Raw genomic sequence first — 230219 nt, 5'->3', positions numbered from 1 at the left:
GGCCTCTACCTCACCGTGGCCGCCGGCCACGTGCCCTGGATCTCCTTCGTGCTCGCGGTGAGCTTCGCGGCCTACGGGCTGCTCAAGAAGCGCCTCGGGGTGGGGCTGCCAGCCCTGCACGGTCTCACCGTCGAGACGGTGGTGCTCGCGCCCTTCGCCCTCGTGGTGCTCGTGGTGCTCGGCCGCACGGGCGCCCAGACCTTCACCGGCAACGGGTCGGCGCACCCGACCCTGCTCGTGCTCGGTGGCGTCGTGACCGCGATCCCGTTGCTGCTCTTCGCTGCTGCCGCCCGGCGGATCCCCCTCGTCACGATCGGGCTCCTGCAGTTCATCACCCCGGTGCTGCAGCTGCTGTGCGGGGTGATACTGCTGGGCGAGCGGCTCTCGACGGCACGGTGGATCGGCTTCGGCGTCGTGTGGGTGGCGCTGCTGCTGCTCAGTGTCGACTCGCTCGCCGCCCGCCCCCGGCCCCGACGGCTGCGCCCTGCCTGACCCGCGCACGGGTCAGCAGGACCGGTCAGTGGCCGGCGCCGAGCTGCCCGGCGAGCGCCTCGTGCCGGGCCCTGCTGTTGTCGTTGAGCCCCACGATGGTCGCGGTCTTGCCCTTGGCGGCATACCGCTGCTGGATGGCGTCCAGTGCGGCCACCGTGGAGGCGTCCCAGACGTGCGAGGCCGAGAGGTCGATCACGACCGTCGCTGGGTCCCCGACGTAGTCGAACTGCGTGACCAGGTCGTTGCTGGAGGCGAAGAACAGTGCCCCCTCGACGGCGTAGACGCGGGTGTCGGGGTCGGGGTGCGCGACGTCGACGACCCGGGTGAGGTGGGCGACCCGGCGGGCGAAGAGCACCATGGCCATCACCGTGCCGACGACCACACCGATCGCGAGGTTCGACGTGGCGACCACGACGACCACGGTCACGACCATCACGGCGGTCTCGCTGATCGGCATCCGGCGCAGCGTCGACGGGCGGATGCTGTGCCAGTCGAAGGTGCCCACCGACACCATCACCATCACGGCCACGAGCGCGGCCATGGGGATCAGGGCCACGACGTCGCCGAGGCCGACGACCAGCACGAGCAGGAACACCCCGGCGAGGAAGGTCGAGATGCGGGTGCGGGCCCCTGAGACCTTGACGTTGATCATCGTCTGCCCGATCATCGCGCAGCCGCCCATGCCGCCGAAGGCTCCGGTCACGAGGTTGGCGACGCCCTGGCCCCATGCCTCGCGGGTCTTGGACGAGTGGGTGTCGGTCACGTCGTCGACCAGCTTGGCGGTCATCAACGACTCCATCAGCCCCACCAGCGCCATGGCGAGGGCGTAGGGCGCGATGATGCGCAGGGTCTCGAGCGTGAAGGGCACGTGGGGGATGACCAGGCCAGGCAGGCTGTCGGGCAGCGCGCCCTCATCGCCCACGTCCGGCACGGCGATCGCGGCCACGACGCTCGCTCCGGTGAGCAGCACGATGGCCACCAGCGGAGCGGGCACGATGGTGGTCAGGCGGGGTAGGTAGACCATGACCAGCAGGCCGATGACCACCAGCGGATAGACCATCCACGGCACACCGACGAGGTGGGGCACCTGCGCCCAGAGGATGAGGATCGCGAGGGCGTTGACGAAGCCGACCATCACCGAGCGCGGCACGAAGCGCATCAGCCGGGCCGCCCCCACGACGGACAGCACGACCTGCAGCACCCCGGCGAGGAGCACGGTCGCGATCAGGTAGTCGATGCCGTGCTGGCGCACCACGGGGGCGACCACCAGGGCGACGGCGCCGGTCGCGGCCGAGATCATCGCGGGGCGGCCACCCACGACCGAGATCGTCACGGCCATGGTGAAGGACGCGAAGAGCCCGACCCGCGGGTCGACCCCGGCGAGGATGGAGAAGGAGATCGCCTCGGGGATCAGGGCCAGCGCCACCACGAGACCGGCGAGCACCTCGACGCGCAGGCGCTTCGGGGAGCGCAGGGCGGCACGCACCGAGGTGGTGTCGTGCTCGTGGGGGAAGCGGGTCTCGGGCCGGTGTCGGACCGGTTGCGTCGGCTCGTGGGGGGTCATGCTCACTCGGGCTCCGTCTCAGGGCGGCGTGCAGGCACGCGGTGGGGGCGCTGGGTGCGCTCTCGTGGCTCCGTACCATGGTCACATGCCGTCACCCCGGGTCCTCACCGTCAACGTCGGGCGCCTCGAGCCGATCCGCTCGGCCAAGCAGCTGCCGTCCGGCATCGGCAAGGTGCCGGTCGAGGGACCGGTGCAGGTGCGGGCGCCGGGCCACAAGCAGGGTGGCCTCGGCAGCGGCCTCGTGGGCGACGAGCTCGGCGACCACCGGCATCACGGCGGCGACACCCAGGCGGTGTATGCCTACGCCCGCGAGGACCTCGACCACTTTGAGCGGCTGCTCGGGCGCGACCTGGCGGGTGGCGCCTTCGGTGAGAACCTCACGACGTCAGGCCTCGTCGTGAGCGACGCGGTGGTGGGTGAGCGGTGGCGGGTCGGCGAGACCCTGGTGCTCCAGGTGACGGCGCCCCGGGTCCCCTGCTCGACCTTCCGGGCCTGGATCGACGTCAAGGGCTGGCTCAGGACCTTCACGGCGGAGAACCGCACCGGCGCCTACCTCGCGGTGGTCGAGCCGGGGCCGGTGGCCGCCGACGACGTGGTCGAGGTCGTCCACCGCCCGGCTCACGGCATACGTGTCAGTGACGTCTTCCTGGCCACCACGGTCCGCAAGGACCTGCTGCCGGGCCTGCTGGCCGCTGGCGACGACCTCGAGCCGCAGACCAGGCAGGCCGCGGAGCAGGCCGCCCGCGACGCCCACCCCACCCCCTGAAGGGTTTCCCTCGTTCGGAACGCGGGGGGTGGGTCAGCCGACGCGGTCGGTGACGGACATGACGAGGGTCTGGAGGGCGGTGCGTGCGTCGCTCGGCGGCAGCGCGTCGAGCCTCTCGGCGGCGGCGCGGCCGACCTGCTGGGTCTCGGCTCGCGCCCGCTCGAGCGCGGGGTGGACCCGCAGCAGGTCGAGGGCCTCGATGAGGCCCGGCTCGTCGTCGTGCAGGTCACCCAGCAGCAGCTCGCGCAGCCGGGCGCTGCTCTCGTCGGTGGTGGCCAGCGCGTGCAGCACCGGCAGCGTGCGCTTGCGCTCGCGCAGGTCGGTGCCCGGCGTCTTGCCCGTCTCGTGGCCCTCCGACGAGACGTCGATGAGGTCGTCGGCCAGCTGGAAGGCCACGCCCAGCTCCTCACCGTAGGCGGTCACGAGGCTCACCACGTGCTCGTCGCTGCCGCCGAACATGGCGCCGTAGCGGGCAGCCGCCGCGATGAGGGCGCCCGTCTTGTCGGCGAGGACCCCGAGGTAGTAGGCGACCGGGTCGGCGTCTGCGGGCGCCGGCCGGTCGTCACGGATCTGCCCCCCGCACAGGCGCACGAAGGTGCGGGCCTGGATCTTGACGGCCTCGGGTCCGAGGTCGGCGATGATCTCGGAGGCCTTGCCGAAGAGCAGGTCGCCGATCAGGATCGCGGTCGAGTTGTCCCAGAGCGAGTTGGCGCTGGGCACGCCGCGACGCACGTCGGCCTCGTCCATCACGTCGTCGTGGTAGAGCGACGCGAGGTGGGTCAGCTCGACCCCGGCAGCCGCCGAGACGACGGCGTCGTTGATCCCCGTGCCCAGCTCCGCCGCCAGCAGCGTGAGCAGGGGTCGCATGCGCTTGCCCCCGGCGCTGGTGAGGTGCGCCGACGCCCGTGCGATGAGCGCGTCGTCGTGGTCGACCGTCGCCAGGATGAGCGCGTCGACCCGGGCCAGCCCGTCCTGGAGCCGCCGCCCCAGATCGGGTGTGACCCCGGGGAGGGCGAGCACCGGGGGCGTCGCCCCCGCGGAGGGCGGGGGCGCGCTGGCAGTCGGTGTGGTCACTGGAGCCGGTCGCCGGTCAACGAACGAACAGCGAGGCGTCGGAGGCGAGCTGGAGCAGCTGGGAGGGGAAGACCCCGAGGACCAGCGTGAGCAGGGCGCCGAAGGTGATCGCCACGGTCGTCATCGCCGACGGGGTGACGACGGCGACGTTGGCGCTGTCGCCGGTCGAGTCGGTGAAGTACATCAGCACGATGACCCGCACGTAGACGAAGACGGTGATGGCGCTGCTGAGCAGACCCACGATCACCAGCGTGGTGCCGATGCCGCCGGAGCGCAGGGCGGGCGCGAACACGGCGAACTTCGCCGTGAACCCGGAGGTGAGCGGGATACCGGCGAAGGCCAGCAGCAGGAACGCGAAGACCGCCGACGTCCACGGGTGGCGCTTGCCCAGCCCGGCCCACTGGGACAGGTGGGTCGCCTCGGCCCCGTCGGCCCGCACGAGACCGACGATGGCGAAGGCCGCGATCGTGGCCAGACCGTAGGCGACGAGGTAGAACATCACACCGCTGATGCCCACCCGGTCGAAGGCCAGGACCCCGACCAGGATGAAGCCGGCGTGCGCGATGGACGAGTAGGCCAGGAGGCGCTTGACGTCGGTCTGCGTCACCGACAGGACGGCGCCGACCACCATGGTGAGCAGGGCGATGACGGCCACGGCCGGCGTCCACGTCCACCGGTCACCGGCGATGCCGACGTAGAACAGGCGCAGGATGGCTCCGAAGGCGGCCAGCTTGGTCGCCGCCGCCATGAACCCGGTGACCGGGGTGGGCGCTCCCTGGTAGACGTCGGGCGTCCACGAGTGGAACGGCACCGCGCCGACCTTGAAGAGCAGGCCCATGGCCACGAGGGCGACGCCGGGCACCAGCAGACCCTGCATCGGCGAGCCACCAGCGCTGATGGCCGCCGCGATCTCCGGAAGGTAGACCGACCCGGAGTAGCCGAAGAGCAGCGCCGAGCCGAAGAGGAAGAAGGCCGACGAGAAGGCGCCCAGCAGGAAGTACTTCAGCGAGGCCTCCTGCGACAGCAGGCGACGGCGACGAGCCAGGCCGGTCAGGATGTAGAGCGGCAGCGACAGCACCTCGAGGGCGATGAACATCGTCAGCAGGTCACCGGCCGCCGGGAAGAGCATCATGCCGACGACGGCGAAGAGGGTGAGGGGGAAGACCTCGGAGGTCATCGCCCCGGCCTTCTCGGCCAGGGCCTCACCGGCCGAGCCCGGCGTGGTCGAACCCACCGGTGTGAAGGCGTCGGAGCCGGTGCCACCGAGACGCTCGGCCATCGTCAGCACCCCGAGCACCGCGAAGACGAGGATCGCGCCTTGCAGGAAGAGCGCAGGGCCGTCGATGATGACCGAGCCGAGCACTGCTCCCCCAGCCGACTTCAGCCCGGCGGTCGCGGTCTGGTGGTCGACCGAGACGACGACGAGCACGACGAAGGCGGCGACGAGGCCGAGCAGCGCGAGCCCCACCTGCACGGCATACCGGCTGCGGCGGGGCACGAAGGCCTCGACGAGCACCCCGAGCAGCGCCGCCCCCGAGATGACGAGCACCGGGGCCAGGGCGCCGTAGTCGAGCGACGCCCGCGGGAAGTCGCCGGGCGCCAGGGGGGCTGTCGTGAGCACGGTCACGAGGGCGGGGGTCACTTGGAAGCTCCTTGCACCAGGTCGGCGACAGGCACGACGGGCTTCGGGTCGGTGACCCCGACATAGCTCAGGGTCGTGGTGACGGCCGGGTTGACGATGTCGTTCACCGGCTTGGGATAGAAGCCGAGCACGAGGAAGAGGGCGATGAGCGGGGCCACGACCCACTTCTCACGCATCCCGAGGTCGGGGGTGGAGTCGAGCCCCTCGGGCTTGGGCCCGGTCATCATCTTCTTGTACATCAGCAGGATGTAGAGCGCGGCCAGGATGATGCCGAAGGTCGCGACGATGGCCGGCGCGGGATAGCGCTGGAAGATGCCGACGAGCGTGGTGAACTCGGCGAGGAACGCCCCCATCCCGGGCAGCGCGAGACCGGACAGCCCGGCGATGAGGAAGGACCCGGCCAGCACCGGGGTGATCCGCTGCCAGCCGCCGTAGTCCTCGATGCGCTTGCTGCCGCGGCGGCTGACCAGCATGCCGGCGAAGAGGAAGAGCGCGGCGGTCGTGAAGCCGTGGTTGACCATGTAGAGCGTGGCCCCGGAGGCGCCGGTCGACGTCATGGCGAAGATGCCCAGCACGATGAAGCCGAAGTGGCTGATCGAGGTGTAGGAGATCAGCCGCATGACGTCGGTCTGGCCGATGGCCAGCAGCGCGCCGTAGAGCACGGAGACGACGGCGAGGACGATGACGACCGGGGTCGCCCACCTGCTGGCCTCGGGGAACATCTGCAGGCAGAAGCGCAGCATGCCGTAGGTGCCGACCTTGTCGAGCACGCCCACGAGCAGGGTCGCCGTGGCCGGGCGCGCCTCGGTTGCGGCATCCGGCAGCCAGGTGTGGACCGGGAACATCGGGGCCTTGACCGCGAAGGCGAAGAAGAAGCCGACGAAGAGCCAGCGGCCGGTGTCGACCGACAGCGGCAGCCCGGTGAGCTTCTCGACCAGGAAGCCCTCGGTGCCGCCGGGACCCTGCACGTAGAGCCCGATGACCGCGGCCAGCATGACCAGGCCGCCGAGGAGCGAGAAGAGCAGGAACTTGACCGCGGCATACTGCCGACGGGCCCCACCGAAGCGCCCGATGAGGAAGTAGACCGGGATGAGCATGGCCTCGAAGAAGACGTAGAACAGGAAGACGTCGGTGGCCGCGAAGACGCCGATCATGAAGGTCTCGAGCACGAGCATCAGTGCGAAGTAGGTCTTCTCGCGCGAGGTGCCCTGCTCGTCCTCGGGCAGGTCACGGAAGGCCGCGAGCAGGCAGATCGGTGTGAGGATCACCGACATGAGGATCAGGGCGAGGGCGATGCCGTCGACCCCGAGGGCGTAGCTCACCCCGAACTGCGGGATCCACCCGTGCTGCTCCATCAGCTGGAACTGGCCCGTCGTGCCGCTGGTCTTGAACTGCAGTGCGGCCACGACGCCGACGACGAGCGTCACCAGCGAGAAGCCCAGAGCGACCTGCTTGGCCCGTGCCGCCAGGGAGGCCGGCAGCAGGAGCACGACGGCCGATCCCACCAGGGGTAGGGCCCCCATGACGGTGAGGTAGGGAAAGGCGGACATCACTGAATCACCCACAGGGCTCCGAGGACGACGACGACACCGGCGAGCATCGTCAGGGCATACGAACGGACATAGCCGTTCTGGAGCTTGCGCACGCGGGCCGAGGCGCCGCCGATCATGGCGGCGAGGCCACCGGCCGCACCGTCGATCCCGCGGCTGTCGGTGAAGACGAGCGAGCGGGTCAGGTGGATGCCGGGGCGCATGAGCACGCCCTCGTTGACGGCGTCCTGGTAGAGGTCGCGGCGGGCGGCCTGGGTGACCAGGCTCCCCCGCGGCGCCTCGACCGGCACGGCGTCCCGCCAGTAGCGCAGGTAGGCCAGCGCGACCCCCGCGACGAGGAGCACCATCGTCAGGGCGGTGATCAGCAGCGGGGCGAGCACGGGGTTCTCCTCCGTGCCCTCGGCCACGCCCAGGGTCGGGTCGAGCCAGGACTTGATCAGGCCGGTCGGCACGAGGGCGGCACCGAGCCCGACCGAGCCGACCGCCAGCACCATCATGGGGATCGTCATGGTCAGGGGTGACTCGTGCGGGTGCACGTCGTCGGTCCACCGCTTCTTGCCGAGGAAGGTCATGAAGTAGAGCCGCGACATGTAGAACGCGGTCACCCCGGCCCCGAGCATGGCGGCGAGCCCGAAGACCCAGGGCCGCCAGCCCTCACCGACGAAGGCGGCCTCGATGATGCCGTCCTTGGTGTAGAAGCCGGAGAGGAAGGGGAAGCCGATGATCGCGAGGAAGCCGAGCCCGAAGGTCACGGCGGTGACCCGCATGCTCGAGAACAGCCCGCCGAACCGGCGCATGTCGACCTGGTCGTTCATGCCGTGCATGACCGAGCCGGCGCCGAGGAACATCCCCGCCTTGAAGAAGCCGTGGGTGAGCAGGTGAGCGATGGCGAAGGCGTAGCCCACCGGGCCGAGCCCGGCCGCGAGCATCATGTAGCCGATCTGGCTCATGGTCGAGGCGGCCAGGGCCTTCTTCATGTCGTCCTTGGCGCAGCCGACGATCGCGCCGAAGACCAGGGTGATGGCGCCCACGATGACGACGAGCAGCTGCGCGGTCGGCGCGCCCTCGAAGATCACGTGGCTGCGCACGACGAGGTAGACGCCCGCGGTGACCATGGTCGCCGCGTGGATGAGCGCCGACACGGGCGTCGGACCGGCCATCGCGTCACCCAGCCAGCTCTGCAGGGGCAACTGCGCCGACTTGCCGCAGGCGCCCAGCAGCAGCATCAGGCCGATGGCCGTCAGCGCGGGCTGGCTCGCGCCGCCGGCCGCCCCGGCGAACACCGACGCGAAGTCGACGTGCCCGAACTGGAAGAACATGATCATGATCGCGATCGACAGCCCGAGGTCGCCGACCCGGTTGGCCACGAAGGCCTTGTTGGCCGCCGTGGCATAGGCCGGGTTGTGGTTCCAGAACCCGATCAGCAGCCAGGACGCGAGGCCCACGCCCTCCCAGCCGACGTAGAGCAGGAGGTAGCTGTCGGCCGTGACCAGCAGCAGCATCGCGGCCACGAACAGGTTGAGGTAGGCGAAGAACCTCCGCTTGGCGGGGTCGTGCTCCATGTAGCCGAGGGAGTAGACGTGGATGAGGGAGCCGACGAAGGTGATGAGCAGGACGAAGACCATCGACAGTGGGTCGAGCAGCTGCCCCGCGTCGAGGGTGAACGAGCCCACGCTGAACCACGGGAAGAGGTGCAGGTGCATCGCGCGCTGGTCATCGGCGCGGCCCACCATGGCGATGACCACGAGCAGCCCGACGACGAACGAGGCCCAGGACAGCGCGGTCGCCAGCAGCGGGCCGAACTTGTCGGTGCGCTTTCCCCCGAGGAGGAGCACGGCGGCGCCGAGCGCCGGCAGCACGACGAGCAGCCAGGCGTACGATGTCGCGCCTGTCGCGGTGAGAGTAGTCAAGCCTCGGCGCTCCTAAAGCTTCAAGAGGTTGGCATCGTCGACCGAGGCCGACCGGCGGGCGCGGAAGATCGCCATGATGATGGCCAGGCCCACCACGACCTCGGCGGCCGCGACGACCATGACGAACAGGGCGATGACCTGGCCGTCGAGGGTGCCGTGGACGCGCGCGAAGGTGACGAAGGCCAGGTTGGTGGCGTTGAGCATCAGCTCGACCCCCATGAACACGATGATGGCGTTGCGGCGCAGCAGCACCACGGCACCACCGATCGAGAAGAGGATCGCCGAGAGGTAGACGTAGTAGACGAGGCTCATCGGGTGCTGCCCTCCTCGATCTCGACCTCGATGGCCTGCTCCAGCGACTTGTAGCGCTCGGGACGGGCGACCTGGTTGCGGGAGACGAGCACCCGCGAGACGGACAGCTCACTGGGGGTGCCGTCGGGGAGCAGGGCCGGGGTGTCGACGGCGTTGTGCCGGGCGTAGACACCGGGCGCCGGAAGACCGGCGACGTACTGGTTCTCGCGGACCCTGCGCTCGGCCCACTCGCGCTGGGTGATCTTGGCCGTGAGGCGCTCACGGTGCGCGAGCACCATCGCCCCGATGGCAGCGGTGATCAGCAGGGCCGAGGTGATCTCGAAGGCCCAGACGTACTTGCCGAAGATCAGCTGCGCCACCCCCGACACGTTGCCGCTGCCGTCAGCGCCCGCGTTGACCGCCTCGAGCCCCACCGTGGCCGGGAGCGTGAGGCTGCCGAGCGCCGAGAGCATGACGCCCGCGAGGCCGAGCGAGAGCACCCAGCCCCAGAAGCGCTGACCGCGGATGGTCTCGACCACCGAGTCGGCCGAGTCGACGCCGACGAGCATCAGCACGAAGAGGAAGAGCATCATCACGGCGCCGGTGTAGACGAAGATCTGCACGATGCCGAGGAACTGGGCCTGCTCCATGATGTAGAGGACGCCCAGGTTGACCATGACGAACGCCATGCACAGGGCGGCGTGCACCGCCTTGCGGGCGAACACCAGCCCGAGCGAGGCGGCGACCATGAGGATGCCGAGGATCCAGAAGGCGATCGCCTCGCCGGTGCCGGTCATCGGGTGCCCTCCGGCTCGGCGGTCGACGGGGCGGTCGTCGGCTGGCCGATCTTGGCACCGGCCCGCAGTCGGGCCCCGCCCCGCAGTGGCGGCTGGGCGTACTTCTCGGGGCGGATCGAGTCGACCTCGGCCTCGTGCTCCGTCGCCCACTCGCGCTGGGCGCTGGTGGCTCCGCTGACCTTGCCGAGGTAGTAGTCGCGCTCCTCCATGCCCTCGACCATCGGGTGCGGCGAGGGCAGCATGCCCTGCTGCATCGGGGCGAGCAGCATGTCCTTGGTGAAGATCAGGTCGGCCCGGTTGTTGTCGGCCAGCTCGTAGTCGTTGGTCATCGTCAGGGCCCGGGTCGGGCAGGCCTCGATGCAGAGCCCGCAGAAGATGCAGCGCAGGTAGTTGATCTGGTAGACGCGGCCGAAGCGCTCACCGGGCGAGAAGCGACCGGTGCCCCCCTCGCTGATCGCGGTGTCGTCGTTGCTCGCGCCCTCGACGAGGATCGCGTCGGCCGGGCAGGCCCACGCGCAGAGCTCGCAACCGATGCACTTCTCGAGACCGTCGGGGTGGCGGTTGAGCTGGTGGCGACCGTGGAACCGCGGCGCGGTGGCCCGTGGCTTCTCGGGGTACTCCTCGGTCAGCACCGTGCGGAACTGCGTCGCGAACGTCACCCCGAAGCCGCCTACGGGGGCGTACCACTTGGGCTGCTCGCTCGGCGTAGGCCGCTCGCTCGACCCGCTGGCCGGGCGCGCCGGACTGGACGGGCGCGGCACGGGGGGCAGGGAGCTTCCGGTGGGCGCAGTGGTGGCGTCGTCAGCCACGAGCGTCCTCCTTCACGGTTGAGGCGGGGATGTCGCCCGGGATGGTGGTGAGACTGGCGGGGGCGCCCACGGGCTCGGGGATGCGGTCCGGCTCCCGCAGTCGCTGCCCGGGCAGCGGCGGCACCGGGTAGCCGCCGGCGAAGGGGTCGATCTCGGCGGGGAACCGCTCGGCGGCGGACCGCTCCTCCTCGTCGGCGCGCTTGTTGTCGTAGACCCAGGCCACCGCCAGCGCCACCACCGCGATGACCCCGACGAGCACCAGGGTGGGTACGGGGAACTGGCGGCCGAGCAGGCCGACCTTACCGTCACCGAACCATCCGTTCTGCGAGCCGCGGATGAAGGCCACGGCCACGACCCACACGAGCGTGGAGGGGATGAGGAACTTCCAGCCGAAGCGCATGAACTGGTCGTAGCGCACTCGCGGCAGCGACCCTCGCACCCAGACGAAGCCCCAGATGAAGAACCACAGCTTGGCCGTGAACCAGAGCACGCCCCACCAGCCGTGGTTGAACATGCCACCGTTGATCATGGCGACGAACGGGGGGGCCATCCAGCCACCGAGGAAGACGGTGGTGGCGAGGGCGGCCACGACGAACATGTTGATGTACTCGCCGAGGAAGAACATCGCGAAGCGCATCGAGGAGTACTCGGTGTGGAAGCCACCGGTGAGCTCACCCTCGCCCTCGGCGAGGTCGAAGGGCAGGCGGTTGGTCTCGCCGAACATCGTCACGACGTAGACGGCGAAGGAGAAGAAGGCGGGGATGAAGTACCAGAGGCGCTCCTGGCCGGCCACGATCTGCGAGGTCGACATCGAGCCGCTGTAGATGAAGACGGCCACGAGGGCCAGGCCCATCGCGATCTCGTACGAGATGACCTGGGCGGTCGAGCGCAGCCCACCGAGCAGCGGGTAGGTCGAGCCGGACGACCAGCCGGCGAGGACGATGCCGTAGACACCGACCGAGGCGACCGCGAGCACGAGCAGCACGGCGACCGGCATGTCGGTGATCTGGAGCGGGGTCCTGTGGCCGAACATCGTGACCTCGTCCCCGAAGGGGATGATCGCGAACGACACGAAGGCCATGGTCGCCGAGATCAGCGGGGCCAGGGTGAAGACGAACTTGTCCGCGGCAGCCGGGGTGACGTCTTCCTTGAGCATCAGCTTGGCGCCGTCGGCCAGGGTCTGGAGAAGGCCGAAGGGGCCGGCCCGGTTGGGCCCGGGACGCTGCTGCATGCGCCCGATGACGCGACGCTCGAACCAGATGACGAGCAGCGTGCTCAGCAGGAGGTAGACGAAGGCCATCAGGACCTTGATCAGCGACAGCCACCACGGGGTGTCGCTGAAGTCGGCGGAGGGGTTGTCGATGGCAGGGACGGCGGCAGCGACAGCCTGGACCTCGCCGACCAGCGAGGCGAACGTGGACATCAGCGGGCACCTTCCGAAGCAGCGAGCGGGCGACTGACCGTGGAGACGACGGGTGACACCGTGACCGGGTCACCCGCGAGCGCACCGAGGCTACCGCGGACGTCGCAGCCCTCGGAGTTGGTCGGGAGCCAGACGACCCCCTCGAGCAGGTCGGGGGTCACCAGCGCGGGCACCCGGACGGAGCCGCGCGCGGTCGTGACGGTGACGGGGGCGCCGTCGCCGACACCCAGACGCCCAGCATCGGCCGGGCCGATCCGCAGGACCGCGACGGGCGCGGTGCCGGCGAGGTAGGGCTCGCCGTCCTGCATCCGGCCCTTGTCGAGCAGCGGGGCCCAGGTGGCGAGGACGAGCTGTCCGGGCACCACCGGGGGCGTCGGCACGTGCGCGTCGGTGAGGGTGGGTCGCGCGCCGGCCCAAGGGCCCAGCTCTTCGTACTGGGCGTGGATCTGGGCCTGGGTCTTGGTCTCGAGGAAGATCCCGAGCTCGGCGGCGAGCATGTCGAGCACCCGGTGGTCGCTCATCGCGTTGGTGTGGAGGGCTGCCTCGAAGGGTCGTAGTCGACCCTCCCAGTCGACGAAGGTGCCGACCTTCTCCGACGGCGGGGCGACAGGCAGGACGACGTCGGCGACGCGGGTCACGGCCGACTCGCGCACCTCGAGCGAGACGACGAAGGTCTTGGCCAGCGCCTCCTCGACGCCCGGCAGCGCGAGGTCGACCGGGTCGACGCCCGCGACGACGAGGGCTCCGATCGCGCCGCTGCAGGCGGCCTCGACGATCGCGGCGGTGTCACGCGCCGGAGCGTCGGGCAGACCGACGCTGTCCCAGACCTCGGCGACCTCGGCCCGGGCCACCGGGTCGGCAACCGGGCGTCCGCCCGGCAGCAGCGAGCCGAGCGCGCCGGACTCGAGCGCCCCACGCTCCCCCGCTCGGCGCGGGACCCAGGCGAGCCGGGCTCCCGTGCGGTCGGCCAGGGCGGCGGCGGCGGTCAGCGCACCGGGCACGGAGGCCAGCCGCTCGCCCACGAGGACGATGCCGCCGTCGGCGAGGCTGGTCTCCAGGGCGCGACCGGCGTCGGTGTCACCGAGCGCGCGCAGGGTCGCGGCCTCCTGCCCCGGGGCGGTGGGGAGCAGCAGGCCGGAGAGCTTGCGCAGGCCACGGCTGGCGTACGGGGCCACGGAGGCGACCGACGCGCCGGTCTTGCGGACGGCCTTGCGCAGCCGCAGGAACACGATGGGTGACTCGTCCTCGGGCTCGAAGCCGACGAGGAGCACAGCACGGGCGGCCTCCAGGTCGGCGTAGGTCACGCCTCCCCCACCGGGGCCCGTCGAGACGACGCGCGCGGCCAGGAAGTCGGCCTCCTCGGCCGAGTGGGGCCGGGCACGGAAGTCGATGTCGTTGGTCTGCAACGCGATTCGTGCGAACTTGCCGTAGGCGTAGGCGTCCTCGGCGGTTGCGCGACCGCCGACGAGCACGGCCGCGGCGCGGGCCTTGCGCAGGCCGGCAGCGGCGACCTCGAGGGCCTCGGGCCAGCCGGCGGCGCGCAGCTCGCCTGACTCGTCGCGCACCAGCGGGGTGGTGAGCCGGTCGGCGAGGGTCGGCCAGGTGAAGGCCCACCGGCCCTTGTCGCAGTTCCACTCCTCGTTGACCGCCGGGTCGTTGGCCGCCATCCGTCGCAGGACGACCCCGCGACGGTGGTCGGTGCGGATGGCGCACCCGGAGGCGCAGCCGTCGCAGACCGTGGGCGTGGAGATCAGGTCGAAGGGACGCGAGCGGAAGCGGTAGGCCGCCCCGGTCAGCGCACCCACCGGGCAGATCTGCACGGTGTTGCCGGAGAAGTACGACTCGAACGGCTGCTCCTGGTAGATACCCACCTGCTGGAGGGCACCGCGCTCGACGAGCGCGATGAACGGGTCGCCGGCGATCTGGTCGGAGAAGCGGGTGCACCGGGCGCAGAGGATGCAGCGCTCGCGGTCGAGCAGCACCTGGCTGGAGATGTTGATCGGCTTGGGGTAAGTGCGCTTGACGTCCTCGAAGCGGGACACGGCGCGACCGTTGCTCATCGCCTGGTTCTGCAGGGGACACTCGCCACCCTTGTCGCAGACGGGGCAGTCGAGCGGGTGGTTGATGAGCAGGAACTCCATCTGACCGTGCTGGGCCTTGTCGGCCACCGCGGAGGTGTGCTGGGTGTTGACCCGCATGCCCTCGGTCACGGTGATCGTGCAGGAGGCCTGCGGCTTCGGCATCGGGCGGAAGGAGCCGTCCGGGCCGGGGGTCGCGATGTCGACGAGGCACTGTCGGCAGGCGCCGACCGGCTCGAGCAGCGGGTGGTCGCAGAACCGGGGGATCGCCACCCCGACCTCTTCGGCCGCTCGGATGACCAGGGTGCCCTTGGGCACCGAGACCGCTATCCCGTCGATGGTCAGGCTGACCCCGTCGACGGCAGCGGGCACCGAGGCGTTGCCGCCGGTGCTCACCGAGTTGCCGCCCGACGCCGGGCTGTTGGTCGTCGGGCCGACGGCCGGGGTCGTGGGGGTGGTGGTCATGCGGACGCTGACTCCTTCGTGGCGTCGGCGAAGTACGACGACGCGTCGCGGTCGAACGGGCAGCCGTCGACCGACAGGTGGTCGCGGAACTCGTCGCGGAAGTACTGGATGCTGCTCGTGATCGGTGACGTCGCGCCGTCACCCAGGGCACAGAACGACCGACCCAGGATGTTGTCGCAGATGTCGAGCAGCTTGTCGAAGTCGGCCTCGGTGGCCGCGCCGGCCGGGCCGTGCTCGAGGCGCTCGAGGATCTGCGCGAGCCACCACGTGCCTTCGCGACACGGGGTGCACTTGCCGCACGACTCGTGCTTGTAGAAGTCGGTCCAGCGCTCGACGGCGCGCACGACGCAGGTCGTGGTGTCGAAGATCTGCAGGGCCCGGGTGCCGAGCATCGAGCCGGCCGCACCCACCGACTCGAAGTCGAGGGGCACGTCGAGGTGCTCGTCGGTGAACAGCGGGGTGGACGAGCCGCCCGGCGTCCAGAACTTCAGATCCTTGCCGCCGCGCATCCCGCCCGCCATCTCGAGCAGCTCACGCAGGGTGATGCCGAGCGGGGCCTCGTACTGCCCGGGCCTCGTGACGTGGCCGGAGAGGCTGAAGATGCCGAAGCCGGTGGACTTCTCGGTGCCCATCGCCTTGAACCACTCGGAGCCGTGGAGCAGGATCGGCGGGACCGACGCGATGCTCTCGACGTTGTTGACGACGGTGGGTCGCGCGTAGAGGCCGGCCACGGCCGGGAACGGGGGCTTGAGACGCGGTTGACCGCGACGACCCTCGAGCGAGTCGAGCAGCGCCGTCTCCTCACCGCAGATGTAGGCGCCGGCGCCGGCGTGCACGGTGATGTCGAGGTCGAAGCCCGAGCCGTGGATGTTCGTGCCGAGGTGGCCTGCGGCATACGCCTCCTCGACGGCGCGCATGAGCCGGCGGTAGACGTGCACGATCTCGCCGCGCAGGTAGATGAAGGCGTGCGTGCAGCCGATGGCGTACGACGTGATGGCCATGCCCTCGATGAGGAAGTGCGGGGCCGCCATCATCAGCGGCGTGTCCTTGCAGGTGCCCGGCTCGGACTCGTCGGCGTTGACCACGAGGTAGCGGGGGCCGCCGTCGGGCGGGGGCAGGAAGCCCCACTTCATGCCGGTGGGGAAGCCGGCGCCTCCGCGGCCACGCAGGCCCGACTCCTTGGTCATCGTCACCAGGTCGGCCTGGGACATGCCCAGGGCCTTCTTCAGGCCCTGGTAGCCCTCATTGTCCTCGTAGGTCGCGAGGGTCCACGACTGGGGGTGGTCCCAGAACTTCGTGAGGATCGGGGTCAGTGCGGTGCTCACAGCCCCGCCTCCTTGTCCTTGCCCGAACGGGCAGTCGAATCGCCGGGCGCCTCGTCGGGGGCGTTGCTGGGGGTGTCGCCGGTCGCGCTGTCCTCGCCGGGAGCGCGCCAGCCGTTGGCCTTGGCCACGCCGAGGCCCTCGAGCGAGGCCGGACCGGCGCCGACACCCTCGTCGGCGAGGCCGTCGGGGAAGCCGGCGAGCACGCGCGAGACCTGCTTGAAGGAGCAGACCCGGCTCGGGCCGCGCGTCGGGCGCACCGTCTTGCCGGCCCGCAGGTCGTCGACCAGCTGCCTGGTCGACGCCGGCGACTGGTTGTCGAAGAACTCCCAGTTGGCCATGACGACGGGGGCGTAGTCACAGGCGGCGTTGCACTCGACGCGCTCGAGGGTGATCTTGCCGTCGGCGGTCGTCTCGTCGTGCCCGATGCCGAGGTGCTCGCTGACCGACTCCCAGATGAGGTCGCCACCCATGATCGCGCACAGCGTGTTGGTGCAGACGCCGACGGTGAACTCGCCGTTGGGGTGGCGTTTGTACTGGGTGTAGAAGGTCGCGACCCCGCTGACCTCGGCGGTCTCGAGGTCGAGCAGCTCGGCGCAGAGCGCGATCCCGCGGCCGGAGACGTAGCCGTCGATGCTCTGCACGAGGTGCAGCAGCGGCAGCAGCGCCGAGCGGGCCACGGGGTAGCGCGCGATCACCAGTGCGGCGTCGGCGCGCAGCTGCGCCTCGACCTGCGCGGGGTAGGGGGCCCGGCTCTCCTCGCTGACGGTCAGGTGGCCGGCAGCGGTCTGCGGAGCGGACAGGTCGTGACTGGTGGACATCAGCGGTCCACTCCTCCCATGACGGGGTCGATGGACGCGACGGCCACGATGACGTCAGCGATCTGGCCACCCTCGCACATCGCGGCCGAGGCCTGCAGGTTGTTGAACGAGGGGTCACGGAAGTGCGCCCGGTAGGGCCGGGTGCCGCCGTCGGAGACCAGGTGGCAGCCGAGCTCGCCCTTGGCGCTCTCGACCGCGACGTAGACCTGACCGGCCGGCACCCTGAAGCCCTCGGTCACCAGCTTGAAGTGGTGGATGAGCGACTCCATCGACTCGCCCATGATCTCTCGGATGTGGTTGAGGGAGTTGCCCTGACCGTCGGTGCCCACGGAGAGCTGGGCGGGCCAGGCGATCTTGCGGTCGGCGACCATGACCGGCTGCCCCTCGGTGGCCTCGAGCCGGGTGACCGTCTGCTCGACGATGCGCATCGACTCCTTGATCTCGTCGAGACGGATCCGCAGGCGCCCGTAGGCGTCGCAGGTGTCGCGAGTGATGACGTCGAAGTCGTAGGTCTCGTAGCCGCAGTAGGGCGCCGACTTGCGCAGGTCGTGCGGCAGTCCGGTCGAGCGGAGCACCGGTCCCGTCATGCCGAGCGCCATGCAGCCGGTGAGGTCGAGGTAGCCGACGTCGACCGTCCGGCCCTTGAGGACCGGGTTCTCGGTCAGGAGCAGCTCGAACTCGTGCAGACCGACCCGCAGCTCGCTGACCATGTCGGTGATCTCGCTGTAGACGCCCTTGGGCAGGTCCTGCGAGACGCCGCCGGGGCGGATGTAGGCGTTGTTCATGCGCAGACCCGTGACCATCTCGATGATCTTGAGGACGCGCTCGCGCTCGCGGAACCCGACGGTCATGACCGTCGTGGCCCCCATCTCCATGCCCCCGGTGCCCACGGCCACGAAGTGCGAGCTGATCCGGGTGAGCTCCATCATGAGCACCCGGATGATCGAGGCGCGCTCGGGGATCTGCTCGGTGATGCCGAGCAGCTTCTCGATGGCGAGGCAGTAGGCCGTCTCCTGGAACATCGGGGTGAGGTAGTCCATGCGGGTGCAGAACGTCACCCCCTGCGTCCAGGTGCGGAACTCCATGTTCTTCTCGATGCCGGTGTGCAGGTAGCCGATCCCCGCGCGGGTCTCGGTCACCGTCTCGCCGTCGAGCTCGAGGATCAGGCGCAGCACGCCGTGGGTCGACGGGTGCTGCGGGCCCATGTTGACGACGATCCGCTCCTCGTGCAGCGAGGTGGCCTCGTCGACGAGGTCGTCCCAGTCACCGCCCGTGGCGTTGAAGACGTGGGCGCCCTCGGCGGCCTGCTCGTCGGCGCCGGAGGTGGCGTAGGGGTCAGTTGTCGTGGTCATCAGGAGTACGACCTCCGCTGGTCGGGCGGTGGGATGGTGGCGCCCTTGTACTCGACGGGGATCCCGCCGAGGGGGTAGTCCTTGCGCTGCGGGTGTCCCGGCCAGTCGTCGGGCATCAGGATGCGGGTCAGCGCAGGGTGGCCGTCGAACTGGATGCCGAACATGTCCCACGTCTCACGTTCGTGCCAGTCGTTGGCGGGATAGACCTCGACCACCGACGGGATGTGCGGATCGGCGTCGGGGCAGGTGACCTCGACGCGGATCCGCTTGCTGCCGTTGGTGATCGACAGGAGGTGGTAGACCGCGTGCAGCTCGCGGCCGGTCTCGTCGGGATAGTTGACCCCAGAGACACCGGTGCAGATCTCGAACCGGAGGGCCGGGTCGTTGCGCAGCGTGCGGGCGACCTCGAGGAGGTGCTCGCGGCGCACGAAGAGCGTCATCTCACCGCGGTCGACGACCACCCGCTCGATGGCCTCGGCCATCGAGGCGCTGCCGCCGACGAGGGCCCGCTCGAGGGCGTCGGCCGCCTCGTCGAACCAGCCGCCGTAGGGCCGGGCCGTGGCCCCGGGGAGGAGCACGGGGGTCTTGAGACCGCCGTAGCCGGTCGTGTCGGCGCCCTGGGTCGCGCCGAACATGCCGTCGCGCTCGGCGATCACGACCGGGGTCGTGTCGACGTCCCGTCGACGCACGACGACGTCGCCGTGCTCCTGCGCCGCCTCCGTGCCGGGGATGCCGGGGCTGGTGTCGTCGGCCATCAGGCGAGCAGCCCCTTCATGGCATGGGTCGGGGTGGCGGCCATGGCGGCGGCCTCGGCCGCCTGGGCCGCCGTGACCCGGTCGACCCCGAGCGGCATCTTGAGGATCTCGTCGTGCAGCGTGAGGATCGCGTTGAGCAGCATCTGCGGGCGCGGCGGGCAGCCCGGAAGGTAGATGTCGACCGGGATGATGTGGTCGACGCCCTGGACGATGGCGTAGTTGTTGAACATGCCGCCCGAGCTCGCGCAGACACCCATCGAGATGACCCACTTGGGCTCGCTCATCTGGTCGTAGACCTGGCGCACGACCGGCGCCATCTTCTGGCTCACCCGTCCGGCCACGATCATCAGGTCGGCCTGGCGCGGAGTCGCGGCGAAGCGCTCCATACCGAAGCGGGCGATGTCGTAGTCGGGGGTGCCGACCGCCATCATCTCGATGGCACAGCAGGCCAGACCGAAGGTCGCGGGCCACATGGACGTCTTGCGCATGTAGCCGGCGAGGTTCTCGATCGAGGTGAGCAGGAAACCTGCCGGCAGCTTCTCTTCGATTCCCATGTGTTTCTCCTAGTCCCAGTCCAGCCCGCCCCGACGCCAGACGTAGGCGTAGGCGACGAACACGGTGAGGATGAACAGGACCATCTCGACGAGCGCGAACAGTCCCAGCTGGTTGAACGCCACGGCGAACGGATAGAGGAAGATGCTCTCCACGTCGAAGACGATGAACAACATCGCCGTGATGTAGTACTTGATCGGCACGCGACCGCCGCCGACGGCCTGCGGGGTCGGCTGGATGCCGCACTCGTAGGCCTCGAGCTTGGCGCGGTTGTAGCGCTTCGGGCCGACGACGAGGCTGGTGCCGACCGACAGGAGGGCGAAGCCGAAGCCGAGGGCCAGCAGGAACAGGAGCGGGATCCACTCGTTGGTCATCGCGTGCCTCTCTGGCATCCGGGTCGTCGCGCTCGGGGCGCCGCGGATAGATCTGGGGACTGGTTCCGGTCGAGCGACCCCATCCTAGGGGGCTCGCGGAACGGGCGCTGCGCCCCGGGGGTGGGGGCGTTCACGCGTCGGGGGCGATCGACGACATCGCGTGGATGAGGCGGTCGCCGACCCGGCCGCCGCGCTGCTCGGGCAGGTTGGCCATCACCTTGAGCAGGAAGCGCATCATCGTCGTGCGCGGCAGGCCGTACTTCGTGGCCAGGCGCATGATCTCGGGCTGCCCGATCGCGTGGGCGAACCAGCGGCCGAGCGTGAAGTAGCCGCCCAGCTCGTCCTTCATCGCCCGCGGGTAGCCCGCGAGCACCCGCTCGCGCTGGGCGTCGCTCGGGCGGGCCAGGGCCTGCGCGATGACCTCGGCCCCGATGCGGGCTGCCTCGAGGGCGTAGTCGATGCCCTCGCCGTTGAAGGGGTTGACCATGCCACCGGCGTCGCCGACGAGGACGAGGCCGTCGGCATACAGCGGGGTGCGGTTGAAGCCCATGGGCAGGGCGGCGCCCCGGATGGGACCGGCCGACTCGTCGTGCTCGAGGTGCCAGTCGGCGTCGATGTCGGCGACCCAGCGCCGCATGACGTCCTTGAAGTCGGTCTTGCGGAAGGCCGAGGTGGTGTCGAGGGTGCCCAGGCCGACGTTGGTGCGGCCGTCCTCGAGGGGGAAGAGCCAGCCGTAGCCGGGCATCAGGATGCGCTTGCCGCTGTCGTCGCGGGTCCAGAGCTCCAGGTGGCTCTCCATGAAGTCGTCGCGGCGCGGCGTGCGGTAGTAGGCACGGACGGCGACGCCCATCACGCGGTCGTCGCGCTTGGGGCGGCCGACGGAGGTCGCGAGGCGGGAGGAGACGCCGTCGCTGGCCACCACGACGGGGGCGCGGTAGGTGATCGTCTCGCCGGTGTCGCGGCCGCGCTCGTCGAGCCGCTTGGCCGTGACGCCGGTGACCCGGCCACCGGGGTCGCGGACCGGCGCCGTGACGCTGGTGCGCTCCTGGAGCAGGGCGCCCTTGTGCTCCGCGTGCCGCGCGAGGGTCTCGTCGAGCATCGCGCGGGTGCGCACCAAGCCGTGGCCGGGGAAGGTCGAGGTCTGCGGCCAGTCGAGCTGCAGGGTGTGCCCGCCGCCCTTGATCCGCAGGCCGGCCGTGCGCTGCCAGTCGCTGGTGTCGACACCGAGCGAGGTCAGCTCCTTGGTGGCCCGCGGGGTCAGTCCGTCGCCGCAGATCTTGTCGCGGGGGAAGGTCGACTTCTCGAGGAGCACCACGTCGAGGCCGTGGTCGGCCAGGTAGGCAGCGGTGGCGCTGCCCCCGGGGCCGGCACCGACCACGATCACGTCGGCGCTCGGTCCCTGCGTGGAGGTCGGGCCGGGGGTGCCTGAGCGGGTGCTGGTGGTCATCGTCGGGGGGTGCCTTCGCTGCTTGTGAAGATCTTCACGAACGTCTGGACGAGTCTAAGCCCGTGCGCGGGAGGTGTCAGTTGCGGGGCCGGCCCCCTGCCGGAGTGCGGATGGAGCCGCTCAGGCGAGCGGCTTGGTGGCCCGGTGCAGCGCGACGATCCCGCCCGTGAGGTTGCGCCAGGTGACCTCGCCCCAGCCGGTCGCGGCGATCGACTCGGCGAGCTCGCGCTGCGCCGGCCAGGCCCGGATCGACTCGGCGAGGTAGACGTAGGAGTCGGGGTTGCTCGAGGTGCGCCGGGCGATCGGCGGCAGCGCGCGCATGAGGTAGTTGGTGTAGACGGTGCGGAAGGCCGGGTTGGTCGGGGCACTGAACTCGCACACGACCAGGCGCCCGCCCGGCTTCGTCACCCGGAGGAACTCGGCGAGCGCGGCCTGCATGTCGGAGACGTTGCGCAGGCCGAACGACATGGTCACGGCGTCGAAGGAGTCGTCGGCGAAGGGCAGCCGCATCGCGTCGGCGGCGGTGAAGGCGAGGTCGGGGCGGCGCCGGTGGCCGACGCGCAGCATCCCCACCGAGAAGTCGGCGGGCACGACCCGCACACCGGCGTCGGCGAAGGGCTCCGAGCTCGTGCCCGTGCCGGCCGCGATGTCGAGCACCGTCTGGCCGGGGCGGGCCTCGACCGCAGCGACGGTGGCGCGGCGCCAGGCGCGGTCCTGGCCGAGCGACAGCACGTCGTTGGTCAGGTCGTACTTCTCGGCGACCCCGTCGAACATCGTGGCGACCTCGGCGGGCTGCTTGTCCAGGCTGGCGCGGCTCATGCCCCCATTCTCCCGCATGCAGCGTGCGGCCGTCCGCCGTGGGCGGTGCCAGGAGCCTGACGGCGTCAGGCTGTGACGTCGCGCACCTCTCCTCGTCCGGCGTCCTACGCACCGGACGGGAGAGGGGGGTCGCCGTACGCTTGTGGGTGATGTCCACCGCCCTCGCACCCGAGCCGACTGCTGCCGCAGCCGGCCCGTTGGTCGTGAGGTCCTTCCTCGTCGCCGACCCCGGCCCGCTGCTCGACCTGCTTCCCGCCCTCCCCGCCAGTGAGCTCTTCTCGTGGGTCAGGCGCGGCGAGGGCCTGGTGGGGTGGGGGCGCGCGGCGACGTGCGAGACCAGCGGACCCGAGCGCTTCTCGGCAGCCCAGGAGTGGTGGACCGCCACGGCGGGCCACGCCGTCGTGCGCGACGAGGTGCGCCTGCCCGGCAGTGGGGCGGTGGCCTTCGGGTCCTTCCCCTTCGCCGACGACTCGACCGACCTGGCCCAGCTCGTCGTCCCCGCGGTCACCGTCGGGCACCGTGGTGGTCGGTGGTGGGTGACGACCGCCGGGGTCGAGCCGGCACTGACGACGCTGCCGGTCGTGGGCCCGACGCAGGCCCCGGTGGCTCCCACCGACATCGCCTTCTCCGACGGCGTGCAGGACCCCACGCGCTGGGCGGCCAGTGTCGCCGAGGCCGTGCACCGCATCACCCGGGGCGACCTCGACAAGGTCGTCCTGGCCCGCGACCTCGACGTGCGCAGCTCGACCCCCATCGATGCGCGCTGGGTGCTGCAGCAGCTGGCGCTGCGGTACGACACGACATGGACCTTCAGTGTGGCGGGGTTGGTGGGGGCGACCCCCGAGCTGCTCGTGCGGCGCGACCAGGGCCTGGTGACCTCGCGGGTGCTCGCCGGCACCATCCGCCGCACCGGCGACGACGCCTCCGACGTCGCGCTCGCAGGGTCGCTCGCCCGCTCGAGCAAGGACCTCGAGGAGCACGAGTACGCCGTGCGCTCGGTCGCCGACGCCCTCGCGCCGCACTGCTCGTCGATGAACGTGCCCGAGTCGCCCTTCGTGCTGCACCTGAGCAACGTCATGCACCTCGCGACCGACGTGGCGGGGGTCAGCTCAGACGAGGTCACGTCGCTGGGGCTGGCTGCCTCGCTGCACCCGTCGGCCGCGGTCGGCGGCACACCCACCGAGGCGGCGGTGGCGCTCATCGCCGAGCTCGAGGACCTCGACCGCGGCCGGTATGCCGGGCCGGTCGGCTGGATGGACGCCACCGGTGACGGCGAGTGGGGCATCGCGCTGCGCTGTGGCCGTTTCGACGACGAGGACCCCCGCGGCATCAGGCTCTTCGCCGGGTGCGGCATCGTCGCCGGCTCCGATCCTGACGCCGAGGTGGCCGAGTCCGACGCCAAGCTCGTGCCGATGCGCGACGCCCTCACCGCCACCTGAGGGCAGCCGCCCGGGCGAGGTCGACGCTGAGTCGACCCCTGACCCCGCGCGCTCAGACCTGGGGCATGACCTCGCTCGCCACCAGCGCGAGGTGCTCCAGGTCGTGCAGGTCGAGCACCTGGAGGTAGACGCGCTCGGCGCCAGCCGCGGCATACCGGCCCAGGCGTCGGTGGGGCCGGGGAGCCCGTCACCGCCCATGGCGAGGTAGTGGTCGGAGCGGAAGAACGCGGCAAACCCACAGTCCTCGGTCGTGCGGGCGACGGAGAGCAGCTCGTCGTACGAGGCGCCCTGCTGGGGTTCGGTGAAGATGCGCAGCTCCATGCCTCCACCCTGTGTGGCTCACCCGAGCGCGTCAGGTCCGCGGCACCCGCTTGCGCCAGTCGACGCCCGTGACCATGACCCGCGCCGCCGTCGTGCCGTCCCACTCGACGGTGAGCCCCTGGGCCGTGAGCGCCGCGACCACCTCGCCCGCGACGACCTCGGGGGGCGCCTCGAACCCCCCGTAGGCCAGGAAGAGGTCGCTGCCCCCCGGCCCCAGCCGCTCGGCGTCCTGCTCGTGGAAGAACACGTAGCCGCGCGACGACGGCCCCGCCTCGTCGCCGATCTCGGCGTGCCCGCAGGTCTGGCAGCAGGTGAAGCCCATCCGGGCCACGATGCCGTCGGCCTCGAGGGCGGCGAACGCCGCTGCCACCCGGGTGTAGTCGCCCTCGTCGGTCCACCCGGCCTCCTGCTGCAGCCGCTCGGCCCACACCCGCTCGAGCACCGAGCCCACGTCACCCTCGGTGAGGTCGAGCTCGTCGTCCTCGACGTACTGCTCGAGCAACGCCTCGTGCACGTCGTCGTGGCCCAGGAACGCGGGCGACACGAGGTCGCGGGCCGACTCCTCGAGCCACTCGAGCTGCTCGACGCGAGCCGGGCGATCGGGGCTCGCTGCTTCGTCCGGAGCCCGGTCGGGCGCACCGGCGCCCGGCGGTGCCTGACCGGCGTCGGCGCCGGGTCGGAGGCGGTCGAAGAACCCCATGCCCGCACCCTAGACGAGCAGCCAGCGGCGCACGCAGGTCAGTGCGACATACTCGACCGTCGTGACCTCGGCCCAGCGTGCGACGCGGCTCCTGCAGGCCCTCACCGCGGTGGGGGTCGCGGATGTCGTGCTCTCGCCCGGCTCGCGCTCGGCCCCCCTCGCCCTCGCCCTGTATGCCGCCGACCGCGCCGGCGACCTGCGCCTGCACGTGCGCCTCGACGAGCGCACGGCCGGCTTCCTCTCGTTGGGCCTGCACGTCGGCTCCCGCCACCCGGTGGCGGTGGTGATGACGTCAGGGACCGCGGTCGGCAACCTGCTGCCGGCGGTGATGGAGGCCCACCACAGCGGGCGCACCGTCATCGTGCTGTCCGCCGACCGCCCCGACGCCCTGCGGGGAAGCGGTGCGAGCCAGACCACCACGCAGGCGGGGATCTTCGGGGTCTTCGCCCCGTGCGACGACCTCACCGAGGCGACCACCGATGACGAGCTCGTCGCCGCCGTGACGCGCGCGGGTCTGCGCCGCGGCCCCAGCCAGCTCAACCTCCAGCTCGGCGAGCCGCTGCTGCCCGACCCCGACGAGGCCAGCTGGTGGCCCGACGTCCCGCCGCACCCCGGCGCCTCGGCTCGGCGCCGCACCGACGGCCCCCGCTTCGCGGCCGGCCCCCCCATCACGGCCGGCCCCCGCACGGTCGTCGTCGCCGGTGACGACGCCGGCCCGGCTGCCCGCATCCTGGCCCAGCGCATGGGCTGGCCCCTGCTCGCCGAGCCCACGTCGGGGTCGCGGGCCGGCACCAACGCGATCCGCACCTACCGCCTGCTCCTCGGGGGCCCCCTCGGTGAGGAGGTGCAGCGCGTAGTGGTCGTCGGCCACCCGACCCTGTCGCGCCCGATCACGCGGCTGATCGCCCGGGCCGGTCTCGAGGTGCTCGCCGCGCCCGGGCCGGGTGGGGTGGTCACCGACCCGGGGCGGGTCGCCGCCCACCTCGAGGCCGTGCCGTCCGTGCCCGACGACACCACCCCCTCCGAGGCCGACGCCGACTGGCTCGCCGCGTGGCAGGCGGCCGACCGGCAGCTCGGCGACCGCGTCGACGCCCTGGTCGACGACCTGCCGCCGCTGCACGCGCTCCAGGTCGCCCGCGAGGTCTGCGCCGCGACGACGGCGGGTACGACCCTCGTCGTCGGCTCCTCCAACCCGGTGCGCGACCTCGACCTCGTCATGGCCCCCTACCCACCCGGCGAGCACCGGCTCGTCGTCGGCAACCGGGGCCTCGCCGGCATCGACGGCACGGTCTCGACGGCCATCGGCGTCGCGCTGGCCCGCCCCCGCCACGACGGCGTTCCGCGCCGCAGCCTGGCCCTGCTCGGTGACGTGACCTTCCTGCACGACGCCACCGGTCTCTTCCTCGGGCCCGACGAGCCCCGCCCCGACCTGACGCTCGTGGTGGTCAACGACGACGGCGGCTCGATCTTCGCCGGCCTCGAGCAGGGCTCGGACGCCTTCGCCCCCGCGTTCGAGCGGGTCTTCGCGACGCCGCACGGTGTCGACCTGGAGGCGCTCTGCGCCGCCAGCCACACGGCCTACGAGCGGGTGGACGACGTCACGTCGCTGCGCCGTGCGCTGGCCGACGAGTGCCGCGGGCTGCGGGTCGTCGAGGCCCGGGTGGGACGCGCCGACCGGCGGGCGACGGCCGCTGCGGTCGCCGCGCTGATGCAGGATTGAGCGATGACGCAGGCGACGACGGGTGAGGGAGCCACGGGCACGACTGGTACGCCGCGTGCCCCCGTGCCCTCCCAGCCCGAGACCGGTGCCACCCCGATCGTGTCCGAGGCCACGGCACAGCGCGCCGCGCCCGCGCCCAGCATCGCGCGCAGCAGCCTCGCGATGGCGTCGGGCACGATCGTCTCGCGGGTGCTGGGCGTCATCCGGCAGTCGCTCATCGTCGCGGTGGTCGGCCTGTCGCTCTCGGGAGACGCGTTCACCGCCGCCAACACCCTGCCCAACGTCATCTACATGATCATCGCGGGCGGCGTGCTCAACTCCGTGCTCATCCCCCAGCTGGTCAAGGCGGCCGACCACCCCGACGGCGGGCGCGAGTTCACCGACCGCATCCTCACCGTCGGCGGCGGCGCCATCCTGCTCGTGACCATCGTGTGCACGGCCGCTGCTGGCCTGCTGATGCGCCTGCTCACCGACTTCAGCGGGCAGACCCTCGACCTCGCGGTCTTCTTCGCCCTGATCACGCTGCCGCAGATCTTCTTCTACGGCATCTACGCCCTGCTCGGACAGGTGCTCGGAGCCCGGGGGCGGTTCCTCGCCTTCGGCTGGTCGCCCGCCATCGCCAATGTCGTCGCGATCGCCGGGCTGGTGTCGTTCCTCGTGCTCTTCCCCCGACAGGCGGCGGTCGGCGACTGGACCCCGTCGATGGTCTGGTGGCTCGGTGGCACGGCCACGGCGAGCATCGCCGTGCAGGGTGTCGTGTTGCTCTATCCGCTCTACCGCAGCGGTTTCCGCTTCACGCCCCGCTTCGGGCTGCGCGGGGTCGGGCTCGGTCAGGCGTCGGTCATCGCGCGCTGGGCGTTCGCCGCCCTGACCGTCTCACAGGTCGGCTTCATCCTCGCGTCGCGCATCATGACCAACGCGTCCGACCAGCAGAGCCCCAGCAGCTTCGTCGCCGGTCTCACCGTCTACTCCAGCGCCCTGCTGGTCTTCCAGATGCCGCACTCCTTCGTCGCGCTGTCCTTCATCACCGCGATGTATCCCCGCATCTCGGCGGCCGCCCAGCGCCACGACCTGCCGGCGCTGCGCCGCGACTACGTCCGGGGGCTCACCATCCCCACCGCTCTGACCCTGCCGATGTCGGTCGTGCTGCTGGTCTTCGCCCTGCCCATCTGCAGCCTGCTCTTCCACTCCTACCCCGGCCCGACGGCGCTGGTGCTGGCCACCATGGCCCTGGGCGTGGTGCCCTTCGGCATCGACGTGCTCAACCAGCGCTACCTCTACGCGCACGACGACGGGCGCATGGCCCTCACCGAGCAGTGCGTCCTCACCGGCAGCGCCACGGTCATCAACATCTGCGCGTGGCTCTTCTGCCCGGCGGAGTACGTCGTGGCCGTCATCGCCGGCGGCATCGTCGTCAGCAACGTGCTCAGCTCGATCTTCGGCCTGTGGATCATCCGGGCGCGGATCGGCCGCCTCGGTGGGCGGGCCATCGTGCGCTCGTACCTGCGGGTCGGGGTCGCGTCGGCGATCTCCGGCCTGGTCGCCTGGCTGGTCGTGCTGGGGTTCCACCGCATCCTCGGCGACGGCCGGCTCGAGGCGCTGATCCCCCTGCTCGTCGGCGGCGGCGTCTTCGTGCTCTTCTACCTCACCCTGGCCGCCCTGCTCGAGATCACCGAGGTGGGTGAGCTCGTCGACCCGGTGGTCCGCATCGCCGGGCGGATGGGCACCCTGCTGCTGCGCAAGGTCCGCCGCCCCGCCTGAGCAGCCCCCGTGCGCTCCCGTGCGCCTCCCCCATCCCCACGTGTTGCGGGTTCGCAGGGGTCCGGGAGCCCCGGGCGGTTGACGCCAGCCGCCCACCTGGGTCAAGGTAAGCGAGCGCTTAGTCGGCGCCAGCACGCCAGCACGCTCAACGAGGAGAGTCCATGGGTCGTTTCGACGGGAAGACCGCCATCGTCACCGGAGCCAGCCGAGGGATCGGGCTGGCCATCGCGCAGCGCCTGGTCGACGACGGCGCCCGGGTGGTCGTCACCGCCCGCAAGCAGGAGGCCCTCGACGCGGCGGTCGCGCAGCTCGGCGGCCCCGAGCACGCGATCGCCGTGGCCGGCCCCGGCGACGACGCCGCGCACCAGGACGAGGCGATCGCCACGGCCATCGACGCCTACGGCGGGCTCCACTTCCTGGTCAACAACACGGGCATCAACCCTGCCTACGGCCCCCTGATGCAGCTCGACCTCGCGGCCGCCCGCAAGATCGTCGAGGTCAACGACATCGCCGCTCTGTCGTGGGTGCAGAAGGCGTATGCCGCCGCCTTCGCCGCGCACGGCGGCGCCGTCGTCAACGTCGCGTCCGTCGCGGGCCTGCGGCCCGCGCCCGGCATCGCGTTCTACGGCGCCAGCAAGGCGATGCTCATCCACCTGACGCAGGAGCTCGCGGTCGAGCTCGGCCCGACCATCCGGGTCAACGCCGTCGCCCCCGCCGTGGTCAAGACGAAGTTCGCTGTCGCCCTCTACGAGGGCCGCGAGGAGGAGGTCGCCGCCGCCTACCCGCTCAAGCGCCTGGGCGAGCCCGACGACATCGGCGCCGCCGTCGCCTTCCTGCTCTCGGACGACGCGGCGTGGATCACCGGCCAGACCATGGTGCTCGACGGTGGCATCACGATGACCGGCGGCGTCTGATGCCGTATGCCGCCGGCTCCACCGCCGTCGTCACCGGCGCGGCCGGGGGCATCGGCCGTGCCATCGCGGAACGCCTTGTCGCAGAGGGCTTCCGAGTCGTCGTCGCCGACGTCGACCCCTCGGTCGCCGAGGTCGCCGACGCCCTCGGCGAGCAGGTCACGGCCTTCGCCGGCGACTGCGCCACCGAGGCCGGGGTCGCGGCCCTCGTCGAGGCAGCCCACGCGGCCGTCGGTGACATCGACGTCTTCTTCGCCAACGCCGGCGTCGAGGGCGGCAAGGGCCTGGAGTCGAGCGAGGCCCAGTGGGCCACGGCCCTGGAGGTCAACGTCATGGCCCACGTGCGGGCCGCCCGCGCACTCGTGCCCGGGTGGCTCGAGCGCGGCCAGGGCCGACTCGTCGTCACCGCCTCGGCCGCCGGGCTGCTGACGATGCTCGGCAGCGCGCCCTACAGCGTCACGAAGCACGGCGCCGTCGCCTTCGCCGAGTGGCTGCGAGCGACCTACTCCCACAGGGGTATCGTCGTGCAGGCGATCTGCCCGCAGGGCGTCAACACCAGGATGCTCGACGACTCGGGCCCGCTGAAGGACCTGCTCTCGCACGACCGCGCCCTCGAGCCCACCGAGGTCGCCGAGACCGTCTGGCAGGCCCTGCAGGGCGACCCGTTCCTGGTGCTCCCCCACCCGCAGGTCGCCGACTACTACCGCGCCCGCGCCGCAGACCCCGACCGCTGGCTCGGCGGCATGGGCCGCCTCCAGGCCAAGCTCGACACGGTCCTCGGCACGACCAGCGCCGGCACCACACCCGAGTCCCCCACGGAGGCAACAGCATGAAGGCCTGGCAGGTCACCGCCCTCGGCGAACCCCGTGACGTCATGAGCCTGGTCGACCTCCCCGAGCCGACGCTCAGCGAGGGCCAGGTGCGCGTCCGGGTGCTGGCCTCCGCCGCCAACTTCCCCGACGCCCTCATGTGCCGCGGGCTCTACCAGGTCAAGCCGAACCTGCCCTTCACCCCCGGCGTCGAGCTGTGCGGCGAGGTGCTCGAGCTCGGCCCCGGCGTCGAGACGCGGCCCGGCCTGGCCGTCGGTGACCGCATCATCGGCAGCTCGGTCATCCCCCACGGCGCCTTCGCCGAGCAGTCGGTCGTCGAGGCGCGCGCCGTCCTCCCGGCGCCGACGAGGCTCACCGATGCGCAGGCCGGCGGGTTCTTCATCGGCTACCAGACCGGCTGGTTCGGCCTGCACCGCCGCGCCCACCTCCAAGCCGGTGAGACCCTGCTCGTCCACGCCGCCGCCGGCGGCGTCGGCAGCGCCGCCGTCCAGCTCGGCAAGGCGGCCGGCGCCCGGGTCATCGGTGTCGTCGGTGGACCGGCCAAGGCCCAGGTCGCCCGCGACCTCGGCGCCGACGTCGTGATCGACCGGCACACCGAGGACTTCGTCGAGGTCGTCAAGCGCGAGACCGGGGGCCGGGGCGCCGACGTGGTCTACGACCCGGTCGGCGGCTCGACCTACGACCGGTCGACGAAGTGCATCGCCTTCGAGGGCCGCATCGTGGTCATCGGCTTCGCCGGCGGCACCATCCAGACGCCGCCGCTCGGCCACGCGCTGGTGAAGAACTACACCATCCTCGGCCTGCACTGGGGCCTCTACGCCAAGGTCATGCCGCAGCTGATCGGTGAGTGCCACGCCGACCTCACCCGCATGGTCGACGAGGGTCTGATCGACCCCCTCGTGAGCGAGCGGGTCACCCTCGGTGCCGTCGCCGACGGGGTGCAGCGGCTCGCTGACGGCTCGACCATCGGCCGGGTCGTCTACGACGCAGGAGCCTCCTCATGACCGAGCAGCCGCAGCACGGCCCCAACCCCCCGGGTCTCGACCTCGCCGCACTGCACGACTGGCTCGGCACCGCCGCGCCCGGCCTGCTCGAGGGCCCGCTGACCGCCGAGGTCGTCGCCGGCGGCAAGAGCAACCTGACCTATCGCGTCACCGACGGCACCACCCGCGTCATCGTGAGGCGGCCTCCCCTTGGCCACGTCCTCGCCACCGCCCACGACATGGCGCGGGAGTTCCGCGTCATGGACGCGCTCGCCGACACCGCCGTGCCCGTGCCCCTGATGCTGGCCGCGTGCAGCGACGACACCGTCATCGGCGCCTCGTTCTACGTCATGGAGCACGTCGCCGGCGTGCCCTACCGCACCCGTGAGCAGCTCGAGCCGCTCGGCCCCGAGCGCACCCGGGCCATCAGCGAGCTCATGGTCGACACCCTCGCGGACCTGCACGGCGTCGACCCGGCCACGGTGGGCCTCTCGGACTTCGGCCGCCCCGAGGGCTTCCTCGCCCGGCAGGTGCGGCGCTGGGGTCAGCAGCTCGACTCCTCGCACAGCCGCGACCTCGCCGGCTCCGACGACCTGCGCACCCGCCTGTCGGCCGGCGTGCCGGCCGAGTCCCCCGCCGCGATCGTGCACGGCGACTACCGACTCGACAACATCCTCACCAGCACCGACGGCCCGCACGACGAGCTCGCGGCCGTGGTCGACTGGGAGATGGCCACCCTCGGCGACCCCCTCACCGACATCGCCCTGCTGCTGACCTACCAGCGGGTCGCCCAGCAGGGCGCCACGGGCGTGTCCACCGTCTCGCTCGCGCCCGGCTTCCTCACCGAGGACGAGATCATCAGCCGGTATGCCGCCCGCAGCGGCCGCGACCTGCACCACCTCGGCTTCTACGAGGCGCTCGCCTGCTTCAAGCTGGCGGTCATCCTCGAGGGCATCCACTACCGCTTCGCCCAGGGCCAGACCGTCGGCGAGGGCTTTGCGTCCGTTGGCGAGATGGTCGAGCCGCTCATCGCGCTCGGCCACGAGGCCATGGACCGTCTCGAGACCACCACCGACCCGACCCACACGACAGGACAACACTGATGGACTTCGGCACCGACGCCCGCACCCAGGAGCTCACGGACGCGCTCCAGGGGCTCATGACCTCCGACATCGAGCCAGCCCTGCCGACCTTCCGCGAGCAGGTCGCCGCCCTGCCCGACCACTGGGCGTGGTCCCAGGCGCCGGTGCTCGAGCCCCTGCGCGAGAAGGCGCGCGCCCTCGGGCTGTGGAACGCCTTCCTGCCTGGCCCGAAGGGTGCCGGCCTCACCAACCTGCAGTACGCCGCGCTCGCCGAGGTCACCGGCCGCGCCATCGACCTCGCCCCGGCCGTGCTCAACTGCGCGGCCCCCGACACCGGCAACATGGAGGTGCTCGAGACCTTCGGCACCGACCAGCAGAAGGAGCAGTGGCTGGCGCCGCTGCTGCGCGGCGAGATCCGCTCGTCCTTCGCGATGACCGAGCCCGACGTCGCCAGCTCCGACGCCACCAACATCCAGACCTCGATCGTGCGTGACGGCGACTCCTACGTCGTCACGGGCCGCAAGTGGTGGATCACCGGGGCGATGAACCCCGACGCCAAGATCTTCATCGTCATGGGCAAGACCGACCCGTCGGCCGACCGGCACCGTCAGCAGAGCATGATCCTCGTGCCCCGCGACGCCGAGGGCGTCGAGATCGTGCGCGGGATGCACGTCCTGGGCTACGACGACCACGAGCACGGCGGCCACGCCGAGATGGCCTTCCACTCGGTGCGGGTCCCCGCCACCAACCTCATCGCCGGTGAGGGAGAGGGCTTCGCCATCGCCCAGGCCCGCCTCGGCCCCGGCCGCATCCACCACTGCATGCGCTCGATCGGCGTGGCCGAGAAGGCGATCGAGCTGATGTGCGACCGTGTCTCGTCGCGGGTCGCCTTCGGCAAGCCGCTGTCCGAGCAGGGCGTCATCCGCGACTGGATCGCCGAGTCCCGCGTGCGCCTCGAGCAGCTGCGGCTGCTCGTGCTCAAGACCGCGTGGCTGATGGACACCGTCGGCAACCGTGGAGCACACACCGAGATCCAGTCGATCAAGATCGCCACCCCCGCGACCGTGGAGTGGATCCTCGACAAGGCGATCCAGGCCCACGGCGCCGGGGGCCTCAGCCAGGACTTCCCCCTCGCGGGCGCCATCGCCGGCATCCGCACCCTGCGCTTCGCCGACGGCCCCGACGAGGTGCACAAGAACGCGCTGGCCCGCGCCGAGCTGAAGAAGCAGGCCGCCCGCCACGGCTGACCCCGCCACAATGGGTCGTGCTCTCCACCGGTGTCGCTCCGTGGCTCAACCTCGTGGGCCTCTTCGCCTTCGCCCTCTCCGGCGCGCTCACGGGCGTACGTCGCGGCTTCGACGTCGTGGGGATGGCGGTGCTCGCGACCGCGGCCGCCCTCGGCGGCGGCATCCTGCGTGACGTCCTGCTCGAGGTGCCCGTGGTCGCCCTCGTCACCCCCTCGTGGCTCCTGCTCCCCCTGGCCGCCACCGTGGTCGTCTTCTTCTTCCACCCGGTCGTCAGCCGCCTGGCCCGCGCCGTCGAGGTCGTCGACGCCGTCGGGCTGGGTCTCTTCTGCGCGACGGCGACGGCCAAGGCGCTCGCGGTCGGCGCCCCACCCGTCACGGCCGTCTTCCTCGGCACGGTCACGGGCGTCGGCGGCGGCGTGCTGCGCGACGTGCTCGCCGGCACGATCCCGTCCCTCTTCCGCCCCCAGTCCAGGCTGTATGCCGTGCCCGCCGTCGCCGGCTGCCTCGCCCTCGTGGTCACGGCCGGGGACAGGCCGGTCACCGACGTGGCCGTGGTCGCCGCCGCGGTCGGCATGACCGGCCTCCGGCTGCTGGCCCTCTGGCGCGGCTGGACGGCTCCCGTGCCACGCGCCGACCGGCAGGCTGCCGTCGACCCCTCGTGACGGCGTCACGGAGGCCGCGTCAGGCGACGCGAGCCCGCTCCTGCAGCAACGCCTCCCCGACCGCCCGCACGTGCACCACGGCCAGGCGCGGAACGGCGACCACGGCGGGGCGACCGCCTCCAGCTCGGCCGCGGTCGGGACCTGCGGCAGCTCCCACAGGCGCCGCACGAGGTCGAGGGCCTTCGGCTCGTGCGTCGCGAGCACGTCCAGCAGACCGAGGCCCCGGGCGACGACGAGCTCGGCGTAGAACGGCCCGGGCCGCTGGCTCACCCCCCGAGGGGCTCGGGGGTGCGGCTGAGAGGATGGGTCCATGCGGTACGACGACCCCACCACCGAACGCCACATCGGCAGCCGCGACGTCACGACGTGGACCACTGACTTCGGGCGCGGTCTGGCCCGCCTCGGGCTCCGGTTGGCCGGGTGGGCGGGCGCGCACCTCGCGCTCGTCATCACGCTGGCCATCGGTCTGGGGGTCGCGCTCGCCGCCACCTGGGGCACGGGCGAGGTCTACGAGGCGGTCGTCGACCGCAACGACCTGGCCGGACTCGACCAGCCCGCGCTCGATCTCGCGGTGTCCCTGCGCACGCCGACCCTCGACACGCTCGTCACGGGGTTCACCAACCTCGGCGGGCCGGTCGGGATGCCGATCCTCGCCACCCTCGCCGTGCTGGTCATGACCTGGCGGTGGCGCAGCTGGACACCGCTGGTGCTCCTGGCGCTGGCGGCCGCCGGCTCGCTGGCCATGACGGTCGCGGGCAAGGACCTCACCGGGCGCACCCGCCCGCCGCTGGCGCTGGCGGTGCCGCCGTACGAGTCCTCAGCGTCGTTCCCCAGCGGCCACGCGCTCAACTCCGTCGTCGTGACGGGGGTCGTGGTCTACCTCGTGCTGCTTCACCTGCACCGCAAGCGCACCCGCAGCACCGTGCTCGTCGCCGGCACGGTCTTCGCCCTGGCCATCGGCCTGAGCCGCGTCTACCTCGGCCACCACTGGCTGACCGACGTCGTCGCCGGCTGGCTCCTCGGTCTGGGGTGGCTCGCCGTCGTGGTGACCGTTCACCGGCTGCACCTGACGGTGCGCCGGGCCCGCGCCGCCGACTCGGCGCCGTGAGGTCAGCTGACCCAGGTCTGGCGCAGCAGGCAGCCGCTCGCGCTGGCGGTTTGTACGTGGCCCGCTCGGTCCGAACGGCTCAGGTCCGTCGTGCGGCGGTCGATGGAAAAGGGACGTCCACGCAGGAGGCCCCCTTGGTCAGGAACAGTGCGTTCTCGCTCCGCGCGCTCACCTTGTCGAGCGTGACGTGGTACGCGAGCGTGCCCGTCGGGTGGGCTCTCATCCTGCTCGCGGTCTACCACGTCGCGACCGTGGGCTCGGTCGAGCAGCCGGCGGCCTTCCTCATGACCGCCGGGCTCCTCGTCATCCTCGAGCTCCTCCCCCTCGTGGCCGGCCGCGGTCACGACCCCCAGGGTGTCGTCATGTCGACCGCGTTCCTGTGCGGCATGCTCTTCCTCTGGGGGGTCTGGCCGGCCATCCTCAGCGTCGGCATCGCGTCGCTCGCTGCCGACCTGCGCGCGGGCAAGGAGTGGTGGAAGGTCCTGTTCAACCCGGCGCAGTACGCCATGTCCGTCGGCGCGGCGTACCTCGCCATCTGGGCCGTTCACGGCCCGATCAGCCTCGACCACTCCCTGCCGAGGCTCCAGGTCGACGCCTGGCTCTGGGTCCCGCTCGCCTGGGTCGTCTACTACGTCGTCAACACCCTCGTCGTCTCCTGCGTGCTCACCTACCTCGCCCCGCTGGGCGTGCTGCTGTTCAGCGACCTGGCCCACGTGACGCTGATGACGCTCTCGGTCATGGCGATCTCGCCGATCATCGTCGTCGTGGCCATTCACTCGTGGTTCATGCTGCCGCTGCTGCTCATCCCGCTGCTGCTGCTGTACTACACGGCGTCGATGTCCCTCCAGCGCGAGCACGCGGCCGGGCACGACGACCTGACCGGCCTGCCCAACCGCAAGACGCTCCGCTTCGAGCTCGACAACGCCCTGGTGACGCACGAGCGCGACGGCACCCCCTTCGCCCTGATGCTCATCGACATGAACGACTTCAAGCGGGTCAACGACACGCTCGGCCACCAGGTCGGCGACTCCCTGCTCGTCGAGTTCGCGACCCGGCTGACCGAGCGGGTCCGGCCCGGTGACTTCGTCGCGCGGCTCGGGGGTGACGAGTTCGCCATCATCGTCCACGGCACAGACGAGGCGGGCGGACGCGAGGTCGCCGAGCGGGTCTGCCTGTCGGTCTCCCACTCGATCGACGTGGGCGGCCTCTCGCTGGAGGCCGAGGCGTCGGTGGGCATCGCGATGTGTCCCGCGCACGGCACCGACGGCGGCACCCTGCTGCGGCGCGCCGACGTCGCGATGTACACGGCCAAGGAGAGCCGCACCCGCCTCGAGGTGTACTCCCCCGCGCGGGACACCAACTCCGCCGACGCGCTCGCCCTCCTCGGCGAGCTGCGACAGGCGCTCGCCGACGACGAGCTCGAGCTGCACTACCAGCCCAAGGTGTCGACGGCCGGGGGGACGCCGATCGGGGTCGAGGCGCTGGTGCGCTGGCGGCACCCGGTGCGCGGGTTCGTCCCGCCGGACGAGTTCATCCCGCTTGCCGAGGGGTCGGGCATCATGCCTCTGCTCACCGAGCGGGTCGTCGACCTCGCCCTGGCCCAGATCGCCTGCTGGCGCGACGCCGGCATGACCGTCCAGGTTGCTGTGAACGTCGCGCCCACCGACCTGACCGGGTCGGAGCTTCCCCGGGTGGTGGCCCGCGGTCTGCTCCAGCACGATCTGCCGCCGGGCATGCTGCAGCTCGAGATCACCGAGCGCATCGTGACCCACGCCGTGGAGGACGTGAAGCGCAACCTGGCCACACTGCGCGACCTGGGCGTGTCGATCAGCCTCGACGACTTCGGCACGGGCTACTCGTCGCTGCTGCGCCTGAGCTCGCTGCCGGTCGACGAGATCAAGATCGACCGGGGGTTCATCTCCGCGATGTCGCAGGGCGACCGCGCCGTGGGTATCGTCCGGGCGCTGGTCGACCTCGCTCAGGCGCTCGGGATGCGCTCCATCGCCGAGGGCGTCGAGACCGCCGACGAGCTGCGGATGCTCGAGTCGCTCGGCTGCGACGGCGTGCAGGGCTGGTACATCGCGCACCCGATGCCGGCCGCGGACGTCACGGAGTGGTTGCGCGGGCGCTCCTGCGCCGTGCCGCAGCTGCGCGCCGGGTGACCCGGGCGACTCCGGCGACTCGCTGGGGCCTCGTGGCTCAGCTGCCCCAGGTCGGACGCAGCGAGAACCCGCTGACGCCAGCGCTGCTGGTCTTGCTGGCCAGCACCTGGTGCAGCTGGATCCTGTTGAGCTCGAACCCGAGTGACGAGCCGGCGAGGTAGAGGCCCCAGACCCGGGCGGTGCCCAGGCCGACCTCCTCGACGCACTCGTCCCAGTGCTTGGCGAGGTTGCGGCACCAGTCGCGGCAGGTCATGGCGTAGTGCTCGCGCAGGTTCTCCTGGTGACGTACCTCGAACCCGGTGTCCTCCATGACCCGCGCGATGTCTCCCGAGCCCGTCAGGCCGCCGTCGGGGAAGACGTAGCGGTTGATGAAGCCGCGCGCCGGCAGGCCCGGGGCGCGGTTGTCGGGACGGGTGATGCAGTGGTTGAGCAGGCGCCCACCGTCGGCGAGCCGGTCGTGCAGGAAGGCGAAGTAGGCGGCGTAGTTGCTCGGCCCGATGTGCTCGGTGAGACCGATCGACGAGATGGCGTCGAAGCCGGTCTCGGTGATGTCGCGGTAGTCGCTGTGCAGCACTCGCGCCCGGCCCGACAGACCCTCGGCCTCGAAGCGCGCCTGGGCCCAGGACGCCTGCTCGGCCGAGAGGGTCGCCCCCACTGCCGTCACGCCGTAGTGCTTCACGGCGTGCCGCACCATCCCGCCCCAGCCGCAGCCCACGTCGAGCAGTCGCATGCCCGGCTGGAGGCCGAGCTTGCGGCAGACGAGGTCGTACTTCTCGAACTGCGCCTCCTCGAGGGTCGCCTCCTGCGTGGGGTAGCACGCGCAGGTGTAGGTCATCGACTCGCCGAGGAGCATCTCGTAGAAGCGGTTGGAGACGTCATAGTGGTGGTGGATCGCCTCGGCGTCACGTCGCCGCCCGTGCTGCAGCCCTCGCGCGATGCGTCGCAGCTGGCCGGGCGTCTCCTGCGGCGGCAGCTCGGGCAGCCACGGGCGGTGCTCCTTGACGAAGCGGGCGAGGGCCGCGGCGTCCGCGGCGCTCGGCCGCCGCATCGACAGCTCGTCCTCGATGAACCGCAGGGCCTCGTAGGGGTCGGCCTCGTCGAGCGGGTCGACCACGAGGTCGTCCATGAGGTAGGCCCTGACCACCCCGAGCGAACCGGGCGCGGTGAGAAGGTAGTTGAGCCCTCGCTCGCTGAGCAGGTCGATGCGCCAAGGGGCATCCTCGGGACCAGTCGCCGAGCCGTCGAAGGCGGTGAACCGCACCAGGGCGGAGGGGCCGAAGAGGGCAGTGAAGGCCTGCGCCACGGTCATCGTCATGCCGTCGCTCCCAACCCGAGGACGTCGTGATCACCGGAGCGGGGGGTCGCATGCACGCCCCTACTCTGCCACTCGTCCACCCCCTCAGGAAAGTCGAGCAGCACAACCGTCCCGGCAGGAGGAACGACCCCGTACGGCGTCGCGGCATACGCCCGCTTCGCCCCATGGGCAAACAGCCCAGACGTGCATTTCAGTGGTGCGCGGAGGCACGGCCGGGTGACGTTCACGTCGGCTAAGCCATGGCCCCGACTCGGCCCCGTGCGCCGATCCCGGTCTCGCCGCGCCGTCGGCGGTGGCTCCCTCTTCCAGGACTCCATCGGGCGGGCGAACAACCCCACCGACCTGGCTTCCGGCGGCCTGTCCGGCAACCCAGTCGAGCAGCGCGTCGTTCGTCAGCGGGCTCGGCGTACCCGCCCGAGGCTCGAGGTCTGCCCCGGCCTCACGCCGGCGCGGCCACGGCCGCGAGGGTCCGCGATCAGCGGGCCCGCACGGCCTTGTCATAGAGGGTGGGCAACCGGCCCCGGGGGTCGTAGCGCTTCTTGACCAGGGCGTAGTCGCTGCCGCCGTAGAGCTCGGCGAAGGTGTCCTCGTCGTAGTACGCGTCGGAGTAGAGCGACTTGTGCCCCCCGAGGCGCGTGACCTCGGCCTCGATGCCGCGGTTGGTGTCGCCGTCGGCCCGGCCCGGCTCGATCGGCACGGTCGACCAGAAGCCGACGTTGACGTAGGGCTGACCGACCCCCATGGGGTAGAGCGGCCACTGCGTGCTGCTTGCGGCGCGCTGGTCGGGTGACCCGGTGGTGCCGGGCTGCGGCGGCCCGGGTCGCGGGCGCAGCTGCACGGGGCACAGCCACAGCGGCTCGATCGGCACCTCGCGCAGGAACCAGTCGACGAACTCGGCCGTGTGCTCGAGCGGGATCTCGACGTCCTGCACCACGCGCTCGCGCGGCAGGCGGCCGCGCCGCGCGTCGACGCGGGCCGCCACCTGGTGCCGGTTCTCGAAGGCGACGATCTTCCAGTAGACGTCGGAGCGCAGCTTGCTCTTGGGCCACAGCCGCCGCACGACGGGGTGCTGGGCGCCGAACGCCCGCGAGCACCAGAACCAGTCGGTGTCCCAGCGCCAGAGGTAGTCGCGGACGGTCAGCAGGTCGTGGGTGCGCTCTCGCAGCGACCGGTAGAAGATCTTGCTGCCCGTGTAGTCGCTGGGCACGCCGTCGGGGGCATCCGCCAGCGTGTCGGCCCACCGCCCGAGGGTCAGGTAGACCTCGTCGTCGCTGAAGACCACACCGTCGAGGAAGTCGACGGGCTCACCCTGCCAGGCCTGCTCGCGCATGATCGCGGCGATGGCGTCGGTCGCTGAGGTGAGGTCGTGGAAGCGCACGTGCTCCAGGGCGACGTAGGGGTGGACGCGCTCGACCTCGATCGTCAGGCTCAGGGCGTACCCGAGGGAGCCGTAGGAGTTGGGGAAGGCGTGGAAGAGGTCGGTGTGCTCGCCGTCAGGGGTCGCCCGCACCACCTCGCCGTCACCGGTGAGGATCTCGATCTCGAGCACCGACTCGTGCGGCAGTCCGTTGCGGAAGGACGACGACTCGATGCCCAGACCCGTGACCGCGCCACCGATGGTGATGGTGCGCAGCTGCGGCACGACCAGGGGCATGCACCCCTGGGCCAGCGTGGCGTCGACCAGGTGCTCGTAGGTCGTCATGCCCTGCACCCGCGCCGTCAGGGTGACCGGGTCGACGTCGATGGTGCGGTCGAAGGACGAGACGTCGAGCCCCGGCCCGGTGGTGGCTGCGCGCGCCCGGAACAGGTTGGACGTGCGCTTGGCCAGGCGCACGGGCCGGTCGGCCGGCAGCGCGGCATACTGCGCGAGCACCGTCGCCGTGGCCGCCTCGTGCTCGGCGGGTGTGGTCAGTCGTCCGGGATGGGGCACCTCGTCATCCAACCAGCCGCGGAGCGGGAGCGGCGACCCGGATCATCCTGCGAGCACGGCATGGGCGGCGGCCACCCGCTGGCGCCACCACTGCTCACGCTCCGGTGGGGCAGCGAGCCGAGCCAGCGCCTCCTCGTCGACCTCGGGTGCGCCGACCGCGATCTCACCGCCGACCGGCACCAGGGGCCGCCTGACGACGTCGTCGGCGAGCAGCGAGACGGTGCCAAGGCCGCAGGCGTGGGGCAGCCCGGGCAGCGCCGCCGCGAGGGCTGCGCCGGCGGCGATGCCGACACTCGTGTCGATGGCCGAGGAGACCACCGTGGGCAGACCGCAGCGCTGCGCGATGTCGAGGGCCGCCCGCACCCCTCCCAGCGGCGCCACCTTGACCACCACGAGGTCTGCGGCGCCGAGCCGGGCGACGCGGATCGGGTCATCGGCCTTGCGCACCGACTCGTCTGCGGCGACCAGCACGTCGATATGCCTGTCGCGCAGCGTCTTTCGCAGTTCGATGAGCTCCTCCACCGTGGCACACGGCTGCTCGACGTATTCGAGCCCGTGGGCGGCCAGAGCCCGGATGGCCGTGACTGCGGCACTCACCGACCATCCCCCGTTGGCGTCGACGCGCAGTGCGGCGTCAGGGCCCATGACCTCACGGACCGCGGCGACCCGGGTGACGTCGTCGTCGAGCGTCTGCCCGAGTTCGGCCACCTTCACCTTGGCGGTGCGACAGCCGTCGTAGCGCGCGAGCACGGCGGCGACCGCGTCGGCGGGCACCGCAGGGACGGTCGCGTTGACCGGGACGGAGGTGCGCAGCGGGGCTGGCCACCCGGCATACGCGCTCTCGATCGCCGAGGCGAGCCAGCGCGAGGCCTCGGGGGCGGCGTACTCGAGGAAGGGAGCGAACTCACCCCAGCCCGCGGGGCCCTGGATGAACGCCGCCTCGCGGTGCTCCAGGCCGCGGAAGCGCACGCGCAGAGGGATGCTCACCACCCGCAGCGTCGCGAGCAGCTCGGGCAGCTCGGGCAGCTCGGGCCGAGGTGGGACCGTCATCGGTCGAAGGCCGCGGACGGGGCGTTGGTGACGGCGTGCGCGATGCGGGCGGCGTTGCGGGGCGTCAGCGCGGGCAGGTCGTCGAGGGGCCACCAGCGGGCCTGGGTCGACTCGTCGTCGCCCACCCGCGGCTCGCCGGACACCCACGAGCACCGGAAGACGAGGTCGAGATACTGCGAGACGTCACCGTTGGCGTAGGTGAGCGGTGGGCCGGCGCTCACCCAGACCAGGCGCTCGGCCCGGGCCACGACGCAGGCCTCCTCGAGGCACTCCCGCTCGGCGGTGACGGCCGGCTCCTCGCCCGGGTCGATGATGCCGGTCACGGGGGTCCAGTCCCCGTTGTCGGCGCGCTCGACCAGCAGCACCTCCTCGCTCCCGCCCTCGCGATCGCGGATGACGACAGCGGCAGCGCCCGAGAGCCAGAGCGGCGCGGTGCCGACCTTCTCCCGCAGGGCCAGGACGAAGTCGGGAGTCGGCATGGCCCGAGCGTATGCCGCCTCGGGGGCGACCCGGGCGGTGGCTCGATACGCTGGGGGACGTGAGCTCCTCCCCCGCCGTCGTCAGCGAGATCTTCGACCCGCAGGAGTGGCAGCCGGTGGAGGGCTTCGACGACCTCACCGACATCACCTACCACCGGGCCCGGGGGGTGGGCGCGGTGCGGGTCGCCTTCGACCGCCCCGAGGTGCTCAACGCCTTCCGCCCGCACACGGTCGACGAGCTCTACCGGGTGCTCGACCACGCCCGGCGCACCGCCGACGTCGGGTGCGTCCTGCTCACGGGCAACGGACCCGGACCCGAGGGCACGGGCGCGGTCGGCAAGTGGTCGTTCTGCTCCGGCGGCGACCAGCGCATCCGCGGTCGCTCGGGCTACCAGTACGCGGACGGGGCCACCGCAGACACGGTCGACCAGCGACGGGTGCAGGCCGAGGGTGGACGCCTGCACATCCTCGAGGTGCAGCGACTGATCCGCACCATGCCCAAGGTCGTGGTCGCGGTCGTGCCCGGGTGGGCCGCCGGCGGCGGGCACTCCCTGCACGTGATCTGCGACCTGACGATCGCCTCGCGGGAGCACGCCCGGTTCAAGCAGACCGACGCCGACGTCGGCTCCTTCGACGGCGGCTACGGCTCGGCCTACCTCGCCAAGATGGTGGGGCAGAAGCGTGCTCGCGAGATCTTCTTCCTGGGTCGGGCCTACTCGGCGCAGGAGATGAAGGAGATGGGGGCGGTCAACCTCGTCGCCGACCACGCCGACCTCGAGACCACTGCGCTCGAGGTCGCCCACGAGATCATGGGCAAGTCCCCCCAGGCCCAGCGGATGCTGAAGTTCGCCTTCAACCTCGCCGACGACGGCCTCATGGGCCAGCAGGTCTTTGCCGGCGAGGCGACCCGGCTGGCCTACATGACCGACGAGGCCGTCGAGGGGCGTGACCAGTTCCTCGAGAAGCGCGAGCCCGACTGGTCGCCGTTCCCCTGGTACTTCTGATCCGACTCGTGCCACCCGGTCGTCCTGCGCCGGCCCGGCCAACAGGTGGAGGGTCGAGTCGGTCCCGGACGTCGTAAGGTGGAAGACGCTGGGACAACAGCGGACCACACCGCACACCAGCCAGGGCCGACATCCAGGAGTGAGCGTGTCCGTCGCGCAACCCGCACCCGGATCGGTCGTCGTCGGCGTGGACGGCTCGAAATCGAGCCTGAAGGCGCTGCGCTGGGCCGCCTTCGTCGCGTCCGCCACCGGCAGCACGCTGGTCGTCGCGAGCGCCTACCAGCCTGCACCCACCTTCGGTCTCGTCGGCTCGGGCCGCAGGTCTGCGGCCGAGCGCGACCCCGACGCCGTCTCGCGCGAGGCCCTCGAGGCCCTCGTGCACCGCGTCCTCGGTGGGCCGTCGCCAGCCGGCCTCGAGTGCCGGGTCCTGCGGGGGAACGCCGCCGAGCTCCTGCTCGACCTCAGCGCCCACGCCCGGATGCTCGTGCTCGGCAGCCGCCGTCACGGCCGCGTCCGCCGCCTCCTCCCCGGCTCGGTCAGCGCCGCCTGCACCGAGCAGGCGACCTGTCGCGTGCTCGTCGTCGACGGCACCACCCCACCACCGCCCCACCATCGCGCCTGACGACGGCTGCCTCGTGACCACCCGGCGATTTGCCAATTTTTAGTCAGGTTTGTTCAGGTCTGCTCAGGTCTGCTCCTGACGCGACGAATGCCCAGTGGACAGCATCTTTTCTCGAGGAGGGGTCCGCGCGCCCGGGGCGCGGAGCCTTCCTCTCAACCGGGGGTCCCCTGCATGCGCACTGCCATCGAGGAGCGGCGGCGTGGCTGAGCGCCACGACCGGGTCGAGCCCGTGGCTCAGGGCGCCACTCCCCGCCCCGCCAGCCTCCTGTATGCCGCCACGCGCACCGGGGTCCTGATCGTCGCGGGCACGATGGTGGCCGTCGCCGTCCTGAGTCTGGCCGTGGCACTCGTGCTGGGTCTGCGGCCGCTCGTGATGGCTGACGAGTCGATGGACCCGACCATCGCGATGGGCAGCGTGGTCATCACCCGCACGGTGCCGGCCGGGCAGGTGCAGGTGGGGGGGATCGTGACCCTCCAGCAGGTCAGGGGCAGCGGGCCGGTGACCAGCAGGGTCGTCCGGGCCACGACACGCGGTGAGGGGGCCGTCGAGCTGGTGCTGCGCGCAGACGCCGCCGACCGCGACGACCCGGAGACCTACGTCGCCAGCACGGCTGGCGCATACGTCATGCAGGTGCCGTGGCTGGGGCTCGCGGTGATGTTCCTCCAGGGGCGGGCAGGGATGCCGGTCGCGGTCCTCGTCTGCGTTCTGCTGCTGGCCGTGATCGTGGTCGACCCCGACCGACCCCGATCGCCCCGCTCACCGGCACGCCAGACGGACAAGAGGCGACGGGCCCAGAGGTAGGGCTCAGACGGTCGCCTTGACCGAGCGCTTCTTGCGCGCACGGCTCTTCTTGATCGCCTCGACGGCGAGGCCGACCCGGCTGCGCCCTTCCTGCGGGTTGGGCAGGGAGAGGGTCACGACCTGCTTCCACGCCGAGAACACCTGAGCGGGCAGCGAGCCGCTGACGTAGGTCAGGCCGTAGCGCTGGCAGAGGTCCTGGATCTGCGGGGCGATCTCGGCATAGCGGTTGCTCGGCAGGTCCGGGAACAGGTGGTGCTCGATCTGGTGGCTGAGGTTGCCCGTCATGAGGTGCAGGGCCTTGCTGCCCGTGATGTTGGCGGAGCCGAGCATCTGACGGACGTACCACTCGCCACGGGTCTCGCCCTCGATGGAGGCGCGGGCGAAGGTCTCGACACCCTCGGGGAAGTGGCCGCACATGATGACCGTGTGCGTCCAGACGTTGCGCACGGTGTTGGCCACGACGTTCGCGCCGAGCGTCTGGACGAAGGACGGGCCCGACAGCAGGGGGTGGATGACGTAGTCGCGGCGCGCCTGCTGGCCGATCTTGCCCAGTACCTTGCGCACCTCGGCCCGGAACTCCTCCTTGCTCCGTCCTCGACCCGTGAGGTAGGCACCGATCTCGAGGTCGTAGGCGGCGATGCCGTACTCGAAGAGCAGCATGTTGACGAAGTTGAGCAGGGGCTGCACGGTGTAGAGCGGGATCCACTTCTGGTCCTCGTCGACCCGCATGATGCCGTAGCCGAGGTCGTTGTCCCGGCCGATGACGTTGGTGAAGGTGTGGTGCAGCTGGTTGTGTGAGCGCTTCCACGCCTCGGAGGGGGTGGCGTTGTCCCACTCCCACTCCTGGCTGTGGATGCGCGGGTCGCGCATCCAGTCCCACTGCCCGTGCATGATGTTGTGGCCGAGCTCCATGTTCTCGAGGATCTTGGCCACCGACAGCCCGGCCGTGCCGAGCAGCCACGCCGGCGGGAAGAGCGAGAACAACAGGACGGCGCGGCTGCCCATCTCGAGGCCCCGCTGCCACGCCAGGACCTTGCGGATGTAGGCGGCGTCAGCGGCTCCACGCGACCCGAGGACCTCCTGCCGCAGAGCGTCCAGCTCGGCCCCGATGGCCTCGATCTGCTCGGCGCTCAGGTGGGCGATGGGGTCGGGCTTGCCCGAGTGCTTGGGCTTGAACGTGCGCTCGGTGGTGGCCACCGACAGGCGCTTGTTGGCCGGCTGCGTCCGCGTCGGCGCCTGCGGGGTGCCGGCGAGCGAGCCATCGATGCTGAGGTCGAACTCACCGTCGGCGAGGGGCGCGGTCACGGAACGGCGTACGGCGGTCTGGGGCTGGGCAGCCATGACAGTCTCCTAGAGGTCGATCTCGCACGCGCCGGCAGCGGCCGACACGCAGGTCTGGATGCGCACGTCGTCACCGTCGGTGGCAACCGTCAGGTTGCCGTCGCGCAGGTCGCGCACGGCGCCGGAGCGCAGGGGGACGACGCAGCCGAAGCAGATGCCCATGCGGCACCCGGACTTCAGCAGGACGCCGGCGTCCTCACCGGCGTCGAGGATCGGGGTGGCGCCGTCGGCCTCGACGACCGTGGCGGAGCCACTGCGGGTGAAGGTGACCGAGCCACCCTCACCCTCGACGACCACGGCGGGGCGGAAGCGCTCGGTGTGCAGGCGCTCGCCCAGACCGGCGTCGGCGTAGTGCGCCTCGAAGGCGTCGAGCATGCCGGTGGGGCCGCACGCCCACGCCTCGCGCTCGCGCCAGTCGGGCACGAGCTGGTCGAGGTCGGACGCCGCGACCATGCCGTCGGCGTCGGTGTGCCGCTCGACGAGGCGCAGGCGGCCGGCGTCGTGCCAGGCCTGCAGCTCGGGGGCGAAGATCACGTCGGCGGCCGTCGGGGCCGAGTGGACGAGCACCACGTCGGGCAGCTCGGCGAGATGGTTGCGCAGCATGCCCATGACGGGCGTGATGCCGCTGCCGCCGGTGACGAAGAGCGCCTTGGCCGGGAGGGTCGTCGGCAGCGTGAAGTCACCGGTCGCCTGGTCGAGGTGGATGAGGGTGCCGGGCTGCAGCGAGCGCACGACGTGGTTGCTGACCGTGCCGTCGGGGATGGCCTTGACGCAGATGGAGAGCAGACCGTCGGGCGCCTCGGCCAACGAGGTGAGGGAGTAGGCGCGCCAGCAGCGCACGCCGTCGACGTCGACTCCGATGCGGACGTACTGCCCCGGCCGGTGTCCCCGCCAGGAGCGGCCGGGCCGGATGACCACGCGGGTCGCATCGGCCGTCTCGGGCGTCACCGACACCACGCGGCCGCGCAGCTCGGCCCCCGAGCGCATCGGCGCGAAGATGTCGAGGTACTCCGCCGGCAGCACGGGCGTCGTGGCTGCCTCCACCACTCGCCAGAGGGCAGCGCGCACAGAGCCGACACCGGCGAGGGCCGGGAGGGTGCGGGTGGGGAGGAGACTGGTCACCACCCCAGTCTGCCGTTTCGGACGACTAGAATCCTGACCGTGACACGTGAGAATCTGGGGCAGAGTTGTTCGCCACCAACAAAAGCAGCCCACCCGAGTGGTCGGCTGTGAGTCAGACCACTCATCTCGCGGCCCCGACCCCCTGTGGAGGGTGGGCGATCCCGTGAGCCCCGCCGCTCCCCGTCGTCGACCGACGCCTCCCCCCGGTGCCCTGCTCGTCGACCCTGAGGTCATCGCCGCCCTGCGCGCCTCGCTCGGAGACCTCGCCACCACGGTCGTGGCCGCCATCGCCGACGGCATCCCGGCCTACGCGGGGCAGGACCCGCTGCGCGAGGCCGACATCGAGACCGCGGTGCAGCTGGCCCTCGGCGGCTTCCTCACGATGGCGGCCCGCGCCCCCGGCGACCTGCGGCCGCGGCCGGCCGCCCGCGACACGGCCTACGGGCTCGGGAGGGGCGAGGCCCGCAGCGGCCGCTCGGTCGAGTCCCTCCTCGCGGCCTACCGGATCGGCGCGCGGGTGTCGTGGCAGGAGCTGTCGGGGGTGCTCGTGCGCCTCGGCGTAGAGGCAGGGGTGGTCGCGCGGTTCGCGGCCCTGGTCTTCTCCTACATCGACGACCTGTCGGCGGCGAGCGCCGCCGGCCACGCCGACGAGCTGTCGTCGGCCGACCGGGTGCTCGAGCGGCAGCTGGAGCGGCTGGCGCTCGAGCTGCTGCGTGGCGCCTCGCTCGAGGTCCTCGAGCGACGGGTCGAGCGCGCGCAGTGGCCACCACCCACTGCCGCGACCACCCTGACCGCAGTGCTTCTGCTCGACGCCGACTACTCGGCGGTGCGCTCGGTGCTCGACCCCCGGTCCCTGGCCCTCTCCGAGGACCTGCCCGACGCCCCCGACGGCGAGGTCGTCGTCTTCCTCGTGCCCGACGTGCTCGACCGGGCCCGACGACAGCGGCTCATCCGCTCGCTCACCGGGCACCGGGCGGTCCTCGGGCCAGCGCGCCCGTGGGCGCTCGCCGCCAGCTCATACCAGCGGGCGCTGCGCGGGTGGCGCCTCGAATCCGCCTCTGCCACAAGCCGGTTCACCGTGTACGACACCGACGCTCACCTCGCCGACATGGTGCTGACCGCCGACCCCGACGCCCTTGCCGACCTGCGCGCGGTCGCCCTCGCCCCGCTCGACGGGCTCACCGCGTCGGCCCGCACCAAGCTCGAGGCCACGCTGCGCCTGTGGCTGCTCCATCAGGGCCGTCGCGAGGCCATCGCCGAGGGGCTCGTCGTGCACCCCCAGACCGTGCGCTACCGCATGGGTCAGCTGCGCGACCTCTACGGCGAGCGACTCGACGACCCCAGCACCCTGCTCGACCTGACCATCGCGCTCGGCGTGCAGGGCTGACCCACCGCTCTCCCCCGTGCCTATGGGTTCCCGTTGGCAGCGCCGGGGGTCCGCAGCGCCTCGAAGACCGGGCCGGCGAGGTGGGCCGCGCCGCCGCCCACGACGTCATCGAGCAGGACGCGGGCACCGTCGGGGCCCGTCAGGGGCACCCGCCAGTTGGGGTACTCGTCCTGCGTGCCGGGCTGGTTGACGGCCCGTCGGTCGCCGACGAGGTCGGCGAGGGCCACAGCCAGCATGCGGCTCGGGGTCAGCGCGATCCAGCGGTGGAGGGCGACGAGCACGTCGTCGCGGTCCCCCGCCTCGCGGTCCTCGGCGACGCCCGCCTCACCTGCGTCGGCCCCCGCGCCCTCGAGCAGGCCGCGCTCGACCAGCGCAGCTCGCACCTTGGCGATCGCGGCCAGCTCGACCTCGCGCTCCTCCTCGGGCGAGCGGGTCAGCAACCCGAGCGACTCGCGCACGCTGACGTGCTCGAGACCGAGGTAGCCCGCGGTCGGCGGCAGGTCGTGCGTGGTGACCGACGACAGGCACAGGTCGCGATAGGCCTCGGGCGGCCGGGGCTGGTCGCCGTCCCACTCGAACCACAGGATCGAGGTGCCGAGCAGGCCGCGCTCGAGCAGGTAGTCGCGCGCCCGTGGCTCGACGACACCGAGGTCCTCGCCGATCACGACGGCCCCGGCCCGTTCGGCCTCGAGCACGAGGATGCCGATGAGCGCCTCGTGGTCGTAGTGCACGTAGGTGCCCTGGTCGGGGGTGAGCCCGGCGGGGATCCACCAGAGGCGGAACAGACCGATGATGTGGTCGATGCGCAGCCCGCCAGAGTCTCGCAGCGCCGTGCGCACCATGTCACGGAATGGCGAGTAGCCCTGCTCAGCAAGGCGATCCGGCCGCCACGGGGGCTGGTCCCAGTTCTGCCCGAGCTGGTTGAACTGGTCGGGTGGCGCGCCCACGGTGACGCCCGTGGCGAGGGTGCCGCCGAGGCTCCATCCGTCGGAGCCCCAGGAGCTCACACCGACGGCGAGGTCCTCCACGATGCCGAGCCGCATGCCTGCCCGCCGCAGGGCCGACTGCACCGAGGCCACCTGCTCGGCCATCAGCCACTGCATCCAGCGGTGTAGATCGACGCTGTCGGGGTGCGCGGTCGCGAAGGCCGCGACCTCGGGACCGGCGGGATCCTGCAGGGTGACCGGCCAGCCCGAGCCGGGCAGCCCGTGCTCGTCGGCGATGGCGCACCACGTCGCGTAGGCCGTGAGCCCGTCGCCCTCGACCGCACAGAACCGGCGGTAGGCCCGGTCCCTGGCCGGCGTCGGGGTGACGGCGTGCAGCAGCACGAGGGCCTCGCGCTTGAGCTCCCACGAGGCATCGCGCGCGATGCCGTCGCCGTCGGTCAGCGCCCGCCCCCGCACCCCCAGTGCGCGCAGGCGGGCGTGGGCGTCGCCGTCGAGACGGGCCGCCTCGGGCACGTCCTCGATGCGCAGGTAGAGCGGGTTGAGGAAGCGGCGCGACGACGGCAGGTAGGGCGACGGCTCCATCGGCGGCACCGGCTCGGCGGCGTGGAGCGGGTTGACGAGCACGAAGTCGGCGCCGTGCTCGTCGGCGGCCCAGGTGCCGAGGTCGGCCAGGTCTCCGAGGTCACCGACACCCCACGACCTGGACGAGCGCGCCTGGTAGAGCTGGGTCATCACGCCCGTCGCCCGACGCTCGCCGAGGCCTGCGGGCAGCGTCAGCCGGGCCGGGGTGACGACCAGGACCGCGACGTCGCTGCCCGGCACCTGGGGCTGGGCGTCACCGCGGGCGACCAGCCGGTGCCACCCCGTCGGGAGGTCACCGGGCAGCTCGAAGGTCGCCTCCCCGACGAGCACCCCGTCGACCTCGCGAGGCTCCACGAGGTGGTCGACCTGCCGCACGCTGTGCGTGCCGCCCTGCTCCAGCTCGACCACCAGCTCGACCCCCGTGCCGTGCGGCACGTGCACGGGCACCCACGGCGTCCACCCCGTGCGGCACACGACCGTCGGGGGCAGCATCCGCCGCCAGGTGCGCAGCTCCACCTCGACCAGGGACGCCTCGACCTCCTCCGCGGTGGTCGCCGGCACCTCCAGCGCAGCCAGGACCGCCCGGATGGAGTCGTCAGCCACCGGTGCGTGCTGCCCCTGCCAGTCGGAGTAGTCCGTGGCGATGCCGTGGGCCCGGGCGAGCCGGGCGAGGGGAACGAGGGGAGGTGGGGTCTCCATACGCGCCATCCTGCCCGCTAGCGTCGACCCATGTCGAAGCCACCCTCCCCCACCCCGTCGGTGGGACCCCGCAGCCTCGTGCGACTGGCGGCGTCGGGCGTCGTCGGGGTGCTCGCCGGACTCGTCGTCGGCGGCGTCGTCGACCTCAGCTACGGCCTGCTCGCGGGCTACCTCGGTGCGGCGGGCACCTACCTGACCTGGACCTGGGTGGTGATCGCCCCGATGGACCAACGGGCGACCGCGGCGCACGCTCTCCGCGACGACGCGGGGCGCACGCTGACCGAGCTGGTGGTCATCGTCTCGGCCCTGGCCAGCCTCGGCGCGGTGGCCCTGCTGCTGTCGAGCAGCGGGGCCGGCTCGCGCACGGTGCAGGCGCTGCTGAGCGTGTTGTCGGTCGGGGTGTCGTGGCTGAGCGTCCACACGGTCTACACGCTGCGCTACGGGCGCCTCTACTACGACGACGGCGGCAGCGGCGACGGCGGGATCGACTTCAACGAGGACGAGCCGCCGTGCTACCTCGACTTCGCCTACTTCGCCTTCAACATCGGCATGAGCTTCCAGGTCTCCGACACCGACATCTCCCGCAAGGTGATCCGGGCGACGGCCCTGCGGCACGCGCTCTTGGCCTACCTGCTCGGCGCCGTCGTCGTGGCGGCGACGATCAACCTCGTGTCAGGTCTGGCGAAGTAGGGAGACACTGGCTCGTATGACGACTCCCGACCACCCCGCCCAGGACGACGCGGCATACCGCATCGAGCACGACACGATGGGCGAGGTGCGCGTGCCGCGCGACGCGCTCTTCGCGGCCCAGACGCAGCGGGCGGTGGAGAACTTCCCCATCTCGGGCACCCCCATCGAGCCCGCGCTGATCGCGGCGCTCGGGCGCGTCAAGGGGGCAGCGGCCCGGGTCAACGCCGAGCTTGGGGTGGTGCCGCAGGCAGTCGCCGAGGCGATCGCCGTGGCCGCCGCGCGGGTCGCGGCGGGCGAGCTCGATGCCGAGTTCCCCGTCGACACCTTCCAGACCGGGTCGGGCACCTCGAGCAACATGAACGCCAACGAGGTCGTGGCGACCCTGGCCAGCCGCGCCCTCGGCGAGCCCGTGCACCCCAACGACCACGTCAACGCCAGCCAGAGCAGCAACGACGTCTTCCCGACTGCCGTGCACCTCGCGGTCACGGCGGCGCTGGTCGGCGACCTCGTGCCGGGGCTCACCCATCTCGCAGGGTCGTTGGAGCGCAAGGCGACCGAGCTCGACGGCGTCGTCAAGGCCGGCCGCACGCATCTCATGGACGCGACGCCGGTGACCCTCGGGCAGGAGCTCGGCGGGTATGCCGCGCAGGTGCGCTACGGCATCGAGCGGGTCGAGGCGACCCTCGGGCGGGTGGCTGAGCTGCCGCTCGGTGGCACCGCGGTCGGCACCGGCATCAACACCCCGAAGGGCTTCGCCGACAGGGTGATCCGCCTCCTGGCCGCCGAGACGGGCCTGCCCCTGACCGAGGCCCGCAACCACTTCGAGGCCCAGGGTGCGCGCGATGGCCTCGTCGAGGCCAGCGGAGCCCTCAAGACGGTGGCCGTCAGCCTGACCAAGATCTGCAACGACCTGCGGTGGATGGGATCCGGGCCCCGGGCCGGTCTCGGCGAGATCGCGATCCCCGACCTGCAGCCGGGCTCGTCGATCATGCCGGGCAAGGTCAACCCCGTCATCTGCGAGGCAACCGTGATGGTGTGCGCGCAGGTCATCGGCAACGACACGACCGTCACGGTCGCGGGGATGCAGGGCAGCTTCGAGCTCAACGTGATGATGCCGGTGATGGCGCGCAACGTGCTCGAGTCGATCCGGTTGCTGGCCAATGCTGCTCGTGTGCTGGCCGACCGTTGCGTCGACGGGGTCACCGCCCACGAGGAGCACGCGCGGGCGCTCGCCGAGAGCAGCCCGTCGATCGTCACACCGCTCAACCGGTGGATCGGCTACGAGCGGGCGGCGACGGTGGCCAAGACGGCCCTGCGGGAGGGCAAGACGATCCGTCAGGTGGTGCTCGACCAGGGGCTGGTCGAGCAGGGACTGCTCACCCTCGAGCAGCTGGACACCGCCCTCGACGTGCTGTCGATGACCCGGCGCCCCTGATCCGGGCAACGGTCGCCCGCGCCGCACCCTAGAGTCGTGCTCATGCCACCGGTGCGTGCCCTCGTCGTCGACCCGGGAGACCCTGGCTCGGTGGGCACCAGGCTCGTCCCGGCGCTGGAGGCCGCCCTGCGGGGCGGTGCCCCCCTCGCGCCGTACCCCGCAGGCACGGTCGAGCCCGTGCTGCCCGACGACGCGCACGCCCCCGACGACCTCGCCCTCTGCGTCGGCACGTCGGGCTCGACCGGTCGGGTCAAGCGAGCCATGCTGACCACGGGCAACCTCGTCACCTCGGCCACCGCGACCCACGAGGTCCTCGGTGGCCCCGGCACGTGGCTGCTCGCCATGCCCGCCCACCACGTCGCCGGGTTGCAGGTGCTGGTGCGCTCGCTCGTCGCCGGCACCGACCCGGGGGTGCTCGACCTGACGCACGGCTTCACCACCGAGGGGTTCGTCACGGCCACCCGGGCGCTGCTGGAGCGCGCACCCGCGCGCACCTACACCGCCGTCGTGCCGACCCAGCTGACCCGGCTGCTCGACGACGCGGAGGGCCGCGCCGGCCTCGCGGCATACGACGGGGTGCTGGTCGGCGGCGCGGCGACGGGCGTCGAGGCCCTCCGCCGGGCGGCGGCAGCGGGGGTGCGGCTCGTGCGCACCTACGGCGGCAGCGAGACCGCCGGGGGCTGCGTCTACGACGGGCTGCCGCTGCCTGTGAGTCACCTGCACATCGACAACGACGGGCACGTCGTGCTCGGGGGGGCGACCGTGGCCCACGGCTACCTCGGTGAGCCCGTGCTCACGGCCGATGCCTTCAGCGTCGACGCCGACGGGGTGCGCTGGTTCCGCACGGACGACCTCGGGCGCCTCGACGACCGGGGCTGCCTGACCATCAGCGGCCGCGCCGACGACCTGATCAACACCGGGGGGCTCAAGGTGACCCCGGGAGCGGTCGAGGACGCGGTGGCACGCTACGTGGCCGGGGTGCGCGACGTCGTGGTCGTCGGCTCGAGCCACCCCACCTGGGGGCAGGCGGTCTCCGTCGCCCTCACCCTCCAGCGTGGCGCACCGCAGCCGACGCTGCGCGACGTGCGCTCGGCGCTGCGCGGCATCCTGCCCGACCACGCCCTGCCCCAGCGGCTGCTGCTGCTTGACGCGATCCCGCAGCGCGGACCGGGCAAGCCGGACCGGCGTGCGCTCACCGAGGCCTTCGATGACACAATGGGAGATAAGCCGGCCCGTCCGTGACGAGGTGGTCGCGGGTCGCAGTCGCAGGAAGGAGCCAGCCATGGCAAGAGTGGTGCTGACGCTGCTCAGTCTGGGGTTGACGATCTACGCCCTGATCGACTGCCTGCAGACTCCCGACGAGCAGGTGCGGCACGTCTCCAAGATCTTCTGGGCCGCCCTCGTCATCCTGGTGCCGTGGGTCGGGCCCCTGAGCTGGCTGATCGCCGGTCGCAAGCGCGACGCGCCGGGAGCCAGCCGTCGCATGCGCGGACCCAAGGGCCCCGAAGACGACCCCGACTTTCTTCGCGGCCTCTGAGCCGTCCCGCGCCGACCCGACCCGACCGAAAGCACCCGACACCCGTGGCCACCCCCTCGCAGTGGATCGACGGCGCGCGCCCGCGCACCCTCCCCGTCGCCGTCGCCCCGGTCGCCGTCGGCACGGCAGCGGCCTTCGCCCGCGGTGAGGCGCAGCTGTGGCCGGCGGTGCTCGCGCTCGTGGTCTCGCTCTCGCTGCAGGTCGGCGTCAACTACGCCAACGACTACTCCGACGGGATCCGCGGCACCGACGACGTGCGGGTCGGCCCGGTGCGTCTGGTCGGGCAGGGGCTGGCCGCGCCGACGCAGGTGCGGATGGCGGCCGGCATCAGCTTCGTCGTGGCCGAGCTGTCGGGCCTGGCCCTGGTGGCGGTCACGAGCACCTGGTGGCTGCTCCTCGTCGGTCTCGGGTGCGTGCTCGCGGCCTGGTACTACACCGGCGGCAAGCGTCCCTACGGCTACTCGGGGCTGGGTGAGATCTTCGTCTTCGTCTTCTTCGGGCTGGTCGCCACCCTCGGCACCGAGTACACCCAAGCCCACTCCATCAGCTGGATGGGCGTGCTGGGGTCGGTCGGCGTCGGCGCACTGGCCTCGGCGATCCTCGTGGCCAACAACCTGCGCGACATCCCGACCGACTCGGTGCAGGGCAAGAACACCCTCGCCGTGCGCATCGGTGACGGGGGCACCCGCGCGCTCTACTACGGGCTGGTCGCCGTCTCGGTTGCCGTGGTGCTGGTGTGTGCCGCGCTGCAGGTCGTCACCCCGCCACCCGCGGACCCCGGGGCGCTCCGGACGCTGTCGCCCCTCGGTCACGGCGCCCCCTCGGCCCTCGTCGCGCTGCCCGCCTACGTCTTCGCCCTCCCCCTGCTGCGGGTGCTGCGCCGGGGCGCCACCGGTCGCGACCTCATCCCCGTCCTCGCGGGCACCGGCCGCTTCCAGCTCGTCTGGTCCCTGCTGCTGGCCGCCGGCATCGCCGCCAGCCCCCACCTCTGACTCCCCTCCCCCTCCCCCCCTCCCCCTCCCCCTCCGCTGCGTTCCAAACTAGGGAAACCCTTGGTTCCGCGCGGCCGTAGCAGCCCAAACCAAGGGTTTCCCTAGTTTGGAACGCACGCGCGGAGGGGGGCTCGGGTTGTCCACAGGATCCGCTCGTGGACGCACGTCCACAGGCTGTTCCCGGGCGCCTGTCCCTCTGCGACCTTGTCGTGCAGGGTTCGGTCGTGCGCTCTCCAGACCTGCCGGCCGTCTTCACGACGTCCGACGCCCGTAAGGCGGGTGTCGGGGAGTGGCGCCTGCGGGGTCTCGTTGACAGTGGGCACGTCCAACGGCTCCGCCGGGGCCTGTATGCCGTGAAGGAACCGCCGCCCGTCGGTGCAGCGCGCGCCACGGCGTACCGGGCCCTGGTGCTGGCATCCGGCGCGGCCCACGGGCAGGTCGACACGGTCAGCCACCTGAGCGCCGCGGCCCTGCACGGACTGCCGCTCCCGCTCGGCCGTCTCGACACCGTGCACGTGACCCGGGTGTCGGGCTGGCCGCGTGGCTGGCGGGCACGCGGGCTGTGGGTGCACCACGCCGACTCCACGGAGGCGTCGCTCGAGCTCGTGGACGGCGTCCTCGTGACGAGCGTCGCCCGGACCGTCGCCGACTGCCTGCGCGCCCACCCGCCCCGCGTCAGCGTCCCCATCGCCGACGCGGCCCTGCACCGAGGTCTGGTCACCGGTCGGGAGGTGTGGGACGAGATCGCGCTGCAGTGCCACTGGGTGGGTCGGGTGCTGCGCACTGACGTCGCGCTCCCGCTCGTTGACGGACGGCGGGAGTCGTGGCTGGAGTCCTACGCGGCAGTGCTCTTCCACGAGTGGGGCATCGACCCTCCGGTGCCCCAGCTGCTCGTGCTCGACGACGCGCAGCGGTTCGTCGCCCGGGTCGACGCGGGCTGGGAGGAGGACGCGACGGTCCTCGAGATCGATGGAAGCCAGAAGTACCTTCTGCCGCAGAGCTCCACAGCTCAGCGAGTTGTCGACCCCCACGCGGCCTTCAGGGCCGAGAAGGCGAGGTACGACGCCCTCGGCAACCTCGGTCTCGAGCGCGTGCGGTTCGGGCTCGACGACCTGCTGAAGCACCGCGCGCGGGTCGAGCGACACGTCCGCGACCGTCGGGGCCACGGCTCCCGGGCGCGCTTCACGGGACGGTTCGAGCGTCTACCAGCCCTGACGATCCCCTGGTTCTGACCGACCCGCTGCCGCCAACTCGCGCCCCTTGCGCGTTCCGAACCAGGGAAACCCTTGGTTCTGAGGGCTGGGGTGGCCTCAAACCAAGGGTTTCCCTTGTTTGGAACGCGCATGCGGTGGGTCAGCGGGGGTGATCGCCCAGCTCGGCGTCCTCGGCTTCCTCGTCCTCGCCCACGGCCTCACGGCGGCGCTCCGCCCGCTCCGACATCTTGGCCTCGAGCCGGCGGGTCATGGCATCACGGTCGCGACGCAGGAAGACGTACGAGACGACGACGGAGGCCACCGCGGCGGCGCCGAGCAGCAGCGGCTGCTGGTCCTGGCTGCGCAGCCCCAGCAGCCAGAAGACGATGAGGCTGAGGAGGAAGATCATCAGCCGCATGACGGTGTAGCGCAGGACGGTGTTCTTCATCGGCCACGTCCTACTTCAGGCCGGAGTAGCTGTGCAGACCGCTCGCGTAGAGGTTGACGACGGTGAAGTTGAGGATCACGCAGACGTAGCCCACCAGCGCGATGGCCATCGCCCGCTTGGGCTCCCAGCCCGCAGTCGCGCGCGCGTGCATGTAGGCCGCGTAGATGACCCAGATGACGAAGGTCCAGACCTCCTTCGGGTCCCACGTCCAGTAGGCGCTCCACGCCTTCTGCGCCCAGATCGCGCCCGCGATGAGGGTGAAGGTCCACAGGATGAAGCCCACCATGTTGAGCCCGTATGCCGTGCGCTCCAGCCGCGCCGCCGACGGCAGCGACTCCATGAAGGTCGCCTTCGACGACGGGATCTCCTCCCGCTTGCGCTTGACGAGGTAGACGATGCCCATCGAGAAGCCGATGGTGAAGACGCCGACGGCCAGGATCGCGACCATCACGTGGATGACCAGCCACACGCTCTTGAGGGCCGGCACGAGCTCGGCCGCCTCGGTGTAGAACGCGAAGAGAGCCAGGCCCAGCGTCAGCAGCACGGGGCCGACGACGAAGAGGCCGAGCCACTCCCACCGGTTGCGCTTGACGAGCACGCTGAAGCCGAGGGCCACCGCAGCCGCGCCCGCGACCGCGAACTCGAACATGTTGCCCCACGGCGGGCGCATGACGGCGATCCCGCGCATCACGACGGACGCGATGATGATCGCGGTGCCGAGCCAGGTGACGGCGACGGCCATTCCGGCGGTCTTGCGGGCCCGCGGCGACGGCTCGGCGGCGACGGTGCCCGACCCGTCGTCGAACCCGTCTGCACCTACCGCCTGGGCAGTCGTGTCGGCGGTCGTGTCGGCGCTCGCCTCGGCGTCCGGCCCACCGGCGCCGACCAGCGCCTTGGACCGCTTCGGGGCCACCGTGCGGGTGCGCTCGACCCGCTCGGGGCCCAGGGCCGCGAGGTGGAACGCGAAGAGGAGCATCGCGATCGTGAACACCGCCATGGCGGAGTAGAGCGCGAGGTTGGAGAGGCTGACGAGCGTCCTCGAGACGTCACCGGTCATGGCGTGTCCGTTCTTCGTTGAGCTCGTCGCGCAGCACGGTGAGCAGCGCGGCGAGGCCGGGGTCGGCGTTCTTGGCGAGTCCACCGATGGTCACCACGGTACGTGGTGCAGGGGGCTCGGGTGCATCTGGTGCGGCATCCACCGGGGTGGGAGCCGGAGACACCCGGATGAAGACCCGCCGGCGCCGCACGAGCAGCGACGCCATCAGGCCCAGCAGGATGGCGAGGGCCGCTCCGAGCGTGAACCCCTTGCCGGGGTCGACGCGGGCCGAGAGCCCCGCCCACCGCTCGATGCGGTCGAAGGTCACGCTGCCCCGGCCGCCGGGCAGCTGGTAGGACTGACCCGGCTTGAGCTGGATCAGGAGCGGCTTGCCCGAGGGGCCGTCGACCGGGGTCAGGCCGGCCTTGCCGAGGCTGTAGACCGACTGCGGAGCATTGCCGGGGTAGAGGGTGCCCTCCCAGACCGACAGGGCGAGCTCGGGGGCGAGCAGGTCGGGGAAGGTCGAGACCGGGCCGTTGGCGAAGGACGTGGCCGCCGTCGGCATGAAGACGCCGCTGAAGCCGAGCTGCTTCGGGCTCGCCGCCGGCACCTTGACTGCCCCGGTCGACGTGTAGTTGTTGTCCTGGGCCAGGAACGGCGTGGCCTCCGAGTAGAGCACCGCGCCCTTGGCGTCCCGCACCGTGATGACGGGCGAGTAGCCGTTGCCGAGCAGGAAGACGTCGACGCCGTCGAGGGTCACCGGGTTGTTGGGGCTGATGGTCTGGGTCTTCGGCAGGTCGCCGGGCGCCCCGGTGGTGCGCACGTTGGCCGTGAACTCGCGGGGCGCGCCGAGCTGCGCGCCGCCCACCTGCTCCTCGAAGCGCACGTCGAGCCTGGTCAGGTCGATAGTGAAGGGCGGCAGGTCGTCGAGGTTGGTCAGCGGCCCGGGGCTCATGGTGTTGAAGGACCCGACGGTCGAGGCGAACGACTCGCCCTCGCTGACGATCACGTCGCCTCGCCACCCGACGAGGTGGCTCGCGGCCACCCCGATGATGAGGGCGCAGAGCGAGATGTGGAAGACGAGGTTACCGGTCTCGCGCAGATAGCCGCTCTCGGCGCTCACCGACGCGTCGTCGTGCGAGTTGACCCGAAACCGCTTGCGGCGCAACAGCTTCGAGGCCGCAGCCTGGGCCTCGGCCGGGGTACCGGCATACGTGAAGGTGAGGTGCTCGGGCAGCCGCTCGAGGCGGCGGGGGGCCCGTGGCGGCTGGGCGCGCATGGCCCGCCAGTGCAGCCGGCTGCGCGGCACGATGCAGCCGACGAGCGACACGACGAGGAGCAGGTAGATCGAGGCGAACCACGGCGAGGAGTAGACGTCGAAGACGCTGAGCCGGTCGAGGACCGGCCCGAGGGACTGGTGCGCCGCGAGGTAGTCGGTCACCCGCACCGAGTCGATCGAGCGCTGCGGGAAGATCGACCCCGGCACGGCCGCGACCGAGAGCAGCAGCAGCAGGAAGAGCGCCGTGCGCATCGAGGTGAGCTGTCGCCAGGCCCAGCGAGCCCAGCCGATCGGGCCGAGGCGCGGCTGGGTGATGGGCTCACGCGGCGGTGGTACGGATCCGCCCGGCGTCGGCGCTGCGCCACCGGTGGCCTGGGTGTCGGTCCTGGTCGTCATCTAGAGCACCGTCCTGTAAGAGGCGGCGTAGGCACCGAAGAGGTGGGCCTGCAGCCAGGCGGTCACGTCGGTCCAGGTGCCCGTGAGCATCAGCACTCCGACGACCAGCAGGAGTCCGGCGCCGAAGCGGTGGATCGCCTTCTGGTGTCGCCGGATCCACGTCGTGCGACCGAAGCGTGAGTAGGCTCCGGCGATCACGAGGAACGGCACCCCCAGCCCGAGTGAGTAGGCCAGCGCCAGCAGCACCCCCCGGGCCACGACGCCGCCGTCCCCGCCGAGGGGCGCGTTGATCGCGAGGATCGCCCCCAGCGTCGGCCCGGTGCACGGCGCCCAGCCGAGGGCGAAGACGGCCCCCAGCATCGGCGCACCGACCATGCCTGCCGGGGCGCGCCACCGGGGCGCGAGCGTCCGCTGGGAGCCGAGCCGCTCACCCACCCCGAGGAAGACCAGGGCCATCACGATGACGACGCCACCACCGACCCGGGTCAGCAGGTCGAGGTGCTCGCGCAGGGCGAAGCTCGCCGCCGACACGACGACCCCGAGCGCCATGAAGACGACCGAGAAGCCCAGGACGAAGAGCAGCGTGCCGAGCACGAGCCGCGAGCGACGACGCTCCTGCAGCGACACGTCCGACAGCCCGGTGACGTAGCCCAGGAAGCCCGGCACGAGCGGCAGCACGCACGGCGACGCGAACGACACGAAGCCCGCCGCGACCGCCACGACGACGGCGATCGGCAGGGCACCGGTCGCGACCGGTGAGCTCAGGGCCAGGGACGTCATCACCAGCAGCTCACGGCCTCAGGCCTTCTCGGCGAGCACGTCGTCGATGAGGGCGGTCAACGTCGACTCGGTCGTCCCGCCGAGCACGCGGGCGGCGATGCGCCCCTGCCGGTCGAGCACGAGGGTCGTGGGAGTCGTGGTCGCCCGGCCCTGGAGCGCCAGCAAGGGCTGGCCGCCACTGCCCTGGTCGCTGATCGAGGGGTAGGTCACCTTCCGCGACGCCAGGAACGCGGCCGCGGTGACGGGCTGGTCACGGGTGTCGACACCGATGAAGGCCACGGGTGCACCGGCCTTCTCGTAGGACGCCCACGCCGACTGCAGGTGGGGCAGCTCCTCGATGCAGGGGGGGCACCAGACGCCCCAGACGTTGACGACCACGACCTTGCCCGCTCCGTCGGCGGCCATCGACCACCGGGCCCCCGTCACGGTCGTGCCCGACAGCGCCAGCGGCTGCTGCCGCCGCGATGCGGGCAGCTGCTCGACCGTGCCGTCGCCGGCGACGAAGCCCTTGTTGTCACCGGCCCTGGCCGCGTCGGCGACCGACTGCGTCGTGCTGCTGTTGCATCCGGCCAGCGCCACTCCGGCGCCGAGCAGCAGGGTCGCGAGCAGTGCACCGGGCCGACGCGGCATCCGGGAGGTCATGCGCCGACGACCGCGGAGGCGCCGGGCAGCAGGTGCCGGGCAGGCTCGCTGTAGGTGATCGAGCGCAGCTCGTCGCCGTCGTACTCCAGCGAGGTCAACGAGGCCAGGCTGCACTCGCGGCTGCGCGGGTCGTGCCACAGGCGGCGCCCCTCGAGCTGGCAGCGTGTCGTCCAGATCGGCAGCTGGTGCGACACGACGACGGCCTCGTGGCCGCGGGCGGCGTCGCGAGCGTCGGCCACGGCGGGAAGCATCCGCGCCACGATCTCGGTGTAGGGCTCGCCCCAGCTGGGGCGGAAGGGGTTGATGAGCCGGGGCCACACCGTAGGCCGGGTGAGCGAGCCCGGCCCGGCACCGAAGGTCTTGCCCTCGAACCAGTTGGCGGCCTCGATCACCCGGTCGTCGGTGGCGACCGTCAGCCCGTGCGCGCCGGCGACCGCGGCGGCGGTCTCCTGGGCGCGCTCGAGGGACGAGGCGACGACCCGCACGACGTCGTGCGCGGCGAGGTGCTCGCCGACGACCGCAGCCATCTCGCGGCCGAGCTCGCTGAGGTGATACCCCGGGAGACGCCCGTAGAGGACGCCTTCGGGGTTGTGCACCTCGCCGTGGCGCATCAGGTGGACCACGGTGCGCTCGCTCATCAGGCCGCTCCAGACCCAGCCGGAGTCCCCGCCGCCGCCGCGGCCTGCGCCGCGGCGGGCAGCGCCCGCAGCACGTGCTCGACGGCCTCGTCGTCGTGCGAGGCGCTGACGAACCACGACTCGTAGGCGCTCGGCGGCAGGTGCACACCCTGGCTGAGCATCGAGTGGAAGAAGGCCCGGAAGGCGTCGGTCGACTGCTCACGGGCTTCGTCGTAGTTGGTGACCTGCCCCTCGCGGAAGAACACGCTGAACATCGAGCCCGCCCACTGCACCCGGTGCGCGACCCCCTCGGCGGAAAGCGCCGCGGAGGCCCCGTCGGCGATCGTGTGCGCCACCAGGCCGATCCGGTCGTAGACCTCGTCGGTGCACCCGCGCAGGGTCGCCAGTCCGGCGGCTGACGCGATGGGGTTACCGGACAGGGTGCCCGCCTGGTAGACCGGGCCCATCGGGCTGAGCATGGCCATAATGTCGCGCCGTCCGCCGAAGGCGGCCGCGGGGAAGCCCCCGCCCATGACCTTGCCGAAGGTGAAGAGGTCGGGGGCTCCCCCGGCATACGGGCCCTCGAGGCCGTACCACCCGCTGCGCGAGCATCGGAAGCCCGTCATGACCTCGTCGGAGACCAGCAGCGCGCCGTGCGCGGAGGTGACCCGCCGCAGCGCGTCGGTGAAGCCGGGGGCCGGCGGCACGACCCCCATGTTGCCCGGCGAGGCCTCGGTGATGATGCAGGCGATCTCACCGCCTCGGGCGGCAAACGCTGCCTCAAGAGCGGGAATGTCGTTGTAGGGCAATACGATCGTCTCGGCGGCCGCGCTGGCGGGCACTCCCGCGGAGTCGGGCAGACCGAAGGTCGCGATGCCCGAGCCGGCGGCGGCCAGGAGCGCGTCGACGTGGCCGTGGTAGCACCCGGCGAACTTCACGACGACCGACCGGCCGGTGAATCCGCGGGCCAGCCGGATCGCCGTCATCGTGGCCTCGGTGCCCGAGTTGACCAGGCGCACCTCCTGCACCGGCTCGACCCGCGCGACGATCTCCTCGGCCAGAGCGACCTCGTTCTCGCTCGGCGTACCGAAGCTGAAGCCGCGGGTCGCCGCATCCTGCACGGCCGCGACGACGTCGGGGTGGGCGTGCCCGAGGATCATCGGGCCCCAGGAGCAGATGAGGTCGACGTAGCGGCGGCCGTCGGCGTCGGTGAGCCAGGGGCCGGCCGCCGAGGCAATGAAGCGCGGGGTGCCGCCAACGGCACGGAAGGCCCGGACCGGCGAGTTGACCCCGCCGGGAATCACCTCGAGCGCGCGCTCGAACAGCGCCTGTGAGGCGGGGGCCTCGAGCGGGTAGCCGCCGAGGTGGGGGTCGGCGGACGTGGCTGCCGGTGAGGTCATGGGCCCATTGTCGCAAGCCCACCTGAGAACGGTCGCGCCCGGTGGGGCCATGGTGACCCACTGCACACCGACCGGCGGCGGGACGCCGTACGCAGGGGCGCTGGTGACCTGCTGGCGCCGCGCGCCCGGCGGGGTCGGGTCAGGCGTTCTCGGGCCGGTCGCTGGCGGCGACGGCCACGCTCTCGGGGCACCGGTCGGTGTCGGGCTGGGCCTCGACGACCCGCGCCATGGCCTCCCCGAGAGTCGCGAACTGCTGCGCCGAGACCAGGTCGAGCAGGTGGCGCCGCACGCTCGAGACGTGGGCGACCGCGACGTCGAGCACCCGTTGCGCGCCCTCGGGGGTGAGCACGAGCTCGACCCCGCGGCGGTCGTTCTCACAGGGCTGCCGCACGACCCAGCCACGCCGTTCGAGACGAGTGGCCGTGTGGGTCAGGCGACTTCGAGACTGCACCACGAGCTCGGCCAGCTCCGACATCCGCAGCCGGTGGAGCGGCGACTCGCTGAGCATCGAGATGATCTCGTACTCCGAGAGCGCCAGCCCGTGGTCCTGCAGGTCGCGGTCGAGAGCCTCTTCGAGCATGCGCGTGCCGCGCAGGTAGGCGCGCCACGCTCTCTGCTCGTCGTCGTCGAGCCAGCGGGTCTGGTCGGGCATCGGGTCCTCTGATCGCGTCTCGGTCGGCTCATCTTGTCACCGTCGTCCATATAGTTTAACATTCAATTCAGCGTGGCGACGGCCAGGACGCACCGCCCGGCGCCCGAGAACCTCTCGATCCTATTGTCCCCGACCCAAGGAGCAGCTCATGGCCAGCATCACCGACCTCACCCCCGGCACCTGGACCGTCGACCCGACCCACAGCGAGCTGAGCTTCACCGCCCGGCACCTGATGGTGACCAAGGTCCGCGGCAAGTTCACCGACTTCGCCGGCAGCGTCGAGGTGACGGAGCCCGTCTCCGCCTCCGTCGTCACCGCCACCGCCAAGCTCGCGTCGGTCGACACCGGCAACGCCGACCGCGACGGTCACGTGCGCGGCGAGGACTTCTTCGACGTGGAGAAGAACCCCGAGATGACCTTCGTCTCGACCTCCGTCTCCGACTCCGAGCTCGTCGGCGACCTCACGATCAAGGGCGTGACGAAGTCGGTCACCTTCGACGTCGACTTCAACGGTGTCGCCACCGACCCGTGGGGCAACACCAAGGCCGGCTTCGAGGCCACCACCGAGATCAATCGCAAGGACTGGGGCCTGAACTGGAACGCGGCCCTCGAGGGTGGCGGCGTGCTCGTCTCCGAGAAGGTCAAGATCGCCCTCGACATCCAGCTCCTCAAGAGCTGACCCAGAGCAACCCCCCCACCCGCTTGTTGCAGTGAGCGCCGGATAAGTCGGGCGCTGGTGGCCTGATTCAAGGGTCTCACCGCAACAAGTGGGTTGGGGACTGGCTGCGCGAAGATCGTCCACAGCCTGACGGTGCCTGCTGTCGTCCACAGGCCAGTCCGGCGTTCCTTCCCTCAAGCCTGCGTGGACCCTCACCCTGCGGGGGTGATCGACATCCCCGCCGTGCTCGACGGCCTGCCGCCGGTCTTCACCCTCCAGCAGGCGGCGGCCCGTCCCGCCACGTCGTCGCCCGCGGTGTGCGATCAGGTGCCGTACGACGACTCGCTGGCGGGATCTTCGCGCGGGCCCCGCCTGGGACGGAGGGATCCTCCCGACCTCGCGCCACCTCCTGCTGACCCGGGTGGCTAGCCAACCCGCGAGGTCCGGTGCGACTCGAGCCGGGCGCGCTACCCCACCACCAGGTGACGAGCACCGACGGACTGTGTGTGACGTCGGTAGCCAGGACCGTGTGCGACTGCCTGCGGACGCTGCCGCTCCCGGACGCCGTCGCCGTGCTGGACGCCGCCGTCGGTCGTGGTCTCGTCACCGCCGAGGAGGTCGTGCTGGTCCGGCGGACCCAGTTCCGCTGGCCAGGAGCCACCCGCATCGATCGTGGCCTCGAGCTGCACGACCCCATCCGGGAGAGCTGGCTCGAGTCGAGGGCCATCTCGGACCTCTGGCTCCTCGGCATCGCCCTGCCCGAGTGCCAGGTCAGCGTTCTCTCAGCCCGTGGGGAGTTCCTGGGCCGACCTGAGGCGATCTGGCGCCGGCACGGCGTCGTCCTCGAGCTCGACGGACCGGGGCAAGCAGCTGCCCCGGGTGACCGGCTCTGCCGTCCCCGTCGCGACCAACCCCGACCAGATGGCACGCCTCGTGGCGGACGTCGCCCTCCGCCACGACCCGTCCCCGGCGACCTCTTGCGGTCAGCACCGCGAAATGTGGCCGAAGGGCCTGAGTCCGCGGTCCTCGCCGCAGCAAGTGGGACCGGGGGGCGGGGGGTGGGTGGGGGTGCGGGTGGTCAGGGGGTGAGCCAGGCGGCGGCTTCGAGTGCGTAGTAGGTCAGGATGACCTGGGCGCCGGCACGCTTGATGCTGGTCAGGGCTTCGAGGGCGCACCGCTTCCGGTCGATCCAGCCGTGCGCGGCGGCCGCCTCGATCATGGAGTACTCCCCCGAGATCTGGTATGCCGCGACCGGCACGTCGGCGATCTCCCTCGCCGCCGCGATGACGTCGAGGTAGGGGAGACCGGGCTTGACCATCACGAGGTCGGCGCCCTCGTCGAGGTCGAGCCGGATCTCGCGCAGCGACTCGGTGAGGTTGGCCGGGTCCTGCTGGTAGGTGGCGCGGTCGCCCTCGAGCGAGGACCCCACGGCCTCGCGGAAGGGCCCGTAGAACCCGGAGGCGTACTTCGCGGCGTAGGCCAGCACGATGACGTCGTCGAAGCCCTCGGCGTCGAGCGCGGCACGCACGACGGCGACCTGGCCGTCCATCATCCCGCTCGGCCCGACCACGTGCGCACCGGCGCGAGCCTGCGCGACAGCCATCTCGGCATACCGCGCCAGCGTCGCGTCGTTGTCGACGCGACCGCGCGAGTCGAGCACCCCGCAGTGGCCGTGGTCGGTGAACTCGTCGAGGCACAGGTCGGCCATGAGCACCAGGTCGTCGCCGCACGTCTCGCGCACCCGCCGCAGGGCGAGGTTGAGGATGCCGTCGTCATCGGTGCCGCCGGAGCCCACGGCGTCCTTGCCCGACTCGAGCGGCACCCCGAAGACCATCATCCCGCCGATGCCTGCCGCGACGCACTGGCGCGCGGTCTCGACCAGCGAGTCGAGGCAGTGCTGCACGACACCGGGCATGCTGCCGATCGGCACGGGCGCCTCGGCGCCCTCCTTGACGAAGACCGGCAGCACGAGGTCACGCGGGTGCAGCCGGGTCTCGGCGACCAGCGCGCGAACCGCCGCCGACTGCCGCAGCCGCCGGGGGCGAATGACCGGCCCCGGCCCGTAGGACGCCCCGCCGGTCACCACTACTTGGCCCGCCGCCTCGACGTCGGCTTCTTCTCGCTCGGTCGGCGCACCGGCTCGCCTGCCTCGCGGGCCGCGACGGCCAGGCCGAGCCCGTGGGCCGCGAGGGCGTCGACGAGCGCGTCGGACGACGCCTCGGGTGCGAGGACGTCGACCCGAAGCCCGTGCTCCTCTGCCGTCTTGGCCGTGGCCGGCCCGATCGCGGCGACGACGGTCGACGGGTGCGGCTTGCCGGCGATGCCGACGAGGTTGCGCACCGTCGAGCTCGAGGTGAAGACGACCGCGTCGAAGCGACCCGTCTTGATCGCGTCGCGCACCTCCACCGCCGGGGGCGCGGCGCGCACCGTGCGGTAGGCCGTGACGTCGTCGACCTCCCAGCCCATCCCGACGAGGCCGGCGACGAGGGTGTCGGTGGCGATGTCGGCCCGGGGCAGGAAGACGCGGTTGATCGGGTCGAGCAGGGAGTCGAACTCGGGCCACTCGGCGAGCAGTCCGGCCGCCGACTGCTCACCGCTCGGGACGAGGTCGGGCACGATGCCCCAGGCCCGCAGGGCGTCGGCGGTCACCCCACCGACAGCGGCGATCTTCAGCCCCGAGAAGGCCCGCGCGTCGAGGCCGAACTCGTCGAACTTCTCGCGCACGGCGCGCACGGCGTTGGCCGACGTGAAGCCGACCCACTCGTAGCGGCCGGTGACCAGGCCCTTGACCGCGCGCTCCATCTGCTGGGGGGTGCGGGGCGGCTCGACCGAGATGGTCGGCACGACGTCGGCGCGCGCACCGTAGGACTCCAGGCGCTCCACCGTGGCGCCCGCCTGGTCCTTGGTGCGGGGCACGAGCACGGTCCACCCGAAGAGCGGCTTGGTCTCGAACCACGACATCTCGTCGCGCAGCGACACCGTCGAGCCGACGACGGCGAGCGAGGGGAAGCGCACGGTGGTCGACCGCAGCAGGCTCGCGACGTCGGCCAGGGGGCTGACGTGGGTGACCTGCGAGGTCGTGGTGCCCCGCTCGGTCAGCGCGACCAGGGTCTGCGGCGCGCGGCCGGCCGCCAGCAGCGCCGCGAGCGCCGAGCCCAGTGACTCGGGCACACCCAGCAGCACCACGGTCACGTGGTCGGGCACGTCGGGCGCCCAGTCGTGGTGGGTGTCGCTCGCGCTCACGACGTGGACGGCGGTGGCGGACTTCGACGTGAGAGGGACACCGGCATACGTCGGCACGGCGGTGACCGCACTCACCCCCGGCACGACCTCGAAGCGGATGTCGGCCTTGCGCAGGGCCAGCGCCTCCTCGGCGAGTCCGTTGAACATCGCCGGGTCGCCGTCCATCAGCCGCACGACGAGCCCCTGCTCACCGACGGCCTTGGCGGCCCGCACGAGGATCTTGGCGCGCGAGGCGCGCGTCAGCTCCTCGCCGTGCTCTCCGTGACCGGCGTCGATGATCTCGACGTCGGGCCGCGCGTGGCGCAGCACCATGTCGTCGCGGTTGACCTGGTCGATGACGACGACGTCAGCGGCCGCGAGCTGGTCGCGCGCGCGCAGGGTGACGAGGCCGGGGTCGCCGGGACCGGCGCCGACGAAGGCGACGCGGCCGGGGCGGCTGCCGCGGCGGGGGGTGGCGGTGGTGGGGCTCACTGGGCCTGCTCCGGGAGGTTTCGGGGGGTGGCTGGGTGGTCGTCTCGGGGGCTGCCACCGGACGGCGTGCCGTCCGGTAGCCCGAGTGGTCGCTCACCCGGTGAAGTCGGTGATGTCGGTGGTGTCGGTGGTGTCGGTGGTGTCGGTGGAATCGCCTGACCCGGTGTCGAGACCGTGAGCTCGGCGGCGCCGTCCTCGAGGAGCACGGCGGCGAGCCGGCGCCCGAGGCCGACCGGGTCGTCGAGCGGCCCGACGGCCGAGCGTCGTAGGTCGACCGTGCCGTCCTCCGACCCGACGAACGCCCGCAGCGACAGCTCGACCCCGTCGTCACCCTCGACCACCTCGGCCAGTGCGCCGACCGGGGCTGTGCACCCGGCCTCGAGCGCGGCCAGCAGGGCCCGCTCGGCCGTGGTGGTGGCCCGGGTGTCGGGGTCGTCGAGCCGCGCGAGCACCTCGAGCAGGGCGGTGCGGTCGGCGCGGCACTCGATCGCCAGCGCTCCCTGCCCCGGCGCGGGGAGCATCTGCAGGGGGTCGAGGGTCTCGCTCACCTCGGCGAGGCGGCCGAGCCGCGCCAGTCCGGCCCGGGCCAGCACCACGGCGTCACAGCGGCCGGAGTGCACCAGAGCGATCCGGGTGTCGACGTTGCCTCGCACGGGCTGCACGTCGAGGCCGAGGCCGAGGGCGCGCAGCTGCGACGACCGCCGAGGTGAGCCGGTGCCGACGACCGCACCCTCGGGCAGCTCGCCCAGGGTGAGCCCGTCGCGGGCGACCAGCACGTCACGCACGTCCTCTCGCTGCGGCGTGGCGGCGACGACGAGGCCGGGCTCCGGCTGGGTCGGGAGGTCCTTCAGCGAGTGGACTGCGAGGTCGATCTCGCCCTCGAGCAGCGCGCGACGGATCGCGGCAGCGAAGACCCCTGTGCCACCGATCTCGGTCAGCAGCGCCGAGCTGGTGTCACCGACGGTCGTGATCTCGACCAGCTCGACCTCCTGCCCGAGCTCGCGCAGCCGCTGCGCCACCCACGACGACTGGGTCGTCGCGAGCGCACTGCGCCGCGTCCCCAACCGCAGGGTGGCGGCCGTGGAGGGGTCGGTGACGACGTGGGCGACGGTGGTCACGAGCCGCCCCCGAGCCCCGGTACGACGCCTCCGGGCGAGACCGCGCCGACCGCGCCGACCGAGGGCGGGCCGGGGGGGACGGAGACCGACGCCACGTCGTGCGGGTCGAGGTCGAAGAGCTCGCGGAGCGCGGCGGCGTAGTCGCCACCGTGGCCCTCGCTGGTCAACTCCTTGATGCGCACCGTCGGCTTGTGCAGCAGCTTCTCGACGATGCGGTGCACCGTGCGCTGCACCTCGCGGCGGGCCGCCTCGTCGAGGTCCGGCAGCTTCTGGTCGAGCCGCACGAGCTCGGCGTCGACGACCTCGTGGGCGCGCGAGCGCAGGGCGGCGAGCGTCGGCGCCACCGACTGCTGCACCATCCGGTCGGTGAGGTAGGACGCCACCTCGGCGGTCACGAGGTCGGTCACCGCCGTGACCTCGGGCAGCACCGCCGACGCGGTGAGGGCGGCGAGCCGGGTGCCGAGCTCGTCGAGCCCGACGAGGGTCACACCCGGCAGACCGGCCGCGGCGGGGTGGACGTCGCGCGGCAGGGCGAGGTCGAGGAGCACCATCGGACGACCGTCGCGGGTGGCGCTGGCGCGCGCCACGGCGTCGACCCCGATGAGGTGGCCGAGCGACCCGGTCGAGGTGATGACCACGTCGGCCTGCGCCAGGGCGTCGTCGAGCTCGGTCAGCGGGCGGGCGGTGCCACCCGTCGACTCGGCGAGGCGGCGGGCCTTGCCCGGGGTGCGGTTGACGATGGTGAGGGCTGCGGTCCCGTGCCGGGCCACGGTGGTCGCCGCGAGGCTGCTCATGCCACCGGCGCCCACGACGAGCACGTGCGCCCCCGTGAGCGGGCCCACCTGCTCGACGGCCGCCTCGAGACCGGTCTCGACCAGCGAGTGCGACACCCGGTCGATCGCGGTCTCGCTGTGGGCGCGCTTGCCGACCCGCAGCGCCTGCTGGAAGAGGAAGTTGAGGGACGGGCCGGCAGTGCCCCCCTGCTGGGCCGAGCGGAGAGCCGCCCGCAGCTGGCCGAGGACCTGGGCCTCGCCGACCGCCATCGAGTCGAGGCCGCAGGCGACCGAGTAGGCGTGAGCGACGGCTCGATCCTCGTAGTGCACGTAGAGGTGCGAGCTGAGGGCGCTGATGTCGACGGCGGCGGCGGCGGCGAGCGCCTCGCCGATGGTGGCTACGGCGCCGTGGAAGGTGACCGCCTCGGCATACACCTCGAGGCGGTTGCACGTGGAGACCACGACCGTCTCCGCGATCGCGTCACCGACGCGCACCCGGCTGGCGAGCAGCGCGGCGTCGGCCGACGAGGCCGCCTCGAGCAGCGACATCGGGGCGGTGCGGTGCGAGAGACCGATCACGAGGACGCTCATCGGGCCACCCCGAGGGGGGTGACGGAGGGCTCGGTGGTGTCGGCCAGGGCCTTGCGCTGCTCGTGGAAGGCCAGCACGTGCAGCTCGGTCGACAGGTCGACCCGACGGACGTCGACGCCAGGGGGCACGTTGAGCACCAGGGGAGCGAAGTTGAGCACGGAACGCACACCGGCCGCGACGAGGGTGTCGCAGACCAGCTGCGCCGAGGGGGCCGGGGTGGCGATGACGCCGATGCTGATGCCCCGGGAGGCGATGACGTCGTCGAGCACCGCCACGGCTTCGACCGTGATGCCGTCGATCACCGTGCCGACCAGGTCCGGGTCGGCGTCGAACAGCGCTGCGACGTGGAAGCCGCCGGTCGCGAAGCCGCTGTAGGCCGCGAGGGCCCGGCCGAGGTTGCCCATGCCGACGATGGCGACCGGCCAGTCCTGGGTCAGCCCGAGGGCCCGCGAGATCTCCATCACGAGGTGCTCGACCTCGTAACCGACCCCCCGGACGCCGTACGACCCGAGGTGGCTGAGATCCTTGCGCAGCTGGGTCGATCGGACGCCCGCCGCGGTGGCGAGCTCTTCCGAGGAGACCGAGGAGACGCCGCGTGAGGCGACGTCGCGAAGCGCCCGGAGGTACTCCGGGAGCCGGGCTACGGTCGCATCGGGGATGTCCCGACGGATCGCGGGGTCGGCAGACATCGACTTCGTCACCGGCTCCTTTCACTGTCTGCCGGTCCGGATGGCCCTCGGAGGGACCACCGGCCAGGACGGGAGCGCTCAAACACACGTCAGCGTAGGCGTTTGTGAACGCCTGCACAAAGTTGCGCCGCGGCACCAGCCGTGCTGCACGGGCCTCGCCCTGCGCCAGCCCGCCCGGTGGGTGTGACGCGCCTCACCGGCCGGGCGCGGGCCGGGCCAGGCTCGCGCGCAGGCGCTGCTCGGACACCCTCCAGAAGTCGTGCTGCACCCCGTCGACCAGCGTCACCGGGATCTGGTCGGCGTAGCGGGCCAGCAGGTCGGGGTGGTCGTCGACGTTGACCTCGTCCCAGCCGACGCCGAGGTCGGCGGTCACTGCGGCCACGATCGCCCGGGCGTCGTCGCAGAGGTGGCATCCCGGGCGTCCAAGGATGGTGACGCGGGTGGCCGGCACGTGGCTCACCTAGAAGAAGACCGAGCGTCGCTGCATGAGCAGCGAGTACAGGGTCTGCTGGATGGTCTCGCGGATCTGGTCGGTCAGGTCGAAGACGAGCATCGGGTCGTCGGCCGCGCCGGGGCCGAGGTGGGCCGTCTGCACGGGCACCCCGAACTCGATGATCCACTTGCTGGGCAGCGGGATCAGGCCGAGCGGGCCGAGCCACGGCCAGGTCGGGGTGACCGGGGCGTAGGGGGCACCGAGCAGCCGCGCCAGGGCCTTCATGTTGCCGAGCAGCGGGTAGATCTCCTCGGCCCCCACGATCGAGCAGGGGATGATCGGCACCCCGGCGCTGATCGCGGCGGAGACGAAGCCGCCGCGTCCGAAGCGCTGCAGCTTGTAGCGCTCCGAGAAGGGCTTGCCGACGCCCTTGAAGCCCTCGGGCCAGACGCCGACGAGCTCGCCCCCGCGCAGCAGCCGTTCGGCATCCGGGGTGGTGGCGAGGGTCGAGCCGGTCTTGCGAGCGAGCTGCCCCATCACCGGGGTCGAGAAGACGAGATCGGCCCCGAGCATGCGCAGGTGGCGGTGCCCGGGGTGCTCATCGTGCACGGCGACCTGGGTCATGAGCGAGTCGACCGGGATGGTGCCGGAGTGGTTGGCCACGACGAGACCGCCTCCCTGCACGGGGAGGTTCTCGATCCCCCGCACCTCGACGCGGAACCACGACCGGTAGAGCGGTCGCAGCAGCGGGAGGGAGACGTGGTCGGTGAAGTCGGCATCGAAGCCGAAGTCGTCGATGGTGAAGTCACCGCTCAGCCGACGACGCAGGAAGGCGAGCGTGGTGGCCACCTGCCGCTCCACCTCCTCCGGCGCGACACCGCTCGCCGAGGCGACGGTGCGCAGGGCGGCGACCCCGGCCGTGACGAGGTCCTCGATCCCGGGCCGGATGGTGCCGGCGACGGGCAGGGGAGCAGCGGGCAGGTCGCCACCGGGCGCAGCGGCGTCCGGCGCCGAGCCGGGGCGGGGCGGGGCGGCCACGGGGTCGAGGTCGGGCACGACGCGCAGGGACCGACGGGCGGCGACGCGGCTCGCCGCCGCGCCCGACCCACCCGAGACAGCCGGGCCGTCCTCGGTGCGACCCTGCAGGTCGACCCGGGTGCCGCTGCGGCGCAGGGCGCCGACGGACGGGGTCGACGGGCCGGGCGAGGGATGCGGCCGATGCGTGCGCCGGCGGCTCGGCGGGCGGGCCGGCTCGGCCGACGGACCGGGGTGGGGTGGGTCGGCCGCTGCGGTGGGGTCGGCGACGCCCGGCCCGACCGGGGCGTGGTCGACCGGCACGGGATCGGCACCGGCCGCCGGCAGCAGGGGCGTACGGGTGCGTCGCTTGCGCTCCCCACTGGCCCGGCGGGCGCCTGCGGCGAGCGGGTCCCTGGCCGCGGACCTCGCCGCGCCCGCGGAGGTGGCTGGCGTCGCCCCGGAGGCCGACGTCGCGCGCTTGGTCGCCATCAGTCGGGCCTTCCGTGGGACGACGCAGGAGATGCCACCGGCGACAACGCGTGCGACAGCGCCGCCGTAGCCGATCCGACCGCGCTCGAGGCGGCGTGCCCGACGAAGTCCGACCCGGGCACCGGACCCCCGACGTGGTCGGCGAAGTCGGTGAAGGCCTGGCGGCTGGTGAAGGCCGGGTCGAAGTGCAGCACCCGACGCATCCGCGTGGTGTCGAGACCCCGGCCGTGGGCGAGGAACTCCATCTGGTCGGCCGAGAAGTCGGCGCGCCCCAGCCGCTTGACCAGGCCCCCGACGAACCCGGCGGCCGCGAAGGGCACCGGCAGCACGGGCCGGCCCACCAGGGCGGCGGCCTGCAGCACGCTGATCATGCCGTCGCCGGCGATGTTGACGATGCCGCACGGGTCGGCAGCGACCGTGGCGGCCATGAGGGCCGACGTCGCGTCGGCCTCGTGCACGAACTGCAGCCGGGCGTCGAAGCCGAAGGCCACGGGGATGATCGGCAGGGTGAAGTAGTCGGTGAGCTCGGTGCGGATGCCGGGGCCGATGATGTTGGCGAAGCGCAGCATGGCCACCCCGACCTCGGGGCGGCGGCGGCTGAAGCCCCGCACGTACCCCTCGACCTCGGCCGAGTCTCGGCCGAACCCGGCCCGGGGCATCGACTTCGGCACCATGTCCTCGGTGAACATGGCCGGGTCGCGGGGGGTCGAGCCGTAGACGGTGGCCGACGACTTCACGACGAGACGCTCGAGGCTGGTGGCCTTCTGGCAGGCAGCGAGCAGCTGCATGGTGCCGATGACGTTGATCTCCTTCTGGGAGACCCGCCCTCCGGCCGTGACCGGGGTCGCGATGACGTTCATGTGCACCACGGTGTCGACCCGCGCCTGCGTGATGATCTTGCCGATCATCGGGTTGCGGATGTCGGCCCGCACGAACTCTGCCCGCCCGATCGAGTGCGGCGGGGGGATGACGTCCACCCCGATGATCCGCTCCACGGAGGGGTCGTGGCTGAGGGCCTGGCTGACCGCGCCCCCCATGAAGCGGGAGACCCCCGTGACGAGAACGACCGAGGCCACCGGGATCTCCTGACTGTGGTCGTCGTGGGCTGTTGCCCTGATCCTAACGGTGCCTGCGTCAGGCGTCGTGCCGACGTCGCAGCGACCACATCTGGGGCGACCGCTCGAGCTCGACCGCGACGTCCCAGGGCAGCCCGCCGGGGGCGGTCTCGCGGCGGAAGCTGGTGACCATCCGGCGCGCCAGCTCGGGGTCGCGGGCGACCCGGCCTGCCAGCGCCAGGGCCCGCTCGAGCACCACCTCGTCGTCGTATGCCGCCCACGCCACCCCCAGGGCCACGGCCCGGTCGCCGTCGATCTCCTCACCGAACAGCCCCATGGCAGAGGCGGTCTCGCGGCCCCCGGCTCGCTGCAGGAGCGTGAAGTGCCCACCGCCCGGGTGAATCCCGATCTGGCTGAACCCGGGCAGCAGCCGAGCGGTGTGCGACACCAGGCGCAGGTCGGTGGCGAGGGCGAGGTTGAGCCCCGCGCCGACGGCCGCGCCCCGGACCGCCGCGATCGTCGGCACCGCGACGCTGCCGACCCGGGTGAAGGCGTCGTAGACGGCGCCGAGCGCGCGGTAGTGGTCGTCGCGCACCGGGTCCTCCCCGGCCGCAGCGAGCACCGACCGCTCGGCACCGGCGCAGAAGCTCGCACCACCGGTGACCACGAGTGCGCCGACCGCAGGATCGGCCTCGGCCCGGTCGACGGCGGCCACCAGCTCGGTCGCCATCGCGACCGTGAGGGCGTTGCGTCGGGTCGGGACGTCGAGCGTGATCAGCGCCACGCCGTCGGACGTGGCGTAGCGGACCTCCTGGCTGATCCCCTCGCCCCGCTCGGGCGCGGGCTCCGGCGGTGGCGGTGGCGGCATGCGGGCTCCCTCGTGCTCTGGTGGTGGTCGCGGGCCGTCAGCCCGAAACGACACGAGCCGACCAGGACCGCTGGGGTCCGGATCGGCTCGACGTCAGTGCGTCACCCGTGATGACAGGTCACTTCTTGTTGCGGCGCTGGTGGCGCGTCTTGCGCAGCAACTTGCGGTGCTTCTTCTTCGCCATCCGCTTGCGACGCTTCTTGATCACTGAGCCCATAAGTTGTCCTTGCGTTGCGGGAGTTCGTGTCGGTGTCGTGACTCGACGGGGACACGAGGATGTGACGCAACGCCGATCAGTTCTCTCTGCAGGCTACCGCGAGCGGCCCGGCGGACCCAAACCCGGGCTGCTGCACCGGGTGGTCAGGCGGGTGGCGGGCCGACCCTCAGGCCGTGTCGACGAACGACGACGCCAGGTAGGTGTGCACCGCGTCCTCCGGGACCCGGAAGGAGCGACCGACCCGCGCGGCGGGCAGGTCGCCAGCGTGCACGAGACGGTAGACCGTCATCTTCGAGACCCTCATGATCGAGGCGACCTCGGCGACGGTCAGGAACCTCACCTCGGCGAGCTGACGCTCAGTGGACATCTATGGACCTCGATCTCTCGTCTTTCCCGGTCACTGCCGGGCTGCTCCTGCGGCGGAGGAGCCCGCGGCCGTCCCCATACTGTAGGGGCTCGTGTGACCCGTGGGGAAGTGGTGAGTCTGCTGAGACGCCCGAGCGCAAGCCGACACGCCGTGGGAATCGAGGCTTTTGGCGCGGTCGGGCCGGTCAGTCGAAGTAGACGTCGAGCCCGTGCAGCGGGAAGACCGCCTGCCGGGTGCCCATCACCGCGCGGTCGAGGGCGTCGTCGGGGTCGTAGCCGAGGCCCCACGAGCGCCACCACAGCGGTCCCGCGTCGAGGGGCCGGTCGCCCATGCGGACCGGACCGGGGCGCCCCGTGATGCGCTGCACGTGGTCACGCCACTCCTGGGGCACCGGCTCGCTCAGGCCGATCGGGTGGTGGGCCGCGATCGCCGTCAGGTGCGTCCACGCGCGCGGCACGACGTCGACGACCTCGTAGCCGCCGCCACCGAGCGCGACCCAGCGGCCGTCGCACAGGCTGTGCGCGAGGCGGTGGATCTCCTGCGCCGCCTCGACCTGCGCGTCCACCGAGAGCGCGAGGTGCGCCAGCGGGTCGTGGGCGTGGGTGTCGCACCCGTGCTGCGACACGATGATCTGCGGGCGGAACGCGCGCAGCAGCGGCTCGACCGTCGAGTGGAAGGCGCGCAGCCAGCCCGCGTCCCCCGTGCCCGGCGGCAGCGAGACGTTGACGGCCTCGCCGCTCGCGTGCGCCCCACCGATGTCGGTGGCGAAGCCGGTGCCGGGGAAGAGCGCCCGACCTGTCTCGTGGATCGAGATCGTCATGACCCGCGGGTCGTCCCAGAAGATGGCCTCGACCCCGTCGCCGTGGTGCACGTCGACGTCGACGTAGGCGACCCGCTCGGCTCCGTGGTCGAGCAGCCACTGGATGCCGACCCCGATGTCGTTGTAGATGCAGAAGCCGGAGGCCTTCGCCGGCATCGCGTGGTGCAGCCCGCCGCAGAAGTTGACGCCGTGCTCGGCCTCTCCCCTCCACACGGCCTCGCACACGTCGCGGGTGCCGGCGCAGATGCGGGCGCTGGCGTCGTGCATCGAGGGGAAGGCCGGGTCGTCCTCGGTGCCGATGCCCCACGCGCCGTCCGCGTCCTGCGGGTGGCCGGAGAGCTCCTTGACCGCCGCGACGTAGCCTGGGTCGTGCACCGTCGTGAGCACCGAGTCCTCCGGCACGGCCGGGTCGTGGCGCGTGACCCCCGGCAGGTCGAAGAGCCCGAAGGCGTCGCACAGTCGCGCGGTGAGGTCGAGTCGCACGGGCGACATGGGGTGACCGGACCCGAAGTCGTAACGGGTGAAGGTCGGGTCCCAGACCACCAGTGCCTGCGTTGGCATGATGGTGACGCTACCGCCCCGACCAAGGAGCTCCTCACCCATGGCCCGCAACAAGCTCTTCGCCGCCCCCGTCATCGTCATCGGGCTCGGCCGCTTCGGCACGGCGTGCGCCCTCGAGCTCGCTCACCTCGGCCACCCGGTGACCGTGGTCGAGAAGGACCCCGTCGTGGCCGAGGCCTTCGCGGGCCGGGTCGACAAGGTCATCACCAAGGACGCCACCGTGCCCGCGCTCGCGGTCGGCGCCCGCAACGCCGGCGCCCGCATCGGCGTCGTCGCCATCGGGTCGTCGATCGAGGCCTCCGTGCTCGCGGCGGCCAACCTCGTCGACGCCGGTATCGAGCGCATCTGGGCCAAGGCGATGTCGCCCGAGCACGGGCGCATCCTGACGCGCATCGGCGTGCACAAGGTGATCTTCGCCGAGGCCGAGTCGGGCATGCGGACGGCCCACCTGGTCAACGGGCGGATGCTCGACTACCTCGAGTTCGACGACGACTTCGTCATCGTGCGGATGACCCCGCCGGCCGAGACGGTCGGCTTCACCCTCGAGCAGAGCTCGCTGCGCACCAAGTACGGTGTGACGGTCGTCGGGGTCAAGGCGCCGGGTGAGCCCTTCAGCTACGCCACTGCTGCGACCAAGATCGGGGAGCACCACGAGCTGATCGTCAGCGGGCCGGGCGAGCTGGTCGAGCGGCTCGCCGGGCGCCCCTGAGGCCACCCACCCACATCGAGCTCTCCGGGAGCGTCGCGCGAGGCGACGATGTCGAAGGCAGCGATGTCGACTTTCTGCCCGGCACCGATGTCCTCGACCTTCTCGGCATGAAGCGCGAGCTGGAAGCCGTGCTCGGCGTGCCCGTCGACCTCGTCCCCCGCCACTACCTCTCCACCAGCCCAGGGATCATCGAGGTGACCGTGGACAGGCGGTTGGGCCCGCTCTCCGACGCCTCGATCGGATGAAGGGCCTTCGTCCACCCACCACTCGACCGGGCACGTGGTTGACGGCGGACCGGCCAGGCCGCACGGGTTGCGGTGGGATACTCCCCACGTGAGTGACGGGGGCCCGAGTCGACGCGTGGTGCTGCGCACCGCGGGGGTCACCGGTGTCGCGGGGCTCGGTGCCGCCTTCGGCGTCGACCGCTGGTCGCGCTCGCGCGCCGTCGAGGTGCCCCTCTACGGCGAGACGGTCGCCCTCGAGGCGCCCGGCTCACCCGTCGTGGTCGGCGTCGGGCGCCAGGACGACGTGCTGCCCGGCACCCGGGTGCTGCGCTCGGCCCGGTCGGCCGACCTGCTCGTCGACGACGAGCGCACCTGGCTCGCTGCCTCTCCCCCGTGGGCGCTGGCCGACGACCGGTGGGGGCGGCTCGCCCGCGCCGCGCTGCTCGACCTGCGGGTGCTCACGCTGCCCGGGGGCGAGCACGTCGCCGGGTGGTCGTCGTCGTGGCGCTACGTCTGGCCCCGCGACTCCTCCCACGCGGCAGCGGCGTTCGCCACGACGGGGCACGTCGACGACGCCCGACGCATCGCGCTCTTCCTGGCCGACGTGCAGGGTGAGGACGGGTGGTTCGAGGCGCGCTACCGCCCCGATGGGTCAGGGCCGCCCGACGAGCGACGGCGCCAGCTCGACGGCACGGGGTGGGCGCTCTGGGCCGCCGCCACCGCCGTGAGTGCCACGCCGGGCAACGCCGGCCTGACGCTGGCCGCCGCACTACGCCCGATGATGGAGCGCGGGGTGCGGCTCGTGCTCGACCTCACCGGCGAGGGCACCCGGCTACCGGCGCCGTCCCCCGACTACTGGGAGGTGGCCGAGCGCTCGGTGACCCTGGGCACCACTGCCCCACTGGTCATCGGGCTGTACTCTGCCGCAACGGTTCTCAGGCGTCTGGATCGCGCCGACGACTCGGCGCGGGCAGCGACCGCGGCGACGTCGCTCGCGACGGTGGTGGCGGCGGCATACGGGCCGCAGGGGTATCCACGGCACCTGGGGGCCGACGACCCCGATGCGGCCATCGCCTTCCTCGTCCCGCCGTACCTCGCCTCGGCGCCCGCCGGTCTCGCCGACGCCGTCGCGCGCAGCGAGCGCCGGATGCGCCGCCCCGCCGGCGGTGTCGCACCGGGAGCCGGGTGGAAGGACGACGGCATCAGCTGGACCCCCGAGACCGCCCTGATGGGACTGGCGTATGCCGGCTGCGGCCGGGACGCCGACGCCTACCGCGTGCTCGGCTGGCTCGACGACCACCGCACGGGGGCCGGATCCTTTCCCGAGAAGGTGCTCTACGACGGACGCCCCGCCTCCGTGGCCCCCCTCGGCTGGACCGCCGCCCTGGTGCTGATGACCCTGGCGCAGCTGCACTCTTGACCCCACCCCTGACCCACTTGTTGCGGTGAACGCCGCGCCCAACCAGGGCAGATCACCCACGGCAGCGGCGCCTGCCGCAACAAGTGGGCGCGGGGGTGGCGGGGGGACCGCAGCGATGGCAGTTCGGGCCCACGGCCGACGATTGCTTCAGCACGAGTCGCTGGTGGTGGTCGCGCTCGTCACCGGGCTCGTCGACGGCGTGACCCCTGGCGCCAGCCCCGCCCTCGCTGCTTCGGCCCCGGCCGCCGGGACCCCGGGCTGGGTGGATGCGCCGTACCCGCAGGGCAGCGAGTCCGCCGCGTCGATCGCGGCCTCGTGGGCGACCGGTCACGGCCCTGCGGACGTCACCGGCCGGAGACCGACGCTGGGCGATCAGCGCCCCCTACGACGACCGGCGCCTCACCACGCGCGTCCTGACGCTCTCGTCCCTCGACGTCGGGACCTCCACCTGGCGGTCGTGCTCGGTCCCGCCCCGGTTCGACACCAGACCACGAGGCTGGCTGGCGCGCGAGCCGGTCGTGGGCGACAGCACCGTGGTCGTCATCCAGGCAGGTGTCGAGATCGCGGCTACCCGTCTGGTGGAGCTGGCGACTCCCTGAGGCCGCCCGCCGAGCGGACGCAGGCTCAGCGGGGGGCCATGCGCAGGGCACCGTCCATCCGGATGGTCTCGCCGTTGAGGTAGTCGTGCTCGACGACCATCGTGACCATCCGGGCGAACTCGTCGGGGCGGGCGAGCCTGCTCGGGAAGGGAACTCCCGCCGCGAGCCCGGCGCGGAACTCGTCGCTGACCGTCGCGAGCAGCGGGGTGTCGACGATCCCGGGCGCGATCGTGCAGACGCGGATGCCGTACTGCGCGAGGTCACGCGCGGCGGGCAGGGTGAGGCCGACGATGCCACCCTTGCTCGAGGCGTAGGCCGCCTGCCCGACCTGCCCGTCGAAGGCCGCGATCGACGCGGTGTTGACCACAACCCCGCGCTGGCCGTGCGCGTCGGGCTCGGTCCGGGCGATGGCCTCGGCGGCGAGCGCCATGACGGTGAAGGTGCCGACGAGATTGACCTGCACGATCTTGGCGAAGAGGTCGAGGTCGTGCACGCCCTTCTTCCCGAGGATGCGCATGCTCGGGCCGATGCCGGCGCAGCTCACGACCGTGCGCAGCGGCACACCGGCCTCGGTCGCGAGGGCGACGGCACGCCGTACGTCGTCCGGCGACGTCACGTCGGCGGCGACGTAGGTGACGCCCCGCACCTGGGGGGCCGCCTCGATCGAGGCGGGGAGGTCGAGTGCGAAGACCTGCGCCCCGCGCTCGGCCAGGGCTGCGACGGTCGCCGCCCCGAGCCCGGAGGCTCCTCCGGTGACGACGGCGGCAGTCTCGGTGAGCTCCATGCTCAGGCTCCTTCGTGGGCGAGGTGGCGGCTGATGACCAGCCGCTGGATCTGGTTGGTCCCCTCGAAGATCTGCATGACCTTCGTCTCACGCATGTAGCGCTCGACGGGGAAGTCCCTGGTGTAGCCGGCGCCACCGAGCACCTGTACGGCGTCGGTGGTCACCCTCATCGCGTTGTCGGTGGCGACCATCTTGGCGACCGAGGCGGCACGGGCGAACGGCCTTCCGGCGTCACGCAGGCGGGCCGCTGCGAGGTAGGTGGCGCGGGCCGAGTCGACCGCCGCGGCCATGTCGGCGAGCAGGAAGCCGAGCCCCTGGTGGTCGATGATCCGCTTGCCGAAGGTCTCGCGCTCCTTGGCGTAGCGGACCGCGACGTCGAGCGCACCCTGGGCGACGCCCACGGCGACCGCGGCGATGCCGAGGCGCCCGGCATCCAGGCCGGCCAACGCGATCGGCAGGCCCTGGCCCTCGGCACCCAGCCGGCGCTCGACCGGCACCCGCACGCCGTCGAAGAGCATCGAGGCAGTGGTCGACCCCATGAGGCCCATCTTGTCCTCGGGGGTGTCAGCGGTCAGCCCGGGGCTGTCGGCGGGCACGAGGAAGCAGCTGATGCCGCGGCCACCGGTGTCGCCTGAGTTGTCGGTGCGGGCCATCACCTTGTAGAAGTCGGCCTCGCCGCCGTGGGTGACCCACGCCTTGGTGCCGGTGATCACGTAGTCGTCGCCCTGGCGAACGGCCCTGGTACGCATGGCTGCCGGGTCGGATCCGGCGTGCGCCTCGGAGAGGCAGTAGGCCCCCAGCAGGTCGCCCGCAAGCATCTCGGGCAGCCACCGCTGCTGCTGATCGGGCGTGCCTGCGGTGAACAGGCCGAAGCACGACAGCGCGTGCACGCTCGCACCCACCCCGACACTGGCCCAGGCCGACGCGATCTCCTCCAGCACCTGGAGGTAGACCTCGTATGGCTGGCCACCGCCGCCGACCTCCTCGGGGTAGGGCAGTCCCAGCAGCCCGGCCTTGCCCAGGGTGCGGAAGACCTCGCGGGGGAAGGTCGCCGTGCGCTCGGCCTCGTCGACCCGCGGTCGCAGCTCCTTGTCGACGATCTCGCGGGTGAGCGCGATGAGGTCTGCGGCCTCGTCAGTGGGCAGGAAGCGGTCGGCGGGCACGGTGACCTCCGGGTCGTCGGTGATGGCGGTACATCGCACTGTACCCCAGAGCGTCCTCTGGTACTGTCCGACGTATGCCGACGAGCGTGACCCCGCGCACCGCCGCCCTCCTCGACGAGCTGGTCGAGCTCTTCCTCGCCGAGGGCTTCCGCGACACCACCCTCACCGCGCTCGCTGCGCGCCTGCACTGCTCCAAGTCGACGCTCTACGCCGTCGGGCCGAGCAAGGAGCAGATGATCGTCGCCGTCGTGAGGGCCTTCTTCCGCCGGGCCACGACCCGCGTCGAGACCCGGCTGGCCGCGACGTCACGACCCGAGAAGCGGCTCGGCGCCTACCTGCTCGCCATCTCCGACGAGCTCTCCCCCGCCTCACCGGCCTTCTTCGCCGACCTCGACGCCTTCGCCCCCGCCCGCGAGACCTACACCCGCAACACCGAGTTCGCCGCCGACCGCGTGCGCGAGCTCGTGCGCGAGGCCACGACCCGGCGCGGTGTCGACGCGACCTTCGTCGGCGCCGTCGCCGGTCAGGTGATGGAGGCGATCAACTCCGGGCGCATCGGTGAGGCGACCGGCCTTGACGACGCGGCGGCATACCGGGCGCTGGCCGACCTCCTCACCGCCGCAGTCAGCCCCCGCTGATCCACGGGCAGCCCCGGGAAACGCCACGGCGGCAGGCCGTGGCCGCTTGCCTCCGAGCGTCGGTGTGAGCTCGCTGGAGAAACCTCGTGACTCGCTGGATGCGCCACGGGCCACGCCTCCGGGGGGCCGTCGCCCTCATGGCGACCGCGGCCTGGTCGCTCGACGCCAGCGCCGCCTGGTGGCAGCGCAGCGACATCGCCACGACCCCACCGGACTGGCCTTCGTGCAGGGGTCGGCCGGCGGAACCCGACTCGTGCGTGGTCCCCCTCCTGACCCCTGACCCGCGACCCACTTGTTGCGGCGAGCGCCGGTTCGAAGCGGACAAAAAACCCGTAAGTGCGGGGCCGGCCGCAACACGCGGAGGGGGTGGGACGGCGACGGCTGGATCTCAGAGGTGCGCGGGTGTGCCCCGGTCCTCGCCCAGCGGCAGGATCATCGCGATCTCGGTCTGCTCGAGGTCGGTGCCGTCGGGCAGCCGCATCTCGCGCCGGAAGTCGGTGGGCCGGAAGCCCATGCCGCTGGCGAAGGCGACCCCGCGGAAGTTCTCCACCCCCACCCAGTAGGCCACGTGCGACCTGCCGTGGCCCGCCGCCTGCGACGAGGCGGCCTTGATCAGCTGGGTCGCGACCCCTGAGCCTCGCGCCTCGGGGGCCACCCACAGGCCGAAGATCTCCCCGACCTCGGGCACCTCGCCCTCGTCGTTGTGCGCCTGCCCCAGGCACACGATGCCGACGTGCTCGCCGTCCTGCTCGGCCACCAGACGGACCGAGCGGCGCAGCCGCAGCCTCCAGAAGGCCTCGTCGAAGGCCTCCTCCTCGGTCAGCTCGGCGGCGAAGGCCTCCGGCGACTCGCGCAGCGACCGCAGCCTGACGGTGCGGTACTCCTGCCAGTCGTCCTCGCCCAGCGGGCGCACAGTTGCGTCGGTCATGGCCCCTAATGTGTCACGAGGACGGCCCGCGGGGCATCCCACCCGGTCAGTCGTCGCCTCAGCCCCCGAGCCGGCACTCCAGCTGCGCCTCGTGCAGCTCGGGACGTCGAGGATGGGGCCGCGTGACCCCGGTCGCCCGGAAGCCGGTCCGCTCGTAGAGCGAGCGCGCCCCGTGGTTGCTGCTCGCCACCTCCAGGTGGACGACGTGCCGCCCCTGCGCCCGCGCCTCGAGCAGCGCGGCCCGCAGGAGGGCCGCACCCACGCCGCGACGGCGGGCCGAGGGCGAGACGTACATGGCCACGAGGTTGGTCAGGCCCGGCTCGTCCTCCCCGGGCGGTCCGGCCCAGGTGGTCACCGAGCCCACCGGCTCGCCGCCCAGCTCGGCGAGCAGCGTGCCACCCCCGGTCAGGCGCTCGCGCCACGTCGCCTCGTCGAGCCCCGCGGCCTCGTCGTAGGACGTCCAGAACGCGTCCGGGCTGTCACGGAGCATCTCGAGCCGGATCGCGCGGTAGGTCTCCCAGTCCTCGGGCCCCAGCCGGCGCACCCCCGGGACGGGTCCCGCGCCGCTCACCCGATGCCGGAGGCCAGCTCGTGCGAGCGGCGCGACGCGGCCTCGATGGCGTCGATGAAGGCGGCGCGGACCCGGTGGTCGTCGAGCTGGCGCAGGGCGGCCACGGTCGTGCCCCCCGGCGACGAGACCCGCTCGCGCAGCACCGTCGGGTGCTCCCCCGTCTCCTTGAGCATGGTCGCGGCGCCGAAGAGGGTCTGCACCACCAGCTCGCTCGCGGTCGCGCGGGGCAGCCCCAGCACCACTCCGGCCTCGACCATGGCCTCGACGACGTAGAAGATGTAGGCCGGGCCGCTGCCAGAGATCGCGGTCACCGCGTCCTGGTGCTTCTCGACCACCTCGACCACCCGCCCACACGACTCGAGCAGCGCCCGTGCCTGCGCGAGGTGCTCCGGGGTGCAGTGCCGCCCGGGCGAGATCGCCGCCATGCCCTGGTCGACGAGCGCGGGGGTGTTGGGCATGACCCGGACGACCGAGGAGCCCTCGGGCAGCCGCTCCTCGAGGAAGGCCGTCGTGATGCCCGCCGCCAGGGACACGACGAGGTCGCCGGGCCGCACCCGGTCGTGGACCTCGGCGAGCAGACCGTCCATGTCCTGCGGCTTGACGACGAGCACCAGCACGGTCGCGGCGTCGGCGGCGTCGGCATTGTCGAGCACCCTCACGCCGTAGCGCTCCTGCAGCATCGCGGCGTGGTCGGGGCGGCGCTCGGTGATGACCAGCTCGTCGGCCGGGCGCCCCGAGCGCAGCAGCCCGCTGAGGAGGGTCTCGCCCATCACGCCTGCACCGAAGATCGCCGTCGTGCTCGTCGAAGTCGTCATGGCGCCAGTATGCGAGATCCTCGCCCCCCGGGGCTGACTCGTCCGGCGGTGAGGAGCCGGGCGACGTGACCTCAGCCGCGCGTGGCGATCCCGCGGAGGAAGAAGGCGAGGTTGCCCGGCTTCTCGGCCAGTCGGCGCATCAGGTAGCCGTACCACTCGTCGCCATAGGGCACGTAGACCCGCATCTGGTCGCCGCGGTCGGCGATGCGCTGCTGCTCCTCGGGTCGGATGCCGTAGAGCATCTGGTACTCGAACGAGCGCGGGTCGCGGCCGTGCTTGCCCGCCAGCGCGGCGGCGATCTCGATCAGGCGCGGGTCGTGGGTGGCGAGCATGGGGTAGCCGTCCCCCGCCATGAGCACCTTCAGACACCGCACGTAGGACTTGTCGACCTCGGCGCCCTGGAAGGCCACGGTCTCGGGCTCCTTGTAGGCGCCCTTGCACAGTCGCACCCGGCTGCCCGCGTGCGCGAGGTCCCGGCAGTCGGCCTCGGTGCGGTGCAGATAGGCCTGCAGCACGGCACCGACGGAGGGGAAGTCCTGCCGCAGCTCACGCAGGGACGCGAGGGTGGCGTCGGTCGTGGTGTGGTCCTCCATGTCGAGCGTGACGGTGGTACCCGCGTTGGCGGCCGCCTGGCACACCTCGCGGGCGTGCTCGAGCGCGATCTTCGCGCCGTCCGCCGGCAGCGACTGCCCGAGGGCGCTCAGCTTGAGCGAGACCTCGGCGCGCCCGTCGCTCGTCGCGCCCTGGTCGGCCAGCCGGGCCAGCAGCGTGCGGTAGGCGTCCCTGGTCGCCCGCGCCCGCTCCACGTCGAGGGTGTCCTCGCCGAGGTAGTCGATCGTCACCGTCCGCTGCGTCGCCTGCAGCTCGGCCGTGGCGCGCAGCACGTCCTCGGTCGCCGCCCCGGGCACGAAACGGCGCACGACCCCCCGGCTCACCGGCGCCCTCTCGATCGTGTCGCGCACCGCCGTCGAGGACGCGAGCTGCAGCAGGGTGGAGCGGAGCACGTCATTGAGCTGCACGAGCGGGATCCTCCAGGGGGTGAGGGACGGGGCGGAAGGCCCGGGTGGGCCCCTGACCGCAAGGAGCGCGCACGACCTCGGCCGTACGACGCTCCATACGGCCCAATCTAGCCCTCACGGCGTACGGCGGCGCAGGGTGAGCGAGCCGAGGGCCAGGGCCACGAGGGCGAAGCCGGCGATGACGAGCAGGTCGCGGCCGGCCGTGGGGGCCGAGGCCGAGGAGGTGGTGAGCGCGGTCATGGCGTCCACGGCATACGACAGCGGGAGCACGTCGGAGAGCGAGTGCAGGACCACGGGGAGGTCGTCCCGGGGGACGATGAGCCCGCAGAGGAGGAACTGCGGCAGCACGACCGCAGGCATGAACTGCACGGCCTGGAACTCGGTGCGGGCGAAGCCGCTGGCCAGCAGTCCGAGGGCGGTGCCCAGCACGGCGTCGGCCACGGCGACCACCACCAGCAGGGCGGTCGGGCCGGTGATGTCGAGTCCACAGACCCAGACCGAGAAGCCGACCGCGACCAGCGCCTGCACGACGGCAGCCGCACCGAACGCGAGGGCGTAGCCCCCGATGAGCTCGGCCTTGCGCAGCGGGGTGGTGAGGAGCCGCTCGAGCGTGCCGCTCGTCCGCTCCCGCAGGGTGGCGACACTCGTCACCAGGAACATCACGACGAACGGGAAGACGCCCAGCAGAGCCGGTCCGATCCGGTCGAAGACCCTGGTGCCGTCGTAGATCCAGGCGAGCAGGCCGATCAGCACGCAGGGCACCACCAGCAGCAGACCGATGGTGCGGGGGTCGGCCCGCAGCTGACGCAGCACCCGGCCGGCGGTGAGCAGCGTGAGGTGGGCGCTCATGACGTCGGCTCCACGAGGCGCAGGAAGGCCTCGTCGGCGTCGGCTGCACCGGTCCGCTCGAGCAGCCCCGCGGGCGTCTCGTCGCAGAGCAGCCGCCCGTCGCGCAGCAGCAGGAGCCGGTCGCACCGCGTGGCCTCGTCCATGACGTGGCTCGACACGAGCAGGGTGCGGCCCTGCCCCGCCAGCCGCGCGAAGAGCGCCCAGAGGTCGCGCCGCAGCACCGGGTCGAGGCCGACGGTCGGCTCGTCGAGCACGAGGACCTGCGGGTCGCCCACGAGGGCGCAGGCGAGCGAGAGCCGCGAGCGCTGCCCGCCGGAGAGCGCGCCGGCGCGGTGACCCGCGTGGTCGGTGAGGTCGACCTCGGCGAGCGTGGCCTCCGCGGCACCCTGGGCCGCACCCGCCAGACCGGCGAAGTAGCGCACGTTGTCGCGCACGCTCAGGTCGTCGTAGACGCTCGGCGCCTGGGTGACGTAGCCCACCAGGTGCCGCAGCGCTGGCGAGCCCGCCGGGTGCCCGAGCACGGTGACGCTGCCGCCGGCCACCTCCTGCACGCCGACGACGGCCCGGATGAGCGTCGACTTGCCCGATCCGCTCGGGCCGAGCAGGCCCACGACCCGGCCGGTCGGCACCTCGACGCTGAGGTCCGGCAGCACCTCGAGGCCACCTCGCACGACGCGCAGGTGCTCGACGACGACGGCTGTCGCGGAGGCCGAGCCGGAGGTGCTCACCACGTCAGTCTCCCGCCGGTCGACGGGTGGGTAAAGGACCTTCGGCCACTGGCCCTCCGTAGGCTGCGGCGCATGCCCGCACACCTCGATCTCGACTCGTACGGCGACGCCATCGGCGCCGCCGCGACCGTGCTGCGCGAGAACGCCCGGCTGGCCGGGGCGGATGCCGCTGTCCCGGGGTGCCCGGGCTGGACGGTGAGCGACCTCGTGCTGCACACCGGCCTCGTGCACCGCTGGACCGCGTCGATCCTGCGCGGGTCGGCACCAGTCGACGCGGGCACCATCGAGGTGCCCGCCCCGCAGTCGGTGCGCGACGAGTGCGGCTTCACCGGGGCCGACCCCTACGACTGGTACGACGAGCAGGTGAAGGCGATGCTGCAGACGATCGTCGACACCCCGGTCGACGCCCAGGTCTTCTTCTTCCTCAAGGACGCGCCCGCTCCGCGGATGGCCTGGACCCGACGGCAGGCCCACGAGACGACCGTGCACGGCGTCGACGCGATGTCTGCGCGCCTAGGGCGGCTGCCGCGGGTCGGCGAGGTCTGGGTCCGCCCGCCGCTGGCGGTCGACGGCCTCGACGAGCTGCTCTCGGGCTTCGTGCCCCGCCGCACTCAGCGGCTGCGCTCGACGACCCCCTACGCACTGCTGGTGGAGACCAGCGACACGGGCCACGGCTGGCTGCTGGAGGTCAGCGGGGAGCCGGTCGTGACGACGGCCCTGGCACCAGGAGACGAGCGCCCCTCGTACGACGTGCGACTCGTCGCCGACGCCGTGCCGCTCTACCTGCACCTGTGGAACCGGGAGCCCACCGACAGCCCGCTCGAGTGCTCCGACCCGGAGGTGCTCGCGCAGTGGCGCGCGCAGCTGCGCATCCTGTGAGCGCGCCCGCAGAGTCCACAGCCGACGCGCGGTCATGACACGGGGGCGGACCATGCTCTTCGCCGTCGCCGGAGGCGCTGCTGCTGTGGGGGCGAGGCGGGTGGACCGCGGTGACGGTCGGGAGGGCGGTGCTGTGCGCGGTCGCGCTCGTGGTGCGGGCGGCCGGTCGGCGGGGGCGCCGGTGCCGTCCGCGGCGGGCTGAGTCCGGGCAAGAGCCGGGGCCAAAGGTGGGCAACGGTCTTCTCGACACCCACCTGTCCGGAACGTCCCGGTGGACGGTGGGATGAAACGGACAGGTAGGTGTCCGGGAGACCGCTGGACGTCCTGGGCGCGCCAGGTCATGTTGCGGGTCTTGTGGTCCCAGCCGCGTTCGACCGCCTCGAGGTCGGCGACGAGCGCGCGGCCGTGCTCGACGCCGAGCAACGAGGCGCGCGCGACGCACGAGACGATGGGCCCCACGTCACCCTCCCTGTAGGCCGTGAGGGTGGCGAAGTACCCGGCGGTGTCGGTGAGCAGGCCAGAACTCACCGGCACCGACACGTGCCGGACCAGGCCCTTGCCCCGCAGCATCGCCTGCAGGCGTGCCCGTCCCGTGAGCCCGTTGACGTCGGAGAAGGGGTGGACGGTCTCCAGCTGGGCGTGCGCGACGGCCGCCTGGGCGAGGACCGGGCGGTCGTCGCGGTCGACGAAGGCCATCAGGTCGTCCATCGACCCCGGCACCCGCTCGGCGACCGGCGGCACGAAGTCCGCGTCTGCTCCGCGTGGGCGCTCCAGGTCCCGTTGATCTCGGCCTCGGCGATCTTTCAGGCGGAGGCGACAGCTGCTCGATCTGCGAGCTGGCTGCCGACTCGCTGCGCAGCAGGACCGCGGCGAACGGAGCGACCTTCCGACTCAGGTCACGCCGGCACCGTCGACTCCTCGCTCACCCCGAGATCCGCCGGGTCGGTGGCCGCCGACCACTGGTCCGCCAGATCGAGCAGGTCACCGATCACGCTCGGCCACAACGGTTCCCAGCCAGTCGAGGGTCGTGGGTCAGCAGGGTCGACGGCGTCGATCTCGGCCCGCGTCCACCACCGGTGCGCCGTCATGGTCAGCTGCTCCTCCTCGGTGTGGCCGGCGGTGCTGATCTCGCCCACCGGCACGCGCACGACCCAGAAGGCCTCGTCCTGGTGGACGACGACGTCGCTGAAGCCGTGGACCACGGTTCGCGTGGCGAGCGGGCCGACGAGCTCGCCCTCCTCCACGACGAACCCGGTCTCCTCGAGCACCTCACGCACGGCGGCCTGCTCGTCGGTCTCGCCAGGGTCGACGCCACCTCCGGGGGTGATCCACCAGTGGGGCACAGGGTCGAGCCCGAGGTCGCTGTCGCGGAAGAGCAGCACGCGGCCGTCGGCGTCGACGACGAGCACCCGCATGGCCCGCCGAGAGCGGCGGGGCCGGTCTGCAGGGGGGACGACGGCGGACGGCGAGTCGTGGGTCACCTCCCAGACGCTAGCCGGTGACGCTCCGCGCGAGCTCGCGAGCGGGGGTGGCTTCATACGGCTCGAGGTCCTGCTCGAGCTTGCCGCCGAGGTTGATCGCGCGGTCGACGACGTAGTTCTGGGGGACGGTCCACGGGCGGCGGTCGCCGGCGTGGGGGAAGGCCCCGATCGAGCGGGCGACATAGTTGGACTTCAGGTCGATGACCGGGCGCGAGCCCAGCCCGGCGGGCACCACCGGCGCCACGGCCCGCAGGCCGTTCGCGTCCATGTGCGCCAGCACCTTGCAGACCAGACGGGCCGTGAGGTCGGCCCGCAGCGTCCACGAGCTGTTGACGTAGCCGATGACCATGGCCAGATTGGGAAGTCCGCTCACCAGCGCGCCTCGCCAGATGGCGTGCTGGCTGAGGTCGACCGCCCGGCCGTCGACGGATACCTCGATGCCGCCAGCCGCCTGCAGCTGCAGCCCGGTGGCCGTGACGATGACGTCGGCCTCGAGCGTGCGACCACCCTTCAGCTGGATGCCGCCGGTCACGAAGCGGTCGATGTGGTCGGTGACGACGCTCGTGCGGCCGTCGCGCAGGGCGGTGTAGAAGTCGCCGCTGGGCGCCGCGCACACGCGTTGGTCCCAGGGGTTGTAGGTCGGCGTGAAGTGCTCGGCGACCACGTCCTGGCCGACGATGCGCTCCGCCGCGCCACTGAGCACCCGACGCGCCACGGTGGGGAAGGTGCGGCAGAACCAGTAGGTCACGATGCGCTCGCCGATGTTCTTGGCCCGCAGGACGCGGTGGATGGCCGGTGCCGGCAGCTTGCCCCGGAGTGATGCAGCGAGCTTCTCCTTGCTGGGGATCGATACGATCCACGAGGGCGTGCGCTGCAGCATGGTCACGTCGGCGCCCAGCTCCGCGAGGGCCGGCACGAGCGTCACGGCGGTGGCGCCCGAGCCGATGACGACGACCTTCTTGCCGCGCACGTCGAGGTCCTGGGGCCAGTGCTGCGGGTGCACCACCTGACCGGCGAAGTCCTGGCGGCCGGCGAAGTCGGGCGTGTAGCCCGCGTCGTAGCGGTAGTAGCCGGAGGCCATCACCACGAAGCCGGCCGTCAGGGTGCGGCGGGTGGTCCCCGACGCGTCGGTGACGTCGAGGGACAGCACCCAGCGCGCCTGCGCTCTGTCCCAGTCGGTCGACACCACCTGGGTCCGGTAGCGGATGTGGGCGTCGATGCCGAAGTCGCGGGCCGCCTCCTGCACGTACTCCCGGATCTCGGTGCCACCGGCGAGCGCCTGGTCACCCTCCCACGGCTTGAAGGGGAAGCCGAAGGTGAAGATGTCGGAGTCGCTGCGGATGCCCGGGTAGCGGAAGAGGTCCCAGGTGCCGCCCATCTGCTCGCGCCCCTCGAGGATGGCGTAGGTGCGGTGCGGGTGGGACTCCTGCAGCCGGTAGGCCATGTCGACGCCGGAGACCCCGGCCCCGACGATCACGACGTCGAGGTGCTCCGGCGGAGTGGGGTCGGGGCCGGTCGGGCTGGTCGGGCTCGCAGGGGTCGTCATACGACCCATCGTGACGGGTGGCAGGGTGGCGGCACTTGACTGTGCGCGACAGACATTTGACTCTGAGCGACATGAGCGGGTCAGGCGAAGAGATGCAGCCTCGCGAAGGCGAGGGCCTCGGCCAGGTCGCCCTCCCGCTCGGTCGGCGACACCTTGCGGGTGTTGACCTCGACGACAACGTCACCGACGAAACCGTTGTCGCTGTTGGCAACCCACTCGAGCAGCTCACCGCACGGCTGGGTGCCGCGGCCCGGCACGAGGTGCTCGTCGCGGGTCGAGCCCAGGCCGTCGGCGAGGTGCACGTGCGCGAGCCGCTCCCCGAGCGCCCGCGCCATCGCCATCGCGTCGGAGCCGGCGGTCGCGGTGTGCGACAGGTCGAGCGTCACGCTGGCGTAGTCGAGCCCGACCGGGTCCCATCCCGGCAGGTAGGCCTCCATCTCGCGGCTGCGGGCCCGCCACGGGAACATGTTCTCCACCGCCACGGTGATGCCACTGGCCTGCTCGCGCAACGCGACCCCGGCGACGAACTCCTCGGCGTAGGGGTGCTGCCAGCGGAAGGGCGGGTGCAGCACGACGGTGCGCGCCCCGACCTCCTGGGCGAGCTCGATCGAGCGGTCGACCTTGGTCCAGGGGTCGGGGCCCCAGACCCGCTGGGTCAGCAACAGGGTCGGCGCGTGGATGGACACGACCGGTACGCCGTGCCGCTCGCTCAGCGCGCGGATCGCCTCCGGGTCCTGCGAGACCGGGTCGTTCCAGACCATGACCTCGACGCCGTCGTAGCCGAGGTGGGCGGCGGCGGCGAAGGAGGCGGCGCAGTTCTCGGGGTACATCGACGAGGTCGACAGGCTGACCCGGATGCCTCCGTGCTGGGGCTGAGGCTCGGGGTCGAGCTCGGCACCCTGGCGCTGCGTCACCCGACGAGGTGGTCGAGGCGACGCAGGATGATGCCCTCGCGCAGCGCCCACGGGCAGATCTCGAGGGCCTCGACCTTGAGCAGGTCGAGCGCCGCGTCGGCCACGAGCGCACCGGCCAGCAGCTGCTGGGCGCGGCTCGGCGAGACCCCGGGCAGGCGCGTCCGCTGGTCGGCCGTCATGCCGGCGAGGCGAGGCACCATGTCGGTGACCGCCTGACGGGTCAGCTGCCGGGCGACGTACGCGCCGTCGCCTCGGGGTGCGGCACCGGCGATGCGGGCCAGCGAGCGCAGGGTCTTGGACGTGCCGACGACCCGGTCGGGCGGGCCCCCGACCAGCAGGGGGCGCAGCGAGCGGGCCATCGAGGTGCGCACGTGGCGACGGGCGTCGGCCACCTCGCGCGGCCCGGGCGGGTCGCCGCGCAGGTGGTCGCGGGTGACGCGCCCGGCCCCCAGCGGCAGGCTCACTGCCGCCTCCGGCTCCTCGTCGATGCCCGTCGCGAGCTCGAGCGAGCCGCCGCCGATGTCGACGACGAGCAGCCGCCCGCTGCTCCAGCCGAACCAGCGCCGCACGGCCAGGAAGGTGAGGCGGGCCTCGTCGGCCCCCGTGAGCACCTCGAGGTCGACCCCCGTGGCCGCCACGAGCAGCTCGATCACCTCGTCGCCGTTCGGCGCCTCCCGCAGGGCCGAGGTGGCGAAGGCGAGGGTGCTCTCGACGCCTTGGTCCTCGGCGAGCGCGAGGCACTCCCCGACGAAGTCCACGAGCCGCTGGGCGGCCTCCGGCCCGATGGACCCGTCCTCGAGCATGCCCTCCGAGAGCCGCAGCTCGAGCTTGTGCGACGAGGCCGGCAGGGGCTGACCGCCGGGGTGGGCGTCGACGACGAGGAGGTGGACCGTGTTGGAGCCGATGTCGATGACTCCGAGGCGCATGACCCCACGCTACCGGCCCTCACTCGACACAGCGTCGAGTGAGGTCGGTGATGCCGGATGGAGCGGGGGCGGGCGCACGGCGACCACTCCACGCCATAAGGTGTCGCCGTGCCCGAAGTCCCCCTCGACGTCCCGCGCATCTGGGTTGAGTTCACCGACCCCGCTGACGACGGCCAGCGCTTCCGTTGCGACCTCACGTGGCTGACCTCCAGCTGGACGTGCATCTTCGGCAGCGGGTGCGCCGGCATCTACGCCGACCGCCCCGACGACGGGTGCTGCACCCTCGGCGCCCACTTCACCGAGGAGGCCGACTACCGCCGGGTGCGCGACATCGCCAAGACCCTCGGCCCCGACGAGTGGCAGCACCACGACGCCGCTCACGCCAAGGGCTTCAAGCGCGACAGCTGGACCGAGCTCGAGGACGGCGTGCGCAAGACCCGCATCGTCGACGGGGCGTGCATCTTCCTCAACCGCCCCGGCTTCCCCGCCGGCGCTGGTTGCTCGCTGCACCAGCACGCGGTGCTCCAGGGCCTGCCCGCGACCATGCTCAAGCCCGAGGTCTGCTGGCAGCTGCCGATCCGGCGGTCCTACCGCACCGTCGAGCAGCCCGACGAGAGCACCTACCTCGAGGTGACGATCACGGAGTTCGACCGCCGCGGCTGGGGTCCCGGCGGCCACGACCTCGACTGGTACTGCTCCGGCAACTCGGAGGCCCACGTCGGCCGCGAGCCGGTCTACCGCTCCAACGAGGCCGAGCTGGTCGAGCTCATGGGGCAGGCGGCATACGACCAGCTCGTCGTCCGGTGCGAGGCGCACCTGCGGGCGGTCCGCTCGGCCTGGCAGACCGGCAACCGCCAGCTGCTGCCCCTGCTCGTGCACCCCGCCACCATGGCCGCGCACGACAACGACCTGCGGGCGGTCGCCACGGGCCACGTCCTGCGCAAGGGCGAGCGCGGGGCCGGCGAGCCGGACGACGACACCCAGGACGCCCCGCAGCGGTGACCCCCACCCCGGACGAGGCGATCCCCAGCCCCAACATCTGGGGGGCGCCGCTGCTCTACGAGGTGGAGAACCTCGGGGTCGACCGGGCCGGCGTCATCGAGTCGGCGATGCGCGCGATCGCCGACTGGCGCGGGCGAGACGTGCTCGACGTCGGCTGCGGCACCGGCTTCCACCTTCCGCGCTTCGCCGCCGACGCCCGCTCGGTCGTCGGTGTCGAGCCGCACCCACCACTGGTGGAGCGGGCTCGCGCCCGAGCTGCCGGAATGCCGTCGGTGCGGGTCCTGCAGGCCGGCGCAGCCGCCACAGGCCTGTCCGATGCCTCGGTCGATGTCGCGCACGCCCGCTGGGCCTACTTCTTCGGGCCCGGGTGCGAGCCGGGGCTGGCCGAGCTCGAGCGGGTCGTGCGCCCGGGGGGCACCGCCTTCGTCATCGACAACGACGCGAGCCGGTCGACCTTCGGGCGGTGGTTCCGCCGGTCGCTGCCGTCCTACGACCCTGCGGGGGTCGACCGCTTCTGGCGGCGGCAGGGGTGGCAGGTGGAGCGGCTCGACATCGAGTGGACCTTCGACACGCGCGTCGACTTCGAGCAGGTCGTGCGCCTCGAGCTCGCGCCGGAGCAGGCGCAGATGGTGCTGGAGGAGGACAGGCAGCGCACCGGGGCCGACTACGCCGTCGCCCTGCGGTGGCGTCGGTACTGAGCGCTCAGTCGGGGGAGCGCCACGAGCTCGCGCGAGGCGACGCCTGCGCCGACCAGCCGGCGCGAGTCCGCATTCACGCGTCAACAGGCTGACCAACCGGGCTCGTGCCGGTTGGTCGGTGCACCCCCACACCCTGTCGGTGCCCTCGCCTAGGTTGTGCGCATGGCTACCAAGACGGCGACCCGAGCACGGGCCAACGGCTACCGCTGCTCCGAGTGCGGCTGGACGACCGTGAAGTGGGTCGGGCGCTGTGGGGAGTGCCAGGCGTGGGGGTCGGTGAGCGAGATCGGGGCGGTGGCGTCGCGCACGACCGCCGCCGCGTCGGTCGCGAGGCCGGCCGTGCGCATCGGTCAGGTTGACGTGGGCCAGGCTGCGGCCCGACCGACGGGGGTCGGCGAGTTCGACCGGGTGCTCGGCGGCGGGCTGGTGCCCGGGGCCGTCGTGCTGGTCGCGGGCGAGCCGGGCATCGGCAAGTCGACCCTGCTGCTCGACGTCGCGGCCCGCGCCGCCCGCGAGGGCGCGACGGTGCTCTACGTGAGCGGCGAGGAGTCCGCCGCGCAGGTGCGGATGCGGGCCGAGCGCATCGAGGCCATGGCCAGCTCGCTGTTCCTCGCCTCCGAGACCGACCTCGCCACGGTGCTCGGCCAGATCGAGCAGCTCTCTCCCGACCTGGTCATCGTCGACTCGGTGCAGACCATCGCGAGCGCCGAGATCGAGGGGGCCGCCGGCAACGTCGCGCAGGTGCGCGAGGTGGCGGCCACTCTCATCGCGTCGGCCAAGTCGCGGGGCACGTCGGTGCTGCTGGTCGGTCACGTCACGAAGGACGGCTCGATCGCCGGGCCCCGGGTGCTCGAGCACCTCGTCGACGTCGTCATCGGCTTCGAGGGCGACCGGCACTCCCGCCTGCGCCTGGTGCGGGCGGTGAAGAACCGCTACGGGCCGACCGACGAGGTCGGCTGCTTCGACCTCTCCGACGTCGGCATCGTCGGGCTCACCGACCCCAGCGGCCTGTTCCTGTCCAACCGCGACCAGGCGGTGCCCGGCACCTGCGTGACCGTCGCCCTCGAGGGACGACGGCCGCTCGTGGCCGAGGTGCAGGCGCTGGTCGCCGACTCCAAGCTGCCCTCGCCCCGGCGCACCACCAGCGGTCTCGACTCGTCACGGGTCGCGATGATCATCGCCGTGCTCGAGCGTCGCGCCGGGGTGCCGATCGGGGCCAAGGACGCGTATGTCGCGACGGTCGGAGGGGTCAGGCTCACCGAGCCGTCCTCCGACCTCGCGACCGCGTTCGCGCTCGCCAGCTCGGCCGTCGACCTGGCCATGCCGCCGCACTCGGTGGCCTTCGGCGAGGTCGGGCTGGCCGGCGAGATCCGACCCGTGACCGGCATCCCCCGTCGTCTGGCCGAGGCGGCCCGCCTCGGCTTCCGCACCGCCTTCGTGCCCACCGGCGTGCTCGGGTCCGGTCCGATGCCCGACGGCATGCGGGTGATCGAGCTGCCCGACATCGCCCGGGCCGTCGGCACCGCCCTCATGACCCCATCGCCAGCGGCGTCTGCGTCGCCGGCGATCTCGGAGCGGCTCGCGAGGTCATGAGCCGGGAGGTCACCAACCGGACGATGCTGCGCGTGCGCGACGCCATCGACCGCGACTACGCGGCTGAGCTCGACCTGCCCACCCTGGCCGCCCTCGCCCACGTCTCGCCCGACCACCTCGTGCGCACCTTCCGCTCCGTCTTCGGCGAGACGCCCCACCGCTACCTCCAGCGGCGTCGGGTGGAGCGGTCCATGGTCTTGCTCCGTTCCACCGACGACGACGTGCTGCGCATCTGCCACGCCGTGGGCTTCACCAGCCTCGGCACCTTCGGGCGCCTCTTCACGACGATCGTCGGCGAGACGCCGACCGCCCACCGCGCCCGCGGGCCGCTGCCGCCCACCCATGGCTGCTTCGCGATGGCCTGGGGCCGTCCGGCCTCCTTCGCCGGGTCGGACCCGCCCGGCGAGACGTCGATTTCGGAGAAGCGCCCCGACCGCCCCACCCTCTAGCGTCCCGGGTATGAAGCTCTCCTCCACCCGCCTCTCCTCCCTCTACGTCCTCGACCAGGACCAGGCCCTCGACTTCTACGTCGGCGTGCTCGGTCTCGAGCTGGTCGACGACATCGACTTCGGTGTCATGCGCTGGCTCACCGTCCGGGTCCCCGGTGACACCCGCGAGATCCTCCTCGAGCGGCCCGGCCCGCCCGCCCACGACCCGGCCACCGCCGACAGCGTCCGCGAGCTGGTCAGCAAGGGCGCCGGGGGCGGCTGGCTCGCCTTCCAGGTCGACGACGTCGACGCCGTCCACGCCGAGCTCGTCGCGGCAGGAGTCGACATCACGCAGCCCCCGACCGACATGGGCTACGGACGCGACATGGGGTTCCGCGACCCCTTCGGCAACAACCTGCGGGTCGGCAACATCACGGGTCGGCCGGCGGGGTGACACCCCGGCGGTGCGCTCAACGCGGCATACGGGGTCGTGCTCTATAGACTGCGGCGAGCACCAGGCGCACCCCATCTGTGACGAAAGCGACCCTTGCCCACCATGGAACGCAGTGACGACGACCTCCTCCGGGCCACGCTCGCCGCGGTCGCCCCGGGTACGGCGCTGCGCGACGGGCTCGAGCGCATCCTGCGCGGGCGCACCGGTGCCCTGCTCGTGCTCGGTCACGACCGGCTCGTCGACTCGCTCTGCTCGGGCGGCTTCCCCCTCGACATCGAGTTCTCGGCGCAGCGGCTGCGCGAGCTGAGCAAGATGGACGGCGCCATCGTGCTCGACCAGGACGGCACGCGCATCCTGCGCGCCAACACCCAGCTGGTGCCCGACCCGGGCATCGAGACCCAGGAGTCGGGCACCCGCCACCGCACCGCCCAGCGCGTCGCGATCCAGACCGGCTACCCCGTCGTGTCGGTCAGCCAGTCGATGCGCATCATCCAGCTCTATGTCGGCTGGCGGCGGCACGTCGTCGAGGACAGCGCCTCGATCCTGTCGAAGGCGAACCAGGCCCTGCAGACCCTCGAGCGCTACAAGTCGCGTCTCGACGAGGTGACCGGCACCCTGTCGGCCCTCGAGATCGAAGACCTGGTCACCGTGCGCGACGTCGCCAGCGTGGTGCAGCGGCTCGAGATGGTGCGGCGGATCAGCGAGGAGATCACCGGTTACGCCGTCGAGCTCGGCACCGACGGCCGCCTGCTCGGGATGCAGCTCGAGGAGCTGACCGGCGGCCTGGGCAACGACCGCGAGCTGGTCATCCGCGACTACCTGTGGGTGACCAAGTCGGACCGCACGATGGACGAGGCGCTCGAGCAGCTGGTCCTGCTCAGCAGCACCGAGCTGCTCGACCTCGCCGCGCCCGCGCGCGCCATGGGCTTCAGCGTCGTCGGCGACTCGCTCGACAGCGCAGTCAGCCCCCGCGGCTACCGCCTGCTCACCAAGGTGCCGCGACTGCCGGGCGCCATCGTCGACCGCCTCGTCGAGCACTTCGACTCGCTCCAGCGTCTGCTGTCGGCCAACCTCGAGGACCTCATGGACGTCGAGGGCGTCGGCGAGGGCCGTGCCCGAGCGGTGCGCGAGGGCCTGTCCCGCCTGGCCGAGTCGAGCATCCTCGAGCGCTACGTCTGACCGGCGGCTGCGCCTGCTCCGACCCATGCACCGCCTCGCTCCCGACCTCGCCACCCTCCACGCCCGTCTCCTGCCCTGGTATGCCGCGGCCTCCCGCCCGCTCCCCTGGCGCCATCCGGAGACCTCCCCGTGGGCGGTGTTCCTCTCCGAGGTCATGTCGCAGCAGACCCCGGTCGCCCGGGTCGAGCCGATCTGGCGGCAGTGGGTGGATCGCTGGCCGACCCCGGCTGCGCTGGCCGCCGCCTCGCCCGGCGACGTCGTGCGCGCGTGGGCCCGGCTCGGCTACCCCCGACGGGCGCTGCGGCTGCACGAGGCAGCGACGGCGATGGTGGCGCGGCACGACGGTGCGGTGCCGAGCTCGCTCGGTGAGCTGCTCGCCCTGCCCGGGGTCGGCGACTACACCGCGGCCGCCGTCGCCTGCTTCGCCTTCGGGCTGCCCGCACCCGTCATCGACACCAACGTGCGCCGCGTGCTGGTGCGCATCCTCGACGGCGAGGCGCAGGCGGCGCCCTCACTCAACCGGGCCGAGCGTGAGCTGGCCCTGGCCGCCATGCCGCCCGAGACCGGGGCCGCCAACGTCTGGAACGTCGCGACGATGGAGCTGGGCGCCCTCGTCTGCACCGCCCGCAACCCGCGGTGCGGGGAGTGCCCCGTCGCCGACCTGTGTGCGTGGCAGCTCGCCGGCCGACCGGCCTACGAGGGGCCGGTGCGGCGGACGCAGTCGTGGGAGGGCACCGACCGCCAGGCCCGCGGAGCCCTGCTCTCGGTGCTGCGCGAGTCGAGCGACCCCGTCAGCTCCGAGCGGCTGGCGCAGGCCTGGCCGGCGCACCAGCAGCGGCTGCGCTGCCTCGACACCCTGGTCGCCGACGGCCTGGTGGAGCCGCTGGCCAGCGACCTGTTCCGCCTCCCCGTGTGACCCCCCCCCACCCCCTCATCGCGTTCCGAACGAGGGGGGGCGCGCGGGTGGACCGGGTAGACGACGAGGCTGAGGAGCATCACCGGGCGAAGCCGACGACCGAGATCACCGTCTCCATCAGGCTCCACGACTTGATCGTCTCGCCGACGGTGAGGCCGAAGTACTCCTTGACCAGCCAGAAGCCGGCATCGTTGACGTGGCTGAAGAACAGCGACCCGCAGCCGATCGCGAGCACCAGCAGCGCGACCTGCGACGTGGTCTGGGTCGCGGCCAGGGGGCCGACGATGCCGGCGGCCGTGATGGTGGCCACCGTGGCCGAGCCGGTGCCGAGCCGGATGCCGACCGCCACGAGCCAGCCCAGCAGGAGCACCGAGACGTTGGCACCGGTCGCCCAGTCCTTGATGACGTTGCCGACGCCGGCGTCGACCAGGGTCTGCTTGAAGCCACCACCCGCCGCCACGATCAACAGGATGGTCGCGATGCCGGGCAGCCCGCCGCCGAGCGAGTCGCTGATCCGCTGGCGGCTCATGCCCGACGCGCGCCCGAGCGCGAAGAAGGCCACGAAGACAGCGAGCAGCAGGGCCACCGACGGGGTGCCGATGACGTCGACGACGACCCGCACCGGGGACGTGGCGTCGGTGATGGTGAGCTTGGCGATCGCGTCGATGAGCATGAGGGCGACGGGCAGGACGATGCTGACGAGGGCCGCGACGAAGGACACCTGACGCCGACCGGCAGGCACGCCGACCGGCACGGCGGCACGGTGGTCGCCGACCGGTGCCTGGCCACCCTCTGCCCCACTCCCCGCAGCACCGGATGACGCGAGCACCGGAGCGAGCTTCGGCACCCACCGGGTCACGGGCACCGCCAGCAGCGGACCCGCGACGACCAGCGTGGGGATGGCCACGATCAGGCCGTAGAGCAGGGTGCGCCCGAGATCGGCGTGGAGCAGGGCGATCGCCGTGAGCGGGCCGGGGTGCGGTGGCACGAGACCGTGGAGCACCGAGAGCCCGGCGAGCGCGGGGATCCCGATCCTCATCACGGGCAGGCTCGTCTGCCGCGCCACGAGCAGCACGATGGGCACGAGCAACACCACTCCGACCTCGAAGAACAGGGGCAGCCCGATGATGGCCGCGATGAGCGCCATCGCCCACGGCAGCCGACCGGGCCCGACCCGCCCCACGATCGTCTCGACGATCTTCGTGGCACCGCCGGAGTCCTCGAGCAGCTTGCCGATCATGGCGCCGAGCGCGATGAGGATCCCGACGCTTCCGGTCGTGTCACCGAAGCCCTTGGTGAAGCTCGCGAGGATCGCGGACGCCGGCATCGTGGCGACGGCCCCGAGGGCCGCCGACCCCAGGATCAGCCCCAGGAACGGGTGCACCTTGGCCCAGCTGATGAGCACGACGACCACGCCGATGCCGACGAGGGCGGCGGCGACCAGCTGGCCGTTCCCCCCGTAGACGGGCGTGGCGCTCGCGAGCGAGACGAGAGCTGACATGTGTTCTCCTGCGGGCGGGCCGACCGCCCGCGCGGCCGGGCGCTCAGACGGAGGGCGTGAGCCCCAGCGCGGTGAGGGCGGCGGCGAGCACGACCTGTTCGGAGCCGTCCCCCGAGACGGTCACCCCCGGCTCGTCGGGCTCGAGGGGCTCGAGGGTGGCGAGCTGGCTCCGCAGCAACGAGGCGGGCATGTAGTGGCCCGGCCGGTGCTCCATGCGGTCGTGCAGCATGGCCTCGGGGGCCTCGACGTGGCAGAAGCGCACGCCGGGGTTGCCCTCGCGCAGCAGGTCGCGGTAGACCCGCCGCAGGGCCGAGCAGGCGACGACGGCCGGTGTGCCGGCCTGCTCCTGCTCGCTGATCCACTCGCCGATCGACCTCAGCCAGGGCCACCGATCCTCGTCGGTGAGCGCGTGCCCCTCCCGCATCTTCCTGACGTTGGCGTCGGAGTGGAAGGCGTCGCCCTCGGTGAAGAGCCGGTGCGTGCTGACGGCGAGCCCCTTGGCCACCGTGGTCTTGCCCGAGCCCGAGACACCCATCACGATCACGACGTCGGCCCCGGTGCTCACCCGCCCACCATAGGCTCCGACGGGCCGCCGGCGGACGACGAAGGGCGGGGCGCCTCCCACCACGACGCCCGAGGGCGCCGTACGGTGTCGGCATGCGCGTGGCCGTGGGGACGACGGGGGTCGGGCCGCTGGTGCACGTGCTCAGCGGCCCGGCCGTCAATGCCGTGGTGCTCACCGACGTCGCCCCGGCCCCCGGTGTCCCCTTCACGCTCGTCGACTCGGGCTACCCCGGTTACGCCGACGCGGTGCGCGCGGCGGTGACCCGGCTCGGGCTGTCGTGGGACGACCTGGCCGCAGTGCTCGTGACCCACGCGCACATCGACCACGTGGGTGCACTGCCCGCGCTACTCGCCGGGCACGCCGACGTCCCGGTCGTCACGGGCGGGGACGAGGCCCGGCACGCGCGGGGAGAAGTGCGCGAGTCGGCCACGGCCGCCGACCTGCTTCCCCGGCTGCTCCAGCACGGCGTCGCCGCCTGGACCGCCCACATCCTGGCCAACGGCGCGACCCGACACGTGGTCCTGCCCCAGGTGACCTCGGCCCCCGAGGGGCAGGCCCTCGACGTGCCCGGGCACCCGGTGCCCCTCGTGACCCCGGGTCACACCACCGGCCACACCTGCTTCCTCCTGCCGGAGGCCGATGCCGTGATCACCGGCGATGCCCTGGTGACCGGGCACGCCCTCTCGCGCCTGGAGGGCCCACAGCTGCTGAAGGGCTTCTTCCAGCACGACGTACCGGCGCTGCTGGAGTCGCTGGCCCTCATCGAGTCGGCCCCGGCCTCGGTGGTCGTGCCGGGGCACGGCCCGGTCTGGCGTGGGCCGGTGGCCGAGGCCGTGGCCCTCGCGCGCAGCCGGGCGTCCCTGACGCTGTGAGGGTCGCCGAGCTGCGCAGCCTGGCCCTCCTGGCGCGCGCGGGGTTCCGACGCGAGTCGACCTACCTGCTGGCGATGATGGCGGGCCTGTTCACCAACGTGGTCTTCGGCTTCATCAGGGCCTCGATCCTGCTGGCGGCCGTCGACAGCGCCGGTGGGCAGCTCGTCGGCTACACCCGGGACACGATCAGCGCCTACGTCTGGCTGTCGCAGGGGCTGATCGGCGCCGTGATGCTGACGGGCACCGCCGAGATCGGCGAGCGGGTGCGCACGGGTGAGGTGGCCGTCGACTTCCTGAGACCGCTCGACGTGCAAGCCGCGCACCTCGCGACGGACCTGGGTCGCGCGGCATTCACCCTCATCCCCCGCGGGGTGCCGAGCGTGCTCGTCGGCGCCGTGACGGTCGGGCTCGTCATGCCCACGTCGGTCCAGCCCTACCTGCTCGGCGCCGTCAGCGTCCTGCTCGGCGTGAGCCTGTCGTTCCTCACCCGCTTCGCCGTCAACCTCGCAGGCTTCTGGATCATCGAGACCCGCGGTGTGACGAGCCTGCTCGCGGTCGTGCAGGGCTTCCTCTCCGGACTCTACGTGCCGGTCCACCTGTTTCCCGGCTGGCTCGGCGCCCTGGCGGCAGCGACCCCCTTCCCCTCGATCCTGCAGGCACCGATCGACGTGCTGTCAGGCCGGGTCACGGGCGCCGACGGCCTTCGAGTCGTCGCCGTGCAGCTGGTGTGGGTCGTCGCCGTCGCGGTGGTCGGGCAGGTGCTCATCCGCACCGGTCGGCGCCGGCTGGAGGTGCAGGGTGGCTGAGGCGTCGCGCTCCGAGCCCGGCGCGCGGCTGGGCCGGGCGGCTCCATACGTCGTCGTCGCCCGGTCGCGGCTGCGGGCGCAGCGCAGCTACGGCACGTCGTTCGCCTTCGACCTCGTGGGGTCGCTGATGGTCGGGCTGACCGAGCTCGGCGAGGTCTGGGTCGTCTTCCACAACGTGACGGTGCTCGGCGGGCTCGACTTCTCGGCCGTGCTGCTGCTCTTCGGGCTGTCGAACCTCGGGTTCTCGTTGGGGGACATGGTCTTCGGGCACATCGACAACATCCCGGGATACATTCGCACAGGAACTCTCGAGGCGTTCTACCTGAGGCCGCAACCGATCCTGGCTCAGCTCATGGTCAGCGACATCCAGCTGCGCCGGCTGTCGCGCACCGGGGTCGCCGTCGCCGCACTCGTCGCCGGTCTGGTGGTCAACGACATCGACTGGGGGCTCTCGACGGTCGTGCTGCTGGTGCTCACGGCGGTGTCGGGAGTGGCTATCTTCGGCGGGCTCTTCGTGTGGGCCGGAGCGCTGCAGTTCCGGCTCGTCAACGGGGCCGAGGTCACCAACTCCTTCACGTACGGCGGCTCCTACGCCGCCTCCCAGCCGGCCTCCATCTTCCCGACCGCTCTCAAGGTGACCTTCGGCTACCTCGTGCCGGTCGTGTTCACGGCCTACCTGCCCACCTTGAGGATCCTCGACCTGCCCGGGCCCTCCCTCCTTCCCTCCTGGCTGGCCTGGCTGACACCCGTTGCGGCAGTGTGGGTCTGGGGCGTCGCCGTGCTGCTGTGGCGCGACGGCCTGCGGCACTACCAGTCAGGAGGCGGATGAGATGAGCGACCCCACCAGCCCGGCGGCCGTCGAGGTCGTGGGCCTGACCCGCTCCTTCCGGAGGAGGTCCGGCCCGCTGCTGCGGCGCACCGTCACCGACGTCGTCGCGGTCGACGACCTCAGCTTCACCGTCCGGCCCGGCGAGGCGGTCGGTTACATCGGGGCGAACGGCGCCGGCAAGTCGACGACGATCAAGATGCTCGCAGGCATCCTCGTCCCCACGTCGGGGGCCGTGCGCACGTGCGGGCTCGACCCCGTCGGCCAGCGACGGGACCTGGCCCGCCGCATCGGCGTGGTCTTCGGCCAGCGCTCACAGCTGTGGTGGGACCTGCCCCTGCACGAGTCGTTCGCGATCCTCGCCGCGATCCACCAGCTGCCGGCCGGGGAGGCTCGGACCCGCACGACCACGCTGGTCGAGCAGCTCGAGATGGGCGACACCCTCGACACCCCCGTGCGTCAGCTCTCCCTCGGCCAGCGGATGCGGGCCGAGATCGCCGCGGCCCTGCTGCACCGGCCCGAGCTGCTGGTCCTCGACGAGCCGACCATCGGGCTCGACGTGGTGTCGAAGCAGCGGCTGCGCGAGTTCCTCGTGGCCGAGCGCGCGTCGGAGGGCACGACACTGCTGCTGACCACTCACGACATGGGCGACGTCGAGCGGCTCTGCGACCGGGTGCTCGTGGTCGACCACGGACGCCTGGCCTACGACGGCTCGCTGCCGGGGCTCGCCCGCACCGTCGGCGCCCGACGCATCCTCGTCGTCGACCTCGCGCAGCCCGGGCCTGACCTCGTCGGCCTGCCCGGGCAGGGGGGCATCGAGCACCTCGGCAGCGAGGGTGGCGGCCTGCGCCAGCGCCTCGCCTTCGACGCCGAGACCACCACGGCTGCGGCTCTGCTCGCGGCGGTCAGCACCCGAGCCGAGGTGCGCGACCTGTCGATCGAGGAGCCCGACATCGAGGACGTCGTCCGCCGCATCTACTCCGCCACCCGCTGACGCCGGGTCGGCTCAGAGTCGGGTGCGAGTCGGCCGGGTCACGGAAAGGACCCCCGCCTAGGATCGCCGGATGAGCGCGCCACCGGAGTTCACCGGCATCCCCGTCGACGCCGTCGACTTCTACGACGAGCTCGTGCACCACAACGAGCGCGCGTGGTGGGAACAGCACAAGGACCGGTATGCCGTGTCGGTCCGCGAGCCCGTCAACGCCCTCGCCGACGCCCTCGCCGACGAGTTCGGAGAGATAAAGGTCTTCCGGCCCCAGCGCGACCTGCGCTTCAGCAAGGACAAGACGCCCTACAAGGACCGGCAGGGAGCGCTCGCCCAGGTGAGCGACGGGATGGGCTACTACGTCGCGGTCGGCCCCGAGGGCCTGACCACCGGCGGCGGCAGCATGCACCTGACCCCCGACCAGCTGGCCCGCTTCCGTGCGGCGGTCGACGCGCCCGCGAGCGGCATCGCCCTCGAGAAGCTGCTGGATGCGTTGCGGCGCAAGGGTCTGGGCATTGGTGGAGAGATGCTCAAGAGCCGCCCACGCGGCGTGGACCCCGAGCACCCGAGGGTCGAGCTCCTGCGCCACAAGAGCCTGATCGTCTGGCACGACCACGGGGTGCCCGACTGGATGTCGACCACCGCGGTCGTCGCGAAGGTGCGCGCTGAGTGGCGTCTCGTGAGGCCCACCATCGGGTGGCTCGAGGAGCACGTCGGGGCGAGCACGGCACCCCGGACGGGCCGGGGCTGAGGGCCGTCGCGAGGCCCGGTCAGGCGCCGGGCCGCAGGGGGGTGCGGAACGAGCCGGATCTCGCGACGGCCACCTGCCGCGGGTAGGCCGTTGCCGAGTGCGCGAGGGCGGCCAACGCAGCACCATCGGCCGCACCGAGGGCGTACCACCAGGCGTGGTGGCGCACGGCCGCCGTCACGAAGATCCCCACGACGAGGACGAGCCCCACGACGTTGAGCACCCCACGCACCCGTGGGGGGTCTGCCTGTCGCTTGCCTATGATCACGGCCGCTCGCTCGTCCAGGGCTGGGGTGCCGTCGGGGACGCCGGTGAGGACGGTGCAGACGACGCGATGGCGCTCCTCGGGGCGCAGACCCTCCAGGCGTCCAGCGCGTCGACGCTGCGTCGAGTCGAACCGGCTCGGGTCAGAGGGTGAGGAGCATCCTCGTGTTGCCCAGGGTGTTCGGCTTGACCCGCTCCAGGTCGAGGAACTCCGCCACGCCCTCGTCGTAGGAACGCAGCAGCTCGACGTAGACCGCCGGCTCGACCGCCTGCCCCTCGATGACCTCGAACCCGTGCTTGCCGAAGAACGCCGTCTCGAAGGTCAGGCAGAAGACCCGCGCCACCCCGAGCTCCCGCGCGTCGTCGAGCAGCTTCGCCAGCACCGCCGAGCCCGCCCCGAGGCCGTGGTGCGCCGGGTCGACCGCCAGCGTGCGCACCTCGGCAAGGTCCTCCCACATCACGTGCAGCGCCCCGCACCCGACGACGGCACCCTCGACCTGCGCGACCCGGAACTCGTGCACCGTCTCGTAGTAGGTGACCGCGTCCTTGGCCACGATCCGCCCGTTCAGCGCCATCGGCGCCACGAGCTGCCGGATGACGCGCACGTCGGGGGTGCGCGCGCGACGCACCTCGACGCTCACCGCAGCTCACCGAGCACTGACCCGACGCCGGTCGCCACCGCGCCGAGGTCGGTGGTCACCGCGACCCAGTCGAAGCCCAGCTCGAGCAGCCGCGCCGCCCGACCCGGCTCGCCCGCATACGCACCCGCGCGCACCCCCGCGGCGCGGCACGCCGCCACCACCCGCGGCAGCGGCGCCGTGGGCCCACCGTCGGCGAGCATCGACCCGACGTCGGTGCCGAGCGCCAGCGACAGGTCGAAGGGCCCGACGAAGACCGCGTCGACCCCGGGGGTCGCGGCGATCGCCTCGACGTCGTCCAGCGCCGACGCCGTCTCGACCATCACGGCCAGGAACGTGCCGTCGTTGGCCGCCGCCACCTCACCCAGCTCGCCGTATGCCGCCCGCAGCGGCCCCATGCTCCGTCTCCCCAGCGGCGGATACCTCACAGCTGCAACGGCTTTCGCCGCCTCAGCGGCGTCCTCGACCAGCGGCACGACGACCCCGCCGGCTCCGGCGTCGAGGGCGCGCCCGATCAGCCCGAGGTCGAGCGCCCGCACCCGCACGACCACCTGAGCAGCCCGTGTCTGCAGCTGGTCGAGCGCGGCGAGCACCGACGCGTCGTCCCACCGCCCGTGCTGACCGTCGAGGCACACCCAGTCGAGGCCCGCCTCGAGCAGCCCCTGCGCGACGGCTGCGCTCCCGGCGAAGCAGAAGGCACCCAACGAGGGCGACCCCGCGGCATACGCGGGGGTCAGAGCCTGCGTCACCGCCGCTGCTCGGCTTCGAGCCCCTGCCGCAGCAGGTGCACCAGCGCGTCGAGCTGCACCGAGTCGCCCGACCCGGCCTCGACGTCGTGCCCGTCGAGGGCCCGTGCAGCGAGCCCCTGCTTCGCGTCGATGAGCTCGGCGATGCGCGAGTCGATGGTGCCCGCCGCGAGGATCCGCCACGCCGTGACCGGCTCGTCCTGCCCGATGCGGTGCACGCGGTCGATGGCCTGCTGCTGCTCGGCCGCCGTCCACGACAGCTCGGCGAGCACGACGTTGGAGGCCGCGTGCAGGTTGACCCCGACGCCGGCCGCGGTCAGCGAGCAGACGATGACCGAGACGTCAGGGTCCTTCTGGAAGGCGTCGATCGCCAGCTGCCGCTGCCCGGTCGACTGGTCACCGCGGATCGAGACGGTCGTGACGCCGTTGTCGCGCAGCATCTCCTCCGCCTTGTCCATCACGTCGATGTGCTTGGCGAAGAAGACGACCTTGCCGACCGAGCGGGCCAGCTGGGCCGCGTAGTCGGCCGCCAGCGTCGCCTTGCCCTGGCCGATGCGCCGCACCATCGAGAAGACGTTCTCTCCTCGCTCGCCCGGGCTCGCCGACTCGAGCTCGCCAAGGGCGACGCGGCGCATCAGCTCGTCGTCGGGCGGCCCGTAGATGTCACCCTGCGTCGCCTCGACCATCCGGCGGTACTGCGTCACGAGACGCTTGGTCAGGTCTCGCTCCGCGGCACGGATGGAGCGCCCGACCTCGCCGTCGAGCTCGACCGGCAGGTCGACGACCCGCTTGTCGGGCAGGTCGGTCGCCACGTCGACCTTCTTGCGGCGCACGATCCCCATCGAGATGACGGCCTTGCGGGCCTCCGGGTAGAAGCCCCGCTCAGCCGGTGTGCGACCGATGGCCTCGAGCTTGTGGATCAGGTCGGCGGTGGGCTTCTTGTCGCCCACCCACCCGAGGAAGCGCCAGATGGCGTGGAAGTCCTCGACGTCGTTGATCAGCGGCGTGCCGGTGAGGGCCATGAGCAGAGGGTCGCCGCCAGGGGCCATCTCGCGGATCCGCTCCGACAGGGTGAGCACGTGCTGCGACCGCTGGGAGGACAGGTTCTTGATGAAGTGCGCCTCGTCGACGACCATGCCGCGGAAGCCCATCGACCCGAGCCACGACAGGTGCCGGTCGAGCACCGCGTAGTTGACGATGAAGACGTCGGCGAAGGCGTCGACCCCCGCCCCGTCACCGTGGATGATCGTCGCCCGACGCTGCGGGGTCCACCGCTGCACCTCGCGGGCCCAGTTGATCTTGACGACGTTGGGCACCACGCAGAGCATCGGGTAGGCGTTCGCGACCGACGCCGCGATCAGCGCCTGCGCGGTCTTGCCGAGGCCCGGCTCGTCGGCCAGGAGAAAGCTGCGGTGCCCCTGGCGCACCTTCTCCAGCAGCTGCGCCTGGTGGCGCATGACGTGCAGCCCGGGGGGAGAGAAGCGGTCGAACTCCGGCACGGGCGGCAGCTCCATCGACGCGGCGACGCCGCCGGCGCCCTCCTCGAAGGCCCGGTAGAGCGGGTCCATGAGGTTCCAGCCAGCGAGCACCCCCGAGGGCTCGGCGTCGGTGCTGCGCCGCTCGAGGTCGGGCTCGAGGAAGGGGTTGGCCATGGCCCGGGCCGGCACCGAGGGTGGCACGACCTGCTTGGCCGCGAGCTCGACCGAGACCGACGGCGCCCTGCGCACGGTCGGCGTCTCGATGACCAGCTCCTCGGGCGCCAGCTCGGCGCCGGACTCCAGCAGCCAGTCGCGGCGCATCCGCTGGGCCGCCGGGCCGGGCGCCACCTTGTCGTCGAGCATCGCGATCAAGGACGTGTCGCGGGCCGCGGTGCGCGCAAGGATCGTCGCGACCCCGTCGAGGCGCTTGAGCAGCTCGGTGCGCACCGCCATGGTCAGCTCGGTGTTGGCGCGGATCCAGGCCCGCTGCTCGCGCACGAGCAGGGCGATGACCTGGAACTTCGTGCGGTTCGTCGGACCGACCTTGCCGCCCCCGGCCTTCGCCTCCACCTCGCGCACCCGGCGGGCCAGGATGGGGATGATCGGCGACGGGTCGGCGCCCTTGCCCAGGTGCGAGCCGCTCTGTGCACCCCGAGTCTGGGCACCCCGGGTCGGGGCTCCACCGGTCTGAGATCGACGACGGTCGGTGGTCGGCATGTTCCTCCTGGAGTACCCGGGGCCCCCGGCCCCGGGACGGACCCGTGGGCCCGCGTGGTGGTGCCCCGCGGCGACCGAGTGCCCGCCCGTGAGGGGCGGGTTGCGCCGGCCGGGCCGACGCAGTCGGAGCTGCTTCCGGGCGAGTGCCCCAGAACGGGGGAGCAGGTCGCTGGACGGTGCTCCGGCCCGACGTGACGGGACGTGCGACGACGGGGGCTGTCGGTGACAGTCCTGCTGGTGACAATGCTGCCTGGACCCACGCCGTGTGCACCCAAGACTACCGCCTCCGCGGCCCTGCGGGGCGCAGGTCCGCTCAGGTCCGCGCCGGTCCGCGCACCGCCGCACCCACGACCCCTCGCCTACGATGGGGGGGCACCCCACCCGAGGCCGCGCGGCCACCCGTCGCACCCACCAGGGAGCCCCCGTTGCTCACCGCCTGCCCGAAGCACATGGCTCACGGCCCCTGCGGAGGTGTCGCCCAGAGCGGCGCCTGCGAGGTCGACCCCGATCCGTGCGTCTTCCTCGACCGCGCCACGGTCGCCTGGGCTGGCCCCACGCCGATGGCCCCGGCCGCTCCCCCGGCGCCCGTCGGTCTGCGCGCCGTGCTGGCGCGACGGCAGGTCGTCGTCGCCGACCTGGCCGCCCTCCCGCTCGACGCGGTGTCCTTGTCGCAGGGCGCAGACGTCGTGCGCGGCACCGTCGACGCGGTCCTGCTCGGTGACTCACCCCGCAGCCGCGTGCAGCTGCCTCCGGCCTATCGCGCGATGCTCGTCCAACAGGCCGGGGTGGCGGCGTGGCCTGGCCTGACCTGCCGCGACCGCAACCGCGTGGCGCTCGAGGGTGAGCTCGCCGCCCTTGCGCACGTCGGTGTCGCCGGTGTGCACTGCGTGACCGGCGACCACCCGCTGACCGGCTCGAGGCCCGACGCCAGACCGGTCTTCGACCTCGACTCGACGCAGGTCGCCGCCCTCGCCTCGGCCGCCGGCCACCTGGTGTCGGTGGGCGAGTCACCGGCCAGCCCGCCGGTCGGGCGGCGTGCGGCCCGGCTCCGAGAGAAGGAGCGGGCCGGCGCGCACCTGTGCTTCGTCAACCACGCGGGCGGCATCGAGCCGGTACGCCGCTTCGTCGCCGAGGCGCGCGGCCTCGGCGTCGGCCTCGGCTTCATCCCCTGCGTGCCTGTCGTGGTCGACCGCCAGAGCGCCGACCTGCTCCGCAGCTTCACCTCGCTCGTGCTGCCCGACGGCTTCCTCGACCGCATCCTCGGCGCACGCGACCCCGCCGCCGAGGGGGTCGCTGCGGCGCTCGAGCTGGCGGTGGCCCTGCTCGGCCTCGACGGGGTCGTCGGCGTCAACCTCTCGGGTGGCTCCGGCCCCGGCGGCGAGCAGCACTGCAACCAGGCCTTCGCCGCCATCGGTCGAGCCCTCGTCCCCCACCTGAAGGAGCATCCGTGAGCACCCCGGGCATGAGCGGGCGCACCCGCGAGAGCCGTGACTTCTGGGAGCGCCGGTATGCCGCGGCCCTCACCGGCTCCGCCCCCCTGTGGTCAGCCGGCCCCAACGCCTGGGTGGAGGCCCAGGCTGCCGGCCTGACCCCCGGCCGAGCCGCAGACGTCGGGGCCGGGGAAGGCCGCAACGCGCTGTGGCTGGCGTCGAGGGGCTGGGAGGCGCAGGCGGTCGACTTCTCGTCGTCTGCCCTCGCAGCCGGGCGGGCGAGGGCGACGGAGCTCGGGCTCGCCGTCACCTTCACCGAGGCCGACGCGACGACCTGGCGGGCCGACCCGCCGGTCGACCTCGTCGTCATGGCCTACCTCCAGCTGGCGGTCGACGACACCGCCGCGGCCGTACGCAGCGCCCTGCTCTCGCTGGGCGCGGGTGGCCGCCTGCTGCTCGTCGCGCACGACCGCGACAACCTGACCCGCGGGGTCGGTGGCCCGCAGGACCCGGCGATCCTCACGACCGAGGTCGAGCTGCGCGCAGCGGTGGATGGGCTCGACGACCCCGGGGCCATCGAGGTCCTGGAGTGCGCCCAGGTCGAGCGGCACCTCGAGCGCGGTCGCACCGCGATCGACGTCGTGCTGGTCGCTCGGCGAGCCTGAGTCGCCGTTGATCCCGATCGAGTCGGTCAGCCCGGCAGCAGCTGCCGCTGCCACGCTCCGTCGACGAGCGTGAACTCCGTCCGGCGACTCGCCGTGTCGACCCCGGTGACCCAGAAGGTCAGCCGGCGGGGCCGCACGAGGTAGCCCGTCCACTCCGACGGCTGGGCGAAGCCCTCCGGATGGGCTGCCGCGAGTGCGGCGAACTGTGCCCGTCGCTGCTCGAGCGGCAGCTGCGCGTAGTCCACCGTGTTCTGGTGGGCGAGCTGCTGCAGGAACGGGCTGCGCTTGGCGTAGGTGGCAGCGAGCTCGTCCGCCGACTGCAGCTCGGCACGGCCCTGGATGACGAGCTGGCGGCTGAAGCCGTCCCACAGCAGGGTCAGGGCCACGTCGGGGTGCTCCGCGAGCTGGGCGACCTTGCGGCTGCTGGCCGCGGTGTTGAACCGGAAGCCCCGCCCGTCCCACCCGGAGAGCAGCACCGTGCGCGCGTCGGCGCCGCCGTCGGGGGTCACCGTCGACAGCGTCATCCGGGGCTGGTCGGGGTCGTCGTCCGGGGGCAGCCAGGCCCCCAGCAGCACCCACGGGTCATCCGCATGATGATCCCCCTGGTCACCCTCACCTGCCTCCCGGGTACCTGCAGCGACGGACCCGCTCATGTCTGCGTCGGCTGCGTCGGCTGCGTCGGCTGCGTCGGCTGCGACGGCTCCGTCGGTGGGGCCGCCGTGAAGGCGGCGATCTCGCGCAGGGCCGCCACCCCGTCGACCAGCGCCCGGCGATGCAGCTCTGCCCCCCACTGCGCCGTCGCCCCGGTCGGGTCGCCGATGACGCCCGATGGCCCGAAGTCGTTGCTGAGCCAGCCGAACTGCACGCGCCCGCCGTTGAACTTGACGAAGTCGAGGTCGGCCAGGTGGTCGGGCACCCAGCGCTGCGCGTCGGTGAGGTCGACCAGGTCGGGCCGCAGGTGCATGATCAGCGACGTCTCCGAGTGCCCGCCGTGAATGCCGAAGCCCCGTTCGTCGGGTCCGTCGACCCCGTCGCCCGCGGGTATCCCCATCCCCATGAGGAAGGTCTTGAGCCCGAAACGGCGACGGATCTCCCGCAGCGCGACCTGCAGCAGCGCCGTGTTGCCACCGTGCCCGTTGTAGAAGACCAGGGTGCGGGCCGGTGTCGCGGCGACCGACCGGCCCACGTCGACGACCAGCCGCATCAGGGTGTCGGCCTCCACCCAGACCGTGCCCGGCGCCCAGTGGTGCTCGTCCGACTTGGTGAACGCCTGCGCGGGCAGGGCCCACACGTCGAGGCCGTCGGCCGCGGCGGCGTCGACGACGGCGTGGCCGACGAGGTCAGCCGTCAGCAGGTCGGTGTTGAGCGGCAGGTGGGGGCCGTGGTGCTCGATCGCCCCGGTCGGTAGCACGACGATCGAGTCGGGCGTCAGCGTGCGCACCAGCGCAGGACCCGAGAGCTCCTCGAGCCGGCGGGAGGACGAGGCGCTCACGAGACCTTCGCCCCCGTCGCCACACCGGTCACACCGGCCGGCTGGAGCTTGCCCGGGTTGAGCAGGCCCTGCGGGTCGGTGGTGGCCGCCAGCGCCCGGGTGCGGTCGGGCTCGAAGTCGACGAACCACTGGTGGGGGTTGTGGTAGCCGACGCCGAGGGCGGTCAGCCGCTCGAAGCCGTCCCACACGTCTTCCGGCGTGGAGTAGACGCCCGCCAGCATGCCGATGGGCCGGCCCTTCTGCGCCTCGATGTGCAGCATCGCCCCGGCGTAGACCTGGTGCACCTCGTCGATGCGGTCGACGAGCGCGTCGCCCGAGACCTCGACGTGGAAGTAGGTGCCCGGGAAGGCTTTCTGCAGCCACTCGATGGGGTGGTTGTAGGACAGCATGCTCACCCTGGTCGTCGCCTGCGCACCCTCGCGCACGTCGTCGACCCGGCCCCCGGCACCCTCGACGAGCGCGGTCGCCGCCTCCAGGGTCGCAAGGTCGAGGATGGCCCGCAGGCTGGCCCGGCCCAGTGGGATCGCCGGGTCGGGCGGGAGCGCCTCGGCCAGCGTCGGCAGGTCGGCCGACACGAGGCGCGGCGTCGGCTCCAGCGCGCCGATCTGGCGCAGCACCGAGAGCGCGTCGTGGAAGTCGTCGAAGCTCGCGTAGAAGGCACGCCACTCCTGGATCGGCTCGAGCCGCACGGTCACGCGGGCCAGCAGCCCCGCCGTGCCGTAGTTGTGCACGTAGGGCTGCGCCGCGTCGCCCTCGACGTGCACGAGCTGCGCGTCGGGAGCGGCGTGCACGACGTCGAGCGCCACGACGAAGCCGTCGCTGTTGGAGCCGTGGCGGATCGAGCCGGTGCCTCCGGATCCGCCCGAGAGGAAGCCGCCGATCGTCGACTGCGCGGTGGAGGGGTACATCAGCAGCTGCTGCCCCGTCCTGGCCGCAGCCTGCTCGAGCGCGATCATCGTGGCGCCGGCTTCGGCCGTGAGCCACCCGTCTCCGACCTCGACCACCGCGCGGGCCCGGGTCAGGTCGAGCACCAGACCCCCAGACATCGGGATCGCCTGGCCGTAGTTGCCGGTCCCCTTGCCGCGCGGCGTGATCGGCACCTGGTGGCGCACGGCGGCGGCCACCACTGCGGCGACCTGCTCGGCATCGGCTGGGTAGGCGACGAGGTCGGCGAGCCCGAGCGGCAGCTGCTCGCTGATGACCGGCGAGAGCCGCGACCCGTCGAGCGAGGCCCGCTCGCGGGCCGCCAGCTCGATGCTCACCCCCCGCTCGCCGAGCAGCTCACGCAGCTCGGCCTCGAGGGCGGCCACAGGCGGGGACGGGACCTGCGAGGTGGTGACGGTGCTCATGGCTGACGCTCCTGCGTGAGGCGAAGACGCTGCGGGACAATGATGGTCGAGGCGGACGGCGCGCGGCCACCCTCAGTGCATGATCATGCCGCCGGTCACGTTGATCGCCTGACCGGTGAGGTAGGAGCCGTCGTCGCAGGCGAGGAGGGCCACGGCGGTGGCGATGTCGTGGGGCGGGCCGAGGCGCCCGAGTGGGGAGATCATCGCTCGAGCCGCCACCCGCATGGTCGTGAGGGTGTCGACGGTGGTGATCCGGTGGATCTGCGACCACTCGTCGAGGTCGAGCAGGTCCACGGCGTGGAAGCCGCCCCCGACCGAGGCCGCGACGACCACCGACCGCCGGCCCTCGAGCCGGCGGACGGTGGTCTGCGTCGTGGTCGTCATCAGGACGCGGGGAGACCGATCGAGGGGTCGATGAAGTCGTTGGTGTAGATGTCGGTCGGCTTGAGGCCGTCGGCGATCTTGGTGCCGGCCTTGGCGTAGATGGGCGTGGTGATGTCGAACATCCTCTGCACCCGGTCGGGCTCGAAGTTGCCGATCGTCGGGTCGGCGCCGTTACCGACCAGACCGTCCTTCTTCATCGTGGCGACGGAGTAGTCGGCCACACCCTGGCTGTAGACCCACCCGGTGTTGTACTCCGTGACGAGCTCGAGGATCAGCTTCTCGGCGGGGGCCGGGTCGGCGAAGAAGTCGACCTCGGCCTGCTGCAGCACCGGGACCAGCTTCTTCAGGCACGGGGTCAGCTCGGCGAGCTTGTCCTTCTTGACCGACATGGCCGCCGCGTAGGTCGGGAAGCCCGCGTCGTGGACGAGCTGGTAGGCCACAGGCTTGCCCCAGGCCTTGATCTCGTTCTGGTAGATGTAGGGCTCGCCCGAGGCGAAGCCCTGCTGGGCGTCCTTGCCGCCGGAGGCGACGAAGGAGGCCGGCGTGCCGTCGTAGCCGCCGTCGACCTGGGCCTTGGGGATGATGCCGGCGCCGGTCAGGTAGTCCATGTAGGCCGCTCCACCGAAGTAGCGCACGACGGCCTTGGTCTTGCCCAGGTCGGCGATGGTCTTGACGTCGGGATAGGTCGCCGGATCCCACATGATCATCTGCGGATTCTTCTCCAGCGGCGCGAAGACGGCCACCGACGGCGTCTTGGCCGACACGCTGATCGCCTCGTCGGTGCTGACGTAGCCCATGATGATGTCGGGGTTGGCGTAGAGCTGGCTCGAGACGGTCTGGAAGCCGATCGCCGGCCCGCCGGACTGGATCATGACCTTGATCCCCGTGTCCTTGCCCTTGCTCATCAGCGGGCCCGTGACTGACTTGTTGTTGGCGTCGATGGTGTAGTCCGTGCCGAGCATCTGGTAGAGGTGCCCGTGCTCCGACTCCGGGTTCCAGTCGGTCTGGATGCCGATCGTCGCAGGGCACACCGACGCGAGGTCGACCCCCCCGGGGGCCGCAGTGGTCGCGGCCGAACCGCTGGCGTCGGTCGTGCCGCTCGAGCAGGCAGCGAGGCCGGTGACCGACACGATCGCGGCGAAGGCCAGGACCGAGGAAGCGTTTCTGCGCATGGAGACTCCACTTTCGAAGGGTGGTGCGTGACGGACGGTGAGGGTGCTGCTGGTGCTGCCGGTGACCCGCTGCAGAGGAGGTCGCCGACCGTCTATGAGCCCGAGGTGTCGTACCAGGTGCCGACGGCCAGCGTGCGCAGCAGGCCGAAGAGCCAGAAGACGAGGACGCCGAAGAGTGCGGCCACGATGATGGCGGTGAAGAGCTCGGCCGCCTGGAGGCGCGACTGGTAGACGCTCATGAGCGACCCCAGCCCGGGCGTGCCACGGCGGAAGAAGAAGTCACCGACGATGGCCCCGACCACGGCCAGCCCGGCCGAGATGCGCAGTCCGGCGAAGACAGCCGGCAGGGCGGCGGGGAACTGGAGCTTGGTCAGGGTGGTCCAGCGGCTCGCGTGCTGCAGGCGGAAGAGCTCGCGCTGGCTGACGTCGACCGACTGCAGACCGAACAGCGTGTTGGAGACCATGGGGAAGAGCGCGATCATCACGCAGACGATCATGCGCGCCGTGAAGCTGTAGCCGAACCAGAAGCCGATGAGCGGCACGAGCGCGAGGATCGGGATGCACTGGAGCACCACGGCATACGGGAAGAGCGACAGCTCGATCCATCGGGCCTGGCTCATGCCGACGCCCCAGGCGATGCCGATGACGATCGCCACCGCCAGCCCGGTGACCGCGACCAGCGCGGTCAGGCCGAGCGACCTCGTGATGTCGGTGATGACGCGCTGGTTGAAGAAGCCGTCGGTGAGCACCTGGTGCGGAGGCGGCAGCAGGAAGCGCCGGTCCGGTGCCAGCACCACCATGCTGAGGAGGTACCACAGCCCGATGATCGCGCTGAGGACGGCGATCGGGGGGCCCCACACCTTGGGGCTCGTGCGGCGGGTCGCGCCGGCGGCACGGGTCGCCGTCCGCACGACCGGGGCCGCCTCCACGAGCGCCTCGGCCGGGCGGGACGGGGTGTCGATGCTCACGAGTGGTCGCCCCTCAGTGCGTGCGAAACAGCCCCGACGAGCTCGGCGAACTCGGCGGTGAAGCGGATCTCCGGGTCACGCGGCGTGGGGAAGGGCACGTCGAAGCTGGCGACGATGCGGCCCGGACGGCCCGACATCACGACGACCCTGGTGGAGATGTAGACGGCCTCGGAGACCGAGTGGGTGATGAAGAGCGCACTGAACTGCTTCTCGGTGTAGAGCTTGACGAGCTCGTCGTTCAGGCGCTCGCGGGTGATCTCGTCGAGCGCCCCGAACGGCTCGTCGAAGAGGAAGAGCTCGGGGTCGAGGGTGAGCGAGCGGGCCAGCGACGCCCGCATCCGCATCCCCCCGGACAGCGCCCGGGGCAGGTGCTTCTCGAAGCCGGACAGGCCGACCAGCTCGATCGCCTGCCTCGCCTTCTCCTTGCGCTCGCCGCGCGACATCCCGTTGAGCTCGGCGAGCAGCTCGACGTTGGCCGTGACGTTGCGCCACGGCAGCAGCGTGGCGTCCTGGAAGACGTAGCCGATGCGCGAGGTACCGGCCGTCATCACGCCCTCACTGACCTGCTCGAGCCCGGAGGCGATGCGCAGCAGGGTGCTCTTGCCGCACCCCGAGGGGCCCACGACGGAGACGAACTCCCCTCTCGCCACCGTGAGGTCGACACCGGACAGCGCCGTCGTGCCGTCGGGGAAGGTCATCGCGACGTCCCGGAAGTCGAGGATCGTCGAGCCGGTGACGAGCTGGGTGGGTGCGGGGGCGATCGCCGTCATGGCGTCACCTGCTTTCCAGTAGCGGAGTGAGGACGGGGGTAGACGTGATCCTCGCAGGCGTGGCCGCCGCGAGGTAGCGGGAGACGGAGCTGTGGGCCACCAGCGCGCCCCCGTGGATGACGAAGCGGTCGGCCGGGGCCGTGGCGATGACCTCGGGCAGCGATCCGCCGCGCACGGCGAGCAGCTCGGCCACCGCACCCACGAACGGGCCCGCGACGGGCAGACCCATGACCTCGCGCGCGCCGGAGGAGACCGCGGCATAGGCCTCGGTGGGGGTGAGGTGGCCCGCGACGACCAGGAGCATGGCGGTCTCGAGGGCGTCGCTGCGACCCAGGGGGTTGAAGGGGTCGCGCACGTTGTCGGCTCCCGCGGCGAAGCGGGCTCCAGCGTCGAGCAGGGCACGCGGCGACGGGAGCCCGCGCGGGGTCGACTCGGGGTGGTCCCACCCCTGCAGGAACAAGTTGGTCATCGGGTTGGCGATGATGCCGATGCCTGCGGAGACGGCGCGGGCGACCAGCGCGTCGCGCTCCAGCGCAGGCAGGGTGCCCAGCCGCACGCAGTGGCCGGCCGAGACGTTCTGGGGCCATCCGGTGACGCGGTCGGCGAAGGCGCCCAGGGTCACCGGCCCTCCGAGGCTCTCGTCGGTGTGCAGGTCGACGTCGACCCCGCGTCGCTGCGCGATGTCGAGCAGCCGGTGCAGCTCGGCCACCGGGTCGTCGGCCAGGTGGGGGGCGCCGCCGACGGTGTCGAACCCGAGGTCGAGGGCCGCCTCGATGTCGTGGTCGGGAGTGTCCTGCCCACACAGCGCGACCAGCTCGATGTCGATCAGGCCGGCGAGCTCGGCTCGCACCTGCAGGAGCGCCTGCACCCCGCGCAGGGGCTCGTCCCCCATCAGGACGTCGACGTGCGACCGCACGGCGGTGGTGCCGTTGGCCAGCATGGCCAGGGCCTGCGCCCGTGCGCGGGCGGCGACGTCGACGACGGACATGTGCGCGGCATACGTGCGCCACGAGGCGATCGCCGACGGCAGGTCACCGGCAGGGGGCCGGATGGCGTCCCAGGAGCGCGCCTTGTCGAGGTGCGAGTGCGGGTCGGCCGGGGCGGGCAGCAGCACGAACCCGTCGAGGTCGAGGGTGCGCTCAGGTCTCGACCCGGCACCCGAGCCGGCGGGGACCACGGCCGTGACCGTCGCCCCGGTGAGCTCGACGTCGACCCGTGAGCCGTCGGCGAGGGTCGCCGACCGGAGCAGGTCGAGCGGGCGGGGCAGACTCGTCACAGGGGGCGCGACCTTCGTGGGTGAGGGGCCGGGTGGACCATCCGGCGCAAGGGATCGGATGACGTCCGGCAACGGGACGATGTTGACCCCGTCAACATAGACCGACAGCGCCGACATTAGGAGGATCGCGTTTCAGGCGTGTGACATCGCCGTGTCGGCAGGTTAACCCTCGTCATCGCCTGTGCCCCAACGCGAGTGATTGTGATACATCTTCTGGCGACCGCCCCCTGAGGTTGATCTCATCCCCACGCCCGCGTCGATGCTCGACCGCTCCGTCGTGCTGCTCGGTCGGCGGGTGCACGGGCTGCGTCGTGCCCGGGGCCACACCCTCGTGCAGCTGGCCGCCCACGCGGGCCTGTCGCACTCCTTCCTCAGCCAGCTCGAGCGTGGCCTGGCCCGCCCGAGCATGGTGTCGCTCGAGCGCATCGCCCGGGCGCTCGGCTCGAGCCAGGTCGAGCTGCTCGCCGGTCTGCGCGACGAGCCGGCGCCGGGAGCCACACAGTCGTCGTCGGGATCGGACTTCTTCGAGCACGCGGATGACGAGTTCCTCACCCTGGTCGAGGGGGCACTCGTCGTCGACCTCGGTGACGGGGTGGTGCACGAGCTGGGGGCAGGCGACTCGCTCTACTGTGTCGGGGGCACCCCCCATCGCTGGCGCTCGGCTTCCGCGGCGCCCTACCGCCTCTTCCTCGTCAAGGAGAACCCCCGCCGACCATGAGCACCCACCACGAGACCGACCTGCGGGTGCGCGTCGTCGCCCGCACCGAGGCTGCCGCCGACGTCGTCGTGCTCGAGCTAGCCCCCGCCGGCGAGACCGCGCTCCCTCGGTGGAGCGCTGGGGCGCACGTCGACGTCGTGGTCGGGGCCAGCAGCCCCGCTGACCCTGTTGACGACACCGGTGGGGAAGCGGGCGAGGACGTCAGGCAGTACTCCCTCATGGGCGCCGTCACCGCCCCGTCGTGGAGCATCGGCGTCCTGCGCGAGGAGGACGGCAGCGGAGGCTCCCGCTGGTTGCACGACGAGGTCGCCGTCGGTGACGTGCTGCGGGTGGCGGGGCCTCGCAACCACTTCGAGTTCGAGCCGGTGCGGGGCACTCGCTGCCTCTTCGTCGCGGGCGGCATCGGCATCACCCCCATCAGCGCCATGGTGGCGGCGGCCGAGCGGGCGGGCGTCGAGTGGGAGCTGCACTACGCCGGCCGGTCGCGACGCTCCATGGCCCTGGTCGACGAGCTGGCGACCGCGCACCCCGGCCGGGTGCACGTCTACGCCGCCGACGAGGGTCGCCGCCTCGACCTCACCGCCCTGTATGCCGGCCTCCCGCCCTTCACGGTCACCTACTGCTGCGGGCCTGCTCGCCTCATCGAGGCGATCGAGGTGGCCGCCACGGGACGTCAGCTCAAGGTGGAGCGCTTCGTGGCCCGCGAGGTCGGTGCCCCCCAGCGCAGCGAGCCCTTCGAGGTCGAGCTCGCCTACTCCGGCACCACGCTCGTCGTGCCACCCGACCGGTCAGTGCTCGAGGTGATCGAGGAGAGCGGCACGCTGGTGCTGTCGTCGTGCCAGTCGGGCACCTGCGGCACCTGCGAGACGCGGGTGCTCGAGGGCGAGGTCGACCACCGGGACTCCATCCTCACGCCCGACGAGCAGGCGGCCAACGACGTGATGTACGTCTGCGTCTCCCGCGCCGTGTCACCGCGACTGGTGCTCGAGCTCTAGCGGCTCCGTGACGACGTCGCGAAGCCTTACCAACCGACCCCGCGTCGCTCCCCACGCCGCAGACGTCGATGCAGGGCGGTGACGACGTCGCGCTCGGGTCGGCGCAGCAGGACACCGTCCTGCACGACCAGCTCCCCGGCCACGACCACGTGCCGGGGGCGGCGACCGGGTGCCGCCCAGATCAGTCCGGCGACAGGGTCGGCCACTCCCGCGTCGGCGACGCCGGAGACGTCCCAGACACACAGGTCGGCGGCGGCACCGCGGCGCAGGTGACCGAGCTCGGGGCGCCCGAGACCAGCCGCGGATCCCGATGTCGCCATGGCCAGCACGGTGCGCGCCGACAGCTGGGGGCCGACCAGGGCCGACACCTGCAGGGCCAGACGGGCGTCGGCCAGCAGGTGACCCGCGTCGTTCGAGCCGCCGCCGCTGGTGCCGAGACCGACGGCCAGACCGGAGGCCAGGAGCTGCGCGACCGGCGCGACCCCCCACCCCATCGGCACGTCGCACCCCGGGGCGTGCGTAGCGCTGACGCCCGCCGCCGCCAGGGCATCGACCTCCGCCGAGGTGATGTCGCACAGGTGCGCGATCGTCACGTCGGGAGCGAGCCACCCCCACTCGCGGAGCAGCTCGATTGGCCGGGCCCCGTAGCGCTCACGGGCCACGACCACGTCGACCTGCTCGTTGGCCTGGGTCCGGCGTCGCAGACCGTGGCGCGCTGCGACCTCCCCCATCAGGGTGAAGGTGCGCTGCGGGTCGGAGTGCACCCCCGCCGGCCCGACCGCGACCTGCAGCCCACCATCGTCGCTGACCCCACCCGCCGCACCGGGCACGAGGGCCGCCACGATCGCCTCGGCAGAGGCCGCTGCCTCCTCGGGGTCGTCGCGAGCCGCGCCACGCACGAAGACCAGACGTCCCCCCAGGTCACGCGCCGCATCTGCGGCGGCTCGGGCCAAGGCGACCGTGGACTCCCCCGACACCCCACCGGGCCAGGTCAGCTGGTGGTCGGCGATCGTCGTCACGCCACTGAGCAACCCCTCGGCGACACCGACGGCTGCCGCCACCTGCACCAGCTCGGCGTCGACTCCCGCCTGGGCGTACGCCCGGGCCATGACGGGCAGCCAGTCAGTCATCGCCACGGCCCGGGTGCCCGGCAGGGTGCGGAAGGCGCTCTGGAGCAGGTGGTGGTGGGCGTTGACCAGGCCGGGGGTGATGACGCAACCGGACACATCGAGCGCCGTGGGTGGGGCCAGGCCTGCCGTGGTCCCCGGCACCGTACCGTCATCAGCAACCCGGCCGTCACGCAGGATCAGGTCGCCGGCCCTTTCGGTGACTGCATCGACGACGATCGCGGTGGCGCCGCGCAGGAGCAGTGGAGAAGGGGTCATGCAGCGATCCTGACACCCCTCAGGCACGCTAGCGGCGCGAGGTGTGAAACCGCGACCCCGGACACGCAAAAGTGCCCCGCAGAGGCGTGAAGCCTTGCGGGGCACTTTCGTGAATGGTTGTCCGGCTGCGTCCTACTCTCCCACACCGTCACCAGTGCAGTACCATCGGCGCTGAGGGGCTTAGCTTCCGGGTTCGGAATGGGACCGGGCGTTTCCCCCTCGCTATGACAGCCGTAACTCTATGGAGATATGTGTTCACCCGACCACTCACCCCCACACAGGGGGGGCAGGGGTCAGGACCCGACCGTATCTCGGGAACTGCACAGTGGACGCGAAGCATCGAGCGACCCCCATAAGGGGTGAAGATGTAATCAAGTTATCGGCTTATTAGTACCGGTCAGCTTCATGCATTACTGCACTTCCACATCCGGCCTATCAACCCAGTAGTCTAGCTGGGAGCCTCTCGGGGCAAAGCCCCATGGAAACCTCATCTTGAAACGTGCTTCCCGCTTAGATGCTTTCAGCGGTTATCACTTCCGAACGTAGCTAATCAGCCGTGCCCTTGGCAGGACAACTGACACACCAGAGGTTCGTCCAACCCGGTCCTCTCGTACTAGGGTCAGCCTTTCTCAAGTTTCCTACGCGCACAGCGGATAGGGACCGAACTGTCTCACGACGTTCTAAACCCAGCTCGCGTACCGCTTTAATGGGCGAACAGCCCAACCCTTGGGACCTACTCCAGCCCCAGGATGCGACGAGCCGACATCGAGGTGCCAAACCATGCCGTCGATATGGACTCTTGGGCAAGATCAGCCTGTTATCCCCGGGGTACCTTTTATCCGTTGAGCGACGGCGCTTCCACAAGCCACCGCCGGATCACTAGTCCCGACTTTCGTCCCTGCTCGAGATGTCTCTCTCACAGTCAAGCTCCCTTGTGCACTTACACTCAACACCTGATTGCCGACCAGGCTGAGGGAACCTTTGGGCGCCTCCGTTACTTTTTAGGAGGCAACCGCCCCAGTTAAACTACCCACCAGGCACTGTCCCTGATCCGGATCACGGACCGAGGTTAGATATCCAGAACGACCAGAGTGGTATTTCAACGTTGACTCCACAGACACTGGCGTGCCCGCTTCACAGTCTCCCACCTATCCTACACAAGCCGTACCGAACACCAATACCAAGCTGTAGTAAAGGTCCCGGGGTCTTTCCGTCCTGCTGCGCGTAACGAGCATCTTTACTCGTAGTGCAATTTCGCCGAGTTCGTGGTTGAGACAGTGGAGAAGTCGTTACGCCATTCGTGCAGGTCGGAACTTACCCGACAAGGAATTTCGCTACCTTAGGATGGTTATAGTTACCACCGCCGTTTACTGGCGCTTAAGTTCTCAGCTTCGCCTTGCGGCTAACCGGTCCCCTTAACGTTCCAGCACCGGGCAGGCGTCAGTCCGTATACATCGTCTTGCGACTTCGCACGGACCTGTGTTTTTAGTAAACAGTCGCTTCTCCCTGGTCTCTGCGGCCATTCAGGCTAGAGCGCAAGGCTCTTCACCGTCCAGGCCCCCCTTCTCCCGAAGTTACGGGGGTATTTTGCCGAATTCCTTAACCACGATTCACTCGATCGCCTTGGTATTCTCTACCTAACCACCTGAGTCGGTTTGGGGTACGGGCGGCTCGAACCTCGCTAGAAGATTTTCTTGGCAGCATAGGATCACCCTACTTCCCGCATACGCGGTCACTATCAGGTCTCAGACTCGCAATCCAATGCAGAGGTGCGGATTTGCCTACACCTCGCCCTACACCCTTGGACGTGGACTACCATCGCCACGCGGAGGCTACCTTCCTGCGTCTCTCCATCGCTTACGTACTACCAGCTCGGGTCGTGCGCTCCGCTGACACGACTCCGAAGAGTCCCACCAGTTTCAGGCACTTAGCATCACAGGATTCTGTATGGGCGGTTCTTCGCCGGTTCCGGAATATCAACCGGATGTCCATCGACTACGCCTGTCGGCCTCGCCTTAGGTCCCGACTTACCCAGGGCAGATTAGCTTGACCCTGGAACCCTTGGTTATTCGGCGGACGGGTTTCTCGCCCGTCATTCGCTACTCATGCCTGCATTCTCACTCGTGTGGCCTCCACGGCTGGATCACTCCGCCGCTTCCCTGGCCACACGACGCTCCCCTACCCATCAACACGCTTGGACCATGGACCCTCAGGTGCCACGGCCGGGCAAAGTGTCAATGCCACAGCTTCGGTGGTGTGCTTGAGCCCCGCTACATTGTCGGCGCGGAATCACTTGACCAGTGAGCTATTACGCACTCTTTAAAGGGTGGCTGCTTCTAAGCCAACCTCCTGGTTGTCAATGCAACTCCACATCCTTTCCCACTTAGCACACGCTTAGGGACCTTAGATGGTGGTCTGGGCTGTTTCCCTCTCGACTACGGAGCTTATCCCCCGCAGTCTCACTGCCACGCTCTCACTTACCGGCATTCGGAGTTTGGCTAACGTCAGTAACCTGGTGAGGCCCATTAGCTATCCAGTAGCTCTACCTCCGGTAAGAAACACGTGACGCTGCACCTAAATGCATTTCGGGGAGAACCAGCTATCACGGAGTTTGATTGGCCTTTCACCCCTACCCACAGCTCATCCCCTCAGTTTTCAACCTAAGTGGGTTCGGTCCTCCACGCAGTCTTACCTGCGCTTCAACCTGGCCATGGGTAGATCACTCCGCTTCGGGTCTAGACCCAGCGACTCAAACGCCCTATTCGGACTCGCTTTCGCTACGGCTTCCCCACACGGGTTAACCTCGCCACTGAGCACTAACTCGCAGGCTCATTCTTCAAAAGGCACGCTGTCACCCCACAAGGAGGCTCCAACGGATTGTAGGCACACGGTTTCAGGATCTATTTCACTCCCCTCCCGGGGTACTTTTCACCTTTCCCTCACGGTACTTGTCCGCTATCGGTCACCAGGGAATATTTAGGCTTAGCGGGTGGTCCCGCCAGATTCACACGGGATTTCTCGGGCCCCGTGCTACTTGGGATGATCCTCTGGAGTCAACAAGATTTCGTCTACGGGGGTCGCACCCTCTGTGCCGGGCCTTTCAATGCCCTTCGACTATCACGATGATTTCTTACTCCATGCCAGCTCATCAGCGCCGACTGAGAAGTCCCACGACCCCGTACCTGCAACGCCTGATGGCTATCACACAGGCACGGTTTAGCCTGATCCGCTTTCGCTCGCCACTACTCACGGAATCGCGGTTGCTTTCTCTTCCTGTGGGTACTGAGATGTTTCACTTCCCCACGTTCCCTCCACTCGCCCTATATATTCAGACGAGGGTGACTGGACTTGCCTCCAGCCGGGTTTCCCCATTCGGAAATCCTCGGATCACAGTCTGGTTATCGACTCCCCGAGGCTTATCGCAGATTCCTACGTCCTTCTTCGGTTCCTGGTACCAAGGCATCCACCGTGTGCCCTTAAAAACTTGGCTACATACAATACAAGATGCTCGCGTCCACTGTGTAGTTCTCAACATACGGGCGGTACCCGTCCCTGACAGAGCGCCTCCTCCGACCCACCCCCATCGCGCACCACGTGCACCACGAAGACCTGACGAAGCGGTTCGACTCACGGGACCGGTCCAACCGGTCGTATCCGGCCTGAGAAGTCACAGCCAACACACCCCAACCCGAAGGCCAGCCGCGTGTTGCCCGATCCCTCAGGACCCAACAACGTGTCAAGCACCCACAGCCCCCCGCCCGCTTTCCACAACCCCCCACCCGGAAAAACCAGGAGAGGAGCTTGTACTCACGACACGAGACGCTCGGCGCCAACTAATCGATGTTCCACCCTTGAGCACCCACCGTGAAGCATTCGTCCACGGCCAGGCTCTGGACCGACACGCTTACGCGCCGCCGGCCAGTGCTCCTTAGAAAGGAGGTGATCCAGCCGCACCTTCCGGTACGGCTACCTTGTTACGACTTAGTCCCAATCGCCAGTCCCACCTTCGACGGCTCCCCCCTTTACAGGTTGGGCCACCGGCTTCGGGTGTTACCGACTTTCGTGACTTGACGGGCGGTGTGTACAAGGCCCGGGAACGTATTCACCGCAGCGTTGCTGATCTGCGATTACTAGCGACTCCGACTTCATGGGGTCGAGTTGCAGACCCCAATCCGAACTGAGACCGGTTTTTTGGGATTCGCTCCACCTTACGGTATCGCAGCCCTTTGTACCGGCCATTGTAGCATGCGTGAAGCCCAAGACATAAGGGGCATGATGATTTGACGTCATCCCCACCTTCCTCCGAGTTGACCCCGGCAGTCTCCTATGAGTCCCCACCATCACGTGCTGGCAACATAGAACGAGGGTTGCGCTCGTTGCGGGACTTAACCCAACATCTCACGACACGAGCTGACGACAACCATGCACCACCTGTACACCGACCTTGCGGGGCACCCATCTCTGGATGTTTCCGGCGTATGTCAAGCCTTGGTAAGGTTCTTCGCGTTGCATCGAATTAATCCGCATGCTCCGCCGCTTGTGCGGGCCCCCGTCAATTCCTTTGAGTTTTAGCCTTGCGGCCGTACTCCCCAGGCGGGGAACTTAATGCGTTAGCTGCGGCACGGACCTCGTGGAATGAGACCCACACCTAGTTCCCAACGTTTACGGCATGGACTACCAGGGTATCTAATCCTGTTCGCTCCCCATGCTTTCGCTTCTCAGCGTCAGTAATGGCCCAGAGACCTGCCTTCGCCATCGGTGTTCCTCCTGATATCTGCGCATTTCACCGCTACACCAGGAATTCCAGTCTCCCCTACCACACTCTAGTCTGCCCGTACCCACTGCAAGTCCGGGGTTGAGCCCCGGATTTTCACAGCAGACGCGACAAACCGCCTACAAGCTCTTTACGCCCAATAATTCCGGACAACGCTCGCACCCTACGTATTACCGCGGCTGCTGGCACGTAGTTAGCCGGTGCTTCTTCTGCAGGTACCGTCACTTGCGCTTCTTCCCTGCTGAAAGAGGTTTACAACCCAAAGGCCGTCATCCCTCACGCGGCGTCGCTGCATCAGGCTTGCGCCCATTGTGCAATATTCCCCACTGCTGCCTCCCGTAGGAGTCTGGGCCGTGTCTCAGTCCCAGTGTGGCCGATCGCCCTCTCAGGCCGGCTACCCGTCGTCGCCTTGGTGAGCCATTACCTCACCAACAAGCTGATAGGCCGCGAGTCCATCCCAGACCGAAAAACTTTCCACACGATAAACATGCGTCTCCGTGTCATATCCGGTATTAGCTACGGTTTCCCGAAGTTATCCCAGAGTCTGGGGCAGGTTACTCACGTGTTACTCACCCGTTCGCCACTGATCACCCCGGAGCAAGCCCCAAAGATCACCGTTCGACTTGCATGTGTTAAGCACGCCGCCAGCGTTCGTCCTGAGCCAGGATCAAACTCTCCATTGATGTTTAGCACCACACCACACAACCGAAGTCGACATGACATGGAAACTGAAACCCACTAAAGGGCCGTCACACTGACCGAGAGCAAACAACCAGCACACCGACCCGAAAGCCGGCGACAAAAGTTGTTCGACAAACAATCAAAAGAAATTCATAGCAGCACCGACCAGAAGGCCGACACCACCACGAGGTAATTGGCATCGATTTTTGACACGCTGTTGAGTTCTCAAGGATCGGACGCACACCATCCACCCACCCCACAAACCACAGGGCAAACATCCGGGACAACCACACAATCCGGTACCACCACCAACCTGCATCTTGGACAAACAAACCGCGACCCGCTCTTCAGAACGGCCGGCTCACTCGCACTTGGCTCTCAGTTGGTGATCCCCACTGTAGCAGGCCGTGCGGCCTGCCTCCACCGCGGTGAGGCGATGTTCCTGAGGCTCCGTCAGCATACATGAGCGGGACCGGCCTGCTTCGGGGGACCGTAGTCCACCCCGTGGTGTCCGTTCCTCCCTCTCGGGCTGACTCCGCAACTGTAAGCGGCTCACCGCCCTCAGACCAAATCCGAGCCAGGAGAGCGGAATTCACGCGGGGGAGCACGCACGACGCCCCTGGACCGAGAGGGTCCGGGGGCGTCGTGAGCGGGGTGTGCAGCCCGCGTCGTCCGAGGTCAGGCCCCGAGGCCTCCCTCTGCGCCGGCGGAGCCGCCCTTGACGATGTCGACGGGCGGGGTGTCGGGGATCTCCGGGAGGGTGTCCTCCCGCTTGCTCCCCTCGAAGGTGAAGGTGGCGTCCTTCTCGTCGCCGGTGGCGCCGACGAGCACGAACTCCCCCGCCTTGAGCTGGCCGTAGAGGATCTTCTCCGACAGCACGTCCTCGATCTCGCGCTGGATCGTGCGCCGCAGCGGACGGGCACCGAGCACAGGGTCGTAGCCCTTCTTGGCCAGGAGGTTCTTGGCCTCGAAGGTGAGCTCGAGGCCCATGTCCTTGTCCTTGAGCCGCGAGTCGAGCTTGGCGATCTCGAGATCGACGATGGAGACGATCTCGGACTGCGTCAGCTGCGGGAAGACGATGATGTCGTCCACGCGGTTGAGGAACTCGGGCCGGAAGTGCTGCTTCAGCTCGTCCTGGACCTTGGCCTTCATCCGGTCGTACTCGGTGCGCGAGTCGGGGCCGGCCGAGAAGCCGAGGGCGCCCTTGGAGATGTCACGGGTGCCGAGGTTGGTGGTCATGATGATGACCGTGTTCTTGAAGTCGATCATCCGACCCTGGCTGTCGGTCAGGCGTCCGTCCTCGAGCACTTGCAGCAACGTGTTGAAGATGTCGGGGTGAGCCTTCTCGACCTCGTCGAACAGCACGACGGAGAAGGGCTTGCGCCGCACCTTCTCGGTGAGCTGGCCGCCCTCCTCGTAGCCGACGTAGCCCGGAGGGGAGCCGAAGAGTCGCGAGACCGTGTGCTTCTCGCTGAACTCCGACATGTCGAGCTGGATGAGGCTGTCCTCGTCGCCGAAGAGGAACTCGGCGAGCGTCTTGGCGAGCTCGGTCTTGCCGACGCCCGTGGGGCCGGCGAAGATGAACGAGCCGCCGGGACGCCGCGGGTCCTTCAGACCGGCGCGGGTGCGACGGATGGCCTGCGAGAGGGCGCGGATGGCGTCGTCCATGCCGACGATGCGCTTGTGGAGCTCACCCTCCATGTTGAGCAGGCGGCTGGACTCCTCCTCGGTCAGCTTGAAGACCGGGATGCCCGTCGAGGCGGCCAGCACCTCGGCGATCAGCTCTTCGTCGACCTCGGCCACGACGTCCATGTCGCCGGACTTCCACGCCGACTCGCGCTCGGCCCGCTGACCGACGAGGGTCTTCTCGTCGTCGCGCAGCGAGGCGGCCTTCTCGAAGTCCTGGCCGTCGATCGCGGCCTCCTTGGCCCGACGGACGTTCGCGATCTTGTCGTCGAACTCGCGCAGGTCCGGCGGCGCGGTCATCCGGCGGATGCGCAACCGCGCGCCCGCCTCGTCGATGAGGTCGATCGCCTTGTCGGGCAGGAAGCGGTCGTTGATGTAGCGGTCGGCCAGGTTGGCCGCGCTCACCAGTGCCCCGTCGGTGATCGAGACGCGGTGGTGCGCCTCGTAGCGGTCGCGCAGGCCCTTGAGGATCTCGATCGTGTGGGCGAGCGTCGGCTCAGCCACCTGGATCGGCTGGAAGCGTCGCTCCAGCGCCGAGTCCTTCTCGATGTGCTTGCGGTACTCGTCGAGGGTCGTCGCCCCGATGGTCTGCAGCTCGCCGCGGGCGAGCATCGGCTTGAGGATGCTGGCGGCGTCGATCGCGCCCTCGGCCGCGCCGGCCCCGACGAGGGTGTGGATCTCGTCGATGAAGATGATGATGTCGCCGCGGGTGCGGATCTCCTTGAGGACCTTCTTGAGGCGCTCCTCGAAGTCACCGCGGTAGCGGCTGCCGGCCACGAGCGCGCCGAGGTCCAGCGTGTAGAGCTGCTTGTCCTTCAGCGTCTCGGGCACCCGACCGCGCACGATGTCCTGGGCCAGACCCTCGACGACGGCGGTCTTGCCGACACCGGGCTCACCGATGAGGACGGGGTTGTTCTTGGTGCGTCTCGACAGCACCTGCATCACCCGCTCGATCTCTTTCTCACGCCCGATGACCGGGTCGAGCTTGCCCTCGCGGGCCGCCTGCGTGAGGTTGCGACCGAACTGGTCGAGCACGAGCGACCCCGCCGGGGTGCCCTCGGCCTGCTGGCCCGCGCCGACTCCGGCTCCGGCCTTCTCGCCCTGGCCGCCCTGGTAGCCGGCGAGCAGCTGGATGACCTGCTGGCGCACCTTGTTGAGGTCGGCGCCGAGCTTGACCAGCACCTGGGCGGCAACGCCCTCGCCCTCGCGGATGAGACCGAGCAGGATGTGCTCGGTGCCGATGTAGGTGTGGCCGAGCTGGAGACCCTCGCGCAGCGAGTACTCGAGCACCTTCTTGGCCCGCGGGGTGAAGGGGATGTGCCCCGTCGCCGCCTGCTGGCCCTGCCCGATGATGTCCTGCACCTGCTCGCGGACGGCCTGCAGCGAGATGTCGAGGTTCTCGAGCGCCTTGGCGGCGAGACCTTCACCCTCGTGGATGAGCCCCAGCAGGATGTGCTCGGTGCCGATGTAGTTGTGGTTGAGCAGGCGTGCTTCCTCCTGCGCGAGGACCACCACCCGCCGGGCCCGATCTGTGAACCGTTCGAACATCGCCAAAGCTCCCTACCTCTGTCGAGGCGCCTCGTTGGCGCCCTTAGACGACTTGCAGCCCCCGTGTTCCGTGACGACCGTCGTGGCCGGTCCCGGAGGGCCGGGGGCTTCATACCGACCAACGATGCCGTATGGCGGGCTGTTCCTCACCTGAGTCGGGTCGGCTGAGGTTTCGCCGTGAGCGGACAGGGCCCGCCCTCGGTGCCGCCAGTGTCGACCCGTGGCTCCTCCAGCGTACGTCCAGGCTGTTTCCGGGGCATTACTCCCAGCCATCGACAGGTAAAGTTACTCTGAGTAGGTTAACCTCACGCCACCCCACCCCCCGCAAGGACTGCTGATGACGCTCATTCTGCCGCCGTGATCGAGCCCGCGCAGCAGCGCCTGCGCTGGGGCCTGCAGCACGGGATCCTGCGCGCGGGGCTGACCTACGGCGCCCGCCTCGGGGCCCTGGGGCGCGCGACAGGCTCGAGCCGGCGCTCGTCGCCGACCCGTATGCCGCCTACGAGACCCTGCGCTCGCGGGGCAGGCTCGTGCGCAACGGGCCGATGATGCTGGCCCACGACCACGACCTGGCCACGGCCGTCCTGCGCAGCCCCGACGTGGGCGTGCTCGGAGGGTTCACCGGACCGCTGGGCTTCTCCACCCTCAAGCGGCTCGCCGGAAACGGACCGGTCGGCCCGGTCGACCCCCGTCGCTGCTCGCCGTCAACGCGCGCATGCGCCGTCAGGTCACCCGCGCCTTCTCGGGCAAGGCGGTGGCCCGGCTGCGGACACGCACCGAGCAGATCGCCGCCGAGCTGCTCCACGAGATGGAGGCGGCTGCGGTCGCCGGGGTCGACCTGGCCCGCGACTTCGCGAGCCTGCTGCCCCCCACCGTCATCGCCGAGACGCTCGGGGCGCCGGTGTCCATGCGCCGTCAGTTCCTGCAGGGGGGGCGCCAGGGCGGCGTTCTCGCTCGACCCCGGCATGCGCCACGGCGACCTCGCCCGGTCGGAGCGTGACATCGGCGCCCCGTGCTCGGCGCTGCGAACCGCGACCCGCGCGTCTTCGACCGGCCGGAGCGCTTCGACGTGCGACGGGGCAACGCGGGGGACCAGCTGGCCTTCTCGAGCGGTGCCCACTACTGCCTCGGCGCAGGGCTGGCGAGGATGGAGGCCGCTCGACGGTCAGCCGACGAGACGACGGACGCGGATCCTGCGGGGGTACGCCGCGATGCCGGTGCGGCTGCGTGGCGTCGCGAGGATGGCCGCTAACCGCGGCCGTCTGGGCTAACGGCTGCTAGCCCAGCGAGCTGAGGTCGTCCGGCACGTCGACGGCGTACCCGCGCAGCACCTCGAGCCCCACGAGCTCGAGCACCGACGCGTGGGTCGAGGCGAGCACGACGGGGGCGGCGGCCCCGTCGGCGTGGGCGCGCACCCAGTTGCGAGCCGTCACGCACCAGCGGTCACCCGGTCTCAGCCCCGGGAAGGAGTACGCGGGCACGGGCGTCGTCAGGTCGTTGCCGATGCCCCTCTGGTGCTCGAGGAAGGCGGTCGTGACCACTGCGCAGATCGTGTGCCGCCCGAGGTCCTGCGGCCCGGTGGTGCACCAGCCGTCGCGGAAGAAGCCGGTCAGCGGGTCGAACCCGCACGGCTCCAGGGGCGTCCCGAGGACGTTGAGCGCACTCACGCTCCCATCATGGACGCTGGGGCGCGCTCGCGCAGGGAGCCGGTCGCCGTGGTGACAGGATGCGCCGTATGCAGCGCCCCCACCCCCGCGCGTCGTCCCGCTCGCAGGTGCCCGCCTTCGCGGTCATGGAGATCATCGCCGAAGCCAACCGGCGGCTCGCGGCCGGTGAGCCGGTGCTCAACCTCTGTGCGGGCGAGCCGTCGTCGGGGGCTCCAGCCGTCGTGCGCGAGCGGGCCCGTGAGCTCTTGGCCTCCGACGCCCTCGGCTACACCGAGGCCACCGGCACGCCCGCCCTGCGGGAGTCGCTCGCGGGGCACTACCGCCGCTGGTACGACGTCGACCTCGACCCGCAGCGCATCGCCGTGACCACCGGGTCGTCGGGGGGCTTCGTGCTCGCGTTCCTCGCCGCCTTCGAGGCCGGTGACCGCGTGGCGCTGGCCTGCCCGGGATACCCCGCCTACCGCAACACCCTCGCCGCTCTCGGCTGCGAGGTGGTCGAGCTCGTCTGCGGGCCGCAGACCCGATTCCAGCCCAGCGTCGCGCAGCTCGAGGCGCTGGAGCACCCCGTCCAGGGGCTGGTGGTGGCCGGGCCGGCCAACCCGACCGGGACCCTCGTCGACGAGCCCGCGATGCGCGAGCTGCTGGCGTGGTGCGCGGAGCACGGTGTGCGGCTGGTGAGCGACGAGATCTATCACGGGCTGACCTACGACGACGGGCCGGAGGGCGCACCGGGGGCACCGGGGTGCGACCGGGCGGGCGCGCCGACGGCCGCGGCCGACCTCGACGGGGGTGCGCTGGTGGTCAGCTCCTTCTCGAAGTACTGGGCCATGACCGGCTGGCGACTCGGGTGGCTGGTGCTGCCCGACGACCTCGTCGGGCCCGTCAAGGCGCTCGCGGGCAACCTCGCGCTGTGCCCGCCCGCGCTCTCGCAGCGGGCGGCGGTCGAGGCCTTCAGCGAGCCGGGGTACGACGCCGCCCAGGCCAACCTGCGGCAGTACGCCGCGTCGCGGGCGATGGTGCTGGGCCGGCTGCCCGACCTCGGGTGGGCGGGCGCCGCCCCGGCCGACGGTGCGTTCTACCTCTACGGCGACATCTCACCGACAGGCCTCGACTCGCCGACGTGGTGTGCGAGGCTGCTCGACGAGGCGGGCGTGGCACTCACGCCGGGCACCGACTTCGACCCGGTGCACGGTCACGACTGGGTGCGGCTGTCGTTCGCCGCGGCGCCCGTGGTCGTGGCCGAGGCGGTCGAGCGGGTCGTGGAGTGGCAGCGGCGGCTCTGACGACCTAGCGGCGGCGCTGGCAGCGGCCGCACCAGAAGAGGTTGCGGCCGGCGACGATCCTCGTGCGGATCTTCGACCCGCACACGGGGCAGGCCATCCCCTGACGGCGGTAGACGTCGTAACGGCGCTCGAAGGACACCGGGCCGGTGAGGTCCTCCTCGTCGAGCCCCTCCTCGTCCGTCTCGTCGGCGAGCAGGGCGGCCGACGAGTCGGAGACGGCGGCCGCGAGGACGCCGGCGGGGCCGCTGAGGCGGCGGCGGGCGGAGTCGGTGTGGACGGCCACGAGGACCGGCACCTGACCGGCGGCGACGAGGGCCTCCGCCTCCACCACCTGGTCCTCCACCGTGATGATCTGGTTGAACGCCACACCCAGCGGCATCAGGCGCACGAGGTCGTCCCACAGCAGCTGCCAGGTGGCGTGGCGTAGCTCGCGGCCGGGGCGGAACGGGTCGACCCGGTGCCGGAAGAGGACCTCGCAGCGGTAGACGTTGCCGACACCCGCGACGATCGACTGGTCCATCAGCAGCTCGGCGACCGAGCGCCGCGACTTCTCGACCCGGGCCCACGCGACGTCAGGGTCCTGGCCGGAGCGCAGCGGGTCGGGTCCGAGCCGCTCGAGGATGGCGTCGACCTGGTCGGGCGTGACGACCTGGCAGACCGTCGCCCCCCGCAGGTCGGCGACGTGGGTGTCGGTGAGCAGCCGCAGGCGCACGGCGCCCCATACGGGCGGGGGGCCGGGGGCCGGGTCGTACTGCTCGACCGAGAACTTGCCGATGAGTCCGAGGTGCACGTTCAGCCAGTGGCCGCCGTCGTACTCGAGGAAGAGGTGCTTGCCCCACGCGGAGGCGCGGACGACCAGCTCGCCGTCGAGCAGGGCGGCACCGGACTCGAAGCGGCCTTGGGGCGAGCTGGCGGCAGGCCTCGTGCCGGCGAAGGCAGCGTCGAGGGCCTGCGCCAGTCGGTGCAGGGTATGACCTTCGGGCACTAGCTCGCCTTCTTCGCGGCAGTCTTCTTGGCCGCGGTCGTCTTCGCTGCAGTGGTCTTCTTGCCGGTGGCCTTCTTGGCCGCCGTGGTCTTCGTGGCGGCGGGCGCCGCGCCGGCGGCCGGTGTCGACGCCGGGGCGGGACGCTCCTCGACGGGCTCGCCGCGGCTGGCCTTGGCGCGGTCGACCGACCGCTGGAGGGCCTCGAGGAGGTCGACGACCTCGCCGGTGGTCTCCTTCGCGGCCGGCGCCTGCGTGACCTCACCGCCGTCGAGCTTGGCCCGGACCATGGCCTCGACCGCCTGGGCGTAGTCGTCGGCGAACTCGTCGGGGTCGTAGTCGCCGGCGAGCGACTCGACGAGCATCGTGGCCATGGACAGCTCGCGCTCGGTCGCGTTGCCGACGTCGCCGAGGTTGGCGAACTGCGAGCTGCGGATCTCGTCGGGCCACAGCATGGTCTGCAGGACGATGACGCCGTCGCGCACCCGCAGGACGGCCATGTTCTTGCGGCTGCGGATCGCGACGGTCACCAGCGCCATCCGGTCGGCCGCCTCGAGCGCGTCGCGCAGCAGCGCGTAGGGCTTGCCGGCGCCCTTCTCGGGCTCCAGGTAGTAAGGCTTGTCGAGCAGCAGCGGGTCGACCTGGTCGCTGGGCACGAACTTCTCGACCGCGATCTCCTTGCTGCTCTGGTTGGGCAGCTCCTTGAGGTCGTCGTCGGTGATGACGACCATCTCGCCGTCATCGGTCTCGTAGCCCTTGGCGATGTCGTCGTAGGCGACCTCCTCGCCGTCGATCGAGCAGACGCGCCTGTAGCGGATCTGGCCGCCGTCCTCACGGTGCACCTGCCGGAAGGAGATGTCGTGGTCCTCGGTCGCGGAGTAGAGCTTGACCGGCACGTTGACGAGGCCGAACGAGACGGCACCCTTCCACATCGCGCGAGGCATCGCGGCTGACCTTTCGCCGGGGCGCCGCGAGACGCGACGCGAGGGTCCTAGCATCCCTCACGGCGCCGACAGGTCACAACCTCTCACCCGGCTGCCCCATGGGCAGCCGACCGGCAGACTGGGGCGCGTGAGCGACGCACGGAAGACGTCCGACAACACCGTCGCCGTCGCGGTCCCCCTGGTGAGGGCGCACTGGCCCCAGGTCGAGGCGATCTGGAGGGCGGGTATCGAGGGCGGGCACCCGACGTTCGAGGGGTCGCCGCCCACGTGGGAGGCATTCGACGCGGGGCGGCTGGCGGGGCGGCGCTGGGTCGCCACCCAGGGTCGGGGTCTGACTCTCCGGGGTGTCCTAGGCTGGAAGGTGAGCCCGACCCCACCGGTCGCGCGACCGGGAGGAGGCCATCGTGAGCGACGCTCCCCGGCGTGCCCCGCGGTCGCGCTCGTCGACCGCTGACCCGAGTGCCGCGGTCGCCGCCCTCGCCATGCTGGTCCTCGGGTCGCTCGTCGTGCTGCTGGCCTCGGTTGCGGAGGCAGGCTCTCTGCCCGTGCTGCTCGCCGCGACCGCGGTGGGCGCGCTCGCCGTCGCGTGGGCCGGCACCGATCGAGGGCCCGTCCGTCCACTGCCGGCGCCGCTCCACCCCTCGGGGGTCGCGCGCTCCGTGCCCGCGTCGACGGCCTACTGGTGCGCCGTCGCGGCACCGAGGTGCCCCCGTCGTCCTCGGGCACCGGGTCGGGGCTGACCCGCTCGCCGCACCCGCGGCGACCGGGCCCACGCCCTGACCCACCCACCGGCCCTGCTCGGGCCGAGCCGAGGAGCCCTACCCATGCCTGTCCTGTCCCTGGAGTCCCTGGAGTCCCTGCTGTCCCCCGTCACCACCGCGGTCGCCGCGGTCCTCGCGGCCGCCCACGACCTCGCCGGCTCGATCGGCCTGAGCCCCGGATCGGGCGGTGCCTGGCTGCTCGCGATCGCCCTGCTGGTGATCGCCGTGCGCACCGCCCTGCTGCCCGTCACCGTCTACGGGGTGCGCGCGGCCCACGCCCGGGCCCACGCGGCTCCCCACCTGCGCGAGCTGCGCAGCCGGTATGCCGGCACCCGCGACCGTGAGCGGCTCACCACCCTGCGCGCCGAGCAGAAGCGGGTGCACACCGAGCACGGCGTCTCGTCCTGGGGCCTGGCCCCGGCCCTGCTGCAGCTGCCCCTGCTCTACGCCGTCTACCGCGTCGTCTCCGACCTCGCCGCCGGTCACGGCGTCGGGGCCCTCGACGCGGCGCTCGTCGCGTCGGCATCGGCGGCGTCGCTGGTCGGGCTCCACCTCACCAGTCACCTCGGCACCACGCTGGCCGCGGGCGGACCGGCCGCGCTCGTGCTGCTCGGGGCCGCACTCGGCGCCGCGCTGCTCTCGCTGGTGACCCAGCACCTCTTCGTGCTCCCGATGACCGACCTCACCGACGCCCCGCAGGTGATGGCCACGACGCAGCGCCTGATGCCGTGGCTCGGGGCGGCGGGTGTGCTCGTCACGGCGTGGGTCGTGCCCGCGGGGCTGGTCGCCTACTGGCTGGTCAACAACGCGTGGACCTGCGCGCAGTCGGGACTGGTCTGGTGGTTCGCCCCGACCCCCGGGTCGCCGGCGGCGGCACAGCGGGCGAGGCGTCGTGCGGCGGGGTGAGCGGGACGGGGCGAGGGGAGGCGCGTGCGCGAGGATGGGGTCGTGCGCCCGATGCTCGCCTCACCCACCAGACGGGTCCCCGCCGGGGATGCGTGGGTGCACGAGGTGAAGTGGGACGGCATCCGGCTGCTCGTCGACGTCACCCGCGACGACGACACACCGCGGCTACGGCTGACGACCCGCACCGAGCGCGACGTCACGGTCGCCTTCCCCGAGCTGGCCGGGCTGACGCAGACCTTCGACGACATGCTGCTCGACGGCGAGGTCGTCCTGCTGGTCGACGGGGCCCCGTCGTTCCAGGCGCTCGCCGAGCGCATCCACGTCACGAGCGCCCGGCGGGCGGCGCCACTGGCGGCCCGGGCCCCGGTCACCTTCATGGCCTTCGACCTGCTCCGCCTCTACGGTGTCGACCTCATCCAGCGCCCGTGGGACGACCGTCGGGCCACGCTCGAGCGGCTCGAGCTGGGCGGCGCGCACTGGCAGGTGCCCCCCACCTTCCCCGACGGCGAGCTGCTGCTCGGCGCCACGCTGGAGCAAGGGCTGGAGGGGGTCGTGAGCAAGCGCCGCGGGGCGCCGTACCGGCCGGGGGTGCGCAGCGACGACTGGCTCAAGCTGCCGCACCGCACCTCGGTGTCGCTCGTCATCGGCGGGTGGATGCCGCAGAAGGACAGCCCGCAGGGCAGCCCCCGACTCGGCTCCGTGCACGTCGGGGTGCCGGGGCCGGACGGGCTGGTCTTCCTCGGCAAGGTCGGCAGCGGCATCGCCGGTCGAGCCGGTGAGACGCTGGCCCGCGACCTCGCCCCGCTCACCCGCGAGACCTCCCCCTTCGACGCTGCGCTCCCCCGCGAGGACGTCGTCGGCGCGACGTGGGTCGAGCCCGTCCTCGTCTGCGAGGTCATGGCGTTGGGTCTGACGACGCAGCCGCGACTGCGCCAGCCCGCCTACCGGGGCCTGCGCGGCGACCTGACCGCCGCCGACGTCGACGCCACTGACGTGCTCGAGGGGCTGCGCCGTGCCTGAGACCCCCGCGCAGAAGGTCACCGTCGAGGTCGCCGGCCGACGCCTCGCGGTCAGCAACCTCGACAAGCTCATGTATCCCGCCACGGAGACGACCAAGGGCGAGGTGCTCAGCTACTACGCACAGGTCGCCGACGTGCTGATGGCCCATCTCGCGCTGCGGCCGGTGACCCGCATCCGGTGGCCCCACGGCGTCGAGGGGCCGATGTTCTTCGAGAAGAATTTGCCCTCGGGCGCGCCCTCCTGGCTGCCGCGGGTCACCCTCTCGAGCCACGGCCGCGACCCCGACGCTCACCCCGAGCGCGACACCGTGACCTACCCCCTCGTGACCGACCTGGCCGCCCTCACCTACCTGGTCAACCTCGCCTCGCTCGAGCTGCACGTGCACCAGTGGCAGGTCGACGACGACGGCGCACCGCAGCCGCCCGACCGCCTGGTGATCGACCTCGACCCGGGCAGCGGCGCCGGGCTCGCCGAGTGCGCCCGGATCGCCCTGTGGGTCCGGCCGCACCTGCAGGCCATGGGCCTGACCCGTCTCGTGCCCGTCACGAGCGGCAGCAAGGGCATGCAGGTGTATGCCGCCCTGCCGGGTCAGCACTCCGCCGACGACATCCGCGCCCTCGCGCAGTCGCTGGCCCAGGACATGACGAAGGCGCACCCCGACCTCGTGGTGTGGAAGATGACGAAGTCGCTCCGCCCGGGAAAGGTGTTGCTCGACTGGAGCCAGAACACCGCAGCGAAGACGACGATTTCGCCCTACTCACTCCGGGGAAAGGCCGCGCCCTATGCGGCGACACCACGCACGTGGGACGAGGTCGAGAGCGGCGCCGACGGCGGCCGATTCGAGCAGGTACTCATGGACGAGGTCCCGGGACGGCTGGAGACCCACGGAGACCTCGCGTCGCCGCTTTTGCGGTGACGTCCGTCGGACGACACGACGACCGAATCCGTCACACGCAGCGGGCGCCTTCTCCTCCAGAAAGAGAAAGCGCCCGCCGGGTAATTCGGCCGTGAGGGCCGGCGTCAGCCGTGAGCCTGGTCGTAGGCCTCTTGCACGGCGGCCGAGACGCGGCCCCGCTCGCTGACGGTGTGGCCGTTCTTGCGGGCCCACTCACGCACCTCGGAGAGGTCGTTGCGCTTAGGCGAGCTGCCCGGAGCGGCGGCCTTGCGCCCAGTGGTGCGGCGACCGCCGCTGCGACGGGCGTGGCCGACCCACGTCGCGAGGGCCTCGCGCAGAGCGGAGGCGTTGGTGTCGTTGAGGTCGATCTCGTAGCTCACGCCGTCGAGCCCGAAGAGCACGGTCTCAGAGGCGTCGCCCCCATCGACATCGTCCTCGAGGACGACCTGCACACGCTGAGCCATTGTTGATCCTCTTTCCAGTCATACCCGAGCAGACCCCCTGTCGGGAGATATGAAAAGAGCGTAGCAACCAGAGGGCAAAGACGTCGAATTAGCCATCGGTGTTCTCGGGCGGATTCTGCCCGCCGGACTGCTCAACAGGCGAGGGCGGCGGCGTGATGTGCTCGCGCTCCCACTTCGACTGGGCCAGGCGCTCGCGGCGGTCACCCTCGAGGATGTACTTGATGATGTAGAAGAACAGCACGGAGACGGCGACAGTGGGCAACAGCGCGGCGAGATAAGGAAAGACGGCGTCCCACACGGGAATCAGCTCTCGTCCGTGTCGAGGGGGACCGACGTGCCCGGTGCGCGACCAGTGGCCGGGAGCGGCTTGAGCAGCGGAAAGAGAATGGTCTCGCGGATGTTGGCACCGGTGAAGAGCATGACCAGCCGGTCGATGCCCAGACCGAGCCCACCCATCGGGGGAGCCCCGAACTCCAGCGCCGCCAGGAAGTCCTCGTCGACCTGCATCGCCTCGGCGTCGCCGCCGGCCGCCAGCAGTGACTGCGCCTCGAGCACCTGGCGCTGGACCACCGGGTCGACGAGCTCGGAGAAGCCGGTGCCCCGCTCCACCCCACCGATGACGAGGTCCCACGCCTCGATGAGGCCGGGCTCGCTGCGGTGCGGGCGGGCCAGTGGCTGCGCCGACGCCGGGTAGTCGCACAGGAAGGTCGGCTGCAGCAGACCGGGCTCGACCAGCTCGCCGAGCAGCTCGAGGGCCACCTTCTCGGCGCCCCAGTCGGGGTCGAGCGCGACACCGTGCTCCGCGGCGTACCGGCGCAGGTCTGCTTCGGGGGTCTCGAGGGTGACGGTCGCCCCGACGGCCGCGCTGATGCCCTCGTAGACGGGCAGCCAGCGCCACTCGCCGCCGAGGTCGACGGTGCCCGCCGGGGTCTCGACCCGACGGCTGCCGAGGCGGTCGGCGACGGCGAGGTAGAGGTCGCGGATCAGTGCGGCGATGGAGGTCTGGTCGCCGTAGGCCTGGTAGGCCTCGAGCATCGTGAACTCCGGGCTGTGCGTCGAGTCGGCGCCCTCGTTGCGGAAGATGCGCCCCATCTCGTAGACCCGGTCGACCCCGCCGACGACGGCCTTCTTGAGGTTGAGCTCGAGCGCGATGCGCAGCGTCATCGCCTGGTCGTAGGCGTTGTGGTGCGTGCGGAAGGGCCGCGCCGACGCGCCGCCGTGCACGAGCTGGAGCACCGGGGTCTCGATCTCGACGTAACCCTGCGCGTCGAGGGTGTCGCGCAGCGCGCGGTTGACCCGGGCGCGCAGGCGCACCATGTCGCGGGCCTCCTGGCGCACGACCAGGTCGGCGTAGCGCTGCCGCACGCGGGCCTCCTCGGAGAGCTCCTTGTGCAGGGTCGGCAGCGGGCGCAGCGCCTTGCTCGCCATCTGCCAGCTGATGGCGAGGACCGACAGCTCGCCCTTGCGGCTGGCAATGACGCGGCCGGTGACGGCGACGTGGTCGCCGAGGTCGACCAGGGCCTTCCAGTCGGTCAGCGCCTGCTCGCCGACCTCGGCCTCGCTGACCATCACCTGCAGGCGCGTGCCGACTCCCTCCTGGAGGCTGGCGAAGCAGAGCTTGCCGCCGATGCGGCTGAAGACGACCCGGCCGGCCACGGTCACGACGTCGGGCGTCTCCTCGCCGGCCTCGAGGTGGGCCCAGTGCTCGCGCACGTCGGCGAGGGTGTGGGTGCGGGACACGTCGACGGGGTAGGGCGCGTGACCGGCGTCGAGCAGCCGCTGCCGCTTCTCGCGGCGGATCCGCAGCTGCTCGGGCACGTCGTGCTCGGGCGAGACGGACGCGGGCGAGTCAGGTGCGGAGGGCGAGGCGGGGGTGGGCGCGGGGGCCGCGTCGAGCTGGTCGGTCACCCCTTGAGGCTACCGAGCATGGGGGCCGGGCCGGTGGGAGCCCCCAGGCGCACATGTCTTCACGTGAAGGCATATCAGGCACGGAACCCCGGATCTCCCGCATCCGGCTTCACGTGACGGCTGGTGCTGGCCCCTCGTCGACGGCGAGCCCAGCCCGGGTCGGCGGGCGCATCGCCGTCGTGTCGGTGGGGGGCTCGAGCCGGTCGGCCGAGACGGCCGGGGGGCGGGCCGTCTCGGTCGACTCGACGTGGACGTGGTAGGTGACGAAGGCCAGCGCAGCGGCTCCCTCGCGCTCGTAGAAGGCCCGAGCCCGGGCGTTGGTCTCGCTGGTGACCCAGCGGACGGCCGACCACCCGCGGTCCGCGCCGAGTCGTCGTACGGCGTGCAGCAGCGCGGCGGCCACGCCGCTCCCCCGGGCGTCGGGGTCGACGAAGAGGTCGTCGAGCCAGCCGTCGACCTGCACGTGCAGGGGCCGGACCACGGGGCGCACGTGGGCGATCCCGACCAACCGGCCCTCGTGCTCGGCGACGAGGCCCTCGAGCCCGAAGTCGTGCGCGCGCAGCCAGCCCCAGAGCCGGTCGCGCTGCGCGTCGGTCGTGGCCACCTCGTAGAAGTCGGTGTACCCGCGGTGCAGGACCTCCCAGCGAGCGCGGTCGCCGGGCAGCAGCAGGCGCGTGGCGAAGCGCTCAGGCACCGTCATCGCCCTCCGCCTCGGGGGTGAGGTCGAGTGCGATGTCGAGGATCGGTGAGGAGTGGGTCAGGCCACCGACGCTGAGGTAGTCGACCCCGGTCAGCGCGTAGTCGCGCACGACGTCGAGGGTCAGGCCCCCGGTGGCCTCGATCTCCACCCGCTCGGGTCGCGAGCGCAGGGCGGTGACCGTCTCGCGCAGCAGGTCGACGCCCATGTTGTCGCACATGACGAAGCGAGCGCCCGCTTCGTAGGCCTCGAGCCCCTCGGCGACGGTCGTCACCTCGACCTGCACGTCGACCGCGGGGTAGGCGGTGCGCACCGCGGCATACGCGGCGGCGACGGAGCCCGCGGCGAGCTTGTGGTTGTCCTTGACCATTGCGACGTCATACAGGCCCATGCGCTTGTTGGTGCCGCCCCCGGCGCGCACCGCGTACTTCTCCAGGTGGCGCATCCCGGGGGTCGTCTTGCGGGTGTCGAGCACCATCGCGTCCGTGCCGTGGAGTGCGTCGGCCCAGCGGCGGGTGTGGGTGGCGACCCCGGAGAGGCGGCTGAGCACGTTGAGCAGGGTGCGCTCGGCGACGAGGACGACCTGGGTGCGTCCGGTGACGACGGCGAGCACGTCGCCGCGGGTCACGCGGTCGCCGTCGGCGGCGCGCAGCTCGACGGTCGGGGCCGGCAGACCGAGCAGGACGGCGACCTGCTGCGTCGTCTCCGCGACGACGGCCAGCCCGGCCACCACCCCGTCGGCGCGGGCGACCACGTGGGCGGCGCGCTCCTGGGTCGCGGGCATCGTCGCGAGGGTGGTGACGTCGAGGTGGTCGGGCCCGAGGTCCTCGTCGAGGGCCCGGCGCACGAGGTCGGCGGCGTCGGCGGCGGGGAAGTGGTGGCGGTCGGTGTCGAGGTCGCTCATGGTGAGCACGATCCTCGCGCACGGAGGCCGCCGGGCGCGACACCACGTCTGAGCGTGGTCGAGGTCGGCGCCCCCGGTCGGCGTTCGTGTGAGGTCTGCTCGTTCGGCCGACGACCGTCGTCCCCGGCCGATACCTCGGGGGCCGCCGGCCGGACCCACCGGCCGGCCCGAGGCGCTGGGTGCGCCGGTGGTCTCTCCTGCACCCACCTGCCCGGTATGCCGCTCGGCCGGGGCGGCATACCGGACAGTGGGGTGTCGTCAGGACCAGTGGCGCCATCGGAACCTCAGGTAGCCGGCAGCTCCAGTTGCTGGTCGGCCGTGGCCTCGAAGGTCGTCTCGACCGAGCCGTCGGGGCGTCGGACGGAGAGCAGGTGACCGCGCCACTGCTCGTCGTCGCGGCCCGCGAAGTCGCCGCGCACGTGACCACCACGGGTCTCCTCACGCAGCCAGGCGTGGTGGGTGAGCAGCTGGCCGAGGTGGAGCAGGTTGGTGGTCTGCCAGGACTTCGGGCCCGCCTTGCGGCCGTCGGGGTCAGCAGCCAGCACGGCCAGCTCGCGACCGGTCCGGGCCGTCGACTCTGCCGTGCGCACGACACCTGACCCGGCGGTCATGGCCCGCTGCACGACGCGGCGGTGACGACCGCGCAGCAGCACGGTGTCATCTCCCGGCGCGACCGGAACGCGTTGCGGCAGCTCGCCCGCCGCGAGCCGCTTGCTGATGTCGTCGGCGATGCGGTGGGCGAAGACGAGGCCTTCGAGCAAGGAGTTGGACGCCAGCCGGTTGGCCCCGTGCACACCGCTGCACGAGCACTCGCCGCAGGCGTAGAGACCGACGAGGGACGAGCGGCCGTCGAGGTCGACCCGCACCCCCCCGCTGGCGTAGTGCTGCGCCGGGGCGACGGGCATCAGGTCGGTGACCGGGTCGATCCCGTGCGAGCGGCAGCTGGCCAGGATCGACGGGAAGCGCTTCTCGAGGAAGTCGGCCCCCAGGTGACGCGCGTCGAGGAAGACGTGGTCGGTGCCGGTCTCGCGCATCCGCGCGACGATCGCCCGGGCCACGACGTCACGCGGGGCGAGGTCGGCCATCGGGTGCACGCCCTGCATGAAGCGCACCCCGCCGGCGTCGACGAGGACCGCACCCTCACCGCGCACCGCCTCGGAGATCAGGGGCTGCTGGCCGCCAGCGTCGACACCGAGCCACAGCACCGTCGGGTGGAACTGCACGAACTCGAGGTCGGCGATGACGGCGCCAGCCCGTAGCGCCACGGCCATGCCGTCGCCGGTGGAGACCGAGGGGTTGGTCGTCGCCTGGTAGATCTGGCCCAGCCCACCGGTGGCGAGCACGACGGCCCGCGCGTGGGCGGCACCGACGCCGTCGGCCTGCCCCTCGCCGATGACGTGCAGGGTCACCCCGCACACGGCGCCGACGTCGTCCTGCAGCAGGTCGACGACGAGGGCGTGCTCGATCACCTCGATGCCGGGGTCGTCCTGCACCGCCTGGAGCGCGGCGATGAGGGCGCGGCTGATCTCGCGGCCCGTCGCGTCACCACCGGCGTGCGCGATGCGGTCGCGGTGGTGCCCGCCCTCGCGGGTCAGCAGGATCTCGCCGTCGGGGCCGCGGTCGAACTCCGCTCCCACCGCCACGAGCTCGCGCACCCGCTGCGGCCCCTCGCGCACGAGCGCGGTCACGGCTTCGACGTCGCAGATGCCGACGCCCGCGACGAGCGTGTCCTGCAGGTGCTCCTCGGGCGAGTCGCCCGGGTCCATCGCCGCGGCGATGCCACCCTGGGCCCACGCGGTCGACCCCTCGTCGAGGGTGGTCTTGGTGACGAGCAGCACCCGGTCGACGTGGGTGCGCAGCCGCAGCGCGGTGGTCAGGCCGGCGATGCCGGAGCCGACGACGACGACGTCGGCGCTGCGCGTCCACCCCGGTGCCGCAGCGCCGAGACGTCGCGGCAGGTGCAGGCCGGGGTAGGGCGACTCGCGGCTCACGTCAGCCACGGGCTGCGCCGTCCGACGACCCGACGAGCTCGGCGTTGCCGAGCACCGCCAACGGCCCGCCACCCGGTCCGAGCAGCAGCGGGAGGTTGTCGATCAGCCGGGTCGTGCCGACGCGCGCCGCGACCGCGAGCAGGGCCTCGCCCGAATACCACTCCGGCACGTCCTGCAGCGTCTGCGGGTGCACGAGCACGAGGTAGTCGACCAGCACGAGCGGCTCCTGCACCAGCACGGCCCGGGCGGCCCGCCGGACCGCTGACGGCCCCTGGTCGGCGACGTCGCCGCCGGCCCGCAGGGCGGCCGACAGCGCGAGCGCGGCCTCACGGTCGGACAGCGCGAGGTAGGTGTTGCGGCTCGACATGGCCAGGCCGTCGGCCTCGCGCACGGTCGGCACCGCGACGACGTCGACCGGGAAGTCGAGGTCGCGCACCATGCGGCGGATCAGCAGCAGCTGCTGGGCGTCCTTCTGCCCGAAGAACGCTCGCGACGGGTTGGTCAGGTGAAGCAGCTTGGCCACGACGGTCAGGACGCCATCGAAGTGGCCCGGGCGCGACTGGCCCTCGAGCACCGCGCCCAGCTCACCCGCTCCGATGGTGACGCCGGGATCTCCCTCGGGGTAGACGACGTCGGGGGTCGGCGCGAAGACCACCTCGACGCCGGCGTCACGACAGATGGCGAGGTCGGAGTCGAACGTTCGGGGGTATCGCGACAGGTCCTCCTTGGGCCCGAACTGCAGCGGGTTGAGGAAGATCGTCACGATGACGTGCTCCGCTCCGGCCCGCGCCTCACGGATGAGCGTCGCATGCCCCTCGTGCAGCGCGCCCATGGTCATGACGACGCAGACGTCACCGTGCAGGGCGCCCCGGGCCGCGCTCAGCTCGTCGCGGCTGCGGGCGACGACCGGCCCCCGGGAGGTGGCCGGGGTGGCGTCGTACGCGGGGTCGCTGGGGCTCACGGAGTCGGCTCCTCGTCGGGGCTGCTGGGGTGGTCAGGGCTGGGGCCGTCGGGGTGGTCGGTGGGCTCGGGGCCCGCCAGCCCCTCCTCGCGCAACACCGCGAGTATGCGGGCGGCAGCGTCTGGGCGCAGCCGTCCCGACGCGAGCGCGCGCTGCGCCGTGTCGTGCGCCAGCTGCGCGTAGGTGACCCGGATGGCCGGGGCCGCGGCCAGCTCGGCGAGGTGGTCGGCGACCGTGCCCGCGTCGCCGCGCGCGACCGGCCCGGTGAGCGCCGCGTCACCCCGGCGCAGCACGTTGTCGAGAGTGGCGGTGAGGATGGGGGTGAGCATGCTCGCCGGGTCGTCGATGCCGGCGTCCTCGAGCAGCTCGAGGCTCTGGGCGACGAGCGTGACGAGGTGGTTCGACCCGTGGCAGAGGGCGGCGTGGTAGAGCCCGCGGTCCTCCTCCTCGATCCACACCGGCTCACCGGTCATCTCGAGCACGAGCGCCTCACCGAGGGGACGCAGCTCACGCAGCGTGGTGACGCCGAAGGAGCAGCCGACGAGCCGGTCGAGGTCGACCGTGGTGCCGGTGAAGGTCATCGCCGGGTGGAGAGCCACCGGTAGCACGCCGAGGCGCGCGGCGGGCTCGAGCACCCCGATGCCGTAACGGCCGCCGGGGTGCACCACCACCTGTCCCGCCCGGAAGGCACCCGTCGTGGACAGGCCCGAGACCAGGCCAGGCAGGTCGTCGTCGGGCACGGCCAGCAGCACGAGGTCGGCGCGGGCGACGACGTCGGGCACCTCGCGCACGGGCACGCCCGGCAGCAGCTCGGCGGCCCGCTCCATCGAGGCCTCGCTCACCGCCGACACGGCGACGACCTCGTGCCCAGCCAGCCGCAGGGCTGCGCCGAGCACCGCTCCGACCCGGCCGGCACCGACCACTCCGACACGGAACCGCGTCGGCCGCGCAGGGGTCTCGCTCATCCCCCGAACCTACCCGAGCACGCTCGGTAGGTTCTCCCGCATGCCCCCTCCGTCACGCGAGCACCCCGAGCACCCCGAGGCGCCGCCCGCGCGCCCGTGGGCCGCGGCGTGGCAGGACGCGCTCTACGGCACCGACGGAACCGATGGCACCGACGGCTTCTACCGCTCCCCCGCCGGGCCAGCCGGCCACTTCTCGACGGCCACCCACGGCACCCCCGGCCGGGTGCTGGCCCGGGCCCTCCTCGCGTATGCCGCGCAGCTCGGCTGCACGGCGGTCGTCGACCTCGGCGCCGGGCGGGGTGAACTGCTCGCGCACCTGCGCGCGCTCGACGCGGACGTGTCGCTGCTGGGGGTCGACGTCGTCGACCGACCCGCGGATCTGCCCGCCGACGTCGGCTGGGTGGTGTCGCCCGGAGGGGCCGACCTGCCGGAGTCGCTGCGGCCACGCGACGCGCTCGTCGTGGCCCACGAGTGGCTCGACGTCGTGCCGCTCACGGTGGGTGAGGTCGACGCCGAAGGCGTCGCGCGGCTCGTGCTGGTCGACTCGGTGACGGGGAAGGAGTATCTCGGGAAAGCACTTTCCACCACCGATCTTGAGTGGTGTCAACGGTTCTGGCCCCTCGCCGGCCTAGACCCCGGTGACCGGGTCGAGGTGGGAGTCACCCGCGACGCGGCCTGGTCGGCCCTGCTCGACCGCATGGAGGGCGGGGTCGCGCTGGCGGTCGACTACGGCCACCGCCTCGGTGAGCGGCCCCGGGAAGGGACGCTCACCGCATACAGGCAGGGGGTGCTCGTCACCCCGGTGCCCGACGGGTCGTGCGACCTCACGGCGCACGTGGCCGTCGACTCGCTGCGGCACGACGAGATGCTCACCCAGCGCGAGGCGCTGCGTCGGCTGGGCGTGCGCGCGGGCACGCCCGACCACGCGCTGGCCCGCACGGACCCACCGCGCTACCTCGCGGGGCTGGCCGAGAGCGGTGCCGCCGGCGCGCTGCTCGACAGGAGCGGCTACGGCGGCTTCTGGTGGGTCGTCGCCCGCCCCTGACCCCGGTGGGTGCCCGGCCGTAGGCTTGAGGTCATGTCGAGTCCGGCCCCGGCGACGGGGGTGCTGCGGCTGGCGCGCGCTGGGGTGCTGACCCTCGCCACCGTCAGTCTGTCGCTCGCTGCCCACGTGGCCGCCGGTGGCAGCGCGCCCGGGCTCGTCGGGCTGCTGCTCGTCGTGGTGCCCGTGCTCGCCGCCACCCTGCTCACCACAGGTCGCCGGCTGGGGCTCACCGGCATCGGCTCGCTGGTCGCCATCACGCAGGTCGGGCTGCACTCGGCCTTCATGGCACTGACGATGAATGACGGCATGGCACTGACGATGAATGACGGCATGGCACTGACGATGAATGGCGGCATGGCGCTGACGATGGGGGGTGGCGCGGGTGCGGTCGTCACGGCGTCGCACCACAGCCAGTCGGTGATCACGACCGGTGGCGCCGTCTCGGGTCCGTCGCTGGTCGACCTGGCCCTCAGCGGCGGGTCACCCGCGATGACGGGCGCCCACGTCGTGGCAGCCGGGCTCGTCGCCCTGATCCTCGCCCGCGGTGAGGCCGCGCTCTGGTCGCTCTGGTCGTGGCTGGCCCCCCCGATGCCGGTCGCGGCACGACTGGGCGTCCTCGCCGGGGAGCCCGTCGCGACCGGACGCACCACGGCCCGCTCGGTCGACCACAGCACCCGACCGCGCCCTCGTGGCCCACCGCGGCGGCGGACGCCGGCCGTGCCCGCCGCCTCCCTCCGCATCGCGTCAGCCTGAGCCAACACGCGCTGACCCCTCGGATGCGGAGTCCTCTCCCGCCGCGACATCGCGCAGCGAGGGTCGGGTGACCGACGGCAGACGACGGTGCACGGGCTCCCGCCCGGCCACCGCGCACCCCCCGCGCACCCCCGGCGTCCCGCGTCCACCGTCCGGCGCCGCCCCTTCCCTTCGCTCAGGAGTCCTGGCATGTCGTCTTCTCTCATCACGTCATCCGCACACCCCCCCTCACCCACCCGGAGAGCGGCGGGCCGGCGCCACCGGCTCGTCAGCGCCCTGGCCGTGGGTGCCCTGCTCGCCCTGGGCGGCATCGCCTCGGTCGCGTCGGCGCCCATCGCCTCGGCCCACGACGAGCTCACCGGCACGACCCCGGCCGACACCTCGACCGTGGCGACCGTCCCCGACTCCGTCGTGCTCCACTTCACCGGGCCCCCCGTCACCGTGGGCCTCGCCGTGCGCGTGACCGGGCCCGCGGGTGACGTCCAGCAGGGAGCCGCCGCGATCAACGGCAACGACGTCGTCCAGCCGCTGAAGCCCTCGGCACCCGCCGGCGCCTACCGGGTGGCGTGGCGAGTGACGGCCGACGACGGCCACGCCTCCTCGGGCGAGCTGACCTTCACCGCGACCGCGACCGCGGCCAGTGCGCGGGTCGCCACGTCGACGCCGGGCGCGGATGCGCAGACCTCGACGACGACTCCGCCGACCGAGGCGACACCCGCGGCCTCAACGACCTCGTCGGACACCAGCCCGGTGGCCATCGCGGCCATCGTCGTCGTGCTGGTCCTGCTCGCTGGGCTCGCCCTGGTGCTCACGAGGCGCTCGCGCGGGGACCAGTCCCGGTCGTGAGGTCCGCGCCGTAGGGGAAAGCCACTGGCGGTCGGCCGCCTCCGGGGTCGTGCGCCGCGTTGGCACCTCGACCTCCGCGTCACGGGGGTCGTCCGCGGCGTGAGGCAGGACGGCCTCGCGGTCTCGTGACGTGGCAGCCCCCTGACAGCAGCCGGGCATACGGCAGACTGGCGCCCATGACCTCACCGAGCGCGACGGACGCGACCGGTCGCGAGCTGACCGTCGGGATCGGCGCGGGTGGGCTGGCCACGAGCGACATGGTGCTCAACATCGGCCCGCAGCACCCCGCGACCCACGGCGTGCTGCGGCTGCGGGTGGTGCTCGACGGCGAGCGCATCGTCAGCGCCGAGCCGATCGTCGGCTACATGCACCGCGGCGCCGAGAAGCTCTTCGAGGTGCGCGACTACCGCCAGATCATCGTGCTCGCCAACCGCCACGACTGGCTCTCGGCCTTCGCCAACGAGCTGGGCGTGGTGCTCGGCGTCGAGCAGATGCTCGGCATGGAGGTGCCCCAGCGCGCGGTCTGGGCGCGCACCCTCCTGGCCGAGCTCAACCGGGTGCTGAGCCACCTGATGTTCCTCGGCTCCTACCCCCTCGAGCTCGGCGCGATCACCCCGGTCTTCTACTCCTTCCGTGAGCGCGAAGAGCTGCAGGCGGTGATGGAGGAGGCCTCCGGCGGGCGCATGCACTACATGTTCAACCGGGTCGGTGGCCTCAAGGAAGACCTGCCCGCCGGCTGGCTCGGCCGCGTCGAGCAGGCCATCGCGGCCGTGCGCCGCCGCCTGCCCGACCTGACGAACATGTTGGTGGGCAACGAGATCCTCAACGCGCGCACCCAGGGTGTCGGTGTTCTTTCCCACGACACGATCCACGCCTACGGCGTCTCGGGCCCCATCGCGCGCGCCAGTGGCGTCGACGTCGACCTGCGGCGCGACGCTCCCTACCTCGCATACGGAGAGCTCTTCGCCCCCGGCGGCCCCGGCCGGGTGGTCACGCGCACCGCGGGCGACTGCCTCGCCCGCCTCGAGGTGCTGCTGGAGCAGACGCGGGTCAGCCTCGACCTCGCGCAGGCCTGCGCCGAGCGGATGCGCGCGCTGGACCGGGGGCCGATCAACGTCAAGCTGCCCAAGGTGCTCAAGGTGCCGGAGGGCCACCTCTACACCGCGACCGAGAACCCCCTCGGCTTCAACGGCTACTACCTGGTCTCCCGCGGGGAGAAGACCCCCTGGCGGCTCAAGCTCCGGTCAGCGTCGTTCAACAACGTGGCCGTGCTCGCCGAGATACTGCCGGGTCAGCTGCTGGCCGACATGGTGGCGATCCTCGGCTCGATGTTCTTCGTCGTCGGAGACGTCGACAAGTGACCGGCGGCGAGCGACGTCCGTCGTGACGCTGGCCGCGACCGCCGCGACCCTGGCCGTCGCCGTCCTCGGGCTGGGAGCCTGCGCGACCAGCAGCCCTGCCCCGACCGTGACCTCCGCGACCCCGGCGCCCTCTGCCTCATCGGGTACGTCGGGCACCCCGGGCGCCTCGGGGACCTCGGCATCCACCGGGACGAGCACCCCGCGCACCCCGGCACCCGCCGCGACGGGTCCCGACGGCCAGCCGACGCCGGTCTCGAGCGGCCCCTCCCCCGTCGACAGCACCCGGCTGCGGTCCGAGGCCGACCTGCCCAGGGCCTTCGGCTGCGCGCTCGACAGGCCACCGATCACCATCCCGGCGGCGACGATGGTGCCCCCTGCGCCGCCACCGGTCACCGGCGGCACCGTGACGGTGCCCCCGGAGTCGACCGAGACGCCGACGGTCTCACCCGAGGTCGTCGTCTGCAGCAGCAGCTTCGCCGGCGGAGAGTCGCTCTACCTCTGGTACGCGCCGACCGGGCAGACGCGGCTCGTCGCCCTGCGCGCCGCCCTCGACCTGGCTGCCCACGTGCACGCCGGCCCCAACTGGGTGGCCGGAGGCATGATCAGTCCGACGATGGGCGAGGTCGGCGGCGACGTCTACCGCTAGCATCACGCTCCTCGGGGACACCTCCTGACCGGCGCACGGAGGCGGGCGCTGACCACGACGGCACGGGTCCGGTTTCGACTTGCCCCCCCGAATCCGGAGAATGGCCGGGAAGGGGCCTCGGCGCGCCGAGGCCCGCCACGGCGGGTTCTCCACCCCCCGACCAGGAAGGCCACCATGCCCAGCGCCCCGTCGAGCGGCACATCGTCGAGCAGCACCCCCGGAGCACTCGAGGGGCTGCGGGTCCTCGACTTCTCGACGGTCGTCATGGGCCCCTTTGCGACCCAGATCCTCGGCGACCTCGGCGCCGACGTGATCAAGGTCGAGCCGCCCACCGGCGACCTCTCGCGCCGCACCCACCCACAGGTGCACGAGGGCATGGGGGTGCTCGCCCTCAACGTCAACCGCAACAAGCGCAGCGTGGCCCTCGACCTCAAGAGCGAGGCCGGGCTCGAGGCGTTCCTCGACCTCGTGCGGACGGCCGACGTGCTGGTCACCAACATGCGACCGGGGGCGCTGACGCGCCTCGGCGTCGGCTACGACGAGCTGGCTGCGGTCAACCCACGGCTGGTCTATGCCCGCGCCCAGGGCTTCCGCAGCGACTCCGACCGGGCCGACCACGCGGCCTACGACGAGATCGTGCAGGCTGCGTCCGGCGTGGCCGACCTCATGCGCCGGGCCACCGGCACCCCGACCTACGTGCCCACGATCATGGCCGACAAGGTCTGTGCGCTGACGCTGGCCTACTCCGTGCTCGCCGCGGTGATCCACCAGCGCGCGACCGGCGAGGGTCAGGAGGTGGAGGTGCCGATGACCGACACCATGCTCGCGTTCACCCTGGTCGAGCACCTCTCGGGCCACACCTTCGAGCCCTCTCGCGGCCCGATCGGCTTCAACCGCTCGATGGTGCCCGACCACCGGGCCGTCGCCACCGCCGACGGGTGGGCCTGCATCCTGCCCTACAACGCGCGCAACATCGCCGACTTCTTCACCGCCGCAGGCCGACCCGAGGTGGCGACCGACCCGCGCTTCGCCGACCCCGGCGCCCTCGCCACGCACTACGGCGAGCTCTACGCGCTGGTGGCGCAGGTGGCGCCCGAGCGCACGACGGCCGCCTGGCAGGAGCTGTGCGCCGCCCACTCCATCCCCTTCGCGCCCGTGCTCGAGCTCGACGACGCCGAGACCGACCCCTATGTGGTCGGCGGTGGCCTGCTCGACGTGCGCGAGCACCCGACCGAGGGCGCCTACCGCAGCATCGGCTTCCCCGTGCGGCTCTCGCGCACCCCGGGCACCGTGCGCAGCGACTGCCCGCAGATCGGCGGCGACACCGAGGAGGTGCTGCGCGAGATCGGGCGCAGCGACGCGCAGATCGCCGCGCTCATCGCGTCGGGCGCAGCGGCACGTCCGCGCCCGGTGACCGCACCGCGAGCCGCGTCGACACCGGAGGTCCGATGATCGGTGCCGCTCCGGACGACGCGGCGGGCACCTCCGGTCAGGCGCCGGGGTGCGCCCCTGACCCCGGGGAGGCGTGTCGACCACGGTAGTCGTCGATGACCCGCTTGTTGTGTGCGGCGATCTCCCGAGCATGCGGACTGCTTACAGGCACGTGGCCCGTGACGGCGACCGGGTGCGGACTCGGCTCCGAGGCGCGGCGTGGCAGGGGGCTGCGCCTGGGGAACCCTGCCGGCACCTCTCCCGCACGCAGCAGTCTCGCGACGAGCCATCCCGCCAACGGGAGGGCCACCAGGAGCCACTGCTTCCGGTGACGGGTGAGGAGCACCCACATGATCGAACCTCCACTGGTCTGACCTGCTCGCGGCGGGCGCTCCGCCGGCGTGAGAGGCCCATACCCGGATCAGTCGTCGCCCATGCCGACCAGGCAGAGCGCCTCGTGGTGAAGTGTCTCAGGTGTCAGGCGGCGATGTCGTGTGGTGTGGGGTGGGTGATGGAGGTGCGGCCGTGGACGACCGGACGGAGGCTCACGTCACTCCCGCTCGGGAGACCCCCGGTCGCCCCGGTCGTCGTCGACCCGGCACCACCGTTGCACCAGCAGCCCCGCCCCGGAGACGAGCACCGCGCCGACGCCGAGGAAGACCAGTCGCAGGATGTCCTGCTGCTGCGAGGGGATGTCGGAGTCGGGAAGCAGCCGCACGACCTGCGCGGCATACCAGCCCAGACCCACCGCACCCGTGAGGGCCGCGGCCTGCGCGAGCGCGATGACCCGGGCGGCATACAGGGGGTGCACGCGCCTGGTCGCCGTGCCGGCGACCAGCCGCTGCACCGGTCGGCCCGCGAGCACCAGGCCGATGGCCACCGCGAGCAGGATCGGCAGGGCCGCCCACGACACCGGTGGCAGGGCGCGACCGCCCATCGCCCACAGCGCCAGCCCGACCCAGCTCACCACGCCCACGACGATCGCGACCGCCAGCAGCAGCCGCAGCCGCACGCCGTGAGGAGGGGTCACCACGTGGGGCTCCACGAGGGGCCGGGGCGCACGCTCGGGTCGTCGGCCGCTCCCGGCTCACGCAGGTCGGCCGACAGGTCGACGACCCGGCGTATGCCGCCGTCCCCGTCACGCGCCACCGCCTCACCGTCGGCCGCTACCCACGGCACGAGCACGAAGGCACGTTCGTGCGCACGCGGATGGGGCACGCTGAGCGCAGGCGTGTCGAGGCGCACCTCGGCTCCCGACCCAGGACGGCCGACCTGAATCAGGTCGAGGTCGAGGGTCCTTGCGCCCCAACGAATCTCACGCGTTCGCCCGTGGGCCGCCTCGATCGCCTGCAGTGCCTCGAGCAGCCTGCTCGGCTCCAGGGTCGAGTTGGCCAGCAGCACGGCATTGAGGTAGACCGGCTGCTCCGGCCCTCCGACGGGATCGGTCTCGACCAGCGGTGACACGGCGCTCACCCGCACCCCGTGCAGCCCCGCGATCTGGGTGACCGCCGACTCGAGCGTGGCCCGGGCGTCACCGAGGTTGGCTCCGAGCGCGACGACCACCGGCACTCCCCGCTCACGGCGCACGTGCACAGCGACGTCGGTGAACGGCTGCCCGACCGGCGCCTGCGGCTTGTGCACGGTGACCTCGACCGCGTCGACCAGCGGCCGCGCGAGCGCGTCGTCGGCGATCACCTCGGCCAGGCGCTCGATCAGGTCGAAGGGGGGCCCGGTGAGGCGAGCCACGACGTCGTCGGCGACCTCGGCATACGACACCGTCTGCCCGAGGTCGTCGCTGCGCCCCGCCGGGCCGAGGTCGAGCTCGAGGACGACGTCGACGACGAAGGGCTGGCCCTGCTCCCTCTCGAAGGCGAGCACGCCGTGGTGACCGACCGCCTCGACCCCCGCGAGGAGGATGCGGTCGGTGCCCGACACCGCTCGTCGTTCGCTGCTCATGGCTGGTCTCCTGCTCGTCGATGGGCCGTGGTCGCCTCGAGCACCGCCAGCGCGTCGCGCGTCGACCGGACGTCGTGCACCCGCACCCCCCAGACGCCGGCCATCGCGGCCAGCAGGCTGGTCGCGGCCGTCGCGGCGTCGCGCTCGGCCGGTGGGCGGGTCGGTGCCCCCGGCAGCACCCCCACCCGCCCGAGGAAGGTCTTGCGGGAGGCGCCGAAGAGGACGGGGTGGCCCAGGCCCAGCAGCGACTCGAGGTGCGCGAGGAGGGCCCAGTTGTGGTCGGCGTCCTTGGCGAAGCCGAGCCCCGGGTCGAGGACGAGCTGCGACGGGCGGATGCCGCTCTCCAGCAACGCATCCCGGCGCTGCGCCAGCTCGTGGCACACGTCGGAGACGACGTCGTCGTAGGCGGCTCGCGCCTGCATGTCGACACTGTGGCCGCGCCAGTGCATCGCGACGAACGGGCAGCCCCAGCTGGCGACCAGCGGTGCCATCTCGGTGTCGGCGAGGCCACCGCTGACGTCGTTGACCATCGCGGCGCCGTTGCCCAGCGCCTGCTCGGCCACCTCGGCGCGCATGGTGTCGATGGAGACGAACGCGCCCTCGGACGCCAGGGTGCGCACCACCGGGATCACGCGACGCAGCTCCTCGTCGACCGACGGGCGCTCGGCGCCGGGACGGGTGGACTCCCCCCCGACGTCGACGACGTCGGCTCCGTCGGCGCGCACCTCCCGGCCGTGACGGATCGCCGCGTCGGTCTCGAACCACTCGCCGCCGTCGCTGAAGGAGTCAGGGGTGACGTTGACGACGCCCATGACGACCGGGCGGCCGGGCACCGACGGCAGCGGGTGGATGACGTGGCCGGCGGTCACGCCTGTCCCTCCCGCAGCCGGCGCCAGGTCGGCCAGACGAGGAAGGCCTCGGCCTCGAGGACGGCCAGCGAGACCCGCGGCAGGTCGGCCGCGCTCGGGTAGAGCAGGTAGCGGCTGATCCACTCAGGCTGGAACTTCGCGTTGAAGCGGTAGAGGCTCTCGATCTGGAACCACCGCGAGGCGACGATGAGCGCCGACCGGCGCAGCCGCAGCAGCGGCCCCGCGCCGAGCCGCTCGCCCCGCTCGAAGACCGAGCGGAAGGCGGCGAAGTTGAGCGAGACCCGCCCCACGCCGAGCGCCGCCGCCTGCTGCATGACCGCCTCGATCATCAGCTCGTTGACTCCCGGCGCCGCGTCGGCGTCGCGCCTCATCACGTCGAGGGACAGCCCGTCCCGCCCCCAGGGCACCAGCTGCAACATCGCCCGCACCCGACCACCTTCCCACGCCGTCACGAGCACCGCGTCGGGGTCCCGGGGGTCGGCGACGCGCCCGAGAGCCATGCTGAAGCCGCGCTCGGTCTCGCTCTCGCGCCAGGCCGCGGCGTCGGCCAGCACCGTCGCCCGCAGGTCGTCGTCGAGGTCGCGCACCCGGTGGACCTGGGTCCCATAGCCCTTCCGCCTGATGCGCGACACCATCTGGCGCACGTTGCGCATGGCCCGCCCGTCGAGGCTGAAGTCGCCGGTATGGAGCACCGCCTCGTCCCCCAGCTCGAGGGCGGCCAGGCCCGTCTCGCGGGCCCACACCTCGCCGGCGTCCTCGGAGCAGCCCAGGACCGCCACGGTCCACGCGTGCTCAGCCGCACGCGCGGCGAAGGCCGCCATGACCTCGGGCCACGCGTCCCGCGGGCCGACCGGGTCACCACTGGCCAGCATCACCCCGCCGACCACGCGGTAGGCGATGGCCGCCCGCCCGGACGGTGACCAGACCAGACTCTTGTCGGCGCGCAGCGCGAAGTAGCCGAGCGAGTCACCGTCGGTCGCGAGCAGGGGCCGCATCCGCCCCTCGTCGGTGGGGCTCAGCTCACCGCGTGGCTCGGACGCACGCAGGACGACGGAGGCCGTCGCCGCCAGCGTGAGCAGGCCCAGGGCCGCCAGGGCGGTCCCGACCAGGTCGCCCGTGCGGTCGTCCCGGAAGGTGAGGGGGCCGTCGAGACCGATGAGACCGAAGAGGGACTCACCGAGTGCGTCGAGGAGCGTCGGAGCCCCGCCGACCTCGCCGCGCGACGCCGCGTAGACCAGCCCGAGACCGACGACGAGGTCGACGACCACCAGGGTCAGGGCCACCCTGACCGCACGCCACCGGCTCTGCGGGTCGCTGGCGGCGCGGAAGTCGTCACGGCGCACCAGCAGCACGACCAGCAGGGTCAGCGGCACGACGACGTGCAGCGGGCTGAAGCGCACCAGCGCGGCCAGGGTGCTGACGGCCAGCAGGCCCACCACCGCCCGCCAGGCTCGTCGCTTGCGCCGTCGCAGCCCGTGCCCGAGCGCGAGCAGCAGGACCCCGGTGAGGACCGACGCGGCCACCGAGACGGTCACGACCCCCGGCAGGACCTCGGCCACGGCGAGCCGTGGACGCTGCACCCTCGCGAGCGCGCCAAGCAGGTCGAGGAGCCCTACGGCATACGTCAGGAGACCGAGCAGGCGCGGGGCGCGGGCCCGCAGGTCGGCCGGGCTGGGGGCCGCGACGGAACCGCCAGGTCTGCCGGATGGGGCTGACCCGGGGGTGCCGCCGACAGAGCCACCCCCACCCACGGGGGAGTCGCTGCTGGTCGTCCGGGCCTTCACGGTGGGGCGGCGAGCGCTCAGGGCCGACCCCCGCGCAGCAGCGACATCGCCTCGGCGCGGGTGGTGGCGTCTCGGAGCTGACCGCGGACGGCGGAGGTGATCGTGCGGGACCCCGGCTTTCGCACCCCCCGCATCGACATGCACAGGTGCTCGCACTCGATCACGACGATGACGCCCTGCACGTCGAGGTGCTCGACGAGGGCGTCGGCCACCTGGGTGGTCAGCCGCTCCTGCACCTGCGGTCGGCGCGCGAAGACGTCGACCAGCCGGGCGATCTTCGACAGGCCCGTCACCCGACCGTCCCGCGCGGGGATGTAGCCGACGTGGGCGACCCCGTGAAAGGGCACGAGGTGGTGCTCGCACGTGCTGTAGAGCTCGATGTCACGCACGATCACCAGCTCCTGGTGGTCGATGGCGAAGGTCGTGCCGAGCACCTGCGCCGGGCTCTGGTCGAGCCCGGCGAAGGTCTCGGCGCAGGCCCGGGCGACCCGAACGGGCGTCTCGAGCAGACCCTCGCGGTCGGGGTCCTCCCCGACCGCGATCAGCAGCTCACGGACCGCCGCCGCGGCGCGGTCGAGGTCGACCGGCACGACCGGGTCAGCGACCCTCGGACGGGTCGACCTGACCGCCGTCAGGCACCTCGATGACCTGCGTGCGCGGCTCCTCCTCGGCGAGGGGGTGGGCCCCGGCGTTGGCGGCCGCATCGATGCGGCGACCCATGTCGGGGTCGTTGCCCGCCGCCTGCGGGACCTGGCCGTAGCCGTTGCGGGACCCGGCTCCGCTGAGCACGGCCTCCTTGGCGAAGGACACGCTGCCGTTCAGCGACCCGTGGGCGGCCTGCTCGGCCGGCGTCAGCACCGGTGGGCGGTCGCTGAGCAGCCGGGACTCGCTCGAGAGCCAGGTCGGACGCAGCGGGCGCTTGGTCAGCTGGGTGAAGATCGCGGCCAGCTCCTTGGCGTTGAGCGTCTCCTTCTCCAACAGGTCGAGCACCAGCTTGTCGAGCACGTCGCGGTTGTCGTTGATGACGTGCCAGGCCTCGTCGTGGGCGTTCTCGATGAGCTTGCGCACCTCCTCGTCGACGATGCCGGCGATCTCCTCGGAGTAGTCGCGCTGGTGACCCATGTCGCGGCCGAGGAAGACCTCACCGGAGCCCGCACCGAGCTTGATGGCACCGACCCGCTCGGACATGCCGTACTCCGTGACCATCTTGCGGGCCATCGCCGTGGCCTTCTCGATGTCGTTGGCCGCACCCGTCGTCGGGTCGTGGAAGACCATCTCCTCGGCCACCCGGCCACCGAGGGCGTAGGCGAGCTGGTCGAGGATCTCGTTGCGGGTGGTGGAGTACTTGTCGTCCTGCGGCATCACCATCGTGTAGCCCAGCGCGCGGCCGCGAGGCAGGATGGTCACCTTGGTGACCGGGTCGGTGTGGTTCATCGCGGCCGCGACGAGGGCGTGCCCACCCTCGTGGTAGGCGGTGATCTTGCGCTCCTTGGCCGACATGATGCGCGTGCGCTTCTGCGGCCCGGCGATCACCCGGTCGATGGCCTCGTCGAGCGACGCGTCGTCGATGATCTTGCGGCTGCTGCGAGCCGTGAGGAGCGCCGCCTCGTTGAGCACGTTGGCGAGGTCGGCACCGGTGAAGCCGGGCGTGCGACGAGCCACGGCCAGCAGGTCGACGTCGGGGGCCATCGGCTTGCCCTGCGAGTGCACCTCGAGGATGCGGTGGCGGCCGAGCATGTCGGGCGCCTCGACGGCGATCTGCCGGTCGAAGCGACCAGGACGCAGCAGGGCGGGATCGAGGATGTCGGGGCGGTTGGTCGCCGCGATGAGGATGACGTTGGTCTTGACGTCGAAGCCGTCCATCTCGACCAGCAGCTGGTTGAGGGTCTGCTCGCGCTCGTCGTGCCCACCCCCCATGCCCGCGCCGCGGTGGCGACCGACGGCGTCGATCTCGTCGACGAAGACGATGGCGGGGGCGTTGGCCTTGGCCTGCTCGAAGAGGTCGCGCACGCGTGACGCACCGACACCGACGAACATCTCGACGAAGTCGGAGCCGGAGATGGAGTAGAACGGCACTCCGGCCTCGCCGGCGACCGCGCGGGCCAGCAGCGTCTTACCGGTGCCCGGCTGGCCGTAGAGCAGGACGCCCTTGGGGATCTTGGCGCCCACGGCGAGGAACTTCGCCGGCTCCTGGAGGAACTCCTTGATCTCGTGCAGCTCCTCGACCGCCTCGTCGCAGCCGGCGACGTCGGCGAAGGTCACCTTGGGGCTGTCCTTGCTCGCCAGCTTGGCGCGCGACTTGCCGAACTGCATGACCCGGTTGCCACCGCCCTGCATCTGGCCCATGAGGAACCAGAAGAGGCCGAGGATGATCAGGATCGGCACGATGCTGAAGAGCAGCGAGCCGAACCAGCTGGGCTGGTCGATCTGGTCGGTGAAGCCGTTCTTGGGTGCCACCTTGTTGAGGGCGTCGACGATCTCGGTGCCGCGGGCGTCGACGTAGTAGGCGTAGACCTGGGTCGCGTCCTTGACGTCGGCGTCGGTGTAGGGCGCCGTGAGGGTCAGCTCGACCCGCTCGTTGTTGAGCAGCGTCGCCGAGGCGACCTTGCCCTCGCTGATGAGCGTCAAGGCCTTCGAGGTGTCGATGCGCTTGTAGCCGTCGCCGCCCGCGAGGTTGAGGGCGACGACCACGGCGATCACCAAGAGGATGATCACCACGAAGGGGGGGCGAACGATGCGCTTGAAGTCCATGTAGTCCGGGGTCCCGCCCCGACCTTCCGCTCGATGCTGCTGGATATCACATTCTCGCAGGTGAACGACGCGCAGTCACCCGGTGTTCCGGCTCTGGCCCCGAAAGGCCCGCTCGGCCCGTGAGGCGAGGGTCACGCGTCGTCAGGCGTGCGCCACGAGGGGGTCAGGCGTAGACCGAGGAGGCCAGCGTGCCGACGCACCGCAGGTTGCGGAAGCGCTCGTCGTAGTCGAGCCCGTAGCCCACGACGAACTCGTTGGGCAGGTCGAAACCGACGTACTTCACGTCGATGTCGACCTTGGCCACCTCGGGCTTGCGCAGCAGCGTGCAGATCTCGACCGACGCCGGTCGGCGCGACTCGAGGTTGGAGCGGATCCAGCTGAGCGTGAGCCCCGAGTCGATGATGTCCTCGACGATGAGCACGTGCCGTCCCGAGATGTCGCCGTCGAGGTCCTTGAGGATGCGCACGACGCCCGAGCTCTTGGTGCCCGAGCCGTAGGAGGAGACCGCCATCCAGTCCATCGGCACGGTGCCGGGCAGCGCGCGCATGAGGTCGGCCATGACCATCACCGCCCCCTTGAGCACCCCGACCAGCAGCAGGTCCTTGCCCTCGTAGTCGCGCCAGATGTCGGCGGCGAGCTCGTCGAGCCGGGCCAGGATCTGCTCCTGGGTGAGGAGCACCTCCTTGAGGTCGGCTCCCATGTCGGCGGCGTCCACGGCGACTCCTCGTCGTCAAGATCAAGCAGGTGAAATCCAGGTGGGGTGCGTCCTCATTCAACCGGACCGCGCGGACACCCGTCGCCCCGGGGCGGTCTGACCGGCCGGCTACGAGGCCGCGGGCTCGAGGGCCACGATCCTGACCAGGTCTCCCGACCGGGAGGCCCGCACGTGCCCCGGCAGCTGGAGCGGCCCCTGGCCGTGCCAGCAGGTGAGCAGCGCGTCGAGCGACTCGACGTGGGCGGACGACAGCTGGCCGGCACCGGAGCCGGCCTCGACCGCGAGGATCCGCCACAGCCGCGTGCGCAGGGCGCGCGGCACGGCAAGCATCGTGCTCACCGCCCAGGGCGTCGGCCCGATGGCCTCGCGCAGCGAGCGGGCCTCGTCCTCGAGGTGGTCGGCGTCCTCGCGGATCATCTCGGCGCTGCGCGCGAGGGCTGCGCGCACCCCGGGCCCGAGCTCGCGCTCGAGCTCGCGCAGCAGGGCCCGGGCGCGCACCCGGGTGAAGCTGGTGTCGTCGTTGTGCGGGTCCTGCCACGGCTCGACTCCGTAGGCCGCGCACGCCGCCTCCGTCTCGTCCCTCGTCACCCCGATGAAGGGACGCACGAGCAGGCCGCGACGACGCGGCATACCGGAGAGGGAGCGGGAGCCCGAGCCGCGGGCGAGGCCGAGCAGCACCTGCTCGGCCTGGTCGTCGCGGGTGTGGCCCAGCAGGATCGCGACGGCGCCGTGGCGGTCGGCGGCCTCGTCGAGGGCGGCGAACCGGGCGAGGCGGGCGGCCTCCTCGGGCCCGCCGGCGGCCGGCACGACCTCGACGCGCACGACCTCGACCTGCGCCAGACCCAGCTCGCGGCAGTGAGCGGCAGCCGTCTGCGCCACCCGGGACGACCCGGGCTGCAGACCGTGGTCGACGACGACACCCACGGCTGTCAGCCCCGCACGGTCGGCCTCGAACGCGACCGCGGCCGCGAGCGCGAGGGAGTCGGGCCCCCCGCTGCAGCCGACGAGCACGGTGGAGCCCGCGGGGAGCAGGGACAGCTCGGAGCGGACGGCCACCCGGGTCGCGGCGACGGCGGGCGCGGGCCCGCTCACGCCCCGGCCTCCGGTGCCGCCGGGGCACCGGGGTCTACCCCGGCGCGCGTCCCGCCGTGCACCCGCTCGACCCACCGGCGGGGGGTCTCGATCTCGGCGGCGGTCGGCAGGGTCTGCGGCGATCCCCACACGGCGTTGAAGCCCTCGAGACCGACGTCGGCGACGACCGCGCGCACGAAGACCGCGCCGTCGCGGTACTGCCGCATCTTGGCCTCCATCCCGAGCAGGCGGCGCAGCACCCGGTCGAATCCGGAGACGCCGTTGCGGCGCCCCTGGAAGCGCTCGCGGATCTGGGCGACCGTGGGGATGACCTGCGGGCCGACCTCGTCCATCATCACGTCGGCGTGACCCTCGAGCAGGGACATCACGGCGGTGATGCGCGAGACCTCGGCCCGCTGCTGCGGCGAGAGAAAGGCGTCGGCGAGGCCGCGGCTGCCCGTGCGGAAGGCCTCCGGCAGCCGCTGCGCGAGGCCCTGGAGACGGGCGCTCAGCTCGTCGGGGGTCGGCGCGAGGTCGGTGGTGAGGGTGCGGGAGCTGTCGATGAGGTGCTCGCGCAGCCAGGGTACGGCGGTGAACTGCACCCGGTGGGTCTCCTCGTGCATGGCCACCCAGAGGCGGAAGTCGTGAGGGTGGACGCCGAGCTCGCGCTCGACCTGGACGAGGTTCGGGGCCACCAGCATCAGGCGCGGGACCCCCTCGGGCGCGAGGTCGTACTGCCCGAGGACCTTGCCCGACATGAATGCCATGAGGGCTCCGGCCTCGCCGCCGGTGACCTTGCCGCCGACCGCGGTGAGGGCGCCGGGCTGGGCGCGCGAGCCTGCGCGGTCGCGGCTGCCAGCGGTGATCTTCTCGATGACGGGCACCATGAGCGCGCGCATCGACTCGACGTTGGCGTCGATCCAGCCCGGCCGGTCGACGACAACGGCCTCGGGGGCGTCGCCGGGGCTGACCAGCAGGGAGGTCGCGGCGATCGGCTCGCGGGCGGCCGTCGCGACCTCGCGCAGCGAGGCGACCACCTCGGCGGCCTCGCCCCGGCTGACCTTCGGGCCCGCGCCCGACAACCGCCGGCCGGTCGCCTTCGCGAACTCCCAGTCGACGTAGGGCGAGGTGCTGTCGCGCCTGCTGTCCTGCACGATCCTGATGTCGCGCTGCGCGCTCATGGGCGTCCCACCCTCCTCACCGGCACCCACACCGGGCGAGCACCGTCACGAACCCGTCCAACGCCCGCCGTGCTCCCGGCGTTCCCGTCGTCGCCGGCACCTCGTTGGCCACGAGTGCGAAGACCAGCACCCGCCCGTCGGGCGTGGTCACCGTGCCGGCGAGGCCGCTGACACCGGTCAGCGTGCCCGTCTTGGCGCGCACGACCCCCCGCGCGGCCGCGGTCGTCGCGTCGTCGAAGCGGCCCGACAGCGTGCCGTCGAGCCCCGCGACCGCCAGGTCGGCGATCGTGGCCCGCAGGCTCGGTGGGCCGGTCCTCGCGGCCGCGAGCCCGAGCACGTCGCCGATCGCCCGCACGGGGACCCGGCTGCTGCGAGAGAGGCCGCTGGCATCGAGCAGCTGCACCCCGGCCACGTCGACGCCGAGACGCTGCACCTGCTGGCGCACCCAGGCGCCGACCGCCGCGAACCCGGTGCCCGCCCGGGCCCGGGCCGCCGCCTGCCGGGCCAACGACTCGGTGAGGGCGTCGTCGGAGTCCTGCAGCGCGAGCACGAGCTGGTCGGCGACGGGCGCCGAGGCGACCGACCCGAGCGTCACCGCCCCGGTCGGCGCCCTGCCCGCTGCGGCGTCGGCGGTCGCGCTCACCCCCGCCGCGCGCAGGGCGGTGACGAAGGCGGCGAGCGCCGAGGCCCCCGGGTCGGCCGGGCCCGGGCGGCCCGGGGTGGCGCGCTGGGTCGAGAGGCCGATCGCGGCGACCGCCCCCGTGATCCCGCTCGGGCGGTAGTCAGAGCCCCAGGTGGGCGCGGTCGGCGGACCCGCGGCATACCGGGCGTCGAGGGAGACGCGCACCGAGGTGCGACCGGAGGCTCGCAGCGCCGACGCGGTCGAGGCCGCGAGGTCACCGAGCCCGGCGCGGCCGACGACCGCACCCGGGGTGCCACGCCCCGGCGCCAGCAGGGTGTCGCCGCCGGCCACGAGCACGACCGTGCCGGGGGCCGCACCACGCACCGCACGGGTGGTGAGGGTCGCACCGGCGGGGAAGGTCGTGTCGACGGCCGCGGCGGCGAGGAGCTTGACCGTCGACGCCGGGATGAGCGGCACGTCAGCACGGGTGTCGAGCAGGTGCGCGCCGGTGCTCGCGTCGCGCACCGTCACCCCGAGCTGGCCCAGGCCGGCCTCGGTGAGGAGGGGGCCCAGTGCCCTGCGCAACCCCGCCGTCGTCGGGACCGCAGTCGCCGGGCCGGCGGTCGGCAGCGGGCCCGGGCCGGTGGTGGCGACGGGCTGGCGGACGGTCGGCGTGGGCAGCGGGGGCGGTGGCGCGGGGGCCGGAGGGGGCGCCAGGGTGACCAGCCCCGGCGTGACGTCAGCCACGTCGAGGGCGCCGTAGGCGAGCAGCGCAGCCACGGGGAGCGCCCACAGGGCGCGTCGGGCGCTCGTGCGCGTCACCTGGGCTCCACCCTTGTTTGGTCGGGCCGGTCGTCATACGGGAGACTGAGCCCGGCCCGGTCGCCCGAGCCTAGGTCATCAGCCTGCGCGCCGTCCGGGGGCGCGGCCCGTCGAACTCCCGAGGAGATTCGGACCATGCAGTTCTACATCACCGTCGAGATTCCCAAGGGGGCTCGCAACAAGTACGAGGTCGACCACGAGACCGGGCGGATCCGGCTCGACCGGCTCCTCTTCACCTCGATGACCTACCCCGCCGACTACGGCTACGTCGAGGACAGCCTCGGTGAGGACGGCGACCCGCTCGACGCCCTCATCCTGCTCGACGAGCCGACCTTCCCCGGCTGCCAGGTGCTCGCGCGGCCCATCGGGATGTTCCACATGCGCGACGAGGCCGGAGGCGACGACAAGATCATCTGCGTGCCGGCCAACGACCCGCGCCAGGGACACATCAGCGAGCTCGACCACATCAGCGAGTTCGACCGCCTCGAGATCCAGCACTTCTTCGAGACCTACAAGGACCTCGAGCCCGGCAAGTCCGTCGAGGGCGCCCACTGGGCCGGTCGCGAGGGTGCCGAGAAGACGGTGCTCGAGTCGATCTCGCGGGCCCAGGAGTCCGGCCTCTCGACCGCCCGCTGGCCCGGGCCGACGCACCACTGAGCGACGCCTGGCCGGTCGCACTCGACGCAGCGTCGAGGCACCTGACGCACAGAGCTCCATGCGTCGAGTGCCTCGACGCTGCGTCGAGTGCGTTCAGGAGCCGGTAGGCCCCGTCAGGGACGGCCGCCGTAGGGCAGCAGGTCCGACATGGAGTAGATCGACGAGATCTTCACGACGGTGCTCGGGTTCGGCGCGTGGATCATCATCCCGCCGCCGATGTAGAGGCCGACGTGGTGGCTGCTCTCCCCGGAGGTCCCGTAGAAGACGAGGTCGCCGGGCTGGAGGGCGCTGATCGGCACCCGGGCCGTCGCGGAGTACTGGTAGCCCGTGTAGTGCAGCAGCGACACCCCCGCCTGACGCCAGGCCATGAGGGTCAGCCCCGAGCAGTCGAAGGAGCTCGGCCCCTGCGCGCCCCAGACGTACGGCTTGCCGAGCTGGGCCCGAGCGTAGGCCAGGACCGCCGAGACCCCGCCGGTCGGCGCCGGAGGCGGCGGCGGCGGCGTCGGGCGCGGGACGACGGGGGGCATACGCGGCCCACCACCCGATCCGCTGCCACCGCTGCTGCTGCTCCCACCACTCCCACTGCTGCCGCTGCTGCCACTGCTCGCGGGGTGCAGGGCGGCCTGCCGTGCGGCCTCTGCGGCAGCACGGGCGGCGGCCTGCGCGGCCGCCCGCTCGCGGGCCGTCCGGGCCGAGCGCTCGGCGGCGGCGGCCGCGGCCTGCGCAGCAGAAGCCTGGGCAGCAGCCTGACGGGCCTGGGCGGCGGCCCGGGCCAGGGCCGCCCGGCGGTTGGCCTCCTCGCGGCGACGTTGTTCCTGTGCGGCGAGACCGGCCTGACGCTGCTGCTCGAGGGCGACCGAGGTCTTCTGCAGCGTCGCGAGCTGGGCCGTCAGCAGACGGTCCCGGGTCTCGAGGCGGATCGTCGTGGTGCGCGCGACCTCGGCCTGGCGGCGGGCCTCGTCGGCGGCCGCCGAGGCCGCGGCGGCCGCCACGGCGCGGCGCTGCTCGGCCTCGGCAGCCTCCTGGCGCGCCGACTGCGCGAGGTGGCTGGTGGCCCCGGCCTCCTGCACGAGGCGGGCCCGCTCACTGCCGACGGCGTCGACCCCGGCCGCGCGGTCGAGGACGGCCTGGGGGCCTCCCCCGCCGAAGAAGACGTCGAGCTGGCTCGTGTCTCCGCCACCGCTCTGGTAGACCTCCGCCGCGAGGCGGGAGAGGGTGAGCTGGGCGTCGTCCGAGGCCCGCTGCGCGGTGACGGAGGCCCTCACGGCGGTGGCCGCGCGAGCCGTCGCCGCGTCGAGGGCCAGACGCGCGCCGGAGGCAGCCTCCATGGCATCGGCGGCGTTCTGGCTCAGCTCCGCGACGGCGGCCCGCGAGGCCGCCAGCTGCCCGTCGATCGCTGCGACCTGTGCCGCCGCCCCGCCGACCGCCGCTCTGGCCGCGGCGACCTGGTCGGCCGACGGGAACACCGGGGCCGGCTGGTCGGCTCGGGCCAGCGGGCCGACGAGCCCCCCGACGGTCACGGTGACCACCAGCCCTCCGGTGATCGACGCGACGAGGACCCGTCGCACTCGCGCGGCGCGCGTCACTCGACCGGTCACCCCGGCCTGGTGGGGGCTGGGGGGGAGGACACGCTGGGTGGGGGTCACGTGACCGTGGTCCTTACGTCTCGCGGGGGAGGTGCGCTGGGGCCCTCGTGGGGCCGGGTGCCGCTGACCCCTGGGGACAGTGGCGCGCCCCGAGACTAGAACCCATTCGTCACACGAGAAACACCCGTGACTCCAATCCCGTTGGAAACAGGCCGGATTGGGGAATCACACGGGTGTGACTCTGCGAATGACACTGATGTTTTTCCGCAGGTGGAGGGCCTTACCCGAACGCCTGTCCGACTGAGGTCACGGTCCCGTAACGATGCGGACAAATCGGGCAGGAAGGGGCTGATGTGCTCAGGCCTACCGCGTCGAGCCGCCGATCCCCGCGTGGGGAAGGGGCTGGCCGAGCCGGCCGGCCTGGTAGTCCTCGAAGGCCTGCATGACCTCGGCCTTGGTGTTCATGACGAACGGGCCGGCCCAGGCGAGGGGCTCGCGGATCGGCTTGCCGCCGAGGATCACGACGTCGAGGCCACCGGCGTACCGCTGGTCCTGGCGGGTGTCGGCCGTGAGAGCGAGCAGGTCGCCGCGACCGAGGACGGCCAGCGATCCCGCGCTGATCGGGGTGGCACTCGGCCCGACGGTGCCGCGGCCGCCCATGACGTAGGCCAGGGCGTTGAAGTCCTGGCGCCACGGCAGCTCGAGGCGGGCACCCGGCACGAGGCTGGCGTGCACCATGGCCATCGGGGTGTGCGTCGAGCCCGGCCCCGTGACCCCGGCGACGTCACCGGCGATGACGCGCAGCAGCGTCCCGCCGTCGGCCGAGGTGGCGAGGGCGACCTCGCCGGACCGCAGGTCCTGATAGGCCGGCGCCTTCATCTTGTCGGCCCGCGGCAGGTTGACCCACAGCTGGAAGCCGTGGAAGAGCCCACCCGAGACGACGAGGTGCTCCGGCGGCGCCTCGATGTGCAGCAGCCCGCTGCCGGCCGTCATCCACTGGGTGTCCCCGTCCGTGATGCTCCCCCCGCCACCGTGGCTGTCCTGGTGGTCGAAGATGCCGTCGATGATGTAGGTGACGGTCTCGAACCCCCGGTGCGGGTGCCACGGCGTGCCCTTGGGCTCCCCCGGCGCGTAGTCGACCTCACCCATCTCGTCCATGTGGATGAAGGGGTCGAGCAGGGCGAGGTCGACGCCGGCGAAGGCGCGCTTGACCGGGAAGCCCTCCCCCTCGACACCCGATGGAGCGCTCGTCACCGAGACGACGGGGCGCACGACGGCTCCGGAGCCGGGCGCGGTGACCCGGGGCAGCACGGTGAGGTCGGAGACGGTGACAGCAGGCATGGGACGCTCCCTTGGTAGTTTCGCTTTCAACTATCACAGGAACGTCGCCACGCGTCAAGATCTTCCCGCCGTCGACCGTCAGGTGCGCGGCCCCACGATCGCGGCGGCGACCGTCTTGGCGATGTCGGGGTCGAAGACGCTGGGGATGATGTAGTTCGGGTTGAGCTGGTCGGCGGTGACGACCGACGCGATCGCCTCGGCGGCCCGCAGCAGCATCTCGGTCGTCACCTGGTGGGCCCGCGCGTCGAGCAGCCCGCGGAAGACACCGGGGAAAGCCAGCACGTTGTTGATCTGGTTGGGGTAGTCGGAGCGCCCGGAGGCGACGACGGTGGCCCGACGCGACGCCTCGGCGATGTCGACCTCGGGGTCGGGGTTGGCCAGGGCGAAGACGATGCGCTTGGGCGCCATGTCGTCGATCCACTCGGGCTTGAGGACCCCGGGGGCGCTGACCCCGATGAAGACGTCGGCCCCGGTGACCGCGTCGTGCAGGTCGCCACGGATGCCGCGGGGGTTGGTGCGCCCGGCCAGCGCCAGCTTGGCCGGCGGCAGGTCGGTGTCGTCGCGGTGCAGGATGCCTTCCTTGTCCCACACCACCACGTCGACGGCGCCCGCCGCGAGCAGCAGCGACACGATCGCCGAGCCGGCTGCGCCCGCGCCGGAGACCGAGATGCGCGCGTCGCCGATGGGCTTGTCGATGCAGCGCAGCGCGTTGCGCAGGGCGGCCAGCACGACGATCGCCGTGCCGTGCTGGTCGTCGTGGAAGACCGGGATGGAGAGCCGCTCGCGCAGCTTCGCCTCGACCTCGAAGCACCGCGGCGCCGCGATGTCCTCGAGGTTGATGCCCCCGAAGCCGGGCGCGATGAGCTCGACCGCCCGCACGATCTCGTCGACGTCCTGCGTGGCCAGGCAGATCGGCCACGCGTCGATGCCGGCGAAGCGCTTGAACAGCGCGGCCTTGCCCTCCATCACGGGCATCGCCGCCTCCGGCCCGATGTTGCCCAGGCCCAGCACGGCGCTGCCGTCGGTGACGACGGCGACGCTGTTGCCCTTGACCGTGAGGCGCCACACGTCCTCGGGGTGCTCGGCGATGGCCATGCTGATGCGGCCGACTCCGGGCGTGTAGGCCATCGACAGGTCGTCGCGGGTGCGCAGTGCGACCGTCGGCTCGACGCTGATCTTGCCGCCGAGGTGCAGCAGGAACGTGCGGTCGGACACCTTGTGCACCGTGACGCCCTCGACCAGCCGCAACGCGTCGACGACCTCGTTGGCGTGGTCGCCGTTGGAGGCCGAGCAGGTGAGGTCGATGACGAGCCGGTCGTGCCGGGACTCCACGATGTCGAGGGCCGTGGTGATGCCCCCGGAGTTGGAGACCGCGGTCGCGAGCTGCCCCACGACCGCCGGGTCGATGCCCGTGTGCAGTCGCACGGTGATGGAGTAGGACCCCGTCGTCGCGCGGGCCCGCGTGATGGTCTCAGTGCGCGTGGCCGCGACCTCGTCGGGGCTCTGGTCTGCTGGTGTCGGGATGGGCATGCCCAGCATCCTGTCACTGATGGGCGCCCCGATTCCCCGCTGACTCGTCGAGCCCGCTCAGGGGTCGATCGCGAGCGGCAGACGGGTGAGCGCGGTGTGCCGGTCAGGAGGAGGGACGACGTCGGGCCCGGAACCGCCCACCGGCAGCGACGACGGCCTCGCTGCGGCCTGCCTCGCGGCCGGCTCGTGGGCGGCGAGCCACGCCGCCCCACCCGCTCCGCTGCCGGACCGGACCACGGAGGCGAGCGGCCACCGCGCGACGAGCCGGGCGGTGAGCTGCTCGAGCAGGAGCTCGGAGGCGAAGAGCCCCCCGGTCAGGACCAGGGGGGTGTCGTCACCCGCTGGTCGCACTTGTTGCACCGACCGCTCGAGCCGGTCGACAGCGCCGAGCACGACGGCGACGGCGTCGGCGTCGCCCTCGCGGGCCAACCCGACCACGAGGGGAGCGAGCGCCGACAGCGCGAGGGGGGGGCCGGCATACAGGATGCGGATGAGGTCGTCGCGGCTGCCGGTGGGCCGGCCGACGACCGCGAGCCGTACGGCACGGCTCAGCGGGTCGTCGGGCAGCTCGCCGCCGTGACCCGGCCGGGGCGCGAGCAGGTGGCGCACCGCCTCGCGCCCGACCCACTGACCCGACCCGTCGTCGCCGAGCAGCCAGCCGAGGGAGTCGCCGACCAGGCTCTGCTCGAGGTCGCTCACCTGGACGGCGCCGGCACCCGTGCCGCTGATCACGACGGTGCCGTCGCGGGCGCTGGTGCCGGCGCAGAAGCCGACGAGGGCGTCGCCGACGACCCGGGGCCGGCCCTGCAGACCGGTGGCTTCCCACATCCGGGCGAAAGGCCCGTCGAGGGACGCGTAGGCCGCGAACCCGGCTGCACCCATCACGGAGGCGACCACCCGGCCGGGGTCGACGCCGGCGAGGGCACCGGCCACGGCCTCACCGATCCGGGCCACGGCGACTGCCATCCCGACGCCGTGGGGGTTGGCGCCCCCCGATTGGCCGCACCCGACCCTGCGCCCCCTCAGGTCGGCCACCAGGCACCGGGTGCTCGTGCCGCCCACGTCGAGACCGAGCACCAGCGGGGCGCCGGGGCCGGGCGGTGCGGGGGTCTCGCTCATGACCGGCACATCATCGCCGAGACGGCAGTTCCCCGGCGCCATGGGGGGAGCGCCGGGGAACCGGGCCGCACCTGTCGATGCGGGATCTGCCGTCCGCGAGAGCGGTGAGGGGGACCACCGTTCGTGCGGCCGGTGCGGGGGAGCACCGGGTCGTGCTGGTGATGCGAGCCCGGCGATGGGGGGCGCCGGGGTCCTGCGGGGCGAGCGGCTGGTGTGGGGGGACACCAGCCACTGTCGGTGATGGAGCGGGTCAGGGCCGAAGGCCGAGCACCGAGTCGATCTCGGAGCCGCCGAGGCGACCGGTGAGACCGGCCACCGCCTCGACGAGGGCGCCGACGAGCTCGATCTCGTCGCCGAGGGCCGAGTCGAGAAGCTCCCCGAGTCCGAAGTCGTTGCTCATACGAAAACCGTATGGCCTCGGGGAAGCCTCGAGCCGCGTCTTTACTCTTTCCTTAAAGTTGTCCCGACAGAATCATCCGTTCGGCCGATGCCCCGCTCCTGGAGCGGTCATCGGGCGCGACCTCACGCTCACGAGGCCCCGATCCGGCCCTGATCGCCCGGTGCCGACCCCGCCGAGGCGGCAGTCACGGCCAGGCCGCGACGGCCGCGAGGGCCGCCCGCGAGGGACCGGACCATGGCCGGTGTCGGTGCGCTTCCTCGACTCCGCGGTGGTCAGCCTTCGGATTCCGTAGGTCACCCCTCTCTCGTTCGGCACCGCAGCCCCGTCGTCGTTCACCTGCAGTGTGTACGGTCGGCGTCTGTCGCCTGAACGCCGGGTTTCCGGCCGCAACCCCTCCGAGGACTCCGATGGTCAGCGCCGCTCCCCCACTCGACCAGCTCTACAAGCTCACCCGGGACCGTCTCGAGGTCGTCCTCGACGGCGAGTCGCTGCTCGCGGTCGCCGCGCTCGAGGCCTGGGTCAGCGTCTGCGAGGACCTGCACGCCATCGACGCCGACCGCAACCCGCGTCGGCTCGCCGCGTCGGTCTACCGGGTGTCCCAGCAGCTGGTGCTCGCCGCCGATGGCACCCCGCCCGACGACGTCGTCACCCTCGCGCGCCTGTGCACGGCGGGTCGGCGGGCTCAGGACCTGCTCGTCCGGCTGGGCAGCTGACGGGCTGGGCAGCTGACCGTCTGGGCCTCCGCTCAGCGCTCGACGACCAGCGTCTGCAGGGGGATCGGGCTCGTGAGGTCGTTGAGGGTGACCAGGAAGCGACCCCGCTCGGGCAGGGCGACGTCGACCGACAGGTCGGTGTCGGCGGTCACCCACACGAGCGGGTAGCTGACGTCGTCGCCACCGATGCGGGTGCGGATCTCGAGAGGCCCGCTCGCCCGGGGCGCGCGCACGACGACCTGCACGGTGGTCCCCTTCATCGCTCCCAGCCGGATCGAGGGCCCCGCCGACGGGTTCGCTGAGGGGCTGGGTGCGGGGCTCGACGACGATGCCGGCACGACCTCGGTCGTCAGCTCAGCGAGGGAGCCACCCGACCTGGGCTGGAGGAGGGTGACGACGACGAGCGCGACAGCCAGCAGGGCCCATGGCAGACCCCGGAGGACCAGCACGTGCGTGCGGCGGACGTACTGCGGTGACGGTGGACGCGGCAGGCGCGCCGCCAGGGCCAGCCCGGCCAGGGTGAGGGCGGCCACCCCGCCGGCCCAGGTGCGCGGGCCGGTCCCCTGCAGCGCGAGCCCCAGCGCCCCACAGACCAAGGCCGTCCCGCTGAGGCAGCGGGCGAGGACCTCGAGCTGGCCCCGTGCCCGCCAGCGGGCGAGTCGCTCGCTCACGGCGGTGACGGCGATGACCGCCAGGGCGGCGCCCACGACGGTCGCGGCACCGCTCGGGCCCGCGACGACCGCGCCGACCGCGAGCACGGCGGCTGGAAGCAGGTCGGTACGACGAGCTGTGGCGACACCGGGAGCGGCCGCCCGGGCCGCGGGGACCGTCCGGTCGGGCCCGTGCTGTCGATCCGCGCGCCGAGCCCGGAGATGCGCCGCCAGGAGGGTCCCGACCAGCACGACCGCGGCGCCCGCGGCGGCCGACGTGAGGCCGACGGGCTCGGCCCCGAAGGCGACGAGCGCGAGGACACCCGCTGCCGAGCCGACGACGAACCGGGCGCGTGGCGGGGCCTCGTCGACAGAGGACACAGAGGCCACGACAAGGACGGCGAGGTGCACGACGACCGGCGCGAGCAGGGTCACCACGGTGGCCGTCGTGACCGGTGACAGGCCGAGCAGCTCGCTCACCCGCGAGGGGGACGGCCAGCGTCCCTCACCGTCCTCGCCGAGGACCACGAGGCCGAGGCCGGCCGCGGCGAGTGCCGAGGTGGAGAGCAAGACGCGGGTGGCGTCCCGCAGCCGGGGTAGGAGAGTGGCCGCGAGCAGCACGGCCAGGAGGATCCCCAGGCCGGCCGCACCGCCGGTCGTCACGGTGGGGAGCGCGCCGGGAAGAGGGAGCCAGGGCCCTGCGGCTGACGAGGGCCCTGCGGCTGACGAGGCCCCGGAGGCTGATGTCGGTCGCGCGCTCAGCCCGACGACCAGCAGCCCCAGGGCCACGACGACCAGACCGGGCCCGGGTCCGATCCGCGACACCATCGACAGGGGGGCCGCCACTCGCGGCTCCGTGGCCACGACGGGGGGCCGGGTGGTGGGTGGAGCAGTCATGGGCGCGCTCCTTCGGGCTCTGCTCGACACCGGGGCCGACGCAGATGAGGCCACGCACTCGGTGGACCAGACCGCGCCGATCCGCCGTCCTCCCTACGGGACGGTCTCCCCTGGACCGAGGGGTTCACGTCCCCCATTACACCCCGCTGTCCGGGGCTGCGACACCGTTGACGAGAGTGAATTCCGTAGGTACCACAGGACAATTGCCGTTATATCCGTGCCACCATGACAAAATTAGCGCGGAGTTGCGAGGAGTGCGCGGTGGGTCAGGACGTGCCTCGTGCCCGTGACCTCAGCTCATCAGAGAGTCGAAGGCCCCTCGGAACGACGGGACGCGCACGACCTCCACCGGGCCGATGCCCTGCGGCAGCTCGTGCGGCCAGCCGGGCCCGCCGAGCACGACTCGCACCGGGTGGGCGCCCGGCGGCACGGTGACGACAGCGGTGTCCCGGCCCCGCGGCATGGAGGCCCACAGGAAGATCCGGTCACTGCCGGTGCGCTCGACGGCGCGCGAGATCGCCTCGCTCGGCATCCTGGGGCCGAGGAAGCTGCAGGCGACCCCGTGCCGGGCCAGCTCGGCCTCCAGGGCGAGGACGGGCAGGTGGTGCTGCTCGTCGTCGGCGGTGGCGAGCAGCACCGGCACCGACGCGAGCCGCAACCCGGCTGCGCGAGTGATCGCGCGCAGCTCGGAGCCGAGGAGCTCGCTGGCCAGGTGCTCGGCGTCGATGCCCATCTGACCCTGTTCCCAGAGGGAGCCGATCATGCGCAGGGCCGGTGCGAGCGTGTTCTCCCACGCACCGATGAGGTCGGGCTCACGCATCACCTGACGCAGGAGATGGCTGAGGGTCGCCGCGTCGTGGACGGACGCCGCCGAGACGATGGCGCGCGACGTCGCCGGGAGCGGGTCGGCCTCGACCTTGCGGTAGGAGGACGGGGCGCCGTCGTCGGCGAGGCTGCTCTCCTCGTGCGCCGGACCCTCGAGCCCGGACCGCTCCGGAGCCTCCCTCAGCAGGTCGTCGTTCCCGAGGGCCAGTGCGGCCGACGCGGCAGCTTGTGCCGGGACACCGGAGGCCGTGAGCCGCGCCATGGCGAGCACGCGGAGGACGTCGACGTGGGAGTAGCGCCGGTGGTTGCCGGTCGTGCGCTCGCTGGGGCCGATCCCGTAGCGGCGCTCCCACGATCGCAGGGTGGAGGGGGCAAGTCCGACGCGGTCGGCGACGACGCCCACTGGCCAGCTGAGTTGGCTCGGCATCGAACCTCGGTCGGTGTCGGGAGTGGGATGTGCGACGGGGGTTGCGGCAGCGGGACGACGACGGTCATCAGGATCGACCGCGCCCTGATGACTCAGGGATTCAGCCATGGGTGCGACACATCCTCTGCTGACGCCGACCCGCTGTCTTCGGCCTCTTAAACGTCTGCACATCAACTCTAGGACTCAGGACCCCATAGGTCTTGTGCGGTGAACAACTTTCTGCATAGGTTCTCCCCCTACGACAAAAGCGACGTATCACGATTTACTCCCGCCTCGTCCCTCCTCGCCCTTTCCGACCTCCCACCGCGACCACCTCACCTGGAGGAGCTCCCCTTGCGCACCCTCTCCGCCTTCCCCGCCCCCGCCCTGCGCTCCTACGACTGGCAGCAGCAGGGCCTCTGCCGAGGCCTGAGCTCCGAGAGCTTCTTCACCGAGGACCGCGAGCAGGGACAGCAGCGTCGTTCCAGCCGCACCCGTGAGGCCAAGGAGATGTGCGCTCGCTGTCCCGTCATGGCGCTGTGCCTCACCCACGCCCTGGCCATCCCCGAGACCTACGGCATCTGGGGTGGCACGACCGCCGCCGAGCGCACCCATCTGTCGCTGCGCGCCACCGGCTGACGCTTCCGGCCTGCGGAGTCAGGCGCACGCACCTCACCCGACGCAGACTGTGCCGTGCCCCCAGTGGTGGGGCACGGCACAGTCTACGAGGGGGCGGTCTTCTCGCTCGACCGACTCGACCCCCACCAGTCCCGGAGACCTCGAGAGCTAGAGAGCCTCGAGCCGCACGACGACCGACTTCGACGACGGGCAGTTGCTGCCGACGGCGGTGTGGTCGAGCGGGATGAGCACGTTGGTCTCGGGGTAGTAGGCCGCCGCGCAGCCACGGGGGGTGTCGTAGGAGACGATGCGGAAGCGGGGGGCCAGGCGCTCCGAGCCGTCGGTCCACTCGCTGACGAGGTCGACCAGAGCGCCGTCGGCCAAGCCCAGCGCGGTGATGTCGTCGGGGTGGACGAAGACCACGCGCCGGCCGTTCTTCACCCCGCGGTAACGGTCGTCGAGGCCGTAGATCGTGGTGTTGAACTGGTCGTGGCTGCGCATCGTCTGCAGCAGCAGGCGGCCCTGCGGCACGTGCAGCACGTCGGTCGGGCTGACCGTGAAGACGGCCGCCCCCTCGGGGTTGGTGAAGGTGCGGGAGTCGCGGGGAGGGTGCGGCAGCACGAAGCCGCCGGGCCGCTCGACCTTCTCGGCGTAGGCCGCACAGCCGGGCACCACGCGCGCGATGGACTCCCGGATGCGGGAGTAGTCGGCCCGGAAGTCGGCCCACGGGATGTCGCCGACGGTCGACGCCACCGCCTCACCGAGCCCGCAGATGATGTCGACCTCGGAGCGCAGCATCGGGCTGGCCGGCTCGAGGGGGCCGTGCGAGGCGTGCACCGCCGACATCGAGTCCTCGACCGTCACCCGCTGCACGCGGCCACCGGTGAGGTCCTTCTCGCTGCGGCCGAGCGCGGGCAGGATGACCGCGGTCTCGCCGCAGACCACGTGCGAGCGGTTGAGCTTGGTCGAGACCTGCACGGTCAGCGTGGCCTTGCGCATGGCGGCCTCGGCGACCACGGTGTCGGGCACTGCCGAGACGAAGTTACCGCCCATGCCCATGAAGAACGACGCCTTGCCATCGCGCAGGGCCCGGATGGAGTCGACGGTGTCGAGCCCGTGCTCGCGCCGGGGCTCGAAGTGGAACTCGTCGCGCAGCGCGTCGAGGAAGCCGTCGGGGACCTTCTCCCAGATGCCCATCGTGCGGTCGCCCTGCACGTTGGAGTGACCGCGCACGGGGCAGAGCCCGGCGCCGGGCTTGCCGATGTTGCCCTGGGCGAACGCCAGGTTCGCGATCTCCTTGATGGTCGCCACCGAGTTGCGGTGCTGGGTGATGCCCATCGCCCAGCAGAAGACCGTCTTGGTCGACGCCGCGAGCATGCGCGCCGCCTCGGCGATCTCGTCACGGCGCAGGCCCGTCGCGCGGTCCACGGCGTCCCAGTCGAGCTCACGCAGGTGCTGGGCCCAGGCGTCGTACCCCGTGGTGTGCTGCTCGATGAAGTCGCGGTCCAGCACGGTGCCGGGGCGACCCGCTGCGGCGGCCTTGTCCTCCATCTCGACCAGCAGGGCGCCGAACGCCTGGAAGAGGGCGAGGTCACCGTTGATCCGCACCGGCAGGAAGAGGTCGGCGATCTCGGTGCCGACGCCGACGATGCCGCGTGGCGTCTGCGGGTTGTCGAACTTCACCAGCCCTGCCTCGCGCAGCGGGTTGATCGCGATGATCTTCGCGCCGTGGTTCTTGGCGATCTCGAGCGCCTGGAGCATGCGGGGGTGGTTCGTGCCCGGGTTCTGTCCTGCGATGACGATCAGCTCGGCGTCGTGGACGTCGTCGAGGGAGACGCTGCCCTTGCCGATGCCGATGGTCTCCGAGAGGGCGACCGACGTCGACTCGTGGCACATGTTGGAGCAGTCGGGCATGTTGTTCGTGCCGAACGACCGCGCCAGGAGCTGGTAGGTGAAGGCGGCCTCGTTGGAGGTCTTGCCCGAGGTGTAGAAGATCGCCTCGTCGGGGCTGGCCAGACCCCTGAGGTGGTCGGCGATCACGCCGTACGCCTCGTCCCAGGTCGCCTCGGAGTAGTGCGTGGCCCCGGCCCGCTTGACCATCGGGTGCGTGATGCGCCCCTGCTGGCCGAGCCAGTAGTCGGTGTGGCCCTCGAGCTCGGCGAGCGAGTGCTGGGCGAAGAACTCGGGCGTCACCTTCTTGGTGGTCGCCTCCTCGGCGACCGCCTTGGCGCCGTTCTCGCAGAACTCGGCCGTGTGGCGGTGATCCGGGCTGGGGTCGGGCCAGGCGCAGCCCTGGCAGTCGAAGCCGTCGACGTGGTTGAGCTTGAGCAGGGTCTTGGCGGTGCGGACAGGACCCATCGACTGGGTCGCCCGTTTCATCGCGACGGCGATCGCCGGCAGCCCGACCGCCCAGGTCTTGGGGTGGGTGACCTTGAGGTCGTCTTCGTCGATCTCGTCGACCGGACCGTTCCATCGCAGATTGAGCGCCATGACCCCTTGTCTACCCCACGGGTGGTGCGGCCACACCCCGGAGGGGGGTCGTCAGGAACTGCGTCGCCGCCAGCTCACGGTAGAGAAGGTCGTCGTCGACCAGCTCGGCGTGGGTGCCGACCGCCCGCACCCGGCCGCCCTCCATCACCACGATCCGGTCGGCTGCGGTCACCGTCGAGAGCCGGTGCGCGACGACGAGCACCGTGGTGGTGCGGGCGACGTCGGAGACGATCTCGCGCAAGGCCGCCTCGTTGACCGCGTCGAGCTGCGAGGTCGCCTCGTCGAGCAGCAGCAGTCGTGGTCGGCGCAGCAGGGCCCGCCCGATGGCGACCCGCTGGCGCTCGCCCCCGGAGAGCTTCATCCCGCGGTGGCCGACGGTCGTGTCGAGCCCCTCGGGCAGGGCGGCCACCATCGCGGCCAGCCGGATCGTGTGGAGCACCTGCTGCACGTCGTCGTCGGTGGACTCCGGTGCCGCGAACACCAGGTTGTCGCGCAGGGTGCCCGACAGGACGGGGGCGTCCTGCTCGACGTAGCCGATCGAGGCGCGCAGCAGCGCCACCGGCCAGTCACGGACGTCGGTGCCGTCCACCACGACCCGCCCCCGGTCGCACTCGTAGAAGCGCTCGACCAGCGACAGGATGGTGCTCTTCCCGGCCCCCGAGGGCCCGACGAAGGCGGTCAGGCCGCGGGGTGGGATGGCGAAGCCGACCTGCTCGAGCACCGCGGGTAGGTCTGCGGCGTAACGGAAGTGGACGTCCTCGAAGGTGACGGACGCGGCGCCCGAGTCGGCGGGGCGGCGGGTCTCCGTACGGGAGGGCTCGGCCGGCTCCACCGGGAGGGCGTCGACCTCGCGGATGCGGGCCACGGCTGCGGACCCCACGCCGTACTGCGTCACGGCGCCGGCGAGCTGCCCGACCGGTGCGATGAGGAAGAAGACGTAGAGCAGGAAGGCGACGAGGGTGCCGATGCCGATGCTGCCCGACGACACCCGGGCGCCACCCACGCTGAGCACGGCGATGAAGGCGACCTGCACGGCCAGCCCGGCGGCGCTGCCGGCCACGGCGCCCCACGTCGCCGCCCGCACGCTGGCCCCGAACGCCTGCTCGGCGGCCGCGTCGAGACGGGCGGCCTCGCGCTCCTCGGCGCCGGAGGCCTTGACCGTGCGGAAGGCCCCGAAGACCCGCTCGAGCGAGGCCCCGATGGCGCCCACCGACTCCTGCGCGAGCGTGGAGGCCCGGTTGATCCGCGGCACGACGAGGGCGACGACGAGCACGGCGAGCGCGACGGAGGCCACCGTCACGGCGAGCATGACGAGGTCGAGCACGGCCATCAGCACCAGCGTCGCCACGAAGGTCAGCAGGCCGGTGACGCCGCCGACGAGCGACCCGAGGATCACCTCGCGCAGCAGGGTCGTGTCGGCGGTCACCCGTGACATCAGGTCGCCCGGCTCGTGCCGCTCCACCGCCGACAGCCGCAGCCGCAGCAGCCGGGTGAGCAGCCCCCGCCGCGCGGTGAGCACGACCGACTCGGCAGTGCGCCGCAGCACGTAGCCGCCCAGGGCTCCGATCACCGCGTTGGCCACGACCAGCAGGGTCATCACCGCCACCAGCCCGGTGACCCCACGGTTCGTCCCCAACGCGGCAATGAGCTCGCGGACCACCAGGGGCAGCGCGAGCCCGCTGGCGGCCGTGGCGAGGCTGAGCGCTCCCCCGGCCAGCAGCATCCGCCAGTGGGGCCGCGCATACGACGCGAGCACTCGCCAGGCGGGCACCTCGGCCGGGGCCGACTCCGCTGCGGGGGTCGTGGATGGCGATCGCGTCCGTCGACCCATGTCGCCAGCCTACGGCCGCCGGGCGGGCCGGGCCGGGTCGCTGCGCCCGCCCCGCGCGGGGTACTGATGGAGCATGCCCCTCTCCTACCCGGACCGCGACGCCGACGGATACGTCGACCTCGCCTCCTACGCCGCCATCGGTGACGGCCGCACTGTCGCCCTCGTCGCCCACGACGGGCGCATCGACTGGCTGCCGGTGCCGGATCTCGACGGCCCGGCCCCCTTCGCCGCGCTGCTCGACGCGCCGCACGGCGGCTACGTCGCCCTCTCACCCGAGGCCCCGTATGCCGTGGAGCGCGCCTACGTGCCCGGCACCAACGTGCTCACGACGACCTTCACCACCGCCCACGGCTCGGTGCGGGTGACCGACTCGCTCAACACCGGTGTCGCCGGACGGCTCCCGTGGCTCGAGCTGGCCCGGCGCATCGACGGGCTCGAGGGGTCGGTGCGTCTGCGCGGCGAGATCGCCCCCGGCACCTGCTTCGGCACCGCCTCACCGTGGGCGCTCCGCTCGATCCACGGGACGATCCTGCGGGTCGAGGGGCTCACCATCGCGCCGCGGACCCTCGCCGACGACGGCATCGAGGTCGACGACGCGGGGCTGCGCGTGACCTACACGACCTCACCCGGATCGAGGCACCTGCTCGGCTTCGTGGCCGCGCAGGACGAGCCCCTGGTGCTCCCGGACCCGGATGAGCTCGACCGCGGGGTCGACCGCACGATCGCTTCCTGGGAACGCTGGAGCCACGAGCTGCACTGGGACGGGCCGTGGTCCGAGCAGGTCACCCGCAGCACCCTGCTGCTCAAGCTGCTCGTCTTCGCGCCCAGCGGGGCGATGGCAGCGGCGGCGACGACGTCGCTGCCGGAAGGCTTCGACGGCTATGGCGCGTGGGACTACCGCTACGCCTGGGTCCGCGACACGGCCTACAGCCTCACCGCGCTCTTCCGCTTCGGCGTGCGGGAGGAGACGCACGCCGCCATCTCGTGGATGCTGCGCACCATCGGCGCCTTCAGCTCCGGCGGGCCCGACGGGCGCGAGCCGGGCATCTTCTACCGGCTCGACGGCAGCGACCCCGGCGACACCGTAAGGCCGCTCGACGTACCGGGATGGCGCCGCACCGGCACCGCGGTCGCCGGCAACCGGGCGGCCAGCCAACTGCAGCTCGGCGTCTTCGGCGACGTCTTCAGCATCGTGACGCTGTGGGTCGACAACGGCCACCTGCTCGACCACCGCACGTCCCTCGTGCTGACCGGCATCGCCGACCACGCAGCCGACAGCTGGCACCAGCCGGACGCGGGCATGTGGGAGCTCGAGGAGACCCGGCACTACACGACGTCGAAGCTCGGCTGCTGGCAGGCGCTCACGCAGGCCGCCCACCTCGCCGAGCTCGGCCAGATCCCCGGAGACGCCGACCGCTGGCGCCGCGAGGCCGACCGCATCCGAGCGTGGGTGGACGAGCACGCCTGGGACGACGAGCAGCAGGCCTACGTCTTCTATCCCGGCACCCACGAGCTCGACGCCTCGATCGTGCTGCACGCGATCAGCGGCTTCGACCGCGGGCCGCGCATGTCGTCGACGCTGGACGCGCTGCGCCGGGAGCTCGGCGTGGGACCCCACCTGTACCGCTTCTCGGGCGCCGCGGACCGCGAGGGCAGCTTTGTCGCCTGCTCGTTCTGGATGGTCTCGGCGCTGGTCCTGGTCGGGCGGCACGACGAGGCGGTGGCCCTGATGGACGAGCTGGTGGCGACCCCGAACGACGTGGGAGTGCTGGCCGAGATGGTCGACCCTCCCACGGGTGCCTTCCTGGGAAACCTCCCTCAGGCCCTCTCGCACCTGGCACTGGTCAACGCGGCGATCACGGTGCGGACGGGCCAGCGCTGACGGAGCCAGCCCTCAGCCGCCAGTGGTCAGCACCACCCGGGTCAGGGCGAAGCCGCTGCCTGCAGGCCAGCTGAGCCGCAGCTGGGTCGAGGGGGACGTCGGGGCGAGGGCGAGGGAGACGGCATACGAGCCGTGGTCGCGGGTGACCGAGGTCGTGGGCAGCGCGACCCAGTCGCCAGCGCTCGTCCGGCCCTCGACCACCGGCGGGACGGCGAGCGAGCCGGTGAGCACGAGGCGGGCGGCCACGGCACCAGCGGTCGGCCACGTCACCCACCCCGTGGCACCGGGGGTCGGGGCGAGCGCCACACCCGTCGGGCGCGGGGTGCGCACCAGCCCCACCGACCGACCGGACGTCAGGTAGACGTCCTCGAGCGGGTCGGTGACCGTCGCGCCGTCGAGGGGGACCCGGACCGGGGTCGAGGTGGAGAAGGTGCCGCCGCTCGCGTCGAGCGCCGCGACGACGTAGGTCGCGTCGGCGCTCGGGGCCGGCGGCGACCAGCTCGTCACCTGCGCCGGCAGCAGCGGCCCCACCGACGTCACCTTCCCGCTGGTCCACGACACCCGGTAGGCCGCGGCACCGGCGCTGCCACGCCACCTCACCAGACGCCCGCCGGGGCTCGACGGTGACGTCACGGCGGTGACCACCGGTGGCTCGACCAGGCCCACGTCGGGCCCGGTCGGCACCGGGGAGCCGCCGGGTGCCGAGGCCAGCGCGGCACCGAAGCGCTCGATGCTCGAGACGGTCGCCCGCATGGCCGAGGTGTCGCCGGGCACGTGCAGGGTGTAGCCGTCGTCGTGCCGCACGAAGCCATAGTGGTCGGCGTGCGGGAACAGCGACCAGAACGCAGCCCCAGCGACATTCGGGTCGGCAGCGAGCGCGGAGAGGGCGTCGTCCGTGGCGTCGGTCGATGGGTACTCACCCACCATGAAGACCTTGCCGGCCCCGCTCACGGCGGCGGCGTCCTCGCGCACGGCGGCGACGTCGAGGGGGTAGTAGTGGGAGTCGGAGATGTCGACCGCAGGCGAGGCCATCACAGCCCAGTCGACCCGCCAGGAGCGACCGGCCGCCACCAGCTGCGACGGGGCGAGGCTCTTGACGAAGAGCGCGTTGTCCTGCACCCACTCGGGTGTTGCGTAGTCCATCTCGTTGCCGAGCTCCCACGCCATGACGGTCGGGTCGTCGGCGTAGCGCAGGCCCGTGAAGCGGTTGACGTGGGTCAGCAGCTGGCGCACGTAGGACTGGTAGGCCGCCACCGCCCGCGGGTCGGTGTAGAAGGCCGAGCCGTGGTCGTCGGTGCTGAGCCCCAGCCAGCGCAGGAAGTCGTTGCGCCCACCGTGGTAGTAGCTCCAGTTGTCGGTCAGCGGCACGATGAGCCGCAGCCCCAGGCGCCCGGCCTGAGCCACGGTGTAGTCCATCGTCTCCCAGGCCGACGGGTTGGTCGCGCCGAACGACGGCTCGAGCGACTCGGGGGTGCCCGTCGAGATGCCGACCGTGTGGGCCCGCACCACGCTCGCGCCCAGCTGCCGCGCGGTCCGGAGCCCGTCGCGGATGCGGAAGAAGGAGGGGTAGTCGACGGAGCGCGGGCCGTCGGGGTCGACCCCACCGACGTTCTCGTCGAGACCGGTCCAGTAGAGGTTGGCCCCGGCGAAGCGGAAGGGGCGCCCGCCGAGGATCAGGGACGAGCCGCTGCGGGTGACGAAGCCGGTGTCCGCAGCAGGCGACGACACGGGGGCTATCCCTACCGGGAGGGCGTGCGAGGTGGCGGGGGCGGCTGACGGGGCCAGGGCGAGGGCGAGGGCGAGGAGCACCCGGACCGGCCGAGGCAGGAGGACGCACCGGCGGTTCGCGAAGAGGGGCACCTCACGAGAATGACCGATTCATGACCATATGGAATGGACAAAAGGGACGGTCCTACCCGACCGAACGGTCACGCCGCAGGCGACGCCACCAGGCGCCCACGCCCCGGACGGGCGCGAAGCGCGGGCACCGCTCGGCACCGCAGCGGCCACAGTCCGACCCGGAGCGGAAATGCTGGTGAGCGTCCAGCATGTGGCCGCACGTGCATAGGCCACGGACAGACTCTGGCACGTTAAGTCCTTTTCATCGCGTTTTGATAGGGGGTGCTGTCAGTGAACTTTTCAATCATCTGGGATCCTCGGACAGACATCCCCATCCGAACGGAGGATGTTGACCGAAGCACTTCCTGCAAGCGCTTCGAAGATCCAGACCACCACGAGGACGTGGTCGGGCATCAATGGCGAGTTCCGGGGGTACTGGGTCGTTGCGTTTTCCACCTATTGGAGAAGACTCATGACCTCAACAGTTAATCGTGCCACTTCGACCCCACGCACAGCGTGGAAGCGCCACCCTGATCGCGAGCAGCACCGCTACGGCGCCACCACCACCGGCACCACCGTGAGCGGCCCCACGGTGACCGCCTCCACTCATCAGGACTCCGGACCGGCCTCGCGCCGGGCGGCCCAGCCGACCATCACGATCATCGTCCCGGCCCGCAACGAGGCCCGCAACCTGGAGATCGTCCTCCCCCTGCTGCCCGACGTCCACGAGGTCATCGTGGTCGACGGTCACTCGAGCGACGACACCGCCCAGGTGGTGGCGCGCATCCTGCCGCAGGCCCGGTTCGTTCAGCAGACCCGCAAGGGCAAGGGCAACGCCCTCGCCTGCGGCTTCGAGGCGGCGACGGGTGACGTCATCGTGATGTTCGACGCCGACGGATCGGCCGACGCGGCCGAGATCGAGGCCTACGTCGAGGCGCTGCGATCGGGCGCGGACTTCGCCAAGGGCAGCCGGGTCATCGCCGACGGAGGCAGCGAGGACATCACCTGGCTGCGTGACGCCGGCAACCGCGGTCTGACGGCGGTCGTCAACGTGCTCTTCCGCACCCGCTACACCGACCTCTGCTACGGCTACAACGCCTTCTGGCGCGACATCCTGCCGACGCTGGCGATCCCGTCCAGCGCGGGCGAGCAGGCCCAGTGGGGTGACGGCTTCGAGATCGAGACCCTCATCAACTGCCGGGTGGCCGCAGCCGACCTCGCCATCCACGAGGTGCCCAGCGTCGAGCTGCAGCGCATCCACGGTGAGAGCAACCTCAACACCTTCCGCGACGGCTTCCGGGTGCTCAAGACGATCCTGACCGAGCGTCGTGGGCGTGGGAAGTCGCACCAGTCGGTGCCGACGGCCGACTCCATCTCGGTGCAGCACACGCAGGCAGGCGACCGTCTGCAGGACGCGGCACGCCTGCAGCGCGACTCGGCATGACCAGCGGGCCCCGGGTCCTGGTCGTCGGGGCCGGCTGGCGGTTCACCTCGGGGATCAGCTACTACACCTGTCGCCTGACCAACGCGCTCGCCCAGCGGGTGCCTACCGACGCGCTGCTGGTGCGTCGGCTGGTGCCGAAGGCCCTCTACCCCGGCCGTGACCGGGTGGGCCAGGTCGTCAACGACGTCACGTACGACGCCGACGTCACGGTGCTCGAGGGTCTCGACTGGTACTGGGGCGCGTCGATGACCCGCTCCCGCCGCTTCCTGCAGGAGCGTCGACCCGACGTGGTCGTCCTGCAGTGGTGGACCGGCGCCACCCTGCACAGCTACCTGAGACTGGCCTCCCTGGCCCGCCGCCAGGGCGCCAAGGTCGTCATGGAGTGGCACGAGGTGCAGGACACCGGTGAGGCCCGCATCCCCGGCGTCACACGCTACGTGCGCGCCGCCATGGGGCAGCTGCTGAAGCGGGTCGACGCCCACGTCGTGCACTCGGCCCACGACCTCGAGCTGCTCGAGGCGGCCTACGGGCTGAGCGTGGGCACCCACGACGTGACCGTCGTGCCCCACGGCCCCTACGACCACGTCGGGGCGCAGGACGCGACGAGCGCACCCATGAGCACCACCAGCGCGCCGAGCGCGGTGCCGCCGACCGCTGCCGACCCCTTCACCCTGCTCTTCTTCGGCATCATCCGGCCCTACAAGGGCCTCGAGGACCTCGTCGAGGCCTTCTCGGCCCTGCCCGCCGAGGTGCGCGACACGATGCGCCTGCGCATCGTCGGCGAGACCTGGGAGGGCTGGGACGCCCCGCTGGAGGCCGTCGCGACATCGCCCGCCCGCGACCGGATCGACGTCGTCAACCGCTACGTGACCGACGCCGAGGTGCGCGAGCACTTCGCGCAGGCCGACGCGGTCGTCCTGCCCTACCGTCGCTCGTCGGCCTCCGGTCCGCTGCACATGGCCATGAGTGCCGGCCTGCCGGTCGTCGTGAGCGCCGTGGGTGGTCTCGTCGACGCCGCCGGTGACTACGAGGGAGTCACCTTCGTGCCCCCCGCCGACTCCGCTGCCCTGGCGGACGCCCTGCGGGCGCTCCCCGCGGGGAGGGGCCGTCGCTACACCGACCCCCACACCTGGGAGCACAGCGTCGACGCCTACCTCGGGGTCTTCGACGGGCTCGGCCTCGGCCGCCCTCAGACACCGGTCACCCCCGACTCCGTTCCCGTAGCGTCCTGACCAGCAGCAGCACGACCAGCAGCAGCACGACCCGACTCGGAAGGCCACACCTCATGACCCACCCGTCCACCACCCGCACGACGAGCCGCAACGCCGCTCTCGTGGCGCTCTCCCTGCTGGCCGCCCTCGTGGCGTCCTTCGTCGTCGCGGGCCCGGCCCACGCCGACAGCACCACCGCAGGAGCGACCCCCCCGGGCAAGGCGTGGATCCGCGCCGGGCACTTCGTGCCCGGCTTCGGCGCCGCACGCGTCGACCTGCGCCCCACCACGGGCGCGGCCACGGCGATCGTGATGTCACCGAGCGCCACCTACGGAGACGTGACGTCCTACCAGAAGATCGAGCCGGGCACCTACGTCGTCGACATCCGCTCGTCCGACGCCGGTGAGGCGTCGTCGCCGATGCTGTCCCGCTCCTTCACGGTCGGCGCCGGCACCGCGAGCACCGTGGCAGTGCTCGGCGCCGCCAGTGCACCGCGGCTGGCCGTCCTCACCGACGACCTGACCCCGCCGGCCGCCGGCACCGCTCGCGTGCGGGTGCTCTCCGCCTCGGCCAACGCGTCGGCCCTCACGGTGCAGGCCGTGGGTGGCCCCCAGATCACCAAGGGCGCCGTCCTCGGTCAGACCACGGCCTACACGACGGTGCCCCAGGGCCGCTGGACCCTCGCCCTCACCGGGACGAACGGCCCGTCGTCGAGCCAGACGGTCACCCTCGCGAGCGGCAGCGTCTACACCGCGGTCGCCCTCGACACCGGCGCCACCGGGGTCCGGCTCGCCATCGTCACCGACGCCGCCGGGGCGGCGACGACGCCGATGGGCGCCGCGGCCACGGGGCTCGGCGGCGCGGCAGCCGTGACCACCCAGGCCGCGAGCGGCAGCACCCTCGGTGGCCCGCTGGGCCTCACCGGTCTCGTCGCACTCCTGCTCGTCGGCCTCGTGGGCCTCGTCGGCGCGTCGCGTCGCACCCGGGCCCTGCGCACCGGCCCACCGGTCGCGGTGCGCGCCACCGGGTCGGTGCGCTGACCCGATGCGCCTCCTGACCCGCTCGACCCTCGCGCGCCAGGGCACCGTCATCGGTGCCCTGGGGCTCGTCGCGGTCCTCGGCCTCTCTGGGTGCTCCCAGGGGTCGTCGGCCGCGGCGACCGCCGACGGGCCGGGCGGGACGGGCCCGAGCGCCACTGCTGCCCCATCGACGCCCTCCAGCCCCACCTCGACACCCACCACGACAGGGGCGAGCCGCCCCTCCGGCACCAGCCCGGCAACCGACGACCAGCGAGTGCCGGCGGGGGGCGCTGCCGCCACGACCGCCCCGGCCGCTCTGCGCCCGACCCACCTGAGGATCGCCGCGATCGGCGTCGACACGGCCCTCGGTGACCTCGGTGTGGCGGCGGACGGCAGTGTCGAGGTGCCCTCGAACCCGTCGTTGGCGGGCTGGTTCGACCGCGGACCCGCGCCCGGTCAGCAGGGACCGGCCGTCGTGCTCGGCCACGTCGACTCGCTCACCGGCCCGGCGGTCTTCGCCCGGCTGCGCGAGCTGAGGACGGGTGACCCCATCGTGGTGACCCGGCGCGACGGCAGCGCCGTCACCTTCACCGTCGACGCCGTGCAGACCGTGGCCAAGGACCGCTTCCCCACGGCGCAGACCTACGGCCCCGTCCCGGGGCCGGCCCTACGGCTGATCACCTGCGGCGGCAGCTACGACCACTCGCGCGGTGGCTACCAGGCCAACGTCATCGTCTTCGCCTCCTGAGGCCGCTCTCCCTCACTCCACCGCCCCACCCTCCACCGCCCACTGGCCAGAAAGGACACCATGTCGAAGGCAGCCACCGCCCAGCGCCTGCGCGTCCTGATCGCCGACCGCGGAGACGCGTTGACGCCCTACCTCAATACCGCTCTCGCGCAGCGCTACTGCGTCGTCGGCCGGGTCGACGCCGAGCTGACACAGGCTGAGCGGCTGCTCGTTGCCGCCACGACCTTCCGCCCGAGCCGGCGGGCCTGGGTCGAGCGCTTCTACAAGAGCGCCCTCGCGGTGGCCCTGCGCTCGCGGCGAGCGGGCACGGCACTGCGCGGAGCCGAGGCCGGGGCCCGTCCGTCCGTGGACGTCGTGGTCCAGACGCATGCGCTCTTCGGTCTGAGCGACCCTCGCGCCGTGCTCTACCTCGACTGCACCCACCGCCAGTCGGCGGACCACTGGCCAGACTGGAACCCGTTGCGCGGCAGGGCTCTTCGCCGCTGGCTGGGACGAGAGCGCCGTCAGTACCACCGGTCGGCCCACCTCTTCGCGTTCTCCACCCCCACGCGCGACTCACTCGTGCACGACTACGGGGTCTCCCCCGACCGGGTCACCGTCGTCGGGGCCGGCGTCAACTTCGACGTCCTGCCCGACCTGCGGCCACGTCGCGCCGGCACCGCCCCCACCGTCCTCTTCGTCGGCAACGACTTCGAGCGCAAGGGCGGCCCACGGCTGCTGGAGGCGTTTCGCCTCGTGCGGGCCGCCGTCCCGGACGCGCGGCTGCAGATCGTCGGCACCCCACACCCGATCCCGCCGCAGGCCGGGGTCGAGGTGCTCGGCCGGGTGGGCAGCCGCGAGGCCCTGGCTCAGCTGTATGCCGACGCCTCGGTCCTGGTGCTGCCGTCCACCTTCGACCCGTTCCCCCTCGTGGTGCTCGAGGCGATGGCCCACGGGCTGCCCGTCGTCGCGACCCGGCAGTGCGGGGTGCCCGAGATGGTCGTCGACGGCGAGACCGGGCTGCTGGTGGAGCCGGGCGAGGACCTCGTGCCGCAGCTGGTCGACGCCCTCGTCCGCCTGCTCACCGATCCCACCCTCGCCGACCGCCTCGGTGTCGCCGGCCGCACCCGCGTCGCGGAGCGCTTCCTGTGGACCCACGTCGTCGACCGGATGGCTCCCGCCCTCGAGGCCGTGGTCACGGTCCGTCGTCGCGCGCTCGCAGACGTGATCCCCCCGATCCCATCGGCTCAGCCCCTCGGCGCCGAACCCCTCAGGACCTTCGAGGCGCTGACGCAGATCGAGCGCCCATACGACAACACAGGAGCATCCCGATGACCGACACCATGGCCCTGACGGCCGATATCCCTCAGACCGTGCCCGAGACCCTGACCTCCCACCGCCCCTGGGGGCAGTTCGAGCAGTTCACCCTCAACGAGCAGACGACCGTCAAGGTCATCGCCGTGGACCCGGGGGCCCGCCTGAGCAAGCAGCGCCACGAGCACCGCGCCGAGCGCTGGCAGGTGCTCGACGGTCCGGTCGACGTCGAGGTGGACGACCGCAGCTGGAGCGCGGCGCAGGGCGAGGTCGTGTGGGTGCCGCAGGGCAGCGTCCACCGCATGGGCAACTCCGGTGCAGCCCAGGTGCGCATCCTCGAGATCGGCTACGGCACCTTCGACGAGGACGACATCGAGCGGCTGCAGGACGACTACCAGCGTTGATGCCGAGCACCGACACGACCCGCACGAGACGTATGCACGAGCCGCACGAGCACGAGGAAGGAGTGGCCCTCATGGCCGTGACGACACCGCACGCGATCCCCACCACCGTGGAGACCACGACGGCCGCCGCCGACACCACGGCCACACAGAGCACCGAGAGCGCCGAGAGCGCCGACCCGCGTTCCGGACTGCGCCGCATCGCGGCGATCAGTGCCGCGCTGGTCAGCACCTACGCGCTGACCAGTGTGCTCGGTCTGGCCTTCTGGCTCCTGGCTGCCCGGCAGTTCTCCATCGGCGCCGTGGGCGTCGGCGGCGCCGCCGTGTCCCTGATGACGCTCGTGGGCACCTTCGGCACCGTCGGTCTCGGCACGCTGCTGATCAGCCGGCTCCCCCGCACCGACCAAGGTCACCGGCGGGTGCTCGTGCGCACCGCACTCGCCGTGGCGGGCTCCGTGGCAGGGGTGCTCGCGGTCGTCGTGCCCCTCGTGGCCATCCACGGCTTCGGGGCCACCAACCTCGAGGCCATCGCCGGCACTCCGTCGACGCTCGCGCTCTTCGCCGTCGGCACCGCGCTGATGGCCGTCGGCCTCGTCGCCGACCAGGCGGTCCTCGTGATCGGCACCGGTCGCCTGCAGACCGAGCGCAACGTCGTCGCAAGCGTCACCAAGCTCGTCGTGCTCATCGCCCTCGCCGCGGCCGGGCAGCAGGGCGGCATGGCCATCTTCCTCGCGTGGACCCTCGGCACCCTGGCGTCGCTGCCCCTCGTGGCCTGGCGCACCCGCAGCGGCCGCGCGCTCGAGGACGGGTCCAAGCTGGTCGACCCACAGCGCCTGCGCGGCCTCGGCCGCCTGGCGCTGTCGCACCACGCGCTCAACACCACCCTGCAGGCTCCCCTGCAGATCCTGCCCCTGCTGGTGCTCATCGTCGTGTCGAGCCGCGAGAACGGCATCTTCACGACGGCGCTGCAGGTGACCGGTGTCGTCTTCACGCTGCCCTACGCCATCACGGTCGGCCTCTTCGCCGCGGCCGAGGGCGACGAGCGCGCCGTGCTCGACCGGATGAAGTTCACCCTGCCGGTCTCGCTGGGCATCAGCGTCCTGGCCAACCTGCTGCTCTTCCCCCTGGCCCCCTACGTGCTCACCGTCTTCGGCTCGCAGTACTCCGCCGAGGGCGTCACCATCCTGCGCGTGCTCGCGCTGGCGGGCCTCTTCTTCGTGGTCAAGGACCACTTCGTCGCCTTGCGACGGGTGCAGGAGCGCACCACGTCGGCGACGCTGGTCATGCTTGGCATGACCGTCGCCGAGCTCGTCGCGGCCTACGTCGGGCTGCGCGTCACGGGCACCGCCGCCGGTCTGGCCGTCGGCTGGGTCTGCGTGCTCGCCGTCGAGGCCCTCGTCCTCGTGGTGCCGCTGTCGCTCGCCGCTCGCCCGGGGCAGCGCGGTCGCACCGTGCTCCGCTCCCGCGAGGACGGCGATACGCTCGAGCCCATCGACCACGACGCTCCTACCCTCCCGGTCGCCGCCGCCACCGCGGCCACCACGCCCGTCACCGCGGCGGCCCACCCGGCGCCGTCGCCCCGGGTGCGCCGCTGGCGCCGCACGCTGCGGGCCATCGGCCCCGGTCCCGGCCTGCTGCTGATGGCCGCCGGCCTCCTGCCCATGTCGTATGCCGTGAGCACCTCTCGCGCCGTCGGCAGCGACAGCACGACCCAGTTCCTCTACGTGCTGGGCCTGCTCGTCGTCTTCGTGCCGGGTGCGGTCGGGGTGCTCATGCCCCACGCCCGCACCAGCACTCGCGTGCTGCTGGCCGTCGGCATGGCCGTGCTGCTCCAGCTGACCCGCCTCGTGCTCTACCCCACGCGCTTCATGTTCCACGACGAGCTCATCCACGCCAACGTGCTGCGCCTGCTGGGCGACTCGGGGCAGCTGTTCGAAGCGAACTCGCTGCTGCCGATCACGACCTACTACCCCGGCCTCGAGATCGCGACGAACGCCGTGCAGGTGCTGACGGGCGTCGCCCCGCACACGGCGGCCGTGGTCGTCCTGCTCGCCAGCCGGGTCGTCATCGCCCTGGCCCTGCTGCTGCTCGTCGCCCACGTCACCCGCTCCCGGCGCATCGGCGCCGCTGCCGTGGTCGTCTATGCCTGCAACCCGCAGATGCTCTTCTTCAACTCGCAGTTCTCCTACCAGACCCTCGCGCTGCCGCTCGCGGTCTTCGCGGTCTACCTCGTCGCCAGCCGTCGGCAGGGCACCCGTACCAGCCTGCTCCCGGGTGTGCTGGCCGTCGTCGCCGTCTCGTTCACCCACCACGTGACGACCGCGCTGCTCATCGGCGTCTTCATCCTCTGGTGGGCGCTCGAGCTGGTCCTGCGCCGGGGCCGCAGCAGCTCCGCGGCCTCGCTCGGCGCGATGGTGCTCGCCTCGCTGGCCGCCTTCACCGTCACGCTGCTCAACCCCGGCAACACCCTCTTCGGCTACCTCGGCGCCATCGGCGAGAGCTCGGTCACCGCGGTGGAGCGGGTGCTCACGGGGCAGCAGCAGCGCAAGGTCTTCCAGAACAGTGCTGGCGTGCTGACCCAGCCGTGGGAGCAGGCCGCCATCATCGCCTCCATCCTGCTGACCCTCGCCGTGCTCGTGCCCGCCCTGTGGCGGGCCCGCGCGCTGGTGCGTGGTCGCGTGGCCCTCGTCGTGCTGCTGCTGCTGGTCGCCGTCGTCTACCCGGTGATCCCCGGCGGTCACCTCACCGTCTCGACGGCTGAGGTGGGCGACCGCGCCGCCGGCTTCGTCTTCCTCGGCGTCGCCTTCGTCGTCGGCTGGTGGATCTGGCAGCACCGCGCCCGTGCCTGGCGCACCGCCGTGCTGTCCGCCGGCGCCGCCGTCGTCTTCATCGGCAGCATCGTGCTCGGCGCCGGCTCGGTCAGCGCCCAGCTGCCCGGCCCCTTCCGGGTCTCCGACGACGCCCGCAGCATCGACGCCGACAACCTCGCGGCCGCCAACTGGATGGCCGAGAACCTCCCCGGTGGCAGCGTCGTGCTGGCCGACCGCATCGGCGGGCTCCTGGCCGCTGCCGTGGGCGGGCAGTATGCCGTGACCCACATCGGCACCGGCGTCGATGCCTCGCGCCTGCTGCTCGACCCCGAGTTCGGCCCCAAGGACGTCGCCCTGATCAAGCAGGCGCGCATCCGCTACCTCGTGGCCGACCGCCGCGACGCGTTCGGCCTGCCCAACCAGGGCGTCTACCTCGAGAACGGCGAGTTCGGCGGCGACAACCGCACGACCCCCGTGCCGGCCGCCGCGCTGCGCAAGTTCTCGTCGGTGCCGGGCGTGGACGCCATCTACGACAACGGCTCGGTCGTCATCTACGACCTGGGCGCCCTCGAAGGAGGCACCCGATGACGACCATCGCCCCCGACCTGCAGACGGCAGACCCGGCACCCGTGGACCACCGCGGTGGCCGCCGCACCGACCTCGTCTGGCGCGCAGCCGTCGTCGTGGCCGGCACCGGGTCGGCCCTGCTCGCCGGGCCGGCCCTGCTGACCGGCAGCCTCACCCTGGTCGGCGTGCTGCTGGCCGCCGAGCGACTGGCCACGATGCGCCGGCTGGGGCGGCTCGACGCCCTGCTGGTGAGCATCGGCGGGGCGCTGAGCGCCCTCGTGCTGGTGGGTCTCGTGCTCGGGTCCACAGCGCTCGGGCTGCACCGCACCACGTGGACGGTCGCGCTCGGGGCCGCCTCGCTGGTTGCCCTGGCCCTCGCGGCGCTCACCCCCCGGCCCGCGTCGCCGCGCAGGGCCCGGGCCCATACCGCGGTGACCCTGCGCACACTGCCCTGGGTCGTGGCCGCGGTCGTCGTCGTCGGCGTCGCCGTCTCGATGTCGGTGCAGTCGGTCACGAGCGGTGAGACCCCGCCGGTGCAGATGTCCCTCGGCCGGGTCGAGGGCACCACGGTGCCGGTCGTCATCTCGGGCAGCGACCGGGCCGGGCCGGTCGAGCTGCGCACCGCCATCGACGGCAACGAGGTCAGCTATCCCCTCGTGGTGCTCGACCCCGCGCGGCCCACGACCATCGACGTCGCCCTCCCGACCAGCGGGCGCTACACCATCACCCTGAACCGCCCCGACCAGACCCAGCCCCTCCGCACCCTGATCCTCGACCGGTGACCCACATGAGCTCCTCCTCCGCCCACCCGCCCCGCATCCTTCACGTCGTCCAACGGTTCTTCCCCGAGATGGGGGGCACCGAGACGCACGTGGCCGAGGTCGCCTCCCGCCTGTCGGCGAGCGGTGACTACGACGTGACCGTGCTCGCCACCGACCGCAGCGGCACCCTGCCGAAGCAGGAGTCCATGGGGGACTACGGCGTCGTCCGTCGCCGCTCGTGGCCTCGCGAGCGCGACTACTACCTCTCACCCGGGATCGCCCCGGTCATCGCGCGCGGCGGGTGGGACCTGGTGCACATCCAGGGCGTCCACACCTTCGTGCCGCCGGTGGCGATGATGTCGACCCTGGCGAGCAGGACTCCCTACGTCCTCACCTTCCACAGCGGCGGGCACTCCTCCCCCGGTCGCACCGGCATCCGCGGCGCGCAGTGGAAGGCCATCGGGCCGCTGCTGCGCCGGGCCGACCACCTCATCGCGGTGAGCCGCTTCGAGCGGCGTCACTTCTCCGAGGCCATCGGCATCAGCCCCGACCGCTTTACCGTGGTGCCCAACGGCGGCGCGCTGCCCGCGCCCGCGGTCGACGTGCTGCCCGAGACGGGTCGCATCGTCTCCAGCGGCCGGCTCGAGCTCTACAAGGGGCACCACCGCGCCATCGAGGCGCTGCCGCTCATCCAGCGACGGGTGCCCGGCGCCAACCTGGTCATCCTCGGCAGCGGCGACTACGAGGCGCCGCTGTGGGCGCTCGCCCGCGAGCTCGGGGTCGAGCACGCGGTGCAGATCCGCAGCCTGCCCCCCGCCGACCGGCTGGGGATGGCCCGCGAGCTCGGTGCCGCGAGCGCCATGGCTGCTCTGTCGATGTATGAAGCGCACCCCGTCGGCATCATGGAGGCCGTCACCCTCGGCCTGCCCGTCGTCGGGCTCGACATCGCCGGCACCGGCGACCTCGTCGAGGACGGTCTCGTGCGCGGCATACCGGCCGACGCGTCCGTCGAGGTCGTCGCCGACGCCCTGGTGTCCGCCCTGACCGAGACCGCCGCCCACGGCGGCCCGCACCAGCGGCTCCAGATCCCGCTGCCCACGTGGGAGACCACGGCGCAGGGGGTGGCGCAGGTCTACGACCGCGTGCTCGCGGCCCGCTCCGCCGGTGGCCGACTGACGCACCCGTCGTCGCTGCCCCCGACCCGCTGATGGTCGCCGCCCACCGACCACCGCGCGTGGTCCACGTCATCACGTCGCTGCCCACCGGCGGCGCCGAGCGACAGCTCGAGCTGCTCGTCGGTCGCACGAGCACCAACGCGGCGACCATCGCCCTCTACGAGGGGGGTCCGGTCGCCGACAGCATGCGGGCCGCGGGGCAGCGGGTCGAGGTGCTGGGGATGGAGGGCTGGCGCCGCTTCGTCGCGCCACTGCGGCTCGCGCGGGTGCTGCGCCGCTACCGTCCCGACGTGGTGCACGTGCACCTGCTCTCGGCGCAGCTGTGGGGCATCCCCGCCGCTCGCCTCGCCGGCGTCCCGGTCGTCGTCTCGAGCGAGCACTCGCTCATGGAGCACACGATCGAGGGGCGGCCCCACACGTGGTGGCTGCACGCGCTCTACCGCGTGCTCGAGCGGCTCACGACGCGCACGGTCGCGGTGTCGACGACGACCGCTGACCGGCTGGTGGGCTGGGGGGTCTCGTCCAGCCGGATCACCATCGCCGACAACGGGATCGACTTCGACGCACTGACCTTCGACGCGGCCGGGCGTGCCCGCGTGCGCATCGAGCTGGGCCTGCCCGACGACGTCACGGTCATCGGTGCCGTGGGCCGGCTCGACCCCGTCAAGCGCCTCGACGTCGTGCTGCGCGCCGTGGCTCCGCTGCTGCGCGAGGGCAGCGTGCTCGTCGTGGCCGGCAGCGGGGTGCTCGGCACCGCGCTGCGACGGCTCGCCGACGAGCTCGGGGTGTCCGGCTCGGTGCACTGGCTCGGCGCCCGCGGCGACGTGACGGCCGTGCTGAGCGCGATGGACGTGCTCGTCAGCGCCTCGGCCGACGAGACCTTCGGCATGGCGGTCGTCGAGGCCGTCGGCAACGGTCTGCCCGTCGCCTACGTCGAGGCTCCTGCCCTCGACGAGCTCGACACCCTGCCCGAGCACGTCGTGCGGCTGCCCCTGCCGACGAACCCCGAGACCGACGAGCGGGAGCTGCGCGAGGCCGTCATCCGGCTGCGGCACCAGCCGCGGCGGGCCACCGTGCCGGCAGCCCTCGCCCGTCGCTACGGGGTCGTCGCCGCGGCCCAGCGGGTCGACCGGGTCTACCACGAGCTGCTGGCCGCCCGTGCCTGAGGCCCCCCACCGTCGTCCGGTCGGGGTGCTCGCGGCGGTCGTGTGCGTGCTGCTGCTCGCGGCGGGGCTCGGTGCGTGCAGCCGGTCGACGTCGTTCGTGGCGCGCAACGGCTCGGGGCTGACGCTCGACGGGTCCCCGTACCGGTTCGTGGGGTTCAACCTCTACGACGGTGCGGCGTCCGACGTCTTCTCGTGCCAGCCGCAGAGCCGTCTCGACGACAGCGCCCTGGCCGAGACGATGAAGGCCATCCGCGAGCAGGCCGGCGCGACGGTCGTGCGGTTCTGGGCCTACCAGACCTACACGGCCGGCGGCACCGACTTCGCCGGGGTCGACCGCTTCATCGCGGCGGCGGCGAAGGCGGGCCTGCGCGTGATGCCCGTGCTCGAGGACGGGCCCGGCGACTGCTCGACCGGCGAGAAGCGGGTGCCGCTCTCGCGGGCCGACAACGGCCAGTGGTACAGCCAGGGCTACAAGGTGCCGCTCGGGTGGGCCGCGCGGTCCTACCGCGACTACGTGCGCGTCATGGCGGAGCACTACAAGGACGACCCGACGATCCTGGGCTGGACCATGGTCAACGAGGCCGAGACCGACCAGCGCGACGCGCAGGGCCGCAGTGTGCTCGTGTCGTTCGCGGGCGACATCTCGGCGGTCATCAAGGCGGCCGACCCGCACCACCTCGTGACCCTCGGCAGCCAGTCGAACGGCGCGCCGGGCGCCAGCGGCGCCGACTTCCGCGAGGTCTACGCGCAGACCGGTCTCGACTTCACCGAGGTGCACGACTGGAATCGCTGGGGCTCCGACACCGAGGCCATGCCCGGCAGCGAGGAGGGGGCCCTGCCCGACCCGGCCTCGGCAACCTGCACGGCTCGCGACGCCCCGATCGCCTGCTCCTTCGCGATCGCGAAGCTGCTCGGCAAGCCCATCGTCGTCGGTGAGGTCGGCATCGACGCGTCTGACGACGCGGGGCGCGCCAGACGGGCCCAGCTCGTCGACGCCAAGGCCCGGGCGGCGTTCGGGGCAGGCGCATCGGGATACCTCGTGTGGCACCTGGACCGCACGGCCACCGACGACCTGTCGGTGCTGACCTCACCCCCCGACCCCTTGCTCCCCGTCCTGAAAGCCGTCGCCTCCGGGTCGCGCTGAGTCGCCCCCCATTTTGGGGGGGCCCGGACCGATGAAGGTGGGGCTGGACGGGCGGGGGCCGGCCCATCACCATTGGGCCTGGGTGGACGACGGGGGCGTCGAGCGGGGCACTTCGTGGGGAAGGTCTGGCATGCTGCACATCACGCTGTTCGGGGGAACGGGAACGAAGATCGACGGTCGCACAACGCTCGAGTCGGGCCGGCTGGGGACGAAGCCCCGCCAGCTCTTCGAGATCCTGGCTCTTCACGCCGGTCAGGTCCTCTCCAAGGAGATGCTGGCCGACCTGCTCTGGGAGGGTCTTCCACCGGTGTCGTACGTCGCCGGCCTGGAGAGCTACATCTCGGTCCTGCGACACGGGACGAGCCTCGGCACCGGACGCACGTCGGTGCTCGCGACGGCCGACAACGGCTATGCACTCGACACCACGCGCTGCACGGTCGACCTCCTTGACCTCCGGGCTCTGGCTGACAAGGCTCCACGGTCATCCTTCTGCGAGGTGGTGTCCTCCGGCGAGCGGGCCCTGGCGATGTGCTCCGGAGGCCTGCTGCCGCACGAGGCCTACTCCGCGTGGGCGATCGACGCCCGCGAGGAGGTCGACCAGCTGCTCTCGTCGCTCCTGACCCGCGGGGCCCAGTGCGCCTTGGCCCTGGGACTGCCCGAACGGGCTGCACCCCTCGCCGAGGCCGCCATCCGCTACGACCCCCGCCACGAGGAGGCCTGGCGGCACCTCATGCGCGCGCAGTGGTTCTGCGGTGACACCAACCGGGCCCTGCGCACCTACCTCAGGCTGAGGTCCCAGCTCGTCGACGAGCTGGGACAGGAGCCGGTGGACGAGACGGCCGACCTGTACCTCGCCGTGTTGGCGCACTCGAGCCGGAGTGCGCCTGGCGAGCGGCACCGCTACGAGCTCAGGCTGTTGCTCACTCTGCTACGACAGGCACTCGAGGGGGTCCCCGGTCTGCGAACGCCCGCCCTCGACAACGACCTCTCGCGCACCGCCGTGCGTCTGCTCACCGGCTCATGACCTGAGGCCGCCCCACGACGTCATCTGGGCCCATCGGGCTATTGTCCCTGCGGCGGTGGGCACGGGATACTTCGGGGCACACTCTAGGGTCGGGGGTCGACTGGTGAGCACGCACACAGAGCCTTCCGCGACTGGCGAGGTCCTCGCCACCACGGTGCTGATCATCGACGACCACCTGGTGTTCGCCCAGCTGCTCGCGCAGGCCTTCTCCCACGTCGAGGGGTTCGTGTGCCTGGGCACGGCGACGTCGGTCACCGGGGGCCTGGCAGCTGTGCGGGCCCACCGTCCCGACATCGTCGTCATGGACGTGCGCCTCGGCGACGGCGACGGGGTGTCGGCCACAGCCGTCCTCACCCACGAGTTCCCCGAGCTGCGGGTGGTCATCCTCAGTGCCTACATCGACTCGGCGCTCCTGTCGCGCGCCGCGGCAGCGGGCGCGTGCGCGCTGGTGCCCAAGGCCGGTGACCTCCAGGAGATCCTGAGCGTGCTGCGCACCTCGGAGCGCGGCGGCTTCAGCGTGCCCCCGCGTTTCCTCCGGTCGCTGATGGGGTCCTCGCCCCCACACCCGGATCCGGGGCTGACAGCGCGCGAGCTGGAGGTGCTCCGCATGCTCGCCGCCGGGGTCGGTCTCGGGACCATCGCCCACGAGCTCAGCATCTCGGTCAGCACGACTCGGGGACATGTCAAGAACCTCCTTGCCAAGCTCGGTGCCCACTCGCAGCTCGAGGCCGTCGTCATGGCGGCCCGCCGGGGTCTGATCCATGCCCTACCTTCGGCCTGAGGGTCACCGGGGCCGCCGCAGCGGCTCCGGGGCGGTGGTCAGACGGTCGATGATCTCCTTCGCCGTCGCCAGTCTCGCCCTCCTGATCGTGGTGGGGGCAGCCAGCAACTGGGTCGCCCGCGACATGGCCTCCAAGTCGGCGCTGCGCGACGCCGCCCTCCGGGGTGGCATGTTCGCCCGCATCTCCGTGACCCCCCTGCTCGCGCACGGGATGACCGGGACACGGGTCAACCCGGACAGCGAGCTGGTGTCCGTCCTTGAGAGCCGGATGAAGGACGGCAGCGTCCGACACATCAAGCTGTGGGACCAGTCGGGTCGGGTGCTGTGGGCCGACGAGAAGGAGCTGGTCGGTCGCACCTTCGTCCTCGATGCTGACGTCGTCCGGCTGTTCGCCACGCCCGCTGCCTCCTCCCAGGTCGCCGAGGTCACCCACCTCGACCAGCCCGAGAACGCGCTGGAGGTCGCCGAAGGCCAGCTCCTCGAGGTGTACACCCCCACGACGACGCCTGAGGGACTGCCCGTGGTGGTCGAGACCTACTGGTCGGTGGTGCGCATCGACGAAGCCCAGTGGGCCCTGCTGCACGAACTCATCCCGCTCGTCTTCGCGGCCTTGCTGATCTTCGCGCTGGCGATGCTCCCCCTCGCCCTGTCGCTGGCGCGGCGGGTGGACCGCGGCCTGGCCGAGCGCGAGCTGATGATGCAGCACGCCCTCTCGGCGTCCGAGCTCGAGCGTCACCGCATCGCGTCGCAGCTGCACGACGGCGTCATCCAGGACCTCGCCGGGATCGGGTTCGCCCTGCCGTCCATCGCGGCCGGCCTCCACGCCTCGGCGAACTCGACCCGTGAGCTGCTCGGCGAGACCCACCGGCTCCTCCTCAAGGACGTGGCGCAGCTGCGCGACATGCTCACCGAGCTGTACCCCGGCAACCTCGGTGAGGGACGGCTGGCCGAGGCGGTCGAGGCCCTCGCCCTGCGTGCCGAGCACGAAGGGGTTCGGACCCGCGTCCATGTCGACACGACGGACCAGACCCTCGACGTCTCCCGGATGGCCTATCGCATCGTCCGGGAGGGGGTGCAGAACGTCCTCAAGCACGCTCGGGCCAAGTCCATGGAGGTGACGGCGGGGCCGACGGGGGCTCACTACGTCGTCCGGGTCGTGGACGACGGCGAAGGCCCGTCTGCGGCCGAGCCGATGGACGGACACATGGGGCTGCAGCTGCTCGCCGCTACCCTGACCGACCTCGGCGGCACGCTGTCGCTGACGTACGGGACGACGTGCGGGACGGTGCTCGAGGCGCGTTTCCCCTGCTCGCCGGCCGAGCACTCGAGGTCTGGCCCGCTGACCGGGACACGACGCGTGAGGTCGCTGCTCTTCCGCGGCCCTAAGAAATCGCCAAGGTCAGTGGTGGAGCATGAGGTGAGCCCGACCGCCCCCCGCGGTGGCCCTCCCCCAGCATGAGGTGCCCGATGATACGAGTACTGCTCGCCGACGACCATCCGATGGTGCGGCTCGGTCTCGAGCTGGCCATCAGCTCCGCACCCGACCTCGTGCTCTGTGGGTCGGCCGACAACGGTGTGACAGCCGTCACGATGGCTCTCGACACATCTCCCGATGTGGTCATCCTCGACGTCACCATGCCCGGGGGCGACGGCATCGAGGCGACCCGCCAGATCCGTCGGCTCCTGCCAGCCACTGGGGTGGTCGTCCTCACCTGGCGGGTGTCCGCCGAGGACGAGGCCCGCAAGGCGGGAGCACACAGCTTCTTGCTGAAGGACGTAGCGCCCGAGGTCCTCCTCGAGCACATCCGGGCTGCCTTCTCGGCCAGCTCCTGCAACCCGATCTCCTGAGCCGACCCGGGGCGCCTCGAGCCCGCCCCGCACGCGCGGTCACACCGCCTGGGCACAAGGAATCTCCAAGGTGGGGTCGTCATCGTGGAGGGGCGTCCTCATCTCACCCAGGTCAAAGGCAGGCAAGCCATGCGGCGACCCACTCGGCGGGTTCCTCGTCCATCGCGCCCTCGCGCGGCGGTCACCACGGCGCTGGTGGGGATCTCCCTGATCCTGCAGGCCGCCGCACTACCGGCCCACGGGTCCACCGCCCCGGTCGGGCAGGGATTCACGGTGACGACAGGTGACCTGGCCTACGTCCTTCGGCAGATCAAGATCGCCGAGCGCCACACGATGACCCGCACCCCGGCCAACCCCTGTGGGACGCTGCTCAACCAGCCCGGGGACGGCATCCCGGACGCCGAGCAGGTGCCTGACGTGCTGACGCCGTACGGGCTGCGGACGGTCGACGGGACCTGCAACAACCTCAAGACCGGCAACGCCGGCTTCGCCGCCGCAGACGGCAGCTTCCCCCGCCTCACGACCCCGGCCTTCCGCGACGCCGAACCGGTGACGGCCGCCTTCCCGGTCGGCCCCCCCGGGGCGACGTCCTACGCCCAGAAGTCCGTGGGCAACGTCGTCGTCGACTCTGAGCCTCGCGTCGTCAGCAACCTGATCGTCGACCAGACGAGCACGAACCCGGCTGCGCTCGCCGCCGCTGCCCACCCCGTGCGCTCGCAGACCCCGGGCGCGACGGCCGTACCCTGCACGACCGACCCGCAGCTCGACGCGGTCCCGCCGGTGGCCGGCGTACCCGACGGCTGCACGCCCTCGCACCAGACCCTCTTCATCCCCAACGTCACGACCGACGTGGGTCTCTCGCCGCCGTACAACAGCCTGTTCACCTTCTTCGGCCAGTTCTTCGACCACGGCGTGGACCAGACGGTCAAGGGTGGCGGGACGATCTTCGTCCCGCTCCGGTCGGACGACCCGCTCATCGCCGGCCCGGACCACCTCGTCGGGACGGCCGACGACCTCCCAGCGAGCCAGCGCTTCATGGTGCTCACCCGGGCCCGGAACCAGCCCGGGCCCGATGGCATCCTCGGGACCGCGGACGACGTGACGGACGCCCTCAACACCGACACGCCCTGGGTCGACCAGAGCCAGACCTACGCCTCGCACTCCTCCCACCAGGTCTTCCTGCGGGAGTATGCCCGCGACGCGGCGGGCCACCCCGTGACGACGGGCCGCCTCCTCGGCGGCCTCGGCCCGGGCCAGACGTATGCCGGGTCTCCCGACGGGCGCACGGGGCTGGCAACCTGGGCCTCCGTCAAGGCCCAGGCGGCCCAGCTGCTCGGCCTGGCCCTCGTCGACGTGGACGTCACCGACGTGCCGATGATCGCCTCGGACCCCTACGGCAAGTTCATCCCCGGGCCGGCCCGCGGCCTGCCGCAGTACGTCACCGCGACCGGACTCGTCGAGGGCGACACCGCGCACCCGGTTCCGGTCCCCTCCAACGTCCTGCACTTCGGCGTCCCCTTCCTCACCGACATCGCCCACAACGCCGACCCCAGCCCGCAGGACACCGACCACAACCCGGCGACGCCCCCTGTGGCACCGGTGCCGGATGCCGACAACACGCCGTCGGCCGACTTCGCCCACCAGCCGCGCGGCACCTACGACGACGAGATGCTCAATGCCCACTTCGCCTGCGGCGACGGACGGTGCAACGAGAACATCGCGCTCTCGGCGGTGCACCAGGTCTTCCACTCCGAGCACGACCGCCTCGTCGCCGACATCGACACCACCCTGCGCGGTGACACCTCGGCCGCTGGAGCGGCGGCCCTGGCCGCCTGGCAGGACACCTCGAGCGGCTCGGGCTACGGCTACGGGGAGCGCCTCTTCCAGGCCGCCCGGTACGTCACCGAGATGGAGTACCAGCACACCGTCTTCGAGGAGTTCGCGCGCAAGATGCAGCCGCTCATCAAGCCCTTCCACGCCTACTCCCCCGACATCAACCCCGCTATCTCCACCGAGTTCGCCTCTGCCGTCTACCGTTTCGGGCACTCGATGCTCAACGACACGGTGGCTCGGCGGGTCGAGACGGTCGCCCCCGACGGCACGGTGTCCAAGACGGACACCTCGCTCCCGCTTCTCGGCGCCTTCCTCAACCCCCCGGCGTACTTCGACGGGGGTCCGACCGGCACGCTCACCCCGGAGGCCGCGGCCGGCAGCATCGTCATGGGATCATCCAGCCAGGTCGGCAACGAGCTCGACGAGTTCGTCACCGAGACATTGCGCAACAACCTCCTTGGGCTTCCGCTCGACCTGGCGACGCTCAACATCGCCCGGGGGCGAGACGCCGGCCTCCCCCGGCTCAACGACGTGCGCCGGCAGCTGTTCGCCCGCACCTCCGACGGTCAGCTGACCCCGTACACGAGCTGGAGCGACTTCGGACAGCACCTCAAGCACCCCGAGTCCCTCGTGAACTTCGTCGCGGCCTACGGCCGGCACCCGTCGATCCTCGCGGCCACCACGGTGACGGCGAAGCGGAACGCCGCCCGGGCGATCGTCAGCCCGGGGCCCTCCGACTCCCCGCCCTCCGACGCGGCCGACTTCATGCTCGGCACCGCCGCGTGGTCGAACGGCGCCAACGGCGTCACGACCACGGGCGTCGACGACGTCGACCTGTGGGTCGGTGGCCTCGCCGAGGTCACCAACGTCTTCGGGGGCCTGCTCGGGAGCACCTTCAACTACGTCTTCCAGAGCCAGCTCGAGGGCCTGCAGGACGGCGACCGGTTCTATTACATCGCCCGGACCGCCGGCCTCAACTTGCGCAGCCAGCTCGAGGGGAACTCCTTCGCCGAGCTCGTCCAGCGCAACACCGACAACACCCGCTCCCTGAAGGCGGACTCCTTCGCAACGGCCGACTGCCGCTTCGACCTCGCGCACCTCGCCGGGACACCAGCCGGGTTCACCCAGCTCGGCTCATCGGTGGCGGACGACCCCTCGACGACGGACTGCAACGAGAACCTGCTCCTGCTGCGCCAGCCCAACGGGACCATCCAGTACCGGCAGACCAATTCGGTCGACCGGCCGGGGGTCAACGGCCAGGCGGTCTACCAGGGGACCTCCAGCGTCGACCGCGTCTACGGCGGCAACGACAACGACACCATCTGGGCCGGCGCCGGCAACGACGTGCTCGACGGTGGGGGCGGCAACGACGTGGTGCTCGGCGGCGACGGCAACGACATCATCACCGACCTGTCGGGCAACGACGTCCTCAAGGGCGGACCGGGCAACGACTACCTCGACGGCGGCCTGGGCAACGACATCCTCCTGGGCGGCGACGGCCAGGATCTCATCAACGGCGGCGCCAACGACAACGAGACCTTCGGCGGCCCGGGCAACGACTTCATCATCGCCGGCCAGGGTGCCGACACGGTCTTCGGTGACGGTGGCGACGACTGGATCGAGGGGGGCCAGGGCGTGGACCTGCTCCAGGGTGACCACGGGGCACCCTTCCTCAACGACCCTGGGGAGGCCTCACCCGGCAACGACGTCCTCATCGGCCAGACGGGAGACAACGACTACCAGGCTGAGGGCGGGGACGACATCATGGCGCAGACCTCGAGCATCGACAAGAACATCGGCTCAGGCGGCTTCGACTGGGCCATCCACCAGTTCGACACCGCACCGGCCAGCGACGACATGAACATCAACAACGCCCAGGCCGGGCTGCCCATCCCGATCACGGCCAACCGCGACCGCTGGCAGGAGGTCGAGGGCGACTCGGGCTCACCGTTCGACGACGTCATCAGCGGCACGGACGTGGTCCCACGCACAGTGGGTGGCGCCGGCTTCATCGGCTGCGACGTCCTCGACCAGGCGGGGGTGGACCGCATCGCCGGCCTCGGGGCGATCGTCCCCCAGCCCCTGACCGGGGACCTGGGCGCGGTCGTCGCCAGGTCCGCCGCAGGCTCCTGTCCCCTCTCCGGCCCGATCTGGGGCGAGGGCGACATCCTCCTCGGCGGGGCCGGGAGCGACACCATCGCGGGCCGAGGCGGTAACGACATCATCGACGGCGACCGGGCCCTCAGCGTGCGGATCAGCGTGCGCACGAACCCGGCTGACGCCTCCACCGAGACGGGCACCACCGACCTCATCGAGCACACCGCGACGTCTGGCACCTTCGGGCCCGGTACCGACGGCATGACGCTCCAGCAGGCCGTGGGCTCCGGGCTCCTCGACCCCGGAGATCTCGTCACGGTCCGGGAGATCACCAGCCCGACCAACGACGCGTCATCGGTCGACACCGCGGTCTACACCGGACCGCGCGGCAACTACAGCGTCACCGTCGCGGGGGGGACGGTCACCGTGACCCAGACGGGTCCCAACGTCATCGGCCAGCTCGTCAGCGACGGCAGCGACACCCTCTTCAACATCGAGAAGCTGAAGTTCTCCGACCAGACCGTCACGGTCGCCACCCTGCCTGTGGCAGTGTGGCCGACGATCACGTCGGCACTGCCCGGCGCTGCCAGCGCCCTCCTCGCGTGGGCCCCCCCGGTGGGCACGGACTCGCCGGTCACCTCCTACACGGTCGTCACCTCCACCGGGGGGACCGTCGTCAGCACCGTCGTCGGCCTACCGACGACGACGACCACCCTGACCGTCAAGGCGCTCACCGCCGGTACCCCGTACACCTTCCAGGTGCAGGCCCTCACCGCCACCGGCACGACCGTCAGCCCGCCCTCGACGGTCGTCGTCCCCATCACCTTGCCGTCGGCGCCCACCGGGGTCACGGGTGTCGGCGCCAACCAGTCGGTCGCCTTGCGCTGGACCCCGGGCGCCGACGGCTGGTCGCCGATCACGAGCTACCTCGTCCTCGTGCGCGTCTCGGGCGTCCTCGTGCGCACCGACACCGTGCAGGGGCCGGTGTCGCAGGCGACGATCGGAGGACTGACCGCCGGAGTGACCTATACGTTCGTGCTGCGCGCCGTGAACGCCGCGGGGGTGGGCAAGAAGTCGCTCGCGTCGGCCGGTATCAAGGCGAGCGCCCCCCGCACCCCGCCGTCGGCCCCGATCATCGGGAATGCCGCACCAGGGCTGCCCGGGGGGGAGCTGTCCGCCCTCGCGACCTGGTTGGCCCCGACGAGCACCGGCGGGAGCAAGATCACCGGGTACCAGGTGACCGCTCTGCTCATGGACACCGACGGCATCACCCCGGTCGGGGTACCTGTCAGCATCACCGTGGCGGCGTCCGTCCGGAAGCAGTTCGTCGTCCTCCCGGCCGGTACCTACCGCTTCGAGGTGAGGGCGGTCAACGCCATCGGGATCGGTCTGGCGTCGTCGCGATCCAACGCCGTGGCCGCGCAGTGACCGCCGTGCTGTGCCGGGTCAGTTCTCGGCCTGGAACGCACCAGTGGGGGCGGTCGACGTGCCGCCGCTGCTGCTCCTGACGACGCACCGGCCCGGGTCAGAACGTTGGTACGGCATGACGCTCCCGCCGTAGCGTCCACCGCCGCCGTTCTGCACCTCGCCGATGAGCGAGCCGTCACCCGCGTAGACGAGCAGGTGGGCCGCCGGGTCGGAGCTCGAGGCCTTGACGAGCAGCTGGCCACCGCGGGTGGGCGTGGCTGTCGTCCAGCACTTCTCGATCCTGACGACGTCCGCGTCACCTCGTGAAGGAGCAGGGGCGGCGCTGCCGTCGCCCTGGGGCGGCGTCGACACCGGTCCTGCGGATCCCGTTGGCACCCCAGCCCGTCCGAGGGCTGTCCTCCCGGCGGCGGTAGGCACCTGCGTACCGCCGCTCGGGGTCGCGCTGCACCCGAAGAGTCCCACGAGGGCAAGAACCCCTGTAGCGAGAACGGCTGATCCGACCGCGGCAGAAGGCAGCCGGTGTCGGCGCCCGTACGTCGGGCGCCTCCGATCACCATATTGCGAGTGTCTCGTCGTCACGGCCACCGTCCCTTCGCACCAACAGTACGCGACTCAGGGTCGCCCAGTGCTGGAACGGAGTAGACCGCGGCGTGGCCTGACCGCAGCCGGTGCGCTCGCGGGCTGGGCAGCTGCTGCGCCTCGGGTCAGTCGTTGAGCCGGGGCTGAGAACCCTTCTGGCTCAAGGTTTTTTCAAGGCCCCCGGGCCACGCTTCGAGTTGATGCAGGACCGGAACGACCGCCGGAGAGCGTCGCGAACACCCGCCTCGACTCCAACAACACCACCAACACGGAGCATGCCATGACTGTCAAGAACCACGACGAGTCCGAGCCCGGCGAGCAGCGCGCCACCTCACGGTCGGCCGCCCTCCCGCGTCAGCTGGACCTGACGAGCGTCGCGCCGTCAGACCTCCTCGCCCCGCCGTCCCCGGAGCCCGTCATCGGGATCCCCCGACGCACCCTCCTGCGCTTCGGTGCAGCAGGGGGCCTGGGCCTGGCCGTCGCGGCGGCCCAGGGCTTCGGGGTCCCGTTCCTCGCCCAGCGTGGCCTGCTTTCGGCTGACGGGGCGTTCGCCGCCGCGTCGACGGCGATCGGCGACGCTCTGCTCTATCTCGAGGACTTCCCGACCAGCCCCCTCATCGTCTCGCCCTTCCGGGACCCCCTCCCGATCCCCCAGGCCCTGGCTCCGACACCGGTGTCGGAGTTCAGCGCCTGGGCCCAGCCTCCCGGGCCGGCCTACTACCAGCAGAACTCCATCGGCAACGAGGGCCACCAGATCTGGCCCAACCAGATCGGCTGCCCCGACCCGATCGTCTACAAGATCGAGTGCCTCGTGCGCCAGCACAGCTTCACGACCTCCCAGGTCCTGCCGATCAACTCCAGCGGCCGCCCGACGGTCTCCTTCGACGCCGCCGGCAACACCTACGCCGCCGGCACCAGACGGGCCCTGCCCGCCAGCACCATCTACGGCTTCAACGGCACCTTCCCCGGACCGCGGATCAACGCGGAGTACGGCAAGCCGGCCCTGGTGCGCTTCATCAACCGCCTCGATGAGAACCCGCTCGGCCTCGACCGACAGGACTTCGGCTCCCCCGACTACTCGTTCCTCACCCACCTCCACAACGCCCACACGGCGCCGGAGAGCGACGGCAACCCGCACTACTCCCGCACGCGGGGGCCGCTCAACAACGGCTACATGCCGCAGGCCTGGGTGGACAACCTCTACCTCAACTGGCCCGCCGGGAACGACGACCGGGAGAAGCAGAGCTTCTTCTGGTTCCACGACCACCGCATGGACCACACCGGCGCCAACGTCTACAAGGGGATGGTCGGGATCTACCCGATCTACGACCCCAAGGGCGGCATGGACATGGGGGACGAGCGGCAGGGGCTGCGCCTGCCGGGGGTCCGCAAGAACCACCTCGACGGCTCGTTCGACGTCAACTACGACGTGCCCCTGGTGCTCTTCGACGCCCGCCTGGACGACGGGGTGACGACCCACCTCGACATCCACGACATCAACGGCGACTACCCCGCCGCCAAGAACCCCTCGACGCACCCGGAGTGGTGGGGTAAGACCTTCTACAAGCACATGCCCAGCCACGGCTTCGTCGGTGACATCTTCACGGTCAACGGCACGGCGTACCCCGTGATGAAGGTCAAGCGGCGCAAGTACCGCCTTCGGTTCCTCGACGCGTCCGTCTCGCGCATCTACGAGCTCAAGCTCATGAGCTCGACCCAGGGCCCGAAGTCGGCGGCGTCGCTCGGCTACGGCGGCACCGAGCTCGAGGGCCAGTACCGGATCCCCGACGCGCAGCAGTGCATGCAGTTCACCCAGATCGCCTCCGACGGCGGCCTGCTGCCCTTCCCCATCACCCGAGACTCGTTCGAGCTGTGGCCGGCCAAGCGTCGGGAGTTCATCGTCGACTTCACCAAGTACCAGGACGGCACACCCACCACCAAGGGCGACGTCATCTACCTCACCAACGTCATGAAGATGCCCGACGGGCGGATGTGGTCCAACTCCTCGCGGTTCTCCCCGGACCCGAAGTACGTCGTGCCGATCATGAAGATCATCATCGGCGACGTCGCCCCGGACAACAGCGTGATGCCCGGCCCGATGACGCCGCTGCGCGGGCTACCGCCGCTGCCGAGCAACTGGCAGAGCATGCTCGACAACCGCAGCATCTTCGAGGTCGAGCGGGGCAGCGGTGGCGGGGAGATCGAGTGGCTCATCAACAGCCAGCCCTTCACCCCCGACACCGTGGCCACGAGCCTGAAGAACCCCGCCGGTCTCACTCCGCTGGCCCAGCAGCCGAAGAACAGCTTCAACCTCTGGGAGATCCGCAACGGCGGTGGTGGCTGGGTCCACCCCTTCCACCTGCACATGGAGGAACACCGCACCGTCATGCGCAACGGCAAAGACGTCACGGCGGGCGGCGACACGTCGCACCCCGAGGACGTCTCCCGCGAGGATCTCGTCGCGCTCGACCCCGGCGAGTCGGTCATCGTCTACCGCGGCTTCCGCGACTTCGTCGGGCCCTACGTCGCGCACTGCCACAACCTCGCCCACGAGGACCACGCCATGATGTTCGGGTGGGAGATCACGCCATGAGCGTGGTCACGCGCCGTCCCCCCACGGCCGTCAGGGTGACGACGACCGCGACCACGGGGACGGGGGCCCGGTCCACCCGTGCCCGGGTTCCCTGGGGCACGGTCGTCCCGCTCGCGGTGGCCCTCGCCCTCGCCAACTCCTTCTGGATGGTCGTCCTGCGTGGGGCCGTCGGGGCAGTCGAGCGCACCCAGCAGCCCTTTCTCAGCTGGTGGCGCGACTCGCTCCTCACGCTCCCGTTCGCGACGCTCGCGGTCCTGGTCGCCGTGCAGGTGGCACGCCGCCTGCTCGGCAGGACCCGCGGCCGGTTCGGCTTCCTCATCTCGTGGCTCCTCGTGGTCGCGTTCGGCACCGTCGCAGGTCTGATGCAGGTGGCCCTCAGCGCGGTCTACGACTACGTCCTGCAGACCCGCGAGAACGTGATGATGACGACCGGGAACGGCGGAATGTGCTCCGGCCCGGACTGTCTGGAGCGGATGCAGCACGCCACCATGGCCCTCCAGCTCAGGGCCCTCGGGTTCGGTGCTGGGGTCATCCTTGTGACCAACCTCGTCGTCACGATCTGGGTCATCGCGATCCGGGGGGGTCGGCTCGATCTCGTGGGGCGCGGGGGGGGTGACTCCGGTTGGCGGTTCCTCCGGCAGTCCCCGTGGGAGCCCCAGGACCGGGCCGGTCTCGCACCCGACGTCCGGCTGCTGCTCGCGCTGGCCCTCGTCGGCACCGGCGTCATCCACGCGGCCGTGCTCCCGGAGCACCTCGCCGAGTGGCCGGCGGCGGGCGTGTTCTTCGTCGTCCTCTGCCTCGCCGAAGGGGCCCTGGCATCGGTGCTGCTGCTGGGGCCCGGGCGACCCGACCGGTCGACCCAGCTCGTGCTGACCGTGCTGGTCTCGGGAGGCCCGCTCGTCGTCTGGGCGTGGTCGCGGGTCCTCGGCCTGCCGTTCGGGCCCGGTGGCGGCGCTCGAGAGCCGGTGGGTGCGGCCGACGTCGTGTCCTGCCTGCTCGAGCTCGGCGCCCTGCTCGCGGCCCTCGCGTGCCTCGGCGAGGGGAGCCGGCTGCGCCTGCTGCCCGAGCTGTCACCCGCCCGCCGCGCGGCCAGCCTGCTCGCCGTCATCTCGCTCACGACGGTGGCGCTCCAGACCCTCGGGCTCGGGTTCGGCCCGATGTGACCGAAGCGTCCGGCGAGACACCTGCACTTCCTGGCCCACAACCACAACCACGACCACGACCACATCCACGAATGACTCGACCCACGCAGGAGAAGAAGGCGACGATCATGGTGCGACACCTGGACATACTCAGTAGGCGGTTCACCGCCCCACCCAGCGACGGGGGAGACGGCTCCCCCCCACCGCCCCACAGGCGGCGACGGCCCGCCTGGTCGGCGGTCGGCATCCTGGCCGTGAGTGCCGCCCTCGCCGCCAGCGGCGGGGGAGCCGGTGCCCTCGGTGCGGCCATCCCCGCTGCCGTGATCCCCGCGGTGGCCTCGAGCACCCAGTTCGACATCACCGGCTTCATCCAGTCGGCGACCCTGACCCAGGGCACGGAGACGGACGCCCACTCGGGCGGCACGCTCGTGGTCAACGGCCATACCGTGGTCATCCCGCGGGAGACCGTCGTCATCCTCCCTGCGAACGCCCTCACGTGGCAGGAGCTTTTCACCCACGCGCCTTCGCCGTACGGCCCCACCCAGACCGGGATGGCCCTCGGCGACACCCCCAGGCCCCCGACGACCTACGAGGTCAACGTCATCGGCAACCGGGTGATCAACGGCACGAGTGACCGGTACATCGCCGGGCTCGTCCACATCACCCAGCAGGAGCTCAACTCCGGCACCGGATACATCAGCTACATCGACTACGCCAACGGCCAGATGGAGGTCGGTGGTCGCCCCGGTGTCCAGGGCACGGGCACCCGGGTGGGCATCAACGACCCATCGAACTCGACCGCGCTGGACCAGAACGGCGCCGCCGGCAGCGGCCGCTACGGGCGCGCCGGGACACCCGACGACCGCTTCCAGGTCGACCAGGACAACCCGACCATCCTCGCCGAGACCGGGTTCCCCATGTGCATCCCCCGGGTCACGGCCGATCCCAACGTGCCCGGTAACCCCGACGACCCTCAGTGCCCGAGTTACAACCGACCGATCTACACGGGTAGCGACACCTCGGGGATCACCCCCCAGCCCGCCCTGCCGATCAGTGGCGCCTTCTACACACTGTTCCGGATGGACACCCCCGCCGACGTCAAGGCGGGCACCTGCGCGCGCGGTGCCTGCGCTGACCCGCAGAAGCAGGCCCCCTTCGAGGTCGGCGACTACGTCACCTTCGCGGGGAGCCTCGAGCAGGACGGCGCCGGGGGCTACGTCTCGGCCCACACCATCACCGCCAGCTTGGGCATCTACACGCAGCCCGGAGTCGACCCGGCGTACGTCTCGATCGAGGTCTCGCTCATCGGCACCGGTGGCCTGACCGTCTTCGGCGCCGGGGAGGCCGCCATCCGCACCAAGTTCGAGGGGATGGCGACCGACGAGACCCGCCTCATCCGCCTCTACGGCATCGACATCAACCCGACGACCGGGGCGACGACCGACCGGGAGTGGGGCACCATCCTGCCCGACCAGGGCCCGCCCACCGGGGCGGTCCGCGGGCGCTGGCGCTTCCGGCCCCCGTGCACGGCGTCGGCCGCCACCACCAAGTCCTGCACCCCGCCGCCGGCGGGCCAGTTCATCCCACCCACCCGTGAGGTGCGGGCGGTCGTCACCGGCCTCTCGCAGTTCAACCCGGGCACGATCATCCCCAACGCCAACAGCCAGGTCCCCGGCACACCGGGCGCCCAGACCACCGCGAACGGGATCTACTACGGGCAGTACCACGCCCCCATCGGTGAGTACATCTTCCCGGAGAACGTGCCGGGAACCCCCGTCCCCGAGAACAACTTCAACACCATCCCGTTCCTCGCCTACGGCGGGTACCAGAGCATCACCGGCACCCAGGCCGGGGTCCTCAGCCCCTGGCCCAGCAGCGTCGCACCACCGGCGGTCACCTGCACGTCGCCCACCCTCAACGGGGCGCCGTACTCGGTGGCCAACGGGAGCTCGATCAAGCTCTCGGGCAGCCTCGCCACAGGGGTCACCACACCGGTCACGCTGCAGTGGACCGCGGGGACGACCGCCGGGGGCACCAACCTCAACGGCGCCCTCACCGGGGCGACGACCCCGACACCGACGTTCAACGCGACCGGCTTGGCCGACGGGACCTACTACGTCAGCTTCAGCGCGTCGAACGTGTGCGGCGACTCGACCGTCAGCTCGACGATCACCGTCACCAGGGCTCCGCCTCCGGCGATCAGCCCGATCGCCGACCAGAACAACGTCACGGCCAACAACCTCGTGACGCTCACCGCCACGAGCACGTCGAACCCGACACCCACCTGGGCGTGGGCGCAGACGGCCGGCCCGGGGACCCCGGCTCTGAGCCAGGCCCCTGCGGCGGCCACACCGGCCGGGACGTCGACCCTGCAGTTCACGCCGACGGCGGCGGGGACCTACACCTTCTCGGTGACGGCGACCAACGTCAACGGCACGTCGTCGCCGACGACGGTCAAGGTGGTCGTGGCCCCGTTCGTCCCGACCAACATCACCCTCAACAACATCTACCGGACGGGGAAGCAACGGCTGGTGATCACGGCGACATCGACCGACCCCGCCGTGGCCTCGATGAAGCTGATGCCCTACCTCACCGAGGCGGGGACGACCTTCGACCCGGCAACCCTGGGGGCCGCCGGCCTCACCGTCTCCCTCATCGCTCCGGGATCGTTCACCGTCACTGCGGTCGGGATGCCGCCGCCGGCGTGCAACCTCGGAGGCACCTACGCCACCCCCTGTGGGCAGAAGCCGCTGACGGTCAGGGCCGTCGACGGGAGCGGTGCAGTCATGGGGACCAGCCCGCCGTCTGCTCTCAACAAGATCACCCTCTAGGCGACCGGGGGCTTCCCGGGGACGACACCGGTCCCGGGACGCACCCGCCGCCATGACGAGAGGGCCTCGACCGCCGCCAGCGGTCGGGGCCCTCTCGTCGTGCCCGTCCATGGCGATCGCCCGCGGCAGCGGTCCGCTCCGGGTTCGTCGGCCCCCCACCCTCGTGACACCATGACTCCCTCGACACCCGCGGGTTCGCCGTGTCGTCGACGAGGGGGAAGCCGGCATGGGCGAAGACGGTGTGCGCCGCGCCGCCGACCTCCCGGCACTGAGGGCCGAGGCGCTGGACTGTCGCGAGTGCGAGCTGCACCTCACGGCGACGCACCTCGTGATGGGCCAGGGCCCCGGACGGGCGGGCGTCATGGTGGTCGGCGAGCAGCCGCTGCGCACGGAGAATCGCGAGGGTCGTCCCTTCACCGGACGAGCGGGGATGCTGATGAGGCGGGCTCTCGCCGATGCCGGCATCGACCCGGACGCCGTGTTCTTCACCAACCTCGTCAAGCACAGCCGCTTCGACGGCGACGACCCCACGGCACGTCACGTGGCGCCCCTGCCCGAGCAGGTGGCGAGCTGTCGCCCCCATCTCGACGCCGAGCTGCGGATCGTGCGCCCGCAGGTCGTGGTGCTGCTCGGTCGGACGGTGACCCGGGCCGTGCTCGGACCGGGCATCGGTCTGCGCAAGCACCGCGGTCGGCGGCTGAGCGCGCCCGAGCACCTGCGCCTGTCACCGTCGCCCGTCGTGGTGGTCACCGCCCGCCCGACGACCGTCCACCGCTCCCGACACCAGGACGTCGAGTATGCCGCGCTGGTGCGCGACCTGCACGTCGTGGCTACCTGCCTCCGCTCCCGCTGACCGGCGCCTCGTCCCGTTGGTCCCCCTCCCCCGCGGGTCGGCTCCGCCCAGGGCCCGACACAGTGTCGGCGTCGGGACGGTGAGCTGACGAACTGCTCGAGACGCAGCGCTCGGCAGGGGCCATGATGATCGGGTGCCCGGACGCCTGCAGCCCACCGTCTACGAGCGCCGCCGACCGGCACCTGGTCTGGTGCAGGAGTCGTTGCGCACGACCCGGTCTGCGGTGTTCTGGCTCGAGGACCAGGAGCGCGACGCAGCGACGACCGACTACCCGGCGTTGACCGCCGACACGGTGGCCGATCTCGTCGTCGTCGGCGGCGGCTACTGCGGCCTGTGGACGGCCATCATCGCGAAGCGACGCGACCCGAGCCTGCGCGTGGTGCTGCTGGAGGCCCAGACCATCGGCTGGGCGGCCTCCGGACGCAACGGCGGCTTCTGCGAGGCCAGCCTGACCCACGGCGAGGAGAACGGCCGCAGCCGCTGGCCAGGCGAGTACGACGAGCTGGCCCGGCTCGGCGAGGAGAACCTCGCCGGGCTCGAGGCCGACGTCGCCGCGCTCGGCATCGACTGCCAGCTCGAGCGCACCGGGTCCTTGTCCGTGGCCGTCGAGGAGCACCAGGTGCCCTGGGTCTCCGCCGACCCGTCGACCCATCTCGATGCGACGGCGGTCCGGGCCGAGATCGACTCACCGATCTTCCTCGCGGGTGCCTGGGAGCGTGAGGGTTGCGTGCTCGTGCACCCCGGGCGTCTCGCGGCCGGGCTGGCCAGGGCCGCCGCCGAGCTCGGTGTCGAGATCCACGAGCACTCTGCGGTCGAGGCGTTGGACGGGGCCGCCGGGCTGGCGGGGCAGCAGGTGCAGACGGTGCGGACGGCGCGGGCAACCGTGCGGGCCAAGCGAGTCGCGCTGGCCACCAACGTCTTTCGCCCACTCCTGCGCCGCGCACGGCCCCTCACGGTGCCCGTCTACGACTACGTGCTGATGACTGACCCGCTCAGCACCGAGCAGATGGCTGCGATCGGCTGGCACCACCGGCAGGGCCTGACCGACCTCGCGAACCAGTTCCACTACGCGCGCCTGACCGCGGACAACCGGGTCCTCTACGGCGGCTACGACGCGGTCTACCCCCGCGGTGGGCGTCTCCGCGCCTCGCACGAGGAGCGGCCCGCCAGCTACGAGCGTCTGGCCTCGCACTTCCTCACGACCTTCCCGCAGCTCGAGGGGGTGCGGTTCAGCCACCGCTGGTCGGGCCCGATCGACACCTGCACCCGATTCGCCGCGTTCCACGGCTCGGCCCGTCGCGGCCGGGTGGCCTACGCCGCCGGGTTCACCGGTCTCGGCGTGGGAGCGACCCGCTTCGCCGCCCAGGTGATGGTCGACCGGCTCACTGACCAGGACACCCCGCGCACGCGACTCGAGATGGTGCGCAAGCTGCCCCTGCCCTTCCCGCCGGAGCCGCTGGCCGGAGTCGGCATCGCGCTCACCAAGTGGTCGCTCGACCGGGCCGATCACCAGCAGGGGCAACGCAACTCGTTCCTGCGGGTCCTCGACCGCCTCGGCCTCGGGTTCGACTCATGACCTCACCCCACCCGCGCCTGCTCGCCGCCGACGTCCTCACCGCCCACCTCGAGCCGTCCCCCCTCGCCCCCGAGAGCGTGCGGGCCGGCACGCCCCGCACCGGCGACACGACGCTCGTGAGCCTCGGTGAGACCCACGTGGGGCTGTGGGAGATCACCGAGGGCACCGTCGTCGACGTCGAGGTCGACGAGGTCTTCGTCGTGGTCTCGGGCGACGCGACCCTGACCCTGCACACCGAGGGCGGCAGCTCGTCGCTCGAGCTGGCCCCCGGTGTGGTCGTGCTGCTCAAGGCCGGTGACCGCACCACCTGGCAGATCCGGTCGACGCTGCGCAAGCTCTACGTGGCCGCGCCGGCCTGACCGCCGGCGCCGAGGCGCCCGACGACCGATCCCGCCTACCCGGAGCTCGCCTCGCTGAGAGCCTCGTCGAGGATCGCCAGGCCGTCGCGCACCTGCTGCGCCGTCGTGGTCAGGGGCGGGACGACGTGGATCCGGTTGTAGTTGGCGAAGGGCAGCAGCCCGCGTCGCTGGCAGGCCGAGAGGATGGCCGACATGGCTGGGCTGCTGGCGCCGTACGGGGCCAGGGGCTCGCGGCTCTCGCGGTCGGTGACCAGCTCGATCGCCCAGAAGGCGCCGGTGCCGCGCACCTCCCCGACCCAGTCGTGCTTCGCGGCCAGCTCGCGCAGACCGGGTCCGATGACGTCGGTGCCGAGCTGGGCTGCGTGCTCGACGACGTGGTCGTCCTCCATCGTCTCGATGGTCGCGACGGCCGCAGCGCAGGCCAGGGGGTGGCCCGAGTAGGTGAGCCCGCCGGGGTAGGCGCGGTCGGCGAAGGTGGCCGCGATCGCCTCGCTGATCGCCACACCACCCAGGGGGACGTAGCCCGAGTTGACCCCCTTGGCGAAGGTCAGCAGGTCCGGCACGACGTCGTCGATCTCGATCGCGAACCAGCGACCAGCCCTCCCGAAGCCCGACATCACCTCGTCGGCGATCAGCACGATGCCGTAGCGGTCGCACAGCTCGCGGACTCCGGTCAGGTAGCCCGGCGGCGGCACCATGATGCCGGCGGTGCCGGGGATGGACTCGAGCATCACGGCGGCGATCGTCGCGGCGCCCTCCATCACGATCACCTGCTCGAGGTGGGCGAGTGCCCGCTGGCCCTCCTCCTCGGGCGTGGTCGCCGAGAAGGCGCTCCGGTAGAGGAACGGGCCGAAGAAGTGCACGGTGCCGGAGGAGCCGTTGTCGTTGGGCCAGCGCCGCGGGTCTCCCGTGACGTTGACGGCGAGGTGGGTGCCCCCGTGGTAGGAGCGGTAGGTCGAGAGCACCTTGTGCCGTCCGGTGTGCAGCCGGGCCATCCGGATCGCGTGCTCGTTGGCGTCGGCGCCGCCGTTGGTGAAGAAGATCCGGTCGAGGTCACCGGGGGTGTGCGACGCGATCAGCCGGGCGGCCTCGGAGCGGGCGGCGTTCGCGTGCGACGGAGCGACCGTGCAGAGCAGGGCGGCCTGGGCCTGGATCGCTGCGACCACGCGCGGGTGCTGGTGGCCGAGGTTGGTGAAGACCAGCTGCGAGGTGAAGTCGAGCAGCCGGTTGCCGTGCCGGTCCCAGACGTAGGAGCCCTCCGCCCGGGTGACCACCATCGGGTCGAGCGAGGCCTGCGCCGACCAGGAGTGGAACACGTGGCGCCGGTCGAGGTCGTAGGCGCGGTCGCTCGCGGCAGTCGCGGCGCTCGCGGACAGGTCGGGCATCGCGTCAGACATTGCGGGGGAATCCGAGCTCGAGGCCGCCGGCGGGCCGGTTGGACGGGTCGACCCAGCGGCTGGTGACCACCTTGCCGCGGGTGAAGAAGTGCACACCCTCGGTGCCGTGCGCATGGGTGTCGCCGAAGAGCGAGCGCTTCCAGCCGCCGAACGAGTAGTAGGCCACCGGCACCGGGACCGGCACGTTCACCCCGATCATCCCGACCTTGACGTCGGCCTCGAAGCGGCGGGCGGCACCTCCGTCGTTGGTGAAGATCGCGGTGCCGTTGCCGTAGTCGTTGGCGTTCACCAGGGCGAGCGCCTCGTCGTAGGACGCGACGCGCACCACGCACAGCACCGGGCCGAAGATCTCCTCGCGGTAGACCTCCATCTCGGGCGTCACGTGGTCGAAGAGCGTGGGCCCGAGCCAGAACCCGTCGGCCGCGCCGTGGGCGGCGACGTCGCGCCCGTCGACGACCACCGTGGCGCCGGCCTCCTCCCCGGAGGCGACGAGGCCCGCAACCCGGTCCCGGTGCGCCCGGGTGACCAGGGGGCCCATGTCGGATACCGTCGGCCCGGCGGCGCCGTCGCCGATCCGCAGGGTGCGGGTGCGCTGAGCGATGCGGGCGACCAGGTCGTCGCCCACCGGGTCGACGGCGACGAGCACGCTGATCGCCATGCACCGCTCCCCCGCACTGCCGTAGCCCGCACTGACGGCGGCGTCAGCGGCCAGGTCGAGGTCGGCGTCCGGCAGCACGATCATGTGGTTCTTCGCGCCCCCGAGCGCCTGGACCCGCTTCCCGTGCCGGGTCGCCTGCTCGTAGACGTACTCCGCGACCGGGGTCGACCCGACGAAGCTGACCGCCTCCACCTGCGGGCTGGTCAGCAGCGCGTCGACCGCGACCTTGTCGCCCTGGAGCACGTTGAAGACCCCGTCCGGCAGACCGGCCTCGCTCCACAGCCGGGCCAGCCACACCGCGGTCGACGGGTCCTTCTCGCTGGGCTTGAGCACCACCGTGTTGCCGGCGGCGATCGCCAGCGGGAAGAACCACATCGGCACCATGGCCGGGAAGTTGAAGGGCGAGATCACGGCGACCACACCCAGCGGTGCCCGCCGGGAGTGCACGTCGACCCCGGTCGACGCCTGCGCGGAGTGACCGCCCTTGAGCAGGTGGGCGATCCCGCAGGCGAACTCCACCACCTCCTGCCCGCGCGCGATCTCCCCCAGCGCGTCCGACAGCACCTTGCCGTGCTCGGCGGTGATGATCTGCGCGAGCTCGTCGCTGCGGGCGTTGAGCAGCTCGCGGAAGGCGAAGAGCACCGTGGTCCGGCGGGCCAGGGACGTCTCGGCCCAGGCCGGTGCCGCTTTCGCCGCCGCGGCGATGACGTGCGCGGCGTCGGCCTCGTCGGCCAGCGCCACCAACCCCGTGACCGCGCCGGTCGCCGGGTTGGTGACCTCGGCGGTACGGCCGCAGGCCCCGACGAAGGGGGCTCCAGCGGCCCAGTGGACGATCGGTGTGCTCATGGTTCTCTCCCTGAAGGTCGCGCAGGGGTCCGCCTGCCGGGTTCCAGTGTGGGGATGGGGCCCGCCCTCGTGCGGCCGTCGAACTGTACGATCCTGCGTATGGAGCCGACACACTGTCACCCTCCGACACCCGCAGGCACGTGCCCGTGCCCGTCCTGACGGTCGCCGCGGCGCTCGCCATCCCGGTGATCCGGGCCGCGGGCCCCGTCGTGCTCGCCGGGAAGGCGCAGCTGGGTCGCCGCATACGGTGGGTGCACGCCACGGAGCTCGATGACATCGGCCCGCTCCTGCGGGCGGGAGACCTCGTGCTCAGCACGGGAGTGGGGCTGCAGGACGACGAGCGCGCGCTGACCGACTTCGCCGCCAGCCTGGCCGAGGCCGACGCGGCGGGTCTGATGATCGAGCTGGGACGGCGGTGGCGCACGAGGTTGCCGCAGCGGCTCGTCAGCGCGTGCGAGGAGCTCTCCCTGCCCCTCGTCGCCCTGCGGCACGAGTCGAGGTTCGCGGCGATCACGCAGGCCGTGGGCGAGCGCATCGTCGACGAGCAGCTCACGCTGCTGCGCGACGTCGAGCGCGTCCACGAGACCTTCACCGAGCTCAGCTTCACGCAGGCCGGCCCGCGCGAGGTGCTCGAGACGGTCCAACGGCTCGGCGGGGCTGCCGTCGTCCTCGAGAACGACCAGGGTCGGGTGCTCGACTACGTGGCTGGCCCCGGGGACCTGTCCGGGTTCCTCGACGACTGGCCGTCGAGATCGGCTCGGGTGCGCTCACCCAACCGCACGTCGTGGGACGAGGCGAACGGCTGGCTCGTGACGAGGCTCGGACCGCCGGGACGGTCCTGGGGACGCCTGGTGATCGAGGCCCCCGCCCCGGCGACCCCCCCGCTCGTCGCGGTGGCCGAGCGAGCCGCCGCGGCCCTGGCCCAGCACCGGCTGCACGCCCGCGACCGGGACAACCTGACCCGCCGCACCCACCACGAGCTGCTGGTTGCGCTCCAGTCCGACCCCGGTTCTGCGAGCCTCCACCAGCGGTGCGAGCTCGCCGGCTTCCCCGTCCACCGCCGTCGGTTCGTGGGTCTCGTCGTCCGCGCCCGGACCGTCCAGGAGGCCACGTCGGCAGCCGGTCGGTCCGCGAGCGAGGAGCTGGTCGCCGCCGTGGTGTCCGGCGCGTCCCAGCAGAGGGTGCCCGCCCTGGTGGCCGAGACCGACCACGACGTCCGTGTGCTGCTCTCGGTCTCCGTCGGTGCGAGCGAGGCGACGGTCGTCGACGGCCTCGCCGGGCACCTCGCCCGCCAGCACGAGGTGGTGATCGGGGTCGGCCGGACGGCCCCCACGCGCGACGACATCCCCCGGACCCTCCTCGAGGCACAGCAGGTCGTCGACGCCGTGCCCGAGGGCGCTCCCACCCACCCCGTCCACCGGCTCGACGACGTGCACCTGCGTGGCCTGCTCACCCTCTTCGGCGACGACGACCGGCTGCGCCTGTTCGTCGACCGTGAGCTCGACCCGCTGCGGGCCCACGACGCCGAGCACGGCACCGACCTGCTCGACGTGCTCCGCGCCCTGCTGCGCCACCCCACCGCCAAGTCGGCGGCCGCCGACAGCCTGCACCTGTCGCGCCCCGCCTTCTACGCCCGGCTGCGCCGGGTGGAGGAGGTCCTGGGTCTGCGCCTCGACGACGCCGACCTAAGGACCTCGCTGCACGTCGCCCTCATCGCCGACGAGCTGGCCCGACGCCGGCCGCCGTGACCGGGCGGCCGGCACCCGCGGCTCCCTCGTGAGTTCGCCGTTGACTAGGCAGATCAACGGTGTCGGCGCTGCCGGCCACGTCAGATCAGCGGTGGGAGCATTCGATGAAGGCAGCTACCCGAGCGTTCAAGGGCGTCCTGGCCGCCGTGGGGGTTGTGCTCGTCCTGGCTGTCGTCCCGGCTCCTGCCTTCGCCGGCGGCAGCACCCTCGTCGTCGACGACAACAACGGGCAGTGGGCCGGCGCGGCGTTCAGCACGATCGGAGCCGCGGTCGCCGCCGCGGCTCCCGGTGACACGGTGGCCGTCTGCGCGGGCCTCTACCCCGAGACGGTGATGGGCGACAAGTCGCTGACCTTCACCGGCGCCAGGGCCGGCGTGGACGGACGGACCGGCCGAGGAGCGCTGGCCAAGGAGTCTGTCGTGGTCTCCGCCGGGGGCGGCTTCATCATCGCCTCGGCCGCCGATGACGTGACCATCAACGGCTTCACCATCCCGGGGGCAGGTGGCGACGCCGCAGGGGCCGACACGATCGAGGAGTTCCGGGGCAGCAGCGGCCTGACGGTCGTCAACAACGTGATCCGCGACAACCAGCTCGGGATCACCATGCAGAAACCCGACGGTGCCCACCCGGCCACGATCTCGCGCAACGCCTTCATCGACAACAGCCTGGGGACCACCGCCGAGGGTGGCACCGGGGTCTTCATCAGCAGCGGTCCCGCCAACCACACCTCGATCGACCACAACCGCTTCACCGGCCACCGCGAGACGGCGATCAACTTCGCGGGCAGCCCCAACCACTCGTAGGGCCTGGCCGTGCTCGACAACACCAGTCCCGGGAACAGCAGCCTCCGGATCACGAGCAACGTCGTCAAGGGCGGAGCTGCGAGCGGCACGACCGGAATCCGGATCGCCGACTTCACCGGAGCCTCCAGCACCGGTACCACCATCGTGGGCAACAAGATCAGCAACCACTTGCCCGTAGACGCTGCGAGCGGCGGATCTCCGTCGGCCAGGGCCCCGGAGCACGACTGCGCCGGGGCCCTGCCGCTGCCCATGAGAAGAGCCGCCGGAGAGTGGGTCCTACTCGTCGGCGCCTCCCTCACCGTTGCCGACCGTCGAGGCGATGTAGACGCCCAGGTTCGCGGCGGGCTGGATGAGGACGGCGGCGTCGTCGCACTGGCGCGGGACCGAGACCATGCCGCTGGTGGACCCGTTGCCGGCCGGGCTCAGGGCGAAGGGAGCGCTGGAGCCGGCGACCTTCCGGTCGCACACCACCGTCGCCACCACGGACGCGACGGGGTTGACCCCTGCCCCGAGCGGTGGGGGAATGACCAGGCCCACGATGTCGACCTGGATCCGGCCGTGCTCGCTCACCCGCACCCGACTTGGTCCGTTGACCCAGGGCAGGCCGCCGGGGGTGATGTGGCCGATCGTCGGGCTCGCCGGCGCCGGCATGCTCCCGACCAGACGAGCACCCAGGAGCGAGTCGCGGTGCGAGCCCTGTCCGTCGGCGTGTGCGGGTGCGACGGAGAAGGCGGTGATGGCCAGCGTGACGGCGGCGGAGGTCGAGACAACACGGCTGCTACGGGGGATCTGCACGGTCTGCTCCTAGGGCGAGAGGTTGAGGGCGACCAGGAGCTGCGGCTCCTGTCACGGATGAAGACACGAGGCTCCCCCGGATTCGGTTCAGTGTGCAGCGCGTTCGACCTGAGGCTTCCGAGGGATCCCGCGGTCCGTTGAACCTCGACGCCTCCGTGCTCGTCTCACGAGGAAGTACCCGATATCGGAGGTTCCCGTGGTCAATCCCTCACGTCCCGCATCTGCGCGGGTCACCCTCGCGGCGATGGTCGTGCTCCTGCTGGGCGCCTGCGGAGGCACCAGCACGACCAGCACGACCAGCTTGACGCCCACACCCTCACCACCGGGAACGACGGCATCGTCGTCAACTGCACCCGTCGGCACCAGCGTCGGTGTGAGCGAGAAGGAGTTCTCGATCATCCTGGACACGACGAGCTTCGCGATCGGTACCTACACCTTCAAGGTCGAGAACCACGGTGCCTTTCCGCACAACCTGACCATCGAGGGTCCCGGGGTCGACAAGATGGCCACGGCGACGCTGCAGGGCGGACAGTCGGGCTCGGTCACGGTCTCCCTGCAGAAGGGGTCCTATGAGCTGTGGTGCTCCGTGGACAGCCACAAGGACAAGGGCATGGACCTGACGATCACGGTCGGCTGACCCGCCATGCCTCGCCGCGGAAGCCCACACCTTCCGGCCGACGGGTGCACGCTGTAGGGGAGGTGAACCATCTGCACCTGACCTGCGTCTGTTCGGCAGGAGGACCTGTGACCAGCGGAAACCAAGCGGAGCTCATGCGAGGGCTTCATGACGAGCATGCGGCAGCCCTGTGGGGCTACTGCGTGCGTCTGACCCACGGTGACCGTCCGCGGGCTCAGGACGTCGTCCAGGAGACGCTGCTGCGCGCTTGGCGCCACCCCCAGATCCTCGACCAGAGCCAGGGCTCGGCCCGAGCATGGCTCTTCACCGTCGCACGCAACCTGGTCATCGACGAGTGGCGCACCCACCGCGCCCACCTCGAGGTGAGCACGGCTGAGCCCCCTGAGCGCGCCCCGGCAGGCGACGAGACCGACCAGCTGCTGCAGTCGTGGGTCGTCGCCGACGCGTTGAGCCGGCTGTCCGACGACCACCGGCTGGTCCTCCTGGCCTGCTACTACCGTGGGTGCTCGGTGGCCGAGGCGGCGACCGTGCTGGACATCCCCCAGGGAACCGTCAAGTCACGCACTCACTATGCGCTGCGCGGTCTGCGTCTGGCCCTGGAGGAGATGGGGGTGGGGCCATGACCGCCGACGAGTTCGTCCTGTACGACGCCGCCTACGTCCTGGGTGCGCTCTCACCCACGGAACGACGCGACTTCGAGAGCCACCTCGAGGTCTGTGCGGCCTGCGCCCGATCCGTGAGCGAGCTGGCGGGCCTCCCCGGGCTGATGTCCAAGGTGTCGGTGGATCTGCTCACGGCGCAGGCCGAGACCCCGCCGGACACGCTCCTGCCGGCACTGGCCCGCGCCGTGGGGCGAGAACGCCGACGGCGACTCCTGATCCTCGCGACCGCGGCCGCGGTGGCGGCCTGCCTGATCGTCGCGGGCACGGTAGCAGCCATCCGGACGACCGCCCCCGCCCGACCCGTGGTCGCAGCCTCGTCCCAGACAGGCACCTCGGACCTGGCGATGGCCTCCGTGGTCCCCTCGCCGGTCACTGCCACGTCGCGGCTGGTCGACATGGCCTGGGGCACCCGGATAGACCTCACCTGCCACTACCGCAGCACGCAGGGGTACCCGGCCAGTGGCGCCGTCTACGCCCTGGTCGTGGTCAACCGGTCCGGCGCCGGCCAGCAGGTCGCCACCTGGACGGCAGTGCCCAACCGTGACATCACGGTCATGGGTGCGACCTCTCGAGCACGGGCGGACATCGCCGCCGTCGAGATTCGGACCGCGCAGGGCCAGACGATCCTGCGTCTCAGGACCTGAGGCACGGCGTCGAACGACGGCGCTGTCGGCCGTTGGGGGCGAGACCCGACGGCCGGGATGTTGCCTAGTGCGCAGGCGACGACGAAGGCCCAGGTCGCGCGCGCCTGCATGGCGCTGACCTGGGCCTTCGTGGCTGAGCCGCTTATCGGAATCGAACCGATGACCTATTCATTACGAGCGTCGGCGGGGCCGAAAATCGTTGCAGTGGTGGGGTGTTCTCTGCACGAACCGCGCGAAGGAGGGCGAGTTGCGGCGGGCCGATCTACGGCCGGGGCGGCCAGAATGCGGCCTGGAACGCCCTCCGTGGTCGGCGACCACGCGGGTCTGCGCACCGACCTCGAGGTCAGCCGGCTGGGAGGAGACCGGCTGCGATGCCGGTACGGAGGGTCCGCCCGCGGGTCGTTGCTGGCAACCCGGCTGGGAGGTAGGAGCTGGGGCTCGTGGAAGCCAGCTACGACCTCACCCCTGCCCTCGCCAGCGCAGTAGAGGGTGACTGGAGCACGAGCTGAGGCAGCGTCCCGAATCTGATCGGGGCGCTGCTTCTTGCATGGGGCGGGGCCGCGAGGTGGGGTGCGCGCAGGGCGCGAAGCGCCCGGAGCGCGGGGCCCCGTCGCGGGGCCCCGCCCTCGCGGCGGAGCCGCGCTTGAGTCAGTGAAGAAAGTCCTCACCGCAGAGCTGTCCTGAAGACATGGACCCCACCCCCATGCGCCTTCAGCGCCAAGTACGGGCACTCACGCCGGACCATGCATCTCGCGGGGCAGCTGATCGACCAAGGCGGCAACGTTGCCGGGCAGAGGTTCCTTTGCTCTCCGGGTACCGACGCCCACGGTCGACGCGAAGGGTGGCACGTCCCGGATCGTCCTTTGACGTCAAGGGCCAATCTCTGGCAAGCCCCCTTGCCGCCCTTCACCGCTTGTGTCTTCGGCGCCGCAGTGCACACACGCCCGATACGGCTGGTTGTCCTCGGTCAGCTTCCGTTGCCACGTGTGCATGCCTAAGACGCATCTGAGTCGCTTTCCCATAACCGTCCCTTCTAGACCCTCCAAGGTACTGCGATGCGGGCCCCAAAGACTCTCCAGTGCCAAGCATTGCCCACGCGTTGTTCTGGGGCAGACCGGAAAAACGTCCCCCTCTACGAACTGAGTGTGCCGGGCCGTCGCGGCGCCGACCGTGGGCCACGAGCGGCGCGAGCCTCGCTGCCCGGAGAGGGACCGCCCCGGGTATCACGCCGAAGTACGTAGGGGGGCGATCTGGTCGTAGCCGATGTCGGCATTCGTTCGCAGACGGGCCGGGGAACTAGGCTCGGGACCGCGTCAGGGCAGAGATCGCTGAATGAACCGCCGGACCTGGCACAAGCGTCAGCCGCCACCCCCGTCCGCGCTGAGGAACCCGACATTCATAGGCACGTCGTTCGGGTCGATCCAGGGTCTGGGGTCCACCCCATGAGCCATCATCTTGCGGATCAGGTGACCGGTCGCCGCTCGTCGACGATCCCCAGGCTCGTAGACCGACCCGGAAGGGTGCTCATTGGGGCCCACCGGCTCCCCTGCGGCGCGGCGCCGCTCGATGTCATCACGGATCGACTCCAACAGAGCAAGGAACTCCGCCTCGTTGTCGAACGCAGCGACCACGACATGGCGACGCTCGTGTCGGATCGGGTCGTATCGGTAATGACGGACGACGAACCGCCGGAGGCTGTCATCTTCCACGTCAACTTTGGCCACACTCCCAGCCTAGGCATCACCGTCCACAGGACTGTCCCCTTTGCTCCACAGACGACGCATGGTCCCGCGGCCTCGAAAATCTTGGGTGCTTCTCGGAGGCAACAGTGGACAGCCCCCGCACCGGGCTCCACGATAGTCTCGCGGACAACTTTACGGCCTGACAGACCAGACACGAACGGGTAGATATCCCAGGGGGTCGGCTCCCCACTTCTGACCACGCGGTCAGCGACACACGCGACAGCCGCTCACAGGCATCCCCCACCGAGCACCTTCCGTCCGCGGCCATGACTCCTCTGGCGTCCGACGTATGAGCGACCCCTGCCGTCGGCGTGCCCTGTGGCAAGTCACCGCCCACCTACCGGGTGTGCCGTGCTGATCGGGTCGCATCGTCAGCGCGGCACACCCTCGGAAGGCAGGGCTGCTGCCATGAGTGTGGCCACCCGCAACGAGGTGTGGTCCGCCCTGCCCGTGGCATCCGCGGACGAGGGCTGGCCCTTCGACCTATCCCATCTCGCCTCCCCTACGCAGGAGCAGGTCGTCGGGCGCCTCCTGTCCGCGGACTTCGACGCCTGGTCTGAGGCGGCCTCGCGAGTCGGGTTCTGCCGCAAACCGATACGCCTCGTCGGGGGATCACACGTCGTCGACGGGGCCACGGGTGAGGTCGTCCGTTCCTACTCCTCTGCGGCCGAGCCGACCGGGGTGACGTTCGTGCGGTGCGGGAACCGTCGGGCCCAGGAGTGCGAGTCCTGCTCTCGACTCTATGCGGCGGACACCTTTCACCTCATCCGCTCGGGCGTGGTCGGCGGCAAGGGCGTCCCGGAGCGGGTTCGGGAGAACCCTTTGGTGTTCTTCACGCTCACCGCCCCGTCCTTCGGGCCGGTCCACGGGCAGCGTGCCAACACCGGTCGCTGCCGGCCACGGACCGACCGGGAGGGCCGCTGCGTCCACGGGCGACCGGTTGGCTGCATGGTGGTGCACCCGGACGACGACCCGCGGCTCGGGCAGCCGCTGTGCGCCGACTGCTACGACTACGAGTCCGCAATCGTGTGGCAGTGGTGGGCGCCCGAACTGTTCCGCCGATTCACGATCAGTCTTCGTCGCCACCTCGCGCACACCCTCGGCGTGACCCCGGCGCGGCTGGGTGAGGCCGCGACCGTGCAGTACGCCAAGGTGGCGGAGTATCAAACCCGCGGCGCCGTCCACTTCCACGGCCTCGTCCGCCTCGACGGCCCTCAGGACGCCGGCGGCTTCGCGGTGGCTCCCGCCCGGGTCGGCAGCCGCTTGCTCGCGGCCCTCGTCGAGGAGTCGGCTCGCAGCGTGCGGTACGACGCGCCGTCGGTCCACCGCGACGACCACCCCCGCGTCCTCGCCTTCGGCGCCCAGGTTGACACCCGGCCGGTGAGGCTGTCGCGGCGCACCGACGACCCCGCCCGGCCGCTGACCGCGGAGCAGGTAGCGGGATACCTCGCTAAGTACGCGACCAAGTCGGCGATGGAGGGCGGGAAGCGCAGCAACGCCCACCTGCAACGGCTCGAGGCCACCGCGCTCGAGCTCGCGCGCCGAACCCGCGGGCGGGGTTCGCCCGAGGAGGCGCCGTACGGGCTGCTGCGCAAGTGGGCGCATGCCCTGGCGTTCCGTGGGCACTTCGCGACGAAGTCACGCCGCTACTCCGTCACCCTTGGGCAGCTGCGCCGAGCCCGTCGCCGCGCCCAGATCAGGCTGGCCGAGGCCAACCGGACGGGCACGCCCATCGACCTGCACCAGATCGAGGCCGAGCTCCTAGCGGACGACGCCGCGGAGACCACCCTCGTCGTCGGCAGCTGGCAGTACGCCGGCTGCGGGTGGGCGACCGAGGGCGAGACGGCCCTGGCGACAGCAGCGGCCGCCCGCGCCCGTGAACGAGCCCAGGAGCGAGCCGCCGCCAAGCACGACCAGCACGACCAGCACGACCGCATCCGTCACGAGAAGAGGTCAGTCAGATGAGTGAGAAGAGTGAGCAGAGGGTCACGTTCCCCACGCTGCTGTGCTCGGCCGAGGTGGCCGAGATCCTCAGCGTCCCGGTCTCGACCGTGCAGCACTGGGCGGCGCGGGGCGAGGGGCCGCCGTCGTTCAAGGTCGGCAAGCACCGCCGCTTCACGGCCGAGGCCGTCGCGGCGTGGCTGGCCGCGGCGTCGGGGGCGGTCCGGTGATCGAGCGCCGGACCCTGGAGTCCGGCCGCGTCTCGTGGCGGGTGCGCTACTACGGGCCGGACGGGCGGGAGCGGTCACGGTCCTTCCGGCTGCGGCGAGAAGCGGAGGCCTACGAGGCCAAGGTCCGGATCGAGCGCAACCGCGGCGACTGGGTCGACCCTCGCCGGGGGCAGGTGACGATGACCGAGGTGTGGCTGGACTACGAGCGCCTCGGGATGGGCCACCTGCGCGAGACGACGAAGGCCAGCTACCGCAACGCCTGGCGCCACGTCGCGAAGACCTTCGGCGCGTGGCCGGTCGCCAAGCTCGAGAACGCCGACGTCAGGGAGTGGGTGACGACGATGAGCCGCGACTGCGGGCCGGACCTCGTGCGCTACGCCCACCGGGTGCTCTGCCTCGTGCTCGACCACGCCATGCGGTCACGTCGGGTGCCCGCCAACGTCGCGCGGGGCATCCGGCTACCTCGCCGGCCGCCGGCCCGGGAGCGGTTCCTGACCGCGCCACAGGTCCACGCCCTGACGGCCCGGCTGGGGCCCGACGGCGACCTGGTCATGGCCATGACCTACCTCGGACTGCGGTGGTCGGAGGTCGCGGCGCTGCGGGTGGCCGACGTCGACCTCACGCGGCGGCGGGTGCACGTCGTCGAGCGGGCGACCGAGGTGGGGGGCCGGGTCGACGTCGCAGCCCCCAAGAGCGCCGCGTCGAACCGTCACATCGCCATCCCCGGCCTGCTGCTGCCCCGGCTCGAGCAGCGGGTGGCCGGCCGGGACCGGACCGCGCTGGTGTTCCCCTCCCCTGGAGGCGGCTACCTGCGTAACCGCAACTGGCGCACCCGGTCGGGGTTCGACGAGGCCGTCGAGCAGCTGAACCTCGACGTCACCCCGCACGACCTGCGGCGAACCTTCGGCAGCCTGGCCCGGGCGGCGGGGGCCGACCTGCGCTGGATCCAGAAGGCCATGGGGCACGAGTCGATCACGACCACGGCGCGCATCTACGCGCACCTCTACGACGACGAGCTCGACTCCGTGGCTGCCGCGCTCGACCGGATCGGGGGTGCGGTGTGACGACCGTGCCCGCTCAGGCCGGGCCCATGTACGGCCAGAATGCGGCCTGCGAGCACTCCCCGAGCATGACGAAGGCCCAGGTCGGGTGCGCCTGCATGGCGCTGACCTGGGCCTTCGTGGCTGAGCCGCTTATCGGAATCGAACCGATGACCTATTCATTACGAGTGAATCGCTCTGGCCAACTGAGCTAAAGCGGCAGACGCGACCGTCACCCGAGGGCGCCGTGCACGCGGGCACAACTATACGGACATCCCTGCCGACGGCGAAAACGCCCGACTCGCGGTCGGCACCGGTCAGCACCGCAGGCCGTCCTGCGGCGTGGTCCCGTCGACGAAGTAGGCGTCGATGGGGTCGTCGACGCAGGCGTTCGAGCGCTTGTAGGCCGTGTGGCCGTCGCCGTCGTAGGAGATGAGCACGGCGTTGGACAGCTCCTTGCGCAGCATCACCGACCACTCGTACGGGGTGGCGGGGTCGCGCGTGGTGCCCACCACGACGATCGGACCCGA

205 protein-coding genes, 1 tRNA gene, 3 rRNA genes and 2 pseudogenes (2 of these 211 cut by a window edge) are annotated in these 230219 nt (G+C 71.8%); 94 read left to right on the top strand and 117 right to left on the bottom strand.

Annotation, left to right across the window (positions count from 1 at the left end):
• Positions 1–492 carry the 3' portion of an EamA family transporter RarD gene (gene rarD, locus V3N99_14905; protein ID MEO3938029.1) on the top strand. Its footprint begins 450 nt before the window's first position, so the window shows 492 of its 942 coding nt (coding positions 451–942); its start codon lies off the left edge, out of view; the stop codon is at positions 490–492.
• A gap of 25 nt (positions 493–517) precedes the next feature.
• Here the strand turns inward: rarD and V3N99_14900 are convergent, their stop codons facing one another.
• Positions 518–2056 carry a SulP family inorganic anion transporter gene (locus tag V3N99_14900; GenBank protein ID MEO3938028.1) on the bottom strand — a complete coding sequence of 513 codons (1539 nt, stop codon included), beginning with the start codon at positions 2054–2056 and terminating at the stop codon, positions 518–520.
• Between the two features lie 85 nt (positions 2057–2141).
• Between V3N99_14900 and V3N99_14895 the strand changes: the two genes are divergently transcribed.
• Entirely contained in the window at positions 2142–2822 is a 681-nt protein-coding gene (locus V3N99_14895; protein MEO3938027.1) for an MOSC domain-containing protein, read from the top strand.
• A gap of 33 nt (positions 2823–2855) precedes the next feature.
• Here V3N99_14895 and V3N99_14890 read toward each other — a convergent pair whose 3' ends face one another.
• The 17 genes from V3N99_14890 to V3N99_14810 all read right to left on the bottom strand — a co-directional run bounded on the left by V3N99_14890 (position 2856) and on the right by V3N99_14810 (position 22303).
• On the bottom strand, positions 2856–3896 hold the full coding sequence (locus V3N99_14890) for a polyprenyl synthetase family protein (GenBank protein MEO3938026.1): 1041 nt from the start codon (positions 3894–3896) through the stop codon (positions 2856–2858).
• A 16-nt stretch (positions 3897–3912) separates the two neighbouring features.
• A complete protein-coding gene (nuoN, locus tag V3N99_14885) occupies positions 3913–5517 on the bottom strand; it encodes an NADH-quinone oxidoreductase subunit NuoN (GenBank protein MEO3938025.1) in 1605 nt (534 codons plus the stop codon).
• A gap of 17 nt (positions 5518–5534) precedes the next feature.
• Entirely contained in the window at positions 5535–7088 is a 1554-nt protein-coding gene (locus tag V3N99_14880; protein MEO3938024.1) for an NADH-quinone oxidoreductase subunit M, read from the bottom strand.
• Entirely contained in the window at positions 7088–8998 is a 1911-nt protein-coding gene (gene nuoL, locus V3N99_14875; GenBank protein MEO3938023.1) for an NADH-quinone oxidoreductase subunit L, read from the bottom strand. Before nuoL ends, V3N99_14880 begins: the two co-directional genes overlap by 1 nt.
• Before the next feature lie 12 nt (positions 8999–9010).
• On the bottom strand, positions 9011–9310 hold the full coding sequence (gene nuoK, locus V3N99_14870; GenBank protein MEO3938022.1) for an NADH-quinone oxidoreductase subunit NuoK: 300 nt from the start codon (positions 9308–9310) through the stop codon (positions 9011–9013).
• Complete coding sequence (locus tag V3N99_14865) at positions 9307–10086, bottom strand: NADH-quinone oxidoreductase subunit J (protein ID MEO3938021.1); 780 nt, start codon at positions 10084–10086, stop codon at positions 9307–9309. The genes nuoK and V3N99_14865 overlap by 4 nt, the downstream gene beginning before the upstream one ends.
• Positions 10083–10745 carry an NADH-quinone oxidoreductase subunit NuoI gene (gene nuoI, locus V3N99_14860; protein ID MEO3938020.1) on the bottom strand — a complete coding sequence of 221 codons (663 nt, stop codon included), beginning with the start codon at positions 10743–10745 and terminating at the stop codon, positions 10083–10085. The genes V3N99_14865 and nuoI overlap by 4 nt, the downstream gene beginning before the upstream one ends.
• Positions 10746–10887: 142 nt before the next feature.
• The gene (gene nuoH / locus V3N99_14855) at positions 10888–12318 is read right to left on the bottom strand and encodes an NADH-quinone oxidoreductase subunit NuoH (GenBank protein ID MEO3938019.1); all 1431 of its coding nucleotides are present in this window, start codon (positions 12316–12318) and stop codon (positions 10888–10890) included.
• Positions 12318–14861 carry an NADH-quinone oxidoreductase subunit G gene (locus V3N99_14850; protein MEO3938018.1) on the bottom strand — a complete coding sequence of 848 codons (2544 nt, stop codon included), beginning with the start codon at positions 14859–14861 and terminating at the stop codon, positions 12318–12320. Before V3N99_14850 ends, nuoH begins: the two co-directional genes overlap by 1 nt.
• Complete coding sequence (gene nuoF / locus V3N99_14845; protein ID MEO3938017.1) at positions 14858–16186, bottom strand: NADH-quinone oxidoreductase subunit NuoF; 1329 nt, start codon at positions 16184–16186, stop codon at positions 14858–14860. Before nuoF ends, V3N99_14850 begins: the two co-directional genes overlap by 4 nt.
• On the bottom strand, positions 16183–17004 hold the full coding sequence (gene nuoE / locus V3N99_14840) for an NADH-quinone oxidoreductase subunit NuoE (GenBank protein ID MEO3938016.1): 822 nt from the start codon (positions 17002–17004) through the stop codon (positions 16183–16185). Before nuoE ends, nuoF begins: the two co-directional genes overlap by 4 nt.
• Positions 17004–18356 carry an NADH-quinone oxidoreductase subunit D gene (locus V3N99_14835; GenBank protein MEO3938015.1) on the bottom strand — a complete coding sequence of 451 codons (1353 nt, stop codon included), beginning with the start codon at positions 18354–18356 and terminating at the stop codon, positions 17004–17006. Before V3N99_14835 ends, nuoE begins: the two co-directional genes overlap by 1 nt.
• On the bottom strand, positions 18356–19111 hold the full coding sequence (locus tag V3N99_14830; protein MEO3938014.1) for an NADH-quinone oxidoreductase subunit C: 756 nt from the start codon (positions 19109–19111) through the stop codon (positions 18356–18358). Before V3N99_14830 ends, V3N99_14835 begins: the two co-directional genes overlap by 1 nt.
• On the bottom strand, positions 19111–19665 hold the full coding sequence (locus tag V3N99_14825) for an NADH-quinone oxidoreductase subunit B family protein (GenBank protein MEO3938013.1): 555 nt from the start codon (positions 19663–19665) through the stop codon (positions 19111–19113). Before V3N99_14825 ends, V3N99_14830 begins: the two co-directional genes overlap by 1 nt.
• 9 nt (positions 19666–19674) lie before the next feature.
• On the bottom strand, positions 19675–20037 hold the full coding sequence (locus V3N99_14820) for an NADH-quinone oxidoreductase subunit A (GenBank protein ID MEO3938012.1): 363 nt from the start codon (positions 20035–20037) through the stop codon (positions 19675–19677).
• Between the two features lie 130 nt (positions 20038–20167).
• Entirely contained in the window at positions 20168–21484 is a 1317-nt protein-coding gene (locus tag V3N99_14815; protein MEO3938011.1) for a geranylgeranyl reductase family protein, read from the bottom strand.
• A 120-nt stretch (positions 21485–21604) separates the two neighbouring features.
• A complete protein-coding gene (locus tag V3N99_14810) occupies positions 21605–22303 on the bottom strand; it encodes a demethylmenaquinone methyltransferase (protein ID MEO3938010.1) in 699 nt (232 codons plus the stop codon).
• A 149-nt stretch (positions 22304–22452) separates the two neighbouring features.
• Between V3N99_14810 and V3N99_14805 the strand changes: the two genes are divergently transcribed.
• Positions 22453–23742, top strand: a complete 1290-nt coding sequence (locus V3N99_14805) for an isochorismate synthase (GenBank protein MEO3938009.1) — start codon at positions 22453–22455, stop codon at positions 23740–23742.
• 159 nt (positions 23743–23901) lie between these two features.
• On the opposite strand, the pseudogene V3N99_14800 reads toward V3N99_14805, so the two are convergent.
• Positions 23902–24063: pseudogene (locus tag V3N99_14800) on the bottom strand (LLM class F420-dependent oxidoreductase).
• Positions 24064–24094: 31 nt separating this feature from the next.
• Positions 24095–24763: a hypothetical protein gene (locus V3N99_14795; GenBank protein MEO3938008.1), complete on the bottom strand. Its 669-nt coding sequence runs from the start codon at positions 24761–24763 to the stop codon at positions 24095–24097.
• A gap of 61 nt (positions 24764–24824) precedes the next feature.
• Between V3N99_14795 and menD the strand changes: the two genes are divergently transcribed.
• From menD to V3N99_14745, 10 genes are all read left to right on the top strand, one after another.
• Entirely contained in the window at positions 24825–26483 is a 1659-nt protein-coding gene (gene menD, locus V3N99_14790) for a 2-succinyl-5-enolpyruvyl-6-hydroxy-3-cyclohexene-1-carboxylic-acid synthase (GenBank protein ID MEO3938007.1), read from the top strand.
• A 3-nt stretch (positions 26484–26486) separates the two neighbouring features.
• Positions 26487–28244 (top strand): murein biosynthesis integral membrane protein MurJ, encoded by a 1758-nt coding sequence (murJ, locus tag V3N99_14785; protein ID MEO3938006.1) that lies wholly within the window; start codon positions 26487–26489, stop codon positions 28242–28244.
• A 161-nt stretch (positions 28245–28405) separates the two neighbouring features.
• On the top strand, positions 28406–29158 hold the full coding sequence (locus tag V3N99_14780) for an SDR family oxidoreductase (protein MEO3938005.1): 753 nt from the start codon (positions 28406–28408) through the stop codon (positions 29156–29158).
• Positions 29158–29988: an SDR family oxidoreductase gene (locus V3N99_14775; GenBank protein ID MEO3938004.1), complete on the top strand. Its 831-nt coding sequence runs from the start codon at positions 29158–29160 to the stop codon at positions 29986–29988. The genes V3N99_14780 and V3N99_14775 overlap by 1 nt, the downstream gene beginning before the upstream one ends.
• On the top strand, positions 29985–30989 hold the full coding sequence (locus tag V3N99_14770; protein MEO3938003.1) for an NADPH:quinone oxidoreductase family protein: 1005 nt from the start codon (positions 29985–29987) through the stop codon (positions 30987–30989). Before V3N99_14775 ends, V3N99_14770 begins: the two co-directional genes overlap by 4 nt.
• Positions 30986–32071: a phosphotransferase family protein gene (locus tag V3N99_14765; GenBank protein ID MEO3938002.1), complete on the top strand. Its 1086-nt coding sequence runs from the start codon at positions 30986–30988 to the stop codon at positions 32069–32071. Before V3N99_14770 ends, V3N99_14765 begins: the two co-directional genes overlap by 4 nt.
• On the top strand, positions 32071–33297 hold the full coding sequence (locus V3N99_14760; protein MEO3938001.1) for an acyl-CoA dehydrogenase family protein: 1227 nt from the start codon (positions 32071–32073) through the stop codon (positions 33295–33297). The genes V3N99_14765 and V3N99_14760 overlap by 1 nt, the downstream gene beginning before the upstream one ends.
• 17 nt (positions 33298–33314) lie before the next feature.
• Positions 33315–33959: a TRIC cation channel family protein gene (locus V3N99_14755; protein ID MEO3938000.1), complete on the top strand. Its 645-nt coding sequence runs from the start codon at positions 33315–33317 to the stop codon at positions 33957–33959.
• Between the two features lie 310 nt (positions 33960–34269).
• Positions 34270–35067 carry a phosphatase PAP2 family protein gene (locus V3N99_14750; protein ID MEO3937999.1) on the top strand — a complete coding sequence of 266 codons (798 nt, stop codon included), beginning with the start codon at positions 34270–34272 and terminating at the stop codon, positions 35065–35067.
• 182 nt (positions 35068–35249) lie between these two features.
• Complete coding sequence (locus V3N99_14745) at positions 35250–37229, top strand: EAL domain-containing protein (protein MEO3937998.1); 1980 nt, start codon at positions 35250–35252, stop codon at positions 37227–37229.
• A 37-nt stretch (positions 37230–37266) separates the two neighbouring features.
• On the opposite strand, the gene V3N99_14740 is transcribed toward V3N99_14745, so the two are convergent.
• The 4 genes from V3N99_14740 to V3N99_14725 all read right to left on the bottom strand — a co-directional run bounded on the left by V3N99_14740 (position 37267) and on the right by V3N99_14725 (position 42003).
• Positions 37267–38544, bottom strand: a complete 1278-nt coding sequence (locus tag V3N99_14740) for a class I SAM-dependent methyltransferase (protein MEO3937997.1) — start codon at positions 38542–38544, stop codon at positions 37267–37269.
• A gap of 475 nt (positions 38545–39019) precedes the next feature.
• Entirely contained in the window at positions 39020–40474 is a 1455-nt protein-coding gene (locus V3N99_14735) for an FAD-binding oxidoreductase (protein MEO3937996.1), read from the bottom strand.
• A 42-nt stretch (positions 40475–40516) separates the two neighbouring features.
• On the bottom strand, positions 40517–41524 hold the full coding sequence (locus tag V3N99_14730; protein ID MEO3937995.1) for an o-succinylbenzoate synthase: 1008 nt from the start codon (positions 41522–41524) through the stop codon (positions 40517–40519).
• The gene (locus tag V3N99_14725; GenBank protein ID MEO3937994.1) at positions 41521–42003 is read right to left on the bottom strand and encodes an NUDIX domain-containing protein; all 483 of its coding nucleotides are present in this window, start codon (positions 42001–42003) and stop codon (positions 41521–41523) included. Before V3N99_14725 ends, V3N99_14730 begins: the two co-directional genes overlap by 4 nt.
• Before the next feature lie 59 nt (positions 42004–42062).
• On the opposite strand from V3N99_14725, the gene V3N99_14720 reads away from it, so the two are divergent.
• The 3 genes from V3N99_14720 (at position 42063) to V3N99_14710 (ending at position 44431) form a co-directional block, all read left to right on the top strand.
• On the top strand, positions 42063–43007 hold the full coding sequence (locus V3N99_14720) for a 1,4-dihydroxy-2-naphthoyl-CoA synthase (protein ID MEO3937993.1): 945 nt from the start codon (positions 42063–42065) through the stop codon (positions 43005–43007).
• A 145-nt stretch (positions 43008–43152) separates the two neighbouring features.
• Positions 43153–43629 carry a universal stress protein gene (locus V3N99_14715; GenBank protein MEO3937992.1) on the top strand — a complete coding sequence of 159 codons (477 nt, stop codon included), beginning with the start codon at positions 43153–43155 and terminating at the stop codon, positions 43627–43629.
• A 199-nt stretch (positions 43630–43828) separates the two neighbouring features.
• On the top strand, positions 43829–44431 hold the full coding sequence (locus tag V3N99_14710; protein ID MEO3937991.1) for a hypothetical protein: 603 nt from the start codon (positions 43829–43831) through the stop codon (positions 44429–44431).
• Between the two features lie 3 nt (positions 44432–44434).
• Here V3N99_14710 and V3N99_14705 read toward each other — a convergent pair whose 3' ends face one another.
• Together V3N99_14705 and V3N99_14700 are read right to left on the bottom strand one after the other, a co-directional pair.
• The gene (locus tag V3N99_14705) at positions 44435–45772 is read right to left on the bottom strand and encodes an acyl-CoA desaturase (GenBank protein ID MEO3937990.1); all 1338 of its coding nucleotides are present in this window, start codon (positions 45770–45772) and stop codon (positions 44435–44437) included.
• A 9-nt stretch (positions 45773–45781) separates the two neighbouring features.
• Positions 45782–46894, bottom strand: coding sequence for a ferredoxin reductase (locus V3N99_14700; protein MEO3937989.1), 1113 nt, complete (start codon positions 46892–46894; stop codon positions 45782–45784).
• A 163-nt stretch (positions 46895–47057) separates the two neighbouring features.
• On the opposite strand from V3N99_14700, the gene V3N99_14695 reads away from it, so the two are divergent.
• Positions 47058–48281, top strand: coding sequence for a helix-turn-helix domain-containing protein (locus V3N99_14695; GenBank protein MEO3937988.1), 1224 nt, complete (start codon positions 47058–47060; stop codon positions 48279–48281).
• A 20-nt stretch (positions 48282–48301) separates the two neighbouring features.
• On the opposite strand, the gene malQ is transcribed toward V3N99_14695, so the two are convergent.
• On the bottom strand, positions 48302–50509 hold the full coding sequence (gene malQ, locus V3N99_14690) for a 4-alpha-glucanotransferase (GenBank protein MEO3937987.1): 2208 nt from the start codon (positions 50507–50509) through the stop codon (positions 48302–48304).
• Between the two features lie 30 nt (positions 50510–50539).
• Between malQ and V3N99_14685 the strand changes: the two genes are divergently transcribed.
• From V3N99_14685 to V3N99_14660, 6 genes are all read left to right on the top strand, one after another.
• Positions 50540–51199 carry a DUF1345 domain-containing protein gene (locus V3N99_14685; protein MEO3937986.1) on the top strand — a complete coding sequence of 220 codons (660 nt, stop codon included), beginning with the start codon at positions 50540–50542 and terminating at the stop codon, positions 51197–51199.
• A 16-nt stretch (positions 51200–51215) separates the two neighbouring features.
• Positions 51216–52634 (top strand): class II fumarate hydratase, encoded by a 1419-nt coding sequence (locus V3N99_14680; protein ID MEO3937985.1) that lies wholly within the window; start codon positions 51216–51218, stop codon positions 52632–52634.
• Between the two features lie 42 nt (positions 52635–52676).
• The gene (gene menE, locus V3N99_14675) at positions 52677–53876 is read left to right on the top strand and encodes an o-succinylbenzoate--CoA ligase (protein ID MEO3937984.1); all 1200 of its coding nucleotides are present in this window, start codon (positions 52677–52679) and stop codon (positions 53874–53876) included.
• A 40-nt stretch (positions 53877–53916) separates the two neighbouring features.
• Positions 53917–54171, top strand: coding sequence for a PLD nuclease N-terminal domain-containing protein (locus V3N99_14670; protein ID MEO3937983.1), 255 nt, complete (start codon positions 53917–53919; stop codon positions 54169–54171).
• A 44-nt stretch (positions 54172–54215) separates the two neighbouring features.
• Positions 54216–55163, top strand: coding sequence for a 1,4-dihydroxy-2-naphthoate polyprenyltransferase (locus V3N99_14665; GenBank protein ID MEO3937982.1), 948 nt, complete (start codon positions 54216–54218; stop codon positions 55161–55163).
• A gap of 224 nt (positions 55164–55387) precedes the next feature.
• Complete coding sequence (locus tag V3N99_14660) at positions 55388–56395, top strand: type IV toxin-antitoxin system AbiEi family antitoxin domain-containing protein (GenBank protein ID MEO3937981.1); 1008 nt, start codon at positions 55388–55390, stop codon at positions 56393–56395.
• A 121-nt stretch (positions 56396–56516) separates the two neighbouring features.
• Here the strand turns inward: V3N99_14660 and V3N99_14655 are convergent, their stop codons facing one another.
• The 8 genes from V3N99_14655 to V3N99_14620 form a co-directional block, all read right to left on the bottom strand.
• The gene (locus tag V3N99_14655; protein ID MEO3937980.1) at positions 56517–56804 is read right to left on the bottom strand and encodes a DUF4229 domain-containing protein; all 288 of its coding nucleotides are present in this window, start codon (positions 56802–56804) and stop codon (positions 56517–56519) included.
• A 10-nt stretch (positions 56805–56814) separates the two neighbouring features.
• Positions 56815–57861 carry a c-type cytochrome biogenesis protein CcsB gene (ccsB, locus tag V3N99_14650; GenBank protein MEO3937979.1) on the bottom strand — a complete coding sequence of 349 codons (1047 nt, stop codon included), beginning with the start codon at positions 57859–57861 and terminating at the stop codon, positions 56815–56817.
• A complete protein-coding gene (locus V3N99_14645) occupies positions 57851–59515 on the bottom strand; it encodes a cytochrome c biogenesis protein ResB (GenBank protein ID MEO3937978.1) in 1665 nt (554 codons plus the stop codon). The genes ccsB and V3N99_14645 overlap by 11 nt, the downstream gene beginning before the upstream one ends.
• A complete protein-coding gene (locus tag V3N99_14640; protein ID MEO3937977.1) occupies positions 59516–60295 on the bottom strand; it encodes a cytochrome c biogenesis protein CcdA in 780 nt (259 codons plus the stop codon).
• 18 nt (positions 60296–60313) lie between these two features.
• Positions 60314–60925 (bottom strand): TlpA disulfide reductase family protein, encoded by a 612-nt coding sequence (locus V3N99_14635; protein ID MEO3937976.1) that lies wholly within the window; start codon positions 60923–60925, stop codon positions 60314–60316.
• An 8-nt stretch (positions 60926–60933) separates the two neighbouring features.
• Positions 60934–61575, bottom strand: a complete 642-nt coding sequence (locus V3N99_14630) for a histidine phosphatase family protein (GenBank protein MEO3937975.1) — start codon at positions 61573–61575, stop codon at positions 60934–60936.
• Positions 61575–62954 (bottom strand): glutamate-1-semialdehyde 2,1-aminomutase, encoded by a 1380-nt coding sequence (gene hemL, locus V3N99_14625; protein ID MEO3937974.1) that lies wholly within the window; start codon positions 62952–62954, stop codon positions 61575–61577. The genes V3N99_14630 and hemL overlap by 1 nt, the downstream gene beginning before the upstream one ends.
• Positions 62955–63093: 139 nt before the next feature.
• Positions 63094–63606, bottom strand: a complete 513-nt coding sequence (locus tag V3N99_14620) for a MarR family transcriptional regulator (GenBank protein ID MEO3937973.1) — start codon at positions 63604–63606, stop codon at positions 63094–63096.
• A 148-nt stretch (positions 63607–63754) separates the two neighbouring features.
• Here V3N99_14620 and V3N99_14615 point away from each other — a divergent pair, with 148 nt between their 5' ends.
• Positions 63755–64285: a YceI family protein gene (locus tag V3N99_14615; GenBank protein MEO3937972.1), complete on the top strand. Its 531-nt coding sequence runs from the start codon at positions 63755–63757 to the stop codon at positions 64283–64285.
• Between the two features lie 204 nt (positions 64286–64489).
• Positions 64490–64693, top strand: a complete 204-nt coding sequence (locus tag V3N99_14610) for a hypothetical protein (protein MEO3937971.1) — start codon at positions 64490–64492, stop codon at positions 64691–64693.
• Between the two features lie 649 nt (positions 64694–65342).
• Here V3N99_14610 and hemB read toward each other — a convergent pair.
• The 12 genes from hemB to V3N99_14550 form a co-directional block, all read right to left on the bottom strand.
• Positions 65343–66347, bottom strand: coding sequence for a porphobilinogen synthase (gene hemB, locus V3N99_14605; GenBank protein MEO3937970.1), 1005 nt, complete (start codon positions 66345–66347; stop codon positions 65343–65345).
• 2 nt (positions 66348–66349) lie between these two features.
• On the bottom strand, positions 66350–67978 hold the full coding sequence (locus tag V3N99_14600; GenBank protein ID MEO3937969.1) for a bifunctional uroporphyrinogen-III C-methyltransferase/uroporphyrinogen-III synthase: 1629 nt from the start codon (positions 67976–67978) through the stop codon (positions 66350–66352).
• Positions 67975–69096, bottom strand: coding sequence for a hydroxymethylbilane synthase (hemC, locus tag V3N99_14595; protein MEO3937968.1), 1122 nt, complete (start codon positions 69094–69096; stop codon positions 67975–67977). Before hemC ends, V3N99_14600 begins: the two co-directional genes overlap by 4 nt.
• Complete coding sequence (locus V3N99_14590) at positions 69093–70460, bottom strand: glutamyl-tRNA reductase (protein MEO3937967.1); 1368 nt, start codon at positions 70458–70460, stop codon at positions 69093–69095. Before V3N99_14590 ends, hemC begins: the two co-directional genes overlap by 4 nt.
• Entirely contained in the window at positions 70457–71149 is a 693-nt protein-coding gene (locus V3N99_14585; GenBank protein ID MEO3937966.1) for a redox-sensing transcriptional repressor Rex, read from the bottom strand. Before V3N99_14585 ends, V3N99_14590 begins: the two co-directional genes overlap by 4 nt.
• A 193-nt stretch (positions 71150–71342) precedes the next feature.
• Positions 71343–71600 (bottom strand): glutaredoxin family protein, encoded by a 258-nt coding sequence (locus V3N99_14580; protein ID MEO3937965.1) that lies wholly within the window; start codon positions 71598–71600, stop codon positions 71343–71345.
• A gap of 9 nt (positions 71601–71609) precedes the next feature.
• Positions 71610–73088: a 1-acyl-sn-glycerol-3-phosphate acyltransferase gene (locus tag V3N99_14575; protein MEO3937964.1), complete on the bottom strand. Its 1479-nt coding sequence runs from the start codon at positions 73086–73088 to the stop codon at positions 71610–71612.
• Positions 73088–74164, bottom strand: a complete 1077-nt coding sequence (locus V3N99_14570) for an NAD-dependent epimerase/dehydratase family protein (GenBank protein MEO3937963.1) — start codon at positions 74162–74164, stop codon at positions 73088–73090. Before V3N99_14570 ends, V3N99_14575 begins: the two co-directional genes overlap by 1 nt.
• 58 nt (positions 74165–74222) lie before the next feature.
• Positions 74223–75011, bottom strand: a complete 789-nt coding sequence (locus tag V3N99_14565) for an enoyl-CoA hydratase-related protein (protein ID MEO3937962.1) — start codon at positions 75009–75011, stop codon at positions 74223–74225.
• A 118-nt stretch (positions 75012–75129) separates the two neighbouring features.
• On the bottom strand, positions 75130–75228 hold the full coding sequence (locus V3N99_14560; GenBank protein MEO3937961.1) for an AURKAIP1/COX24 domain-containing protein: 99 nt from the start codon (positions 75226–75228) through the stop codon (positions 75130–75132).
• A gap of 166 nt (positions 75229–75394) precedes the next feature.
• Positions 75395–75595 (bottom strand): helix-turn-helix domain-containing protein, encoded by a 201-nt coding sequence (locus V3N99_14555; GenBank protein ID MEO3937960.1) that lies wholly within the window; start codon positions 75593–75595, stop codon positions 75395–75397.
• Between the two features lie 184 nt (positions 75596–75779).
• Entirely contained in the window at positions 75780–76976 is a 1197-nt protein-coding gene (locus tag V3N99_14550) for an acetoin utilization protein AcuC (protein MEO3937959.1), read from the bottom strand.
• A 40-nt stretch (positions 76977–77016) separates the two neighbouring features.
• On the opposite strand from V3N99_14550, the gene V3N99_14545 reads away from it, so the two are divergent.
• From V3N99_14545 to V3N99_14530, 4 genes are all read left to right on the top strand, one after another.
• Positions 77017–77685 carry a TrkA family potassium uptake protein gene (locus V3N99_14545; protein MEO3937958.1) on the top strand — a complete coding sequence of 223 codons (669 nt, stop codon included), beginning with the start codon at positions 77017–77019 and terminating at the stop codon, positions 77683–77685.
• Positions 77682–77930 carry a nucleotidyltransferase domain-containing protein gene (locus V3N99_14540; GenBank protein ID MEO3937957.1) on the top strand — a complete coding sequence of 83 codons (249 nt, stop codon included), beginning with the start codon at positions 77682–77684 and terminating at the stop codon, positions 77928–77930. Before V3N99_14545 ends, V3N99_14540 begins: the two co-directional genes overlap by 4 nt.
• An 88-nt stretch (positions 77931–78018) precedes the next feature.
• A complete protein-coding gene (locus V3N99_14535; GenBank protein ID MEO3937956.1) occupies positions 78019–79329 on the top strand; it encodes a glycoside hydrolase family 15 in 1311 nt (436 codons plus the stop codon).
• Positions 79330–79595: 266 nt separating this feature from the next.
• Positions 79596–79928 carry a hypothetical protein gene (locus V3N99_14530; GenBank protein ID MEO3937955.1) on the top strand — a complete coding sequence of 111 codons (333 nt, stop codon included), beginning with the start codon at positions 79596–79598 and terminating at the stop codon, positions 79926–79928.
• Positions 79929–79953: 25 nt separating this feature from the next.
• On the opposite strand, the gene V3N99_14525 is transcribed toward V3N99_14530, so the two are convergent.
• On the bottom strand, positions 79954–80712 hold the full coding sequence (locus V3N99_14525; GenBank protein ID MEO3937954.1) for an SDR family NAD(P)-dependent oxidoreductase: 759 nt from the start codon (positions 80710–80712) through the stop codon (positions 79954–79956).
• 2 nt (positions 80713–80714) lie between these two features.
• On the bottom strand, positions 80715–81875 hold the full coding sequence (locus V3N99_14520) for an acyl-CoA dehydrogenase family protein (GenBank protein ID MEO3937953.1): 1161 nt from the start codon (positions 81873–81875) through the stop codon (positions 80715–80717).
• 74 nt (positions 81876–81949) lie between these two features.
• Between V3N99_14520 and V3N99_14515 the strand changes: the two genes are divergently transcribed.
• Positions 81950–82513, top strand: coding sequence for a TetR/AcrR family transcriptional regulator (locus V3N99_14515; GenBank protein ID MEO3937952.1), 564 nt, complete (start codon positions 81950–81952; stop codon positions 82511–82513).
• A gap of 388 nt (positions 82514–82901) precedes the next feature.
• Here V3N99_14515 and V3N99_14510 read toward each other — a convergent pair whose 3' ends face one another.
• From V3N99_14510 to V3N99_14485, 6 genes are all read right to left on the bottom strand, one after another.
• On the bottom strand, positions 82902–83441 hold the full coding sequence (locus V3N99_14510) for a GNAT family N-acetyltransferase (protein MEO3937951.1): 540 nt from the start codon (positions 83439–83441) through the stop codon (positions 82902–82904).
• A gap of 58 nt (positions 83442–83499) precedes the next feature.
• The gene (locus V3N99_14505; protein ID MEO3937950.1) at positions 83500–84012 is read right to left on the bottom strand and encodes a GNAT family N-acetyltransferase; all 513 of its coding nucleotides are present in this window, start codon (positions 84010–84012) and stop codon (positions 83500–83502) included.
• Positions 84009–84827, bottom strand: coding sequence for a pyrroline-5-carboxylate reductase (proC, locus tag V3N99_14500; GenBank protein ID MEO3937949.1), 819 nt, complete (start codon positions 84825–84827; stop codon positions 84009–84011). Before proC ends, V3N99_14505 begins: the two co-directional genes overlap by 4 nt.
• A gap of 71 nt (positions 84828–84898) precedes the next feature.
• Positions 84899–85846: a proline dehydrogenase family protein gene (locus V3N99_14495; protein ID MEO3937948.1), complete on the bottom strand. Its 948-nt coding sequence runs from the start codon at positions 85844–85846 to the stop codon at positions 84899–84901.
• 114 nt (positions 85847–85960) lie between these two features.
• A complete protein-coding gene (locus V3N99_14490; GenBank protein ID MEO3937947.1) occupies positions 85961–86695 on the bottom strand; it encodes an ABC transporter permease in 735 nt (244 codons plus the stop codon).
• Positions 86692–87423: an ABC transporter ATP-binding protein gene (locus tag V3N99_14485; GenBank protein ID MEO3937946.1), complete on the bottom strand. Its 732-nt coding sequence runs from the start codon at positions 87421–87423 to the stop codon at positions 86692–86694. Before V3N99_14485 ends, V3N99_14490 begins: the two co-directional genes overlap by 4 nt.
• 72 nt (positions 87424–87495) lie before the next feature.
• Here V3N99_14485 and V3N99_14480 point away from each other — a divergent pair, with 72 nt between their 5' ends.
• A complete protein-coding gene (locus V3N99_14480; GenBank protein ID MEO3937945.1) occupies positions 87496–88302 on the top strand; it encodes a maleylpyruvate isomerase family mycothiol-dependent enzyme in 807 nt (268 codons plus the stop codon).
• A gap of 576 nt (positions 88303–88878) precedes the next feature.
• Here V3N99_14480 and V3N99_14475 read toward each other — a convergent pair.
• From V3N99_14475 to V3N99_14455, 5 genes and pseudogenes are all read right to left on the bottom strand, one after another.
• Positions 88879–89076 (bottom strand): annotated as a pseudogene (locus V3N99_14475) (Fic family protein).
• A gap of 122 nt (positions 89077–89198) precedes the next feature.
• Complete coding sequence (locus V3N99_14470) at positions 89199–89783, bottom strand: NUDIX domain-containing protein (GenBank protein ID MEO3937944.1); 585 nt, start codon at positions 89781–89783, stop codon at positions 89199–89201.
• 10 nt (positions 89784–89793) lie between these two features.
• On the bottom strand, positions 89794–91329 hold the full coding sequence (locus V3N99_14465; protein ID MEO3937943.1) for an NAD(P)/FAD-dependent oxidoreductase: 1536 nt from the start codon (positions 91327–91329) through the stop codon (positions 89794–89796).
• Between the two features lie 80 nt (positions 91330–91409).
• Complete coding sequence (locus V3N99_14460; protein ID MEO3937942.1) at positions 91410–92159, bottom strand: sugar phosphate isomerase/epimerase family protein; 750 nt, start codon at positions 92157–92159, stop codon at positions 91410–91412.
• Between the two features lie 80 nt (positions 92160–92239).
• Positions 92240–93169 (bottom strand): Ppx/GppA phosphatase family protein, encoded by a 930-nt coding sequence (locus tag V3N99_14455; protein ID MEO3937941.1) that lies wholly within the window; start codon positions 93167–93169, stop codon positions 92240–92242.
• A 108-nt stretch (positions 93170–93277) separates the two neighbouring features.
• On the opposite strand from V3N99_14455, the gene V3N99_14450 reads away from it, so the two are divergent.
• From V3N99_14450 to V3N99_14420, 7 genes are all read left to right on the top strand, one after another.
• Positions 93278–94171: a hypothetical protein gene (locus V3N99_14450; protein MEO3937940.1), complete on the top strand. Its 894-nt coding sequence runs from the start codon at positions 93278–93280 to the stop codon at positions 94169–94171.
• Complete coding sequence (locus tag V3N99_14445; GenBank protein ID MEO3937939.1) at positions 94168–94869, top strand: class I SAM-dependent methyltransferase; 702 nt, start codon at positions 94168–94170, stop codon at positions 94867–94869. The genes V3N99_14450 and V3N99_14445 overlap by 4 nt, the downstream gene beginning before the upstream one ends.
• 162 nt (positions 94870–95031) lie before the next feature.
• Positions 95032–96462, top strand: coding sequence for a DNA repair protein RadA (radA, locus tag V3N99_14440; protein MEO3937938.1), 1431 nt, complete (start codon positions 95032–95034; stop codon positions 96460–96462).
• Entirely contained in the window at positions 96459–96911 is a 453-nt protein-coding gene (locus V3N99_14435) for an AraC family transcriptional regulator (GenBank protein ID MEO3937937.1), read from the top strand. The genes radA and V3N99_14435 overlap by 4 nt, the downstream gene beginning before the upstream one ends.
• Positions 96912–96921: 10 nt before the next feature.
• On the top strand, positions 96922–97344 hold the full coding sequence (locus tag V3N99_14430) for a VOC family protein (GenBank protein MEO3937936.1): 423 nt from the start codon (positions 96922–96924) through the stop codon (positions 97342–97344).
• A 102-nt stretch (positions 97345–97446) separates the two neighbouring features.
• Complete coding sequence (disA, locus tag V3N99_14425) at positions 97447–98523, top strand: DNA integrity scanning diadenylate cyclase DisA (protein MEO3937935.1); 1077 nt, start codon at positions 97447–97449, stop codon at positions 98521–98523.
• 25 nt (positions 98524–98548) lie between these two features.
• Complete coding sequence (locus V3N99_14420; GenBank protein ID MEO3937934.1) at positions 98549–99439, top strand: A/G-specific adenine glycosylase; 891 nt, start codon at positions 98549–98551, stop codon at positions 99437–99439.
• A 79-nt stretch (positions 99440–99518) separates the two neighbouring features.
• On the opposite strand, the gene V3N99_14415 is transcribed toward V3N99_14420, so the two are convergent.
• Both V3N99_14415 and V3N99_14410 read right to left on the bottom strand, forming a co-directional pair.
• Positions 99519–100940 (bottom strand): gluconate:H+ symporter, encoded by a 1422-nt coding sequence (locus V3N99_14415; protein ID MEO3937933.1) that lies wholly within the window; start codon positions 100938–100940, stop codon positions 99519–99521.
• A 43-nt stretch (positions 100941–100983) separates the two neighbouring features.
• On the bottom strand, positions 100984–101505 hold the full coding sequence (locus tag V3N99_14410) for a gluconokinase (protein MEO3937932.1): 522 nt from the start codon (positions 101503–101505) through the stop codon (positions 100984–100986).
• 92 nt (positions 101506–101597) lie between these two features.
• Between V3N99_14410 and V3N99_14405 the strand changes: the two genes are divergently transcribed.
• From V3N99_14405 to V3N99_14385, 5 genes are all read left to right on the top strand, one after another.
• Complete coding sequence (locus V3N99_14405; GenBank protein MEO3937931.1) at positions 101598–102377, top strand: MBL fold metallo-hydrolase; 780 nt, start codon at positions 101598–101600, stop codon at positions 102375–102377.
• On the top strand, positions 102374–103183 hold the full coding sequence (locus V3N99_14400) for an ABC-2 family transporter protein (GenBank protein MEO3937930.1): 810 nt from the start codon (positions 102374–102376) through the stop codon (positions 103181–103183). Before V3N99_14405 ends, V3N99_14400 begins: the two co-directional genes overlap by 4 nt.
• Entirely contained in the window at positions 103176–104012 is an 837-nt protein-coding gene (locus tag V3N99_14395; protein MEO3937929.1) for an ABC-2 family transporter protein, read from the top strand. Before V3N99_14400 ends, V3N99_14395 begins: the two co-directional genes overlap by 8 nt.
• 1 nt (position 104013) lies before the next feature.
• Positions 104014–105003, top strand: coding sequence for an ATP-binding cassette domain-containing protein (locus V3N99_14390; GenBank protein ID MEO3937928.1), 990 nt, complete (start codon positions 104014–104016; stop codon positions 105001–105003).
• Between the two features lie 70 nt (positions 105004–105073).
• Entirely contained in the window at positions 105074–105745 is a 672-nt protein-coding gene (locus tag V3N99_14385; GenBank protein ID MEO3937927.1) for a DUF2461 domain-containing protein, read from the top strand.
• A gap of 19 nt (positions 105746–105764) precedes the next feature.
• On the opposite strand, the gene V3N99_14380 is transcribed toward V3N99_14385, so the two are convergent.
• From V3N99_14380 to V3N99_14365, 4 genes are all read right to left on the bottom strand, one after another.
• Complete coding sequence (locus V3N99_14380; protein ID MEO3937926.1) at positions 105765–106010, bottom strand: hypothetical protein; 246 nt, start codon at positions 106008–106010, stop codon at positions 105765–105767.
• Positions 106011–106149: 139 nt separating this feature from the next.
• Positions 106150–106647: an amino-acid N-acetyltransferase gene (locus V3N99_14375; protein ID MEO3937925.1), complete on the bottom strand. Its 498-nt coding sequence runs from the start codon at positions 106645–106647 to the stop codon at positions 106150–106152.
• Positions 106644–107393, bottom strand: a complete 750-nt coding sequence (locus V3N99_14370; protein MEO3937924.1) for an aldolase/citrate lyase family protein — start codon at positions 107391–107393, stop codon at positions 106644–106646. The genes V3N99_14375 and V3N99_14370 overlap by 4 nt, the downstream gene beginning before the upstream one ends.
• Positions 107390–109585, bottom strand: coding sequence for a DEAD/DEAH box helicase (locus tag V3N99_14365; protein ID MEO3937923.1), 2196 nt, complete (start codon positions 109583–109585; stop codon positions 107390–107392). Before V3N99_14365 ends, V3N99_14370 begins: the two co-directional genes overlap by 4 nt.
• 425 nt (positions 109586–110010) lie before the next feature.
• On the opposite strand from V3N99_14365, the gene V3N99_14360 reads away from it, so the two are divergent.
• Together V3N99_14360 and V3N99_14355 are read left to right on the top strand one after the other, a co-directional pair.
• Positions 110011–111036 (top strand): methylenetetrahydrofolate reductase C-terminal domain-containing protein, encoded by a 1026-nt coding sequence (locus V3N99_14360; protein ID MEO3937922.1) that lies wholly within the window; start codon positions 110011–110013, stop codon positions 111034–111036.
• On the top strand, positions 111033–111680 hold the full coding sequence (locus V3N99_14355; GenBank protein MEO3937921.1) for a class I SAM-dependent methyltransferase: 648 nt from the start codon (positions 111033–111035) through the stop codon (positions 111678–111680). The genes V3N99_14360 and V3N99_14355 overlap by 4 nt, the downstream gene beginning before the upstream one ends.
• 26 nt (positions 111681–111706) lie before the next feature.
• Here V3N99_14355 and V3N99_14350 read toward each other — a convergent pair whose 3' ends face one another.
• The 8 genes from V3N99_14350 to V3N99_14315 all read right to left on the bottom strand — a co-directional run bounded on the left by V3N99_14350 (position 111707) and on the right by V3N99_14315 (position 119091).
• Positions 111707–112255, bottom strand: a complete 549-nt coding sequence (locus tag V3N99_14350) for a pyridoxamine 5'-phosphate oxidase family protein (GenBank protein MEO3937920.1) — start codon at positions 112253–112255, stop codon at positions 111707–111709.
• A gap of 74 nt (positions 112256–112329) precedes the next feature.
• Complete coding sequence (locus tag V3N99_14345) at positions 112330–113172, bottom strand: creatininase family protein (GenBank protein ID MEO3937919.1); 843 nt, start codon at positions 113170–113172, stop codon at positions 112330–112332.
• Entirely contained in the window at positions 113169–114521 is a 1353-nt protein-coding gene (locus V3N99_14340; protein MEO3937918.1) for an FAD-binding oxidoreductase, read from the bottom strand. The genes V3N99_14345 and V3N99_14340 overlap by 4 nt, the downstream gene beginning before the upstream one ends.
• Before the next feature lie 72 nt (positions 114522–114593).
• Positions 114594–114905 (bottom strand): SDR family oxidoreductase, encoded by a 312-nt coding sequence (locus V3N99_14335; GenBank protein MEO3937917.1) that lies wholly within the window; start codon positions 114903–114905, stop codon positions 114594–114596.
• On the bottom strand, positions 114905–116077 hold the full coding sequence (locus V3N99_14330; protein ID MEO3937916.1) for an ABC transporter substrate-binding protein: 1173 nt from the start codon (positions 116075–116077) through the stop codon (positions 114905–114907). Before V3N99_14330 ends, V3N99_14335 begins: the two co-directional genes overlap by 1 nt.
• A 92-nt stretch (positions 116078–116169) precedes the next feature.
• Complete coding sequence (locus V3N99_14325) at positions 116170–117045, bottom strand: ABC transporter permease (GenBank protein MEO3937915.1); 876 nt, start codon at positions 117043–117045, stop codon at positions 116170–116172.
• Positions 117042–117815: an ABC transporter ATP-binding protein gene (locus V3N99_14320; protein MEO3937914.1), complete on the bottom strand. Its 774-nt coding sequence runs from the start codon at positions 117813–117815 to the stop codon at positions 117042–117044. The genes V3N99_14325 and V3N99_14320 overlap by 4 nt, the downstream gene beginning before the upstream one ends.
• Positions 117816–117819: 4 nt before the next feature.
• Complete coding sequence (locus V3N99_14315) at positions 117820–119091, bottom strand: amidohydrolase family protein (GenBank protein ID MEO3937913.1); 1272 nt, start codon at positions 119089–119091, stop codon at positions 117820–117822.
• A 259-nt stretch (positions 119092–119350) separates the two neighbouring features.
• Here V3N99_14315 and V3N99_14310 point away from each other — a divergent pair, with 259 nt between their 5' ends.
• The gene (locus V3N99_14310) at positions 119351–119809 is read left to right on the top strand and encodes an XRE family transcriptional regulator (GenBank protein ID MEO3937912.1); all 459 of its coding nucleotides are present in this window, start codon (positions 119351–119353) and stop codon (positions 119807–119809) included.
• Positions 119806–120804, top strand: coding sequence for a PDR/VanB family oxidoreductase (locus V3N99_14305; GenBank protein ID MEO3937911.1), 999 nt, complete (start codon positions 119806–119808; stop codon positions 120802–120804). Before V3N99_14310 ends, V3N99_14305 begins: the two co-directional genes overlap by 4 nt.
• A gap of 26 nt (positions 120805–120830) precedes the next feature.
• On the opposite strand, the gene V3N99_14300 is transcribed toward V3N99_14305, so the two are convergent.
• From V3N99_14300 to V3N99_14280, 5 genes are all read right to left on the bottom strand, one after another.
• A complete protein-coding gene (locus V3N99_14300) occupies positions 120831–122189 on the bottom strand; it encodes an amidohydrolase family protein (protein ID MEO3937910.1) in 1359 nt (452 codons plus the stop codon).
• Between the two features lie 119 nt (positions 122190–122308).
• Positions 122309–122425, bottom strand: a 5S ribosomal RNA gene (gene rrf, locus V3N99_14295).
• A gap of 131 nt (positions 122426–122556) precedes the next feature.
• A 23S ribosomal RNA gene (locus V3N99_14290) occupies positions 122557–125679 on the bottom strand.
• Between the two features lie 442 nt (positions 125680–126121).
• Positions 126122–127646, bottom strand: a 16S ribosomal RNA gene (locus tag V3N99_14285).
• The 16S, 23S and 5S rRNA genes sit together here, the layout of an rRNA operon.
• Positions 127647–128322: 676 nt before the next feature.
• Positions 128323–130878, bottom strand: coding sequence for an ATP-dependent Clp protease ATP-binding subunit (locus tag V3N99_14280; GenBank protein MEO3937909.1), 2556 nt, complete (start codon positions 130876–130878; stop codon positions 128323–128325).
• 715 nt (positions 130879–131593) lie between these two features.
• On the opposite strand from V3N99_14280, the gene V3N99_14275 reads away from it, so the two are divergent.
• Positions 131594–131878: a hypothetical protein gene (locus V3N99_14275; GenBank protein ID MEO3937908.1), complete on the top strand. Its 285-nt coding sequence runs from the start codon at positions 131594–131596 to the stop codon at positions 131876–131878.
• Positions 131879–131890: 12 nt separating this feature from the next.
• Positions 131891–132130: a cytochrome P450 gene (locus V3N99_14270; protein MEO3937907.1), complete on the top strand. Its 240-nt coding sequence runs from the start codon at positions 131891–131893 to the stop codon at positions 132128–132130.
• 25 nt (positions 132131–132155) lie between these two features.
• Here V3N99_14270 and V3N99_14265 read toward each other — a convergent pair whose 3' ends face one another.
• Positions 132156–132545: a DUF2237 domain-containing protein gene (locus V3N99_14265; GenBank protein ID MEO3937906.1), complete on the bottom strand. Its 390-nt coding sequence runs from the start codon at positions 132543–132545 to the stop codon at positions 132156–132158.
• A gap of 68 nt (positions 132546–132613) precedes the next feature.
• Here V3N99_14265 and V3N99_14260 point away from each other — a divergent pair, with 68 nt between their 5' ends.
• On the top strand, positions 132614–133828 hold the full coding sequence (locus V3N99_14260; protein ID MEO3937905.1) for an aminotransferase class I/II-fold pyridoxal phosphate-dependent enzyme: 1215 nt from the start codon (positions 132614–132616) through the stop codon (positions 133826–133828).
• Positions 133829–133832: 4 nt separating this feature from the next.
• Here the strand turns inward: V3N99_14260 and V3N99_14255 are convergent, their stop codons facing one another.
• Both V3N99_14255 and V3N99_14250 read right to left on the bottom strand, forming a co-directional pair.
• Positions 133833–134813, bottom strand: coding sequence for a DNA-formamidopyrimidine glycosylase family protein (locus V3N99_14255; protein ID MEO3937904.1), 981 nt, complete (start codon positions 134811–134813; stop codon positions 133833–133835).
• A complete protein-coding gene (locus V3N99_14250) occupies positions 134813–135754 on the bottom strand; it encodes a Ku protein (protein ID MEO3937903.1) in 942 nt (313 codons plus the stop codon). Before V3N99_14250 ends, V3N99_14255 begins: the two co-directional genes overlap by 1 nt.
• Positions 135755–136158: 404 nt before the next feature.
• Between V3N99_14250 and V3N99_14245 the strand changes: the two genes are divergently transcribed.
• From V3N99_14245 to ligD, 4 genes are all read left to right on the top strand, one after another.
• Positions 136159–136494 carry a hypothetical protein gene (locus V3N99_14245; GenBank protein MEO3937902.1) on the top strand — a complete coding sequence of 112 codons (336 nt, stop codon included), beginning with the start codon at positions 136159–136161 and terminating at the stop codon, positions 136492–136494.
• 84 nt (positions 136495–136578) lie between these two features.
• Complete coding sequence (gene yidC / locus V3N99_14240; protein MEO3937901.1) at positions 136579–137421, top strand: membrane protein insertase YidC; 843 nt, start codon at positions 136579–136581, stop codon at positions 137419–137421.
• A gap of 51 nt (positions 137422–137472) precedes the next feature.
• Entirely contained in the window at positions 137473–138441 is a 969-nt protein-coding gene (locus V3N99_14235) for a DNA ligase (GenBank protein MEO3937900.1), read from the top strand.
• Positions 138434–139357, top strand: coding sequence for a non-homologous end-joining DNA ligase (gene ligD / locus V3N99_14230; GenBank protein MEO3937899.1), 924 nt, complete (start codon positions 138434–138436; stop codon positions 139355–139357). Before V3N99_14235 ends, ligD begins: the two co-directional genes overlap by 8 nt.
• A gap of 104 nt (positions 139358–139461) precedes the next feature.
• Here ligD and V3N99_14225 read toward each other — a convergent pair whose 3' ends face one another.
• The 8 genes from V3N99_14225 to V3N99_14190 form a co-directional block, all read right to left on the bottom strand.
• Entirely contained in the window at positions 139462–139800 is a 339-nt protein-coding gene (locus V3N99_14225; protein ID MEO3937898.1) for an Lsr2 family protein, read from the bottom strand.
• An 88-nt stretch (positions 139801–139888) separates the two neighbouring features.
• Positions 139889–140098, bottom strand: a complete 210-nt coding sequence (locus tag V3N99_14220) for a lysyl-tRNA synthetase (GenBank protein MEO3937897.1) — start codon at positions 140096–140098, stop codon at positions 139889–139891.
• A gap of 5 nt (positions 140099–140103) precedes the next feature.
• Entirely contained in the window at positions 140104–141618 is a 1515-nt protein-coding gene (lysS, locus tag V3N99_14215; GenBank protein ID MEO3937896.1) for a lysine--tRNA ligase, read from the bottom strand.
• Positions 141619–141817: 199 nt separating this feature from the next.
• The gene (locus V3N99_14210; protein MEO3937895.1) at positions 141818–142408 is read right to left on the bottom strand and encodes a GNAT family N-acetyltransferase; all 591 of its coding nucleotides are present in this window, start codon (positions 142406–142408) and stop codon (positions 141818–141820) included.
• The gene (gene nadC / locus V3N99_14205; GenBank protein MEO3937894.1) at positions 142395–143309 is read right to left on the bottom strand and encodes a carboxylating nicotinate-nucleotide diphosphorylase; all 915 of its coding nucleotides are present in this window, start codon (positions 143307–143309) and stop codon (positions 142395–142397) included. The genes V3N99_14210 and nadC overlap by 14 nt, the downstream gene beginning before the upstream one ends.
• Positions 143310–143593: 284 nt before the next feature.
• Positions 143594–145309 carry an L-aspartate oxidase gene (locus V3N99_14200; protein ID MEO3937893.1) on the bottom strand — a complete coding sequence of 572 codons (1716 nt, stop codon included), beginning with the start codon at positions 145307–145309 and terminating at the stop codon, positions 143594–143596.
• Positions 145302–146261, bottom strand: coding sequence for a pantoate--beta-alanine ligase (gene panC, locus V3N99_14195; protein ID MEO3937892.1), 960 nt, complete (start codon positions 146259–146261; stop codon positions 145302–145304). Before panC ends, V3N99_14200 begins: the two co-directional genes overlap by 8 nt.
• The gene (locus V3N99_14190) at positions 146258–147226 is read right to left on the bottom strand and encodes a DUF2520 domain-containing protein (GenBank protein ID MEO3937891.1); all 969 of its coding nucleotides are present in this window, start codon (positions 147224–147226) and stop codon (positions 146258–146260) included. Before V3N99_14190 ends, panC begins: the two co-directional genes overlap by 4 nt.
• 40 nt (positions 147227–147266) lie before the next feature.
• On the opposite strand from V3N99_14190, the gene V3N99_14185 reads away from it, so the two are divergent.
• From V3N99_14185 to V3N99_14160, 6 genes are all read left to right on the top strand, one after another.
• Complete coding sequence (locus tag V3N99_14185) at positions 147267–148271, top strand: SAM-dependent methyltransferase (protein ID MEO3937890.1); 1005 nt, start codon at positions 147267–147269, stop codon at positions 148269–148271.
• Positions 148272–148304: 33 nt separating this feature from the next.
• Positions 148305–149024 carry a hypothetical protein gene (locus tag V3N99_14180; GenBank protein MEO3937889.1) on the top strand — a complete coding sequence of 240 codons (720 nt, stop codon included), beginning with the start codon at positions 148305–148307 and terminating at the stop codon, positions 149022–149024.
• 189 nt (positions 149025–149213) lie between these two features.
• Positions 149214–149870: a copper resistance CopC family protein gene (locus tag V3N99_14175; GenBank protein ID MEO3937888.1), complete on the top strand. Its 657-nt coding sequence runs from the start codon at positions 149214–149216 to the stop codon at positions 149868–149870.
• Positions 149871–150046: 176 nt separating this feature from the next.
• Positions 150047–151231 carry an NADH-quinone oxidoreductase subunit D gene (locus V3N99_14170; GenBank protein ID MEO3937887.1) on the top strand — a complete coding sequence of 395 codons (1185 nt, stop codon included), beginning with the start codon at positions 150047–150049 and terminating at the stop codon, positions 151229–151231.
• 22 nt (positions 151232–151253) lie between these two features.
• Positions 151254–151877 (top strand): hypothetical protein, encoded by a 624-nt coding sequence (locus V3N99_14165; protein ID MEO3937886.1) that lies wholly within the window; start codon positions 151254–151256, stop codon positions 151875–151877.
• 174 nt (positions 151878–152051) lie between these two features.
• Complete coding sequence (locus V3N99_14160) at positions 152052–153329, top strand: CoA transferase (protein MEO3937885.1); 1278 nt, start codon at positions 152052–152054, stop codon at positions 153327–153329.
• A gap of 529 nt (positions 153330–153858) precedes the next feature.
• Here the strand turns inward: V3N99_14160 and V3N99_14155 are convergent.
• From V3N99_14155 to dacB, 10 genes are all read right to left on the bottom strand, one after another.
• Positions 153859–154341, bottom strand: a complete 483-nt coding sequence (locus V3N99_14155) for a DUF3180 domain-containing protein (protein MEO3937884.1) — start codon at positions 154339–154341, stop codon at positions 153859–153861.
• The gene (gene folK, locus V3N99_14150; GenBank protein ID MEO3937883.1) at positions 154335–155264 is read right to left on the bottom strand and encodes a 2-amino-4-hydroxy-6-hydroxymethyldihydropteridine diphosphokinase; all 930 of its coding nucleotides are present in this window, start codon (positions 155262–155264) and stop codon (positions 154335–154337) included. Before folK ends, V3N99_14155 begins: the two co-directional genes overlap by 7 nt.
• Entirely contained in the window at positions 155261–156076 is an 816-nt protein-coding gene (gene folP, locus V3N99_14145) for a dihydropteroate synthase (GenBank protein ID MEO3937882.1), read from the bottom strand. The genes folK and folP overlap by 4 nt, the downstream gene beginning before the upstream one ends.
• 53 nt (positions 156077–156129) lie before the next feature.
• Complete coding sequence (locus tag V3N99_14140) at positions 156130–157917, bottom strand: phosphatidylglycerol lysyltransferase domain-containing protein (GenBank protein MEO3937881.1); 1788 nt, start codon at positions 157915–157917, stop codon at positions 156130–156132.
• A gap of 17 nt (positions 157918–157934) precedes the next feature.
• The gene (gene folE, locus V3N99_14135) at positions 157935–158507 is read right to left on the bottom strand and encodes a GTP cyclohydrolase I FolE (protein MEO3937880.1); all 573 of its coding nucleotides are present in this window, start codon (positions 158505–158507) and stop codon (positions 157935–157937) included.
• Positions 158508–158514: 7 nt separating this feature from the next.
• Entirely contained in the window at positions 158515–160668 is a 2154-nt protein-coding gene (ftsH, locus tag V3N99_14130) for an ATP-dependent zinc metalloprotease FtsH (GenBank protein MEO3937879.1), read from the bottom strand.
• A 163-nt stretch (positions 160669–160831) separates the two neighbouring features.
• On the bottom strand, positions 160832–161383 hold the full coding sequence (gene hpt / locus V3N99_14125; GenBank protein MEO3937878.1) for a hypoxanthine phosphoribosyltransferase: 552 nt from the start codon (positions 161381–161383) through the stop codon (positions 160832–160834).
• Between the two features lie 108 nt (positions 161384–161491).
• Positions 161492–162475 (bottom strand): tRNA lysidine(34) synthetase TilS, encoded by a 984-nt coding sequence (tilS, locus tag V3N99_14120; protein MEO3937877.1) that lies wholly within the window; start codon positions 162473–162475, stop codon positions 161492–161494.
• On the bottom strand, positions 162472–163635 hold the full coding sequence (locus V3N99_14115; protein ID MEO3937876.1) for a zinc-dependent metalloprotease: 1164 nt from the start codon (positions 163633–163635) through the stop codon (positions 162472–162474). Before V3N99_14115 ends, tilS begins: the two co-directional genes overlap by 4 nt.
• A gap of 16 nt (positions 163636–163651) precedes the next feature.
• Entirely contained in the window at positions 163652–165079 is a 1428-nt protein-coding gene (gene dacB, locus V3N99_14110; GenBank protein ID MEO3937875.1) for a D-alanyl-D-alanine carboxypeptidase/D-alanyl-D-alanine-endopeptidase, read from the bottom strand.
• 135 nt (positions 165080–165214) lie between these two features.
• Here dacB and V3N99_14105 point away from each other — a divergent pair, with 135 nt between their 5' ends.
• The gene (locus V3N99_14105) at positions 165215–165736 is read left to right on the top strand and encodes an inorganic diphosphatase (GenBank protein ID MEO3937874.1); all 522 of its coding nucleotides are present in this window, start codon (positions 165215–165217) and stop codon (positions 165734–165736) included.
• Positions 165737–165849: 113 nt separating this feature from the next.
• Here V3N99_14105 and V3N99_14100 read toward each other — a convergent pair whose 3' ends face one another.
• The 5 genes from V3N99_14100 to V3N99_14080 form a co-directional block, all read right to left on the bottom strand.
• A complete protein-coding gene (locus V3N99_14100) occupies positions 165850–167382 on the bottom strand; it encodes a C40 family peptidase (protein MEO3937873.1) in 1533 nt (510 codons plus the stop codon).
• A gap of 303 nt (positions 167383–167685) precedes the next feature.
• Positions 167686–168663, bottom strand: coding sequence for a pirin family protein (locus tag V3N99_14095; protein MEO3937872.1), 978 nt, complete (start codon positions 168661–168663; stop codon positions 167686–167688).
• 78 nt (positions 168664–168741) lie between these two features.
• Entirely contained in the window at positions 168742–170193 is a 1452-nt protein-coding gene (locus V3N99_14090) for an NAD-dependent malic enzyme (protein MEO3937871.1), read from the bottom strand.
• A 57-nt stretch (positions 170194–170250) separates the two neighbouring features.
• Complete coding sequence (locus tag V3N99_14085; protein ID MEO3937870.1) at positions 170251–171312, bottom strand: BadF/BadG/BcrA/BcrD ATPase family protein; 1062 nt, start codon at positions 171310–171312, stop codon at positions 170251–170253.
• Between the two features lie 250 nt (positions 171313–171562).
• The gene (locus tag V3N99_14080; GenBank protein ID MEO3937869.1) at positions 171563–171712 is read right to left on the bottom strand and encodes a hypothetical protein; all 150 of its coding nucleotides are present in this window, start codon (positions 171710–171712) and stop codon (positions 171563–171565) included.
• A 407-nt stretch (positions 171713–172119) separates the two neighbouring features.
• On the opposite strand from V3N99_14080, the gene V3N99_14075 reads away from it, so the two are divergent.
• Positions 172120–172425, top strand: a complete 306-nt coding sequence (locus V3N99_14075) for a hypothetical protein (GenBank protein MEO3937868.1) — start codon at positions 172120–172122, stop codon at positions 172423–172425.
• Between the two features lie 32 nt (positions 172426–172457).
• Here V3N99_14075 and V3N99_14070 read toward each other — a convergent pair whose 3' ends face one another.
• Positions 172458–173972: a hypothetical protein gene (locus V3N99_14070; protein MEO3937867.1), complete on the bottom strand. Its 1515-nt coding sequence runs from the start codon at positions 173970–173972 to the stop codon at positions 172458–172460.
• 292 nt (positions 173973–174264) lie between these two features.
• The gene (locus V3N99_14065; protein ID MEO3937866.1) at positions 174265–175224 is read right to left on the bottom strand and encodes a MerR family transcriptional regulator; all 960 of its coding nucleotides are present in this window, start codon (positions 175222–175224) and stop codon (positions 174265–174267) included.
• Positions 175225–175557: 333 nt separating this feature from the next.
• On the opposite strand from V3N99_14065, the gene V3N99_14060 reads away from it, so the two are divergent.
• Entirely contained in the window at positions 175558–175842 is a 285-nt protein-coding gene (locus V3N99_14060) for a WhiB family transcriptional regulator (protein MEO3937865.1), read from the top strand.
• 147 nt (positions 175843–175989) lie between these two features.
• Here V3N99_14060 and V3N99_14055 read toward each other — a convergent pair whose 3' ends face one another.
• Both V3N99_14055 and V3N99_14050 read right to left on the bottom strand, forming a co-directional pair.
• The gene (locus V3N99_14055) at positions 175990–178311 is read right to left on the bottom strand and encodes an FdhF/YdeP family oxidoreductase (protein MEO3937864.1); all 2322 of its coding nucleotides are present in this window, start codon (positions 178309–178311) and stop codon (positions 175990–175992) included.
• A gap of 10 nt (positions 178312–178321) precedes the next feature.
• Positions 178322–180142 carry an ABC transporter ATP-binding protein gene (locus tag V3N99_14050; protein ID MEO3937863.1) on the bottom strand — a complete coding sequence of 607 codons (1821 nt, stop codon included), beginning with the start codon at positions 180140–180142 and terminating at the stop codon, positions 178322–178324.
• Between the two features lie 73 nt (positions 180143–180215).
• Between V3N99_14050 and V3N99_14045 the strand changes: the two genes are divergently transcribed.
• On the top strand, positions 180216–182024 hold the full coding sequence (locus tag V3N99_14045; protein MEO3937862.1) for a glycoside hydrolase family 15 protein: 1809 nt from the start codon (positions 180216–180218) through the stop codon (positions 182022–182024).
• A gap of 12 nt (positions 182025–182036) precedes the next feature.
• On the opposite strand, the gene V3N99_14040 is transcribed toward V3N99_14045, so the two are convergent.
• Positions 182037–183884 (bottom strand): hypothetical protein, encoded by a 1848-nt coding sequence (locus V3N99_14040; GenBank protein MEO3937861.1) that lies wholly within the window; start codon positions 183882–183884, stop codon positions 182037–182039.
• 451 nt (positions 183885–184335) lie between these two features.
• On the opposite strand from V3N99_14040, the gene V3N99_14035 reads away from it, so the two are divergent.
• From V3N99_14035 to V3N99_13960, 16 genes are all read left to right on the top strand, one after another.
• A complete protein-coding gene (locus tag V3N99_14035) occupies positions 184336–185307 on the top strand; it encodes a glycosyltransferase family 2 protein (GenBank protein MEO3937860.1) in 972 nt (323 codons plus the stop codon).
• Positions 185304–186539, top strand: a complete 1236-nt coding sequence (locus V3N99_14030; protein ID MEO3937859.1) for a glycosyltransferase — start codon at positions 185304–185306, stop codon at positions 186537–186539. The genes V3N99_14035 and V3N99_14030 overlap by 4 nt, the downstream gene beginning before the upstream one ends.
• 53 nt (positions 186540–186592) lie before the next feature.
• A complete protein-coding gene (locus V3N99_14025; protein ID MEO3937858.1) occupies positions 186593–187558 on the top strand; it encodes a DUF4397 domain-containing protein in 966 nt (321 codons plus the stop codon).
• 4 nt (positions 187559–187562) lie between these two features.
• Entirely contained in the window at positions 187563–188285 is a 723-nt protein-coding gene (locus V3N99_14020) for a class F sortase (protein MEO3937857.1), read from the top strand.
• A gap of 60 nt (positions 188286–188345) precedes the next feature.
• On the top strand, positions 188346–189599 hold the full coding sequence (locus V3N99_14015) for a glycosyltransferase family 4 protein (GenBank protein ID MEO3937856.1): 1254 nt from the start codon (positions 188346–188348) through the stop codon (positions 189597–189599).
• Complete coding sequence (locus V3N99_14010) at positions 189596–189982, top strand: phosphomannose isomerase type II C-terminal cupin domain (protein ID MEO3937855.1); 387 nt, start codon at positions 189596–189598, stop codon at positions 189980–189982. Before V3N99_14015 ends, V3N99_14010 begins: the two co-directional genes overlap by 4 nt.
• A complete protein-coding gene (locus V3N99_14005) occupies positions 189982–193377 on the top strand; it encodes a hypothetical protein (GenBank protein ID MEO3937854.1) in 3396 nt (1131 codons plus the stop codon). Before V3N99_14010 ends, V3N99_14005 begins: the two co-directional genes overlap by 1 nt.
• Complete coding sequence (locus V3N99_14000; protein ID MEO3937853.1) at positions 193374–194138, top strand: hypothetical protein; 765 nt, start codon at positions 193374–193376, stop codon at positions 194136–194138. The genes V3N99_14005 and V3N99_14000 overlap by 4 nt, the downstream gene beginning before the upstream one ends.
• Positions 194139–194143: 5 nt before the next feature.
• Entirely contained in the window at positions 194144–195325 is a 1182-nt protein-coding gene (locus V3N99_13995; protein ID MEO3937852.1) for a glycosyltransferase family 4 protein, read from the top strand.
• A complete protein-coding gene (locus V3N99_13990; GenBank protein ID MEO3937851.1) occupies positions 195325–196458 on the top strand; it encodes a glycosyltransferase in 1134 nt (377 codons plus the stop codon). The genes V3N99_13995 and V3N99_13990 overlap by 1 nt, the downstream gene beginning before the upstream one ends.
• Complete coding sequence (locus tag V3N99_13985; protein MEO3937850.1) at positions 196451–197602, top strand: cellulase family glycosylhydrolase; 1152 nt, start codon at positions 196451–196453, stop codon at positions 197600–197602. The genes V3N99_13990 and V3N99_13985 overlap by 8 nt, the downstream gene beginning before the upstream one ends.
• 130 nt (positions 197603–197732) lie before the next feature.
• Entirely contained in the window at positions 197733–198626 is an 894-nt protein-coding gene (locus V3N99_13980) for a BTAD domain-containing putative transcriptional regulator (protein MEO3937849.1), read from the top strand.
• Between the two features lie 103 nt (positions 198627–198729).
• Complete coding sequence (locus V3N99_13975) at positions 198730–199407, top strand: response regulator transcription factor (protein MEO3937848.1); 678 nt, start codon at positions 198730–198732, stop codon at positions 199405–199407.
• Positions 199408–199456: 49 nt separating this feature from the next.
• Entirely contained in the window at positions 199457–200866 is a 1410-nt protein-coding gene (locus V3N99_13970; protein MEO3937847.1) for a histidine kinase, read from the top strand.
• Between the two features lie 8 nt (positions 200867–200874).
• Positions 200875–201255 carry a response regulator transcription factor gene (locus tag V3N99_13965; protein MEO3937846.1) on the top strand — a complete coding sequence of 127 codons (381 nt, stop codon included), beginning with the start codon at positions 200875–200877 and terminating at the stop codon, positions 201253–201255.
• A gap of 195 nt (positions 201256–201450) precedes the next feature.
• On the top strand, positions 201451–206613 hold the full coding sequence (locus tag V3N99_13960) for a peroxidase family protein (GenBank protein MEO3937845.1): 5163 nt from the start codon (positions 201451–201453) through the stop codon (positions 206611–206613).
• An 18-nt stretch (positions 206614–206631) separates the two neighbouring features.
• Here V3N99_13960 and V3N99_13955 read toward each other — a convergent pair whose 3' ends face one another.
• Positions 206632–206964, bottom strand: coding sequence for a hypothetical protein (locus V3N99_13955; protein ID MEO3937844.1), 333 nt, complete (start codon positions 206962–206964; stop codon positions 206632–206634).
• Between the two features lie 508 nt (positions 206965–207472).
• On the opposite strand from V3N99_13955, the gene V3N99_13950 reads away from it, so the two are divergent.
• The 6 genes from V3N99_13950 to V3N99_13925 all read left to right on the top strand — a co-directional run bounded on the left by V3N99_13950 (position 207473) and on the right by V3N99_13925 (position 216546).
• Positions 207473–209785, top strand: a complete 2313-nt coding sequence (locus tag V3N99_13950; GenBank protein ID MEO3937843.1) for a multicopper oxidase domain-containing protein — start codon at positions 207473–207475, stop codon at positions 209783–209785.
• Entirely contained in the window at positions 209782–210948 is a 1167-nt protein-coding gene (locus V3N99_13945; GenBank protein ID MEO3937842.1) for a hypothetical protein, read from the top strand. Before V3N99_13950 ends, V3N99_13945 begins: the two co-directional genes overlap by 4 nt.
• A gap of 71 nt (positions 210949–211019) precedes the next feature.
• Positions 211020–213758, top strand: coding sequence for a hypothetical protein (locus V3N99_13940; protein ID MEO3937841.1), 2739 nt, complete (start codon positions 211020–211022; stop codon positions 213756–213758).
• Between the two features lie 226 nt (positions 213759–213984).
• Positions 213985–214611 (top strand): uracil-DNA glycosylase, encoded by a 627-nt coding sequence (locus tag V3N99_13935; GenBank protein MEO3937840.1) that lies wholly within the window; start codon positions 213985–213987, stop codon positions 214609–214611.
• Between the two features lie 133 nt (positions 214612–214744).
• Positions 214745–216187, top strand: coding sequence for an FAD-dependent oxidoreductase (locus V3N99_13930; GenBank protein ID MEO3937839.1), 1443 nt, complete (start codon positions 214745–214747; stop codon positions 216185–216187).
• The gene (locus V3N99_13925; protein ID MEO3937838.1) at positions 216184–216546 is read left to right on the top strand and encodes a cupin domain-containing protein; all 363 of its coding nucleotides are present in this window, start codon (positions 216184–216186) and stop codon (positions 216544–216546) included. Before V3N99_13930 ends, V3N99_13925 begins: the two co-directional genes overlap by 4 nt.
• A gap of 35 nt (positions 216547–216581) precedes the next feature.
• Here the strand turns inward: V3N99_13925 and V3N99_13920 are convergent, their stop codons facing one another.
• Entirely contained in the window at positions 216582–217943 is a 1362-nt protein-coding gene (locus tag V3N99_13920; protein MEO3937837.1) for an aspartate aminotransferase family protein, read from the bottom strand.
• Positions 217936–219447 carry a CoA-acylating methylmalonate-semialdehyde dehydrogenase gene (locus V3N99_13915; protein ID MEO3937836.1) on the bottom strand — a complete coding sequence of 504 codons (1512 nt, stop codon included), beginning with the start codon at positions 219445–219447 and terminating at the stop codon, positions 217936–217938. Before V3N99_13915 ends, V3N99_13920 begins: the two co-directional genes overlap by 8 nt.
• Positions 219448–219593: 146 nt before the next feature.
• Between V3N99_13915 and V3N99_13910 the strand changes: the two genes are divergently transcribed.
• Both V3N99_13910 and V3N99_13905 read left to right on the top strand, forming a co-directional pair.
• Positions 219594–221195 (top strand): PucR family transcriptional regulator ligand-binding domain-containing protein, encoded by a 1602-nt coding sequence (locus tag V3N99_13910; protein MEO3937835.1) that lies wholly within the window; start codon positions 219594–219596, stop codon positions 221193–221195.
• 104 nt (positions 221196–221299) lie between these two features.
• Positions 221300–221998, top strand: a complete 699-nt coding sequence (locus V3N99_13905; GenBank protein ID MEO3937834.1) for a right-handed parallel beta-helix repeat-containing protein — start codon at positions 221300–221302, stop codon at positions 221996–221998.
• A 276-nt stretch (positions 221999–222274) separates the two neighbouring features.
• On the opposite strand, the gene V3N99_13900 is transcribed toward V3N99_13905, so the two are convergent.
• Complete coding sequence (locus V3N99_13900) at positions 222275–222793, bottom strand: hypothetical protein (GenBank protein ID MEO3937833.1); 519 nt, start codon at positions 222791–222793, stop codon at positions 222275–222277.
• A 244-nt stretch (positions 222794–223037) separates the two neighbouring features.
• Between V3N99_13900 and V3N99_13895 the strand changes: the two genes are divergently transcribed.
• The 3 genes from V3N99_13895 (at position 223038) to V3N99_13885 (ending at position 224736) form a co-directional block, all read left to right on the top strand.
• On the top strand, positions 223038–223430 hold the full coding sequence (locus V3N99_13895) for a plastocyanin/azurin family copper-binding protein (protein ID MEO3937832.1): 393 nt from the start codon (positions 223038–223040) through the stop codon (positions 223428–223430).
• Between the two features lie 62 nt (positions 223431–223492).
• Positions 223493–224053, top strand: a complete 561-nt coding sequence (locus V3N99_13890) for a sigma-70 family RNA polymerase sigma factor (GenBank protein MEO3937831.1) — start codon at positions 223493–223495, stop codon at positions 224051–224053.
• Positions 224050–224736 (top strand): zf-HC2 domain-containing protein, encoded by a 687-nt coding sequence (locus V3N99_13885; protein MEO3937830.1) that lies wholly within the window; start codon positions 224050–224052, stop codon positions 224734–224736. Before V3N99_13890 ends, V3N99_13885 begins: the two co-directional genes overlap by 4 nt.
• 1358 nt (positions 224737–226094) lie before the next feature.
• Here V3N99_13885 and V3N99_13880 read toward each other — a convergent pair.
• Positions 226095–226460 (bottom strand): hypothetical protein, encoded by a 366-nt coding sequence (locus V3N99_13880; GenBank protein MEO3937829.1) that lies wholly within the window; start codon positions 226458–226460, stop codon positions 226095–226097.
• Positions 226461–226886: 426 nt separating this feature from the next.
• Between V3N99_13880 and V3N99_13875 the strand changes: the two genes are divergently transcribed.
• Genes V3N99_13875 through V3N99_13865 form a run of 3 tightly spaced genes read left to right on the top strand, consistent with a single transcriptional unit; the run spans position 226887 to position 229713 of the window.
• Positions 226887–228443 (top strand): replication initiator, encoded by a 1557-nt coding sequence (locus V3N99_13875; protein ID MEO3937828.1) that lies wholly within the window; start codon positions 226887–226889, stop codon positions 228441–228443.
• Complete coding sequence (locus tag V3N99_13870; GenBank protein MEO3937827.1) at positions 228440–228649, top strand: helix-turn-helix domain-containing protein; 210 nt, start codon at positions 228440–228442, stop codon at positions 228647–228649. The genes V3N99_13875 and V3N99_13870 overlap by 4 nt, the downstream gene beginning before the upstream one ends.
• The gene (locus tag V3N99_13865) at positions 228646–229713 is read left to right on the top strand and encodes a site-specific integrase (GenBank protein MEO3937826.1); all 1068 of its coding nucleotides are present in this window, start codon (positions 228646–228648) and stop codon (positions 229711–229713) included. The genes V3N99_13870 and V3N99_13865 overlap by 4 nt, the downstream gene beginning before the upstream one ends.
• 123 nt (positions 229714–229836) lie before the next feature.
• Here V3N99_13865 and V3N99_13860 read toward each other — a convergent pair.
• Positions 229837–229910: transfer RNA gene (locus V3N99_13860), tRNA-Thr, on the bottom strand.
• Positions 229911–230006: 96 nt separating this feature from the next.
• Positions 230007–230219, bottom strand: partial view of an alpha/beta hydrolase gene (locus V3N99_13855; GenBank protein MEO3937825.1) — the final stretch only. Its footprint extends 1380 nt past the window's final position; 213 of the gene's 1593 nt are visible here — the last part of the coding sequence; the start codon falls outside the window, past its right edge; the stop codon is at positions 230007–230009.

The sequence above is a fragment of the Dermatophilaceae bacterium Soc4.6 genome (genome assembly GCA_039889245.1).
Taxonomy (GTDB): domain Bacteria; phylum Actinomycetota; class Actinomycetes; order Actinomycetales; family Dermatophilaceae; genus Lapillicoccus.
This window is presented reverse-complemented; position numbering and strand designations above follow the sequence as displayed.

Excerpts from the sequence above, each read along its gene's own strand:
- V3N99_14105 (MEO3937874.1), top strand. The coding sequence starts at position 165,215 with ATGCAGTTCTACATCACCGTCGAGATTCCCAAGGGGGCTCGCAACAAG.
- V3N99_14185 (MEO3937890.1), top strand. The coding sequence starts at position 147,267 with ATGCCCCCTCCGTCACGCGAGCACCCCGAGCACCCCGAGGCGCCGCCC.
- V3N99_14635 (MEO3937976.1), bottom strand. The coding sequence starts at position 60,925 with ATGCCGCGTCGGCCCGGTGCACTGCTCGCGACCCTGCTGCTCGGCGCC.
- V3N99_14070 (MEO3937867.1), bottom strand. The coding sequence starts at position 173,972 with ATGACTGCTCCACCCACCACCCGGCCCCCCGTCGTGGCCACGGAGCCG.
- V3N99_13935 (MEO3937840.1), top strand. The coding sequence starts at position 213,985 with ATGGGCGAAGACGGTGTGCGCCGCGCCGCCGACCTCCCGGCACTGAGG.
- V3N99_14775 (MEO3938004.1), top strand. The coding sequence starts at position 29,158 with ATGCCGTATGCCGCCGGCTCCACCGCCGTCGTCACCGGCGCGGCCGGG.
- V3N99_14010 (MEO3937855.1), top strand. The coding sequence starts at position 189,596 with ATGACCGACACCATGGCCCTGACGGCCGATATCCCTCAGACCGTGCCC.
- V3N99_14160 (MEO3937885.1), top strand. The coding sequence starts at position 152,052 with ATGCCCAGCGCCCCGTCGAGCGGCACATCGTCGAGCAGCACCCCCGGA.
- V3N99_14065 (MEO3937866.1), bottom strand. The coding sequence starts at position 175,224 with ATGCCGAGCCAACTCAGCTGGCCAGTGGGCGTCGTCGCCGACCGCGTC.
- hemL (MEO3937974.1), bottom strand. The coding sequence starts at position 62,954 with ATGACCTCACCGGCAGCCACGTCCGCCGACCCCCACCTCGGCGGCTAC.
- folK (MEO3937883.1), bottom strand. The coding sequence starts at position 155,264 with ATGAGCAGCGAACGACGAGCGGTGTCGGGCACCGACCGCATCCTCCTC.
- V3N99_14630 (MEO3937975.1), bottom strand. The coding sequence starts at position 61,575 with ATGAGCGAGCGCACCGTGGTCCACCTGATGCGCCACGGCGAGGTGCAC.
- V3N99_14880 (MEO3938024.1), bottom strand. The coding sequence starts at position 7,088 with ATGTCCGCCTTTCCCTACCTCACCGTCATGGGGGCCCTACCCCTGGTG.
- V3N99_14490 (MEO3937947.1), bottom strand. The coding sequence starts at position 86,695 with ATGAGCGCCCACCTCACGCTGCTCACCGCCGGCCGGGTGCTGCGTCAG.
- V3N99_14585 (MEO3937966.1), bottom strand. The coding sequence starts at position 71,149 with ATGTCTGCCGACCCCGCGATCCGTCGGGACATCCCCGATGCGACCGTA.
- V3N99_14095 (MEO3937872.1), bottom strand. The coding sequence starts at position 168,663 with ATGCCTGCTGTCACCGTCTCCGACCTCACCGTGCTGCCCCGGGTCACC.
- V3N99_14825 (MEO3938013.1), bottom strand. The coding sequence starts at position 19,665 with ATGGGAATCGAAGAGAAGCTGCCGGCAGGTTTCCTGCTCACCTCGATC.
- V3N99_13965 (MEO3937846.1), top strand. The coding sequence starts at position 200,875 with ATGATACGAGTACTGCTCGCCGACGACCATCCGATGGTGCGGCTCGGT.
- V3N99_14430 (MEO3937936.1), top strand. The coding sequence starts at position 96,922 with ATGAAGCTCTCCTCCACCCGCCTCTCCTCCCTCTACGTCCTCGACCAG.
- V3N99_14575 (MEO3937964.1), bottom strand. The coding sequence starts at position 73,088 with ATGGCGACCAAGCGCGCGACGTCGGCCTCCGGGGCGACGCCAGCCACC.
- V3N99_14525 (MEO3937954.1), bottom strand. The coding sequence starts at position 80,712 with ATGGAGCTCACCGAGACTGCCGCCGTCGTCACCGGAGGAGCCTCCGGG.
- V3N99_13875 (MEO3937828.1), top strand. The coding sequence starts at position 226,887 with ATGAGTGTGGCCACCCGCAACGAGGTGTGGTCCGCCCTGCCCGTGGCA.
- V3N99_14835 (MEO3938015.1), bottom strand. The coding sequence starts at position 18,356 with ATGACCACGACAACTGACCCCTACGCCACCTCCGGCGCCGACGAGCAG.
- V3N99_13945 (MEO3937842.1), top strand. The coding sequence starts at position 209,782 with ATGAGCGTGGTCACGCGCCGTCCCCCCACGGCCGTCAGGGTGACGACG.
- nadC (MEO3937894.1), bottom strand. The coding sequence starts at position 143,309 with ATGAGCGACCTCGACACCGACCGCCACCACTTCCCCGCCGCCGACGCC.
- V3N99_14820 (MEO3938012.1), bottom strand. The coding sequence starts at position 20,037 with ATGACCAACGAGTGGATCCCGCTCCTGTTCCTGCTGGCCCTCGGCTTC.
- V3N99_13870 (MEO3937827.1), top strand. The coding sequence starts at position 228,440 with ATGAGTGAGAAGAGTGAGCAGAGGGTCACGTTCCCCACGCTGCTGTGC.
- V3N99_14260 (MEO3937905.1), top strand. The coding sequence starts at position 132,614 with ATGCAGCGCCCCCACCCCCGCGCGTCGTCCCGCTCGCAGGTGCCCGCC.
- V3N99_14510 (MEO3937951.1), bottom strand. The coding sequence starts at position 83,441 with ATGACCGACGCAACTGTGCGCCCGCTGGGCGAGGACGACTGGCAGGAG.
- V3N99_14655 (MEO3937980.1), bottom strand. The coding sequence starts at position 56,804 with ATGAAGAACACCGTCCTGCGCTACACCGTCATGCGGCTGATGATCTTC.
- V3N99_14620 (MEO3937973.1), bottom strand. The coding sequence starts at position 63,606 with ATGCCCGACCAGACCCGCTGGCTCGACGACGACGAGCAGAGAGCGTGG.
- V3N99_14025 (MEO3937858.1), top strand. The coding sequence starts at position 186,593 with ATGACCCACCCGTCCACCACCCGCACGACGAGCCGCAACGCCGCTCTC.
- V3N99_14590 (MEO3937967.1), bottom strand. The coding sequence starts at position 70,460 with ATGAGCGTCCTCGTGATCGGTCTCTCGCACCGCACCGCCCCGATGTCG.
- V3N99_13885 (MEO3937830.1), top strand. The coding sequence starts at position 224,050 with ATGACCGCCGACGAGTTCGTCCTGTACGACGCCGCCTACGTCCTGGGT.
- V3N99_14235 (MEO3937900.1), top strand. The coding sequence starts at position 137,473 with ATGCTCGCCTCACCCACCAGACGGGTCCCCGCCGGGGATGCGTGGGTG.
- V3N99_14850 (MEO3938018.1), bottom strand. The coding sequence starts at position 14,861 with ATGACCACCACCCCCACGACCCCGGCCGTCGGCCCGACGACCAACAGC.
- murJ (MEO3938006.1), top strand. The coding sequence starts at position 26,487 with ATGACGCAGGCGACGACGGGTGAGGGAGCCACGGGCACGACTGGTACG.
- V3N99_14335 (MEO3937917.1), bottom strand. The coding sequence starts at position 114,905 with ATGACGACCACGACGCAGACCACCGTCCGCCGGCTCGAGGGCCGGCGG.
- V3N99_14760 (MEO3938001.1), top strand. The coding sequence starts at position 32,071 with ATGGACTTCGGCACCGACGCCCGCACCCAGGAGCTCACGGACGCGCTC.
- V3N99_14405 (MEO3937931.1), top strand. The coding sequence starts at position 101,598 with ATGCGCGTGGCCGTGGGGACGACGGGGGTCGGGCCGCTGGTGCACGTG.
- V3N99_14030 (MEO3937859.1), top strand. The coding sequence starts at position 185,304 with ATGACCAGCGGGCCCCGGGTCCTGGTCGTCGGGGCCGGCTGGCGGTTC.
- V3N99_14670 (MEO3937983.1), top strand. The coding sequence starts at position 53,917 with ATGGCAAGAGTGGTGCTGACGCTGCTCAGTCTGGGGTTGACGATCTAC.
- V3N99_14640 (MEO3937977.1), bottom strand. The coding sequence starts at position 60,295 with ATGACGTCCCTGGCCCTGAGCTCACCGGTCGCGACCGGTGCCCTGCCG.
- V3N99_14780 (MEO3938005.1), top strand. The coding sequence starts at position 28,406 with ATGGGTCGTTTCGACGGGAAGACCGCCATCGTCACCGGAGCCAGCCGA.
- V3N99_14480 (MEO3937945.1), top strand. The coding sequence starts at position 87,496 with ATGCCCGCACACCTCGATCTCGACTCGTACGGCGACGCCATCGGCGCC.
- V3N99_13915 (MEO3937836.1), bottom strand. The coding sequence starts at position 219,447 with ATGAGCACACCGATCGTCCACTGGGCCGCTGGAGCCCCCTTCGTCGGG.
- V3N99_14455 (MEO3937941.1), bottom strand. The coding sequence starts at position 93,169 with ATGCGCCTCGGAGTCATCGACATCGGCTCCAACACGGTCCACCTCCTC.
- V3N99_13920 (MEO3937837.1), bottom strand. The coding sequence starts at position 217,943 with ATGTCTGACGCGATGCCCGACCTGTCCGCGAGCGCCGCGACTGCCGCG.
- V3N99_14560 (MEO3937961.1), bottom strand. The coding sequence starts at position 75,228 with ATGGGCTCAGTGATCAAGAAGCGTCGCAAGCGGATGGCGAAGAAGAAG.
- nuoK (MEO3938022.1), bottom strand. The coding sequence starts at position 9,310 with ATGAGCCTCGTCTACTACGTCTACCTCTCGGCGATCCTCTTCTCGATC.
- V3N99_14175 (MEO3937888.1), top strand. The coding sequence starts at position 149,214 with ATGTCGTCTTCTCTCATCACGTCATCCGCACACCCCCCCTCACCCACC.
- V3N99_14035 (MEO3937860.1), top strand. The coding sequence starts at position 184,336 with ATGACCTCAACAGTTAATCGTGCCACTTCGACCCCACGCACAGCGTGG.
- V3N99_14075 (MEO3937868.1), top strand. The coding sequence starts at position 172,120 with ATGGTCAGCGCCGCTCCCCCACTCGACCAGCTCTACAAGCTCACCCGG.
- V3N99_14515 (MEO3937952.1), top strand. The coding sequence starts at position 81,950 with ATGCCGACGAGCGTGACCCCGCGCACCGCCGCCCTCCTCGACGAGCTG.
- nuoE (MEO3938016.1), bottom strand. The coding sequence starts at position 17,004 with ATGTCCACCAGTCACGACCTGTCCGCTCCGCAGACCGCTGCCGGCCAC.
- V3N99_14550 (MEO3937959.1), bottom strand. The coding sequence starts at position 76,976 with ATGCCAACGCAGGCACTGGTGGTCTGGGACCCGACCTTCACCCGTTAC.
- V3N99_14770 (MEO3938003.1), top strand. The coding sequence starts at position 29,985 with ATGAAGGCCTGGCAGGTCACCGCCCTCGGCGAACCCCGTGACGTCATG.
- V3N99_14170 (MEO3937887.1), top strand. The coding sequence starts at position 150,047 with ATGACCTCACCGAGCGCGACGGACGCGACCGGTCGCGAGCTGACCGTC.
- V3N99_14420 (MEO3937934.1), top strand. The coding sequence starts at position 98,549 with ATGCACCGCCTCGCTCCCGACCTCGCCACCCTCCACGCCCGTCTCCTG.
- disA (MEO3937935.1), top strand. The coding sequence starts at position 97,447 with ATGGAACGCAGTGACGACGACCTCCTCCGGGCCACGCTCGCCGCGGTC.
- ftsH (MEO3937879.1), bottom strand. The coding sequence starts at position 160,668 with ATGGACTTCAAGCGCATCGTTCGCCCCCCCTTCGTGGTGATCATCCTC.
- V3N99_14390 (MEO3937928.1), top strand. The coding sequence starts at position 104,014 with ATGAGCGACCCCACCAGCCCGGCGGCCGTCGAGGTCGTGGGCCTGACC.
- V3N99_14725 (MEO3937994.1), bottom strand. The coding sequence starts at position 42,003 with ATGCCGACTCCCGACTTCGTCCTGGCCCTGCGGGAGAAGGTCGGCACC.
- V3N99_14045 (MEO3937862.1), top strand. The coding sequence starts at position 180,216 with ATGCCCCTCTCCTACCCGGACCGCGACGCCGACGGATACGTCGACCTC.
- V3N99_14805 (MEO3938009.1), top strand. The coding sequence starts at position 22,453 with ATGTCCACCGCCCTCGCACCCGAGCCGACTGCTGCCGCAGCCGGCCCG.
- V3N99_13925 (MEO3937838.1), top strand. The coding sequence starts at position 216,184 with ATGACCTCACCCCACCCGCGCCTGCTCGCCGCCGACGTCCTCACCGCC.
- V3N99_14530 (MEO3937955.1), top strand. The coding sequence starts at position 79,596 with ATGCGCCGTACCCGCAGGGCAGCGAGTCCGCCGCGTCGATCGCGGCCT.
- V3N99_13905 (MEO3937834.1), top strand. The coding sequence starts at position 221,300 with ATGAAGGCAGCTACCCGAGCGTTCAAGGGCGTCCTGGCCGCCGTGGGG.
- menE (MEO3937984.1), top strand. The coding sequence starts at position 52,677 with ATGCCACCGGTGCGTGCCCTCGTCGTCGACCCGGGAGACCCTGGCTCG.
- yidC (MEO3937901.1), top strand. The coding sequence starts at position 136,579 with ATGCCTGTCCTGTCCCTGGAGTCCCTGGAGTCCCTGCTGTCCCCCGTC.
- V3N99_14020 (MEO3937857.1), top strand. The coding sequence starts at position 187,563 with ATGCGCCTCCTGACCCGCTCGACCCTCGCGCGCCAGGGCACCGTCATC.
- V3N99_14865 (MEO3938021.1), bottom strand. The coding sequence starts at position 10,086 with ATGACCGGCACCGGCGAGGCGATCGCCTTCTGGATCCTCGGCATCCTC.
- V3N99_14210 (MEO3937895.1), bottom strand. The coding sequence starts at position 142,408 with ATGACGGTGCCTGAGCGCTTCGCCACGCGCCTGCTGCTGCCCGGCGAC.
- V3N99_14415 (MEO3937933.1), bottom strand. The coding sequence starts at position 100,940 with ATGTCAGCTCTCGTCTCGCTCGCGAGCGCCACGCCCGTCTACGGGGGG.
- V3N99_14460 (MEO3937942.1), bottom strand. The coding sequence starts at position 92,159 with ATGTACCCCGAGAACTGCGCCGCCTCCTTCGCCGCCGCCGCCCACCTC.
- V3N99_14685 (MEO3937986.1), top strand. The coding sequence starts at position 50,540 with ATGTCGAAGCCACCCTCCCCCACCCCGTCGGTGGGACCCCGCAGCCTC.
- V3N99_14225 (MEO3937898.1), bottom strand. The coding sequence starts at position 139,800 with ATGGCTCAGCGTGTGCAGGTCGTCCTCGAGGACGATGTCGATGGGGGC.
- V3N99_14740 (MEO3937997.1), bottom strand. The coding sequence starts at position 38,544 with ATGACGATGACCGTGGCGCAGGCCTTCACTGCCCTCTTCGGCCCCTCC.
- V3N99_14180 (MEO3937889.1), top strand. The coding sequence starts at position 148,305 with ATGTCGAGTCCGGCCCCGGCGACGGGGGTGCTGCGGCTGGCGCGCGCT.
- V3N99_14765 (MEO3938002.1), top strand. The coding sequence starts at position 30,986 with ATGACCGAGCAGCCGCAGCACGGCCCCAACCCCCCGGGTCTCGACCTC.
- V3N99_14275 (MEO3937908.1), top strand. The coding sequence starts at position 131,594 with ATGCGCCGTCAGGTCACCCGCGCCTTCTCGGGCAAGGCGGTGGCCCGG.
- V3N99_14795 (MEO3938008.1), bottom strand. The coding sequence starts at position 24,763 with ATGGGGTTCTTCGACCGCCTCCGACCCGGCGCCGACGCCGGTCAGGCA.
- radA (MEO3937938.1), top strand. The coding sequence starts at position 95,032 with ATGGCTACCAAGACGGCGACCCGAGCACGGGCCAACGGCTACCGCTGC.
- V3N99_14830 (MEO3938014.1), bottom strand. The coding sequence starts at position 19,111 with ATGGCCGACGACACCAGCCCCGGCATCCCCGGCACGGAGGCGGCGCAG.
- V3N99_13990 (MEO3937851.1), top strand. The coding sequence starts at position 195,325 with ATGGTCGCCGCCCACCGACCACCGCGCGTGGTCCACGTCATCACGTCG.
- V3N99_13980 (MEO3937849.1), top strand. The coding sequence starts at position 197,733 with ATGCTGCACATCACGCTGTTCGGGGGAACGGGAACGAAGATCGACGGT.
- nuoH (MEO3938019.1), bottom strand. The coding sequence starts at position 12,318 with ATGTCCACGTTCGCCTCGCTGGTCGGCGAGGTCCAGGCTGTCGCTGCC.
- V3N99_14810 (MEO3938010.1), bottom strand. The coding sequence starts at position 22,303 with ATGAGCCGCGCCAGCCTGGACAAGCAGCCCGCCGAGGTCGCCACGATG.
- V3N99_14680 (MEO3937985.1), top strand. The coding sequence starts at position 51,216 with ATGACGACTCCCGACCACCCCGCCCAGGACGACGCGGCATACCGCATC.
- V3N99_14465 (MEO3937943.1), bottom strand. The coding sequence starts at position 91,329 with ATGACGACCCCTGCGAGCCCGACCAGCCCGACCGGCCCCGACCCCACT.
- V3N99_14385 (MEO3937927.1), top strand. The coding sequence starts at position 105,074 with ATGAGCGCGCCACCGGAGTTCACCGGCATCCCCGTCGACGCCGTCGAC.
- V3N99_14895 (MEO3938027.1), top strand. The coding sequence starts at position 2,142 with ATGCCGTCACCCCGGGTCCTCACCGTCAACGTCGGGCGCCTCGAGCCG.
- malQ (MEO3937987.1), bottom strand. The coding sequence starts at position 50,509 with ATGGAGACCCCACCTCCCCTCGTTCCCCTCGCCCGGCTCGCCCGGGCC.
- V3N99_14280 (MEO3937909.1), bottom strand. The coding sequence starts at position 130,878 with ATGTTCGAACGGTTCACAGATCGGGCCCGGCGGGTGGTGGTCCTCGCG.
- V3N99_14085 (MEO3937870.1), bottom strand. The coding sequence starts at position 171,312 with ATGAGCGAGACCCCCGCACCGCCCGGCCCCGGCGCCCCGCTGGTGCTC.
- V3N99_14310 (MEO3937912.1), top strand. The coding sequence starts at position 119,351 with ATGCTCGACCGCTCCGTCGTGCTGCTCGGTCGGCGGGTGCACGGGCTG.
- ccsB (MEO3937979.1), bottom strand. The coding sequence starts at position 57,861 with ATGACCGGTGACGTCTCGAGGACGCTCGTCAGCCTCTCCAACCTCGCG.
- V3N99_14330 (MEO3937916.1), bottom strand. The coding sequence starts at position 116,077 with ATGCGCAGAAACGCTTCCTCGGTCCTGGCCTTCGCCGCGATCGTGTCG.
- V3N99_14015 (MEO3937856.1), top strand. The coding sequence starts at position 188,346 with ATGTCGAAGGCAGCCACCGCCCAGCGCCTGCGCGTCCTGATCGCCGAC.
- V3N99_14005 (MEO3937854.1), top strand. The coding sequence starts at position 189,982 with ATGCCGAGCACCGACACGACCCGCACGAGACGTATGCACGAGCCGCAC.
- V3N99_14900 (MEO3938028.1), bottom strand. The coding sequence starts at position 2,056 with ATGACCCCCCACGAGCCGACGCAACCGGTCCGACACCGGCCCGAGACC.
- V3N99_14250 (MEO3937903.1), bottom strand. The coding sequence starts at position 135,754 with ATGCCTCGCGCGATGTGGAAGGGTGCCGTCTCGTTCGGCCTCGTCAAC.
- V3N99_14615 (MEO3937972.1), top strand. The coding sequence starts at position 63,755 with ATGGCCAGCATCACCGACCTCACCCCCGGCACCTGGACCGTCGACCCG.
- V3N99_14300 (MEO3937910.1), bottom strand. The coding sequence starts at position 122,189 with ATGACCCCTTCTCCACTGCTCCTGCGCGGCGCCACCGCGATCGTCGTC.
- V3N99_14645 (MEO3937978.1), bottom strand. The coding sequence starts at position 59,515 with ATGACGACCAGGACCGACACCCAGGCCACCGGTGGCGCAGCGCCGACG.
- proC (MEO3937949.1), bottom strand. The coding sequence starts at position 84,827 with ATGACGACTTCGACGAGCACGACGGCGATCTTCGGTGCAGGCGTGATG.
- V3N99_14730 (MEO3937995.1), bottom strand. The coding sequence starts at position 41,524 with ATGACGGTCCCACCTCGGCCCGAGCTGCCCGAGCTGCCCGAGCTGCTC.
- V3N99_13950 (MEO3937843.1), top strand. The coding sequence starts at position 207,473 with ATGACTGTCAAGAACCACGACGAGTCCGAGCCCGGCGAGCAGCGCGCC.
- V3N99_14305 (MEO3937911.1), top strand. The coding sequence starts at position 119,806 with ATGAGCACCCACCACGAGACCGACCTGCGGGTGCGCGTCGTCGCCCGC.
- V3N99_14000 (MEO3937853.1), top strand. The coding sequence starts at position 193,374 with ATGACGACCATCGCCCCCGACCTGCAGACGGCAGACCCGGCACCCGTG.
- V3N99_14815 (MEO3938011.1), bottom strand. The coding sequence starts at position 21,484 with ATGACCACCAGCACCCGCTCAGGCACCCCCGGCCCGACCTCCACGCAG.
- V3N99_14190 (MEO3937891.1), bottom strand. The coding sequence starts at position 147,226 with ATGAGCGAGACCCCTGCGCGGCCGACGCGGTTCCGTGTCGGAGTGGTC.
- V3N99_13970 (MEO3937847.1), top strand. The coding sequence starts at position 199,457 with ATGATCTCCTTCGCCGTCGCCAGTCTCGCCCTCCTGATCGTGGTGGGG.
- V3N99_14320 (MEO3937914.1), bottom strand. The coding sequence starts at position 117,815 with ATGACGGCGATCGCCCCCGCACCCACCCAGCTCGTCACCGGCTCGACG.
- folP (MEO3937882.1), bottom strand. The coding sequence starts at position 156,076 with ATGGGCGTCGTCAACGTCACCCCTGACTCCTTCAGCGACGGCGGCGAG.
- V3N99_14080 (MEO3937869.1), bottom strand. The coding sequence starts at position 171,712 with ATGAGCAACGACTTCGGACTCGGGGAGCTTCTCGACTCGGCCCTCGGC.
- V3N99_14435 (MEO3937937.1), top strand. The coding sequence starts at position 96,459 with ATGAGCCGGGAGGTCACCAACCGGACGATGCTGCGCGTGCGCGACGCC.
- V3N99_14555 (MEO3937960.1), bottom strand. The coding sequence starts at position 75,595 with ATGTCCACTGAGCGTCAGCTCGCCGAGGTGAGGTTCCTGACCGTCGCC.
- V3N99_13895 (MEO3937832.1), top strand. The coding sequence starts at position 223,038 with ATGGTCGTGCTCCTGCTGGGCGCCTGCGGAGGCACCAGCACGACCAGC.
- V3N99_14565 (MEO3937962.1), bottom strand. The coding sequence starts at position 75,011 with ATGCCGCCACCGCCACCGCCGGAGCCCGCGCCCGAGCGGGGCGAGGGG.
- V3N99_14090 (MEO3937871.1), bottom strand. The coding sequence starts at position 170,193 with ATGCCCATCCCGACACCAGCAGACCAGAGCCCCGACGAGGTCGCGGCC.
- V3N99_13995 (MEO3937852.1), top strand. The coding sequence starts at position 194,144 with ATGAGCTCCTCCTCCGCCCACCCGCCCCGCATCCTTCACGTCGTCCAA.
- V3N99_13940 (MEO3937841.1), top strand. The coding sequence starts at position 211,020 with ATGACTCGACCCACGCAGGAGAAGAAGGCGACGATCATGGTGCGACAC.
- V3N99_14545 (MEO3937958.1), top strand. The coding sequence starts at position 77,017 with ATGGCCCGCAACAAGCTCTTCGCCGCCCCCGTCATCGTCATCGGGCTC.
- V3N99_14365 (MEO3937923.1), bottom strand. The coding sequence starts at position 109,585 with ATGCCGACCACCGACCGTCGTCGATCTCAGACCGGTGGAGCCCCGACC.
- V3N99_14750 (MEO3937999.1), top strand. The coding sequence starts at position 34,270 with ATGCGGTACGACGACCCCACCACCGAACGCCACATCGGCAGCCGCGAC.
- V3N99_14055 (MEO3937864.1), bottom strand. The coding sequence starts at position 178,311 with ATGGCGCTCAATCTGCGATGGAACGGTCCGGTCGACGAGATCGACGAA.
- V3N99_14705 (MEO3937990.1), bottom strand. The coding sequence starts at position 45,772 with ATGGCTGCCCAGCCCCAGACCGCCGTACGCCGTTCCGTGACCGCGCCC.
- V3N99_14050 (MEO3937863.1), bottom strand. The coding sequence starts at position 180,142 with ATGGGTCGACGGACGCGATCGCCATCCACGACCCCCGCAGCGGAGTCG.
- V3N99_14115 (MEO3937876.1), bottom strand. The coding sequence starts at position 163,635 with ATGAGCGCGCAGCGCGACATCAGGATCGTGCAGGACAGCAGGCGCGAC.
- V3N99_14340 (MEO3937918.1), bottom strand. The coding sequence starts at position 114,521 with ATGAGCACCGTCACCACCTCGCAGGTCCCGTCCCCGCCTGTGGCCGCC.